The organism is Actinoplanes sp. HUAS TT8, from assembly GCF_051380535.1.
Classification (GTDB): Bacteria; Actinomycetota; Actinomycetes; order Mycobacteriales; family Micromonosporaceae; genus Actinoplanes.
The window spans coordinates 11,362,429-11,532,500 of the sequence record NZ_CP195646.1; the positions used below are offsets into that span (position 1 = coordinate 11,362,429).

160 protein-coding genes and 1 riboswitch (1 of these 161 running past the window's edge) are annotated in these 170,072 nt (G+C 70.9%); of the genes, 113 read left to right on the forward strand and 47 right to left on the reverse strand.

Annotation, left to right across the window (positions count from 1 at the left end):
- Positions 1-331: 331 nt before the first annotated feature.
- Positions 332-619: a GNAT family N-acetyltransferase gene (locus ACSHV8_RS50740; protein WP_436527733.1), complete on the reverse strand. Its 288-nt coding sequence runs from the start codon at positions 617-619 to the stop codon at positions 332-334.
- 61 nt (positions 620-680) lie between these two features.
- Between ACSHV8_RS50740 and ACSHV8_RS50745 the strand changes: the two genes are divergently transcribed.
- The 7 genes from ACSHV8_RS50745 to ACSHV8_RS50775 all read left to right on the forward strand — a co-directional run bounded on the left by ACSHV8_RS50745 (position 681) and on the right by ACSHV8_RS50775 (position 4,961).
- Complete coding sequence (locus ACSHV8_RS50745; RefSeq protein WP_436527735.1) at positions 681-989, forward strand: hypothetical protein; 309 nt, start codon at positions 681-683, stop codon at positions 987-989.
- Between the two features lie 43 nt (positions 990-1,032).
- A complete protein-coding gene (locus tag ACSHV8_RS50750; RefSeq protein WP_436537352.1) occupies positions 1,033-1,857 on the forward strand; it encodes a DUF1206 domain-containing protein in 825 nt (274 codons plus the stop codon).
- Between the two features lie 187 nt (positions 1,858-2,044).
- A complete protein-coding gene (locus tag ACSHV8_RS50755; RefSeq protein ID WP_436527737.1) occupies positions 2,045-3,226 on the forward strand; it encodes a mechanosensitive ion channel family protein in 1,182 nt (393 codons plus the stop codon).
- Positions 3,227-3,292: 66 nt separating this feature from the next.
- The gene (locus tag ACSHV8_RS50760; RefSeq protein WP_436527739.1) at positions 3,293-3,724 is read left to right on the forward strand and encodes a phage holin family protein; all 432 of its coding nucleotides are present in this window, start codon (positions 3,293-3,295) and stop codon (positions 3,722-3,724) included.
- Entirely contained in the window at positions 3,721-4,140 is a 420-nt protein-coding gene (locus ACSHV8_RS50765; protein ID WP_436527741.1) for a DUF3618 domain-containing protein, read from the forward strand. The genes ACSHV8_RS50760 and ACSHV8_RS50765 overlap by 4 nt, the downstream gene beginning before the upstream one ends.
- Positions 4,140-4,412, forward strand: coding sequence for a DUF4235 domain-containing protein (locus ACSHV8_RS50770; protein WP_436527743.1), 273 nt, complete (start codon positions 4,140-4,142; stop codon positions 4,410-4,412). The genes ACSHV8_RS50765 and ACSHV8_RS50770 overlap by 1 nt, the downstream gene beginning before the upstream one ends.
- A 345-nt stretch (positions 4,413-4,757) precedes the next feature.
- A complete protein-coding gene (locus ACSHV8_RS50775; RefSeq protein WP_011905669.1) occupies positions 4,758-4,961 on the forward strand; it encodes a cold-shock protein in 204 nt (67 codons plus the stop codon).
- A 225-nt stretch (positions 4,962-5,186) separates the two neighbouring features.
- Here the strand turns inward: ACSHV8_RS50775 and ACSHV8_RS50780 are convergent, their stop codons facing one another.
- A complete protein-coding gene (locus ACSHV8_RS50780) occupies positions 5,187-5,435 on the reverse strand; it encodes a hypothetical protein (RefSeq protein WP_436527747.1) in 249 nt (82 codons plus the stop codon).
- Entirely contained in the window at positions 5,429-6,406 is a 978-nt protein-coding gene (locus tag ACSHV8_RS50785) for an aldo/keto reductase (protein ID WP_436527748.1), read from the reverse strand. Before ACSHV8_RS50785 ends, ACSHV8_RS50780 begins: the two co-directional genes overlap by 7 nt.
- Positions 6,407-6,478: 72 nt before the next feature.
- Here ACSHV8_RS50785 and ACSHV8_RS50790 point away from each other — a divergent pair, with 72 nt between their 5' ends.
- Both ACSHV8_RS50790 and ACSHV8_RS50795 read left to right on the forward strand, forming a co-directional pair.
- Complete coding sequence (locus ACSHV8_RS50790; RefSeq protein WP_436527750.1) at positions 6,479-7,216, forward strand: methyltransferase domain-containing protein; 738 nt, start codon at positions 6,479-6,481, stop codon at positions 7,214-7,216.
- Positions 7,217-7,226: 10 nt separating this feature from the next.
- Positions 7,227-8,240 (forward strand): adenosine deaminase, encoded by a 1,014-nt coding sequence (locus ACSHV8_RS50795; protein ID WP_436527752.1) that lies wholly within the window; start codon positions 7,227-7,229, stop codon positions 8,238-8,240.
- A gap of 89 nt (positions 8,241-8,329) precedes the next feature.
- On the opposite strand, the gene ACSHV8_RS50800 is transcribed toward ACSHV8_RS50795, so the two are convergent.
- The 4 genes from ACSHV8_RS50800 to ACSHV8_RS50815 form a co-directional block, all read right to left on the reverse strand.
- A complete protein-coding gene (locus ACSHV8_RS50800; RefSeq protein WP_436527754.1) occupies positions 8,330-8,476 on the reverse strand; it encodes a hypothetical protein in 147 nt (48 codons plus the stop codon).
- 118 nt (positions 8,477-8,594) lie between these two features.
- A complete protein-coding gene (locus tag ACSHV8_RS50805; protein ID WP_436527756.1) occupies positions 8,595-10,736 on the reverse strand; it encodes an RICIN domain-containing protein in 2,142 nt (713 codons plus the stop codon).
- Positions 10,737-11,063: 327 nt separating this feature from the next.
- Entirely contained in the window at positions 11,064-12,452 is a 1,389-nt protein-coding gene (locus ACSHV8_RS50810; RefSeq protein ID WP_436527758.1) for an ATP-binding protein, read from the reverse strand.
- A 2-nt stretch (positions 12,453-12,454) separates the two neighbouring features.
- A complete protein-coding gene (locus ACSHV8_RS50815; RefSeq protein WP_436527760.1) occupies positions 12,455-13,144 on the reverse strand; it encodes a response regulator transcription factor in 690 nt (229 codons plus the stop codon).
- Positions 13,145-13,240: 96 nt separating this feature from the next.
- On the opposite strand from ACSHV8_RS50815, the gene ACSHV8_RS50820 reads away from it, so the two are divergent.
- The 5 genes from ACSHV8_RS50820 to ACSHV8_RS50840 all read left to right on the forward strand — a co-directional run bounded on the left by ACSHV8_RS50820 (position 13,241) and on the right by ACSHV8_RS50840 (position 19,922).
- Positions 13,241-14,155 carry an ADP-ribosylglycohydrolase family protein gene (locus tag ACSHV8_RS50820; protein ID WP_436527762.1) on the forward strand — a complete coding sequence of 305 codons (915 nt, stop codon included), beginning with the start codon at positions 13,241-13,243 and terminating at the stop codon, positions 14,153-14,155.
- Between the two features lie 53 nt (positions 14,156-14,208).
- On the forward strand, positions 14,209-16,206 hold the full coding sequence (gene thrS, locus ACSHV8_RS50825) for a threonine--tRNA ligase (RefSeq protein ID WP_436527764.1): 1,998 nt from the start codon (positions 14,209-14,211) through the stop codon (positions 16,204-16,206).
- A gap of 77 nt (positions 16,207-16,283) precedes the next feature.
- Positions 16,284-17,498, forward strand: a complete 1,215-nt coding sequence (locus ACSHV8_RS50830; protein ID WP_436527766.1) for a diguanylate cyclase domain-containing protein — start codon at positions 16,284-16,286, stop codon at positions 17,496-17,498.
- Complete coding sequence (locus ACSHV8_RS50835) at positions 17,495-19,414, forward strand: diguanylate cyclase domain-containing protein (protein WP_436527768.1); 1,920 nt, start codon at positions 17,495-17,497, stop codon at positions 19,412-19,414. Before ACSHV8_RS50830 ends, ACSHV8_RS50835 begins: the two co-directional genes overlap by 4 nt.
- Before the next feature lie 10 nt (positions 19,415-19,424).
- A complete protein-coding gene (locus ACSHV8_RS50840) occupies positions 19,425-19,922 on the forward strand; it encodes an HIT family protein (RefSeq protein ID WP_436527770.1) in 498 nt (165 codons plus the stop codon).
- Here the strand turns inward: ACSHV8_RS50840 and ACSHV8_RS50845 are convergent.
- A complete protein-coding gene (locus tag ACSHV8_RS50845; protein ID WP_436527772.1) occupies positions 19,885-20,472 on the reverse strand; it encodes a TetR/AcrR family transcriptional regulator in 588 nt (195 codons plus the stop codon). The genes ACSHV8_RS50840 and ACSHV8_RS50845 overlap by 38 nt on opposite strands.
- Positions 20,473-20,527: 55 nt before the next feature.
- On the opposite strand from ACSHV8_RS50845, the gene ACSHV8_RS50850 reads away from it, so the two are divergent.
- Positions 20,528-21,697, forward strand: a complete 1,170-nt coding sequence (locus ACSHV8_RS50850) for an FAD-dependent monooxygenase (RefSeq protein ID WP_436527773.1) — start codon at positions 20,528-20,530, stop codon at positions 21,695-21,697.
- Here ACSHV8_RS50850 and ACSHV8_RS50855 read toward each other — a convergent pair.
- Entirely contained in the window at positions 21,694-23,853 is a 2,160-nt protein-coding gene (locus ACSHV8_RS50855) for an elongation factor G-like protein EF-G2 (protein ID WP_436527775.1), read from the reverse strand. The genes ACSHV8_RS50850 and ACSHV8_RS50855 overlap by 4 nt on opposite strands.
- A 175-nt stretch (positions 23,854-24,028) precedes the next feature.
- On the opposite strand from ACSHV8_RS50855, the gene pgsA reads away from it, so the two are divergent.
- The 4 genes from pgsA to ACSHV8_RS50875 are packed head-to-tail and all read left to right on the forward strand — an operon-like array spanning position 24,029 to position 27,239.
- Complete coding sequence (gene pgsA, locus ACSHV8_RS50860) at positions 24,029-24,649, forward strand: phosphatidylinositol phosphate synthase (RefSeq protein ID WP_436527777.1); 621 nt, start codon at positions 24,029-24,031, stop codon at positions 24,647-24,649.
- Positions 24,646-25,512, forward strand: a complete 867-nt coding sequence (locus ACSHV8_RS50865) for a phosphatidylinositol mannoside acyltransferase (RefSeq protein ID WP_436527779.1) — start codon at positions 24,646-24,648, stop codon at positions 25,510-25,512. Before pgsA ends, ACSHV8_RS50865 begins: the two co-directional genes overlap by 4 nt.
- Before the next feature lie 10 nt (positions 25,513-25,522).
- Positions 25,523-26,659 (forward strand): glycosyltransferase family 4 protein, encoded by a 1,137-nt coding sequence (locus ACSHV8_RS50870; protein ID WP_436527780.1) that lies wholly within the window; start codon positions 25,523-25,525, stop codon positions 26,657-26,659.
- 52 nt (positions 26,660-26,711) lie between these two features.
- Entirely contained in the window at positions 26,712-27,239 is a 528-nt protein-coding gene (locus tag ACSHV8_RS50875) for a hypothetical protein (RefSeq protein WP_436527782.1), read from the forward strand.
- A gap of 46 nt (positions 27,240-27,285) precedes the next feature.
- Here the strand turns inward: ACSHV8_RS50875 and pdxS are convergent, their stop codons facing one another.
- On the reverse strand, positions 27,286-28,182 hold the full coding sequence (gene pdxS, locus ACSHV8_RS50880) for a pyridoxal 5'-phosphate synthase lyase subunit PdxS (RefSeq protein ID WP_436527784.1): 897 nt from the start codon (positions 28,180-28,182) through the stop codon (positions 27,286-27,288).
- A gap of 122 nt (positions 28,183-28,304) precedes the next feature.
- On the opposite strand from pdxS, the gene pdxT reads away from it, so the two are divergent.
- Positions 28,305-28,910, forward strand: coding sequence for a pyridoxal 5'-phosphate synthase glutaminase subunit PdxT (gene pdxT / locus ACSHV8_RS50885; protein ID WP_436527786.1), 606 nt, complete (start codon positions 28,305-28,307; stop codon positions 28,908-28,910).
- A gap of 15 nt (positions 28,911-28,925) precedes the next feature.
- Positions 28,926-29,681 (forward strand): YebC/PmpR family DNA-binding transcriptional regulator, encoded by a 756-nt coding sequence (locus tag ACSHV8_RS50890; RefSeq protein ID WP_436527788.1) that lies wholly within the window; start codon positions 28,926-28,928, stop codon positions 29,679-29,681.
- Between the two features lie 152 nt (positions 29,682-29,833).
- On the opposite strand, the gene ACSHV8_RS50895 is transcribed toward ACSHV8_RS50890, so the two are convergent.
- Positions 29,834-30,373: a hypothetical protein gene (locus ACSHV8_RS50895; RefSeq protein ID WP_436527790.1), complete on the reverse strand. Its 540-nt coding sequence runs from the start codon at positions 30,371-30,373 to the stop codon at positions 29,834-29,836.
- Positions 30,374-30,469: 96 nt separating this feature from the next.
- On the opposite strand from ACSHV8_RS50895, the gene ruvC reads away from it, so the two are divergent.
- The 8 genes from ruvC (at position 30,470) to ACSHV8_RS50935 (ending at position 39,784) form a co-directional block, all read left to right on the forward strand.
- Entirely contained in the window at positions 30,470-30,997 is a 528-nt protein-coding gene (ruvC, locus tag ACSHV8_RS50900) for a crossover junction endodeoxyribonuclease RuvC (protein ID WP_436527792.1), read from the forward strand.
- Positions 30,994-31,596, forward strand: a complete 603-nt coding sequence (gene ruvA, locus ACSHV8_RS50905; protein WP_436527794.1) for a Holliday junction branch migration protein RuvA — start codon at positions 30,994-30,996, stop codon at positions 31,594-31,596. Before ruvC ends, ruvA begins: the two co-directional genes overlap by 4 nt.
- Complete coding sequence (ruvB, locus tag ACSHV8_RS50910; protein WP_436527796.1) at positions 31,593-32,633, forward strand: Holliday junction branch migration DNA helicase RuvB; 1,041 nt, start codon at positions 31,593-31,595, stop codon at positions 32,631-32,633. Before ruvA ends, ruvB begins: the two co-directional genes overlap by 4 nt.
- Before the next feature lie 146 nt (positions 32,634-32,779).
- Positions 32,780-33,172 (forward strand): preprotein translocase subunit YajC, encoded by a 393-nt coding sequence (yajC, locus tag ACSHV8_RS50915; RefSeq protein ID WP_436527798.1) that lies wholly within the window; start codon positions 32,780-32,782, stop codon positions 33,170-33,172.
- A gap of 161 nt (positions 33,173-33,333) precedes the next feature.
- The gene (gene secD, locus ACSHV8_RS50920) at positions 33,334-35,259 is read left to right on the forward strand and encodes a protein translocase subunit SecD (protein WP_436527800.1); all 1,926 of its coding nucleotides are present in this window, start codon (positions 33,334-33,336) and stop codon (positions 35,257-35,259) included.
- Position 35,260: 1 nt separating this feature from the next.
- On the forward strand, positions 35,261-36,415 hold the full coding sequence (secF, locus tag ACSHV8_RS50925; protein ID WP_436527802.1) for a protein translocase subunit SecF: 1,155 nt from the start codon (positions 35,261-35,263) through the stop codon (positions 36,413-36,415).
- Between the two features lie 190 nt (positions 36,416-36,605).
- Positions 36,606-37,169, forward strand: coding sequence for an adenine phosphoribosyltransferase (locus tag ACSHV8_RS50930; RefSeq protein WP_436527804.1), 564 nt, complete (start codon positions 36,606-36,608; stop codon positions 37,167-37,169).
- A gap of 149 nt (positions 37,170-37,318) precedes the next feature.
- Positions 37,319-39,784 (forward strand): RelA/SpoT family protein, encoded by a 2,466-nt coding sequence (locus tag ACSHV8_RS50935; protein WP_436527806.1) that lies wholly within the window; start codon positions 37,319-37,321, stop codon positions 39,782-39,784.
- A gap of 497 nt (positions 39,785-40,281) precedes the next feature.
- Here the strand turns inward: ACSHV8_RS50935 and ACSHV8_RS50940 are convergent, their stop codons facing one another.
- Together ACSHV8_RS50940 and ACSHV8_RS50945 are read right to left on the reverse strand one after the other, a co-directional pair.
- Positions 40,282-41,112 carry a peptidylprolyl isomerase gene (locus ACSHV8_RS50940; protein WP_436537354.1) on the reverse strand — a complete coding sequence of 277 codons (831 nt, stop codon included), beginning with the start codon at positions 41,110-41,112 and terminating at the stop codon, positions 40,282-40,284.
- A gap of 41 nt (positions 41,113-41,153) precedes the next feature.
- Positions 41,154-42,017 (reverse strand): peptidylprolyl isomerase, encoded by an 864-nt coding sequence (locus ACSHV8_RS50945; RefSeq protein WP_436527808.1) that lies wholly within the window; start codon positions 42,015-42,017, stop codon positions 41,154-41,156.
- A 159-nt stretch (positions 42,018-42,176) separates the two neighbouring features.
- Between ACSHV8_RS50945 and ACSHV8_RS50950 the strand changes: the two genes are divergently transcribed.
- Both ACSHV8_RS50950 and hisS read left to right on the forward strand, forming a co-directional pair.
- Complete coding sequence (locus ACSHV8_RS50950; RefSeq protein WP_436527810.1) at positions 42,177-42,875, forward strand: MBL fold metallo-hydrolase; 699 nt, start codon at positions 42,177-42,179, stop codon at positions 42,873-42,875.
- Between the two features lie 17 nt (positions 42,876-42,892).
- A complete protein-coding gene (hisS, locus tag ACSHV8_RS50955; RefSeq protein ID WP_436527812.1) occupies positions 42,893-44,209 on the forward strand; it encodes a histidine--tRNA ligase in 1,317 nt (438 codons plus the stop codon).
- 277 nt (positions 44,210-44,486) lie between these two features.
- Here the strand turns inward: hisS and ACSHV8_RS50960 are convergent, their stop codons facing one another.
- Together ACSHV8_RS50960 and ACSHV8_RS50965 are read right to left on the reverse strand one after the other, a co-directional pair.
- A complete protein-coding gene (locus ACSHV8_RS50960) occupies positions 44,487-45,410 on the reverse strand; it encodes an endonuclease domain-containing protein (RefSeq protein WP_436527813.1) in 924 nt (307 codons plus the stop codon).
- A gap of 409 nt (positions 45,411-45,819) precedes the next feature.
- A complete protein-coding gene (locus ACSHV8_RS50965) occupies positions 45,820-46,326 on the reverse strand; it encodes a PaaI family thioesterase (RefSeq protein ID WP_436527815.1) in 507 nt (168 codons plus the stop codon).
- 55 nt (positions 46,327-46,381) lie between these two features.
- Here ACSHV8_RS50965 and ACSHV8_RS50970 point away from each other — a divergent pair, with 55 nt between their 5' ends.
- The 7 genes from ACSHV8_RS50970 to ACSHV8_RS51000 all read left to right on the forward strand — a co-directional run bounded on the left by ACSHV8_RS50970 (position 46,382) and on the right by ACSHV8_RS51000 (position 56,059).
- Positions 46,382-46,930, forward strand: a complete 549-nt coding sequence (locus ACSHV8_RS50970) for a winged helix-turn-helix transcriptional regulator (protein WP_436527817.1) — start codon at positions 46,382-46,384, stop codon at positions 46,928-46,930.
- A gap of 62 nt (positions 46,931-46,992) precedes the next feature.
- Complete coding sequence (locus ACSHV8_RS50975) at positions 46,993-48,567, forward strand: MFS transporter (RefSeq protein WP_436527818.1); 1,575 nt, start codon at positions 46,993-46,995, stop codon at positions 48,565-48,567.
- A 70-nt stretch (positions 48,568-48,637) separates the two neighbouring features.
- A complete protein-coding gene (locus tag ACSHV8_RS50980) occupies positions 48,638-49,525 on the forward strand; it encodes a cyanophycinase (RefSeq protein WP_436527819.1) in 888 nt (295 codons plus the stop codon).
- Positions 49,416-52,130 (forward strand): cyanophycin synthetase, encoded by a 2,715-nt coding sequence (gene cphA, locus ACSHV8_RS50985; protein ID WP_436527821.1) that lies wholly within the window; start codon positions 49,416-49,418, stop codon positions 52,128-52,130. The genes ACSHV8_RS50980 and cphA overlap by 110 nt, the downstream gene beginning before the upstream one ends.
- 395 nt (positions 52,131-52,525) lie before the next feature.
- The gene (locus tag ACSHV8_RS50990; RefSeq protein ID WP_436527823.1) at positions 52,526-54,415 is read left to right on the forward strand and encodes a serine/threonine-protein kinase; all 1,890 of its coding nucleotides are present in this window, start codon (positions 52,526-52,528) and stop codon (positions 54,413-54,415) included.
- A gap of 283 nt (positions 54,416-54,698) precedes the next feature.
- A complete protein-coding gene (locus ACSHV8_RS50995; protein WP_436527825.1) occupies positions 54,699-54,950 on the forward strand; it encodes a hypothetical protein in 252 nt (83 codons plus the stop codon).
- A gap of 206 nt (positions 54,951-55,156) precedes the next feature.
- The gene (locus tag ACSHV8_RS51000) at positions 55,157-56,059 is read left to right on the forward strand and encodes a sigma-70 family RNA polymerase sigma factor (RefSeq protein ID WP_436527827.1); all 903 of its coding nucleotides are present in this window, start codon (positions 55,157-55,159) and stop codon (positions 56,057-56,059) included.
- 143 nt (positions 56,060-56,202) lie between these two features.
- Here the strand turns inward: ACSHV8_RS51000 and ACSHV8_RS51005 are convergent, their stop codons facing one another.
- From ACSHV8_RS51005 to ACSHV8_RS51050, 10 genes are all read right to left on the reverse strand, one after another.
- Positions 56,203-57,093 (reverse strand): urease accessory protein UreD, encoded by an 891-nt coding sequence (locus ACSHV8_RS51005; protein WP_436527829.1) that lies wholly within the window; start codon positions 57,091-57,093, stop codon positions 56,203-56,205.
- Positions 57,094-57,308: 215 nt separating this feature from the next.
- Positions 57,309-58,013: an urease accessory protein UreG gene (ureG, locus tag ACSHV8_RS51010; protein ID WP_436527831.1), complete on the reverse strand. Its 705-nt coding sequence runs from the start codon at positions 58,011-58,013 to the stop codon at positions 57,309-57,311.
- Positions 58,003-58,656 (reverse strand): urease accessory protein UreF, encoded by a 654-nt coding sequence (locus tag ACSHV8_RS51015; RefSeq protein WP_436527833.1) that lies wholly within the window; start codon positions 58,654-58,656, stop codon positions 58,003-58,005. The genes ureG and ACSHV8_RS51015 overlap by 11 nt, the downstream gene beginning before the upstream one ends.
- A complete protein-coding gene (locus tag ACSHV8_RS51020; protein WP_436527834.1) occupies positions 58,656-60,377 on the reverse strand; it encodes an urease subunit alpha in 1,722 nt (573 codons plus the stop codon). The genes ACSHV8_RS51015 and ACSHV8_RS51020 overlap by 1 nt, the downstream gene beginning before the upstream one ends.
- A gap of 25 nt (positions 60,378-60,402) precedes the next feature.
- On the reverse strand, positions 60,403-60,825 hold the full coding sequence (locus ACSHV8_RS51025) for an urease subunit beta (RefSeq protein WP_436527836.1): 423 nt from the start codon (positions 60,823-60,825) through the stop codon (positions 60,403-60,405).
- A complete protein-coding gene (locus ACSHV8_RS51030; RefSeq protein ID WP_436527838.1) occupies positions 60,822-61,124 on the reverse strand; it encodes an urease subunit gamma in 303 nt (100 codons plus the stop codon). The genes ACSHV8_RS51025 and ACSHV8_RS51030 overlap by 4 nt, the downstream gene beginning before the upstream one ends.
- Before the next feature lie 134 nt (positions 61,125-61,258).
- Positions 61,259-63,097: a protein kinase domain-containing protein gene (locus ACSHV8_RS51035; RefSeq protein WP_436527840.1), complete on the reverse strand. Its 1,839-nt coding sequence runs from the start codon at positions 63,095-63,097 to the stop codon at positions 61,259-61,261.
- 631 nt (positions 63,098-63,728) lie between these two features.
- Positions 63,729-64,109: a Rid family hydrolase gene (locus tag ACSHV8_RS51040; RefSeq protein WP_436527842.1), complete on the reverse strand. Its 381-nt coding sequence runs from the start codon at positions 64,107-64,109 to the stop codon at positions 63,729-63,731.
- Entirely contained in the window at positions 64,109-65,359 is a 1,251-nt protein-coding gene (locus tag ACSHV8_RS51045) for an amidohydrolase family protein (protein ID WP_436527844.1), read from the reverse strand. The genes ACSHV8_RS51040 and ACSHV8_RS51045 overlap by 1 nt, the downstream gene beginning before the upstream one ends.
- A complete protein-coding gene (locus ACSHV8_RS51050; protein ID WP_436527846.1) occupies positions 65,359-66,675 on the reverse strand; it encodes a helix-turn-helix domain-containing protein in 1,317 nt (438 codons plus the stop codon). Before ACSHV8_RS51050 ends, ACSHV8_RS51045 begins: the two co-directional genes overlap by 1 nt.
- 76 nt (positions 66,676-66,751) lie before the next feature.
- On the opposite strand from ACSHV8_RS51050, the gene ACSHV8_RS51055 reads away from it, so the two are divergent.
- The 7 genes from ACSHV8_RS51055 (at position 66,752) to ACSHV8_RS51085 (ending at position 75,498) form a co-directional block, all read left to right on the forward strand.
- Positions 66,752-68,440, forward strand: coding sequence for a beta-N-acetylhexosaminidase (locus tag ACSHV8_RS51055; protein WP_436527848.1), 1,689 nt, complete (start codon positions 66,752-66,754; stop codon positions 68,438-68,440).
- A gap of 79 nt (positions 68,441-68,519) precedes the next feature.
- Positions 68,520-69,710 carry an alanine racemase gene (locus ACSHV8_RS51060; protein ID WP_436527849.1) on the forward strand — a complete coding sequence of 397 codons (1,191 nt, stop codon included), beginning with the start codon at positions 68,520-68,522 and terminating at the stop codon, positions 69,708-69,710.
- Positions 69,711-69,961: 251 nt separating this feature from the next.
- On the forward strand, positions 69,962-70,306 hold the full coding sequence (locus ACSHV8_RS51065; RefSeq protein WP_436527851.1) for a hypothetical protein: 345 nt from the start codon (positions 69,962-69,964) through the stop codon (positions 70,304-70,306).
- Between the two features lie 98 nt (positions 70,307-70,404).
- A complete protein-coding gene (locus ACSHV8_RS51070; protein ID WP_436527853.1) occupies positions 70,405-71,340 on the forward strand; it encodes a 2-phosphosulfolactate phosphatase in 936 nt (311 codons plus the stop codon).
- Positions 71,341-72,555: 1,215 nt separating this feature from the next.
- Entirely contained in the window at positions 72,556-72,945 is a 390-nt protein-coding gene (locus ACSHV8_RS51075) for a hypothetical protein (protein ID WP_436527855.1), read from the forward strand.
- A 143-nt stretch (positions 72,946-73,088) separates the two neighbouring features.
- Positions 73,089-74,891, forward strand: a complete 1,803-nt coding sequence (gene aspS, locus ACSHV8_RS51080) for an aspartate--tRNA ligase (protein WP_436527857.1) — start codon at positions 73,089-73,091, stop codon at positions 74,889-74,891.
- A gap of 118 nt (positions 74,892-75,009) precedes the next feature.
- On the forward strand, positions 75,010-75,498 hold the full coding sequence (locus ACSHV8_RS51085) for a GyrI-like domain-containing protein (protein WP_436527859.1): 489 nt from the start codon (positions 75,010-75,012) through the stop codon (positions 75,496-75,498).
- Between the two features lie 344 nt (positions 75,499-75,842).
- Here the strand turns inward: ACSHV8_RS51085 and ACSHV8_RS51090 are convergent, their stop codons facing one another.
- Entirely contained in the window at positions 75,843-76,925 is a 1,083-nt protein-coding gene (locus ACSHV8_RS51090) for a questin oxidase family protein (RefSeq protein ID WP_436527861.1), read from the reverse strand.
- 125 nt (positions 76,926-77,050) lie between these two features.
- Between ACSHV8_RS51090 and ACSHV8_RS51095 the strand changes: the two genes are divergently transcribed.
- The 4 genes from ACSHV8_RS51095 to ACSHV8_RS51110 all read left to right on the forward strand — a co-directional run bounded on the left by ACSHV8_RS51095 (position 77,051) and on the right by ACSHV8_RS51110 (position 80,929).
- A complete protein-coding gene (locus ACSHV8_RS51095) occupies positions 77,051-77,653 on the forward strand; it encodes a helix-turn-helix domain-containing protein (RefSeq protein ID WP_436527863.1) in 603 nt (200 codons plus the stop codon).
- Entirely contained in the window at positions 77,650-78,930 is a 1,281-nt protein-coding gene (locus ACSHV8_RS51100; RefSeq protein WP_436527864.1) for an MFS transporter, read from the forward strand. Before ACSHV8_RS51095 ends, ACSHV8_RS51100 begins: the two co-directional genes overlap by 4 nt.
- On the forward strand, positions 78,930-79,145 hold the full coding sequence (locus ACSHV8_RS51105) for a hypothetical protein (protein WP_436527866.1): 216 nt from the start codon (positions 78,930-78,932) through the stop codon (positions 79,143-79,145). Before ACSHV8_RS51100 ends, ACSHV8_RS51105 begins: the two co-directional genes overlap by 1 nt.
- Before the next feature lie 128 nt (positions 79,146-79,273).
- Positions 79,274-80,929 carry a replication-associated recombination protein A gene (locus ACSHV8_RS51110; protein WP_436527867.1) on the forward strand — a complete coding sequence of 552 codons (1,656 nt, stop codon included), beginning with the start codon at positions 79,274-79,276 and terminating at the stop codon, positions 80,927-80,929.
- A 1,442-nt stretch (positions 80,930-82,371) separates the two neighbouring features.
- Here the strand turns inward: ACSHV8_RS51110 and ACSHV8_RS51115 are convergent.
- Complete coding sequence (locus ACSHV8_RS51115) at positions 82,372-83,331, reverse strand: hypothetical protein (RefSeq protein WP_436527869.1); 960 nt, start codon at positions 83,329-83,331, stop codon at positions 82,372-82,374.
- 207 nt (positions 83,332-83,538) lie between these two features.
- Positions 83,539-83,730 carry a hypothetical protein gene (locus ACSHV8_RS51120; RefSeq protein ID WP_436527870.1) on the reverse strand — a complete coding sequence of 64 codons (192 nt, stop codon included), beginning with the start codon at positions 83,728-83,730 and terminating at the stop codon, positions 83,539-83,541.
- A gap of 969 nt (positions 83,731-84,699) precedes the next feature.
- On the opposite strand from ACSHV8_RS51120, the gene ACSHV8_RS51125 reads away from it, so the two are divergent.
- From ACSHV8_RS51125 to nusB, 15 genes are all read left to right on the forward strand, one after another.
- On the forward strand, positions 84,700-85,572 hold the full coding sequence (locus ACSHV8_RS51125; RefSeq protein WP_436527872.1) for a hypothetical protein: 873 nt from the start codon (positions 84,700-84,702) through the stop codon (positions 85,570-85,572).
- 80 nt (positions 85,573-85,652) lie between these two features.
- Positions 85,653-86,105 carry a DUF948 domain-containing protein gene (locus ACSHV8_RS51130; protein ID WP_436527873.1) on the forward strand — a complete coding sequence of 151 codons (453 nt, stop codon included), beginning with the start codon at positions 85,653-85,655 and terminating at the stop codon, positions 86,103-86,105.
- Positions 86,106-86,120: 15 nt separating this feature from the next.
- Positions 86,121-86,411, forward strand: coding sequence for a hypothetical protein (locus tag ACSHV8_RS51135; protein ID WP_436527875.1), 291 nt, complete (start codon positions 86,121-86,123; stop codon positions 86,409-86,411).
- Complete coding sequence (alaS, locus tag ACSHV8_RS51140) at positions 86,408-89,089, forward strand: alanine--tRNA ligase (protein ID WP_436527877.1); 2,682 nt, start codon at positions 86,408-86,410, stop codon at positions 89,087-89,089. Before ACSHV8_RS51135 ends, alaS begins: the two co-directional genes overlap by 4 nt.
- 226 nt (positions 89,090-89,315) lie before the next feature.
- Positions 89,316-89,777 carry a Holliday junction resolvase RuvX gene (gene ruvX, locus ACSHV8_RS51145; protein WP_436527879.1) on the forward strand — a complete coding sequence of 154 codons (462 nt, stop codon included), beginning with the start codon at positions 89,316-89,318 and terminating at the stop codon, positions 89,775-89,777.
- Positions 89,778-90,959: an endolytic transglycosylase MltG gene (gene mltG / locus ACSHV8_RS51150; protein ID WP_436527881.1), complete on the forward strand. Its 1,182-nt coding sequence runs from the start codon at positions 89,778-89,780 to the stop codon at positions 90,957-90,959.
- A gap of 145 nt (positions 90,960-91,104) precedes the next feature.
- The gene (gene mltG / locus ACSHV8_RS51155) at positions 91,105-92,295 is read left to right on the forward strand and encodes an endolytic transglycosylase MltG (protein WP_436527882.1); all 1,191 of its coding nucleotides are present in this window, start codon (positions 91,105-91,107) and stop codon (positions 92,293-92,295) included.
- Between the two features lie 74 nt (positions 92,296-92,369).
- Positions 92,370-92,714, forward strand: a complete 345-nt coding sequence (locus ACSHV8_RS51160) for a hypothetical protein (protein ID WP_436527883.1) — start codon at positions 92,370-92,372, stop codon at positions 92,712-92,714.
- 94 nt (positions 92,715-92,808) lie between these two features.
- Positions 92,809-93,681: a shikimate dehydrogenase gene (locus ACSHV8_RS51165; RefSeq protein WP_436527884.1), complete on the forward strand. Its 873-nt coding sequence runs from the start codon at positions 92,809-92,811 to the stop codon at positions 93,679-93,681.
- A 270-nt stretch (positions 93,682-93,951) separates the two neighbouring features.
- The gene (aroC, locus tag ACSHV8_RS51170) at positions 93,952-95,130 is read left to right on the forward strand and encodes a chorismate synthase (RefSeq protein ID WP_436527886.1); all 1,179 of its coding nucleotides are present in this window, start codon (positions 93,952-93,954) and stop codon (positions 95,128-95,130) included.
- Positions 95,130-95,633, forward strand: a complete 504-nt coding sequence (locus ACSHV8_RS51175; protein WP_436527888.1) for a shikimate kinase — start codon at positions 95,130-95,132, stop codon at positions 95,631-95,633. The genes aroC and ACSHV8_RS51175 overlap by 1 nt, the downstream gene beginning before the upstream one ends.
- Positions 95,634-96,034: 401 nt before the next feature.
- Entirely contained in the window at positions 96,035-97,099 is a 1,065-nt protein-coding gene (gene aroB / locus ACSHV8_RS51180) for a 3-dehydroquinate synthase (protein ID WP_436527890.1), read from the forward strand.
- Complete coding sequence (gene aroQ, locus ACSHV8_RS51185) at positions 97,096-97,515, forward strand: type II 3-dehydroquinate dehydratase (protein WP_436527892.1); 420 nt, start codon at positions 97,096-97,098, stop codon at positions 97,513-97,515. Before aroB ends, aroQ begins: the two co-directional genes overlap by 4 nt.
- A gap of 75 nt (positions 97,516-97,590) precedes the next feature.
- Complete coding sequence (gene efp, locus ACSHV8_RS51190) at positions 97,591-98,148, forward strand: elongation factor P (RefSeq protein WP_436527894.1); 558 nt, start codon at positions 97,591-97,593, stop codon at positions 98,146-98,148.
- A complete protein-coding gene (gene nusB / locus ACSHV8_RS51195; RefSeq protein WP_436527896.1) occupies positions 98,148-98,582 on the forward strand; it encodes a transcription antitermination factor NusB in 435 nt (144 codons plus the stop codon). The genes efp and nusB overlap by 1 nt, the downstream gene beginning before the upstream one ends.
- A gap of 397 nt (positions 98,583-98,979) precedes the next feature.
- Here the strand turns inward: nusB and bldD are convergent, their stop codons facing one another.
- The gene (gene bldD, locus ACSHV8_RS51200; protein ID WP_014446326.1) at positions 98,980-99,468 is read right to left on the reverse strand and encodes a transcriptional regulator BldD; all 489 of its coding nucleotides are present in this window, start codon (positions 99,466-99,468) and stop codon (positions 98,980-98,982) included.
- Between the two features lie 279 nt (positions 99,469-99,747).
- On the opposite strand from bldD, the gene pyrR reads away from it, so the two are divergent.
- From pyrR to metK, 13 genes are all read left to right on the forward strand, one after another.
- Entirely contained in the window at positions 99,748-100,332 is a 585-nt protein-coding gene (pyrR, locus tag ACSHV8_RS51205) for a bifunctional pyr operon transcriptional regulator/uracil phosphoribosyltransferase PyrR (protein WP_436527897.1), read from the forward strand.
- Entirely contained in the window at positions 100,329-101,249 is a 921-nt protein-coding gene (locus ACSHV8_RS51210; RefSeq protein WP_436527899.1) for an aspartate carbamoyltransferase catalytic subunit, read from the forward strand. The genes pyrR and ACSHV8_RS51210 overlap by 4 nt, the downstream gene beginning before the upstream one ends.
- A complete protein-coding gene (locus tag ACSHV8_RS51215; RefSeq protein ID WP_436527901.1) occupies positions 101,246-102,514 on the forward strand; it encodes a dihydroorotase in 1,269 nt (422 codons plus the stop codon). Before ACSHV8_RS51210 ends, ACSHV8_RS51215 begins: the two co-directional genes overlap by 4 nt.
- Positions 102,511-103,617, forward strand: coding sequence for a glutamine-hydrolyzing carbamoyl-phosphate synthase small subunit (carA, locus tag ACSHV8_RS51220; RefSeq protein WP_436527903.1), 1,107 nt, complete (start codon positions 102,511-102,513; stop codon positions 103,615-103,617). Before ACSHV8_RS51215 ends, carA begins: the two co-directional genes overlap by 4 nt.
- A 6-nt stretch (positions 103,618-103,623) precedes the next feature.
- Positions 103,624-106,938, forward strand: coding sequence for a carbamoyl-phosphate synthase large subunit (carB, locus tag ACSHV8_RS51225; protein ID WP_436527905.1), 3,315 nt, complete (start codon positions 103,624-103,626; stop codon positions 106,936-106,938).
- A complete protein-coding gene (locus ACSHV8_RS51230; RefSeq protein WP_436527907.1) occupies positions 106,935-107,963 on the forward strand; it encodes a quinone-dependent dihydroorotate dehydrogenase in 1,029 nt (342 codons plus the stop codon). The genes carB and ACSHV8_RS51230 overlap by 4 nt, the downstream gene beginning before the upstream one ends.
- Positions 107,960-109,234: an adenosylmethionine--8-amino-7-oxononanoate transaminase gene (locus tag ACSHV8_RS51235; RefSeq protein ID WP_436527908.1), complete on the forward strand. Its 1,275-nt coding sequence runs from the start codon at positions 107,960-107,962 to the stop codon at positions 109,232-109,234. Before ACSHV8_RS51230 ends, ACSHV8_RS51235 begins: the two co-directional genes overlap by 4 nt.
- A 20-nt stretch (positions 109,235-109,254) precedes the next feature.
- Entirely contained in the window at positions 109,255-110,085 is an 831-nt protein-coding gene (gene pyrF, locus ACSHV8_RS51240) for an orotidine-5'-phosphate decarboxylase (RefSeq protein WP_436527910.1), read from the forward strand.
- 174 nt (positions 110,086-110,259) lie between these two features.
- The gene (mihF, locus tag ACSHV8_RS51245; RefSeq protein WP_067705076.1) at positions 110,260-110,577 is read left to right on the forward strand and encodes an integration host factor, actinobacterial type; all 318 of its coding nucleotides are present in this window, start codon (positions 110,260-110,262) and stop codon (positions 110,575-110,577) included.
- A 32-nt stretch (positions 110,578-110,609) separates the two neighbouring features.
- Entirely contained in the window at positions 110,610-111,209 is a 600-nt protein-coding gene (gene gmk / locus ACSHV8_RS51250; RefSeq protein ID WP_436527912.1) for a guanylate kinase, read from the forward strand.
- Between the two features lie 3 nt (positions 111,210-111,212).
- The gene (gene rpoZ, locus ACSHV8_RS51255; RefSeq protein ID WP_067705078.1) at positions 111,213-111,476 is read left to right on the forward strand and encodes a DNA-directed RNA polymerase subunit omega; all 264 of its coding nucleotides are present in this window, start codon (positions 111,213-111,215) and stop codon (positions 111,474-111,476) included.
- A gap of 112 nt (positions 111,477-111,588) precedes the next feature.
- Positions 111,589-112,806 carry a bifunctional phosphopantothenoylcysteine decarboxylase/phosphopantothenate--cysteine ligase CoaBC gene (gene coaBC, locus ACSHV8_RS51260; RefSeq protein ID WP_436527913.1) on the forward strand — a complete coding sequence of 406 codons (1,218 nt, stop codon included), beginning with the start codon at positions 111,589-111,591 and terminating at the stop codon, positions 112,804-112,806.
- Positions 112,807-112,848: 42 nt separating this feature from the next.
- Positions 112,849-114,039: a methionine adenosyltransferase gene (metK, locus tag ACSHV8_RS51265; RefSeq protein ID WP_436527915.1), complete on the forward strand. Its 1,191-nt coding sequence runs from the start codon at positions 112,849-112,851 to the stop codon at positions 114,037-114,039.
- 148 nt (positions 114,040-114,187) lie between these two features.
- On the opposite strand, the gene ACSHV8_RS51270 is transcribed toward metK, so the two are convergent.
- Positions 114,188-115,267: a hypothetical protein gene (locus tag ACSHV8_RS51270; protein WP_436527916.1), complete on the reverse strand. Its 1,080-nt coding sequence runs from the start codon at positions 115,265-115,267 to the stop codon at positions 114,188-114,190.
- 85 nt (positions 115,268-115,352) lie between these two features.
- Here ACSHV8_RS51270 and ACSHV8_RS51275 point away from each other — a divergent pair, with 85 nt between their 5' ends.
- The 6 genes from ACSHV8_RS51275 (at position 115,353) to ACSHV8_RS51300 (ending at position 122,154) form a co-directional block, all read left to right on the forward strand.
- Positions 115,353-117,323: a primosomal protein N' gene (locus ACSHV8_RS51275; RefSeq protein WP_436527918.1), complete on the forward strand. Its 1,971-nt coding sequence runs from the start codon at positions 115,353-115,355 to the stop codon at positions 117,321-117,323.
- Between the two features lie 93 nt (positions 117,324-117,416).
- Positions 117,417-117,974 (forward strand): peptide deformylase, encoded by a 558-nt coding sequence (gene def, locus ACSHV8_RS51280; protein ID WP_436527919.1) that lies wholly within the window; start codon positions 117,417-117,419, stop codon positions 117,972-117,974.
- A 4-nt stretch (positions 117,975-117,978) separates the two neighbouring features.
- A complete protein-coding gene (fmt, locus tag ACSHV8_RS51285; RefSeq protein ID WP_436527921.1) occupies positions 117,979-118,905 on the forward strand; it encodes a methionyl-tRNA formyltransferase in 927 nt (308 codons plus the stop codon).
- Positions 118,860-120,371 carry an RsmB/NOP family class I SAM-dependent RNA methyltransferase gene (locus ACSHV8_RS51290; RefSeq protein ID WP_436537356.1) on the forward strand — a complete coding sequence of 504 codons (1,512 nt, stop codon included), beginning with the start codon at positions 118,860-118,862 and terminating at the stop codon, positions 120,369-120,371. Before fmt ends, ACSHV8_RS51290 begins: the two co-directional genes overlap by 46 nt.
- Positions 120,372-120,472: 101 nt before the next feature.
- Positions 120,473-121,153, forward strand: a complete 681-nt coding sequence (gene rpe, locus ACSHV8_RS51295) for a ribulose-phosphate 3-epimerase (RefSeq protein WP_436527922.1) — start codon at positions 120,473-120,475, stop codon at positions 121,151-121,153.
- Entirely contained in the window at positions 121,150-122,154 is a 1,005-nt protein-coding gene (locus ACSHV8_RS51300) for a GGDEF domain-containing response regulator (RefSeq protein WP_436527924.1), read from the forward strand. Before rpe ends, ACSHV8_RS51300 begins: the two co-directional genes overlap by 4 nt.
- Before the next feature lie 230 nt (positions 122,155-122,384).
- Here ACSHV8_RS51300 and ACSHV8_RS51305 read toward each other — a convergent pair whose 3' ends face one another.
- Together ACSHV8_RS51305 and ACSHV8_RS51310 are read right to left on the reverse strand one after the other, a co-directional pair.
- Entirely contained in the window at positions 122,385-123,041 is a 657-nt protein-coding gene (locus ACSHV8_RS51305; protein ID WP_436537358.1) for a lysophospholipid acyltransferase family protein, read from the reverse strand.
- A 40-nt stretch (positions 123,042-123,081) separates the two neighbouring features.
- Positions 123,082-123,660, reverse strand: coding sequence for a TetR/AcrR family transcriptional regulator (locus ACSHV8_RS51310; RefSeq protein WP_436527926.1), 579 nt, complete (start codon positions 123,658-123,660; stop codon positions 123,082-123,084).
- Between the two features lie 76 nt (positions 123,661-123,736).
- On the opposite strand from ACSHV8_RS51310, the gene ACSHV8_RS51315 reads away from it, so the two are divergent.
- From ACSHV8_RS51315 to ribH, 5 genes are all read left to right on the forward strand, one after another.
- Complete coding sequence (locus ACSHV8_RS51315) at positions 123,737-124,918, forward strand: aminotransferase class V-fold PLP-dependent enzyme (protein ID WP_436527928.1); 1,182 nt, start codon at positions 123,737-123,739, stop codon at positions 124,916-124,918.
- A gap of 61 nt (positions 124,919-124,979) precedes the next feature.
- Positions 124,980-125,155, forward strand: a riboswitch (FMN riboswitch).
- A 450-nt stretch (positions 125,156-125,605) separates the two neighbouring features.
- On the forward strand, positions 125,606-126,661 hold the full coding sequence (gene ribD, locus ACSHV8_RS51320; RefSeq protein WP_436527930.1) for a bifunctional diaminohydroxyphosphoribosylaminopyrimidine deaminase/5-amino-6-(5-phosphoribosylamino)uracil reductase RibD: 1,056 nt from the start codon (positions 125,606-125,608) through the stop codon (positions 126,659-126,661).
- Between the two features lie 3 nt (positions 126,662-126,664).
- Positions 126,665-127,264: a riboflavin synthase gene (locus tag ACSHV8_RS51325; RefSeq protein ID WP_436527932.1), complete on the forward strand. Its 600-nt coding sequence runs from the start codon at positions 126,665-126,667 to the stop codon at positions 127,262-127,264.
- Positions 127,257-128,465, forward strand: coding sequence for a bifunctional 3,4-dihydroxy-2-butanone-4-phosphate synthase/GTP cyclohydrolase II (locus ACSHV8_RS51330; protein WP_436527934.1), 1,209 nt, complete (start codon positions 127,257-127,259; stop codon positions 128,463-128,465). The genes ACSHV8_RS51325 and ACSHV8_RS51330 overlap by 8 nt, the downstream gene beginning before the upstream one ends.
- Before the next feature lie 45 nt (positions 128,466-128,510).
- Positions 128,511-128,987 (forward strand): 6,7-dimethyl-8-ribityllumazine synthase, encoded by a 477-nt coding sequence (gene ribH / locus ACSHV8_RS51335; protein ID WP_436527935.1) that lies wholly within the window; start codon positions 128,511-128,513, stop codon positions 128,985-128,987.
- On the opposite strand, the gene ACSHV8_RS51340 is transcribed toward ribH, so the two are convergent.
- Genes ACSHV8_RS51340 through ACSHV8_RS51350 form a run of 3 tightly spaced genes read right to left on the reverse strand, consistent with a single transcriptional unit; the run spans position 128,984 to position 131,434 of the window.
- Complete coding sequence (locus tag ACSHV8_RS51340; RefSeq protein ID WP_436527937.1) at positions 128,984-129,724, reverse strand: amino acid ABC transporter ATP-binding protein; 741 nt, start codon at positions 129,722-129,724, stop codon at positions 128,984-128,986. The genes ribH and ACSHV8_RS51340 overlap by 4 nt on opposite strands.
- Position 129,725: 1 nt before the next feature.
- Positions 129,726-130,565: an amino acid ABC transporter permease gene (locus ACSHV8_RS51345; protein WP_436527939.1), complete on the reverse strand. Its 840-nt coding sequence runs from the start codon at positions 130,563-130,565 to the stop codon at positions 129,726-129,728.
- Positions 130,562-131,434 (reverse strand): ABC transporter substrate-binding protein, encoded by an 873-nt coding sequence (locus ACSHV8_RS51350; protein WP_436527941.1) that lies wholly within the window; start codon positions 131,432-131,434, stop codon positions 130,562-130,564. The genes ACSHV8_RS51345 and ACSHV8_RS51350 overlap by 4 nt, the downstream gene beginning before the upstream one ends.
- A gap of 77 nt (positions 131,435-131,511) precedes the next feature.
- Here ACSHV8_RS51350 and ACSHV8_RS51355 point away from each other — a divergent pair, with 77 nt between their 5' ends.
- The 9 genes from ACSHV8_RS51355 to pheT all read left to right on the forward strand — a co-directional run bounded on the left by ACSHV8_RS51355 (position 131,512) and on the right by pheT (position 139,336).
- Positions 131,512-131,775: a phosphoribosyl-ATP diphosphatase gene (locus ACSHV8_RS51355; protein ID WP_067696625.1), complete on the forward strand. Its 264-nt coding sequence runs from the start codon at positions 131,512-131,514 to the stop codon at positions 131,773-131,775.
- Between the two features lie 42 nt (positions 131,776-131,817).
- Entirely contained in the window at positions 131,818-132,660 is an 843-nt protein-coding gene (gene hisG / locus ACSHV8_RS51360; protein WP_436527943.1) for an ATP phosphoribosyltransferase, read from the forward strand.
- Positions 132,660-133,118 (forward strand): PH domain-containing protein, encoded by a 459-nt coding sequence (locus tag ACSHV8_RS51365; RefSeq protein ID WP_436527945.1) that lies wholly within the window; start codon positions 132,660-132,662, stop codon positions 133,116-133,118. The genes hisG and ACSHV8_RS51365 overlap by 1 nt, the downstream gene beginning before the upstream one ends.
- A 382-nt stretch (positions 133,119-133,500) precedes the next feature.
- Positions 133,501-134,109 (forward strand): translation initiation factor IF-3, encoded by a 609-nt coding sequence (infC, locus tag ACSHV8_RS51370; protein ID WP_436527947.1) that lies wholly within the window; start codon positions 133,501-133,503, stop codon positions 134,107-134,109.
- A gap of 57 nt (positions 134,110-134,166) precedes the next feature.
- A complete protein-coding gene (rpmI, locus tag ACSHV8_RS51375) occupies positions 134,167-134,361 on the forward strand; it encodes a 50S ribosomal protein L35 (protein ID WP_014693393.1) in 195 nt (64 codons plus the stop codon).
- A 38-nt stretch (positions 134,362-134,399) separates the two neighbouring features.
- Positions 134,400-134,792: a 50S ribosomal protein L20 gene (rplT, locus tag ACSHV8_RS51380; protein WP_361022615.1), complete on the forward strand. Its 393-nt coding sequence runs from the start codon at positions 134,400-134,402 to the stop codon at positions 134,790-134,792.
- A 63-nt stretch (positions 134,793-134,855) separates the two neighbouring features.
- On the forward strand, positions 134,856-135,629 hold the full coding sequence (locus ACSHV8_RS51385; protein WP_436527949.1) for a TrmH family RNA methyltransferase: 774 nt from the start codon (positions 134,856-134,858) through the stop codon (positions 135,627-135,629).
- Between the two features lie 172 nt (positions 135,630-135,801).
- A complete protein-coding gene (pheS, locus tag ACSHV8_RS51390; protein WP_436527951.1) occupies positions 135,802-136,863 on the forward strand; it encodes a phenylalanine--tRNA ligase subunit alpha in 1,062 nt (353 codons plus the stop codon).
- Positions 136,864-136,867: 4 nt separating this feature from the next.
- Complete coding sequence (gene pheT / locus ACSHV8_RS51395; protein ID WP_436527953.1) at positions 136,868-139,336, forward strand: phenylalanine--tRNA ligase subunit beta; 2,469 nt, start codon at positions 136,868-136,870, stop codon at positions 139,334-139,336.
- Positions 139,337-139,930: 594 nt separating this feature from the next.
- Here the strand turns inward: pheT and ACSHV8_RS51400 are convergent.
- From ACSHV8_RS51400 to ACSHV8_RS51415, 4 genes are read right to left on the reverse strand one after another with little or no spacing between them, the layout of a single operon-like run.
- Complete coding sequence (locus ACSHV8_RS51400) at positions 139,931-140,524, reverse strand: isochorismatase family protein (RefSeq protein ID WP_436527955.1); 594 nt, start codon at positions 140,522-140,524, stop codon at positions 139,931-139,933.
- The gene (locus tag ACSHV8_RS51405) at positions 140,521-142,032 is read right to left on the reverse strand and encodes an MFS transporter (RefSeq protein WP_436527957.1); all 1,512 of its coding nucleotides are present in this window, start codon (positions 142,030-142,032) and stop codon (positions 140,521-140,523) included. The genes ACSHV8_RS51400 and ACSHV8_RS51405 overlap by 4 nt, the downstream gene beginning before the upstream one ends.
- Positions 142,029-142,466 (reverse strand): MarR family winged helix-turn-helix transcriptional regulator, encoded by a 438-nt coding sequence (locus tag ACSHV8_RS51410; RefSeq protein ID WP_436527959.1) that lies wholly within the window; start codon positions 142,464-142,466, stop codon positions 142,029-142,031. Before ACSHV8_RS51410 ends, ACSHV8_RS51405 begins: the two co-directional genes overlap by 4 nt.
- A 54-nt stretch (positions 142,467-142,520) precedes the next feature.
- Complete coding sequence (locus ACSHV8_RS51415) at positions 142,521-143,177, reverse strand: DUF4253 domain-containing protein (RefSeq protein WP_436527961.1); 657 nt, start codon at positions 143,175-143,177, stop codon at positions 142,521-142,523.
- 211 nt (positions 143,178-143,388) lie between these two features.
- On the opposite strand from ACSHV8_RS51415, the gene ACSHV8_RS51420 reads away from it, so the two are divergent.
- Positions 143,389-144,810, forward strand: coding sequence for a DUF4419 domain-containing protein (locus tag ACSHV8_RS51420; RefSeq protein WP_436527963.1), 1,422 nt, complete (start codon positions 143,389-143,391; stop codon positions 144,808-144,810).
- Here ACSHV8_RS51420 and ACSHV8_RS51425 read toward each other — a convergent pair.
- The 3 genes from ACSHV8_RS51425 to ACSHV8_RS51435 form a co-directional block, all read right to left on the reverse strand.
- The gene (locus ACSHV8_RS51425) at positions 144,792-145,538 is read right to left on the reverse strand and encodes a GNAT family N-acetyltransferase (RefSeq protein ID WP_436527965.1); all 747 of its coding nucleotides are present in this window, start codon (positions 145,536-145,538) and stop codon (positions 144,792-144,794) included. The two genes, ACSHV8_RS51420 and ACSHV8_RS51425, sit on opposite strands and share 19 nt — an antisense overlap.
- Before the next feature lie 149 nt (positions 145,539-145,687).
- The gene (locus ACSHV8_RS51430; protein WP_436527967.1) at positions 145,688-147,058 is read right to left on the reverse strand and encodes a M20/M25/M40 family metallo-hydrolase; all 1,371 of its coding nucleotides are present in this window, start codon (positions 147,056-147,058) and stop codon (positions 145,688-145,690) included.
- Positions 147,059-147,106: 48 nt separating this feature from the next.
- Positions 147,107-147,664: a TetR family transcriptional regulator gene (locus tag ACSHV8_RS51435; protein ID WP_436527969.1), complete on the reverse strand. Its 558-nt coding sequence runs from the start codon at positions 147,662-147,664 to the stop codon at positions 147,107-147,109.
- 81 nt (positions 147,665-147,745) lie between these two features.
- Between ACSHV8_RS51435 and ACSHV8_RS51440 the strand changes: the two genes are divergently transcribed.
- Positions 147,746-149,095 (forward strand): FAD-dependent monooxygenase, encoded by a 1,350-nt coding sequence (locus ACSHV8_RS51440; RefSeq protein WP_436527971.1) that lies wholly within the window; start codon positions 147,746-147,748, stop codon positions 149,093-149,095.
- An 845-nt stretch (positions 149,096-149,940) separates the two neighbouring features.
- Here ACSHV8_RS51440 and ACSHV8_RS51445 read toward each other — a convergent pair.
- Positions 149,941-150,630, reverse strand: a complete 690-nt coding sequence (locus ACSHV8_RS51445; RefSeq protein WP_436527973.1) for a SanA/YdcF family protein — start codon at positions 150,628-150,630, stop codon at positions 149,941-149,943.
- Positions 150,631-150,704: 74 nt separating this feature from the next.
- Between ACSHV8_RS51445 and ACSHV8_RS51450 the strand changes: the two genes are divergently transcribed.
- Complete coding sequence (locus ACSHV8_RS51450; protein ID WP_436527975.1) at positions 150,705-151,409, forward strand: GNAT family N-acetyltransferase; 705 nt, start codon at positions 150,705-150,707, stop codon at positions 151,407-151,409.
- 35 nt (positions 151,410-151,444) lie between these two features.
- Here ACSHV8_RS51450 and ACSHV8_RS51455 read toward each other — a convergent pair whose 3' ends face one another.
- Entirely contained in the window at positions 151,445-153,691 is a 2,247-nt protein-coding gene (locus tag ACSHV8_RS51455; protein WP_436527977.1) for a glycoside hydrolase family 3 N-terminal domain-containing protein, read from the reverse strand.
- A 268-nt stretch (positions 153,692-153,959) separates the two neighbouring features.
- Here ACSHV8_RS51455 and egtA point away from each other — a divergent pair, with 268 nt between their 5' ends.
- From egtA to egtD, 4 genes are read left to right on the forward strand one after another with little or no spacing between them, the layout of a single operon-like run.
- A complete protein-coding gene (gene egtA, locus ACSHV8_RS51460; RefSeq protein WP_436527978.1) occupies positions 153,960-155,174 on the forward strand; it encodes an ergothioneine biosynthesis glutamate--cysteine ligase EgtA in 1,215 nt (404 codons plus the stop codon).
- On the forward strand, positions 155,171-156,463 hold the full coding sequence (gene egtB, locus ACSHV8_RS51465) for an ergothioneine biosynthesis protein EgtB (RefSeq protein WP_436527979.1): 1,293 nt from the start codon (positions 155,171-155,173) through the stop codon (positions 156,461-156,463). The genes egtA and egtB overlap by 4 nt, the downstream gene beginning before the upstream one ends.
- On the forward strand, positions 156,463-157,203 hold the full coding sequence (gene egtC, locus ACSHV8_RS51470) for an ergothioneine biosynthesis protein EgtC (RefSeq protein WP_436527981.1): 741 nt from the start codon (positions 156,463-156,465) through the stop codon (positions 157,201-157,203). The genes egtB and egtC overlap by 1 nt, the downstream gene beginning before the upstream one ends.
- Positions 157,200-158,171, forward strand: coding sequence for an L-histidine N(alpha)-methyltransferase (egtD, locus tag ACSHV8_RS51475; RefSeq protein WP_436527983.1), 972 nt, complete (start codon positions 157,200-157,202; stop codon positions 158,169-158,171). The genes egtC and egtD overlap by 4 nt, the downstream gene beginning before the upstream one ends.
- 263 nt (positions 158,172-158,434) lie before the next feature.
- Here the strand turns inward: egtD and ACSHV8_RS51480 are convergent, their stop codons facing one another.
- The gene (locus ACSHV8_RS51480) at positions 158,435-158,662 is read right to left on the reverse strand and encodes a hypothetical protein (RefSeq protein WP_436527985.1); all 228 of its coding nucleotides are present in this window, start codon (positions 158,660-158,662) and stop codon (positions 158,435-158,437) included.
- Positions 158,663-158,744: 82 nt separating this feature from the next.
- Between ACSHV8_RS51480 and ACSHV8_RS51485 the strand changes: the two genes are divergently transcribed.
- The 9 genes from ACSHV8_RS51485 to argG all read left to right on the forward strand — a co-directional run bounded on the left by ACSHV8_RS51485 (position 158,745) and on the right by argG (position 167,908).
- The gene (locus ACSHV8_RS51485) at positions 158,745-159,827 is read left to right on the forward strand and encodes a hypothetical protein (RefSeq protein ID WP_436527987.1); all 1,083 of its coding nucleotides are present in this window, start codon (positions 158,745-158,747) and stop codon (positions 159,825-159,827) included.
- Between the two features lie 272 nt (positions 159,828-160,099).
- A complete protein-coding gene (gene argC / locus ACSHV8_RS51490; protein WP_436527989.1) occupies positions 160,100-161,101 on the forward strand; it encodes an N-acetyl-gamma-glutamyl-phosphate reductase in 1,002 nt (333 codons plus the stop codon).
- Positions 161,098-162,267, forward strand: coding sequence for a bifunctional glutamate N-acetyltransferase/amino-acid acetyltransferase ArgJ (argJ, locus tag ACSHV8_RS51495; protein WP_436527991.1), 1,170 nt, complete (start codon positions 161,098-161,100; stop codon positions 162,265-162,267). The genes argC and argJ overlap by 4 nt, the downstream gene beginning before the upstream one ends.
- Complete coding sequence (gene argB, locus ACSHV8_RS51500; protein WP_436527992.1) at positions 162,264-163,130, forward strand: acetylglutamate kinase; 867 nt, start codon at positions 162,264-162,266, stop codon at positions 163,128-163,130. Before argJ ends, argB begins: the two co-directional genes overlap by 4 nt.
- A complete protein-coding gene (locus ACSHV8_RS51505; RefSeq protein WP_436527994.1) occupies positions 163,127-164,281 on the forward strand; it encodes an acetylornithine transaminase in 1,155 nt (384 codons plus the stop codon). Before argB ends, ACSHV8_RS51505 begins: the two co-directional genes overlap by 4 nt.
- Positions 164,278-165,216, forward strand: a complete 939-nt coding sequence (argF, locus tag ACSHV8_RS51510; protein WP_436527995.1) for an ornithine carbamoyltransferase — start codon at positions 164,278-164,280, stop codon at positions 165,214-165,216. Before ACSHV8_RS51505 ends, argF begins: the two co-directional genes overlap by 4 nt.
- A gap of 60 nt (positions 165,217-165,276) precedes the next feature.
- Positions 165,277-165,780: an arginine repressor gene (locus tag ACSHV8_RS51515; protein ID WP_436527996.1), complete on the forward strand. Its 504-nt coding sequence runs from the start codon at positions 165,277-165,279 to the stop codon at positions 165,778-165,780.
- Positions 165,777-166,673 (forward strand): hypothetical protein, encoded by an 897-nt coding sequence (locus tag ACSHV8_RS51520; RefSeq protein ID WP_436527997.1) that lies wholly within the window; start codon positions 165,777-165,779, stop codon positions 166,671-166,673. Before ACSHV8_RS51515 ends, ACSHV8_RS51520 begins: the two co-directional genes overlap by 4 nt.
- On the forward strand, positions 166,670-167,908 hold the full coding sequence (gene argG / locus ACSHV8_RS51525; protein ID WP_436527999.1) for an argininosuccinate synthase: 1,239 nt from the start codon (positions 166,670-166,672) through the stop codon (positions 167,906-167,908). The genes ACSHV8_RS51520 and argG overlap by 4 nt, the downstream gene beginning before the upstream one ends.
- A gap of 1,263 nt (positions 167,909-169,171) precedes the next feature.
- Here argG and ACSHV8_RS51530 read toward each other — a convergent pair.
- Together ACSHV8_RS51530 and dapE are read right to left on the reverse strand one after the other, a co-directional pair.
- On the reverse strand, positions 169,172-169,891 hold the full coding sequence (locus ACSHV8_RS51530) for a hypothetical protein (RefSeq protein ID WP_436528001.1): 720 nt from the start codon (positions 169,889-169,891) through the stop codon (positions 169,172-169,174).
- 90 nt (positions 169,892-169,981) lie between these two features.
- Positions 169,982-170,072, reverse strand: the 3' end of a protein-coding gene (gene dapE / locus ACSHV8_RS51535) for a succinyl-diaminopimelate desuccinylase (RefSeq protein ID WP_436537360.1). Its footprint extends 557 nt past the window's final position; 91 of the gene's 648 nt are visible here — the last part of the coding sequence; the start codon falls outside the window, past its right edge — the gene reads right to left on this strand; the stop codon is at positions 169,982-169,984.

The window sequence follows — 170,072 nt, forward strand, 5'->3', positions numbered from 1 at the left end:
TCGGGGCCGTATGCGACCGTGAGCGCCAGCTGCACGCGTCCAGCTGGCGCTGAGTGCTGTGTTCGGGGCCGTATGCGACCGTGAGCGCCAGCTGCACGCGTCCAGCTGGTGCTGAGTGCTGTATCGGGGGCCGGATCCGACCCTGAACGCCAGCCGGCCGCGCTCAGCTGGTCCTCATGGCTGGGCCGCGGCCGCGGTAGCACATCTCAACGCCCGCCCGCCGGTTATCCACACTGGCGGGTTGTCCACAGGCCCCGGCATGATCTTGGGAATCCGCGGGACAATGTCCTTGGGTCGCCCCCCAGGGCGGGTGGGGGCCGTCGAGTTGGGGTTAGTGGGCTACTAAGTCGGCATACTCCGGGTGTTCGCTGATGTAGTGGGCGAAGAACGGACAAGCCGGCACAATCTTCTGCCCCCGCTCCCGCAACTGCTCCAGCGTCTGCCGGGCCAACTCTCCGGCCAGCCCTTTCCCCCGCATGTCCGGATGTGTCTCGGTGTGCAGCACGACGACCACATCTTCGCCCCGCATCCGATAGGTGGCCAGCGCTCCCACTTCCCCTTCCACCGCCAGCTCGAACCGGTGCGCCGCAACGTTGTCGTGGACCTGGTGGTCGCTCACGGGCCCTCCTCAGGGATCGATCCACAGCTTAGGGTGGCTCTCGCCCCGTACCGTGAAACGGGTGTTGATCTCAAGATTTTTTGTTTCTCTGGTGCTCGGTGCGGCGCTGCTGTCGGGTTGCAGCAGTGACGGTGTCAACTGCGGGGTCGATCAGTGCACGGTGACGATTCAGCGGGAGACGAATGCCAGTGTCGAGGTTCTCGGTGTCGAGGCCGAGTTCGTCAGTGCCGACGACAGTTCGGTCACGCTTCAGGTGGCGGGGCAGAATGTCACGTTGACCAAGGGCCAGCAGGCGGTGGAGGTGGCCGGTCTGCAGTTGTCGTTGGAGAGTGTGACGCCGAGCGCGATCCAGGTGCAGGTGTCACGTTGACGTCCGGAGTTTGACGATCGCCGCGTCCGGTCACATTGGGGGCATGTCCTCGACTGCCTCGAACGTCAAATACCACGCGTCCCGCGCGGCGGACAGCAAGCCTCTGGAGTATTTGGCCCGGGGCGGCTTCGTCGGTTACGGCATCATCCATCTGCTTTTCGCCTGGATCGCGCTGCAGGTCGCCTTCGGCGGCTCGGGCAAGGAGAGCGATCAGTCCGGTGCCTTGCAGGAGTTGGCCGGTAAGCCTTACGGCAAGACCCTGCTGGTCATCATCGTGGTGGGCTTGTTCGCGATGGCGATCTGGCAGCTTTTCGAGGCGATCGTCGGGGAGAGCGGCGAGCAGACGAAGGGTGCGATCGCCGAGCGGGTCATGTCCGGCATCCGCGCGATTCTCTACGTCTATCTGGGCTGGGTCGCGATCAAGGTGGTCCAGGGCGCGAACGCGTCGATGGGCGACAATTCGGAGAGCAAGTCGGCCGGTCTGATGCATTCGACCGGCGGCCGCTGGCTTGTCGGTCTGGCCGGTGTGGTGGTGCTCGGTGTGGGTGTCGGGATTTTCGTCTACGGCCTGTTGAAGAAGTTCACCAAGCACTTGAACACGCAGGAGATGCCGCTGCGCACCCGCAAGCCGATCGTCCGGCTGGGCATGGCCGGCTACATGGCCAAGGGTGTCGCGTACACGATTTCCGGCATTCTGTTCGTCACCGCCGCGGTGACCTATGACGCGGACAAGGCGCGCGGCCTCGATGCCGCTCTGAAGACTCTCGCCGGGCATCCGTGGGGTGTCTGGCTGCTGGCTTTGATCGCGGTCGGCATCGCCGCGTTCGGCGTCTACTGCTTCGCCCAGTCCCGCTATCGCAAGATCTAGATTCAAAAGACGATTTGCGCGTACGGCCATGGCGGCCCCGATGTCACGAGGATCGGTGAGATCTGACTGACTTCGGGGCCGCGCTGGTGTGAGCTGTATCCGACATCCGCCTTTGGGGTGTGTGCCGGTGGCCGGATCGGGCAAGTTGGTGCGCTGGCACAGCATCCGATCGTGGAGAGGAAAGTACGTGTCCAGCGTTCTGACTGCCGTGCTCGGTGTGACAGTGGCCGCCGGTGCGGCCATCGTGATCGTCGAGGCGTCGCACTGGGTGATGATGCGGGTGGGTCGCCGATCCGTTCTCGCCGCCGATCTGGCGAAGACCATGCACAAACCGTTTCTGGTGACCCTGACTCTGATCGCGGTCCAGCAGGCGATCCGCGTCTATGGCGGGGAGTTCCCGGGCCGCGCCGGTGTCGTGCACGCGCTCGTCCTGGGTTGTATTGCCGCGTTCGCCTGGCTGGTGGCCGCGCTGCTGCTGGTGTGCGAGGACATGGCTCTGGCCCGGTGGAGCACCGACGTGCCGGACAATCTGCGCCGCCGCCGGATCAAGACTCAGGTGGTGATGCTGCGGCGGGTCACCGTGGCGACGATCGTGATCCTCACGGCCGGGGTCATGTTGATGACGTTCCCGGGGATCCGGGCGCTCGGCGCCAGCGTGCTCGCCTCGGCCGGTCTGGTGTCGGTGATCGCCGCGCTGGCCGCGCAGAGCACGCTCGGCAATGTGTTCGCCGGGATCCAGCTCGCGTTCAGCGACGCGATCCGGGTGGACGACGTGGTCGTGGTGGAGAGCGAGTGGGGCCGGATCGAGGAGATCACCCTGACCTACATCGCCGTGCAGATCTGGGATGACCGGCGACTGATCCTGCCCACGTCGTACTTCACCACCAAGCCGTTCCAGAACTGGACCCGCAACACGTCGGCGGTGCTCGGCACGGCCGAGGTGGATGTGGACTGGTCGACGCCGATCGAGCCGTTGCGGGCCGAGCTGCGCCGGGTCTGCGAGGGTTCGGAGTTGTGGGACCAGCGGGTCTGCGTGCTGCAGGTGACCGAGGCGACCGGCGGGATGATAAGGCTGCGGGCCCTGGTCAGCGCGGCCGACGCGGGCGCGTTGTGGGATCTGCGTTGCCTGGTCCGGGAGCGCCTGGTCGGCTGGATGTGGGCGAATCAGCGTGGCGCGCTGCCCCGGATGCGCACCCAGCTCGACGAGTCGGACGACGGGGTGGCGCCGGTGCGGCAGTCTCGTAGGGACGCGTCCCCGGACGCGCGGGTGTTCAGCGGCGGCGACGACGGTGAAGCCCGGGGCGCGGCGTTCGGCGGCGTGGACGGACACGTGCCGTCGCCCGGCGACCCGGTCCCGACCGGGCGGTGACGCGTCCGGAAGGATTGAGTGACAGGTGATCAGGGCATACACCGGACACAGCGAAAGGGGGACACGATGGCCGATGTGCTCAACGGCAAGGCCCGGCCGTTGTCCGATCAATCCACCGCGGAACTGGTTCAGCGCGCCAGTGAACAGCTGAGCAAGCTGGTTCGGGACGAGCTGACGCTGGCCAAGGCGGAACTGGCGGAGAAGGGCAAACACGCGGGTATCGGGGTCGGTCTGTTCAGCGGCGCCGGCGTGCTCGCGATGTACGGTGTCGGTGCCTCGATCGCGACCGCGATCATCGCGTTGAGCCTGGTCTGGCCGCTCTGGCTGGCCAGCCTGGTCATCACCGTGGCGATCTTCCTGGTGGCGGGTGTGCTGGCGCTGATCGGCCGATCGCAGATCCGCCGCGCTGTCCCGCCCGAGCCGAAGGCCGCGATCGAGGGCTTGAAGGCCGATGTCGACGAGGTCAAGCAGGCGGTCAAGGAGCGAGGCCGGGCATGAGCGAGAGCAACGGAACGACGAACGGGAAGCCGGATCTGGTGGCGTTGCGCGCCGAGATCAAGCAGACCCGGGCTGATCTGGGGGAGACGGTGCAGGCGCTGGCCGCCAAGGCGGACGTGAAGGCGCGGGCCCGGGAGCAGGTCGCGCAGACCCGGCAGCGGCTGCTGGAGCAGGCCTCGGTCGCCACCGGGCGGCTGCGGGACGCGGCCGGTCACGCCGGGGCGAGTGTGAAGGACGCGGCCGGGCACGCCGGCGCGAGTGTCAGGGACGTGGCCGGCCAGTCGGCCGCCGTGTCCGGGGACGCCGCGCACGAGGTGGGTGTGCGGGTGCGGAACAACCAGTTGCCGGTGGTGCTGATCGCGGCCGGTCTGGCCGCGGTGGTCGGCGTGATCCTGATCGTGCGGGGGCGGCGCTGATGGCGCGGATTCTGGAGAAGGTCGCGTTGAAACCGGTCAACGTGGCGCTCGGCATCGCCGCCGGTGCGGTCGCCGGCATGCTCTTCAAGCAGGTGTGGAAGCTGGCCGCCGGGGAGGACGACGCACCCGACGCCGGCGACGAGGATCGCGGCTGGGGTGAGGTGCTCGCCGCGGCGGCCCTGCAGGGTGCGATCTTCGCGGTGGTGAAGGCGGCCGTCCATCGCGGCGGCGCGATCGGCACCAAACGTGTGACCGGTCGCTGGCCTGACTAGATCATCACCGGTATAGACAGGAGTCTTGACGGCTCCCCACTTCGTAAGCATGAAGTGGGGAGCCTTTTCCATATCTGCCACGCTTTATTGGATTCTTACGAGGGGCAGCTTTGCGGGCTGTTTTTCGGGTACAGTGTGGCCAGTTTTTGCGTACGTGGTTCGCTGCTTCCGCCAGGCGGCGCGACACCGGCCCGATCCCGGGAGGGCCACAGGTGTCGCAAAGCCGAACGGAGGGGACGTCCTCTGAAAGGGCCGCCTCGCGGCGCCGCTGCTCGAAAACGGTCATCGGCCCCGCGCTCCGCTGCCGCGTAGGGTGGGCCGGCATTTTCAGAAGGAGAGTTCAGCATGGCGCAAGGAACCGTGAAGTGGTTCAACGCAGACAAGGGCTTCGGCTTCATCACCGTCGACGGCGGGGGTGCTGACGTGTTCGTCCACTTCTCGGCCATCCAGACGAGCGGCTACCGCACTCTGGAGGAGAACCAGCGGGTGGAGTTCGAGATCGCCCAGGGCCAGAAGGGCCCGCAGGCGGAGCAGGTTCGCCCGCTCTGAGACCAATCCGCCGGTCGCGAGGCCGGCATGCCGGCCGCCTGGCGGAGGCCGGCCTGACCGTGGCCCCGCACCCTCGCCGAGGTTGCGGGGCCTCTTTTGTACGGCCCATTGTTCGAACCGCATTTTCGACAATTTATTGACGGCCCGGTTACGTGCGGCGCCCGCCTACCCAGAGGCGGTCGTCCGAGCGCGACCGGGTCGTCGCTTTTGTTGCGTTCTTGCTGGTCAGACCGCCGGCTTGCCGCTGGTGCGACGGCGCATCCCGATCACGATCAGCGCCAGGCCGACCCCGGCCACCCCGCCGCCGACCGCGGCCCAGACCGGCTGATTGCTCATCAGCTCGTTCTCGAACACGTTCAGGCCCTGCAGGGTCCACACCGCGCCCAGCACGATGCCGAGCAGACCGAGTGACATGGTCAGCCAGCCACGCAACCGGGTGGGGTCGGCCGGTGCGTCGGTTTCATTGTTCACCATTTGTCGTGCACCTGGGGGCGAATCAGCTCATCGTAGACCGCGGCGATCTTTTCCAGAGTTTCCGGCGAAAGCGGTGCCAGATCGGCCGCGTGCGCGTTTGCGCGCGCTTGCTCGGGATTACGCGCACCCGGGATCACGACGGTGACGGCCGGCTGTTCGACGATCCAGCGTAGTGCGAATTGCGCCATCGTCGCGCCATCCGGAACGAGTGGCCGCAGCCGGCGAACTGCTTCCAATCCGGTAGAGAAGTCGACTCCGGAGAACGTTTCACCGACGTCGAACGACTCGCCGTGACGGTTGTAGTTGCGGTGGTCGTCAGCGGAGAACGTGGTGTTCTCGTCATAGCGCCCGGAGAGCAGACCGCTGGCGAGCGGAACCCGCGCGATGATGCCGACCCCGGCCTCGGCGGCGGCCGGCAGCACCCGCTCCAGCGGCTTGAGCCGGAACGCGTTCAGGATGATCTGGACACTGGCGACGCCTGGGCGGGCGATGGCGGCGAGCGCCTCGTCGACCTTCTCGACGCTCACGCCGTACGCCGCAATGCGTTTTTCCTGAACGAGGGTGTCGAGGGAGTCGAAGACCTCGTCGCTGTGGAACACCGGCGTGGGCGGGCAGTGCAGCTGGACCAGATCGAGGGTGTCGACCCCGAGGTTGGTGCGGGAGCGGTCGGTCCAGGCGCGGAAGTTGTCGATCGAGTAGTTCTCCGGCTCCTGCGGGAGGCGGCGGCCCATCTTGGTGGCGACCGTGAGGGCGGGCTTGTCCTTCACGAACGAGCCGACGATCTGCTCGCTGCGGCCGTCGCCGTAGACGTCGGCGGTGTCGATGAAGGTGACCCCGGCGTCGACCGCGGCCTGGAGGGTGGCGTGCGCGTCGGCCTCGCTGACCTCGCCCCAGTCGGCGCCGAGCTGCCACGCACCGAGGCCGATCACCGACGCGTCGCGGCCCATCCGTCGAAAGCTTCGTTTTTCCACGTGGAGACCCTACCGCCAAGCTGATATCGTTTTCGCAAAACGTACGTACGGTTTGCAGCCTTGGAGGGTGTCATGTGGGACCCGACCGTGTACCGGCGTTTCGGCAACGAGCGCTCCCGTCCGTTCTTCGACCTCACCGCCCGGATCGGCGCCACCGCACCGCGGGCCGTGACCGACCTGGGCTGCGGCTCCGGCGAACTCACCCGCACCCTGGCCGAACGCTGGCCGCAGGCCCGGGTGACCGGCATCGACTCCTCGCCCGAGATGATCGCCAAGGCCGGCGACGGGGACTTCCGGGTCGGTGACATCGCCGGCTGGCACCCGGATCCGGACACCGACGTGATCGTCACCAACGCGGCGTTGCAGTGGGTGCCCGGGCATCAGGACATGCTCGTACGGTGGGTGGCCGCGCTGCCCGCCGGCGCCTGGCTGGCCATGCAGGTCCCGGGGAACTTCGACGCCCCCTCGCACCGGCTGCTGCGCGAGGTGGCCGGGGAGTTCGGCGTCGGTCACGTGCTGCGCGAGTCCCCGGTGGACGACCCGGCCGACTACGCCGCGCTGCTGGCCGGTGCCGACGTGGACGCCTGGGAGACGACCTATCTGCATCTGCTGCCGGCGGACGGGCCGGACCACCCGGTGCTGCGCTGGATGGAGGGCACCGCGCTGCGGCCGGTGCGGGCCGCGCTGGACGAGCCGGGCTGGGCGAAGTTCCGGGCTGAGCTGGGCGGACGCCTCGCCGGGGCGTACCCGGCCGGACACCGCCGCGTGGCGTTCCCGTTCCGCCGTATCTTCGTGGTGGCTTCTATCTGAGGAGATGTTCTTGAGCGACCTGACCTCGTTCATCGCCGGCCTGCCCAAGGCCGAACTGCATGTGCACCACGTGGGGTCGGCCTCCCCGCGGATCGTGGCCGAGCTGGCCGCCCGGCACGAGGGCAGCTCGCCGGTGCCGGCCGACCCGGACCTGCTCGCCAAGTACTTCGAGTTCCGCGACTTCGCGCACTTCATCGAGATCTACCTGAGCGTGGTCGACCTGATCCGGGACGCCGAGGACGTGCGGCTGCTCACCTACGAGATCGGGCGGGAGCTGAGCCGGCAGCGGGTGCGGTACGCGGAGCTGACCGTCACGCCGTACTCCAGCGTCCGCCGTGGCATCCCGGCGCCGGCGTTCTGCGAGGCCATCGAGGACGCGCGCACCGGGGCCCGCCGCGACTTCGGGGTGGACCTGGCCTGGTGCTTCGACATCCCCGGCGAGGCGGGGCTGCCGGCGGCCGAGGAGACGCTCCGGATCGCACTGGAGGAACGGCCCGACGGGCTGATCAGTTTCGGACTCGGCGGGCCGGAGATCGGGGTGCCGCGGCCGCAGTTCAAGCCGTGGTTCGACCAGGCCCGCGCGGCCGGGCTGCACAGCGTGCCGCACGCCGGGGAGACCACCGGGCCGGAGACGATCTGGGACGCGATCCGCTCCCTGGGAGCCGAGCGGATCGGACACGGGATCGCCGCCGCGCAGGACGAGCAGCTGATGGCCTACCTGGCCGAGCACCAGATCCCGCTCGAAGTGTGCCCGACCTCCAACCTGCGCACCCGGGCCGTGGCCGACCTGGCCGAACACCCGATCGGGAAGCTGGTCGCGGCCGGGGTGCCGCTGAGCATCAACTCCGACGACCCGCCGATGTTCGGGACGAGCCTGGAGCAGGAGTACGCGGTCGCCGCCGACCTCCTGAACCTGGACGCGGCCGGGGTCGCGGAACTGGCCCGTGACGCCGTCCGCCACAGCTTCCTCTCCGCCCCCGGCAAGTCCGCCCTGCTCGCCGAGATCGACACCTACACCGCCTGACCTCAGGCACACCCGACACACCCCGCGCGGCCGGCCAGTTGGTCGTGCCGGGTGTGTCTGAGGTAGCGCTGAGCGCCGGCGGCGGCCGGTTACGGGTAGAGCGGGTCCTGCCAGAAGAAGAGCATGACCAGGGTGCCGACGGTGAGGATGGCCGCCCAGCGGATCAGCCGGCGCCGGTTGAAGCGCGCCGGCGGCTCCTCCTCGTCGGTCTCCAGGTGGCTCAGCACGTCGCGCATCGCTTCTCTCCTGTCGTTCCGCCGGTTCTCGCCGACCGGATCCGGGTGAGGGATCCGAGCCGGGAGATCCGGGTTGAGGGGTCGGGGGCTGGAGGGGTCGAGGTCCGGGACGGGGTGGTCAGCTGGGCACGGCGGTCCAGCTCTGGTGACGCTGACCCAGGTCCGGCTCCAGGGCCAGGACGCGGTGCCAGCCGAAGCGCTGCCCGCCGACGCCGACGGCCAGGTCGCCGTCCTCACTGCGCAGCGTGAAGCCGAACGCGGACGCCTGCAGCCGCCACCGGGTGCCCGCGGCGGCGCAGTCGCCCTGCACCAGCGGCGCGCCGGCCACCGGGGTCCCGCCCAGCGGCATCAGGCACTTACCGCTGGCCCGGGAGATCAACGTGTACGTGTTGTCCCCGTCGGCCGCCGGCGCCAGCTGCCACTGCTGCTGGTTGCCGCCGTCGGCGGTGCTCAGCGTCGCCGGGGTGCCGTCGGCCGCGCGGGCCGCGTACAGGTCGGCGGCGCCGCCGGTGAGCGAGTTGGTCAGGACGAACCACGAGTTCTGCACCGGGCGGGCGGCCGGGGCGGTCCGCACGGTGCCCTTGACCCGGTAACCGCCGGTCTTGCTGGTGATCCCCACCTCGTACGTCGAATCGGGTTTGAGCCCGATCAGCCGGGCCCGGGTCGCCTTGGTCGTGGCGACCGGCTTGCCGCCGACCGACACCTGGTAGACCGCGGTGTCGGAGGCCGCGCTCCAGGTCAGCCGGGCCGACATGCTCGTCGCGTCGCGGATCTCCAGGGCGGCCTGCCCGTCGCCGGTGGACGGTGCGCCGCCGTCCTGGTCGCCGGAGGAGCCGGTGCCGGTCTCGGCGTGGAACGCGGCCTGTTCGGCGTCGAGCCCGCTGGACGGGCCGACGCCGGCGCCCGGCAGCGGGGCGGTGGAGACGCTGGGGGCCGGGCTCGGGCCGTCCGCCTCGGCCGCGCCGACGCTCGGTGACGGGTTGGGCGGGCCGCTGGACGGCGGCGTCTGGGCCGGCCCGGTGGGGGCGGACGCGCTCGGGCCGGCGCCCGGGGCGGCCGGGACCGCGCCGGGAACGTCGGGGATGTCGTCGCCGCCGTCGCTGCGCAGCAGGAAGTCGCTGAGCGCGACGTTCCAGTGGGTGTCCAGGTAGCTGCCCGGCGCCGGGTTGGTGTTGAAGTAGTCGTCGTGACCGCAGTCCAGCCGCACCTCGTGGGCCTTCGGGCAGGTCTGCTTGACCGACTTGCCGGAGCGGTCCGGCCCGCAGAGCAGGTCGTAGCCGTCCGTGCAGCCGCCGGTGCCGGTGCTGTTGGGGGAGCCGTTGAGCACCGCGCCGAGGATGTGGGTGAGTTCGTGCGCGGCCATCGCCGAGCTCCAGCAGCCGGAGTCGACCCGGGCGTAGGCCGGGCCGCCGTTGTTGCGGTTCGTGCGGCCGGGGCGGTTGTCGTCGACGTAGGTGCCGATGCCGCAGTAGACGTTGGCGTCGGAGAACATCAGGTACTTGCGGTCGGCGCGGTTGTAGCCGAGGTCGCCGAGCGCTTTGACGGTCGCCGCGAGCGAGTCGAGCGAGCCGGCCGGCAGCTCCACCTCGGAGACCGCGACCGTGCACTCGGGAGTGGTCACGTAGCGCACGTGCCGCGATCCGCCGGTCTCGCCGGCGGACGCGTCGAAGATCGTGTCGACGCCGGCGGCCCAGGTGCGGAACGAGTTGACGTACTTGTTGTAGCGGGTGGCGGTGCCGGCCGCGTACAGGTAGAGCAGCTGGACCCGCTTGCCGCTCTGCCCGTCGTCGGCGCAGGCCACGCCGGCCGGGCCGAGCACGAAGTCGGCGTTGCCCGGGGCCGGGTCGGCGATCAGGGCCGGCGCGTCCGGGGTGAGCGCGCTGCCGCCCAGGTCCCGGGCGATCTCGGCGTCGGTCGGGACGACCACCGGCTGCATCGTGCGAACCGTGCTGGGCAGCTGGGTGGCGGCGGTGACCGGGGCGACGTCCTTGCGGACGCTCAGGCCGGTGGGCGCCCGGTCCGGGCCGTGCGTGCACGTCTCGTCGAAGAGCAGGTAGGAGCCGGAACAGAGCGCGTTGGAGGCGGCCGGCTTCAGACCCTCGTAGACCAGGCCCTGGTCCGGCGCGTCCTTGGGCAGCGCGGTCAGCTGGTACCTGGTGTCGTCGTCCTTCGAGGACCCGCCGATCACGCTGGGCCCGACCACGCCGCCGACCCCGAGCAGGGCCAGCCCCAGCGCAACCGGAAGAAATCGACTGGTCACGGAGCGTGTCGACTTGTCCTGTTCGCCGCCGGCACGGCGCCGCCCGATGGGCGACCCGCGGAACGCTGACCGGCGATGCGCGGACAAAGCGTCTCCTTGTCGAGCGGCCGGCGCTCGTCGTGCCGGCGCGCGGTGGGAGGGGGCCATGGGGTGCCCGCCTCCCACCGCGCCGGGGCTCCGCCGGCCGCGGCGATGGGGACGTGCTGTGAGCGAGCCGGGGAGCCGGATGGGATCGGAGCGAACACTGCCAGTCCGGGCGAGCCAGGGGAACACTCTTAAAACAGATCTAAGCAACTTCTGTTCCGTACGGGGGAGTGGGCTTGCGCATCAGTTCGACCTCTGCCAACGGCGGCCACCCCGGCCGACCAGGCCGAAGCGGCTGGGCGTCTTGGGGGTCGCCTCGGCGTCGGCGATCAGCATGACCACGCTGGCGCCGCCGAGGGTGGCCCGGTCGAGACTGACCGAGCCGCCGGTGGACTGGGTCATCCGCCGGGCGATGTCCAGGCCGAGACCGGTCGAGCCCTGCTGGCTCTGGCCGCGGCGTAGTGCCTTCTCCGGGTCCGGGATGCCCGAGCCGGCGTCGTCCACCCGCAGCGCCACCCAGCCGTCGCGGCGCGAGAGCGCCACCTCGAACGCGGTGCCCTGCGGGGTGTAGCGGAACACGTTGCCGAGCACCGCGTCGAGCGCGGCGGCCAGCTCGGCCCGCGGAACCGGCACCGGGATGCGCAGGTGAGCGCCGATCACCCGGTACTGCCGGTCCTGGTCCTCGGCGAGCGCGGACCAGAACGTCATGCGTTCCCGGACCACCTCGCTGGCGTCGCACAGACCCTCCTCCGGGGTGGACGCGACCTGCGCCGCGACCGCCTGGCGGGTGGTGTTGATCAGGGAGTTGACCTCGTCGTCGAGGGAGGCGATGGCCTGCCGGATGCGCCGGATGCCACGCCGCCGGTCGACCTCCTCGGCGGTCAGGTCGATGATCTGGGTGTCGTCCGGGTCGAGCGCCTCGGCGTCCAGCCGCAGCGCGGTCAGCGGGGTGCGCAGCCGGTGCGACAGGTCGGCGACCAGTTCCCGCTCGTCGGTGCGGGACGTGATCAGGCGGTCGGCCATCCGGTTGAACGCGTACCCGGCCTCGGCCAGCTCGCGCGGGCCCGACGGGTGTATGCGCACGCCGAGGTCCCCGTCGCCGACCGCGAGAGCGGCCTCGACCAGGTTGTTGGCCGAGTCCACGGCGCCCCGGGCCAGCCGGTCGACCACGATCACCGAACCGCCGACCAGCACTATCGCCAGCCCGAGCAGCAGCCACCAGTCGCGGGCGGTGTTGGCGCCGAGCTCGCCGTCCGGCACGAACGCCTCGACGACCCAGGCCTTGCCGTTCGCGCTGACCGGCTCCAGCCGGGCGATGCCGCCGGCGACGTCCACCAGGGTCGCCTTCCCGGCGGTCGCGGCCTTGTCGATCTCGGCCGCGGTGACCCGGCCGCCGTCGCTGGGCGCGAGACCGGGAGTGTGCACGACGGGGTTGCCGACCGAGGCCTTCGCGGCCGCGACGCCCTTGTCACCGGCGCCGGCGACGAGCGCGCCGGCCACCGTGGCGGTCTCCCGCGCGGCGGCCGACAGAGCCTCCTCGCGGTGGTCCGAGCGCAGGCCCCAGCCCAGCGGCACCAGGAACACCAGGGCGGCGACGGCGGTGGTGGCGGCGGTCGTGTAGGCCAGCCGCAACCTCAGTCCGGCGCCACCAACCGGAATCCGACCCCCCGCACGGTGCGCAGGTAACGGGGCTTCGCCGCGGACTCGCCCAGTTTCCGGCGCAGCCAGTACAAATGCACGTCGATGGTCTGGTCCTCGCCGACCGAGGGCTGCCGCCATACCTCCTCCAACAGCTCACGACGGGAAACCACCCGGCCCGGGCGGGCGGCGAGGTACGCCAACAGGTCGAACTCCTTGCGCGTCAGCGCCAGCGGCTGATCGCCCAGGCTGGCACTGCGCTCGCCCACGTCGACCCGCAGCTCGCCGACCTCGTGGACGGCGGGCTGGGCGGCGCGGCTGGCCCGGCCGACCCGGCGCAGCACGGTGGCTATTCGCGCGTCCAGGTGGGCGCCGGTGAACGGCTTCACCATGTAGTCGTCGGCGCCGGCCCGGAGCAGCCGCACGACGGTCTGCTCGTCGTCGCGGGCGGTGGCGATGATGATCGGCACGTCGGTGATCCCGCGCAGCATGCGCAGCGCGTCCGAACCGTCCAGATCGGGCAGCCCGAGGTCGAGAACGACGAGGTCGGGCGTCTCCGCGGCGACCCGCCGGAGCGCCTCCAGGGCGGTGCCGACGGCGTGCACGGCGTGCCCCCGGTCGGCTAGCGAACGGAGCATGGCGCCGCGCACGACATGGTCGTCCTCGACGAGCAACACCGTGGCCATGCGAAGACCGTACTGGCTCCGGCGGGCAGAACCTAAAGGGTCATGGAGTGAGATGCTTTGATGACCCTCAGTGATGGAATACGATCCGAGTTACCGATGTCATTCACTCTTTTCCCCGGTACGAGACTCGCGCTGGCCCTGGACAGCCTGGCCGGCCTCAGCGTCGGCGACGCGCTCGGCGCCCAGTACTTCGTGCCCGGCAACAAGCCCGCCGACCTCCTCGACGCCTGTGTCCCCGACCCGCCCTGGGACTGGACCGACGACACCGAGCAAGCCTGCTGCCTGGTCGCCACCCTCGACGAGGGGGACTTCGACCGCGATGCGTTCGCCGAGCGCCTGGGCAGTGTTTTCGAACCCTATCGGGGGTACGGGCCGGGGGCGGTCGTGATGCTCCGGCAGATCCGTGAGGGCCTGCCGTGGCCGATCGCGGCGGCCGCGGCGTTCAACGGCCAGGGGTCGTGCGGCAACGGCGCGGCGATGCGGGCCGCCCCGCTCGGCGCGTGGCACGCCGACTCCCTGGCGCACGCGGCGGCCCAGGGCGTCCGCGCCGCCGAGGTGACCCACGCGCACCCGGAGGGCATCGCCGGTGGGGTGGCGGTCGCGGTGGCCGCCGCGTTCGCCGCCGCCTCCCGGCTCAACGGGCACCGGCCCGACCCGGGGCAGCTGCTGCGGGCCGCGGCCGCGCACACCGCGCCCAGCGTGGTCCGCGACGGGCTGACCGAGGCCGTGCCGATCCGGGGTGTCGAGGAGGCCGCGGCCCGGCTGGGCAACGGCGGGCAGGCGACCGCGCAGGACACCGTGCCGTTCGCGCTCTGGGTGGCCGATCGCTACCTCGACGACTATCCGGCCGCGGTGGCGGCGTGCGTGGTGGCCGGTGGGGACGTGGACACCACGGCCGCGATCGCCGGGGGCGTCGTGGCCGCGTACACCGGAATCGAAGGCGTCCCGAACGCGTGGCTGGCCAACCGTGAGCCGCTCCCGGCGTGGCTGGCCGCCGCGAGCGGAGAGTAATCCGCAGGCGGATAACATCAGGACACCAAGTCACTTTCCGAATGGAGATCACCGTGTCTGCACCCCGTACACCCGCTGTGGCCGACCCACTAGTCGTCCCGGCCGGGACTACGGCGGCCGACGCGGTGGCCGCGGCCGGGCTCCCGGCGAACGGTCCGCGGGCGATCGTCGTCGTCCGGGAGGCCGACGGCCGGCTGCGCGACCTGAACTGGGCGCCGGCCGCCGACACCGAGGTCACCCCGGTCCACCTCGACGAGCCGGACGGTCTCGACGTGCTGCGGCACTCGACCGCGCACGTGCTCGCGCAGGCCGTGCAGGACGTGTTCCCGGAGGCCAAGCTCGGCATCGGCCCGCCCATCCGGGACGGTTTCTACTACGACTTCGACGTCGAGAAGCCGTTCCAGCCGGACGACCTGGGCAAGCTCGAGAAGCGCATGCAGGAGATCGTCAAGGCCGGCCAGACCTTCCGCCGCCGGGAATACTCGTCGCTCGACGAGGCCAAGGCCGAGCTGAAGGACGAGCCGTTCAAGCTCGAACTGGTCGACATCAAGGGCGACGTGGACGAGGAGGCCGCGGCCGTCGGTGCCGGCGAGCTGACCCACTACGACAACCTGGACAAGGACGGCGAGCGCGTCTGGGGCGACCTGTGCCGCGGCCCGCACCTGCCGTCGACCCGGCTCATCCCGGCGTTCAAGCTGATGCGTTCGGCCGCCGCCTACTGGCGCGGGTCGGAGAAGAACCCCCAGCTCCAGCGGATCTACGGTACGGCGTGGCCGTCGCGGGACGAGCTCAAGTCGTACCTCAATCGGTTGGCCGAAGCCGAACGCCGGGACCACCGCAAGCTGGGCACCGAGCTGGATCTCTTCTCGTTCCCCGATGAAATCGGGTCGGGTCTGGTGGTCTTCCACCCGAAGGGTGGGGTGATCAAGCGCGAGATGGAGGACTACGTCCGCGCCCGCCACATCCAGGAGGGTTTCCAGTACGTGGGAAGCCCGCACATCACCAAGGAAGGGCTGTTCCACACCTCGGGACACCTGCCCTACTACAAGGACACCATGTTCCCCCCGATGGAGCTGGAGGGGGCGAACTACTACCTCAAGGCGATGAACTGCCCGATGCACAACCTGATCTTCAGGTCGCGCGGGCGGTCCTATCGTGAGCTGCCGATGCGGCTGTTCGAGTTCGGCACGGTCTACCGCTACGAGAAGTCCGGCGTGGTGCACGGCCTGACCCGGGTGCGCGGCCTGACCCAGGACGACTCGCACTCCTACGTCACCGCCGAGCAGGCCCCGGGCGAGATCAAGCACCTGCTGAACTTCGTCCGCTCCCTGCTCGACGACTTCGGCCTGGACGACTACTACCTGGAGCTGTCGACCCGGGACCCGAAGAGCGACAAGTTCATCGGTACGGACGAGCAGTGGGAGAAGGCGACCAAGGTCCTGGCCGACGTGGCCGAGGAGTCCGGGCTGGAGCTCGTGCTCGACCCGGGTGGCGCCGCCTTCTACGGCCCGAAGATCAGCGTGCAGTGCAAGGACGCGATCGGCCGGACCTGGCAGATGTCGACCATTCAGTACGACTTCAACCAGCCCGCCCGCTTCGGTCTGGAGTACCAGGCGGCCGACGGCACCCGGCAGGAGCCGGTGATGATCCACTCGGCCAAGTTCGGGTCGATCGAGCGGTTCTTCGGCGTGCTCGTCGAGCACTACGCGGGCGCGTTCCCGGCCTGGCTGGCGCCGGTGCAGGTGGTCGGCATCCCGATCCGCGACGACCACGCCGACTACCTGGCCGAGTTCGTCGACAAGCTGAAGAAGGCCGGCATCCGCGCCGAGGTGGACTACTCGACCGACCGGATGCAGAAGAAGATCCGCACCGCCCAGCAGCAGAAGATCCCGTTCATGGCGATCGCCGGCGACGACGACGTCAACGGCGGCACCGTGTCGTTCCGCTACCGGGACGGCTCGCAGCGCAACGGCGTGACCATCGACGAGGCCGTCGCCCACGTCGTCGAGGTGGTTCGCTCCCGAGTTAACACCGGGCCCAGCGCGGCCTGACCTCAACTCCGGCTCCCGCCGACCGACGTAACGGCGGACATGCCTCTGCTCGGTGCGGCGGCGGGAGCGGAGTGGTCATGCGGTTCCGGACGCCGAGACCGGCGCTGACCGGGTACGCCCTGGCCGTCGCCTGTGTCGTGCTGCCCATCGTGGCCGCCCGGGACCTGCCGGTGCTGGTGTCGCTGCTCACCGTCCTCGTGGCCGGCCTGGCCTGGGCCGGCTGGCGGCGGCACGAACTGCTCGTCGCCCGGCTCGACGAGAGCATGTCGGCGCTGCGCGGCGCGATGGCCCGCGAACACGTGCTCAGCGAACTGGGCACGGCAATGCTCGGCAGCACCGAGGCGGCGCAGGTGCACCGGCTGGCCGCCGACGCGGCCGCCGCGATCGTGGCCGGCTGCCCGAACGCCCGCACCTCGATCGTCGTCGCCGGACCGGGCGACCGCGACGTCTGGACCGTGGTGCACGTCTCCGGCCACGACAGCGAGGCCCTCCAGGGGGTCGAGGTGCCCGGGATCCACGTGCCGGCGTCACTGATCACCCGGCTCGCCGGCGGCGAGGTGCTGATCAACGACGACGGCTGGACCGCGCTCGGCTTGACCGGGCTGGAAGGTTTCGACGGCCGGCCGTTGATGGTGCTGCCGCTGGTCAACGGCGAACGATTCTTCGGCCTGCTCACCGTCGGCACCGACGAGCCGCTGCCCGAGGACGTGGTCAAGACGCTGCTCGCGCTGCGCATCCAGGTGTCGCTGGCCATGGAGAGCGTGGCCCTGACGGCCGAGCTGACCCGCCGGGCGATGTACGACATGCTCACCGGCCTGGGCAACCGGGCGCTGCTGCGGGACCGGCTGACCGGGGCGATCGCCCGGGCGCGGCGGACCGCGCGGCCGGTCGGGGTGCTGCTGCTCGACCTGAACGGGTTCAAGACGGTGAACGACACGTACGGGCACGACGCCGGCGACACACTGCTGCGGGTCGTGGCCGACCGGCTGCGCACGTGCGTGCGCACCGAGGACACCGTGGTCCGCCTCGGCGGCGACGAGTTCGTGGTGGTCGCCGAGGACCTGCGGGAGCCGGGCGACGTGGTGGTGGTCGCCGAACGGATCATCGAGGCGCTGAACGAGCCGGTGACCGTGGACGGGCACCTACTGCGGACCGCGGCCAGCGTCGGGATCGCGCTGTCGGCCCCCGGCAACGGGCCGGACGACGTGCTGCGCGAGGCCGACGCCGCGATGTACGTGGCCAAGCGTCAGGGCGGCGGCCGCTACCACGCCCACCAGGCGGTCCTGTCGTGATCATCGCCTTCCGTCTGCTCGCACCGGTCCTCTCCGCGGTGGCCGCCGTGCTCTGCTGGCGGGCGGCCCGGCGCTCCCGGCTCCGCGGCGCCCGCCGCTACTCGACGATCACCGCGCTGGCCTGGACCGTGATGACGGCGGCGACCGGCTGGGCGCTGGCCTACATGCTGATCAGCGGGGATCGGGTCTACCCGTCGCCCAGCCCGGCGGTGTGGGTCGGCGACGTGACGGTGATGCTGCTCGTGCTGGCCGGCCTGCTGGCCGTGCCGATCCGGGCCCGCTGGTCGGCCAGCAACGCCCGGCTGGTGCTGGACATGGCGGTCGTGCAGGTCGCCGGCATGCTCTTCATCTGGTACTTCCTGATCTACCCGCACCTGATGGGTCACGGCGGGTTCGTCCCGGCGATCGTGATGATCAAGACGGGTGGCCTGCTGGTCGTGCTCTTCGCGATCGCCCGGCTGGTGCTCGGCGGCCCGGTCGAGGTGAGCCGGCGCACGCTGGTCCTCTCCGGCCTGGCCGCGTTCTGCAGCATGCTCGTCTCGATCGGCCAGCGGGTCCTGGCCGGGGACGAACAGCACTGGACCCAGGCCGTCTGGCTGGTGTTCGCCGCCCTGATCATCGCGGCCGGCCGGACCCAGCTGCGGGCGGCCGCCGGGGAGGACCCGGCCGAGGAGGCGGTGACCGAGCAGCGGCCGTCCAGCCTGGTGCCCTACCTCGCCGTCGGCGCCGCCTGCGCGCTGCTGCTGGGCGCCCTGCTGCACGGGCTCACCGCCCGGTCCTGGCCCGTCGTGGCCGGGTCGATCCTGCTCACCGGCCTGGTCGTGACCCGGCAGGTGATCGCGCTGCGGGACAACAGCCGCCTGCTCGTCCGGGTGGACGCCAGCCTCGGCGCGCTGCGCCAGGCCATGGCCCGCGAGCACATCCTCAACGAGCTCGGCACCGGCCTGCTCACCACCACCGACGCCGCCGAGGTGCAGCGGCTGGCCGCGACCGCCGCGGCGGCCCTGGTCGAGGGGTACCCGGGGGCCCGGACCGTGATCGTCAGCGTGACCCCCGAGGACCCGGACAACTGGAGTGTGCTGCAGGCGGCCGGGTCCGGCGCCGAGACGGTGGCCGGGTTCCGCCTGCCCGGCGAGGCGGTCCCGGCGTCGCTGCTGGTCCGGCTGGCCGGCGGCGAGGTGATCGCCGGGAGCACGCTGGCCGCGCTCGGGCTCAGCGGCATGGACGCCCTGGGCAACCGGCCGGTCATGCTGCTGCCGCTGCTCAACGGGTCGCGGTTCTTCGGCCTGCTGGTCGTCGGGGCCGAGCACACCCTGCCCGAGGACGTGGTGACCGCGCTGCGGACCCTGCGCACCCAGGTGTCGCTGGCGCTGGACAGCGTGGCGCTGACCGCCGAACTGACCCGGCGGGCCATGCACGACATGCTCACCGGGCTGGGGAACCGGGCGCTGCTCTGGGACCGGCTGACCGGTTCGCTGGCCCGGGCCCGGCGCACCGACCGGCGGGTCGGCGTGCTGCTGCTCGACCTGAACGGGTTCAAGCCGGTGAACGACACGTACGGCCACGACGTCGGCGACGCCGTCCTGCGGATCGTCGCCGACCGGCTGCGGACCTGCGTGCGCACCGAGGACACGGTGGCCCGGCTCGGCGGCGACGAGTTCGTCATCCTGGCCGAGGACCTGAACGAGCCGGCCGGGGCGCGGGTCATCGCCGAGCGCGTGGTCCAGGCCCTCAACGAGCAGATGGTGGTCGACGGGCACGTGCTGTGCACGCCGGCCAGCATCGGGATCGCGCTGTCCGGCCCCGGTCAGGGCGCCGACGACGTGCTGCGCGACGCCGACGCGGCGATGTACGTGGCCAAGCGGGCCGGGTCGGGCCGCTATCACGTACATGATCTCGGGGCTGCCACCGCATAGGATGCCGAGGATGGACGGGTTGGAGCGGCTCTGGACCCCGCACCGGATGCCGTACATCACCGGCGAGCGGGCCCCGGGCGGTTGCCCGCTGTGCCTGGCGCCGGATCTGCCCGAGGACGAGACCCTGGTGGTGGCCCGGGGTGAGCTGGTCTTCGCGGTGCTGAACCTGTATCCGTACAACCCCGGTCACGTGATGATCTGCCCGTACCGGCACGTCGCCGACTACACCGACCTGACCGAGGACGAGACGGTCGAGACGGCCGTGTTCACCCGGACGGCGATGCGGGTGATCCGGGCGGTGAGCCGGCCGCACGGCTTCAACCTGGGGATGAACCAGGGGGCGGTGGCCGGTGCCGGGATCGCCGAGCACCTGCACCAGCACGTGGTGCCGCGGTGGAGCGGCGACGGCAACTTCATGCCGGTGATCGGTCAGACCAAGGTGCTGCCGCAGCTGCTCGCCGAGACCCGGGTCATGCTGGCGGAGGCGTGGCCCGCGTCAGGGCACTGAGCGCCCGGATCCCGGCGACGATGTCCTCGGCCCTCGGCGCGTTCTCCGGGTCGGTCAGCCACTGGGTGAGCACGCCGGACATCAGTGCCATCTGCACCGAGCCGAGCGAGCGCACGGTCGCGTCGTCGAGCTGATCCTCCGGGATGCCGCTGAGCATCGCGGCCATGCCGGAACGGCCCGCCCGGACCCCGCCGGCGAGCTGTTCGCGCAGCTGGGGGTTGTGCTCGGCCTGCAGGGCGACCTCGACGCTGGCCAGCCAGAGGCCCCGGTCGGTCTGGATCGACCGGATCACCCGGCGCCAGAAGTCGAGCATCGGATCAGCCTCCGGCTCGCCCGGCTCACCCAGCGCGCGGCCCAGGGTGTCGCCCCACTCCTCCATGGCGCTGAGCATCGCCGCGGTCATCAGCGCGTCCGTAGAACCGTAGTGATAGCCGATCGAGGCCAGATTGGTGCCGGACAGCGCCACGATGTCGCGGGCCGTGGTGCGGGCGTAACCCTTCTCCAGCAGCGCCTTCTTGGCGCCCTTCAGCAGCTCCTCGCGATGCCCCATGTTTGTAGATCCTAACTTCTATACAAACGTCTAATACGTTTGTATAGTAACTCGCATGACGAACTCACGGGTACTGATCTCCGGCGCCGGCATCGGCGGTCCTGCTCTCGCCTTCTGGCTGGTCAAGCGCGGCTTCGAGGTGACCGTGGTGGAGCGCGCGGCCGAGCCCCGCGAGGGTGGCTACAAGGTGGACGTGCGCGGCTCGGCCACCGAGGTGCTGCGCAAGATGGGCCTGCTGGCCGCCGCCCAGGCCGCCGACACCGGCATGCAGCAGATCACCTACGTGAAGAAGGACGGCGCCCCGATCGCCAAACTCCCGGCCGACCTGCTGATGGGCCGCCGCGGCGACGATCTGGAGATCATGCGCTGGGACCTCAGCCGCATCCTGCACGACGCCACCGAGGGCGACGTCGAATACGTGTGGGGCGACTCCATCGCCGGCCTCACCGACGGGCCGGACGGTGTCGACGTCACCTTCGAGAAGGGCGCGCCCCGCCGGTTCGACTACGTGGTCGGCGCCGACGGGCTGCACTCGCTGACCCGGCGCACGGTTCTCGGCGACACCCCGCTGAACCACCTGGGTGCGTACATCTCGATCTTCTCGGTCCCGAACGACCTGGGCGTCGTCCGCGAGGAGCTGTTCTACTCCCGGCCCGGGCGGCTGATCTTCGCCTACGCGATGGAGGCCGACCAGCCGGCCCGCGTCGGCATGGTCTTCGCCTCGCCCGAGGTGGCCTACGACCGCCGTGACCCCGAGGCGCAGAAGCAGCTGGTCCGGGACGCGTTCGCCGGTCAGGGCTGGCGCTCGGACGAGTTCCTGGACGCGATGGACCAGGCGCCCGACTTCTACTTCGACTCGATGAGCCAGGTCGAGCTGCCGTCCTGGTCCTCGGGGCGGGTCGTGCTGCTCGGCGACGCCGCGCACTGCCCCTCGCCGGCCTCCGGCCAGGGCACGTCACTCGCGCTGGTCGGGGCGTATGTGCTGGGGCAGCACCTCGGTGAGCCGGACGGCTTCGCCACCTACGAGAGCGCCATGCGGACGTACGTCGAAAAGAATTTGGCCTTCGGCCGGAAGATGGTGAAGGACATGGTGCCCGGTGGCCGCCTCAACATCGCCTTCCGCAACTACGGGATGCGGACCCTCAGGTTCCACCCGCAGAAGGAGAAGGTCATCGACAAGGTGCTCGCGCCGATGCACGAGGCGGCCAACGCGATCACCGTCTAGTGGGTGGCGTGCTCCTTCTTGACCCCTTCGGCGAGATGTCCGGGCATGGGCTCGTGCCGCAGGTAGGAGCGGGAGAACGTGCCCGCCCCGGACGAGATCGCCCGCAGCTCCACCGCGTAGCGGACCAGCTCGATGGCCGGCACCTCGGCCCGGACGAGACTGTGCCCGCCACCGTCCTCGGTGTCCGTGCCGAGCGGCCGTCCCCGGCGCCCGGACAGGTCGCTCATCACGGCACCGACGTAGGTGTCGGGCACCCGCACCACGATCTCGTCCACCGGTTCCAGCAGCGTCATCTGGCCCGCGCCGGCCGCCTCGCGCAACGCCAGCGCCCCCGCGGTCTGGAACGCCGCGTCCGAGGAGTCCACACTGTGCGCCTTGCCGTCGACGAGCGTGACCTTCAGGTCGACGACCGGGTAACCGGCCACGATGCCCTTCTCCAACTGCGCGCGGACCCCCTTCTCGACGGACGGGATGTAGTTGTGCGGCACCGCGCCACCGACCACCTTGTCCACGAACTGGAAGCCGCTGCCGCGGGGGAGAGGCTCGATCTCGATGTCGCAGACCGCGTACTGCCCGTGGCCGCCGGACTGCTTGACGTGCCGCCCGTGCCCCTTGGCCTTGGCCCCGAAGGTCTCCCGCAGCGACACCTTCACCGGCTCGGTGTCCAGCTCGACGCCCCCGGAGCGCAGCCGGTCGAGGACCACGTCGGCGTGTGACTCGCCCATCGTCCAGAGCACCAGCTGGTGGGTGTCCGGGTTGCGCTCCAGGCGCAGCGTCGGGTCACCGGCGACCAGCCGGGCCAGGTTCTTGGCCAGCGCGTCCTCGTCGGAACGGGTCTTGGCGACGACCGCGATCGGCAGCAGCGGCTCCGGCATGGACCAGGGCGCCATCAGCATCGGGTCGTCCTTGCCGGACAGGGTGTCCCCGGTCTCGGCCGACCCGGACTTGGTGATCGCACAGATGTCACCGGCCACACACGCCCCGACCTCGCGCAGCGTCGCGCCGAGCGGGGTGTAGACGTGCGCCACCCGCTCGTCGGCGTCGTGGTCCGGGTGGCCGCGCTCGGCCAGCCCGTGACCGGAGACGTGCAGCGTCTGGTCCGGCCGCAGCGTGCCCGAGAACACCCGGACGAGTGACACCCGGCCCACGTGCCGGTCGATCGTGGTACGGACCACCTCGGCGACCAGCGGACCGTCCGGGTCGCAGATCAGCGGCGGACGCGGCGCGCCGTCCACCCCGGTGACCACCGGCAGGTCGTGCTCCAGCGGCGACGGGCCGGCGTTGACCAGGCCGTCCAGCAGCGCGTCGAGCCCGACCCCGGTGCCCGCGCAGACCGGCACGACCGGGTAGAAATTGCCCCGCGCGACCGCCTTCTCCAGGTCCGGGATCAGCGCCTCGGTGGAGATCAGCTCCCCGCCGATGTAGCGGTCCATCAGGGTCTCGTCCTCGCTCTCGGCGATGATCCCCTCGATGAGCTGGTTCCGGTCGTCGGCGATCGGGTTCAGGTGCTCGGGCTCGGCCTCGCCGACCCGCGGCGGGTAGCCCTGCGAATAGTCCAGCACCCGCAGCGAGACCAGGCCGATCAGTCCGACCACCGACTGGCCGTCGTCGCCCAGCATCGGCTGGTAGATCGGCATCACGTTCTCGCCGAACGCGTCCTGGCAGTCCTGCAGCGTCTGCTCGTAGTCGGCCCGCGGGTGATCCAGCCGGGTGATCGCGACCGCCCGCGGCATGCCGACCGCGGCGCACTCCTCCCACAGCCCGACCGTCGCCTCGTCGACGCCGTCCACCGCGGAGATCACGAACAGGGCCGCGTCGGCCGCGCGCAGCCCGGCCCGCAGTTCACCGACGAAATCGGCGTACCCGGGCGTGTCCAGCAGGTTGACCTTGACGTCCTGGTGCACGACCGGGGCGCAGGACAGCGCCACCGAACGTTGCTGCCGGACCGCGGCCGGATCGTTGTCGGTCACCGTGGTGCCGTCGGCCACCGTGCCGGCCCGGGAGATCGTGCCGGTGGCCGCGAGCAGGGCCTCCACCAGCGTGGTCTTCCCGGCACCGGAGTGGCCGACCAGCACCACGTTGCGTACCCTGCCGGGCTCGGTCACCACCGGCGCGGCCGCGCCGGAGAGCCCTTTCTCCGAAGTCTTCTGCGCCATGCCGAGCGCTCCTGTCGTTTCTTCTTTGTTACGCCGCTGTTCTACAAATCCCACACCCGGGGACGTCCCGGTCGCAAGGACCGATGGGCACCAGAGGTGCCGGATGGTGACGATCCGGCCAACCGGGGGGCGAGCCGTACCGTGATCAGGCGCGCGCCGTTATGGTGGGACGGCCATGGCAAAGATCGTTCAAGTAACGGCCCGTGCCGTCGTCTCGTACGGCGTCAACCCGGTCGCACGTTTCCTGCTCAAGATCGGCGTTACACCCAACGCCGTCACCGTCGCGGGCACCGTCGGTGTGCTCATCGGTTCCTATTTCGGGGCGCGAGGACATCTCCTCGCAGGCACCGTGATCGTAACCGCCTTCGCTCTCACCGATGCGCTCGACGGCACGATGGCCCGCATGCGCGGCGGAACCGGGAAATTCGGGGCACTCCTCGACTCCTCCATGGACCGCCTCGCCGACGGTGCGGTCTTCGGAGCCGTCGTCTTCTACATGGCCGGGAAGGGCAATCCGTACGGCGGAACGATCGCCGCACTGATCAGCCTCGTCGCCGGCCAGGTCGTCTCCTACGTGAAGGCCCGGGCGCAGAGCCTCGGCCTGAACGCCGACGTCGGCCTCGCCGAGCGCCTCGAACGCCTGCTCATCGTCGGTGTCGGCGGCCTGCTGGGCGCGGCCGGACTGGACTGGGGCCTGCCCGCGGCGCTCTGGGTGCTCGCCGCGCTCTCCCTGGTCACCGTCTTCCAGCGGCTGATCCACGCGGCCCGCACCGAGGTCAAGGAACTCCCCGAGTGAAGGACCGGCTGATCGCGCTCGGCTACACCGCCGGGTGGGGCCTGGTCCGGGCCATGCCGCTGCCGATGGCCCGGGCGCTGTTCACCCGGGCCGCCGACCGGGCCTGGAAGGCCAACGGCAAGGGCACCCAGCGGCTGCGGCGCAACTACCAGCAGGTGGTGGGCGCCGACATGCCGGAGACCCTGGTCCGGGACGGGCTGCGCTCGTACGCCAGATATTGGATGGAGGCTTTTCGCCTGCCGTCCCAGAACCGGGCGCAGAACGCGGCCGGGTTCTTCATGGAGACCGACTCCTACGAGGCCATGAAGAAGGACATCGCGGACGGGAAAGGCCTGGTCCTGGCCCTTCCGCACGTCGCCAACTGGGATGCCGCGGCGGCCTGGGTGGTCTCCCACGACTGGCGGATGATCACCGTCGCCGAGCGGCTCAAACCCGAGTCGGTCTACAAGAAGTTCCTGGACTACCGCGAGAGCCTCGGCATGCACGTGCTGCCGCTCACCGGCGGCGACCGGCCCCCGCTCGACGTGCTGGCCGAGCGCCTGACCGAGGGCTGGGTCGTCCCGCTGCTGGCCGACCGGGACCTGTCCCGCAGCGGCGTCCCGGTCGACTTCTTCGGCGGCACCGCCCGCATGCCGGCCGGCCCGGCCATCCTGGCCATCCGCACCGGCGCGCCGATGTACGCGGTCGACTGCTGGTTCTCCGAGCACCGCGTCGAGGCCCGGCTCCGGAAGATCACCCCGCCCGAGGACGGCCCGCTCGACGAACGGGTCAAACGGACCACGCAGCTGATGGCCGACGCCTTCGCGGCCGGGATCGCCGAACACCCGCAGGACTGGCACATGCTCCAGAAACTCTGGGTCTAGGGGGCGGCGCGTGCGGATCGGGATCGTCTCGCCGTACTCGTTCGACGTCCCCGGCGGTGTGCAGAACCACATCATGGACCTGGCCGAGGCGCTGATCGAACTCGGTCACCACGTCAGCGTGCTCGCCCCGGCCGACGAGGACGCGGAACTGCCCGACTACCTGGTGCCGGCCGGGCGGGCGCTGCCGCTGCCGTACAACGGCTCGGTCGCCCGCATCGCGTTCGGCCCGGTCTCCACCGCCCGGGTGCGTCGCTGGCTGGCCCGCGGCGAATTCGACGTCCTGCACGTGCACGAGCCCCTCACGCCCAGCCTCTCCCTGCTCGCGGTGATCTCCGCACGCGGCCCGGTCGTCGCCACGTTCCACACCGCGATGACCCGGTCGCGGGCGCTCGCCGTCGCCCAGAACTTCCTGCAGCCGGTGATGGAGAAGATCACCGCGCGCATCGCGGTCAGCGAACTGGCCCGCAAGGTCCAGGTCGAACACCTCGGCGGCGGTGCCGTCGAGATCCCCAACGGCGTCGCCGTCCGCAAATTCGCCTCGGCTTCGCCATTGCCCGGATGGCCCGGCCAGGGCGGTGCTCTCGGTTTCCTCGGCCGCTTCACCGAGTCCCGCAAGGGCTTCCCGCTTGTGCGTACGGCGTTCGTCACGCTCGCCGCGGAAAGGCCCGATCTGCGCCTGCTGGTCGCCGGGCCGGGCGACCGCGACGAGTTGTTCGACGACATCCCGCCCGAACTGCACTCCCGGGTCGAGTTCCTGGGCCTGGTCAGCGAGCCGGACAAGGCGCGGATGCTGCGCAGCGTCGACGTCTACGTCGCCCCCAACACCGGCGGCGAGAGCTTCGGCATGATCCTCACCGAGGCGATGGCCGCCGGCGCCGCGATCGCCGCCAGCGACCTCGACGCGTTCCGTCGGGTATTGGACGGAGGCCGGGCCGGCGCGCTCTTCCCCACCGGCGACGCGTCCGCCCTCACGAAACTGCTCGGCGACCTGCTCGACGACCCGGCCCGCCGGGCCGACCTGGCCTCCTGCGCACGTCAAGCCGTCGGGACGTTCGACTGGCCGAGTGTGGCCGGGCGGGTCCTCGAGGTCTACACCACGGCGATCGAGGCCACCGACGGGCGCGTCTTCGACGACGACGGGGCCTGATCGGCTCGGGGCAGGTGACGGTCCGACACAATCCGGCACTACGATGCCCCGCATGTGGTGGGTGGTGGGTGTCGTCGTGCTGGCCGCGATCTTCTCGGCGTACCTCGGCTGGACCGCCCAGCGGGTCGAGCGGGTCCACGCCCGCGCCCAGTCGGCCGAACGCGCCCTCGACGCCCACCTGCTGCGCCGCGCCGCGGCCGCCGCGGTCGTCGCCGAACACCTGGAATCCGTCGAGCTCTACGCCGCGGCCCGGCTCGCCCTGGACGCCGAACCGGACGAACGCGAATCGGCCGAGAACGACCTGACCCGCCAGCTGCAGGGGATCGACCTCGACCCCGGGGACCCGGCGGCCCGCACGTTGATCGTCAGCAGCCGGCGGGTCGTGCTGGCCCGGCAGGTGCACACCGACCTGGTGCGGGACGCTCTGACCGCGCGGCGGCGCAAGTTCGTGCGGGTGCTGCGGCTGCCCGGGCGGTATCCGCGACCCCGCTACTTCGACATCGTCGAGCCGGTGATGCCCCCGCTGCCGACGCCGGCCCCGGTGCCCTCGTCCGAGGCGCTGCCGGTCCAAGCCGTGTGAACAGGAAAGGGCCGCCCCGGCGGGACGGCCCTTTCCGACGTGCTCGTTACCAGCCGCGCTCGGCCAGCCGGTGGGGCTGCGGGATCTCGTCGACGTTGATGCCGACCATGGCCTCGCCCAGCCCGCGCGACACCTTGGCGATCACGTCCGGGTCGTCGTGGAACGTGGTGGCCTTGACGATCGCCTCGGCCCGCTGCTGCGGGTTGCCGGACTTGAAGATGCCGGAGCCGACGAACACGCCCTCGGCGCCCAGCTGCATCATCATCGCGGCGTCGGCGGGCGTCGCGATGCCGCCCGCGGTGAACAGCACGACCGGCAGCTTGCCCGCCTCGGCAACCTCCTTGACCAGCTCGTACGGCGCCTGAAGCTCCTTGGCGGCGACGTACAGCTCGTCCTCGGGCAGGGTCTGCAGCCGGCGGATCTCGCCGCGGATCTTGCGCATGTGGGTGGTCGCGTTGGACACGTCGCCGGTGCCGGCCTCGCCCTTCGACCGGATCATGGCGGCGCCCTCGGTGATCCGCCGCAGCGCCTCGCCCAGGTTCGTCGCGCCGCACACGAACGGCACGGTGAACTGCCACTTGTCGATGTGGTTGGCGTAGTCGGCCGGGGTCAGGACCTCGGACTCGTCGATGTAGTCGACACCCAGCGCCATCAGCACCTGGGCCTCGACGAAGTGGCCGATCCGGGCCTTGGCCATGACCGGGATGGAGACGGCGTTGATGATGCCGTCGATCATGTCGGGGTCCGACATCCGGGACACGCCGCCCTGGGCGCGGATGTCGGCCGGGACCCGCTCCAGCGCCATGACGGCGACGGCACCGGCGTCCTCGGCGATCTTCGCCTGCTCGGGGGTGACGACGTCCATGATCACGCCGCCCTTGAGCATCTCCGCCATGCCGCGCTTGACGCGGGCGGTTCCGACGGCGGGCTGGTTCTCAGACATGCGACTCCTCGTGCGCGATTTCGGTACGGCGATCCTACGAAGCGGCGTGCGAACGCCTCGATAGCCAATCGACCCCCTGGTGGCCTGCATTAGCTCGTCCGGGGCGTCCTACAGTTGGTGCCGTGAACATCGGAGTGCTGGCCCTGCAGGGCGACGTGCGCGAACATCTGTCCGCCCTGGCCGAGTCGGACGTCCTGGCCCGTCCGATCCGCCGCCCGGAGGAGCTGGCCGAGGTCGACGCACTGGTGATCCCCGGCGGCGAGTCCACGACGATGAGCAATCTGGCGATCACTTTCGGTCTGCTCGACCCGATCCGGAAGCGGATCGCCGACGGCATGCCGGTGTACGGTTCCTGCGCCGGCATGATCATGCTGGCGACCACGGTGCTGGACGGCCGTCCCGATCAGGAGTCCTTCCAGGGGATCGAGATGACGGTCCGGCGCAACGCCTTCGGCCGGCAGGTCGACTCGTTCGAGGCGCCGGTGGAGATCGAGGGCATCGAGGGCGGCGAGTTTCACGCCGTCTTCATCCGCGCCCCGTGGGTCGAGCAGGTCGGCCCCGACGTGCGGGTGCTGGGCCGCGTCGCTTCCGGCGCCGCCGACGGTAGGATTGTCGCCGTTCGGCAGGGGAACCTGCTCGCCACGGCATTCCACCCGGAGCTGACCGGCGACCTTCGCGTCCACCGGTACTTCGTCGAGATGGTCCGCCAGGCCGCACCCGCACGGTAGACACGGAGGTTACGCATGTCCGGCCACTCCAAGTGGGCGACGACCAAGCACAAGAAGGCTGTCGTCGACGCCAAGCGCGGCAAGATGTTCGCCAAGCTGATCAAGAACATCGAGGTCGCGGCCCGGACCGGTGGTGGTGACCCGGCCGGTAACCCCACGCTCTACGACGCCATCCAGAAGGCCAAGAAGTCGTCGGTTCCGAACGACAACATCAACAACGCGGTCAAGCGCGGCTCCGGCCTCGAAGCCGGCGGCGCCGACTGGCAGACGATCATGTACGAGGGTTACGGGCCGAACGGTGTCGCCCTGCTCATCGAGTGCCTCACCGACAACCGGAACCGCGCCGCCACCGAGGTGCGCACCCGGCTGACCCGCAACAACGGCACGTTCGCGGACGCCGGTTCGGTGTCCTACCTGTTCAACCGCCGGGGCGTGGTGATCGTCCCGAAGGGCGAGCTGACCGAGGACGACATCATGCTGGCGGTGCTGGAGGCCGGCGCCGAGGACATCAACGACCTGGGCGACACGTTCGAGGTGATCAGCGAGCCGACCGACCTGGTCGCGGTGCGCACCGCGCTGCAGGGCGCCGGCATCGACTACGACTCGGCCGAGTCCCCGCTGATCCCGACCATGACGGTCGAGGTGGACGAGGACGCCGCCCGCAAGGTCCTCAAGCTGATCGACGCGCTCGAGGACTGCGACGACGTGCAGGAGATCTACGCCAACTTCGACGTCTCCGACGAGGTCATGGCCAAGCTCGAAGCTGAGTGATCCGAGGGTCGGACGGGCCGGTCCTCGTGCATTCCCGGGTGCATCCTGGAAATGCGCGGGGACCGGCCCGTCCGCGTTTCCGGTTCCGGCCGAAGCGGCTCAGCGCCGGGGCATGACCGTCCGGTCCGCGCGCCTGTGGCCGTCCGTCGGCGTCACGCGCCCGGAGATGCGAGCCAGGAGATCCACTGGATGGTGGCGCCGACCAGTGCGAGGCTGCCGATGACGAGTCGGGCTATACGGCGGTGTTCGGAGCGGCGCCACGCGTGACACCAGGCCACGGCCGCGTCGGCGAGGGTGAGTAAACCTGCTCGGGCCGTACTGTCAATCAGAGCGGCCTTGTGGAAAGCGATGCTGGCGGCCGGGCCGCCCACCTGGACCAACTGTTTTTCCGGCGTGCGGAGCACGCGGACCTCGACCTCGTAGACCTGGTCGTCGCGCCACGCCTTGGTGCGTTTCAGGATGCGTTTGTGCAGGTAGACGCCGGGGGCGTCGGAATCCGTGAGGCGGCCCCAGAAGTGCAGGCGGCGCCAGTGGGCGGCCAGGTCGATCAGCGCTTCCTGGTAGATCTCGTGGCCGACCGGATTGCCGCCGGTCAGGCGCAGGGCCGCGTGCCGCAGCTCGCGCTCGTGGGCGGCGACGGTATCGACGAACTCCGGTGGCGGATCCTCGTCCATCGGCGGAATGAGGTACATGGTGACCTCCCACGCCCATCGTCGAGGCGTGTCGGCGGCGGGCGCAAGAGGGCCGCGTACTAGGGTGTCGAACACACGTACGTGAGGGGAGGCCGTGTGCGCGTGCTCGGCATCGACCCGGGTCTCACCCGGTGTGGCGTCGGTGTGGTCGAGGGGGTGCCCGGCCGTCCCGGCACGCTGATCGCGTATCACGTGGTCCGCTCGGAACCGGACGAGGACATCGCGCTGCGACTGCTGCACCTGGACCGGAGCCTGGGCGAGCTGGTGGCCCGGCACAAGCCGGAGAGCGTGGCCGTCGAGCGGGTGTTCTCGCAGCACAACGCGCGTACCGTGATGGGCACGGCGCAGGCCAGCGCGGTCGCGATCCTGGCCGGCTCGCGGGCCGGCCTGCCGGTGACGACCTACACCCCGAGTGAGGTCAAGGCGGCCGTGACCGGGTCCGGCACCGCCGACAAGGCACAGGTCACGGCCATGGTCACCCGCCTGCTGAAGCTCGACGCGCCGCCCAAGCCGGCCGACGCGGCCGACGCCATCGCCATCGCCATCTGTCACATCTGGCGCGGGGGCACCCGCGCGAAGATCCAAGCCGCGGCGATCGCCGCCGCCCGCAGGAGCAGCCGATGATCGCCAGCGTGCGCGGTGTGGTCACCGCGATCCTTCCGGACAGTGCCGTGGTCGAGGTCGGCGGTGTCGGCATGCGCGTGTTCTGCACGCCGAACACGCTGGCCTCGCTGCGCTCCGGGGCCGAGGCGCGGCTGGCCACCACGCTCATCGTCCGGGAGGACTCGCTCACCCTCTACGGTTTCGCCGACGACGACGAACGGCAGCTCTTCGAGCTGCTCCTGACGGCCAACGGGGTCGGCCCGCGGATCGCTCAGGCGGTGCTCGCGGTTCATCAACCCGATTCCGTACGCCGTGCGATCGGCGGCGGTGACATCGCGGCGCTGACCCAGGTCCCGGGCATCGGCAAGCGCGGCGCCGAGAAGATGATCGTGGAGCTGAAGGACAAGATCGGCCCGATCGGGTTCGGCGACGGGGCGGGCACCAGTGTGCTCGCCGGCGGCTGGCAGGACCAGGTCCGGCAGGGCGTGCTCGCGCTCGGCTGGAGCGCGAGCCAGGCCGATCAGGCGGTCGCCGCGATCGGCGAGACGATCGACGGTGAGGTGCCGCCGGTGCCGATGCTGCTGCGTCAGGCGATCCGGCTGCTGGGCAAGACGCGATGAGCGATCTGTCTCCGGATGTTCATGACGAGGAACTGGATGCCGAGGCCAGTGTCCGGCCACGCCGGCTGGTCGACTTCATCGCCCAGCATCGGGTCCGTGACCAGCTGGAACTGCTGCTGAAAGCGTCGATGGGCCGGGGCACGCCGCCCGACCACATCCTGCTCTCCGGCCCGCCCGGCCTGGGCAAGACCACCCTGGCCAACATCGTGGCGGCCGAGCTGGGCACCGGGATCCGGACCACCAGCGGCCCGGTGATCGAGCGCTCGGGTGACCTGGCCGCGATCCTGACCGGGCTCTCCGAGGGCGACGTGCTCTTCATCGACGAGATCCACCGGATCGCCAAGCCGGCCGAGGAACTGCTCTACAGCGCGATGGAGGACTTCCGGGTCGACGTGGTGGTCGGCAAGGGGCCGGGGGCCACCGCGATCCCGCTCGACGTGGAGCCGTTCACGCTGGTCGGCGCGACCACCCGGGCCGGCCTGCTGACCGGTCCGATGCGCGACCGGTTCGGTTTCGTCGCGCACCTGGACTTCTACTCACCGGCCGATCTGGACGCGCTGCTGCACCGTACGGCGCGGATCCTCGGAGTGCCGATCACGGCCGAGGGGGCCGCCGAGATCGCCGGGCGCTCCCGGGGCACGCCGCGTATCGCGAACCGGCTGCTGCGCCGGGTCCGGGACTACGCCGAGGTGCGCGGCGACGGCGTGGTCACCGTCGAGATCGCCAAGGCGGCGCTGAAGGTGTACGACGTCGATGCGCTCGGCCTGGACCGGCTGGACCGTGCCGTGCTGCGGGCGCTGATCGAGTCGTTCAAGGGCGGTCCGGTCGGTCTCTCCACCCTGGCCGTCGCGGTCGGTGAGCAGTCCGACACCGTGGAGGAGGTGTGTGAGCCGTTCCTGGTGCGGGCCGGGTTGCTCGCGCGGACTCCGCGGGGCCGGGTCGCCACCGAAGCGGGCTGGGCGCATCTCGGGAAGACTCCACCCCAAGACGGCAGGTCCGGGGTGTTTCAGGGGGACCTGTTCGCACGAGATACATAAATATCCCTCGTGATGTGAACGTGACGTGTGCCGCATTCGTAGTCTCCAGGTTGACCGATTAGACTCGCCCCCGCTTCAACCCGGATGTTTTGACGCCCCGGCACGATCTCCACAGGGATCCCGGGGGCCTACGGAAGGCTTTTCTCGTGTTTAGCGTGGCCGAGTCCGCCGGCGGGGGTAACCCGCTGAGCCTGTTCCTGCCCTTCGTCCTCATCATCGGCGTGATGTATTTCCTGGTGATGCGGCCGCAGCAGAAGCGGCGCCGTGAGGCGATGGAGCTGCAGAACAAGCTCGGCCCCGGCGACGAGATCGTCACCATCGGCGGCCTGCACGGCACCGTGGTGGGCATCGAGGACGACGTGGTGACTCTGGAGATCGCTCCGGAGGTTCAGGTTCGCTTCGCCCGCCCGGCCATCGCCCGCGTGGTCACCCGCGCCGACGAGCCGGTCACCGAGGCCGACGAGGAACCCGTCACCAGCACGGAACCCGTCATCGAGGAGACGCCGAACCCGGTCGTCGACGTCCGTAAGCAGGACTGACAAGATCCACCTCGGACCGGCCCCGGCTTCCCTGCCGGCGGGCCCGGTCCGCTCCGGCCGCCGTCCGACCGTCGACGGCCGGCCATCGATCGACAGCGCCGCGCGGGTCGCGGCCGAACACAGGGAGACCTAACGCCGTGGCACGACCACCACAGGGACAGATGCATCCTGGACGCCAACTCGGCGTGCTCGGCCTGATCTTCGTCGTCCTGTATCTGCTGGTCTTCTTCGCCGGTGACGCCAAGGGCAGCTTCACCGAACGCCTGAAGCCGAAGTTCGGCCTGGATCTGGTCGGCGGCACGCAGGCCACCTACATCGCCACTCAGGCCGGTGGGGATCCGACGCAGGAGGCGATGGACCAGGCTCGCCAGATCATCGAGAACCGGGTCAACGCGCTCGGTGTCTCCGAGGCCGAGGTGGTGGTCCAGGGCCGGAACACGATCGTGGTCTCCCTCGCCGGCAAGGCCGACGACCAGCTCAAGGACCTCGGTAACGCCGCCAACATGCGGTTCCGGCTCCTGATCGGGACGACCGGGGACGTGGCCGCGAGCGCGCTGAACCCGGCGTCGCCGTCGCCCAGCGTCGCGCCCAGCGGTGCCGCCCCGTCGGTCGCGCCGTCCGGCTCGGTCGCCCCGGTGACCAGCGGGAGCGCCCCGTCGGTGACCTCCGGCCCGTCGGCCGGCACCGGTGGCCAGGGCGGTGGCGAGGCGGTGCCCAGCGCCACCCCGTCGGTGACCCCGAGCGCGGCCCCGTCGGCCGCGGCTCCGGCCGCCACCCCGAGCGCCGCGGCCTCGGAGGCTCCGGTCACCGCGAGCGTCGAGCAGCAGCGCGAGGCGATCGCCAAGAAGGTCGGCGCGCCGCTGTGGGCGCAGGCCCAGAAGCTGACCGCCCCGGTCGACCTGACCAGCGACCCGAAGGCCGGTCTGGCCTACAAGGCGTTCAACGCGCTGTCGCCGGCCGAGGTGGCCGCGCTCAGCCCGGAGATGCAGTTCAACATCCCCACGATCAGCTGCGACCAGCTCGACAAGCGGCCGAACGGCTCCATCGACAACCCGGACGCGCAGGTCGTCGCCTGCTACAGCGGCCAGGCCAAGGTTCTGATGGACAAGGCGAAGGTCGTCGGTGACGACGTCTCCAGCGCCAGCCCGCAGCTCGACAGCCAGAACGGCCAGTGGGTGGTCTCGCTCGACTTCAAGAGCGAGGGCCAGAAGAAGTGGGCCGACCTGACCCGGGTGGCGTACAACGCGACCTCCAGCGACCCCTGCTACACCGCCGTCCAGGCGCTCTACGGCTCGGCCGAGCACTGCGCGGTCGCGGTCATGCTGGACAAGGAGATCCTGTCGGCGCCGCAGATCCAGGCCGTGCTGACCGGTTCCTCGCAGATCACCGGCAGCTTCACCGCGGTCACCGCGAAGCAGCTGGCCGACCAGCTCAAGTTCGGTGCCATCCCGGTCACCTTCTCGGCCGGCCCGATGCAGACCATCTCGGCGACGCTCGGTCTGCAGCAGCTGCAGGCCGGTCTGCTCGCCGCGGCGATCGGCATGGCGCTGGTGGCGGTGTACGCGTTCTTCTACTACCGCCTGCTCGGCTCGGTCATCTTCCTGAGCCTGCTGCTGTCCGGTCTGCTCACCTTCGGTGCGCTGATCTTCCTGGGGCGGACCATCGGTTACACGCTGACCCTGGCCGGTATCGCCGGGTTCATCGTGTCACTGGGTGTCGCCGCCGACTCGTTCGTCATCTATTTCGAGCGGCTCAAGGACGAGATCCACGAGGGCCGTTCGCCACGCAGCGCGGTGCCGCGGGCGTGGCACCGGGCCCGCCGGACGATCATCTCGGCGAACACGATCACCATCATGTGTGCGGTGGTGCTCTACATCGTGTCGATCGGCGCGGTCCAGGGCTTCGCCTTCGCGATGGGTCTCGCGACCGTGCTCGACCTGCTCGTGGTGTTCCTCTTCCGGCACCCGATCATGACCATGTTCGCCAACACCAAGGCGTTCCTGTCGCCGCGGGTCAGTGGCCTGGGCCGCGTCCTGCGCCGCAACTCGACCGAGGAGTCCGTCTCCTCGCGTGTGAAGGAGGCCTGAGATGGCCAGTTCCGGTCTCGCGTCCCGCCTCTACGCGGGTGAAGCCAACATCAACATCGTGGGCCGCCGGAAGATGTGGTTCACGATTGCGGCCGCGCTGGTGCTGATCTCGATCGGCAGCTTCGTGATCCGGCAGTTCGAGCTCGGCATCGAGTTCGCCGGTGGCACGTCGTTCAGCGTGCCGGCCTCGGCGTCCGGCAAGACGCTGACCCAGAACGACGTGGCCGCCGCGGTCGATCGGGCCGTCCAGTCGGCCAACCCGGAGGCCTCGATCGGCGCCGCCCAGAAGGTCGGCGACGGCAAGGACGCCACGTACACGGTCCGCGCCACCGCCCTCAGCCCGTCCGAGGCCGAGGAGGCCAAGGCGACCCTGGTCAAGGACCTCGGGGTGGACGCCAGCAAGATCAGTGACAATCAGGTGTCGGCGGCCTGGGGCGGTCAGGTCACCCGGCAGGCCGTGATCGGTCTGATCGTGTTCCTGGTGCTCGTGGTGGCGTACCTGATCATCCGGTTCGAGTTGCGGATGGCGATCGCCGCGCTGGCCTCGCTGCTGCTCGACCTGGTGCTCACGGCCGGCGTCTACTCGCTCGTCGGCTTCGAGGTGACGCCGTCCACGGTGATCGGCTTCCTGACGATTCTCGGTTATTCGCTGTACGACGTGGTCGTCGTCTTCGACAAGGTGCAGGAGAACACCCGCGGGATCACCGCGGGCAGCACCCGCACCTACTCGGAGGCGACCAACCTGGCCGTCAACCAGACGCTGATGCGCTCGCTGAACACCGGTCTGGTGGCTCTGCTGCCGGTCGGCGGTCTGCTCTTCATCGGTGCCGGCCTGCTCGGCGCCGGCACGCTGAAGGACCTCGGTCTGGTGCTCTTCGTCGGCATGGGCTTCGGCGTGCTCTCCTCGATCCTGTTCGCGGCGCCGGTGCTCAGCGCGCTGAAGGACCAGGAGCCGAAGATCAAGGCGCACAACGCCCGGGTCCTGGCCCGGCGCACGACCCGGTCGGACGACGTCGCCAAGGGCGACCGGAGCCGCCCGGCCAACGCGACGGACTCGGACGTCCCGGCCATGGCCGGCAGCACCACCCCGCGCCCGGGCGCCCGCCCGCAGGCCCGGCGCAACAACAACAACCGCCCCGGCGATCGCCGCCGATGAGATGACACGAGGGTTTTCGGTGGCCGTGGGGTTTGCGGGCGCCGGAAACCCACGAGTCATCTCATCGGGTACCAGGCGATCGCCCGCGCAGCGAAGCGGAGCCAAAAGGCTCAGTGGGAAGCGCTAGCAACTCAGCTCGAACCTGAGGCCCGTCACCATGTCCTGGTGGCGGGCCTTTAGGCTGTCCGCCGTGACTAGCGAGAACGCCCCCGTGACCGGGGACAGCGGGCCCGAGGTGGCGGCCCTGGTGGCCGGCGTCAGCATCGACGTGCCGGATTTCCCGAAGCCCGGCGTCGTCTTCAAGGACCTGATGCCGCTCTTCGCCGACGGCGCGGTGTTCCGCCAGGTGATCGATGCGATCGTCACTCATCACGGGCGTGCGTCGTTCGACGTGGTGGCGGGCGTGGAGGCGCGGGGGTTCGTGGTGGCGGCGGCGCTGGCCTACGCGACCGGCACCGGCGTGGTCCCGATCCGCAAGGCCGGGAAGCTGCCGCGGAAGGCGCTGTCCGCCTCGTACGCGCTGGAATACGGTGAGGCCACCCTGGAGGTGCACGAGGACGCGTTCATCGCCGGACAGCGCGTCCTGGTGGTCGACGACGTGCTCGCCACCGGGGGCACCGCGGCGGCCGCGATGGACCTGGTGGAACGGGCCGGGGGCACGGTGTCCGGCTTCTCCGTCCTGATGGAGCTGGGCTTCCTGGACGGACGGGAAAAACTCGGTCCCCGTACGGTGCACGCGTTGCTGACCGTTTGACCCGGCTTCGCTGGGTTTCGACCGGTCGGTCCACCTGAATCCGCTGGTTCAGCCAGGGCAATCGCGAGGTCGGTGCGGGTAGGATGGTCGTTCCAGAGGGCCCACCCCCTGGGGAGTTACTCAACTTGGCGAAGGTGATGGGGAGGCCGGTGTCCAGCGACGTCGTCCCTCCGGCGGAGGGCACGGTGCAACCGACCCACAACTCGCGGAGCGGCACGGGCGAGGTTCCGCCCGCTGACCAGCCCGGCGTGGACGAGAAGACCTCTGTCAACGGGAACGGAGCCGCACCGGCGGTCTCCGGTGAACTGGAGCTCGCTCAGCCATCCTCGACCGGTGAGACCACCGGGTTCGGCTTCGCCAGCGCGCCCACCGGGCGGCGGGTTCGCGCCCGTCTGGCCCGGTTCAACGCGCCCTGGCAGAGCACGCAGGTCAGCGAGGTGCTCGAACCGCTGATCGCCACGCACCGGGCCAGCCACCCCAAGGGTGACGTGCGCCAGCTGCAGAAGGCGTTCGACGTCGCCGCGCGCTGGCACTCGGGGCAGTACCGGAAGTCCGGCGATCCGTACATCACGCATCCGCTGGCCGTCGCCACCATCCTGGCCAACCTGGGCATGGACACCACCACGCTGGTGGCCGCGCTGCTGCACGACACGATCGAGGACACCGACTACGGCCTCGAACAGATGCGCAACGACTTCGGCGCCGAGGTGGCGCTGCTCGTCGACGGCGTCACCAAGCTCGACCGGGTGAAGCTCGGCGACGCGGCCAAGGCCGAGACGATCCGCAAGATGGTCGTCGCCATGGCCAAGGACCCGCGCGTCCTGGTGATCAAGCTGGCCGACCGGCTGCACAACATGCGCACCCTGACCTTCCTGCCCCGCGCCAAGCAGGAGCAGAAGGCCAAGGAGACGCTGGAGATCCTGGCCCCGCTGGCCCACCGGCTGGGTATGAACACGATCAAGTGGGAGCTGGAGGACCTGGCCTTCGGCACCCTGTTCCCCAAGCGGTTCGAGGAGATCAACCGCCTGATCGGGGAGCACCAGCCGCAGCGCGAGGCGCTGCTGCGCCAGGTGACGAACCGGGTCAGCCTCGACCTGAAGTCGGCGAAGATCAAGGCCGAGACCACCGGCCGCCCCAAGCACCTGTACTCGATCTATCAGAAGATGATCGTCCGGGGCCGGGACTTCAACGACATCTACGACCTGGTCGGCGTCCGCATCCTGGTCGACACGGTCCGCGACTGCTACGCCGCGCTCGGAGTGATCCACGCGAACTGGCAGCCGGTGCCGGGCCGGTTCAAGGACTACATCGCGATGCCGAAGTTCAACATGTACCAGTCGCTGCACACGACCGTGATCGGTCCGACCGGCAAGCCGGTCGAGATGCAGATCCGGACGTTCGCGATGCACCGCACGGCCGAGTTCGGCATCGCCGCGCACTGGAAGTACAAGGAGCAGAAGGGCGCGACGATCGTCGGCCCGCCGGCTCACATCGACGAGATGACCTGGCTGCGGCAGCTGCTCGACTGGCAGCGGGAGGCGAGCGACCCGTCCGAGTTCCTGGACGCGTTGCGCTTCGACCTCTCCAGCCAGGAGGTGTACGTCTTCACGCCCAAGGGCGACGTGATCCCGCTGCCCACGGGGTCGACCCCGGTCGACTTCGCGTACGCGGTGCACACCGAGGTCGGGCACAAGTGCATCGGCGCCCGGGTCAACGGCAAACTGGTGCCGCTGGAGTCGACGCTCTCCAACGGCGACGTGATCGAGATCTTCACGTCCAAGTCCAGCACGGCCGGCCCGACGCAGGACTGGCTCGGCTTCGTCAAGAGCCCCCGGGCGCGGACGAAGATCCGGCAGTTCTTCAACAAGGAGCGCCGCGAGGAGGCGATCGAGGACGGGAAGGACGCGATCGTCAAGGCGATGCGCAAGCAGGGTCTGCCCCTGCAGCGCATGCTGACCAGTGAGAACCTCACGACGATCGCGCGTGACCTGCACCTGCCCGACGTCACCTCGCTCTACGCCGCGGTGGGGGAGAGCACCGTCTCGGCCCAGTCCGTGGTCGCCAAACTCGTCGCCGGCTTCGGCGGCGAGGAGGGCGCGGTCGAGGACATCGCCGAGACCGCCGTCGCGACCCGCCCGCCGCGCAACCGCAGCACCGCGCAGGATCCGGGCGTGGTGGTGAAGGGTGTCTCCGACGTCTGGGTGAAACTGGCCCGCTGCTGCACCCCGGTGCCGGGCGACGCCGTGTTCGGTTTCGTCACCCGCTCGGGCGGGGTCAGCGTGCACCGGGAGGACTGCGCCAACGCTCAGGACCTGCGCGAGCAGGAGGAGCGGGTGGTCGAGGTGAGCTGGAAGCCGACGTCCGCGTCGACGTTCCTGGTCGCCATCCAGGTCGAGGCGCTCGACCGGCACAAGCTGCTGGCCGACGTGACGCGGGTCCTCTCCGAGGAGCGGGTCAACATCCTGTCCGCGACGGTGACCACGACGCGGGACCGGGTGGCGGTGAGCCGGTTCACGTTCGAGATGGCCGACCCGAAGCACCTCGGTCACCTGGTGGCGGCGGTCCGCAAGGTCGACGGCGTCTTCGACGCCTACCGGGTCACCTCCGGGGCCTGACCCACAGCTGAAGCGACACGAGCGCCGCCCGGGTTTTCCCGGGCGGCGCTCGTCGTTCGCCGTCGTCGCCCGCCAGCCGTCGTCGCCCGCCAGCCGTCGTCGCCCGCCAGCCGTCGTCGCCCGCCAGCCGTCGTCGCCCGCCAGCCGTCGTCGCCCGCCAGCCGTCGTCGCCCGCCAGCCGTCGTCGCCCGCCAGCCGTCGTCGCCCGCCAGCCGTCGTCGCCCGCCAGCCGTCGTCGCGCGGCGGCCGGCTGGTGCTCAGGGCTGTTTTTGATGCCATAAGACAGCCCTGAGCACCAGCCGGGGGGCGGGAGCCGCGTTGCCGGCCGGAGTGAGGCGGGGGTCGCGAGGGTGAGTGGCCACGAATGCGCAAGTCGCCGAGGCGGACCTGGAGTGCAGCGGCCTGGCGACGTGGGGCTGCCCGGGGACTCCGACGTCCGTACGGAAAAAGAAAAAGGGCGACCCGGAGCGGGCCGCCCTCCTTCCGGAAAGCTCGGGTCAGGAGACCGTCATGGTCTTGATGTCGAGTTCCTTCTTCGGGTGGCCGCCGCCGGCGGACGCCTTGAAGGCCTCGTCGTCGCCGGCCTTGACCACGTCCTTGACCAGGTCCAGGCCCTTGGTGATCTTGCCGAGGAGCGTGTAGTTCGCGGAGAGCTTGGTGTCCTCCGAGCAGATGAAGAACTGGCTGCCGGTCGAGCCGGGCTGGCCGGTGTTCGCCATCGCGATCGAACCCGCGGGGTACGGGTTGTTCGTGTCGGTCGGCAGGTTCTCCTCGGCCATCGTGTAGCTCGGGCCGCCGGTGCCGTCGGTGTCGCGGTAGCCCTTGCCGGTGGCGAACGGGTCGCCGCACTGCAGGACCTTGAAGCTGTCCTCGTTCACCAGGCGGTGGCACTTGGTGTTGTCGAGGAACTTCTTCGACGCCAGGTACTTGTAGCTGGCGCCGGTGCAGGGCGCCTTGCTCAGGTCGATCGTCGCCTCGATCGGGCCCAGGTTCGTGTCCAGGGTCAGCACGCTGGTGCCGGTGTTGGGCACGTTGGCGGGCGGGGTCCCGACGTCCTTGACCTTGCCGCCGGCGCTCGCGTCGGCCGGCGTCCAGGTGCAGGCGACCGTGCCGGCCGCGGTGGCGCTGCCCGCGGTGGTCTTCTTGTCGTCCTTCTTCAACGCGCTGAAGATCCACACGGCCGCACCGGCGATCACCACGACGGCGATGGCCGAACCGATGATCGCCTGGCGCTGCCGCCGCTTACGCGCGGACGCGGCGCGCTCGGCCATCTCCTTCTCGAGCCGGGCTCGCGCGGCCGCGCGCTGCCGGTCCTTGATCGACGACACGTCGTTCCTCCTGCTGGTCTCTTCCCTGGTCTCTTCCGTGCTCACGACTGCACGCTCGCCGAGGGAGCTGCCGCGACAGTGTCGGCGGCGACGGTCAGGCTCTTGATGGTGATCTTCTCCTTGGGCTTGACCTTGTCTCCCGCGTCATCGGTCACCGTGGGAATCTTGCCGATCTTCGCCAACGTGTCCAGCCCGCCGGTCACCTGGCCCACGATCGAGTAGATCGGGTCGGTGGTCGGCGCGTAGTCCTTGAAGAAGATGAGGAACTGGCTGCCGTTGCTGCCGGGCGGGTTGCCGAACGTCGCGACGGTGCCGGAGGGGTAGAGCACCGCGGGCTTGGCCGCGGTGGCGGCACTGGCCGACGGCTGGGGTGCGGCGGCCGGGGTGTTCTCGTCGTAGAAGCTGTAGGCCGGGCCGCCCTGACCGGTGCCGCTCGGGTCGCCGCAGTGCACCGCGCCGATGTCCAGGATCTCGAAGCAGTCGGTGTTGTCGAAGAACTGCTTGCCGGCCAGGTAGGAGAAGCTCGCGGCGGCGCAGGTGGCGCTCGCGACGTCGAGCGTGGCCGTGATCGGAGCACCCAGGCTGGTGGTGATCGTCATGGCCTCGGTGCCGGTCTGCGGAAGGTCCTTGGTGGGCGGTGTGCCCACGTCCTTCAGGTCCTTGTTGGCCGAGGTGTCGCTCGGCGACCACAGACAGATGTCGGCGGCCGCGGTCGAGGTGGTGTCCTTGCTGTCGAAGGCACCGCCGATCCAGGCGCCGCCGACCGCGACCAGCAGGACCGCGAGCCCCGTGCCCACGCCGGCCAGGACGCGGCGACGCTTGCGCTCCCGGACGGCCTTGCGGGCCATCTGGCGATCGAATTTCGCGCGCGCTAGCTTGCGCTGCCGGTCCTTGCTGGGAGCCACTAACGCTGTCCTTCCCGGTGTATGTCAAGGGGTGCGGCACGCCACACGCTCGGGAGAGTGTACGGGTACCTCCTGAGAAAGTGGTGTGCGGCTGCCCAGCTAGGCTCGTTACGATTCGCACCTGTTTTTCTGTGAGTTCTCGATGAGGGGGACCGGCCAGTGCTCGTCGCCAGCTTTCCGGCGCAGGCCTTCGGCACCAACTGTTATGTGGTGGCCGCGGGCCCGGGCGAGCAGTGCCTGATCGTCGACCCCGGTATCGGTGTGCTCGACCAGTTGGACGAGGTGCTCGCGCAGCACCGGCTCGCCCCGGCCGCGGTGCTGCTCACGCACGGTCACCTGGACCACACGTTCTCGGTCGCGCCGGTCTGCGGCGCCCGGGGCATCACCGCCTACGTGCACCCGGACGACCGGGAGATGCTGGCCGATCCGGCCAAGGGACTGAGCGCCGATCTGAACTCGCTCTTCGGTGGCCGGATGCAGTACACCGAGCCCGACGACGTCGCTTCTTTGGTGGACGGCGCGACTTTAAACATTGCCGGCATTTCGGTCATTGTCGACCATGCACCGGGCCATACCGGCGGGTCGGTGCTGTTCCGCCTGCCGGGCGAGGGCTCCTCCTGGGACGCGGAGGAACTCTGTCTCTCCGGAGACGTGCTCTTCGCGGGCTCGATCGGACGCACCGACCTGCCGGGTGGCAGCACCCCGACGATGATGGCGTCGCTGCGGGACAAGATCCTGCCGCTCGCCGACGACACCGTCGTGCTGCCCGGCCACGGACCGGCCACCACCATCGGCCGTGAGCGCGCGTCGAACCCGTACCTGCGGGAGTTGACCGCGGCGCCCGGTCGCTTCCTTTAGTTCGTTTAGGAGCATCTGTGCCCATCTCCGGCTTCCCTGAATGGCTGCCGTCCCAGCGCATGATCGAGCAGTACGTGCTGGACAAGATCCGTTCCACCTTCGAGTTGTACGGCTTCGCCCCGCTCGAGACGCGGGCCGTCGAGCCGCTGGACACGCTGCTGTCCAAGGGCGAGACGTCCAAAGAGGTCTACCTGCTGCGCCGCCTCCAGGAAGACCCCGAGTCGTCCTCGAAGGCCGATGATCAACTGGGTCTGCACTTCGACCTGACCGTGCCGTTCGCGCGTTTCGTCACCGAGAACCACGGCAAGCTGACCTTCCCGTTCCGGCGGTACCAGATCCAGAAGGTGTGGCGCGGCGAGCGCCCGCAGGAGGGCCGCTACCGCGAGTTCCTGCAGGCCGACATCGACGTGGTCAACCGGGACACGCTGCCGTTCCACTTCGACACCGAGATGCCGCTGGTCATCGGCGACGTGTTCCGGTCACTGCCCATCCCGTCGGCGACGATCCTGGTCAACAACCGGAAAGTCTGCGAAGGCTTCTACCGGGGCCTCGGCCTGGCCGACACGGCCCAGGTGCTGCGGACCGTCGACAAACTCGACAAGATCGGGCCCGAGAAGGTGGCGGCCGCCCTGGTCGAGACCGCGGGCGCGACCGACGCGCAGGCCGCGGCCTGCCTGAAACTGGCCGAGATCTCGACCACCGACGGGTCGTTCGTCGATGCGGTCCGGGCCCTCGGCGTCAGCGACCCGCTGCTCGACGAAGGCCTGAGCGAGCTGCTCCAGGTGGTCGAGGCCGCCAACGAGCACACGCCCGGACTGATCCGGGCCGAACTCAAGATCGCCCGTGGCTTGGATTACTACACCGGCACCGTCTATGAGACCCAATTGCAGGGGTACGAGCGAGCCGGCTCGATCTGCTCCGGTGGCCGCTACGAGACGCTGGCCTCGGTCGGCAACACGCGGTTCCCCGGCGTCGGCATCTCGATCGGCGTGTCCCGGATGCTCGGCCTGCTCTTCGGGCAGAACGCGCTGACCGTCTCCCGCTCGGTGCCGACCTGCGTGGTCGTCGCCCTGCCCAGCGACGACCAGCGGGCCGAGTGCGACCGGATCGCGTCCGCGCTGCGCCGGCGGGGCATCCCGACCGAGGTGGCGCCGACCGCGGCCAAGTTCGGCAAGCAGATCCAGTTCGCGGATCGGCGCGGGATTCCGTATGTCTGGTTCCCGGGCTCGCCGGACACGGTGAAGGACATCCGGTCGGGGGAGCAGGTGGAGGCCGACGCCGCGACCTGGACCCCGCCGGTCGCCGACCTCCACCCGGCGATCACCGGCATCTGACAGTACGGCGATCGGCGTCCCACCTTTATGGGGCGCCGACGCACATCTCCACCCGGTTCACGTCGCGCATCCGGCCACCTGGCAGCAGTCGGCTGGCGCTGAGGGCTGCGTCGCCTGCCCTCCATCAGCCATGAGTGCCAGCTGCGGGTCGTCAGCTGGTGCTGGTGGCTGTGCTGTGTGCTCTCCGTCAGCCGTGAGTGCCAGCTGCGGGTGGTCAGCTGGTGCTGGGGGTTGTGTCGCCTGCTCTTCGGCAGCCGTGGGTGCCAGCTGTGGGTGGTCAGCTGGTGCTGGGGGCTGTTGTGAGGGTCGGCTGGTGCCGGGCGAGTTCGGTGGCGATCGTGAGGGCGGTCTTGTGCGGGGCCCGGAGTACGTCGTTCGCGGTGAAGCGCAGAACCGTCCATCCCGCGTCGCGCAGCGCGTTCAGCCGGTGGACGTCGCGACGGAACTGGGTGCGTTCCCGGTGGTGATCACCCTCGTACTCGGCGGCCACGCGGGCCGCGGGCCAGCCGAGATCCACCCGGGCGACGAACCTTCCGAGGTGGTCGCGGACTTCGAACTGAGGTTGGGGACGAGCGATTCCGGCATCGTGGATCAGGAGGCGCAGCCGCGTCTCCATCGGTGACTCGGCCCGGCAGTCGGCCAGACTCAACACCGCACGCAGCCGCGCTGCTCCGGGCCATCCGGGACGTTGTCGCGCCAATCCGGCGGCCGCCTCGGCCTGCAGGGTCCGCTCGCGAAGCATCGCGTCGATCAGCATCACCGCATCGGTCCGCGACAGGCGCCGGCCCAGGTCGAATGCGGTGCGCGTGGGTGTCGTGATCGGTACGCCGCTGAGAACGGTGAGGTCCTCCGGAGCGAGGACGGTGTGGTGCGTCATGATCCGGCGGTTCCGCTTCGTCCATCGATCCCGGGGTGCCACCACGGACACCGGGGGATCCGGGTGGAGCAGCTCGGCACCCCACAGATGGGCGGCGCTGGGGCCGCCGATCGCGGTGCCCGCGGGTAGGGCCAACCCGACCGCCGCGCACCAGACGCGGTGATCGATCGGCAGATCACGGTGCACGTACACGTCGGGGAGAAGGCGTCGCCAGGCGCTGCCGCGTAGGGCGCCTCTGGTTGTCCGGCCTTCGGCTATCGCGACCGAGCCGCGAAACGGGATCCTGGTGAGTTCGTCCGGGGTGGAGGACAGGGCGGGAGTCACGGCGACAGGATCGCGCGATTCGCGCCGTCGCCGTTTCCGGCCTGTGGACAACCCGCCGGCTCACCGGCCGCCGTATCCACAGCCATGAGCCCCGCCCGGACCGTGGCGACCCGTTCGGAGCCGTGAGCGCCAGCTGGCTCTCGGCGGCTGGTGCTGGTGGCTGCTTGCGGGCTTGAAAGCAGCCGTGAGGGCCAGCTGGGGGTTGCGGGCTGGCGCTGGTGGCTGTTTTTGCCGCTGGGTGGAGCCGTGAGCACCAGCTGGCTGTCCGCGGCTGGTGCTGGTGGCTGCTTGCGGGCTCAGGAGCAGCCGTGAGTGCCAGCTGGCTGTCGGCGGCTGGTGGGGGCTCGGGGAGGGGCCGGCTGGGGGTTGGGGGGACCTGAGCGCCGGGCCGGTGGGGAGGGGCGTTTGGTCAGGGGGTGGGGAGGTCGAAGAGGAGGCAGGTGGAGGTGGCGTGGGCCAGGAGGCGGTTGCGGGCGTCGGTGAGGCGGGCTTCGGCCAGGGCGGTGCGGCGGCCCTGCTGGAGGACGGCGCCGGTGCACGTGATGAGGCCGGTGGCGACGGTGATCGGGCGGAGGAACTTCACGTTCAGGTCCATGCTGGTGTAGCCGACGCCGGCCGGGAGCGTGGTCTGGACGGAGCAGGCGGCGGCGGTGTCGAGCAGGGTGGAGATGATGCCGCCGTGGACGGTGCCGATCGGGTTGTAGTGGAACTCCTGCGGGTCGAGGGTGACGGTGACGGTGCCCGGCTCGACCTGGAGGCGGTGGCCGTCGATGAGCTGGAAGATCGGCGGGGGCGGGACGTCGCCGGCCGCCATGGCGCGCAGGACGTCCAGGCCGCTGCGCTCGATGAAGAGCTTGGCGTGTTCGGCCGGGTCGGTCCAGGTGAAGGTACGGGAGCGGGCCTGGGTCTGGGTCATGGACCCAGGCTGGCATCGGGTTGCTGCGTCTGTCAACGAGACCTAGCCTGGGCCGATGGTCGGACATGTCACACCAGGAGCACCGACAGGAACGCAGGCAGGAGTGCCGGCAGCGGTGCAGGCCGAGGGGTCGGCACGGCCGGAAGCGCTCGACTGGGGCGTGGACAACTGCACCGTCAGCCGGGCGATGGAGATTCTCGGCGAGAAGTGGACGATGGTGGTGCTGCGGGAGATCTTCTCCGGGATCCGGCGGTTCGACGACATGCGGGTGCGGACCCGGGTTCCGCGCCAGGTGCTCGCCAATCGGCTGGTCGCGCTGGTGGAGGCCGGGGTGTTGCGCCGGGAGCCGTATCAGGAGCCGGGCGCCCGGGTCCGCCACGAGTACCGGCTGACCGAGAAGGGGTTCGACCTCTATCCGGTGCTGATCGCCCTCGGTGACTGGGGGAACCGGTATCTCGCGGATCCGGAGGGCCCGCCGATCCAGTTCGTCCATCGGGACTGTACGGCCGAGTTGCACGTCGAGCTCCGCTGCGCCGAGGGGCACGAGGTGTCCGACCGGCGCGACGTCCTGCCCCGGCCGGGCCCGGGAGCGCGGCGGAGGTAAAACGCCGAGGTAAGTCCGGCCTGAGCGAGGGCGACCGGGCGCAGAGATCTAAGTTGCTGAGGGTGTCCGAGAATCGATCCCCGCTCCGGGAGCCGGTCTTCCGCGCTCTCTGGATCGGCGTCCTGGCCAGCAATGTCGGCACCTGGATGCAGACGGTCGGCGCCCAGTGGCTGGTCGTGCACGAGGCGAACGCGGCGACCTGGGTCAGTCTGGTGCAGACGGTCACCACCCTGCCGGTGCTGCTGTTCGCGCTGCCGGCCGGCACGATCGCGGACGCCCTGGATCGGCGTCGGCTGCTCATCGCCGTACAGCTGAGTCTGTTTTTGATCGCAGCAACCCTGACCGTTCTGACGGCCTTGGGGGAGGCGGGCCCGGGAACGTTGTTGATCTTCACGTTTCTGCTCGGCTGCGGGCAGGCGCTGACGCTGCCGTCCTGGCAGGCGGTGATCCCGGAGGTGGTGCCGCACGACGAGCTGCCGTCGGCGTCGGCGCTCGGCGCGGTCAACACGAACCTGGCCCGTTCGGCCGGTCCGGCGCTGGCCGGCCTGCTTGTCGCCCAGTTCGGGTCGGCCCTGGTGTTCGGGGTCAACGCGCTGTCGTTCGCGGTCTTCGCGGTGGCGTTGCTGCGCTGGCGGCGTCCGAGGAAGCCGCCGGTGAGCCGTCCCGAGCACTTCGCGTCGGCGCTGCGGGCCGGTGGCCGCTATGTCCGCTGGTCGCCGGTGATCCGCCGGATTCTCGGCCGGGTGCTGCTGTTCGTGCTGCCCGGCAGCGTCGTCTGGGGCCTGTTGCCGCTGGTCGCGAGCCGGGAGCTGGGGATGGGGGCCAGTGGTTACGGCATCCTGCTGGCCGCGCTCGGTCTCGGCGCGATCGGCGGCGCGCTGCTGATGCCCCGGGCCCGGAAGCTGCTGCGGACCGACCAGATGATCGCCGTGACCGGTTCTGCCTATGGTGTCGCGCTGCTGCTGACCGCGCTGGTCCCGAGCCGCCTGGTCGTCCCGCCGGCGCTCGTCGTGGCCGGTCTGGCCTGGATGATGCTGGTGTCGCGGATGAACGTGGCGATGCAGCTCAACCTGCCGAACTGGGTCCGCGCCCGGGCCCTGGCGATCTACCAGCTGGTCTTCGCGGGCGGGCAGGCGCTCGGCGCGTTCGCCTGGGGGCAGTCGGCCGAGGCCTTCGGCCTCCGGCCGACCTTCGGGCTGGCGGCGGGTTTGATGCTGGCGGGCACTTTGACGGTACGGCTGTGGCCCGTCCACACCCACGAGGACGAGGACCGTTCGCCCGCCGTCTTCTGGGCCGAACCGCATCTCATGCTGCAACCGCACCTGGACGAGGGCCCGGTCCTGGTCTCGGCCACCTATTCGGTCCCGGCGGCGAACACCGCGGAGTTCGTCGCGGCCATGGAGGAGTTGCGGGGTTCCCGGCAGCGGACCGGCGCGACCCAGTGGGGCCTGTTCCAGGACGGCGCCGTGCCGTCCGAGTTCGTCGAGGTCTACCTGGTGCCGACCTGGGAGGAGCACCTGCGCCAGCACGAGGGCCGGTTGACCGGCGACGACGAGCAGGCCGAGCAGCGGGCGATCGCGCTGGCCGAGGGCCCGCCGGCGGTCCGCCATCTGCTGCCCGCCAAGCATTCCGATTAGCCGGATGTTTCGGTTTTGTTCCGATTAACCTCAACAGTGGCCCGAAAGGGTTCTCTGCTGAGGAGGCGCGGTGGACGCCCGGCTGTTGATCATCGGAGGCGCGGCCGGACCGGCGCTGCTCGTCCGGTTCGTGGAGCTGGCCGGGGCCGCGTCGGCCCGGATCGTGGTGATCGCGACCGCCAGTGAGATCCCGGAGACCGCCGAGGCGCACTACGTCGGCACGTTCACCGCACTGGGCGCGGGCTCGGTTCGCGCCCTGCGGTTGAGCACCCGGGCCGAGGCCAACGCACCCGGGGCGACGGCGGTGCTGCGCGCGGCCACCGGGGTCTTCTTCACCGGTGGTGACCAGCAGCGGATCACCACGGTGCTGGGCGGCACGGCCACCGACTCGTTGCTGCAGGAACTCGTGGCCGGCGGCGGGGTGGTGCTCGGCGGGACGAGTGCGGGGGCGGCGATGATGTCGGCCACCATGATCGTCGGCGGGGACGAGCCGGGCGTGTCCGCTGACGCCGTACGCACCGGTCCTGGTCTTGAATTTCTTCCGGGTGTGCTCATCGATCAGCACTTCGCCCAGCGCGGGCGGTTGAACCGGCTGCTCAGCGCGGTCGCCCGGTATCCGCACGAGCTCGGCCTGGGTATCGACGAGGACACCGCGATCCTGACCGACGGCGACCGCTTCGAGGTACTCGGCAGCGGCGCGGTCACGGTCGTCGACGCCGGGGCGGCCACCGACATCCGGGTCCCGCCGAGCGGCCCGATCGCGCTGGCCGGCGCACTGGTCCACGTGCTGCCGGCCGGCCACACCTTCCACCTGACCGGCCGGCGGCCGGGGATCGGGGACGACTCGTATGAAGATCGAGAGCCTGCGCCGCCTCCGCGGCCCGAACGTGTACCTGTCCCGGCCGGCGGTGGTGGCCCGGCTCCGGCTGGAGGAGTTGACCGGCCGGGAGACCTCTGACGTCACCGGTTTCACCGAGCGGCTGCTGCGGGCGCTGCCCGGGCTGGCCGAGCACCACTGCGCGGCCGGTGCGCCGGGTGGGTTCGTGAGCCGGTTGCGGGGCGGGACCTACTTCGGCCACGTCACCGAGCACGTGTGCCTGGAGTTGTCCCAGCTGATCGGCCGCGAGGTGAGCTTCGGGCGGACCGTCTCGGCCGGCGAGAGCGGGCTCTACGACGTGATCCTGGAGTGCCCGGTCGACGAGTCGCCCGACTCCCGCGTGCCCGGTGAGCTGCTGGACGCGGCGGTCGACCTGGTCCTGGCCGTGCACGCCGGACAGGTGAGCGGGCGGCCGGACGCGCGGCTGGCCGAGCTGGCCGCGTTCGCCGAGCGGGAGGCGACCGGCCCGAGCACCCGGGCGATCATCGCGGCGGCCCGGCGCCGGGGCATCCCGGTCGAGCGGTTCGACGATCTCAGCCTGGTCCGGCTCGGCTGGGGCACCCGGCGGCGGATGGCCTGGGCCGCGATGACCGACCGGACCAGCGGGGTGGGCATCGACATCGCCGGCGACAAGCACGTCACCCGGCGGCTGCTCGGCGAGGCCGGGATCCCGGTCGCGGCCGGGGGAGCGGCGGCCACCGCCGAGGAGGCGGTCCGGCTGCTGGGCGAGCTGGGCGCCCCGGTCGTGGTCAAGCCCCGCCACGGCCGGCACGGGCGCGACGTCGCGCTGGGCCTGAGCACGCCCGAGGCGGTCGAGCGGGCGTTCGCCGAGGCGGGCGGGGACGTCGTGGTCGAACGGCAGCTGGGCGGCCGGGACTACCGGGTGCTGGTGGTGGCCGGCGAGGTGGTGGCCGCGGCCGAGCGGATCGCCGCGCACGTGGTCGGCGACGGGCGGTCCACCCTCAAGGAGCTGGTCGACCAGGTCAACGCGGATCCGCGGCGCGGGGTCGGGCACTCACGGGTGCTGACCCGGATCACGCTGGACCGGGCCCGGTTCGACGAGACCGCGATTCCGCCCGAGGGCGAGACCGTCTGGCTGCGCGAGTGCGCCAACCTCTCCACCGGCGGGACCAGCCGGGACGTCACCGACCAGGTGCACCCGGACGTGACCCGGCTCTGCCAGCGGGTGGCCGCCCTGGTCGGGCTGGACATCGCCGGGATCGATCTACGGCTGCCGGAGATCGCGGCGCCGCTGCCACCGACCGGCGAGGAGGAGCCGACGGCCGGGGTGATCGAGGTGAACGCCGTCCCCGGGCTGCGGATGCACCTGGCCCCGGCGCGCGGCCGGGCCCGGGACGTGGGCGACGCGATCGTCCGGGCCATGTTCCCCGGCGGCTCGGACGGGCGGATCCCGACCGTCGCGGTGACCGGCACGAACGGCAAGACCACGGTCGCCCGGCTGACCGCGCATCTGCTCAGCGGCGCCGGCCGGCGGGTCGGGGTGACCACCACGGACGGGGTGTACGTGGACGGCCGCGCGGTCCACCTGGCCGACGCCACCGGGCCGCGGTCGGCGCAGCAGGTCCTGGGCGATCCGCAGGTCGAGGTGGCGGTGCTGGAGACGGCCCGGGGCGGGCTGCTGCGGCGCGGTCTCGGCTACGACTGGTCGGACGTCGGCGTGGTCACCAACATCACCGCCGATCACCTGGGGCAGGACGGGCTGGGCTCGATCGAGGACCTGGCCCACGTCAAGGCCGTGGTCGCCGAGCGGGTCCGGGACGGCGGCACGCTGGTGCTGAACGCCGACGACCCGTGGGTGCGCAGCCTGGCCGCCCGGCCCCGGGTGCGGGCCGACCGCAAGCGCCTGGTCTGGTTCGGGCTGGACGCGTCGCATCCGGTGCTGACCGAGCATCTCGGGCAGGGCGGGACGGCGTACGTCCTGCACGACGGCTGGCTGGTCCAGGCCACCGGCGCTCGCCGTACGCCGCTGCTGCGATTGGCCGAGGTGCCCGGCGCGTACGGCGGAGCCGCCCTGCATACCGCGGCCAACACGCTGGCCGCGATCGCCGCCGCCCGCGCGCTGGGCGCCCGCCCGGAGACCGTGGCCGGCCGGTTGAGCGAGTTCGACGCGAACATCGACAACCCGGGCCGGGGCACGCTCCTGCGGCTCGGCGACGTCTCGATCTTCCTGGACTACGCGCACAACCCGGCCGCGCTCGCCACCACCCTGCGCACGCTGCACCGGCTGTGGGGCGCCGACCGCTGCGTGGCCGCGGTGACGCTGCCCCCGGACCGCCGCGACGACCTGCTGGCCGCGTCCGCGCAGATCCTGGCCGACGGGTTGACCCGGGCCGTGCTCTACGACGACCGGGACACCCGGGGGCGTCCCGCCGGTGAGGTGTCGGCGCTCGTCGAGCGGGAGATGCGGGCCCGCCGGCCGCAGATCCGGGCGGTCCGGGCGGACGGCTTCCGGGAGGCGGTGACGACCGCGCTGGCGATGACCGCCCCGGGCGAGGTTCTGCTGGTGAACTACGAGAAGTGGGGGCCGATGCGGGCGTTCCTCGGCGAGCTGGGTGCGATTCCGGCCGGCGCCCATCCGGTGATCCCGATCTCACCCGCGATTCGTGCCACACCGCAACTCGCGCGAAACCTGACCACGAGCCCACGAACGGGTCAAGCAGTGTGACAGATCATGGACATTCATGATCTCTCTGCGTAGCGGAAACCTGACCGGTCGTGTATGGCTCCATCGTGGACCGACGTGAAACTTGAAACCGCAAGTTCCGACGAAGCGGGCAATCCCTCAGTGGGGTCGTGGCGGACCGTGACGGATTGTTAACAGAAAGCGCTTTCCTGGCCGTTCGGCCAGCTCTACGCGCCGCTCGGCTGATCCAACTCAGTGTGATGAGTGCCTGGTAGATCGCATGGTGCGTGGGTCGAACTAACGCCTTATAGGTACTAACATCCTCGCCGTCGATGGGGGATGCTCAGGATCCGTTGGTCGGGTCCCGACTCGCCCGGCGTCGGTCAGCATGGCGGTGCGGTCCGGCGTTTTTCCTCGAAGCGCGCATGTGGGGGCACATGAGCACGACGGACCTGCCCGGTTCGGGTCTGCTCGCCGGTCGATATCGGCTGGTCGAGCGCCTCGGAGCCGGCGGGATGTCAGTGGTTTGGCGAGGGTTCGACGAAGTGCTGGGGCGTCAGGTCGCGGTCAAGGTCCTGCCACCGTCCACCAGTGCCGATCCTTCGTTCCGGCGACGACTGCGAGCGGAGGCCCAGGCCGCGGCGCGGCTCAGTCACCCACACATCACCAACGTGTACGACTACGGCGAGGCCACCACGGTCGACGGTGAACCCGTGCCGTACGTCGTCATGGAACTCGTCGACGGCGAGTCCCTGGCCGCCGTGCTGGCCCGGGTCCGCACCATGCCGTGGGACGCCGCCGTCCGGATCAGCGCCGACGTCGCCGCGGCCCTGGCCGCCGCGCACGCGCGCGGGATCGTGCACCGCGACGTCACCCCGGCCAACGTCATGCTCACCTCGTCCGGGGCGAAGGTGGTCGACTTCGGCATCTCCGCCCTGATCGGGGAGAACGACACCGACCCGGACGGCAGCCTGCTCGGCACCCCGGCCTACCTGGCGCCCGAGCGTCTCGAGGGCGGCCAGGTCAGCCCGGCCACCGACGTCTACGCCGTGGGCCTGCTGATCTACCGCATGCTGATCGGCCAGCTCCCGTGGGACGTCGGCACCACCACCGCGCTGCTGCGCGCCCACCAGTACGTGGAACCCGAGCCGCTCCCGCCCGTCGAGGGCCTGCCGCACGAGGTGGACGCCCTGGTCGGCCGCTGCCTGGAGAAGCGCCCGGCCGACCGGCCGCCGACGGCCGAGGTCGCGCACGTGCTGGCGATCATCGCCGCCGGTGCCCCGGTGGCCCAGTCCGGCGGCTACCAGGCCGACTGGGGGGACAGCGGCGAGGACACCACGATCCTGCCGTCCGGGTATCCGTACGCCGGGATGGGACCGGCCGCGGCGGCCACGTCGTACGCCTCCGAGCAGGCGGTGCCGCAGCTGCGCCCGGGGGCGGGCGCTCCGTCCGCGCCGAAGGACTCGCGGCCGCCGGCCCGCAGCCGCAAGCAGGTCCGTACGCGAAGGGTCCTGGTTGTTCTTGGAACCATGGCCCTGCTCAGCGGCTTGACCTACGGCTGGAGCCTGGCCGCCCCGCCGACCGACAAGAGCCAGGCCAACACCGCGGTGACCGGCCCGGCCGTGGTCCCGGCCGCGGGCAACTGCATCGTCAGCTACGCCGTCTTCTCCCAGGAGAAGAACCGGTTCAAGGCCCAGGTGATCCTGGCCAACCGCGGCGACCAGCCGGTGGAGGACTGGAAGCTGTGGTTCCTGATGTCGGGTGACCAGGTGCTCTCCAACCCGAAGACGGTCGTGCTGACCCAGCAGAACCGGGCCGTCACGGTCGAGTCGGCGGCCGTGCTGAAGCCGCAGCAGAACACCACGCTGGAGATCACCGGCCGCTACACCAAGAGCAACGCGGCGCCGATGATCTTCCAGCTCAACGGCAAGAGCTGCCAGACGTACGTGTCGAGCGAGCCCGGCGAGCCGTCGCGCTCGGTCGAGCAGCTCGCCGACGGCACCACCCGGCTCGGCGCCCCGGCGTCGGAGTCCCCGGTGCCGGGCATCTCGGTCGACCCGCACGGCATCGTGGTCATCACGCCGACCAGCGCGACGCCCAAGAGCGGGACGAGCAGCACCCCGAACAGCGGCACGAGCAGCTCGCCGAACACCGGGACGAGCACGTCGCCGTCGCCGGACGGCGGGGTCACCAAGAGCATCGAGCCGCCGCCGCCGTCGTTCCCGCCGCCCAGCCAGTCGGCGACGGTCAGCGACCCGATCACCTCGGACACGCCGCCACCGCCGGGCACCTCGGTCATCGGCTGCGAAGAGGACATCGACTGCTGACGTGATCCAGCATCGGGGCCGGGCGTGATTGCCCGCCCCGATGCTGGGTACACAAGGGTCGAGCCGGAAAAATCAGAGGTTCTCCCGGCGCTCGCCGCGTTACGGTGAAGACGAGAACGACAGGCGCTCTGCTTCGATTCCGCCCCCGGTCCTCAGCCGGGACTGCGGTGACTTTCGCACGGCGTGGCTGCCGACCGGTGGGCTACTCGCGGCGATGATGGATTTGTGGGCTGCGAGTGCCGGCCGGACAACCAAGCAGGTCGTCGCAACGGGGAGTTCGACAATGATCAGCACTGTGAAGGATCTGGCAGCCGAGGCGCTGTTCGTCTCGTGTCTGCAGCCGTCCGAGGACCCCAGCCGGGTCGCCGTGGAGGAGGCGATCACCACCATGATCCTCCGGCACGGCAGCGACGGATGCGCCGCCGGCGTGGCCACCGAGTTCGGTGACCACCCCGATGTGGCCGTCCGCCGCATGCGCTGGGTGCAGACGGAGTTGGCCGAGGTCGTGATGATGCGCGCCCCGGTCCTGCACTGATCCCCTGAACGGCAACGATCCGCTCGACCATCGCGGTCGGAGCGGATCGTCGCGTCTCCGGGCCCGGGTCAGCCGTTGACCTGAGGCTTTATGTGAAAAAACTCCACAAAAGCAACCGAGTTCCGCCGCCGCTGCACCCGACGGCCACCAGTCTTCTTCTCGTCAGCCGGTTTCACCAGCCGGTTCGTACGAGCGAGGAGGACTACGTGACCCTCACGACCGAACTCCCCGCCACCATCGGCATCCACCACGACGTGCCCTCCGGGCGCGACATCGAGGACCTGATCCGCGAACACATGCCGATGGTTGGCCATCTGGTCAGGGAATTGCTCAACCGGGTGCCCGGCCACGTCCACTCGGACGACCTCTCGTCAGCAGGTTTCGCGGCGTTGCTCGGAGCGGCCCGCTCCTTCGACGTCACCCGCGGAATCCCCTTCCACCGCTTCGCCGCCGTGCGGATCCGTGGTGCTCTGCTGGACGAACTCCGTGGCCAGGACTGGGCCAGCCGATCGGTGCGGGCCCGGGCCCGGCGCGCGGCCACCGCCCGCCAGGAGCTCACCGCCGCCCTCGGGCGCACCCCGAGCGACGCCGAGGTCGCCGAGATGCTCGGCATCGGAGTCTCCGAACTGGCCAGCGTCGAGGACGACGTGCAGAAGGCATCACTGCTCAGCCTGCAAGGCTTCCCGACCGGGGCGGCCGAGGAGATGGTGCCGGAGCTGTCCGAGGGGCCGGAGGATCTGCTGCTCAAGCGGGAACGCCTGGGCTACCTGCATCAGGCGATCCAGGCGTTGCCGGAGAGGCTGCGCCAGGTCGTGGAGGAGTCGTTCCTGCAGGAGCAGCCGCTCAGCGAGGTGGCGCAGCGACTCGGCGTGACCGAGTCACGGATCTCCCAGCTGCGCACCGAGGCGCTGCGGCTGCTGCGGGAGGGCCTGAACAGCTCGCTCGCACCGGAGTTGCTGACGGTGGCGGCCGGCGGGCCCCGTACGCGAAAGGGATGTTTGCAAAGGCGCCGCAGCGAGTATTTCGCGAAGGTTCAGCAACAGGGGAATCTGCACACCCGGCTGGCCCTGACCGACAGCCATGGGGTGCCGATCGCGGTAGCGGCATAAGACCGATGGAACACCAGGAGGGCGGACCGGTTGCGGTCCGCCCTTCGCCATTTCCAACCCGATTTGCGTACGGCGATGAGCGCGACCAAAAGGGCACAGTCGACAGCAGCGGGGCGCCGAGCGCCGGGCCGGCCGGGCGAGGGTCAGGCCGGGACCAGGAGTGCGGCCGGTGCGGGCAGGTGGGCCGACGGGTGCGCGGCGCAGAACGGGTCGAGCGCCGCCCGGACCGCGCGGATGTCCGCACCGACCGCCGTGGCCAGCAGGCCCGGACCGGCCAGCGGCATCACCGCGGCGTCCGGCCCGGCCACGCCCGCGGTCGCGGAGCCCGGGCTCGTGGTCGCGGAGCCGGGGTGCGCGGTCACGCCGGCGGGGTTCGTGGTCGCGGTGCCGGGGCCGGTCGTGGCGTCCGGGCCGGTCGTGGCGCCCGGGCCGGCCGTGGCGCCTGGGCCGGCCGTGATGACCGTGCCGATCGCGCGGCCGGTGCCGAGCACCGCCGGACCGTTCCAACCCGGCGCGCGCGGGCCCACGGCGAGTTCGTGCCGGTAGAGCGTGCTACCGCCGTACCGGATAAGGGTGTCAGCGACGAAGTCGCCGGAATCCTCGTCGTGCCGGCCGCAGACCAGGTCGTCGCGCCACAGCAGCGACCCACCGGCCTCGACCGTGACCCGGGTGATCGCGACGTGATCGCAGCCCGCGGCGGCGATCAGCGGCTCCGGAAGCCAGCGCAGCGACCCGCCCGCCGCGACCGTCGCGGTGACCGTCAACCGCGACGCCGGCGCCGGACGCCCCGGAAGGGCGAGCTGCGCGGCAACACTGAGCATCTCCAGCCGGGCCCCCGGACCGACCTCGATGTCCAGCCGCAACTCGTCGCCGCGCAACGGGCCCGCGGCTCCGCCGACCAGATGCACGGTGACACCGCCGGTCGAGCGCGGCCCTGTCCGGCGCAGGAGCAGCGGTGACTGCCCCCGCAACACGGTGAGCCGGGTGTTGCCGAGGCCGTCCGATTCGGCGACGACCCTTGCTTCAGCCTTCACGCCAGCGCTCCATTTATAGCTCCGTCCGGGCCGGCCCGGGAGTTGTCCACACTGGGAGTCTGTCCACAGGGGTTCGGCGCTGGGCCGCGAGATCGGGGATAATGGTTCTTGGGTCGCCCCCCTGGGCGGGTGGGGGCCGCATTGGAGTGGATCTTGGCGGGCTGGGCCGAGATCAACCGGAGCCCGCCAAGATCCACCGAGGGGTGAGGGTCTGTCTAGGCCGGCACCCGGGCCGCCACCAGGCCCCGGATCCACTCGGCGACCGGTGTCGCCGCCTTGTCCTCGGCCAGCGACAGGAACACGGTCGGCAGTTCGTGCCGGCGCGCTTTCGCGTCCCGGTCCATCACCGACAGGTCGGCCCCGACCAGCGGCGCCAGGTCGGTCTTGTTGATCACGAGCAGGTCGGCCGTGGTGACGCCGGGGCCGCCCTTGCGCGGGACCTTGTCGCCGCCGGAGACGTCGACCACGAAGATCTGCTGGTCGATGAGGCCTTTGCTGAACGTGGCGGTCAGGTTGTCCCCGCCGCTCTCGACCAGGACCAGGTCGAGCGGGCCGAGGGACGCCTCCAGGTCTTCGACGGCGTCGAGGTTGGCCGAGATGTCGTCGCGGATCGCGGTGTGCGGGCAGCAGCCGGTTTCGACGGCGCGGATCCGTTCGGCCGGGAGGACCCCGTTGCGGAGCAGGAAGTCGGCGTCTTCGGTGGTGTAGATGTCGTTGGTCACGACGGCGAGCCGCAGCTCGTCGCCGAGTGCCCGGCACAGGGCCGCGACCAGGGCGGTCTTGCCGGAGCCGACGGGACCGCCGATGCCGATGCGCAGGGCCCGGGGGCCGCTGTGCAGGGGCGCGTGCGGGTCGACGCCGGGATCGGGGTGCGTGTGCGGGACCTCATCGGGGCCGTGTTCGTGCAGTTCAGGATGCAAAGAGACGCACCTCCCAGGTGGCGTGGTGCTCGGCGCCGATGTCGAGCAGTGGAGCTCCCGCGGCCGGCAGTTCGTCGACCGGGTCGCCGGACCGTTTCGCGGCGAGTTCCGCGATCCGGTCGCATTCGGGTGCGAGCCGCGCCAGCAGCGCGTGCACCGCGTACGGGTCAAGTCCTAACAGCCGGACGGCCGCGCTGGCCGGTCCGGTGACGGTGCCGTGCGCGGCCGCCACCGCGGTTTCCGCGGCGGTGAGTCCGGCGGCGGCCGCGATCACCCCGAGGGCGACCGGCTGATGCGGGTCTCGTCCGACGGCCGCGGTGGCGGTGGCCGGCCACATCGCGCGGCCGGCCCGGAGCAGCGCCCGCCCCTGCGCCCGCGACGCTTTCCGCAGCGCGGGCGACGGTGTCCGGGCGTCGAGCCCGGCGTCGAGTGCGGCCAGGTCCGCCGACGGCGTGCAGGCGGCCGCCGCGAACGCCGCGGAGACGAGCGCGCCGGTGGCCAGTTTCCCGCGCAGGAAACCCTCCAGCGACGCCACGTCCCGCACCCGCCCGGCCGCGACCTGGGCCTCCAGGCCGGACGAGTGCGCGTGACCTCCGGACGGCAGCCGCCCGTCGGCGAGCAGCAGAAGTGTGGCGAGACCCATCAGAACAGGAAGTACCGCTGCGCCATCGGCAGTTCGGTGACCGGATCGGGTTCGACGACCTCGCCGTCGATCCGCACCTCGAACGTGTCGGCCCGGACCTCGATGCGCGGCATCGCGTCGTTGAGCGGCATGTCGGCCTTGCCGACCGATCGCGTGTCACCGACCGGGACGAGCGCGCGTTTCACGCCGATCCGGTCGCTGAGCAGCGCGTCGATGGCGGCCGGGGCGACGAACGCGACCGAGGTCTGCGCCGGGACGACACCGTAGGAGCCGAACATCGGCCGCGGAAGCATCGGCTGCGGTGTGGGAATGGAGGCGTTGGCGTCCCCCATCTGGGCATAGGCGATCATTCCACCCTTGAGGACCAGAGATGGACGTACGCCGAAGAATGCCGGATCCCAGAGGACGAGATCGGCGAGTTTGCCGGCCTCGATCGAACCGACCTGGGCCGACATTCCGTGGGCGATGGCCGGCGCGATCGTGTACTTCGCGACGTAGCGCTTGATCCGGTTGTTGTCGGCCTGGGTGTCGCCGGCCAGCGCGCCGCGCCGCGCCTTCATGACGTGCGCGGTCTGCCAGGTCCGCAGGATGACCTCGCCGACCCGGCCCATCGCCTGCGAGTCCGAGCCGATCATGGAGATCGCCCCGAGGTCGTGCAGCAGGTCCTCGGCGGCCATGGTGGACGGCCGGATCCGGCTCTCGGCGAACGCCAGGTCCTCCGGCACGGCCGAGTTCAGGTGGTGGCAGACCATCAGCATGTCGAGGTGTTCGGCCAGGGTGTTGCGGGTGTAGGGCCGGGTCGGGTTGGTCGACGACGGCAGCACGTTCGGGTGCGAGGCCACCGTGATGATGTCCGGCGCGTGCCCGCCCCCGGCGCCCTCGGTGTGATAGGCGTGGATGGATCGGCCGCCGATCGCGCGGATCGTCTCCTCGACGAAACCGGCCTCGTTCAGCGTGTCCGTGTGGATCGCGGCCTGCACACCGGAGGCGTCACACACCTTCAGGCACGCGTCGATCGCCGCCGGGGTCGTGCCCCAGTCCTCGTGCAGTTTGAAACCGCCGGCCCCGCCGCGCAGCTGTTCCCACATGGACTCCTCGGACATGGTGTTGCCCTTGCCGAGAAGCAAGACATTGATCGGGTACGTGTCCAGAGCTTCGAGCATCCGGGCCAGGTGCCACGAGTTCGGGGTGACGGTGGTCGCCTTCGTGCCCTCGGCCGGACCGGTCCCGCCACCGATGATCGTGGTGATGCCGGACGCGATCGCCGTGTCCAGGATGGTCGGGCTGATCAGGTGCACGTGACTGTCGATCGCCCCGGCCGTGAGGATCTTGCCGTTGCCCGCGATGATCTCGGTGCTGGCGCCGATGACCAGGCCCGGCGTCACGCCGTCCATGGTGTCGGGGTTGCCGGCCTTGCCGATCGCCACGATCCGGCCGTCGCGGATCCCGACGTCGGCCTTGACGATGCCCCAGTGGTCCACGACCACGGCACCGGTGATCACGGTGTCCGGGGTGCCCTCGGCCCGGGTGGCCCGGGACTGGCCCATCGACTCGCGGATGACCTTGCCACCGCCGAAGACCACCTCGTCGCCCGGGTGCGGGCCCGAGCTGCGGTCCTCCTCGATCTCCAGCAGCAGGTTCGTGTCGGCCAGCCGGATCCGGTCGCCGGTGGTCGGTCCGTAGAGAGCCGCGTACCGGCTGCGTTCCAGGGACGAGGTCATGCCGTTTCTCCGATCGCCACGCCGGTCACCGTGGGCTCCCGTTCCCGTTGTCGCCGTTGGGCTGCGCCTCACCGGTGTCCTCGTCGAGAGAACCGGCCGGCTCGATGTCGGACGGATCCGGGTCGGCCGCCGGGGGCAGCGCGTCCAGCACGCCGCCGGCCAGGCCGCGCAGGCCCGGCACGATCCGGTTGCCGGCCAGCGGGACCAGCACGATGTCGCGCGGCATGCCCGGCTCGAAACGGACCGAGGTGCCGGCCGGGATACCGAGCCGGTGACCCCAGGCGGCGGTGCGGTCGAACTCCAGGGCCGCGTTCGCCTCGGCGAAATGGAAGTGGGAGCCGACCTGCACCGGACGGTCGCCGGTGTTCCGTACCGTCAAGTTGGTCGTTGATCTGCCGGGGTTGATCTCGATCTCGCCGGCGCCGAAGAAGACCTCGCCGGGGATCATGAGATCGGCCCGTGGACGGTGACCAGCTTCGTGCCGTCCGGGAACGTGGCCTCGACCTGCACCTCGGCGAGCATCTCGGGCACGCCCTCGAGAACGTCGTCGCGGGTCAGCACCCGCCGGCCGGCATCCATCAGATCGACGACGGTACGGCCGTCGCGGGCCCCCTCCAGGAGGAAGGCGGTGATGATCGCGGTGGCCTCGGGGTAGTTCAGTTTGAGCCCACGGTCACGCCGCTTCTGGGCGACGTCGGCAGCCACGTGGATGAGCAGTCGGTCCTGCTCGTGCTGGCTGAGGAACAAAGGAACCTCCTGGGTGCGCCCGGAGATGCTTGCATTTGGAAGTTTCCGACGTGTAACCGTTCCGTGTTTCTCTGTTATGACGCCACAGTGATCAAAACACGGAACGGCCGCACGCCGGGTGAGGGCGCGGGAGATCAGTTGTCGTTGCTGTTGCCCGGACCACTGTTGTTGCTGCCCGGGCCGCTGTTGTCGCCGGCCGCGCTCTCCCCCGATGTCGGGGTCGGGGCCGTCGTGGTCTGCTCCTCGGTCGGGGTGGCGGTCGCCGTGGCCGTCGCGGTCGCCGTGGCTGTCGCGGTGGCGGCCGGGGAGGTCGCGGCCGGACGGGTCGAGGTCTGGTTCTTCGGGGTGGTCGACTCGCGGGGCTTGTTGTTGTTGCCGGTCCCGCCCTTGTTGTCGTCGCCCTTGCGCGTCGGGCTGGTCACGACCGCCGGAGCCGAGTTGCCGGTGTCCGGAGTAGTGCCGCCGGTGGGCTCGTCGCCGAACAGGCCGAGCGGGTCGGCCAGGGCGAAAGCGGTGCCCAGACCGAGCAGGACCAGGACGGTCGCCGCGATGATCAGGAGGCGGCGGCGCTTCTCGGGAGTGCCCGTGGGCCGGGGTGAGTCGGCGATCGCGGGGGATCCGGTTGCGCTCGGTCCTGTCGCGATCCCGGGGCCCGCTGTCCCGGGTGCGCCTCCGGGCCTGGTCGGTCTGGTTGCGCGGCCGGGCTCCGGTGCTCCGAAAGGCGGTGCGTCGAGCGCGGTGAAGCTGCCGTCGGCCATCGTGTGACCGTCCTGGACCGGGCCGGCGGGCGGAAGCTCGTCGAGACGTGGGGCGCCGACCATGGCCCGAGCGGCGAACGCGCCGGCTGCGACGGCCTGGGTGGCGGCGTTCCGGTCCACGCTCGTGCCGTACCCATCGGCTGTTCCGCTGGTCTGTGCTGTTCCGCCGGCCTGCGCCGACCCGGTGGTCTGTGCAGTTCCGCTGGTCTGGGCCGTCCGGTTGGCCTGCGCCGGGATGCCGGAACTCGACATTTCGCCCGTGGCTGGGGCGTTGGCTTCACCGGCGTGTGTGCCGTTGGCCGCCACGCTGCTCGCCGCCTCCCGGGCGGTGGCGGTCCGGGCTCCGGTGCCTGCGGCGATGTTGGTGAGAGTGGCGGCGACGGGCGGGAGTCCGGTGTCCTCGGCGACGGCGGCTTCCGCGGCCGCGGCCATGGCGGCGGCCGACGCGAAACGATCCTCCGGCTGCTTGGCCAGCGCCACACCGACCAGGTCACGAACCAGGCGCGGAATGTCCCGGGACAGCGCCGGCGGCTCATCGGTGACGTGCTGCAGAGCGACCGCCAGCGGATTGTCCCCGAGGAACGGCGGCCGCCCGGTGAGGCAGTGATACGCCACCCCGCCCAGCGCGTAGATGTCCGCCGCCGGCCCGGTGGTCCGCTTCGACACCTGCTCCGGCGCGATGTACAGCGCCGTACCCACGACCTCCCGCGCCCCGGTCAGGGTCACCGAGTTCGCCGACCGCGCCACCCCGAAATCGACCAGGACCACCGTCCCGTCCGGCTCGATGATCAGGTTCCCCGGTTTGACGTCCCGGTGGATCACCCCGGCCTCGTGCGCGGCCTGCAACGCCCGGCCCGCCTGCGCCACGATCGACATGGTCTCGCCGACCGAGAGTTGCCCGCGATCACCGATGACCCGGTTCAGCGGCTGCCCGTCGACCCGCGCCATCACCAGGTAGGCGCCGTCGTCCTCGGTATCCCCGAAGTCGTACACGGCGACGACACCCGGATGCCGCAGCGCGGCCATCGTGCGGGCCTCGTGCCGGAACCGCCGTAGGAACCCGGGATCGCTCCCGCGCCCACCCAGCAGCGTCTTCACCGCGACCGGGCGGCCCAGCACGGTATCGGTCGCCGCCCAGACCTCACCCATGCCACCGGCCGCGATCCGGTCGTCCATCCGGTACCGCCCACCGAGCAACTCTCCGGGATCAGGCATAGGCCTTCCTCTACCCAGGACCGTCCCCGGCTATCCCCTTTCCCGCCCCGTCCCGGAACCCCACCCCCTTACCCCGCCACGACCTCACCCCTCGCGCGCCTCACCCCGCACAGCGTTTCCCCACCGCATACGCACGGTGCTGCCACGCATTCATCGCACTCTCTGCCCTCTCCGCCCTGCGCCACCCACGTCAGACCGCGCCGCCTCGCCCGGCATCGGGCCGAACCGCCCCGCGCCGTGCCGCGCCACCGCCCCGCGCCACCCGCGCTGAGCCGCCGAGCCGCGCCGCCCGCGCCGAGCCGCGCCGCCCGCGCCGAGCCGCGCCGCCCGCGCCGAGCCGCGCCGCCCGCGCCGAGCCGCGCCGCCCGCGCCGAGCCGCGCCGCCCGCGCCGAGCCGCGCCGCCCGCGCCGAGCCGCGCCGCCCGCGCCGAGCCGCGCCGCCCGCGCTGAGCCGCCGAGCCGCGCCGCCCGCGCCGAGCCGCCCTGAGCAGGCCTTGCCGCTCGGGTCGGCTGCGTGGCCTCCCGAGCCGTGCCGGGCGTGGCCGCGGACTGACTGCACACCACAGCCACGCCGGGTCGCGGGTTCAGGCCGGCGTCGGCGGGGACGTGCCGGGTCGGCGCCGTGCGAGGGTCACTCTCCGACGTAGAGGATGGCGTCGATCTCGATGTCGAAGCCGACCAGCGGGACCGGCAGTGTCGTGCGGACCGGCAGGTGCTCACCCTTGATGTACTGCGGGTAGATCTCGTTGAGCTCGGGGAAGTCGCCGAAGTCCCGCAGGTAGACGCCGACCCGGACGGCGTCGTCCAGGCTCGCACCGGCCGCCTCGGCGACCGCGGCCAGGTTCGCGAAAGCGGCGTGGGCCTGCTCGGCGAAACTGCCCGTGACCCGCGTGCCGTCCGGCCGCGCGGGAATGGCACCGGCCAGGTAGATGGTGTCGCCGGCGACGACGGCATGTGAGTACGGCCCGCCGGCGGGCGCGGCCTTGTCGGTGATCACAGCGCGCTTGGGCATCAGGAACTCCTCGGTTGGTGTCTCGGGAACTGTTCGGCCAGCCCGCCCGCCCCGACCAGGGGTGTGGCGAGCAGGTCACGGAGGTGGCGCGCACGGCCGTCCAGCGCGGCACGCTGCGCGTCGGTGAGCGGTATCCACGGCGGCGGCGGCGCGGGCAGCCGTGGCGGGAGCAGCCGGCCGGCCACGTAGGTCGCCTCGTTGACCAGTCGCACCGGCGACGTGCGGACCTGCCGGTGCGCGTCGACGACCGGGAACTCCTCGTCCCGTACGTCGAAGATCGCGATGTCGGCGGGAGCACCGACGTCGAGGGTCCCGCCCGGCAGGCCCAGCAGCCGGGCCGGCTGGACGGTGACCGCCGCGATCACCTCGGGCAGGGGAAGGCCGGCCGCCAGGAGCTTGGCCATCGTGGTGGGCAGGTCGAAGACCGGTCCGTACAGCGAGCGGGCGTGCAGGTCGGTGGAGATCGTGGACGGCCGCAGCCCGGCAGCCAGTTGAGCCTCGAGCACGTCGAACGCGAACCCGCCGGAGCCGTGCCCGATGTCCAGCCGCACCCCACGCCCGGCCGCCGCATGAACTGCCGGGCCGAGCGGAGCGGCGATCCCGCTCGCGCAGTGGGTGACGATGTCGCCGGGCCGCAGCAGGTCGAGCACCTCGTCGAGGGCGGGCGGCGTGGTACCGATGTGGACCATCACCGGCACGCCGCAGGCCTCGGCCGCCGCCAGGCCCCGGCGCAGCGGCTCGACCCCGTTGTCACCGACGGTCTCCCGGTCGATGCGAACCTTGACGCCGCGGATCAGTTCCCGGTTCGCCTGGATGGTGTCGATGGCCAGTGGGACGTCACAGTTGCCCAGGTCACGGCTTTCGCCGGTGCGCCCGGCGAGGCCGATCGCGGAGATGTTGAGCAGCGCGGGCACCCGGACGCCGGACGTGGCCGCGACCCGGCGCAGGCCGTCCAGCGTGAACGCGCCGGCCGACCCGGCGTCGACCCATGTGGTCACCCCCGAGTGCCAGGCCACCGGATCCGGGTCGATCCCCCAGTAGCCCGGCCCGACGTGGGTGTGCAGGTCGATCAGGCCGGGCGTGACCAGCCGACCGGAGACGTCGACGACCCGGTGTGCGTCGTGGGGCAGGCCGGGGCCGACCGCGGCGATGCGCCCGTCCCGGACCCCGACGTCCCCGGGCTGCTCGGTGACCGTGGGGCCGGCGGCGGTCATCAGTGTGCCGCCGGCCAGGAGCAGGTCGAACCTCATCACTCACCACCTGATGCCAGGGCGGCCTGGATCGCCAGCCGGTAGAGCCGGGTGGGCCGGCCCTTGTGATGCGGCTGGGCGCTGCCCTCGGCGACGACCAGCCCGGCCTCGCCCAGCTTGCGGATGAGCCGGCGACCGCTCGGGTCGGTGATCCCGAGCGCGCGGGCCAGCTCGCCGGGGGTGATCGGCCGCCCGGCCAGGGAGCGTTCCAGCGCGGCGAGCCGGGACATCGTGGCGGCGCTCAACCCGGCCCGGACGGCCACCTCCTCCAGGCCGCCGTGCTCCCGGTAGGTATAGGTCAAGGGCGGCCCGGCGGCGCCGATCGGGCCGATCATCACACCGTCCTCGGTGATCAGATAACCGGCGGCGGTGCCGTCCCGCTCGGCGCGATCCGCCGCCTGCTCGGCCAGCGTGACGCTGCTGCGGGCGGACGCCCCGATGCCGAAACCGACCGCGGGCCCCAGGGATGGTGGCGACTCGGCACCGTCGCCGCCCGGGGCGCTGCGGTGGAAGCCGGTCGTCTCGTCGAGCGGCAGGCTGACCCAGTGCCGGGTCAGCGTCTCGAAGACGACGGCCGGGGCGAACGCGATCACCCCGCGCGGGCCGTGCTCGTCGATCCACGCGTCGGCCAGCTGGGGGAGCTCGGCCAGGGTCTGGCGCAACGCCTCCCGGGTGCTGGACTCCGGGGCGCGGAAGACCGCGGCGGCGAACCTCTGCTCGTCGGCCTGCTGGCTGCGCACGCGGGAGACCAGATCGTGCAGGTCGGCCCGGATCGTGCCGGGCGTGGCCATCGCCGGCAGCACCGCCGTCCGCCCGTCCAGAGCGGCGGCCACCCCGGTGCGAACGGTGATCACATAGGGCGCGCCGGTGCGTTCCAGATGCTCGTGGTGGAACGCCACCACCTCGGCGATCGGCTGCTCGGGGCGGAACGGGAGCGTGGCGATCGACGCGCGGTCCAGGCCGAGCGCGGCCGCGACCTCGGTGATCGTCTCGTCGGGGAATGTGTCGATGCTCACCGGCGTGGCCGGCCAGCCGTTGCCCCGGGCGCGCGCCCAGGCCAGGGCCAGGTCGAGCGCGGCCGATCGGGTGATCACCACGGGCAGGCCGGGTGGCAACAGGTCGGCCGCCCGGGCGTGCGGGACCAGCCCGAGGAGCAGACCGTCGAGCGAGCCGGTGGACAGCAGATCGCCGACCCGGTCGCGGATCTCCTCCTCCCGCTCGTAGACCGCCCAGGCGAAGGAGACGCCGGTCAGCGTGCGCGCCGCCTCGGCGAAACGGCCCTGTTGACCGGAGTGGACCACGATTCCGATGGTCATCGCTGCCTCCCTCTGGTGGTTCGTATGTGGCTCGTAGTAGCCTGCAGGACATCGCCCGCCAGGTCAAGGAGGTCCGATGAGCGAGCCACTTCCGAACATCATTCCACGCCCGGCCCTGGCCGAGCCGGCCGAGGGCGGCTTCCGCCTCGACGCGGCGACGCCGCTCGACGCCGCTCCCGGCCTGACCGAGGTGGCTGCCTGGCTGCGCGGCACCCTGGGCCCGGCCACCGGCTGCCATCTGCCGGCCGGCCCCGGCGGCATCCGCCTGCAAGTCGACGAGACGCTGGCCACCGAGGAATACGAACTGGTCATCGACGACACCGGCATCGACCTCCGGGGTGGCTCCGACTCGGGCGTCTTCTACGGCACGCAGACCCTGCGGCAGTTGCTTCCCCCGGCCACGCTACGTCGCGCACGGCTGTCCGACGGCCCTTGGACGGTTCCCGCCGGGCGGATCCGGGACGCGCCTCGCTTCGGCTGGCGAGGGGTGATGCTCGACGTGGCCCGGCACTTCATGCCGGTCGCCGACGTGCTGCGCCTGATCGACCTGATCGCGTTCCACAAGCTCAACGTGCTGCACCTGCACCTCACCGACGACCAGGGCTGGCGTCTCGACGTGCCCGGCCGGCCGCGGCTCACCTCGGTCGGCGCCTGGCGGTCGTCCACCATGCTCGGCTCCCGGCAGCACGAGCGCTATGACGACCGGCCCCACGGTGGCTTCTACTCCGGTGACGATCTGCGGGAGATCGTGGCCTACGCCGCGGAACGCCACATCACCGTCGTGCCCGAGGTCGACATGCCCGGCCACATGCAGGCGGCGATCGCGGCCTATCCCGAGCTCGGCAACGGGTGGTCCGGCCCGGTCCGCACCTCCTGGGGCATCTCCCCGCACGTGCTCAACCTCGGCCCCGAGGCCCTCGACTTCTGTCGCGCCGTGCTCGACCATCTCTGCGACCTGTTCCCGGGCGAGCTGATCGGGATCGGCGGGGACGAGTGCCCGGCCGACGAGTGGCGCGACAGCCCGGCCGCGCTGGCCCGCATCCAGGCGGAAGGACTGGCCGGGCCCGAGCGGCTGCAGTCCTGGTTCACCGCGCGGATGGCCGAGCATCTCGCTCGCCGCGGCCGCCGGGTGTTCGGCTGGGACGAGATCCTGGCCGGCGGCGCACCGGCCGGGGCGGTGATCGCAGCCTGGCGCGGTCCCGGGCCGGCGGCTCACGCGGTGCGCGCCGGGCATTCGGTGGTTTCCTGCCCCGATATGTCGGTCTACCTGGACTATCGCCAGTCCGACGACCCGGGCGAACCGACGCCGGTGGGCACACTCCTTACGCTGGCCGACATCTATGCCTTCGACCCGGTGCCGCCCGGCCTCACCGAAGCCGAAGCCGAAGCCGAAGCCGAAGCCGAAGCCGAAGCCGAGGCCGAGGCCGAGGCCGAAGCCGCGGCCGGGCTGGTGCTCGGCGGGCAGGCGAACCTCTGGACCGAGCACATGGAGTCCGCGCGGCGCGTCGACTACCAGGCTTTTCCACGGCTCTGCGCGTTCGCCGAGACCGTCTGGAGTCCGCCCGGGCGCGACTTCACCGACTTCTCCGCGCGGCTGCCGCTCCACCTGGAACGGCTCGACGCGCTCGGCGTGAACTATCGACCCGAGACCGGGCCCCGGCCGTGGGACTCACGACCGGACGCGCCGGGTAACCCTCGTACGCTCAAGGATCGTCTCTCGGAATTGCGTGAAATGACCGCTGACCTGGAACGGGAACCCGCATGAACGCCGCCGCCGGCGACTGCCTCGACGGCGCGAGCAGCCCGGCGGACAACGACGAGACAAGCACCGAAGGAGACCGCGGATGACCATCGACTGGCGGAGCAAAGGATTCTGGCTGCCCCACGGCGCACGGACGGCCGAGGAGATCGCACGGGATCGTCCGAGCCTGTTCGGCGGAGGTTTCACCTGGCCGGTGCTGGTGGTGCGACGCGCGGCGGCGGAGGCGAACATCGCCACGATGGCCGCCTGGTGCCGGCGGCACGGGTTCGATTTCGCCCCGCACGCCAAGACGACCATGGCGCCCGGCCTGATCGAGGCCCAGCTGCGGGCCGGCGCGTGGGGGATGACGGTGGCCACCGCCAACCAGGCGCTGGTGCTGCGTCGGCTCGGGGTGGAGCGGGTGCTGATCGCGAATCAGGTGCTCGATCCCACCGCGCTGAGCTGGCTCGCCGCCGAGAGCACGGCGGGATGGGAGGTCTATTTCCAGATCGATTCCCTTGCCGGCGTACGGGCGGCGGCCGCGGCCGGCAATGCTCGCGTGCTCGTCGAGCTGGGCCATCCGGGTGGACGGACCGGTGTGCGCACGCTGGAGCAGCTCGAAGAGGTCGCGCGAGCCGCGGCCGACGCCCCTGGGGTCGAGCTGGCCGGCGTGACCGGATACGAGGGGCAGCTCGCCGACCGGGCCGAGGTGGACGCCTATCTGGATCGGCTGGTCGAGGGGTTCGAACGGCTGTCGGCGGCCGGACTGCTATCCGAGGAACCGCTGGTGTCGGCCGGCGGCAGTGCATGGTTCGACCGGGTCGGTGATCGTCTCGCCGGACTGGATCAGCGGGCCCGGCTCGTTCTGCGCAGCGGGGCCTCGGTCACCCATGACGACGGGTTCTACCGGGAACGGACGCCGTTCACCAGGGTGCCCGAGGAAGGGCCACTCGCGGCGGCGCTGGAGATCTGGGCGCAGGTTCTGTCCGTGCCGGAACCGGGGCTGGCGCTGGCCGGGATGGGCAAACGGGACGCGCCGTTCGACGAGGGGCTACCGGTGCCGATGGAGGTCCGGCGGGTGGACGGGACGACCGGGCCGGCTGACGGGCTGCGGGTGAGCCGGCTCAACGATCACCACACCTATCTGGAGGTGGCCGAGGGCAGCGAGGTGACACCGGGGGATCTGGTGCGATTCGGGATCTCCCACCCGTGCACGGCGTTCGACAAATGGCGCGAGATACCGGTGGTGGACGAGGAGCGGCGGGTGGTGGATGTGCTGCACACCTACTTCTGAGGATTGCTCCGGCTCGGTCGGCAGGCGGGCCTGTTTCGCCGTCGAACGCTGAGATCAGCGGTTTCGCCGGTGGGGCGACACGGGCTGATTCGGACGGGGCCCGCTGGACGCCGGGTGCCATGGAGACACGGACCTGGGGTTCCGGCTGCGGGGGCGCTGGGCCGCTTGGGGTGCGGGGCGGCTGGGCGGTGCGAAGTGGGGTGCGGAAACGGAGTGGCGGGGGTGGAGTTGATCTGGGGAGACTGCGTGGCATGAGTGAGACGTTGGTGCTGTGGCGCCCGACCGGGCCCGAGGAGCTCGAGTTGGTGCGGGATTCGGGTTGGCGGCGGTGGCCTGCGCGGCTGCCGGACCAGCCGATCTTCTATCCGGTGCTCAACGAGGACTACGCGGTGCGGATCGCGCGGGACTGGAATGTGCCGGCCTCGGGGGTGGGGTATGTGACGCGGTTCGAGGTGGAGGCGGAGTTCGCGGCTCGGTACCCGGTGCGGCAGGCCGGCGGGGACACGATTCTCGAGCTCTGGGTTCCGGCCGAGGAGTTGGAGGAGTTCAACGACCACATCGTCGGCACGATCGAGGTTGTCCGCGAGTTCCGCTGACCGTCGCGGAGTTCGGCGCCGGAGCGCGGTCCGGCGATGGGACGCGGCCCGGCTGGTCGGTGCGGGACGGCTGAGGGTGATCCGGCTGGGGAGGGCGCGTGACGGCGGCGGGTCTGGTGGGTGTTTTTGGGCAGGAGGCTTATCGGGGGCGGTTCGAGTGGGGGGTGTCCGGGGCTGAGGCGATCGCCGCCGGGGCGGGGTTTGTCGTGGTGGTGGACGTGTTGTCGTTCACGACCACGCTCAGCGTGGCGGTGGAGCACGGGATCGCGGTCATGCCGTATCGGTGGCGGGACGGCAGCGCGGCGGAAGTGGCTGAGCGGTACGGGGCTGAGCTGGCGGTGGGGCGGAAGGTGGCGCGGCCCGATGAGATCAGTCTGTCTCCGGCGGCGCTCCGACGCGTGATCGCAGAGCGGCCGGTGGGGCGGCTCGTGCTGCCGTCGCCGAACGGGTCGGCTATCTCTGCACGGTTCGCCGCGGGCGGGGTCACGGTGATCGGGGTCAGCTTGCGGAACGCCAAGGCGGCCGGTGAATGGGTTCGGGCTCGGCTTGACGGGCAGGCCGTCGCGGTGGTCGCGGCCGGCGAGCAGTGGCCGGAAGGCGAGCGGGCGCTGGAACGCGAGCAGCGGCCGGACGGTGGGCCACAGCCAGCAGGCGAACGGCGGCCGGACGGTGGGCTGCGGTCAGATGGTGGGCTGCGACCGGAGAGCGGGCCGCGACAGGAGGGTGGGCTGCGACCGGAGAGTGGGCTGCGGCCGGGCGGTGGGTTGCGGCCTGCGGTTGAGGACCTTTGGGGTGCGGGGGCGTTCCTGGACGGGTTTGACGATCTTTCGCCCGAGGCGGAGATGGCGGTGGCGGCGTATCGGGCGGTGGCGGATCGGGTTCCCGAGGCGCTGGCTGCGTCGGCTTCGGGGCGGGAGCTGAGCGCGATCGGGTTTGCCGGGGATGTCGCGGTTGCGGGGGAGATCCACTCGACCGAGGTCGTGCCGGTGCTTCAGGACGGTTGGTATCGGGGCGTTCGTCTCGGCGGAGGTTGAGCGTCTGAGTAGTGGAGGTGCTGCTGGTGGGCTGGTTCGGGGTGGGGATCGGTGTCGCCCGGATGCCTAGTCGCCTCGGTGGGGGATGTTGTCCGACGATCATGGGTCTTAGCGTTCTGGGGAGTTTCTCCCACTTCGTCGCTGGAGACCTATATGCCGGTTTTTCGTGCTGCCAGCTACGCCAGCAACACCACTGACAGCGGTTCGGGTGATCCGCCCGGGGGTGAGGAGCGGACCGCGTCGGGGCAGCGGGAGCGTTTCGTGGGGGAGGCGCCCGTTGTCGTGCGTTCGCGCACCTCCCCGGACAGGGTTGGCGAGGCGCGGCCTGACCAGGAGCGGAAGGTTCCGCGGCCGGTTCGTGATCAGGCGCCCTCACCCCGGCCGATCCGTCACCAGTCGCCTGCCACCGCGCCCGCGCCGGTGAACCCGGCCCCGGCCGCCCCGGTGAACCCGCCCCCGACCGGGCCGGTGAGTCCGATGTCGGCCGGGCCCTTGAGCCCGACCCCGGCCAGGCCGGTGAGCCTGATGTCGGCCGGGCCCCTGAGTCCGACCCCGGCTGGGCCGGCAAGCCCGATGTCAGCCGGGCCGGTGCGTCCTAACCCGGCCGGGCCGGTGAATCGCGCGCCCGGCGTGTCGGGCGGCCACGGTTCGCCTGCGGCAGTGGATCATGGGGCAGCCGGGCCGCTGGGGTATGCGCCGCCCGGGTCCACGGGGCACACGCCGACCGGGTCCGTGGGGCATGTGACGGGTGCGGCGATGAACCAGGGGCCGGTCGGCTCGGGGACCCAGACGACGGCCGGGCCGGCGAATAGGGCGCCGGCCGCGGCGATGGGCCAGGGGGCGACCACGCCGGTGGACCGGGCGGCTACGACGGTGCCGGCTGGGGAGGACCCGGTGTGGACTGCTGATACGCCGCCGGCGACCAGCGTGCTGACCCGGATCGGCGTGCCACCCATGGCGGCTCCGGAGCCACCCGGGGCCGACCGGGCGGCCGACGATTCGGGGGCTTCCTCACACGTACGCGAAGAGGGTTGGAAAAAAGCGGATCGAGCGAAGCCGCCTGGTCGGGGAATCGCGCTGACCGCACTGATGATCAGTCTGGTGGCGCTGGTGGCCTCCGGGGCGGGGGCTGTGCTGCTCTATCGGTTGCATGAGGGCGCCGGGGCCCGGCCGGAGCGACCGGAAACGGTCGCGGCGTCGAGTACAGGGCTCCCCGTGACGTACGCGAAAGAGGCTCTTGATATTCGGATCGGCTGCTCCGCGCTGGTCTACCTGGACCTCGACGAACCTCGCGCCGGCGCCGCACAGCAGGTGTCCGACCTGCGGTACGACAGCAAATGCGGGAGCACCCCGGCCCGCCTGTCGCTCGGGCCGGGCGCGGCCGCCGGCAGCAGCGTGGCCACCGCGGACCTGGACGCGGACGACTGTCAGCGGGCGATCAGGAACGGTCCGCTCGGGCCGGGGGCCGAGGTGCCGGTGAGGAAAGGGTCGGCGATGTGTGTGCTGACCGCGGCCCAACCGGCGAAGCTGGTCCTGGTGGAGATCACCGACGTGGGCGCGACCGGAACCGCGGGTTTGCGCGCGACCTCCTGGCTGGCCCGATAGCAGAGGCCGGCCCGGCGACAAGGGCGAACGGGTGGCCGGCAATAGCGGACCAACCCCGGCAAACCGGCCCGTGGCACGTGGCACGGGGCGACCCTGACAGAATGTCGGGTGCGCCCCGCGAAACTCGGTTAGGAGACGTTTCCGTGATCAGGACCCACAACGCCGGCAGTCTGCGTGCCACCGACACCGGCACGACGGTGACGCTGGCGGGCTGGGTGGCCCGCCGGCGGGACCACGGCGGTGTCATCTTCGTCGACCTGCGGGACGGCTCCGGCGTGGTGCAGGTGGTCTTCCGCGAGGAGGACGCGCACGCGCTGCGCAACGAGTTCTGCGTGAAGGTCGTCGGTCAGGTCAACGCCCGCCCCGACGGCAACGAGAACCCGGAGCTGGCCACCGGCGCGATCGAGGTCGTCGCCAGCGAGCTGACCGTGCTCTCCGAGGCCGCGCCGCTGCCGCTGCCGATCGACGACGCGGTCACCGCGTCCGACGACATCCGCTTGAAGTATCGCTACCTCGACCTGCGCCGTTCCGGCCCGTCGAAGGCGCTGCGCCTGCGCAGCCGGGCCAACCAGATCGCCCGTGAGGTGCTGCACGCGCACGACTTCAACGAGATCGAGACGCCGACCCTGACCCGGTCGACGCCCGAGGGCGCGCGGGACTTCCTGGTCCCGGTCCGCCTGCAGCCCGGCTCGTGGTACGCGCTGCCCCAGTCCCCGCAGCTGTTCAAGCAGCTGCTGATGGTCGCCGGCATGGAGCGGTACTACCAGATCGCCCGCTGCTACCGCGACGAGGACTTCCGCGCCGACCGGCAGCCCGAGTTCACCCAGCTCGACATCGAGATGTCGTTCGTCACGCAGGACGACATCATCGCGCTCGGCGAGGAGATCGTCGCCAAGCTGTGGAGCGAGCTCGCCGGCTACGAGGTGCAGCTGCCGATCCCGCGGATCACCTGGACCGACGCGATGAACCGCTACGGTTCCGACAAGCCCGACCTGCGGTACGGGGTCGAGCTGGTCGAGCTCACGGACTACCTGCGCGGCACCGAGTTCCGGGTGTTCGCCGGCGCGATCGACGCCGGTGGCTACGTCGGCGCGGTCGTCATGCCGGGCGGCGCGTCACAGACCCGCAAGGAGCTCGACGGCTGGCAGGACTGGGCCAAGGCGCGAGGCGCCCGTGGTCTCGCCTATGTGGTTCTGGACGCGGAGACCGGCGAGCCGCGCGGCCCGGTAGGAAAGAACCTCTCATCCGACCACTTGTCCGGACTGCCGGATGCGGTGGGGGCCAAGCCCGGCGACGCCATCTTCTTCGCCGCGAGTGCGGAGCGCCGCGAGGCCCAGGAACTCCTCGGCGCCGCCCGCATCGAGATCGCCAAGCGCGCCAAGCTGATCGACGAATCCTCCTGGGCGTTCTGCTGGGTCGTCGACGCCCCCATGTTCGAGAAGACCGACGAAGGCGGCTGGACCGCCGTCCACCACCCCTTCACCTCGCCGAACGACGAGTGGCTGGACAACTTCGAGTCCGCCCCGGACAAGGCCCTCGCCTACGCGTACGACATCGTCGTCAACGGCAACGAGATCGGCGGCGGCTCCGTCCGTATCCACCGCGGCGACGTGCAGAGCCGGGTCTTCGACCTGCTCGGCATCACCCCGGAAGAGGCGCAGGACAAGTTCGGCTTCCTGCTCGAAGCGTTCAAGTACGGCCCGCCGCCGCACGCCGGCATCGCCCTGGGCTGGGACCGGACCTGCATGCTGCTCGGCGGGTTCGACTCGATCCGCGAGGTCATCTCGTTCCCGAAGAGCCGCGGCGGCTTCGACCCGCTGACCGGCGCACCCACCCCGATCACCGCCCAGCAGCGCCTCGAAGCCGGCGTCGACGCCAAGCCGAAGGCCAACGCCGGCACGCCGGGCACCGACGGCCAAGCCGCCCCGGTCGAGCGCTCCAACTGACATAAAAGCAGGTCACGGCCCCGGCGGGAACTTCCCGCCGGGGCCGTGCGTTATCCACAATCCACAGGTCCGACAACCCGGCGTGCGCGGGACCGCCGATCCTGTGAGACTGGTCCGCGTGGAGCCGACCATCGTTCAATGCGCCGAGCAGCTGTATGTCGGCCGCCGCGAATCGATCACCATGACCGAGTTCGCGCGCATCGCCGATCACCTGCCCACCATGTTCTCCGGCCTCGCGCAACGAGGCATCCAGGTCACCGGTGCGCCCTTCTTCCGCTACCGCGTGATCGACATGGCGGCGGAGATGGTGGTCGAGGCCGGCATCCCCGTCGCCGGCCGCGTCCCGGTCGAGCCACCCGACTTCATGGACACGCTGCCCGCCGGCCGCTACGCCACGGTCAGCCACGTCGGCCACCCCGACCAGCTGATGGGGATCACCGCGCGACTCCTCGACTGGGGGCAGCGCAACGGCCTGACCTGGGACATGACACCGACCCCGACGGGGGAGCGGTGGAATGCGCGACTCGAGATCCTGATGACCAGCCCGGCCGAACAACCGGACATGCACAAATGGGAGACGGTGCTGCTGTTCAAACTCGCCGACTGACCCGGCGCCGAAACCGCGGTCCGGCGCCGGCTCTGCTCGGCTCCTTCTTACTTTTTCCCGTACGTCATGAGCCTCCGGCAACCGCAGCGTCCCGGTCCCGTCGTCACCGCGCGAGGCCCCGGCCGGTCAAGGCCCGCCCGGCGTGCGCCGGGCCGGGGCGGGCGGTCACCGAAGTGCGGTCACCGATCCTGAAGCCGCTCGTTCCCTGGTCGACGCCGGCATCGAAAGCACCGAGGCCGGACTGCGGAAACCGTTGTGCACGACGGCATCCGCGGCGAGCATCCACCCCCGGAAGCGGCGGTCGGCCGGGGCCGCTCAGGTCGGTGGGGCGTGGCCGGCGGCGGTCAGGCCGGGCCGATCAGGTCGGTGGCGTGGACGGCGGCGCGGAGCAGGATGGGATCGGGGCTGCTGTGCCAGGCCTCGATGGCGGCGTCGGCGAACTTGATGGCGTGGGCGTCGCCTGAGGTTGCGGCGTGCTCGAAAACCTCGGCGGGGTCGAGCCGAACCGGCAGGGCAGTATCGGAGGAGGCGGCGGGGGCGGGGGCGGGGCCCTGACCAGGGCCGGCGGAGTGCCTCGGGCCGGGCTCGGACGGCGAGTAGGCCGCGGTCACGGCGGCGGTCGCCGCCCAGGCCGCCGCGAGGCTGGGCCCCGCGAGCGCCGCCGGCAGCGCCGGAAGTGTCCGCAGCACCGCGGCCGGTGCGGTCGCCGCGTGGACCATCATGATCGGGCTGCCGTGTCCGTAGTCCAGATGCCGCCGCACCGCCGCGCCCACGATCCCCCGGAGCCGCTCCGATTCCGGTCCGTCGCCCGGTACCGCTCCCGACGACGACGCCCAGTCGGGCAGGTCGGCCAGCTGGGCCAGCCGGCTGCGGATGCCGAGCCGCTGGTCGGGGACGCGCGGCACGGCGTCCAGCGCGCCCCGCGGGTCGGAGTTCCGGTACGGTCCCTGCCCGGCGGGCGCGATGGGCTGCCAGCGCGCCGCCCAGTACGCCAGTCCTTGTCCCAGCTCGGCGACGCGTTCCGGGGTTTCCTGTTCGAGCAGCGCCCGGACGGCGTGGCCGACCCGGATCACCCCGTGGGTCGCCCCGGCGGCGATGCCCGGCAGCAGTCGCGGCCACCAGGTCGCGAGCATGTCCCGCCACGGCTCGGTCCGTGTCTCGCGGTTGAAGAAGATCAACCAGTCTCCGGTACGGGCGACGTCCCCGAGCGGTTCCCGCCAGCCGTCCCGTGCGATCGGCGCGATGCCGCGCGGTGTCTCTTCGAGGCGGTCGAGGTATTTGTCGATCCACCGGTGTACGTCGTCGGCGTGCCCGTTCCGGATCAGTGCCTCGGCGGCCATCGGGGCGTGGTTGGAGAGCCAGCCGTCGAATTCCGGCCCGGTGTCATGGAGGCGGAGCAGAGCTTCGTCGAGCGTCTCGTTTGCCATGCTCACGAGCTTGCTACCTGAACCTTGGTTCACGTCAAGCCTCATGAATGCCCAGTTCACAGGGCATTCATGCCGATCGTGCACAATAGCTGTGCACAGAAGTTGTGCACAGTTACTGTGTATCCATGGCCGACGACGTCACCCAGGTACATCTCAGTGGTCCACAGATCCGCGCGCTCGCCCAGCCGCTGCGCCTGCGGCTCGTCGGCCAGCTCCGGCTGACCGGTCCGGCCACCGCCACCAGCCTCGCCGCCGCGCTGGGCACGAACACCGGCGCGACCAGCTATCACCTGCGCCAGCTGGCCGAGGTCGGGCTCGTCGTCGAGGAGGAGCGTCCGGGGTCGGGCCGGCAGCGCTGGTGGCGGGCCGCGCACGACATGTCCAGCTTCCGCCGCAGCTACTACGAGGGTGATCCGGAGGCCACCGCGGCGGTCGAGTGGCTGGAGGCGTTCCAGGTCCGCCACTTCGCCGAGCTGGCGCAGAACTGGCGGCGCGCGCTGCCCGACGAGTCCCCGGCCTGGCAGGAGACCGCCGAGATCTCCGACTACATGCTGCACCTCGGTTCGGAGCAGACCACCGCCCTGCTGCGCGAGATCGAGGACGTGATCGACCGGTACCGGCGCCTCGGCCAGGACGAGCCGGGCCCCGACGCGCGCCTGGTCGCGCTCTACGTGGCCGCGCTGCCGCGGATCGGGGACGTGATGGAGACCTCGGAGGACGTGACATGACCATGGCCGTACGGGAAATCAGGTTTCGGTATCTGCTCTTGATCGCTCTTCGGTGGCTGCCCGTCGGGCTGATCATCCCGCTGTTCCCGTTGCTGCTGCTGGATCGCGGGCTGACGATCGCGCAGACCGGTGTGGCCTCCGCGGTCCAGGGCATCACCGTGCTGTTCCTGGAGCTGCCGACCGGTGGTCTGGCCGACGCGCTCGGCCGCCGCCCGGTGCTGCTGATCGCCGGGGCGATCAATCTGGTCTCGCTGACCGTGATGACCTTCGCCGACACGGTCGCCGTGTTCGCCCTGGCCTGGTTCCTGCAGGGGATCTACCGGGCGCTGGACAGCGGGCCGCTGGACTCCTGGTTCGTCGACGAGTCCCTGGCCGCGGACGACAGGGCCGACATCGAGACCGGCCTGAGCCACGGCTCGGTCGCGCTCAGTCTCGCGATCGCCGCCGGTGCCCTGCTCAGTGGCGGTCTGATCTGGCTCGGCCCGATCGGCTCGCTCAGCGCGCTGACCGTGCCGTTGATCGGCGCCGTCATCCTGAGCGGGGTCAGCACGCTGGCGATCGTGTTCTTCATGAAGGAGGAGCGGCCGGCGCGCGGCTTGGCCGCCTGGTCCGCCTCGATCCGCGGGGTGCCGCGGGCGATCGGTTCCGCGCTCGGCCTGGTCCGCCGGTCCCGGGTGGTGTTCGCGCTGATCATGGTCGAGCTGCTGTGGAGCTTCGGCATGATCACGTTCGAGAAGCTGATGCCGATCCGGCTCAGCGAGGTCCTGGCCGACAAGCAGGAGGCGGCGGCGCTGATGGGCCCGGTCAGCTCGGCCGGCTGGGCGATGTCGGCGGCCGGCGCGGCGCTGATCCCGCTGCTCATCCGGCGGATCGGTGCCCCCTGGACCGGATTCGCGCTGCGGATCCTGCAGGGACTGACGATCCTCGTGATGGGACTGCTGGCCGGCCCCGCCGGAGTGATCACCGGCTTCCTTCTGACGTACGGGGTTCACGGCGCGGCCAATCCGGTCCACGCCGGACTGCTGCACCGGCAGGCCGAGGGCGAGTACCGGACGAGTCTGCTCTCGCTCAACTCGATGGTCGGCCAGCCCGGCTTCGCGATCGGCGCGATCCTGCTGACCTCTCTGGCGCAGAGCGTGAGTGTCAGCGCGGCGATCGTCGTCGGGGGTGTGGTCCTCGCCGCGGCCGCCCCGCTCTACCTGGTGAAGCCCAAGTTTCGGGAACCCATCGACGGGGGTACCAGCCCGACATCGGCTCTCACCCCCGGAGGAATCTGATGCTCGCCATAGCAGCCGCTGTCGTTTTCGGTATCTACCTGATCTCCGATCTGCTGGACACCAACTTCGGTGCCCCCGATCTGATCAACTTCCCGACCATGGCCTCGATCGGCTTCCTGCTGATCTCCCTGTACCTCGCCGGCGTCGGCAGCGGTCCGCGCAGCGGGACGGGCACCGGCCGCCGCTTCTACGGCCGTCGCCCCGGCCGCGGCTGAATTTCCGCGCTCCTCCCCGGCCCGCGCACGCACGCTCAGTGATGGTGCGTTCGCGGGCCGGGAGCGTGTCCACAGGCGGTGAGGTCGCATTTCGGATCGGCCTCCGATGGCCGGTACTGTCGGTTGCGATGGAAACGGACGGGCTCTTCTCCCTCGCGCAGCCGGACCTGTCGGCGCCTCAGCACGCCGCTCCGGCCGCCGGCTTCGGCACGCCCGCGGCCGACGCGCCGCTGCCCGTCCGGATGCGCCCGGCCGGCATCGACGAGCTCGTCGGCCAGCAGCACCTGCTCGCCCCCGGAGCCCCGTTACGGCAGCTCGTGACCGGTTCCAGCCCGATGTCGGTGATCCTCTGGGGTCCGCCCGGCACCGGCAAGACCACGATCGCGCACCTGGTCGCCCACGCCACCGACCGCAAGTTCATCGCCATGTCGGCGCTGACCGCGGGCGTCAAGGACGTGCGGGCGGTGATCGACACGGCCCGCAACGAGCGCCGCCGGGGCGGGCCGCCGACCGTGCTCTTCATCGACGAGGTGCACCGCTTCAGCAAGACCCAGCAGGACTCGCTGCTCGCCGCCGTCGAGGACCGGACGGTCACGCTGCTCGCGGCGACGACCGAGAACCCGTACTTCTCGGTGATTTCTCCCCTGCTGTCGCGCTGTGTCCTGTTGACCCTGCAGGCGCTGGAGGAGAGCGACGTGCGCGCCCTGATCCGCCGCGCGATCACCGACCAGCGCGGGCTGGGCGGCGCGGTCACCCTGGCCGACGATGCCGAGGACCATTTGGTACGACTTGCCGGCGGCGACGTTCGCAAGGCGCTGACGGCGCTGGAGGCGGCGGCCGGCACCGCGATCGCGCAGGGCGCCGAGCAGATCGACCTGGCCACCGCCGAGCAGGCGGTCGACGTGGCGGCGGTGCGCTACGACCGGGACGGCGACGCGCACTACGACATCATCAGCGCGTTCATCAAGAGCATGCGCGGCAGCGACCCCGACGCGGCCCTCCACTGGCTGGCCCGGATGATCGTGGCCGGGGAGGACCCGCGCTTCATCGCCCGGCGCATCGTGATCTTCGCGAGTGAGGACGTCGGCATGGCCGACCCGCAAGCCCTGCTCGTGGCGACCGCGGCGGCCCAGGCGGTGCAGCTCATCGGCATGCCCGAGGCCCAGCTCAACCTGGCCCAGGCGGTCGTGCACCTGGCCACCGCCCCCAAGTCGAACAGTGTCACCACGGCCATCGGTGCGGCCATGACCGACGTACGGGCCGGGCGCGGCGGGGCGGTCCCGGCGCATCTGCGTGACGCCCACTACTCCGGGGCACGTGGCCTTGGTCACGGTCGCGGCTATCGATATCCCCACGACGACGCCCGCGGCGTCGTGCGGCAGCAGTACGTTCCCGACGATCTCGTCGGCACCGACTACTATCGGCCGACCGAACACGGGGCCGAGCGGGCCGTCGGCGAACGGGTGCCGCGCCTGCGCCGGATCGTGCGGGGGCTCGCCGGCCGTGCCGCTTCGGCGACCGGGGCGGACCGCGCGGCGGGTGGTGCTCCGGGCCCGGATGCGTCACAGTCTTCGGCGGCCTCCGTTTCGGCGGGCGCCCCGGAACCGGTCGCCTCGGCGGCCGTTGTTCCGGTGACTGATGCGCCGGGGGCGGCTGGTGCCCCGGAAGCCTCGGTCGCAGAGGTTTCGGTTTCAGAGGCTTCGGGTCCGGCGGGGGCGGGATCCGGCAGTGACGAGGAACGGTCAGACGTGCGCGGCGACGCCGCCGGGAAGGAACAGCCGTGACACCGCGCGGTGCCGAACGGCCCGACGACGAGGCCGGGCAGGGCGGCGGCAAGAAGGGCCGCCGCTTCGGGCGCGGCCGCGCCGAAGCGCCGGCTGAACCGATCGAGATCCCGCGCGAGGAGACCGGCTGGCTCGACGACCTGCGTACCGCGAAGCAGGAAGGCAACGCGATTGGGCCCGGCGTGGCTCCCGGCGAGGCCCGCACGAGCAAGTCCGGTCGCCGCGCGCCCGGTCCCGACGACAAACCGGACGATGCCGGGCCGGTCTTCGGCGGTGGCTTCGAGGCGGACGATTCCGCTGGTGACGGCCCGGTCGGCGGTCCTTCCGGCGGCCCCGCCGGTGGTTCGGCGCCCGGGATGGCCGGGCCTGGTCCCGGGATGGCCGGGCCTGGCATGGCGGGTCCAGGGATGCCCGGGTCCGGTATGGCGGGTCAGCGGCCGGGGTCGGGTGCTCCTGGCCAGCGCGGCGGTCCGATTCCCGGTGGCCCGGTTCCTGGTGGGCCGGTGCAGGCTGGGCAGATGCCGCCCGGGGCTGTGCCGCCTGGTCAGCGTGGTGGGCCGGTGCAGGCCGGGCAGATGCCGCCCGGAGCCGTGCCGCCCGGAGCCGTGCCGCCCGGTCAGCGTGGTGGGCCGATGCCCGGTGGGCCGGCGGGGCCTGGTCAGATGCCGCCCGGTCAGGTGCCGCCTGGTCAGATGCCTGGACAAATGCCGCAAGGGGCGATGCCGCCCGGCCCCGGTGCCGGACGGCCGGGGCAGATGCCGCCGGGTGCTGGTCCGCGAGGCGGGTCGGCCGGCCCGGTTTCTCCTGGTCAGCGTGGTGTTCCCGGGGCCGGGCAGATGTTGCCCGGGCAGGTTCCGCCGGCTGCGGTGCCGCCGGGGCGCCGGGGCGCGTCAGTGCCTCCGGACGGACGCCGCCCGGTCGATCTCGCCGGGCCGGGTTATCCGGATCAAACGGTTCCGCGCACGGGGAACGCACCCGACGTGCCCGGCGCCGGGGTGCGCCCGGTCTCGCCCGGGGTCCGTCCGACGTCGCCGGCCGCGCCGGCCCGTGATCGTTTCCGCGCGGACGCCGCGTCGGCCCGGGTCGACGCGCAGCAGTCCGGGCCGATTCCGCCGTCGGTCTACCAGACCGGGCCGATTCCGCCCGCCGACACCGTGCCGCCGATCGTCTACCAGAACGACCCGGTGCCGCCGAGCGTGTACCAGACCGGCCCGATCCCGGGCGGCGACGATGACGCCGGTCGCCGTTCCCGCGGGCGCAACCGGCGGGGCCGGCCCGAGCAGGAGGGCGCGCACGCGTCCCACGCCGCGCCCGACGGCGACTTCGGGGGCGGACCGGTCTCGGGGGCGCCCACCTCACACGCGGCGCCCGACGGTTTCGCGGGGCGCGGGCCGACGTCGGGTGGGCCCGCGTCACACGCCGCCCCGGACGGGCCGGCGCACTCACGGGCCGGCGGCGGGTCCGCGCGGCCGACCTCGGGCGCGCACGCGCAGCCGGAGGATCGGTTCGGCCTGTCGCAGGACGTCTCGGCCGGGCGCCGAGGACCGGGCCCGGGCCCGCGGGAGCAGGGGACCGGGCGGCACGAAGCCGCCGGTGGACCCGGCGTTCCCGGCCAGGGCATGCCCGGACAGGCCGGTCCGGGACAAGGCATGCCCGGACAGGCCGGGCCGGGCGTTGCTGGACGTGGTGGCCCCGGACAGGGTGCTCCGGGACGGCGTGGTCCGGGACAGGGCGCGCCCGGACAGGGCGGTCCGGGCCAGGGCATGGCTGGTCCTGGCGGTCCTGGGCAGGGTATGCCGGGGCAGGGCGCGCCGGGGCGCGGTGGTCCAGGGCAAGGTGTGCCGGGCCGCGCCGTGCCCGGACAGGGTGCTCCTGGGCAGGGGCCGCGTATGCCTGGACCGGCCGGCCCCGGGCCGGGCGTTCCCGGGTCGGATGTGCCTGGGCAAGAGGCACCCGGGCCGGGCGCGGGCGGACCCGGAGTTCCCGGGCCCCGGCGGATCGGGCCCGGTGACGGGCGCCCGGTTCGGGCGGCCGCGGCGGTAGCGCCGCCGGTGGTTCCGGGACGGCAGGGGAAGCGTTCCCCGGCCATGCCCGGACGGGCCGGCGCGATGGCCGAGAGCACGTCGGGAGTGATCCAGCGTCCCGCGCCGCGCCCCGGCAACGGGCAGCTGCAGCCGGACGAGGACGGTTTCACCGCCGACCGGCGGGCCGTGGAGGCCGGCCAGACCGGTGCGGTCGTACCCGGCCAGGCCGGTCCCGGCCGACGCGGGCGCGGCCCGGCCGGTCCGGACCAGAGCCAGGGCTTCCCGGCCGGTATGGGCCGTCCGGATCAGAGCCAGGGCTTCCCGGCGGGTATGGGTCACCCGGACCAGAGCCAGGGTTTCGCGGCCGGCCTGGGTCACCCGGATCAGAGTCAGGGTTTCCCGGCGGGCATGGGTCGACCGGATCAGAGTCAGGGTTTCCCGGCGGGTATGGGCCGTCCGGATCAGAGCCAGGGCCTCCCCGCCGGCATGGGCAGTCCCGAGCAGAGTCAAGGCTTCCCAGCCGGAATGGGTAGCCCGGACCAGAGCCAGGGTTTCGCGGCCGGGACGGGTGCTCCGGAGCCGACCTCACGGGGTCGTCGCCGTCGAGCCGCCCCGGAGCAGGGCCCGGGTGAAGGGCGCGGTCCCGAGCAGGGCTTCCCGCCGGGCGGCCCGGGTTCCGGCCCTCGTGGTCCGGAGCAGGGCCGTCGCGGGACAGGACCGGACGGTCCGGTGGGTCGCCGTGGTGCCGGTCCCGACGGTCCGGCCACGGGCCGTCATGGCGCCGGACCGGATCAGGGGACGGACGGTCCGGGGATGGGTCGTCGCGGCCTGCCCGGTCCGGATCAGAGTCAGGCTTTCCCGGCCGGTGCCGGTGGGCCGGATCGTGGGATGACCGGCCCGGTCTCGCCGGCCGCCGGCCCTCGTGGTGGCGGACCGGCACGCGGTGGCGCTTCCGTGCCCGGAGTGGCCCGGACCGGCGCCGCTGGTGCCGCATCTGTCCCCGGCGGACCCGGGACCGGCTCGGCCCGAGTGCCCGGCAACCGCCCCGGCGGCCCGGCCGGCCCCAACGGCCCCAACGGCCTCGGCGGCCTCGGCGGGCCGGGCGGCCCCGGAGGTCCCAACGGCCCGGACGGTCCCGGTAGGCCCAGCGGTCCTGGTGGGCCGAACGGTCTTGGTGGGCCGAACGGTCCCGGCGGACCTGGCGGCCGAGGCAGGCCGGCCGGCCCTGGCGGTCCTGGGCGTGGCGCGGCTTCCGTGCCGATCCCCGGCCAGGGCGGCGTTCCTGGCGATGTCGAACCCGGTGGCCCCCCGCGGCGCGGCGCGGCCCCGGTGCCCGGGAACGGACCGGACGCGGGCGGGCCTCCTCGCCGCGGTGCGGCCGGCGTGCCCGGAAACGGACCCGAGACCCGCCGAGGCGCGGCCGTCGTTCCGCCGAACGGGCCGGAAACCGGTGGACCCGGTCGAGGGGCGGCTTCCGTCCCCGGCCAGGGCGACCCGGAGGGCCTCCCGCGAGGCGCGGCGTCCGTAGCCATGCCCGGAAACAACGCCCCCGGGAACAACCGCGGCGCCGGCCCGGTCCGCGGCGCCGCCGTGCCCGGCAACGCCGTGGCCCCCCGCGGCGCGGGCTCAGCCTCGGTCCCGGGCACCGCCTCCGTGCCGGGCCGGGCAAACGTCCCGGCCCCGAACGGACCGCCCGGAAGCGGACCGGGCCCCAACGGACCGGGTCCGAACGGACCAGGCGCGGGCGTGAACGGCCCGGGCGGCAACGGGCCGGGCGGGAACAACCCCGGAAACGGATTCGGCGGCGGCAACGGCCCCTCCGACGATCTCGGCCACGGCACCGGCACCATCGCGGTCGCCCGAGCCGGCGCCCCGAAGGCCGGAACCCCGGCCACCCCCGTACGGGAAAATGGTGTTGAACCTCTCGACGAGGAAGCCGAGGGCGCTCTCGCCGAGCTCCGCCAGAAGCTGCGCACCCAGCGCCGCCTCCGGTTGATCACGCTCTCCACCCTGGCCGCGATCGTGCTGCTGGTGCTTCCGGCGCTGTTCGGGTTGCGGGCGGTCAGCAGTGATCCGGTCTTCGCGTCCCTGAATGCGCTCGACGTCCCGTCCTGGGCGGCCGAGAAGCCGGACGACAAGGGCAGCGGCAGCCGCTGGTGTTTCCTGGAGTGCCGGTTCCGGGAGCGCACGGTGGAGTCGCAGCGGCCGTTCAAGGAGACCACCGAGGCGTACACGAAGGCGCTGAAGGCGGCCGGCTGGACGCCGTGGAAGGTGGGGGACTGCCCGGAGTCGCCGGTGACGCCCGACCAGGGCACCTACTCCTGTTTCCGGCGGGACGAGTTCACTCTGGACCTGGCCGTCGGGCTGCCCGGTTGCGCGGTCGACCAGGTGGCGCAGGACGCGCTGCCGGCCGCCGGCACGGACGCGGCCGAGGCCGGGCAGTCGGGCGCGACCCCGTGTGAGCCGTCGGACGGATCGACGGTCAGCATCAAGGTGCGGATCGCGATCGCCGACGACCGGGGGAAGACGGACAAGAATCCGGGGCCGGTCGGTCAGACGCCGGATCCGGTCCTGAACGAGAACGATCCGCTCTTGGATCCGACACCCCAGGCGTCGTGAAGCGGACGGTGGTCACGGACGGTAGGGTCTGCACGTTGTCCCCGCCGAATCCGTGACCACCCGAAGAGGAGACGCGCTTAATGGACGCCGGAGAAATCGCTGGTCTGATCGCGGCGGGCGCCTTCCTGATGCTCGTCGTCGTGCTCGCTTTCCCGATCCTGAAGCTGGGCCGCACGATCGATGCCGCCACCCGCGGGATCAACGAGGTGGTCGACCGCACCGGCCCGCTGCTCGGCAACGTGAACACCACGGTGGAGAACGTGAACACCGCGCTCGGCCAGGTTCAGGTCTCTTTGGACGGCGTGAACCTGCAACTGGCCAAGGTCGACACCATGACCGAGCACGCGCAGAACATCACCGCCAACGTCGCCAACCTGGTCACCGTGGTCTCCGCCGCCGCGGCGAACCCGCTGGTCAAGGTCGCCTCGTTCGGGTACGGCCTGCGTAAGGCGACCGCCGCCCGGCGGGCCGCCGAGGAGGACCGCGAGGTGCGCACCGAGATCAAGCAGCGGCGCCGCCGCGCCGGTCGCTGAGAGGGGATCGCCGTCATGAAACGCCTGCTCTGGCTCGGTGTCGGTCTGGCCGTCGGCGCCCTGGTGGTGCGCAAGCTCACGCAGAAGGCCGACGAGTTCACCCCGACCGGTATTGCCACGTCGCTCTCGCAATCCGCTGGCGGGCTGGTCGAGTCGGTGCGTAGCTTCGTGGAGGACGTCCGCGACGGCATGGCCGAGCGGGAGGAACAGATCCACGAGGCGTTCGCCGAAGGGGTTCTGTACGAGGATAAATTCGCCGAGCTGCGCGACGATTCGCAGCCCGGTTCGCAGGAGGGAATTCGATGAAGACGGCGGAAGTCAAGCGGCGCTATCTGGCGCATTTCGAGGCCAACGGGCACACGGTGGTCCCGAGTGCCCCGCTGCCGGCCATCGACGACCCGAACCTGCTGTTCATCAACGCCGGCATGGTGCAGTTCGTGCCCTATTTCCTGGGCCAGCAGACCCCGGCGTTCAACCGCGCGGTCAGCGTGCAGAAGTGCATCCGCACGCCGGATATCGACGAGGTCGGAAAGACCAGCCGGCACGGCACGTTCTTCCAGATGAACGGCAACTTCTCGTTCGGCGACTACTTCAAGGAAGGCGCGATCAATCTCGCCTGGGAGTTGTCGACGAAGCCGGTGGCCGAGGGCGGTTTCGGGCTGGACCCGTCGCGCATCTGGCCGACGGTGTACCTGGACGACGACGAGGCGTTCAACCTGTGGCGCAAGATCGGTGTGCCGGAAGCGCACATCGTGCGCCGCGGTAAGAAGGACAACTACTGGTCGATGGGCATCCCGGGCCCGGCCGGCCCGTGCTCGGAGCTGTTCTACGACCGCGGCCCGGAGTACGGCCGGGACGGCGGCCCCGAGGTCGACGAGGACCGGTTCATGGAGTTCTGGAACCTGGTCTTCATGCAGTACGAGATCACCGACGTGAAGTCGAAGGAGGACTTCACGATCGTCGGCGCCCTCCCCAAGCAGAACATCGACACCGGCATGGGCCTGGAGCGCATCTCGTCGATCCTGCAGGGCGTCGACAACCTGTACGAGATCGACGAGGTCCGCCCGATCCTGGCCCGCGCGGCCGAGATGACCGGCAAGAAGTACGGCGCGCACTCCGGCCACGTCGCCGGTGAGTCGCACCCGGACGACGTGCGCCTGCGGGTGATCGCCGACCACGTGCGTACCGCGTTGATGCTGATCGGCGACGGTGTGGTGCCGGCCAACGACGGCCGCGGTTACGTGCTGCGTCGCATCATGCGCCGGGCGATCCGGGCGATCCGCCTGCTCGGCTGGCAGGAGCCGGCGCTGCCGATCCTGCTGCCGATCGCGCGGGACTGCATGGCCCCGTCCTACCCGGAGCTGGCCGAGGAGTTCGGGCGCATCTCCACGTACGCGTACGCGGAGGAGGACACGTTCCTCTCCACGCTCAAGGCGGGTACCACGATCCTGGACACCGCGATCACCGAGACCAAGCAGTCCGGCGCGAAGCAGCTGTCCGGTTCGCAGGCGTTCCAGCTGCACGACACGTACGGTTTCCCGATCGACCTGACCCTGGAGATCGCCCAGGAGCAGGGCCTGCAGGTCGACCAGGACGGTTTCCGCCGTCTGATGGCCGACCAGCGGAACCGGGCGAAGGCCGACGCGAAGGCGCGCAAGACGGGTCACGCCGACCTGTCGGCGTACCGTTCGGCGCTCGACGCCGGCGGCGCGGTCGAGTTCACCGGGTACCAGGAGGTCGTCCGGGAGTCCCGGGTCCGTGCCCTGATCGGTGAGAAGGGCCGGATCGAGGTGGCCGGCGAGGGTGACTTCGTCGAGCTGGTGCTCGACACCACCCCGTTCTACGCCGAGGGTGGTGGCCAGCAGGCCGACACCGGTGTGATCAAGGTCGGCGGCGGCCGGCTCGAGGTCGTCGACGTGCAGCAGCCGCTGCCCGGCCTGATCGTGCACAAGGCCCGGGTGATCCAGGGCGAGGTGCGGTCGGGCGAGAGCGGCCTGGCCGAGATCGACGTGACCCGCCGCAAGGCGATCTCGCGTTCGCACACGGCGACGCACCTGGTGCACCAGACGATGCGGAACTTCCTCGGCGAGTCGGCGACCCAGGCGGGTTCGCTGAACGCGCCGGGCCGGCTGCGGTTCGACTTCCACACGCCGGGCGCGATCAACCCGTCGGTGCTCTTCGACGTCGAGCAGCAGATCAACGAGGTGCTGCTGCGTGACCTCGAGGTGCACGCGTTCACCACCTCGCAGGAGGAGGCCCGCCGGTTGGGCGCGATGGCGCTGTTCGGCGAGAAGTACGGTGACGAGGTCCGTGTCGTCGAGGTCGGCGACTACGCCCGTGAGCTCTGCGGTGGCACGCACGTGGCCCGCTCGGGCCAGCTCGGCCTGGTGAAGATCCTGACCGAGTCGTCGATCGGTTCGGGCGTCCGCCGGGTCGAGGCCCTGGTCGGCATCGACGCGTTCGGCTTCCTGGCCAAGGAGCACCTGCTGGTGTCCCGTCTGGCCGACATGTTCCGGGTCCCCGGTGACCAGGTCGCCGACCGGGTCGAGCAGACCGTCACGGCGCTGCGCGACGCGGAGAAGGAGCTGGAGAAGCTGCGGGCGCAGATGGTTCTGGCCGGGGCCGGCGCGCTTGTCGACCAGGCGAAGGATCTGCGCGGGGTGGCGTTCGTCGGCACCGAGGCGCCGGAGGGCGCGGCCGGTAACGACGTGCGCACGCTGGCTCAGGACATCCGCGGCAAGTTCGACCCGGCGCGTCCGGCGGTCGTCGCGGTGACGTCCCGGTCGAACGGGAAGGCCTCGCTGATCGTGGCGATCAACGCGGCGGCCAAGGGCCGGGGCCTGTCGGCCGGCGATCTGGTCAAGGGCGCGCTGTCCGGCCGGGGTGGCGGCAACGCCGACCTGGCGCAGGGCGGCGGCGTTGCGGCGGCCGAGGCGCCGAACCTGCTGGCGTCGATTGAGAAGGCGTTGTCCGAGGCTTCCTGACAATGTGCTGGTAATGGATCCGTCGCCCAGTGCGACGGATCCTTTCCTTTTCCTTGAGAATTCCCAGCCTCGGCACAGGGGGCCGTTGTATCAGGGGTCGGAGCGGTTAAGCTTTGCCCGCGATCGGGAGCCATTTATCGTCGCAGGTCGATAAATGACCGGATCGTAAGACGAAGCCTGTTCGGGGACAAGGAGACGCGGTTTTGCTGGTGGGCAGGGAGAGAGCGTGACGCACGCCTTCACCCGGGGGGTGCGCCTCGGGGTGGACGTCGGCCAGGTGCGCGTCGGGGTCGCCAAGTGCGACCCGGACGGGATCCTGGCCAGCCCGGTCGTGACCGTGGCACGGGACCAGCAGGCCGGCGAGGACAAGATCCCCGCCGACATGGCCGAGCTGGCCCGGCTGGCGGAGGAGCACGAGGCCGTCGAGGTCGTCGTGGGTCTCCCGGTCGCGCTCAACGGGCGTGAGGGTGTGGCGGCCGGCCACGTCCGGGCGTATGTGCAACGGCTGAGCGCGGTTGTCGCGCCCCGGCCGGTCGTGCTCTCCGACGAGCGGATGTCGACCGTCGTCGCCAGTCGTAGGCTGAGCGAGCGGGGCGTTCGAGGGCGTCGGCAGCGTGCGGTCGTCGATCAGGCGGCCGCCGTGGAGATCCTGCAGGGCTGGCTGGACGCGCAGCGGAGGCAGACTTAATTGAGCGACGACGACCTGGATTTAGCGTTCGCGGGCGCCGAGGATCCCGGCCGCTGGAGACATCGGAAGAAGGAGGGCCGCCGAGGCCGTACGTTCCTGGCCTTGACTCTGGTTCTTCTGCTGTTCGGCGCGCTCGGCGGCGTCGGCTACATCGGTTACGGCAAGGTCAAGGGCTTCTTCAGCGTCGAGGACTACGCCGGGCCGGGTGCCGGTGAGGCCGTGATCGAGGTGAAGTCCGGCAACACCGCGACCGACATCGCCAACACGCTGTACAAGGCGGGTGTGGTGAAGAGCGCGGCCGCCTTCGTGGACGCGGCCAAGGACAACCCGAAGAGCAAGGACATCCAGGTCGGATCGTATCTCCTGAAGAAGGAGATGAAGGCCGCCGACGCGCTGACCATGCTGCTCGACCTCAAGAACAAGAACGTCAACAAGATCACCATCCCCGAGGGCCTGATCTCGCTGCAGATCTTCGACAAGCTGTCGAAGGCGACCGGCATCCCGGTCGCCGACTTCAAGACGGCCGCGAAGAGCCCGCAGAAGCTGGGTGTGCCGGCGCTGTGGTTCAAGCGCAAGGACGGCAAGAAGGTGGTCGCGTCCGACATCGAGGGCTTCCTGTACCCGGCGACCTACGAGTTTCCCAAGGACGCCAAGGCCGAGGACGTTCTGAAGATCATCATCAAGAACTTCAACGCCGAGATGGAGCAGCTGGACTTCGTCAACCAGGCGGCCAAGCTCAACATCTCGCCGTACGAGGCTCTGGTCGCCGGGTCGATCGCCCAGGTCGAGGCGCTCCTGCCCGAGGACATGGGTCCGGTCGCGCGGGTCCTCTACAACCGGGCCTACACCGGGAAGTTCCCGTGCGGCTGCCTGCAGCTGGACAGCACGGTCAACTACTGGCTGCGGATCAGCGGCAAGGACGCGAAAGCGTCGGAACACCTGCTCGCGAGCGAGCTGCACGACCCGAAGAACCCGTACAACTATGACGTCAAAGGCATGGCGGTCGGGCCGATCAGTAACCCCGGAGAGGTCGCCCTGAAGGGTGCGATCGAGGCTCCGAAGAGCGATTACTACTTCTTCGTGACGGTCGACAAAAAGGGCACCATGGCCTACGGCAAGACCAACGACGACCACGAGAAGAACAAACTGATCGCCTGCAAGAACGGCATCCCGATCTGCTGAACGGGACGTGTGCCAGATCGGCGGCCGGTGGGTGAAAACCCGCCGGCCGTCGCCATGAGGTAGCGCCTTCGGTCGATCCATGGCACCCTTCGCCTCGTAGTTCCAGCCGGGGGCTTGACATGCTGGACATTCAGCGGAGGCGGTAATGCTCGACGATCTGGATTCGGTGCTGGAGGAAGAACAGCTGGCGCAAGAGGGCGAACCACGGCACCGGAACCGGGGCCGCGGCGGACGCTCCACGATCGCGTTCTTCCTCACCCTCGTCCTGCTCGGCCTGCTGGCCGGCGGCGGGTGGTACGCGTACAGCAAGGTGAAGGGCTTCTTCGTCGACGACGACTACGCCGGCCCGGGTGGGGCCGAGGCGATCGTCGAGGTGAAGACCGGCCAGTCGGCCACCGACATCGGCACGACGCTCTACGACCAGAAGGTCGTCGCCTCGGTCGACGCGTTCGTCAGCGCCGCCAAGGACAACACCCGCAGCAAGAACATCCAGGCCGGGTGGTACCGGCTGAAGGTCGAGATGAAGGCCGCCGACGCGGTCAACCTGCTGCTCGACCCGAACGCCCGCTGGGTCACCAAGGTCGCCCTGCCCGAGGGCCTGACCTTCCAGCAGACGTTCCAGAAGCTGTCCGAGGCCACCAAGATCCCGGTGGCCGATTTCACCAAGGCGGCCAAGGACCCGGTCGGGCTCGGCATCGACCCGTCGTGGTTCACCCGCAGCGACGGCAAGAAGGCCGACAAGACCGACATCGAGGGCTTCCTGTTCCCGGCGACCTACGAGCTGTCGCCCAAGGCCGACGCGACCGGCATCCTCAAGACGATCATCGCGAACTTCAACAAGCAGATGGACGCGATGGAGTTCGTCTCCACGGTGCAGAAGACGCGCGGGGGAGTCACGCCGTACCAGGCGCTCATCGTCGCCTCGATCGCGCAGGCCGAGGCGCTCAAGGACGTGGATATGCCCAAGGTGTCCCGGGTCGTCTACAACCGGGCCTACGGCGACTTCGACTGCCACTGCCTGGGCCTGGACAGCACGGTCAACTACTGGCTGCGGATCACCGGCAAGGGCACCAAGGCGTCCGAGCACCTGACCAACGCCGAGCTGCACAACCCGAAGAACCCGTACAACACGCACGACAAGCCCGGTCTGCCGCCGGGCCCGATCGGGAACCCCGGCACGGCCGCGCTCAAGGGCGCGATGAGCCCGACCAACAACTTCCCGTACTACTACTTCATCAGCATCGACACCAAGGGCACCATGGCGTACGGCAAGACCGGCGCCGACCACGACAAGAACCGGCTTCTGGCCTGCCAGAACGGCATCCCGCTGTGCTGACGGGGTCGCGGGCGACGACGGCGATCTATTAACCTGACGCGCGCGTCAACACCGACCACAGTGGAGGTAAAACGATGCGTGCTCAGAAATGGCTGTTGAGGTCCTCCGTCGTCGCGGCGTCCGCCGCGGTCGCGCTCGTCGCCGGTTCCCTGCCGGCGAGCGCGGCGACGCTGTCGACCACCGGCGCCTCCGGGCGCACCAAGTACTTCGAGAACGGCACCTACCTGCTCTACGCGCACGACCCGCTGACCGACGGCCACTGCGCCCGCTGGCAGGTCAACACCGGCAGCGGCTGGTCGTATACCGGCGACTCGGCCTGCAGCAGCACGGAGATCCTGGCCGGCATCGCCCAGTCCGGCTCCTCGGTGCGGATCTGCCGCACCGGCGTCGGCAACTGCTCGGGCTCGGTCAAGCTCTGATCACCGTCGCGCGCCGGGGCGGGTCGAACCGTCCCGGGGCGCGGACTCCGTAGACTACGGCGGCCACCTTTCGACGACGAGGACGGGGATCGCCGTGCAGACCACCAGTTCGCGACGGGCGGCCGTCCTCGGCAAGCCGATCGCCCACTCGCTCTCCCCGGTGATCCACCGGGCCGGCTTCGAGGCCGCCGGCCTGACCGGGTGGACCTACGACGCGATCGAGTGCGCCGAGTCCGAGCTGCCCGCCCTGGTCGCCGGCCTCGGACCGGAGTGGGCCGGCCTGTCGGTCACCATGCCGCTCAAGGAGGCCGCGCTCAAGCTGGCCACCTCGGCCACCCCGGTCGCGATCGCCGCCGGCGTGGCCAACACGCTGATCCGGCACGCGGACGGCGGCTGGCACGCCGACAACACCGACATTCCCGGCATGGTCCGCGTGCTGCGGGAGGCGGGCGTCGGCGCGAGCACCGGCCGGCACGCCGCCAAGGAGGCGCCGCCCCGGTTCACCGTGCTCGGCGGCGGTGGCACCGCCCGCGCCGCGCTCGCCGCCGCTTCCGAACTGGGCGCCGAGGTCGTCATCGTGGTCGCCCGCCGCCCCGAGGCGATCGCCGAGCTCGAACCGGTCGCCGGCGCGCTCGGCCTCAAGCTGGAGGGCGCCGCCTGGTCCGACGCCCCGGCCGCCTTCGACGCCGACGCGGTGATCTCCACCGTCCCCAAGGGCGCCGCCGACCACCTCGCCGACCTGGTCACCTGGCGTTCCGGCACGGTCCTGTTCGACGCCATCTACGACCCGTGGCCCACCCCGCTGGCCGCTTCCGCCTCCGCCGCCCAGGTCGCCGTCGTCTCCGGCCTCGACCTGCTGCTGGCCCAGGCCCTCAGTCAGTTCGAGCAGTTCACCGGCGTCGCCGAGGCGCCCGAGGAGGCGATGCGGGCCGCTCTAGACGAGGCCGCCCGCACCCGAACCCCCTGAACCGAAGATCAAATTCTTCATTGCCCATCTCCGCCGGGGTACAGACCGTCGCTCCCGCGGGGACCCTTCCGACCTGAGCAGGGCGCTGGCGCGCCCAGAACGCTCAGCCCGCAAGGGCGACGTGGTCGGTCGGTTGCGGTCAAACCACAAAACCCGCGCTGGTTCTCCGAGCCGCCTCAACCCCTCGAAGCATCGGCGTGAGTGTCCGGAACTCGGGATGGGACGTACCACCTGCCGGACCGTGTTCGCCGCCGTGCCAGACTGTGAACCGTGTTGCGCTGGCTTACCGCAGGTGAATCGCACGGCCCGGCTCTCGTCGCGCTGCTGGAGGGTGTTCCCGCCGGCGTGGAGGTGACGAGGGCGGACATCACCCGTGACCTCGTGCGCCGCCGCCTGGGTTACGGTCGCGGCGCCCGGATGAAGTTCGAGCAGGACGAGGTCGAGTTCATCGGCGGTGTCCGGCACGGCCTCACCCTGGGCAGCCCGGTCGCGATCCGGGTCGGTAACACCGAGTGGCCCAAGTGGGAGACGGTCATGTCGGCCGACCCGGTCGACGCGGACGTGCTGGCCGAGCAGTCCCGCAACGCCCCGCTGACCCGCCCGCGCCCCGGTCACGCCGACCTGGCCGGCATGCAGAAGTACGGGCACACCGACGCCCGCCCGATCCTGGAACGCGCCAGCGCCCGCGAGACCGCGGCCCGCGTCGCCGTCGGTGTCGTCGCCAAGCAGCTGATCCGTCAGGCGCTGGGCATCGAGATCGTCTCGCACGTGATCGAGCTCGGTTCGGTCGCCGCGAAGTCCGGCCTGATCCCCACCCCGGACGACTTCGACCGCATCGACGCCGACCCGCTGCGCTGCCTGGACCCGGAGGCCAGCGCCCGGATGGTCGCCGAGGTCGACGCCGCGAAGCGGGACGCCGACACCCTCGGCGGCATCGTCGAGGTCCTGGCCTACCAGGTTCCCCCGGGTCTGGGTTCGCACGTGCAGTGGGATCGCAAGCTCGACGCCCGCCTGGCCACCGCCCTGATGTCGATCCAGTCGGTCAAGGGTGTCGAGATCGGTGACGGTTTCACCCAGGCCCGCTCCCGCGGTTCGGTCGCCCACGACGAGATCATCCCCACCCCGGACGGCGTCCGCCGGGTCACCGACCGGGCCGGCGGCCTGGAGGGTGGCATCACCAACGGTGAGCCGCTGCGGGTCCGTGCCGCGCTGAAGCCGATCTCCTCGCTGAACCGGGCCCTGCAGACCATCGACATCACCACCGGCGAGCCCGCCACCGCCATCAACCAGCGCTCGGACGTCTGCGCCGTCCCGGCCGGCGCGGTCGTCGCCGAAGCGATGGTCGCCCTGGTCCTGGCCGAGGCCGCCACCGAGAAGTTCGGCGGCGACTCGGTCCCCGAGATCCGCCGCAACCTCACGTCCTACCTGGAAAACCTGGTGATCCGCTGATGGCGCCGGCCGCTGTCCTGGTCGGGGTGATGGGCGCCGGCAAGACCACCGTCGGCGCCGCCGTCGCCGAGGCGCTGGGCCTGCCCTTCGCCGACACCGACACGATCATCGAGGCCCGGGCCGGCAAGCCCATCCCGGAGATCTTCGTCGACGAGGGCGAAGCCGCCTTCCGCGCCCTGGAACGCGAGGTCGTCGCCACCACCCTGGAGTCCTTCGACGGCGTCCTGGCCCTGGGCGGCGGCGCCATCCTCGACGACACCACCCGCAAACTCCTGGCCGACCACACGGTCGTCTACCTCTCGGTCGAACTGTCCGACGCCCTGAAACGAGTCGGCCTCGGCGCCGGCCGCCCGCTGCTGGCGATCAACCCGCGGGCCACCCTGAAGTTCCTCCTGGAGCAGCGCCGCCCCCTCTACCTGGAGGTCGCCACCCACACGGTGATCACCGACGGCCGCGACCCGGAACAGATCGCCCCCGAGGTAGCCGCCCTCCTAACCCCCTGAAGCCCCACCCCACCGCCTCCAGCTGCCGCTCACGGTTCGTCCGCGGCCCGGGAACAGCCCTGACTGCCAGCTGAGGCTTGTCAGCTGGCGCTCACGGTTCGTCCGCGGCCCGGGAACAGCCCTGACTGCCAGCTGAGGCTTGTCAGCTGGCGCTCACGGTTCGTCCGCGGCGTGGGAACAGCCCTGACTGCCAGCTGCGGCTTGTCGGCTGGTGCTCAGGGTTCGTTCGCGGCCGGGGAACAGCCGTCAGCGCCGGCTGGGGGCTTTCGGCTGGTGCTGACGGCTGGTTCGGCGGCGCCGGGTGAGCCGTGAGCGCCAGCCGGCCACCGTGGGGAGACCAACTGGCGGAACCGGGCGGAGCGGCGCGTCCGGACGGTCCGGACGCGGATAGGGTGACGCGCGTGGTGACGCGAATTCCGGTGAACGGTGACCGTCCGTACGACGTGGTCGTCGGCCGTGGTCTGAATGATGAGCTGCCCGCGATGCTGGACGGCGCGGCCCGGGTGGCCGTGATCCATCCGCCGACGTTGCGGGAGCGGGCCGAGGCGGTGGCCGCGGCGACCGGGGCCGGCACGGTGATCCCGATCGAGGTGCCGGACGCCGAGCGCGGCAAGTCCGTCGAGGTCGCCGCCCGGTGCTGGGACGAGCTCGGCGCGGCCGGCTTCACCCGTACGGATGTCGTGGTCGGTGTCGGTGGCGGCGCCACCACGGATCTCGCCGGTTATGTCGCCGCCGCCTGGTTGCGGGGTGTGCGCTGGATCCCGGTCTCCACGTCGGTCGCCGGCATGGTCGACGCCGCGGTCGGCGGCAAGACCGCGGTCAACATCGCGGCCGGGAAGAATCTGGTCGGCGCGTTCCACCCGCCGGCCGGTGTCCTCTGTGATCTGGACGCCTTGGACACTCTGCCGCGGGACGACATCGCGGCCGGTCTGGCCGAGGTGGTCAAGGGCGGTTTCATCGCCGATCCGCGGATCCTGGAGCTGGTCGAGGAGAACCCGGAGGCGGCCCTGGATCCGCGCAGTGACGTGCTGCGGGAGCTGATCGAGCGGAAGATCCAGGTGAAGGCCGACGTGGTCGGGGTGGACCTGAAGGAGTCCGGCCTGCGGGAGATCCTGAACTACGGGCACACGCTGGGGCACGCGATCGAGCGCCGCGAGAAGTACACGTGGAAGCATGGGCACGCGGTCGCGGTCGGCATGATTTTCGCGGCCGAGCTGGGGCGTCTGTCGGGGCGGCTGGACGACGAGACCGCCGCGCGCCACCGAACGATCCTGGAGAAACTGGACCTTCCCACGGCGTACGCCGAAAATGCCTGGACCGAGCTGGAAGCCGGAATGCGCGTCGACAAGAAGACGCGGGCCGCAACCTTGCGGTTCGTGGTTCTGGACGGCCTGGCGAAGCCGGGCATTCTGGCCGGCCCGAGCGACGACCTGCTGCGCGGCGCCTGGGCGGCGGTGGCCCGATGATCTACGTGTTGAACGGGCCGAACCTGAATCGCCTGGGCACCCGCGAGCCGGACGTCTACGGCAGCGCGACCTATCAGGACCTGGTCGACATCTGCCGGACGGCCGCCGACGACCTGGGGATCGACGTCGAGGTGCGGCAGACCAACGCCGAGCACGAGCTGATCGGCTGGCTGCACGACGCGGCCGACGAGGGGGCCGACGTGGTGCTGAACCCGGGCGCGTGGACGCACTACAACATCGCGGTCCGGGATGCCTGCGCGATGCTCCGCGGCAAGCTGATCGAGGTGCACATCTCGAACGTCCACACCCGTGAGGAGTTCCGGCATCATTCGGTGATCTCGGGCGTGGCGACCGGTGTGATCGCCGGTCTCGGGTTCGACGGCTACCGGTTGGCTTTGGAACATATCGCGCGGTAGACCCGATTCGCTCTCACCAGGGCTTCGCCGGTAAAGTGGTTCGGTCACCGATTCGCGTCAAGATCAAGGCAGGACATGGCTTCCACCAACGACCTGAAGAACGGCCTGGTTCTCAACCTCGACAAGGAGCTGTGGTCCGTCGTTGAGTTCCAGCACGTCAAGCCGGGTAAGGGTCCCGCCTTCGTGCGGACCACGCTGAAGCACGTGCTGTCCGGCAAGGTCGTCGACAAGACCTTCAACGCGGGCACCAAGGTCGAGACGGCGACCGTGGACAAGCGCACGATGCAGTACCTGTACCAGGACGGGGACGACTACGTCTTCATGGACCTGGACACCTACGAGCAGATCCACGTCCCCGGCGCCACCGTCGGTGACAACGCCAACTACCTGTTGCCCGAGGCTGAGGCCACGGTCGCGCTGCACGAGGGTGTGCCGCTCTACATCGAGCTGCCGACCAGCGTGTTCCTGGAGATCACCTACACCGAGCCGGGTCTGCAGGGCGACCGTTCGACCGGCGGTACCAAGCCGGCGACCGTCGAGACCGGTGCCACAGTTCAGGTTCCGCTCTTCATCACCACCGGTGAGAAGGTCAAGATCGACACCCGCGACGGCCGCTACCTCGGCCGCAGCTGATGGCTGAAGGTCCCAAGAAGGAACGGCTGGCGCGTCGCAAGGCGCGCAAGCGGGCGCTGGACGTCCTTTTCGAGGCCGACCTCCGCGATCTGCCGCCGACCCAGGTGCTTGTCACGTACCTCGAACGGATCGCCAAGCCGCATCCCGAGCACCTGGCTTATGCGGTCACTCTGATCGAGGGCGTCGCCAAGCACCTGGACCGGATCGACGAGCTGATCGCCAGTTACGCCGAGGGCTGGACGATCGACCGCATGCCCGCGGTCGATCGCAACCTGGCCCGGATCGCCGTCTACGAGCTGCTGTTCGAGCCCGAGGTGGACGATCCGGTGGCGATCACCGAGGCGGTGGAGCTGGCCAAGGAGATGTCGACCGACGACAGCCCGCGCTTCCTCAACGGTCTGCTGGACCGGATCGCCGCGTTCGCGACCCGCTGAGGGGCGCTTCGCTACGCGATAAAAAGCAACAAACGCGCAAAACGGCCTGGACCGCCTCGGTCCGGGCCGTTTCGGGTTTCAAAAGATGAAAAATCCGATTTGGTACGTGGTGAGCCGCGCGTTCACTCGTCGCGCGCAGTGGCGGCCGGCCGGGTGTGCGGCGGGGCTGAATGTCTCACGCGGCTGAAGGCGGGGCCGGGAGGTCTCGCGCGGCCGGGGGTGGCGCCGGGAAGTCTCGTGCGATGCCGGCCAGGGCGCCGGGTGGACTCACCGGCGGGCTGCGGCTCAACGGGGTGGTGCCGGGTTCCGGGCATGAAATAAGCCCGCGTCGATCTTGGGGGGCCGACGCGGGCTCTTCTTTCTGCGGTGCGGTTCTCAGCCGGTGGTGCGGCCGAGATCAGCTGGCGAAGAACGCCCGGGGGTCGGCCACCAGCACGCCCTGCTCGGTCAAACGCTCGATCAAGCCGGACGGTGAGATGTCGTACACGATGGCGAGGGCCCGCAGGTCGTCGGCGCGGATCGAGAGCACCCGGCCGTTGTAGTCGCCACGCTGCTGCTGAATTGCCCGGGCGTACCGCGCCACGTAGGCGAGGTCCTCACCGGTGGTGTCGTACAGCTTCTCGAGGTCCAGGACGATCTTGTTGGTCGCCTCGAGGCGGATGCCACTGCCATCGGGCAGCAGCTCGGAGACGGGGACACGGTAGAAGTCGGCCAGTTCGGCCAGACGGCTCACGGTGACCGCACGGTCGCCGCGCTCGTACGAGCCGACCACGACGGCCTTCCATCGACCGTTGGACTTCTCTTCGACGCCCTGCAGGGACAGGCCCTGCTGCTGGCGAATGGAGCGCAGGCGAGCGCCCAGCGACTTCGCGTACTCAGACGGCATTCGGACACTCCCAGTACTGTGCTCGGCCCGGAGGGTTCTTCCTCACGGATCGCTACGCTGCGTGACGGTACGGAGTTTGCGAGCGCCGGTCAAGTGTTGGTTACCGATGAGTCGTGCGGGCCGCACCAAAGTTACCGGCTGTATCCCTAGTTGCTGGGTTTGTCGGGTTTGTCCGTGGGTTGGGCAGGTCACCCTGGTCACCGCTTCATCCACTGGTAACGTAGCGTCAGCCAACGGGCCGGTGACGGCCCGTTCAGACGTCCTTTAACGACCCGTCCAGTGAGGCGGGGAAGGAGGTCCGCCGTGGCGCAGCCACGCGCAGACGCGCCCAGCAAGATCATTCTGGCGGGGTCCGACCTGTCCCGGGTCGTCGACCGCATCGCCCATCAGATCCTCGAGAAGACCTCCGGCGCCACCGGCACCGTGCTGCTCGGCATCCCCACCCGGGGTGTCCCCCTCGCGCACCGGCTGGCCGCCCGCATCCACGCCTTCGAGGGCGTGGAGGTCCCGGTCGGGTCCCTCGACATCACCCTCTACCGCGACGACCTGCGGCTCAAGGCCACCCGCGCGCTCGGCCGGACCGAACTGCCGCCGGGCGGGATCGACGGCCTGCGGGTGATCCTGGTCGACGACGTGCTCTTCTCCGGCCGCTCGGTGCGGGCCGCGCTGGACGCGCTGAAGGATCTCGGCCGGCCCAGTTCGGTGCAGCTCGCGGTCCTGGTCGACCGCGGTCACCGCCAGTTGCCGATCCGCGCCGACTACGTCGGCAAGAACATCCCCACCGCGCTCAGCGAGAGCGTCAAGGTCGCCGTCACCGAGGTCGACGGCGCCGACGAGGTACGACTGATCGGGGGCCTGCAGTGATCAAGCACCTGCGTTCCGCCGCGGATCTGGACGCCGAGACCGCGACGCTGATTCTGGACACCGCGGCCGAGATGGCCGCCCTCTCCGGCCGCGAGGTCAAGAAGCTGCCCGCGCTGCGCGGCCGCACCGTGGTCAACCTCTTCTACGAGGACTCGACCCGCACCCGGATCTCCTTCGAGGCAGCGGCCAAGCGCCTCTCGGCCGACGTGATCAATTTTTCCGCCAAAGGCTCCAGCGTCTCAAAGGGTGAGAGCCTGAAGGACACCGCGCTCACCCTGCAGGCGATGGGCGCCGACGCCGTGGTGATCCGGCACTCGGCCTCCGGGGCCCCGCACCGGCTGGCCAACTGGGTCGAGGGTTCGGTGGTCAACGCCGGCGACGGCACCCACGAGCACCCGACGCAAGCGCTCCTGGACGCGTACACGATGCGTTCTCGCCTTGGTCGTCTCGACGGCCTCAAGGTGGCCATCGTCGGCGACGTGCTGCACAGCCGAGTGGCCCGCTCGAACGTGCTGCTCCTGACCACGCTCGGCGCGCAGGTCACCGTGGTCGGCCCGCCCACTCTGATTCCCCTGGACGTGGCGGCTGCCCTCTCCGAGAAGACCCAGGTCACCTACGACCTGGACAGCGTTCTGCCGGACAGCGACGTGGTGATGATGCTCCGCGTGCAGACCGAGCGGATGCAGGACTCGTACTTCCCGTCCGCGCGCGAGTACAGCCGCCGCTACGGGCTCGACGTGCCGCGGCTCAAGAGGCTGCCCGAGCACGCGATCGTCATGCACCCCGGCCCGATGAACCGCGGGATGGAGATCGCGCCCGAGGTGGCCGACTCGCCCCGCTCCACGATCGTCGAACAGGTCGCCAACGGCGTCAGCGTCCGGATGGCCGTCCTCTACCTGCTCCTGGGAGGCAAGTGATGGCGTACCTGATCAAGGGCGTCTCGATTCTCGGCGCCGCGCCGACCGATCTTTTCATCGCTGATGGCGTCATCTCCGACAAACCGGTCAAGGGCGCCGAGATCATCGACGGTACGGGGCTGGTCGCCCTGCCCGGCCTGGTCGACGTGCACACCCACCTGCGCGAGCCCGGCCGGGAGGACGCCGAGACGGTCGAGACCGGCTCGCGCGCCGCCGCCCTGGGCGGTTACACCGCGGTCTGCGCGATGGCCAACACGTCGCCCGTCGCCGACACCGCCGGTGTGGTCGAGCAGGTCTGGCGCCTGGGCCGCGAGGCCGGCCTGGTCGACGTCCAGCCGATCGGCGCGGTCACGGTCGGCCTGGCCGGCAAGCAGATGGCCGAGCTCGGCGCGATGGCCACCTCGGCCGCCACCGTGCGGATCTTCTCCGACGACGGCTTCTGCGTCGCCGACCCGAAGCTGATGCGCCGCGCCCTGGAGTACGTGAAGGCGTTCGACGGCGTCATCGCCCAGCACGCCGAGGAGCCGCGGCTCACCGAGGGCGCGCAGATGCACGAGGGCGAGGTCAGCACCCGGCTCGGGCTGACCGGCTGGCCCGCGGTCGCCGAGGAGGCGATCATCGCGCGGGACGTGCTGCTGGCCGAGCACGTCGGCAGCCGACTGCACGTCTGCCACGTCTCCACCGCCGGTTCGGTCGAGGTGCTGCGCCAGGCCAAGGCCCGCGGCGTCCGCGTGACGGCCGAGGTCACCCCGCACCACCTCCTGCTGACCGACGAGTTGGCCGGCGGTTACGACCCGGTCTTCAAGGTCAACCCCCCATTGCGTACGGCGAAAGATGTCGAAGCCCTGCGCCAGGCGCTGCTGGACGGGGTGATCGACGTCGTCGCCACCGACCACGCCCCGCACGCCGTGCAGGACAAGGAGTGCGAGTGGTCGTACGCCCGCCCCGGCATGCTCGGCCTGGAGACCGCGCTCCCCGTCGTGCTCAGCGTCTTCGGTGAGAATTGGGACCTGATCGCCGACCGGATGTCGATCGCGCCCGCCCGCATCGCGGGACTGGCCGGCCACGGCGGCGACCTCACGAAGGCCGGCACCCCGGCCAACCTCACGCTGGTGGATCCCAAGACCACCTGGGTCGTGGATCCGGCCGGGCTGGCCAGCCGCAGCCGGAACACGCCGTACGCGGGTCTGACCCTGCCCGGTCGCATCGTCGCGACCTTCCTGCGGGGCGAAGCAACAGTGCTCGACGGGAAGGCAGTCAAGTGACCAAGGCGATTCTGGTGCTGGAGGACGGGCGGAGCTTCTCCGGCACGGCCTACGGCGCTGTCGGGGAGACCTTCGGCGAGGCGGTCTTCACCACCGGTATGACCGGCTACCAGGAAGTCCTCACCGACCCCAGCTTCCACAAGCAGGTCGTGGTGCAGACGGCGCCGCAGATCGGCAACACCGGCGTCAACGACGAGGACGACGAGTCGGACCGGATCTGGGTCTCCGGCTACGTGGTCCGCGACCCGGCCCGCCGCCCGTCCAACTGGCGGGCCAAGGGTGACCTGGGCGAGCGCCTGGCCGCCGAGGGCATCGTCGGCATCAGCGGCATCGACACCCGCGCCCTCACCCGCCACCTGCGCGAACGCGGCGCCATGCGGGTCGGCATCTCCTCGCTCGACCTCGACCCGAAGGCTCTCCAGGAGCGGGTCAAGGCCCAGCCGCAGATGCTCGGCGCCGACCTCTCGGCGCAGGTCACCACCGGTGCGCGGTACACCGTCGAGGCCGAGGACGAGCACCGGTACACGGTCGCCGCGCTGGACCTGGGCATCAAGCGCAACGTCTCCCGCCGGCTGGCCGCCCGCGGCGTGACCACGCACGTCTTCCCGGCCTCCTCCTCGATCGAGGACCTGCTGGCGGTCGGCCCGGACGCGGTGTTCTTCTCGCCCGGCCCGGGTGACCCGGCCACCGCCGACGGTCCGGTCGCGCTCGCGCAGGAGGTCATGCGCCGCCAGGTCCCACTCTTCGGGATCTGCTTCGGCAGTCAGATCCTCGGGCGGGCGCTCGGCTTCGGCACCTACAAGCTCGGGTACGGCCACCGCGGCATCAACCAGCCGGTGCTCGACAAGACCACCGGCAAGGTCGAGGTGACCAGCCACAACCATGGCTTCGCGGTCAACGCCCCGCTGGACAAGGTGGTCGACACCGAGTTCGGCGGCGTCGAGGTCTCGCACGTCTGCCTCAACGACAACGTGGTCGAAGGGCTGCGCGGCATCGAGGTGCCCGCCTTCACCGTCCAGTACCACCCCGAGGCCGCTGCCGGCCCGCACGACGCCGACTACCTGTTCGACAGGTTCGTCGAGCTCGTCGAGAAGAAGGGCTGAGGCCAGATGCCGAAGCGTGAGGATCTCAAGCACGTCATGGTGATCGGGTCCGGCCCGATCGTCATCGGCCAGGCCTGCGAGTTCGACTACTCGGGCACCCAGGCGTGCCGGGTGCTGCGGGCCGAGGGGCTGCGCGTCTCGCTGGTCAACTCCAACCCGGCCACGATCATGACCGACCCGGAGTTCGCCGACGCCACCTACGTAGAGCCGATCACCCCGGAGTTCGTCGAGCTGGTCATCGCCAAGGAGCGGCCGGACGCGATCCTGCCCACCCTGGGCGGCCAGACCGCGCTCAACACGGCGATCGCGCTGCACGAGAACGGCGTCCTGGAGAAGTACGGCGTCGAGCTGATCGGCGCCAACGTCGAGGCCATCCGCAAGGGTGAGGACCGGCAGCTCTTCAAGGAGGTCGTCGCCAAGGCCGGCGGCGAGACCCCGCGCTCGCGGGTCTGCCACTCGATGGACGAGGTCCGCGCGACCGTCGCCGAGATCGGCCTGCCGGTCGTCATCCGCCCGTCGTTCACCATGGGTGGCCTCGGCTCGGGCATGGCCCACACCGAGGAGGACCTGGCCCTGATCGCCGGCGCCGGCCTGGCCGCGTCCCCGGTGACCGAGGTCCTCATCGAGGAGAGCGTGCTCGGCTGGAAGGAGTACGAGCTCGAACTGATGCGCGACAAGCACGACAACGTCGTGGTCGTCTGCTCGATCGAGAACGTCGACCCGATGGGCGTGCACACCGGCGACAGCGTGACCGTGGCCCCGGCCATGACGCTGACCGACCGGGAGTACCAGAAGCTGCGCGACCTCGGCATCGCGGTGCTCCGCGAGGTCGGCGTGGACACCGGCGGCTGCAACATCCAGTTCGCGATCAACCCGGACGACGGCCGGATGATCGTGATCGAGATGAACCCGCGGGTCTCCCGCTCCTCGGCGCTCGCGTCCAAGGCCACCGGCTTCCCGATCGCCAAGATCGCCGCGAAGCTGGCCATCGGCTACACCCTGGACGAGATCCCGAACGACATCACGCTGAAGACGCCGGCCGCGTTCGAGCCCGCGCTGGACTACGTGGTCGTCAAGATCCCGCGGTTCGCGTTCGAGAAGTTCCCGGGCGCGGACAAGGAACTCACCACCACGATGAAGTCGGTCGGCGAGGCGATGAGCCTGGGCCGCAACTTCGCCGAGGCGCTGAACAAGGCCATGCGCTCGATGGAGACCAAGGCGGCCGGTTTCTGGACCGCGCCGACCTTCGAGAACGTCGACGAGGCCCTGGAAGCCCTGAGGATCCCGCACGACGGCCGCCTCTACACGGTCGAGGCCGCGCTGCGGCTGGGCGCGACGGTCGAGCAGGTGCACGCGGCCAGCGGCCGGATCGACCCGTGGTTCCTGGACGAGATCCAGGCCCTGGTCGACCTGCGCACCGAGATCCTGGCCGCGCCGGTCCTGGACGAGGAACTGCTGCGCAAGGCCAAGCGCTCCGGGCTCTCCGACCTGCAGCTGGCCGCGCTGCGGCCGGAACTCGCGGGCGAGGACGGCGTGCGAGCGCTGCGGCACCGCCTGGCGATCCGCCCGGTCTACAAGACCGTGGACACCTGCGCGGCCGAGTTCGCGGCCAACACGCCGTACCACTACTCGTCCTACGACGAGGAGACCGAGGTCGCCCCCAGCGATCGGCCGAAGGTGCTGATCCTGGGCTCCGGACCGAACCGGATCGGGCAGGGCATCGAGTTCGACTACTCCTGCGTCCACGCCGTCCAGGCGCTGCGGGGTGTCGACTTCGAGACCGTGATGGTCAACTGCAACCCGGAGACGGTCTCGACCGACTACGACACCGCCGACCGGCTCTACTTCGAACCGCTCACCTTCGAGGACGTCCTCGAGGTGTTCCACGCCGAGGACAGCTCGGGCAAGGCGGCCGGTGGACCGGGCGTGATCGGCGTGATCGTCCAGCTCGGCGGCCAGACCCCGCTCGGCCTGGCCAACCGGCTCAAGGCGGCCGGCGTCCCGATCGTCGGCACCTCACCCGAGTCGATCGACCTGGCCGAGGACCGCGGGCTGTTCGGCGCGCTGCTGGCCGAGAACGACCTGCGCTCGCCCGAGCACGGCACCGCCACCTCGTTCGACGAGGCCAAGGCGATCGCCGACACGATCGGCTACCCGGTGCTGGTCCGCCCGTCGTACGTGCTCGGCGGCCGGGGCATGGAGATCGTCTACGACGAGCCCACCCTGAAGGGCTACATCGAGCGGGCCACCGAGATCTCCCCGGACCACCCGGTGCTGGTCGACCGGTTCCTGGACGACGCCGTCGAGATCGACGTGGACGCGCTCTGCGACGCCACCGGCGAGGTCTACATCGGCGGCGTGATGGAGCACATCGAGGAGGCCGGCATCCACTCCGGTGACTCGGCCTGTTCGCTGCCCCCGATCACCCTGGCCGCCTCGCACCTGGCCGAGGTGCGCCGCTACACCGAGTCCCTGGCCAGGGGCATCGGCGTGCGCGGCCTGATGAACGTGCAGTACGCGCTCAAGGACGAGGCCCTCTACGTGCTGGAGGCCAACCCCCGGGCGTCGCGGACCGTCCCGTTCGTCTCCAAGGCGACCGGCGTGCAGCTGGCCAAGGCGGCCGCGCGGATCATGCTCGGCGCCACCATCGCCGAGCTGCGGGCCGAGGGCGTGCTGATCGCCGACCGGGACGGCGGTTCGGTCCCGGCCGGTGCCCCGATCGCGATCAAGGAGGCGGTGCTGCCGTTCAAGCGGTTCCGCACCCTGGCCGGCAACAACGTGGACAGCCTGCTCAGCCCCGAGATGAAGTCGACCGGCGAGGTGATGGGCATCGACACCGGGTTCGGCCAGGCGTTCGCCAAGTCGCAGGCCGCGGCGTACGGGTCGCTGCCGACCAGCGGCAAGATCTTCGTCTCGGTGTCGAACCGGGACAAGCGGTCGATGATCTTCCCGGTCAAGCGGCTGGCCGACCTGGGCTTCACGATCGTCACCACGGCCGGCACCGGCGAGGTGCTCAGCCGGTACGGCGTGGACTGCGAGGTCGTCCCCAAGCACTACGAGAGCCCGGGCAAGAACGCCGTCGAGCTGATCCTGGCCGGCGAGATCGCCCTGATCATCAACACCCCTTCGGGCTCCGGCGCCAGCGCCCGCCAGGACGGGTACGAGATCCGCAGCGCCGCGGTCACCGCCGACATCCCGTGCATCACCACGGTGCCCGGCGCGGCCGCCGCGGTGATGGGCATCGAGGCCCTGATGCGCGGCGACATGGCTGTCCGTCCGCTGCAGGATCTGCACAAGATGCTCCGGGACGATCTGGCATGAACCTCTTCCGCAGCGCCGTCCGGCCGGTCCTGTTCCGGCTGGGCGGCGGTGACGCCGAGTCCGCGCACGAGTGGACGCTCGACCGGCTCGCCTCGATGCCCCCGGCCGCCCGCGAGGTGATGCGCCGCCGGTACGCGTTCTCGGCCCCGGTCGACGCGTTCGGCATCCGGTTCCCCAACCGGGTCGGCCTGGCCGCCGGGATGGACAAGAACGGCCTGGCGCTGCCGGCGTGGCCGGCCCTCGGGTTCGGTTTCGTCGAGGTCGGCACGGTCACCGCCAAGCCGCAGCCGGGCAACGACAAGCCACGGCTGTTCCGCCTGCGCGAGAGCGAGGCGATCATCAACCGGATGGGCTTCAACAACGCCGGCGCGGCCGCCCTGGCCGCCCGCCTGGAGGAGTTGGGGCCGATCGGGGTGCCGCTCGGCATCTCGCTGGGCAAGTCCAAGGTCACCCCGCTCGACGAGGCGGTCGAGGACTACCTGGAGTCGTACCGGCTGCTGCACCCGTACGCCGACTACATCGCGATCAACGTCTCCTCGCCGAACACGCCCGGCCTGCGCAGCCTGCAGGACCGCGACTTCCTGACGACGCTGCTCAAGGCGCTCAACGGGGACGTGCCGGTGCTGGTGAAGATCGCGCCGGACCTGACCGAACCGGCCATCGCCGAGCTTCTCGAGGTCTGCCTGGAGCACGGCGCGGCCGGCCTGATCGCCACCAACACCACGCTCGCCCGCGACGGTCTTGCCCCCGGCGACCAGCACCTGGCCGTCGAGGCCGGTGGGCTCTCGGGCAAGCCGCTGACCGAGCGGGCCCGCGCCGTGGTCAGGTTCGTGCACGGCGAGACCGGCGGGCGGCTGCCGATCATCGGGGTGGGCGGGGTCATGTCGGCCGACGACGCCTCCCGGCTGCTGGACGCCGGCGCGACCCTGGTGCAGCTCTACTCCGGGTTCATCTACAAGGGGCCGGACCTGGTCCGGGCGGTCGCGCAGGGCGCCCGGCCGGCCCGGACGCACGCGGCGCGATGACCCCGGCCGGGCGCGAGCTGCTGGCGCTCGACCGGGCGCACGTCTGGCACCCGTACGGTCCGATGCCCGGCCGCAGCGACCCCTACCTGGTCGAGAGCGCGGCCGGGGTCCGGCTGCGCCTGGCCGACGGGCGTGAGCTGGTCGACGGGATGTCGTCCTGGTGGGCGGCGGTGCACGGCTACCGCCACCCGGTGCTGGACGCGGCGCTGGCCGACCAGGCCGGCCGGATGAGCCACGTGATGTTCGGCGGGCTCACCCACGAGCCGGCCATCACCCTGGCCACGACGCTCGTCGACCTCACCCCGGCCAGCCTGGAGCACGTCTTCCTGTGCGACTCCGGCTCGATCGGGGTCGAGGTCGCGATCAAGATGGCGCTGCAGGCCCAGCGGGCGCTCGGCCGCCCCGGGCGGCAGAAGCTGGCGACCTGGCGCGGCGGGTATCACGGCGACACGTTCCACCCGATGAGCGTCTGCGACCCGGAGGGCGGGATGCACGCGCTCTGGACCGGGGTGCTGCCCGCGCAGGTCTTCGCCGGCCCGCCGCCGGTCGACTTCGACCCCTCCTACGCCGAAACACTGCGAAGGATGATCGCGGAGAACGAGGCCGATCTTGCCGCCGTGATCGTCGAGCCCGTGGTGCAGGGCGCCGGCGGGATGCGCTTCCACGATCCGGAGTACCTGAGGATCCTGCGCGAGGTCACCGCCGAGCACGGGATCTTCCTGATCTTCGACGAGATCGCCACCGGGTTCGGCCGGACCGGCCGCTTCTTCGCGGCCGAGCACGCCGGCGTGAGCCCGGACATCCTGTGCCTGGGCAAGGCGCTCACCGGGGGGTACCTGACCCTGGCGGCGACGCTGTGCACGGCCGAGGTGGCGGGCGCGATCTCGGCCGGGGAGGGCGGCGGCCTGATGCACGGGCCGACGTTCATGGGCAATCCGCTGGCCTGCGCGGTGGCCAACGCGTCCCTCGGGCTGCTTTCCGACGGCGGGTGGGCGGATCGCGTACGGATGATCGAAATCGGTCTTAAAGACGGTCTGGAGCCACTTCGCGAGGTTCCGGGCGTCGCCGATGTCCGTGTCCTGGGCGCCATCGGCGTCGTCCAGCTCGACCGCGACGTCGATGTGCCGCGGGCGACGGCGGCCGCGGTGGCCCGGGGCGTCTGGCTGCGCCCGTTCCGGGACCTGATCTACACCATGCCGCCCTATGTGACCGACGAGACGGACGTGGCCCGCATTACCGCGGGAATCGCCGCCGCGGTGGCGGCTAGCTGACACGAAGGGGTATTTGCGCGATGGAAACGTTCGGCGAACGGCTGCACGCGGCAATCGATCAACGGGGACCGCTGTGTGTCGGCATCGATCCGCACGCGGGTCTGCTCGCCCGGTGGGGCCTTACCGACGATGTCGCCGGCCTGGAACGCTTCGCCCGTACGGTGGTCGAGGCGCTGGCCGATCGGGTGGCTGTTCTGAAGCCGCAGTCCGCGTTTTTTGAGAGATTTGGGTCACGTGGCGTCGCGATTCTTGAGTCAACTATCCGACAGTCTCGCGAAGCCGGCGCTCTCGTCCTTCTCGATGTGAAGCGTGGCGACATCGGCTCGACGATGGCCGCGTACGCGTCTGCGTATCTCGATCCGGCGAGTACTCTCCGCGCCGACGCGATTACTGTGAGTCCCTATCTCGGCGTCGGCTCGTTGCGGCCGGCCTTCGATCTCGCGACCGAAACCGGGGCCGGAATTTTCGTTCTCGCGCTGACTTCGAATCCGGAAGGCGCTTCCGTCCAGCACGCCGTCGGCCCTGGTGGGAGGACCGTCGCGCAGACCGTGATCGACGAGATTTCCCAGCTCAACGCGGGTGTGAGCCCTCTCGGAAGTTTCGGGCTGGTGGTCGGCGCGACGATCGGGAGGACCGGCCACGACCTCGCCGGCGTCAACGGCCCGCTGCTCGCTCCGGGCCTCGGAGCGCAGGGCGGGACGCCCGATGACCTGCGTTCCGTCTTCGGTGACAGCCTGCACAACGTGTTGCCGTCCTACTCACGCGAAGTTCTTTCGGAAGGGCCGGAGATCGCCGGTCTGCGGGCCGCCGCGGACCGCGTTCTGGACGACTGCCGAGCCGCGCTCGGGTGAAAGCGCCTGCGTAACGGGCCGGGCACCGGGGTACCCCCACGTTGCCGAACGCGCCGATGACCGCTAGTTTTCCCGGCGCCGGGAACCACATGCCCCTTTGGTTCCCTGGCACACCACGTTTCACAGAAGCGGCGGTATTGACCTGCCGCCGCGATAGGGACCTGAGGAGAACTGGTGCCGCTCCCGTCACTGAGCCCCGAGCAGCGCGCTGCCGCGCTGGAGAAGGCCGCGGAAGTTCGCAAGGCTCGGGCTGAGCTGAAGGAACAGCTCAAGTCCGGCAAGACCACCCTCGCCGCCGTGCTCGACCGCGCGGAGGGCGACGAGGTCGTCGGCAAGCTGAAGGTCTCGGCCGTGCTTCAGGCGCTGCCGGGCATCGGCAAGATCCGTGCGACCCAGATCATGGAGAAGCTGAAGATCGCCGAGAGCCGCCGGCTCCGGGGTCTCGGCGACCAGCAGCGTAAGGCCCTCCTGGGGGAGTTCGCTGCGAACTGACTCATCGGCTCGTGTAGGAATGAGCCGTGAGCATGGATGACGACGCGCGCCCGGCAGCACGCCTCACCGTCCTTTCCGGCCCCAGTGGGGTCGGGAAGGACAGCGTGATCGAGCTGATCCGGGCGCGCTCGCCTTGGATCCGGTTGTCGGTGTCGGTCACGACACGCAAGAAACGCGACTACGAGACCGACGGCGAGCACTATCACTTCGTAACCCGGTCCGAGTTCCAACGGCTGATCGATGGCGGACAGCTGCTGGAGTGGGCGGAATTCGCGGGCAACCTCTACGGGACGCCCCGCGCGCAGGTCGAGGGCTGGCTCCAACAGGGCCGGCCCGTTTTGTTGAAGATCGACCTGCAGGGAGCGCGTCAGGTGCGGGCCACCACGCCCGACGCCCAACTGGTCTTCCTCGCGCCACCGAGCAAGGAGGAGCTGCAGCGGCGGCTCATCGGCCGGGGCACCGACGACGAGGAGACGATCCGTCGCCGCCTCGCCCACGCCGACGAGGAGTTGGCCGCCGAGTCGGAGTTCGATTACACCGTGGTGAACGACTTCGTCGAGCGGGCGGCCGATGAGCTGGTAGGCTTGCTCGGTTCGTCATTCTTAGCGCCAGCTAGCATTAAGGAATTCTGAAAAGTGGGAACTGTCGCGAACCCCGAAGGCATCACCAACCCGCCGATCGACGAGCTGCTCGACAAGACCTCGTCGAAGTACTCGCTGGTGATCTTCGCGGCCAAGCGCGCCCGCCAGGTCAACGCCTACTACAGCCAGCTCGGTGAGGGCCTGCTGGAGTACGTGGGGCCGCTGGTCGAGACCACGCCGCAGGAGAAGCCGCTCTCCATCGCGATGCGCGAGATCAACGCCGGCCTGCTGACCGCCGAGCCGACCGACCACCCGTAGGACCGCATGTTTCCGGTGCCCTCTGTTCGCGGACGACGCGAACCGGGGGCACTCCGCGTATCCACCCGGGCCCGCGGGAACCCGGCCGGTCTCGTGAACCTGGAGTCGTGACGTGACTGAAGTCGTGCTCGGCGTCTGTGGCGGGATCGCCGCGTACAAGGCCTGTGAGCTGCTGCGGCTGTTCACCGAGTCCGGGCACGGGGTCCGCGTGGTGCCGACCGCCTCGGCGCTCAAGTTCGTCGGCGCGCCGACCTGGGCCGCGCTCTCCGGCCGCCCGGTCGCCACCGAGGTCTGGGACGACGCGCACGAGGTGCCGCACGTCCGGATCGGCCGCGCCGCCGAGCTCGTCGTGGTCGCCCCGGCCACCGCCGACATCCTGGCCAAGGCCGCCCACGGCATCGCCGACGACCTGCTCACCAACACGCTGCTGACCGCCACGTGCCCGGTCGTCTACGCCCCGGCGATGCACACCGAGATGTGGGAGAACCCGGCGACCCGGGCCAACGTCGCGACCCTGCGTTCGCGCGGCGCGATCGTCATCGAGCCCGCGGTCGGGCGGCTGACCGGTCAGGACACCGGCAAGGGCCGGCTCCCGGAGCCTTCGGCGATTTTCGAGTACGCGATGGGCGTACTCAGGAATGGTCTTGAAAAAGATCTTCAGGGGCGGCACGTGGTCGTGACCGCCGGCGGGACGCGCGAACCGCTCGACCCGGTGCGCTTCCTCGGGAACCGATCGTCCGGAAAACAGGGTTATGCGCTGGCCCGCGCCGCGCTGGCCCGGGGCGCCCGGGTGACGCTCGTCTCGGCCAATGTGACGCTGCCCGACCCGGCCGGTGCCGATCTGATCCGCGTGGGCACCACCGAGGAACTGCGCAAGGCCACCGTCGAGGCGTTCGCCTCGGCCGACGTCGTGGTGATGGCCGCCGCACCGGCCGACTTCCGCCCGGCGACGGTCGCCGACCAGAAGATCAAGAAGACCGACGACGGTACGCCGGCGCCGATCACCCTGGTCACGAACCCGGACATCGCCGCCGAACTGGGCGCCGCCAAACGTCCCGGCCAGTTGCTCGTCGCGTTCGCCGCGGAGACGCACGACGCGATCGAACACGCCCGGGTGAAAATGGCCCGAAAGCGGGCAGACCTCATCATCGTCAACGAAGTCGGCGTCGATCGCGTCTTCGGCCAGGACCGGAACACGGTCACTGTGCTGGGCGCGGACGGCCTCACCGAGGCCCTCGCCGAACTCTCCAAAGACGATGTGGCGGGTAGGATCTTGGACCACGTCGTGGACCGGCTGGAAACCCAGGTCGGCGACGGTCAACCGCTCTGATTACACTTCGCCGTTACCTGTTTTCGACAACTGAGGAGCACCGTGGCACGCCGCCTGTTCACTTCCGAGTCGGTCACGGAAGGCCACCCGGACAAGATCGCTGACCAGATCAGCGACGGGATTCTCGATGCCCTGCTCGCGCAGGACCCGCGCAGCCGTGTCGCGGTCGAGACCCTGATCACCACCGGCCAGGTGCACGTAGCGGGCGAGGTCACCACCCAGGCCTACGCCGACATCCCCAGCATCGTGCGCGACACCATCCTGCGGATCGGTTACGACTCGTCGAAGAAGGGCTTCGACGGCGCTTCCTGCGGCGTGAGCGTGTCCATCGGCTCGCAGTCGCCGGACATCGCGCAGGGCGTGGACAGCGCGATCGAGCTGCGCGAGGGTGACTCCGAGCACGTTCTGGACCAGCAGGGTGCCGGCGACCAGGGCATGATGTTCGGTTTCGCCTGCTCCGAGACCCCGGAGCTGATGCCGCTGCCGATCGCGCTGGCGCACCGGCTGGCCCGCCGGCTGTCGGCGGCGCGCAAGGACGGCACGATTCCGTACCTGCGCCCGGACGGCAAGACCCAGGTCACGATCGAGTACGACGGTCTGCGCCCGGTGCGTCTGGACACGGTGGTCGTCTCCTCCCAGCACGCGGCCGACATCTCCCTGGAGTCGCTGCTCACCCCGGACGTGCGGGACCACGTGATCAGCCCCGAGCTGGAGGGCCTGGGCCTGGACACCGACGGTTACCGGCTGCTGGTCAACCCGACCGGTCGCTTCGAGATCGGTGGCCCGATGGGTGACGCCGGCCTGACCGGCCGGAAGATCATCGTCGACACGTACGGCGGGTACGCCCGTCACGGTGGTGGCGCGTTCTCCGGCAAGGACCCGTCGAAGGTCGACCGTTCCGCGGCGTACGCGATGCGCTGGGTCGCCAAGAACGTCGTCGCCGCCGGTCTGGCCGAGCGGTGCGAGACCCAGGTCGCCTACGCGATCGGCAAGGCCCACCCGGTCAGCCTGTTCGTCGAGACCTTCGGCACCGAGAACGTGCCGGTCGAGCGGATCGAGAAGGCCATCAAGGAGGTCTTCGACCTGCGCCCGGCCGCGATCATCCGCGACCTGGACCTGCTGCGCCCGATCTACCAGCAGACCGCTGCGTACGGTCACTTCGGCCGCGAGCTGCCCGACCTCAAGTGGGAGAGCACCGAGCGCGCCCAGGATCTGAAGAACGCCGCTTCCTGACGGCTTTTTCCTCCGGAACGGCGCCCCGCAACGGGCGCCGTTCTGCGTTCCGCCCCTGAGCCCGATCGGGCTCATCGAGGATTTGCGTAAGGTTCGCATGGGACCGCGCCGGCCTACGCGAAGCTGCCCGGCCCGCTGAGCCGCCGGATCATGCCGGGACCAGGGCCGGGAAGACCTTCCGGAGCACCGGCATGATCCATCCGGCCCCGCCGCCGACCGCTCCGCCGGCCAGCCACAGCATGCTGCAGGCGGCGTCGAGCGGATCGGTCCCGGGGTCGGCCGCGACCTGCAGAACGAGCACGGCGTGATGCCGGGCGAGCGTCTCCCGATGGTCGGCGAGAAAGGCCCCGGTGACCTCGGCCGGCATCGTCGGCATCGGCGGCAGCCGGGCCTCGATCCGTTCGCGGGTGCCGGGCGGCAGCGGCTCGCCGCGGTACAGGGCGGCCATCGCCTCCGCCACCTCGGGCATCTCGCGGATCCCGGCCGCGGTCAGCACCAGATCGGCCGCCCACCGGGTGATCGCCCGCAGGACGGGCGGGTCGGCCGCGGCCAGGCCGGTGGCGACCTGATTGTCGACCTCGGCGATCAGGTGAACCCGCTCCGGCAGGTCGCGCAGCGGGGTGAGCACGCCGTCCGTACCCCGCAGCGGTTCGCGATCGAAGATCGGGTCCTCCGGGTCGACCCAGGACTCCCGTACCTCGCGAAGCTCCTCGACGGCCTCGGTGATCTCCTCGGCGGTCAGCGCGGCCACCACCCCCGTACGGTGCCAGTACGCGGCGTCGCCGGTGGTCTGGCGCACCACCCGGTCGTCGTCGGCCGGCCAGAACTGCAGCAGCAGCCACTCCTCGGTCTCGCCGTCACCCCGCGACGAGTACCGCACCCGGTAGTAGCCGGGTGGCAGGTCGAGCGGACCGGCCGACTGGTCGAACCCGCTCAGCCACAGATCGTCCACCCAGGTGGCGAAGCCGGCCTCGACGATCTCGGTCCACTCGTCGCCCGGCTCCGGGGCGTCGGTGTGCAGTTCGACCCGGACCGGGACGTTCGCCGTGTGCAGCCGAGTGCGGATCCTCAGCACCTCCGGATCGGCGGCCCCGAGCAGGCCGTTGATCTGGCCGCGCCACGGGGCGTCCTCGTCCCCGGGCTGCCCGTCGTCGGCCTGGGCCGACCTCAGGTCGAGGAAGCCGTAATGCACGCCGATCGCCTGGTCCAGCAGCACCGATACCAGCATGTGCCCAGGATCGCAGCGGTCCGGGCGGCGGTGGGCGGCCTCGCCCGAAAGATCTTGTCGGGGGGTGCGGGCAGAATGTTCGGCGATGGTGGCCAAGAGTGTGCGAGCGGAACGGGAGCCGGCGGAACGTCTGCCGGTGGCGCGAGTGTGTGTCGACCTTCAGCTGCCGCACCTGGATCGGCCGTTCGACTACCTGGTTGCCGGCGCCGACGACGAGGCCGCGCAGCCGGGGGTGCGGGTCAAGGTCCGGTTTGCCGGGCAGCTGGTCAGCGGGTTCCTGCTGGAGCGGGTCGAGTTTTCCGAGCATCAGGGCAAGCTGGCGTTCCTGGAGAAGGTGGTCTCGGCCGAGCGGGTGCTCGATCCGGAGGTCGTGCGGCTGGCGCGGGCGGTGGCCGATCGTTATGCGGGCAGCCTGGCCGACGTGCTGCGCCTGGCCGTCCCGCCGCGTCACGCCCGGGTGGAGGCGCAGGCCCTTGCGGCCGTCGACCCCGAGCCGGTCCCGTCGCCGGCCGGCGGCTGGGATTCGTACGCGGCCGGCCCGGCCTACCTCAAAGCGCTGGAGGAGGGCCGCCCCGCCCGGGCCGTCTGGTCGGCCCTGCCGGGCGAGGACTGGCCGGCCCGGATAGCCGAGGCCGCCGCGGCCACCGTCAAGGGCGGCCGCGGCGTGGTCATCGTCGTCGCCGACGCCCGCGACCTGGACCGGGTCGACCGGGCGCTGGCCGCCGCCCTGGGCCCGGGCCGGCACGTCGCGCTGAACGCGGCCCTCGGCCCGGCCGAGCGATACCGGCGCTTCCTGGCCGCGAGCCGCCACCAGGTGCCGGTGGTCGCCGGCACCCGGGCCGCGATGTGGGCCCCGGCCGCCGACCTCGGGCTGGTGGTGATCTGGGACGACGGCGACGACCTGCACTCCGAGCCCCGCTCGCCCTACCCGCACGCCCGCGACGTGCTCCTCACCCGCTCCCGGCTGGCCGACTGCGCCGCCCTGGTCGGCGGCTTCGCCCGGACCGGGGAGGCCCAGCTGCTCCTGGAGACCGGCTGGGCCAGGGAGATCGTCGCCGACCGGGCCGTGCTGCGGCGCCGCCAGCCGGCCATCTCGCCGACCGGCGACGACCCGCAGCTGGCCCGCGACCCGGGCGCGGTCACCGCCCGTCTGCCCAGCCTGGCCTGGCTGACCGCCAAGCAGGCGCTGCAGGAGGGCCATCCGGTCCTGGTCCAGGTGCCGCGCCGGGGTTATCTGCCGTCGGTGGCGTGCGCCGAGTGCCGCACCCCGGCCCGCTGCCCGCACTGTTCCGGGCCGCTCGGCCTGCAGGGCGCGCACGACGTCCCGATCTGTCACTGGTGCGGGCGCGGCTCGGCCGCCTACGCGTGCCCCAACTGCGGGGAGCGCCGGCTGCGGGCCTCGGTGATCGGCGCCCGGCGGACGGCCGAGGAGCTGGGCCGGGCGTTCGCCGGTGTGCCGATCCGTACATCCGGCCGGGACGAGATCTTGGACACGGTGCCGGGCGAGCCGGCGATCGTCGTGGCGACCCCGGGGGCCGAGCCGGTGGCCGAGGGTGGGTACGGCGCGGTGCTGCTGCTCGACACCTGGGCGCTGCTGAGCCGGGCCGACCTGCGCGCCGCCGAGGAGACGATGCGGCGCTGGCTGAACGCGTCGGCGCTGGCCCGGCCGGGCGGGCAGGGCGGCCGGGTGATCGTGGTGGCGGACGGTTCGCTGGCCCCGGTGCAGGCCCTGCTGCGCTGGGACCCGGGCTGGTTCGCCGCCCGTGAGCTGGCCGAACGCCGCGAGTTGGGCTTCCCCCCGGCCGCCCGGATGGCCAGCGTGACCGGCCCCGCGCCGGCCGTCGCCGAGCTGTTGACCATCGCCGACCTGCCGGACGGCACCGAGCAGCTGGGCCCGGTCCCGGCCCGCGACGACCAGGAACGGATGCTGTTGCGGGTGTCCCGGTCGGGGGCCGCCGGCCTGGCCCACGCGCTGCACGTGGCGGCCGGGGTGCGCAGCGCGCGTAAAGCGGCGGTCGCCGTCCGCATCCAGGTGGACCCGGCCGAGCTCTTCTGAGGCCGGCCCTCCTCCGGCGCGTTCCACGAGGCGGAACCCGGGTCCGTAGACTGTTCCGCAGTCGTTTTCCCACTGCTCTAGGAGTACCGCCGAGTGACCGTCCAGCCCATCCGTCTCTTCGGCGACCCGGTGCTGCGCACTGAGGCCGACGCGGTCGTCGATTTCGACAAGGAACTGCGCAAACTGGTCAAGGACCTGACCGACACCATGCTCGACGAGGGCGGTGCCGGCCTGGCCGCCCCGCAGCTCGGCGTCGGCCTGCGCGTGTTCACCTTCGACGTCGACGACGTGGTCGGGCACATCGTCAACCCGGTGCTGTCGTTCCCGGACGAGGAGGAGCAGGACGGCCCCGAGGGCTGCCTCTCCATCCCGGGCATCTACATCGACACCAAGCGCCGGCAGAACGTGGTGGCGAACGGTTTCAACGAGCACGGCGACCCGATCCAGCTGGTCGGCACCGGGCTGATGGCCCGCTGTGTGCAGCACGAGACCGACCACCTGGACGGCGTGCTCTTCCTGGACCGGCTGGACTCGGCCTCCCGCAAGGACGCGATGAAGCAGATCCGCTCGGCCGAGTGGTACGACGCGGCCAAGCCCCCCACCATCAAGGAGAGCCCGCACAGCCGGGGCATCTTCGGGCTGGGCCGGTGACCCGATGCGCCTGATCTTCGCCGGCACGCCCGAGGTGGCGCTGCCCAGCCTGGACGCGATCGCCGCGTCCGGGCACGACCTGATCGCCGTGATCACCCGCCCGGACGCCCCGGCCGGTCGTGGCCGTCGCCTGGTGCGCTCGCCGGCCGGCGCGTGGGCCGACGAGCGTGGCATCGAGGTGCTGACGCCGGAGCGGCCGCGCGAGCCCGAGTTCCAGGCCCGGCTGCGCGAGCTGGCCCCCGACTGTGTGCCCGTGGTGGCGTACGGCGCCCTGGTCCCGCCCTCGGCCCTGGAGATCCCCAAGCACGGCTGGGTGAATCTGCACTTCTCACTGCTGCCCGCCTGGCGCGGCGCGGCGCCGGTGCAGCACGCCGTCCTGCACGGCGACGAGGTGACCGGGGCCAGCGTCTTCGAGCTGGAGGCGGGGCTGGACACCGGCCCGGTCTACGGCACGCTGACCGACCAGATCCGTTTCAACGACACCTCGGGTGACCTGCTCGGGCGGCTCGCCCACGAGGGCGCGGGGCTGCTCGTCGCCGTGCTCGACGCGATCGAGGCGGGCACCGCCCGGGCCCATCCGCAGCCGCACGACGGGGTCAGCCTGGCCCCGAAGCTCACCGCCGACGACGCCCGGGTCCGCTGGTCGGACCCGGCGTTCGCGGTGGACCGGCGGATCCGGGCGTGCACCCCGGCCCCGGGCGCGTGGACGACGCTGCGGGAGGACCGGCTGAAGCTGGGCCCGGTCCGGCCGGTGGCCAACGCGCCGCACCTGCCGCCGGGCGAGCTGCGGGTGGAGCGCAATCAGGTGCTGGCCGGCACGGCGACGACGCCGGTGCAGCTGGGTGAGGTCCGCGCGGCGGGCAAGAAACCGATGGCCGCGACCGACTGGGCGCGGGGCATGCGTATCGAACCAGGGGAGAAGCTCGCGTGACGGAACACAGGGCTTCACGGCCGCACAGCGCCGGCCCACGACGGCCGTCCGGGCCGGGAGATCATCGCGATCAGCGCAGTGGCCGGGCGCCGCGCGCGGGTCGCCCGCCGTCCGACCCGGCTCGCCAGGCGGCGTATGAGGCGATCGCCGCCGTCAACCGCGACGACGCGTACGCGAATCTGGTCCTCTCCGACATCATCGACGGATTCGGACTGCAGGGGCGGGATGCGGCGTTCGCCACCGAGCTGACCTACGGCACGCTGCGGGCGCTCGGCACCCTCGACCTGATCATCGCCCAGGCCGCCGGCCGCGAGGTCGCGCGGATCGACCCGCCGGCCCGCGACGCGCTGCGCCTCGGGGCCTACCAGCTGCTCTACACCCGGGTCCCGTCGCACGCCGCGGTCAACCAGACGGTCGACCTGGTCCGTTCGGTGGCCCCGGCCGCGTCCGGTTTCGCCAACGCGGTGATGCGCACGATCTCCGAGACGACCCTGGAGACGTGGCTGGAGCGGGTCACCCCGAAGTACGAGGACGACCCGGTCGGCAACCTGGCCGCCCAGCACCACCATCCGCAGTGGATCGTCCGCGCATTCGCCGAGGCCCTCGGCGGCGACCTGGAGGAGACCCAGCGGCTGCTGATCGAGGACAACCAGCCGCCGGCCGTGCACCTGTGCGCCCGTCCCGGGCGGGCCGACGCGATCGAGCTGGCCGACGAGGTCGGCGGCGTCCCCGGGGCGTTCTCGCCGTACGCGGTGTACCTGAGCGGCGGCGCCCCGCGTGACCTGGCCGCCATCCGCGAGGGCCGCGCCCACGTCCAGGACGAGGGCTCCCAGCTGGTCGCCGCCGCGCTGCTGGCCGCCCCGATCGAGGGCCGGGACACCCGCTGGCTGGACCTGTGCGCCGGCCCGGGCGGCAAGACCGGCCTGATCGGTGCGATCGCCGCCGGCCGGGGCGCCGAGGTGACCGCGGTCGAGGTGGCCGAGCACCGGGCCCGCCTGGTCGAGCAGGCCACCGAGGGCATGCCGGTGACGGTCTTCCCGATGGACGGGCGTTCGGTCGGCCGGGACCCCGACCTGCCCGAGGAGGCGTTCGACCGGGTGCTCGTCGACGCGCCGTGCACCGGGCTGGGCTCGCTGCGGCGCCGTCCCGAGTCGCGCTGGCGCCGCCAGCCGGCCGACCTGCCGCCGCTCACCCGTCTGCAGCGGGAACTGCTGGTGGCGGCGTTGCGGGCGGTCCGGCCGGGCGGCGTGGTGGCCTACGTGACCTGCTCGCCGCATATGGTGGAGACCCAGGTGACGGTGAGCGAGGGGGCCCGGCGCAGCGGCGTCGAGGTGGACTTCGTCGATGCCCGGCCGCTGCTGCCGCCGGGGATGCCGGGGCTGGGCGCCGGGCCGACGGTGCAGCTGTGGCCGCACCGGCACGGGACGGACGCGATGTTCCTGGCGGTCCTGCGCCGCACGAGCTGATCCGAGAAGGCCGCCGGGCCCACCCCGGCGGCCTTTCCACAGGCCCCGCCTTTGTCCACAGGCTTGCCGACCGGTCCGGGCCGAGGTTTTACACTTCAGCGGTGACGTCATCGCCGATCATCGCGCCGAGCATCCTCGCCTCCGATTTCTCCCGGCTCGCCGACGAGGTGCACGCCATCGAGGGGGCCGCCGACTGGGTGCACGTGGACGTCATGGACAACCACTTCGTGCCCAACCTCACGCTCGGCCTGCCGATCGTGCAGAGCCTGCGCCGGGCGACGAACATCCCGTTCGACGTGCACCTGATGATCACCGACCCCGACCGCTGGGCCCCGGGCTACGCGGAGGCGGGGGCGTACAACGTGACGTTCCACGCCGAGGCCGCGGACAACCCGGTGGCGCTGGCCAAGACGCTGCGCGCGGCCGGCGCCAAGGCGGGCCTGGCCATCGACCGGGATACCCCCGTCGAGCCGTACTTGGAGTTGTTGCCCTATCTGGACACCGTCCTGATCATGACGATCAAGGCCGGGTTCGGCGGGCAGAAGTTCATGCCCGAGATGCTCGACAAGGTGCGTGACGTGCGGCGTCGCATCTCCGTCGGCCATCTCGACATCCGCCTGGAGGTCGACGGCGGCATCGCCGCGGACACCATCGAGCAGGCCGCCGAGGCCGGTGCGGACGCGTTCGTGGCGGGCACCGCCGTCTATGGGGCTGCCGATCCGGCCGAGGCCGTGCGTAAGCTTCGTGCACTGGCCGCCGAGCGCATGGGGAACTCGATGTGAGTAACGCCGAGCCGGGGCCCGTGGTCGACGACCTCGGGCTCGACGACGACGAGAACCGTCCCGATCTCATCCTGGTCGTCGACGACGATCAGGACATCGCCAGCTTCGTCGAGTTCAACCTCAAGGTCCAGGGCTTCGAGGTGATCCGCGCCCGCGACGGGCAGGAGGCGCTCGACTTGATGGAGACGCACCGGCCCGACCTGGCCGTCGTCGACTGGATGATGCCGCGGATGGACGGCGTCGAGCTGATCCGCGCGCTCCGCGCCGACCCGCTGACCTCGGCCCTCCCGGTGATCATGCTCACCGCCAAGAGCATGACCGGCGACAAGGTGGTGGGCCTGACCACCGGCGCCGACGACTACCTGACCAAGCCGTTCGACACCGCCGAGCTGATCGCCCGGGTCTCCACCACGCTCAAGCGCAACAAGGAGTTCCGCGAGGTCTCCCCACTGACCGGCCTGCCCGGCAACGCCCGGGTCCGCCGCGAGATCGCCGACCGGATCCGCACGGGCGGCGACTACTCGGTCGGTTACATCGACATCGACCGATTCAAAAGCGTCAACGACGTGTACGGTTTCGACCGCGGCGACGAGTTCATCGGCGCCATGGCCCGCAGCCTCCAGCGCGCCAGTGCCTCCACCGGCAAGCCGTCGATCTTCCTCGGCCACATCGGCGGCGACGACTTCGTCTTCATCTGCCACCCCGACCAGGTGCTGCCGCTCACCAAGAGCATGGTGACCGATTTCGAGTCGGCCGCCGACCGTCTCTACGACCAGCGCGACGCCCAGCGCGGCTACATCGAGGTCCCCGACCGCCGCGGCAACAAGCAGCGGGCCGCCCTGGTCACGCTCTCGATCGGCGTCGCCCAGGCCACCGCCGGCGGCCGCCAGTTCGCCGACCCCCGCATGGTCATCGCCGTCGCCTCCGAGATGAAGAAGGTCGCGAAGTCGCAGCCGGGTTCCTACGTGGCCATCGACCGGCGTCGTTCCGAGGCCGAATAAGATCAAGATCAAATTCTTCATGTCCTAGGTCCGCCGGGGTACAGACCGTCGCTCCCGCGGGGACCCTTCCGGGCTGAGCAGGGCGCTGGCGCGCCCAGAACGCCCAGCCCGAAAGGGCGATGTCCGTGGGTGGTTGCGGTCAAGGCAAAAACCCCGGTCAGGCAACCCGGCGCGAAAGCATGCCCCGTGGGTGGGCGGCCCGGGGTGGGCGTGCTCCCCGGCTGAGGTGATCAGGCGGCCCGGGGCGGAGCGTAGGACGGGACGTACTCCTGGCCGGTCAGGGACTGGATCGCGGAGATCAGCTCGTCGGTCAGATGGCGGGCATCCTTGGCCGACTCGACCTTGACCGGAATCGGCAGCCCGAACGTCAGGGTGATCGGGCGCGGGCGGGGGAACCGGTGCCCGGCCGGGCGGATGTGGTCGGTGCCGGTGATGCCCACCGGGACCACCGGGACTCCGGCCTGGGCGGCCAGGCGGACGGCGCCGGTGCGGCCACGGTAGAGGCGGCCGTCCGGGGAGCGGGTGCCTTCCGGGAAGACGGCGACCAGGCCGCCGGCCCTGAGGATCGGGACCGCGGCGTCGAAGGCGGTGAGGACCGCGCGTCCGCCGGCCCGTTCGACCGGGATGGCACCCATGCCGGTGACCACCCGGCGGGTGAGGTTGCCGCGGAGGCCGGGGGAGCGGAAGTACTCCGCCTTGGCCCAGAACGCGACGTGCCGCGGGGTGTTGACGCCGAGGAAGAGCTGGTCGGCGATGGCGTGATGGTTGGAGCAGAGGATCGCGCCCGAGTCGCCCGGGATGTTCTCCAGGCCCGTCACGGTCGTCGGCCAGAGCGTGCGCAAGAGGGTGCCCAGGGTGCGGTGCGCGCCGGCGTAGAGGGGTGGCATGCGGTTCATGGATGACCTTCCGGGTGCGCGTCGGAGGGATTCATGGGGGGCCCAGGTGGGCGGTCAGGGTGGCGTCGACGAACGGGAGCGGGTCGGTGGCGTCGGTGGCCAGGGTCAGGGAGCCCCAGTTCCACAGCTGCGCCGTGCCGTGCAGGGCGGCCCAGATCGCCGCGGCGGTCACCCGTGGCGGCACGCCGGAGTCCGGGCGGGCGGCCGCGACCAGGCCGGTGAGCTGCCGGAAGAGCGGGAGGGAAGCGTCACGCAGGCCCAGTTCGCCACCGCTGGTCAGCAGATCGTGCCGGAACATCAGCTCGAACATGCTGCGGTTGGTGGCGGCGAATCGTACGTACAGATAAGCAATTGTCGTGATTTTGATTCTCGGATCCTCCGGAGTGGTCCGCAGGGCGGCCGTGACCTGCTCGGAGAAGTCGGCGAAGCCGGAGCGCGCGATCGCCGACAGCAGCGTCAGGTGGGTCGGGAAGTAGCGGCGCGGGGCGCCGTGCGAGACCCCGGCGCGGCGGGCGATCTCACGCAGTGAGAGGGCGCCGGGACTTTCCGTGCGCAACAACTCGGCCCCGACTCGCACCAGTCGATCACGTAACGCGTCGTCAGGGGGCATAGACAGTGTCTACCAGAGCGCGTAGACACTGTCTACGACAGGTGCGCGGACGCGTCCGGTCTGAAATTCTCGGGGCATGGACGTCGACGCGCTTCGTGCCGGCACTCCCGGGTGCCGCCATCGGATTCATCTCAACAACGCGGGCGCGGCCCTGATGTCGCAGGAAACCCTGGACACCGTCGTCGGGCACCTGCGGCGGGAGGCCGAGATCGGCGGCTACGAGGCGGCCGGGGAAGCCGCCGGACGGGTCGCCGCGGTCTACTCCGGACTGGCCGAGCTGCTCGGCGGCCGGGCCGACGAGTTCGCCCTCTTCGACAACGCGTCGCACGCCTGGCAGGCCGCGTTCTACGCGGTGCCGCTGCGGGCCGGCGACCGGGTGCTGACCGGCCGCAACGAGTACGGCAGCAACGTCCTGTCCTACCTGCAGGCGGCGAAACGGGTCGGCGCCGAGGTCGTCGTCGTGCCGAACGACGAAGACGGGCAGATCGACACGTTCGCCCTGGCCGGCCTGATCGACGAGCGCACGAGACTGATCGGGCTGACCCACGTGCCGACCGCCGGTGGTCTGGTCAACCCCGCCTCCGACGTCGGGCGCATCGCCCGGGCGGCCGGCGTGCCGTTCCTGCTCGACGCCACCCAGTCGGTCGGCCAGTTCCCGGTCGACGTCGAGGAGATCGGCTGCGACTTCCTCTGCGGCACCGGGCGCAAGTTCCTGCGCGGGCCGCGCGGCACCGGCTTCCTGTGGGTGCGCAGCGGGATCCTGGACCGGCTCGACCCGCACATCGTGGAGATCGAGTCGGCCGACTGGGACGGGGCCCGCGGCTTCGACTGGGTGCCGGGCGCGCAGCGGTTCGCCACCTGGGAGATGAACTACGCCGCGGTGCTCGGCCTCGGCGCGGCCGTGGATCAGGCGCTCAACCTGGGGCTGGACGAGATCGGCAAGCGCACCTCGGAGCTCGGCGACCGGATGCGCGGGGTCCTGGAGGACATTCCCGGCATCACCGTGCACGACCTCGGGCGCCGGCAGTGCGCGATCGTCACCGCCACCGTCGAGGGCGTGGAGTCGGCCGAGGTGGTGACCCGGCTGGCCGACTCCGGGGTCAACGTGACCAGCACCGTGCCGGCGCACCAGCAGTTCGACACCGAGGATCGGAACCTGCCGCCGATGGTCCGGTTCTCGCCGCACTACTACAACACCGAGGACGAGGTCGAGCACGCCGCGGCCCTGGTCGGAGCCATGATCGATAAGAGGTTGTGACATCGCAGACTCGCGGGGTGGCAAATCCGCGATCGCGTGCAAGACTCGGAGGTAACCCACCACGCGCTGGCGGGACTCGGTGAAATTCCGAACCGGCGGTGATCTGCTGCGTAAGCGGCGGTAAGCCCGCGACCCGGACGTCATGACCATGGCGGCCGGTGGACCTGGTGAGATTCCGGGGCCGACGGTTGATCGGGCGTGAGCTCGGTCAGACAGTCCGGATGGGAGACAGCGCGCGGAATCGGACGGGTGTGCCCTCGACGGCCACATCCACCGGAGGGGGCCGCTGTCCGGGCCTCATCCAGTCCGGGGTGCGCGAAGCGTACCCTCGGTGTCCTTTTCCTGGCGTTTTCTCCCTCTCAAGCTCGCCGCGCGTGATACGGCCGCGTGGCAGTTTGTTTTTTGCGCGGCTGGGATGGCCGCGCGACTTTCTTGCGCGACCGGGACGGCTGCGCGACTCACGTCACGCGGCTGTCGCTCGCCGCGCGATGCCCTTCGCGCGGTCGGCACGGCCCGCGCGACTCACGTCACGCGGTCGGCAGGAGCCGCGCGATGCCCTCGCGCGGTGAGCACAGCCCGCGCGATGCCCTCGCGCGGCCGGTAACAGCCGCGCGGCGTTACTCGCGCGGTCGGTAAGAGCCGCGCGATGCCCTCGCGTGGCGCACCGCGTGAGGGGACGAGACGCAGATGGTGACCGAGGACGAGGCGATGCGCCGCGCGATCGCGCTGGCCGGCCGTGGCCTCGGCACGACCAGCCCGAATCCGGTCGTCGGCTGCCTGCTCCTCGACGCGACCGGCGAGGTCGTCGGCGAGGGCTTCCACGCGTATGCCGGCGGCCCGCACGCCGAGATCGTCGCGCTGGCCCAGGCCGGTGAGCGGGCCCGCGGCGGCACCTGCGTCGTCACTCTGGAGCCGTGCAATCACACCGGCCGCACCGGCCCCTGCTCGGAGGCGCTGATCCAGGCCGGCCTGCGCCGGGTCGTGATCGCCGTGGACGATCCGAATCCGATCGCCTCCGGTGGTGCCGCGACGCTGCGCGCGTCCGGGATCCAGGTCGAGACCGGCCTGCGCCGTCCCGAGGCCGAGTTGGGCAACATCGCCTGGCTGACCGCCGTGCGCCGCACCCGCCCGTTCGTGACCTGGAAGTTCGCCGCCACGCTGGACGGCCGGTCGGCCGCCGCGGACGGGACGAGTCAGTGGGTCAGTTCGGCCGAGTCCCGTTTCGACGTGCACGAGCTGCGCAGCACGGTGGACGCGATCGTGGTCGGGGCGGGCACGGTGCTCGCCGACGACCCGCAGCTGACCGTCCGTGACCTGCGGGACGGGTCGCTCGCGATCAAGCAGCCGTTGCGTGTGGTCGTGGACTCCCACGGGCGTACGCCGGAGAACGCCCGTGTCCGTGATGCCGCCGCACCGACCTGGATCGTCACGGTGGCCGAGGCCGGCCGGGGCCCGGACGACCGGGTCGACCTGACCGCGGTCCTGACCGGCCTGTACGAGCGCGGCGTCCGCAACGTCCTGCTGGAGGGCGGCCCGACCCTGGCCGGCGCTTTCCTCGCGGCCGGCCTGGTCGATCGGGTTATCGGTTATGTCGCGCCGAAACTGCTCGGCGCCGGCCGGACCGCCCTGGTCGACGCCGGGATCGGCACGATCGCCGACGCCCTGGAGCTCGACTTCACCGACATCGCGCAGATCGGGGGCGACCTGCGCTTCACCGCCACGCTCCGTTCGAAGGAGAACTGAGGAATGTTCACCGGCATCGTCGAAGAACTGGGTGAGATCGTCCGTCTCACCGAGGGCGCCGAGGACTCCGCCGTCATCGCCGTCCGGGGGCCGCTGGTCACCTCGGACGCGGGCGATGGCGACTCGATCTCCGTCAACGGCGTCTGTCTCACCGTCATCGACAACGTCGACGGCGTGTTCACCGCCGACGTGATGGGCGAGACCCTGCGCCGTTCCTCGCTGGGCGCGTTGAAGGTCGGCAGCAACGTGAACCTGGAGCGGGCGGCCGCGCTCGGCAGCCGTCTCGGCGGTCACCTGGTGCAGGGTCACGTGGACGGCGTCGCGAAGCTGATCGCACGGGAGCCGGCCGACCAGTGGGAGGTCGTGACGTTCTCACTCCCCGCCGAGCTGGCGAGATATGTGGTCGAGAAGGGTTCGATCACGGTCGACGGTGTCTCCCTGACCGTCATGGCGGTCACGGACGACACGTTCTCGGTCGGGATGATCCCGGCCACCTCCAAGCACACCGTGCTGGGCAGCAAGGCCATCGGCGAGCCGGTCAACCTCGAGGTCGACGTGATCGCCAAGTACGTCGAGAAGATGCTGGGGAGCCGCAATGTCTGAGAGCATCGAGCGCGCGATCGCCGAGATCAAGGCCGGCCGGCCGGTGATCGTGGTGGACGACGAGGACCGGGAGAACGAGGGCGACCTCATCTTCGCGGCCGAGCACGCCACCCCGGAACTGGTCGCGTTCATGGTCCGCTACACGTCCGGGTACATCTGCGTCCCGCTTCCGGAGGCCGAGGCCGACCGCCTCGAACTGCCCCCGATGTACCACACCAACCAGGATGCCCGGGGAACGGCGTACGCGGTCACCGTCGACGCCAAGCACGGCGTCAGCACCGGCATCTCGGCCGCCGACCGGGCCCGGACCATCCGGTTGCTGGCCGCCGCGTCCTCGGAGCCCACCGATTTCAACCGCCCGGGCCACGTCGTGCCGCTGCGGGCCAAGAAGGGTGGCGTGCTGCGCCGTCCCGGGCACACCGAGGCCGCGATCGACCTCGCGGTGCTGGCCGGGTGCCGGCCGGCCGGTGTGCTGTGCGAGATGGTCAACGACGACGGCACCATGCAGCGCCGTCCGGACCTGGAGAAGTTCGCCGTCGAGCACGACCTGGTCCTGATCACCATCGCCGAGCTGGTGGCCTACCTGAGCGAGCGGGACGGCCGGCAGGTCGAGCGGGTCGTCGAGACCACCATGCCGACCGAGCACGGCGTCTTCACCGCGGTCGGCTACCGCTCCGAGGCCGACCACGGCGAGCACGTCGCCCTGGTCTACGGCGACCTCACCGACGGTGAGGACGTGCTGGTCCGGGTCCACTCGGAGTGCCTGACCGGCGACGTGTTCGGCTCCCGGCGCTGCGACTGCGGCCCGCAGCTGGACGCGGCCCTGGAGAAGGTGGCGGCGGCCGGCCGGGGCGTGGTGCTCTACATGCGCGGTCACGAGGGGCGCGGCATCGGGCTGTTGCACAAGCTCCAGGCGTACCAGTTGCAGGACCGCGGCTTCGACACCGTCGACGCGAACCTGGAGCTGGGTCTGCCGGCCGACGCGCGGGACTACGGTGTCGGCGCGCAGATCCTCTACGACCTGGGCGTGCGCTCGATGCGCCTGCTCACCAACAATCCGGCCAAGCGGGCCGGGCTGGAGGGCTACGGCCTGCGGGTCACCGGCCGCGAGGCGCTGCCGGTCCGCCTGCACCCGGAGAACGTGCGGTACCTGCGGACCAAGCGGGACCGGATGGGCCACCTGTTCGAGGCGTTGGGCTGACCGGCGCCCCGGACAGGCGGAAGATGACGACAAAGGGGGATTCCAATGGCCGGCTTCGGTGATCCACACACCCAGCCCGTCGACGCGGCCGGGCTGCGGCTCGGCATCGTCGGCTCACGCTGGCACAACGACCTGGTCGACCACATGATCGAGCGGGCCCGGGCGGCGGCCGAGGCGTGCGGCGTCACCGACGTGGTCGTGTCCCGGGTGGCCGGCTCGGTCGAGCTTCCGGTGGTCGCGCAGGCACTCGCGAAGCGCTGTGACGCCGTCGTGGCGCTCGGCGTGGTCATCAAGGGCGAGACCCAGCATTTCGAGTACGTGTGCGACGCCGTCACGTCCGGCCTGACCCGGGTCGCGCTGGACGAGCAGACGCCGGTCGCGCACGGTGTGCTGACCGTCCAGAGCCTCGGGCAGGCCCGCGACCGGGCCGGCCTGGAGGACTCGATCGAGGACAAGGGATGGCAGAGCACGGTCGCGGTTCTCGACGCCGCGCTCGCCATCCGCGAGGTCCAGAAGTATTAGAGCCGTCCCGCTTCGATGATGCGGGACAGGAACTGACGCGTTCGTGGCTCGACGGGGTCGCCCAGCACCTGCGACGGCGGCCCCTGTTCGAGGACGCGGCCGTTGTCGAGGAACGCGACCCGGTCGGCCACCTGCTTGGCGAAGCCCATCTCGTGGGTCGCCAGCACCATCGTCATGCCCTCGCCCTTGAGGTCCCGGATCATGGTGAGCACCTCGCCGACCAGTTCCGGGTCGAGCGCCGAGGTCACCTCGTCGAGCAGCAGCAGCCGCGGGCTGTTGACCAGCGCGCGGACGATCGCGACGCGCTGCTGCTGCCCGCCGGAGAGCCGGTCCGGGTAGGCCTTGGCCTTGTCGGCCAGCCCGACGCGCTCCAGCCAGGTCATGGCTTTCTCGCGCGCCTCGGCGGCGGCCCGCTTGTGCACCTTGGTGGGCGCCAGCGTGATGTTGTCCAGCACGGTCATGTGCGGGAACAGGTTGTAACTCTGAAAAACCAGACCGATCTTCCGACGTACGAGATCGGGGTTGATCTTGGGGTCGGTGATCTCCTCGCCGTCGAGACGGATCTCCCCGTCGTCGATCTCGGCGAGCAGGTTCACGCAGCGCAGCAGCGTCGACTTGCCCGAGCCGGAGGCGCCGATCAGGGCCACCACCTCGTGTTCGCCGACGTCCAGGCTGAGGTCGTCGAGGACCACGTGGTCACCGAACACCTTGCGCACGTTCGTGCAGGAGAGCAGCACGTCAGTTCCCCGCGTTCTGGGCTCGGATCGCCCGCAGCGTCACCCGGTCGGTGATCGCGATGAGCGGCAGTGCGAGCAGGATGAAGAGCACCGCGGCGACGACGTACGGCGTGAAGTTCGCGCTCTGGGCCGCGCCGATCTGGGCCGCGCGGATGGCGTCGATCGACCCGGCGAGCGAGATCAGCCCGACGTCCTTCTGCAGCGCGACGACGTCGTTGAGCAGCGCCGGCGTGACCCGCCGGACGGCCTGTGGCAGCACCACGTGGCGCATCGCCTGCCGGTAGGTGAGCCCGAGCGACCGCGCCGCCGCCACCTGGCTCGGGTGCACCGACTCGATGCCGGCCCGGAACACCTCGGCCAGGTACGCCCCGTAGGTGATCACGATCGCCGCGGCGCCGAGCACCACGACGTCCGGGGTGCCCTGCAGCCGCAGCCCGGGTAGCCCGAACGCGAACAGATAGATCGTGATGATCAAGGGCAGACCCCGGAAGGTGTACGTGTATCCGCCCGCCAGCACCCGCACCGGGAACGTGACCGGCCCGCGCGAGGTGCGCAGGATCGCCACGACGATCCCGAGCACCAGCGCGAGCGGCGCGCAGATCACGAACAGCCGGACGTTGAGCCAGAAGCCTTCCAGCACGTCCGGGAGGTACTTCGTGGCCGTGTCCAGGTTGAAGAACGACTGCTTGACCCGCGGCCATCCGGGTGAGCCGGTGATGCCGACGGCCAGGAGCACGCCGACGACGACGGTGGAGAGGGCGGCGAGCAGGACCGAGCGGATCGCCTGCCGGCGACGGAAGGCGAACCGCTCCTGCTGCCGAGGACTCGGTGCGTGGGTCACTTGAGCTCGGGCGCCCCGGAGTCGGAGAGCCAGGTCTTCTCCAGCACCGCGAGGGTGCCGTCCTGGCGCAGCTGGTCGACCGCCCCGCTGACGCAGCCGGTCAGCTTGGAGCCCTTGTCCAGCACCAGGCCGAACTGCTCGGGCACGCCGACCTGGGGCAGCTGGCCGACGATGACGCCGTCCTTGAGGTCGGCCGCGGTCATGTAGAACGCGGTCGGCAGGTCGACCACGATGCCGTCGACGGTGCCGTTCGCCAGGGCCGCCTTGGCGTCGTCGTTGGTGTTGAACACCGACGGCTTGGTGGTCGGCTTGATGATGTCGGTGACCGCCTGGTAGCTGGTCGTGCCGACCTGGGCGCCGAGCTTGGCGCCGGCCAGTTCGGCCAGCGTCTTGGCGTTCGCGATCTTGGAGCCCTTGGTGGTGATGACGGTCTGCCGGACCAGGTAGTACGGCGAGGAGAAGTCGACCGCCTGCTTGCGCTCGTCGGTGATGGAGAACTGGTTGATGTCGAAGTCGAACGTCTTCGGCCCGGGCGCGATCGCGTTGTTGAACGTCACCGACGTCCAGGCGACCTGGTCCTTGGTGTAGCCGAGACGCTGGGCCACGGCGTAGGCGACCGCGGACTCGAACCCGTCGCCACTGGCGGGCTTGTTGTCCTTGAACCACGGCTCGTAGGCCGGATTGTCGGTGCCGATCGTGAGCTTGCCGGCGGCCACGGTGCCGCCGAGAGCGCCCGACGGGCAGGCGTCGACCGACGCCGAGGGGGATGCGGACGTGGTGGTGTCGTCCTCGACCGGGGAACAGGCCGTGACGGAGGCGAGCGCCAGTGCGGCGCCGCCGATGAGGATGGGGGTGAAACGGCTGACCATGGCCGCAGCTTAAAAGACGTCCCACGGGCTGGGGCCGTTCGTAGTCGGACCGTAATGAGCTGCAACAATCGTCTCCCGTGAAGACGTTCGAAGAACTGTTCGCCGAGTTGCAGCGCAAGGCGGCGGAACAGACCCCCGGTTCGGGCACGGTCGCCGCGCTCGAACGCGGAGTCCACTTCATCGGGAAGAAGGTCGTCGAGGAGGCGGCCGAGTCCTGGATGGCGGCTGAGCACGAGGGCCCGGAACGGGCCGCCGAGGAGATCTCGCAGCTGCTCTACCAGGCACAGGTCCTGATGATCGCCACCGGTCTCGAGCTCAAGGACGTGTACCGACATCTCTGACGTGCGCCCCTGACCCGTCCGAGAGAACGAAGGAGCACGTCAATGCTGCGTATCGCCATTCCGAACAAGGGCACCCTCTCCGCGCCGGCCTCGCAGATGCTGAAGGACGCCGGTTACCGTCAGCGCACCGACCCGAAAGACCTGGTCTGTCGTGACGAAGCCAACAACGTCGAGTTCTTCTACCTGCGGCCGCGCGACATCGCCACGTACGTCGGTTCGGGTGACCTGGATCTCGGTATCACCGGCCGGGACCTGCTGGTCGACTCCGGGGTCCCGGCCACGGAACTGCTCGACCTGAACTTCGCCGGGGCCACATTCCGCTGGGCCGCCCCGGCCGGCACGCTGACCTCGGTGGATCAGCTGGGCGGCAAGCGGATCGCCACCGCGTTCCCCGGCCTGGTCGGCAGTTACCTGGACGAGCACGAGCTGAAGGCCGACGTGGTCCGCCTCGACGGCGCGGTCGAGAACGCCGTCCGTCTCGGGGTCGCCGACCTGATCGCCGACGTCGTCGAGACCGGCGCCACGCTGCGCCAGGCCGGCCTGGTCACGCTGGGCGAGCCGCTGATGCGCTCGTCGGCCATCCTGATCGGGCGGCAGGCCGAGCCGCCGGCCGGTGGCGCCCAGCTGCTGCGACGACTCAACGGTGTGCTGGTCGCCCGCAACTTCGTGATGCTGGCCTACGACGTCCGGGCCGACCTGCTGGACCAGGCCACCACCCTGACCCCGGGAATAGAGTCGCCCACGGTCTCGCCGCTGCACCGCGAGGGCTGGGTCGCCGTCGAGGCGATGGTCCAGCGCAGCCAGGTGCACAAGGTGATGGACGAGCTGTACGAGCTCGGCGCTCGTGCCATCCTGGTGACGGATATCGCCAACTGTAGGTTGTGATGACTGACGTGAGCTTTCGTCCGCAGAAGATCCGCTGGGTCGCCGGCGTGCTGGCGGCCGTCGTGGTCGTGTTCTTCACCGTGCTCAGCTTCGGGCTGCACGGGCAGGCCGGTTTCGAGAACGCGGGCCAGGTCGGCTCCGGCAGCTTCCAGCGGGGTGACCAGGCCGCGATGATCGGGCTGGGCGTCCTGCTCGGTCTCGGCATCCTCACGTTCTGCCGTCCCCGGGTGGTCGCCGACGACCAGGGCGTGCACGTGCGCAACGTGGTCGGCGGCTACGACCTGCCGTGGAACGTGGTGCGCGCGGTCCGGTTCGACCGCAACTCGCCGTGGGCGCAGCTGGAGCTGCTCGACGACGAGCAGGTGTCGATCCACGCGCTGCAGGCGGTCGACAAGGACTACGCGGTCGACGGCGTGCGGGCGCTCCGGGCGCTGCACTCGGCGGCGGCACAAGCCTGAGACCAGGCTCTGCGTCAGGGGTGACGCAGGGCCTGGTAAGCTTGCGGGCAGTCGACCACGCCATGCCGTGCCTCTGAATTCGAAAAGGCACTGCACGGCGCGAAAGAGGAGCCCGCTGGTTCCCACCCGAGTCACGGACGTGACTGGGTCCGGTCATCCGAGCAGGGAATATTTCCTGCCCGGGGCGCGTCCTCCCTTTGGACGCCGATGACCGGTCGAGCGGGCCTTGGCATGCGCGCCTGAGCTTTTGGTTCAGGACATGTGCCGAGGCCTTCTGCTTTCCCGGCCGTTCCCGCCGTCTGCGGGGAACGGGAACCGGGGCCGACCGACATTGGCAGATATAGGTACGTTCTGAGGAGGCCCCATCAGCGTCGAACCACGCGTGAACGAACAGATCCGGGCACGAGAGGTCCGTCTGGTCGGTCCGGAGGGTGAGCAGGTCGGCATCGTGCCGGTCGAGCGCGCGCTCCAACTGGCCGCGGATGTCGATCTGGACCTGGTCGAGGTTGCTCCGATGGCGCGGCCGCCGGTGTGCAAGCTCATGGACTTCGGCAAGTTCAAGTACGAGAGCGCACTGAAGGCCCGCGAAGCGCGGCGCAACCAGCAGCAGACCGTCATCAAGGAAATGAAGCTCAGGCCGAAGATCGACCCGCACGACTACGAGACCAAAAAGGGTCACGTGGTGCGGTTCCTCAAGGCGGGCGACAAGGTCAAGGTGACGATCATGTTCCGCGGTCGTGAGCAGAGCCGCCCCGAGCTGGGGTTCCGGCTTCTGCGCCGGCTCAGCGAGGAGATCTCCGAGCTCGGGTTCGTGGAAGCCAGCCCGAAGCAGGACGGCCGGAACATGATCATGGTGCTGGCACCGCACCGGGCCACGAAGGCCGCCGCGGTCGCCGCTACCGCGGCCGGGGCCAAGCCCGCCCGGGAGCCGCGTGAGGGCGAGGGTACCGAGGTTCCGCCGGCCGAGTCTGTCGAGACCACCGCACAGTAGTCAGCTTTTCCCCGTGTCCCCCTGGTCGCGGGGAAAGATCAGAAAGAGGCGTTTTAAGTGCCGAAGATGAAGAGCCACACCGGCATGGGCAAGCGGGTGAAGGTCACCGGCAAGGGCAAGATCGTGCGGGAGCTGACCGGCAAGCGCCACCTGCTCGAGCACAAGTCCTCCCACGTCACCCGTCGGATGACCGGCACTGTGGTTGTGGCCAAGGTCGACGTCCCGCGAGTGAAGAAGCTTCTGGGCCGCTGACGCGCGCCTGACACGTTCCCCTGTAAGGAGTACTTGAAATGGCACGCGTCAAGCGGGCGGTAAACGCCCAGAAGAAGCGCCGCACTCTGCTCGAGACCGCGAGCGGTTACCGCGGTCAGCGCTCCCGCCTGTACCGCAAGGCCAAGGAGCAGGTGCTGCACTCGATGCAGTACTCGTACCGTGACCGCCGTGACCGCAAGGGCGACTTCCGCCAGCTGTGGATCACCCGCATCAACGCGGCGGCCCGGGCCAACGGCATGACCTACAACCGCCTCATCCAGGGTCTGAAGCTGGCTGAGGTCGAGGTCGACCGCAAGATCCTGGCCGACCTGGCGGTCAACGACGCCGCCGCGTTCGCCGGCATCGTCGAGATCGCTCGCGCGGCCGTCGCGGCCGAGGGCACCGGCGGCGCGGCCGCTCAGGCTGCCTGAGTTTCTCTTCACGAGACGCCCCCCGAGCGATCGGGGGGCGTCTTGCTTTACAGGTCAGGAGCCATGTTCACACCGCGTACCCCCAGAATCGTCGCCGCCCGGCGCCTGCAACGCCGCCGCGACCGAGACCAGGCCCGGCGCTTCCTGGCCGAGGGCCCGCAGGCCGTCCGCGAGGCGCTCGCCGCCGGTGTCGTGCTCGAACTGTTCGGCACCCCGGCCGGCCTCGAACGGCACGCCGACCTGACCGCCCAGGCGCCCGAGGTCTCCCCGGTCACCGAGGAGGCCCTCGAAGCGCTGACCGAGACCGTGCACCCGCAGGGACTGGTCGCGCTCTGCGAGCAGGTGGACGTGCCGATCGGCGAGGCGCTGGCGAAACAGCCGCAGCTGGTCGCCGTGGTGGCCGAGATCCGGGACCCGGGCAACGCCGGGACGATCCTGCGCACCGCCGACGCCGCCGGGGCGAGCGCGGTCATCTTCGCCGGGGACGCGGTCGACCCGTACAACGGGAAATGTGTCCGGGCCTCGGCCGGTTCGCTGTTCCACGTGGACGTCGTCCGCGCCCCGCTCGACGTGCTCGATCTGCTCCAGGCGAGCGGCCTGCAGGTCCTGGCCACCAGCGGCACCGGTGACGACGACGTCGACTCGCTGCTCGACGGCGGTCTCCTGGGTGCACCGACCGCGTGGCTGTTCGGCTCCGAGGCGCACGGACTGCCGGCCGAGCTGCTCCAGGCCGCCGACCGCCGCGTCCGGGTGCCGATCTACGGTGGCGCGGAGAGCCTGAACCTGGCCGCCGCGGCCGCCGTCTGCCTGTATGCGAGTGCTCGCGCCCAACGCTGAGAGGTAGACTGGCCGCCATGTCAGGTCCGAGGGAACTGTTTATCCGGCCCGCTGGTCGCGGGCGCCGGATCTGACACATCTGCGCGACTCCCCGTGACCGGCGGGCTGCGGCCCAGCCGTGCCTCACTACACTGCCCGATGGCTCATCCGGTGTGAGGGAGTTCGCCCGACCATGTCCTACCGCAACGATCCGTACGATCCGAAGCAGGCCGTCCTGCTGGCGCCCGAGTCGCTCGAGGCCGCCGTCACCGACGCCGAGAAGGCGTTCGCGCAGGCCACCGATCTCGACGCGCTCGCGGCGCTGAAGCCCGCGCATCTCGGTGACCGTTCGCCGGTGTCGCTGGCCCGTCGCGAGATCGGCTCGCTGCCCCCGGCCGCGAAATCCGACGCCGGCAAGCGCGTCAACGTGGCCCGTCAGGCCGTCCAGGGCGCCTTCGACGCCCGCCAGGTCGAGCTCGAGGCCGACCGCGCCGCCCGGGTGCTGGTCGAGGAGCGGGTCGACGTCACCCTGCCGTGGGGTCGCCGCCCGCGCGGCGCCCGTCACCCGCTGACCACACTGATGGACCACATGGGCGACGTCTTCGTCGGCATGGGCTACGACATCGTCGACGGTCCCCAGCTGGAGCTGGAGTGGGCCAACTTCGACGCGCTCAACATCGGGCCGGACAATCCGGTCCGCGGCACCTCCGACACGTTCTTCGTGGACCTGCCCGGCCTGGTCATGCGGACGCACACGTCGCCCGGCCAGGTGCGCACGATGCTGTCCCGCAAGCCGCCGATCCGCGTCGTCAGCCCCGGCCGGGCCTACCGGACGGACGAGCTGGACGCCACCCACACCCCGGTCTTCCACCAGATCGAGGGCCTGGTCATCGACGAGGGCATCACGATGGCCCACCTGCGGGGCACGCTGGACCACTTCGCCCGGGCGATGTTCGGGCCGGACGCGCGGACCCGCTGGCGGCCGCACTACTTCCCGTTCACCGAGCCGTCGGGCGAGTTCGACGTCTGGTTCGCGCAGCACCGCGACGGCCCGCGCTGGGTCGAGTGGGGCGGCTGCGGCATGGTCAACCCGCGGGTGCTCGTCGCCTGCGGGATCGACCCGGACAAGTACTCCGGGTTCGCCTTCGGCATGGGTGTCGAGCGGACCCTGATGTTCCGCAACGGCGTCAGCGACATGCACGACATGGTCGAGGGCGACGTGCGGTTCACCACGAACTTCGGAATGGAGTCCTGAAGCGATGAAGACGTCACTGTCGTGGCTGCGTGAGTACGTCGCGCTGCCCGCGGACCTCACCGCCGAGCGGCTCGACCTGGCCCTGACCAACCTCGGCATGGAGGTCGAGTCGATCGTCGACCAGTCCGCGACGATCCAGGGTGACCTGGTCGTCGGCCGGGTGCTGACCATCGAGGAACTGACCGGGTTCAAGAAGCCGATCCGCTTCACCACCGTCGACGTCGGACGCGACGCGCCCCAGGAGATCGTCTGCGGCGCCCGCAACTTCGCCGAGGGCGACCTCGTCGTGGTCATCCTGCCCGGCGGCGAGCTGCCCGGCGGCTTCAAGATCGGGGCCCGCAAGACGTACGGGCGCAACTCCAACGGCATGATCTGCTCGGCCCGTGAGCTCGGCATCTCCGACGAGCACGACGGCATCATCGTGCTGCCCGCCGACGCGCCCGCGCCCGGCACCGACGCGCGCCCGGTCGTCGGGCTCGACGACGTGCTGGTCGAGGTCGAGATCACGCCGGACCGCGGCTACGAGATGAGCGTCCGCGGCATCGCCCGGGAACTGGCCACGCACTTCGGGGTGGCGTACAAGGATCCCGCCGCTCTGGAATTCGCCGGCCGGACCGCCGAATCCCCCTACGAGGTCACCATCGAGGACACCGTCGGGTGTGACCGGTTCTCGGCCCGCGTCGTGCGCGGCATCGACCCCGAGGCCAAGTCCCCGGAGTGGATGCAGCGCCGCCTGATCCAGGCCGGCATCCGCGCCATCTCGCTGCCGGTCGACATCACCAACTACCTGATGCTCGAGTTCGGCCAGCCGATGCACGTCTTCGACCTGCAGCGCCTGCGCGGCGGCCTGGTCGTGCGCCGCGCCCATCCGGGCGAGAAGCTGACCACCCTGGACGGTGTCGCGCGCGTGCTCGACGCCGAGGACATGGTGATCTGCGACGAGACCGGGCCGATCTCGCTGGCCGCGGTCATGGGCGGCGAGACCAGCGAGTGGCAGCCGGGCACGGTCGACGTGCTCCTGGAGGCCGCGCACTGGGACCCGGTGATGGTCGGGCGCACGGCCCGCCGGCACAAGCTGTTCAGCGAGGCCGCGAAGCGCTGGGAACGCGGCGTCGACCCGCAGGTCACCCTGGCCGCACTGGAACGCGCGGTCGCCATCCTGACCGAGCACGCCGGCGGCACCCCGGACGCGCGGGTCCTCGACCACGACCACGTCGTCCCGCCGGTCGCGATCCACCTGCCGGCCGACCTGCCGTCCCGGATCATCGGCCTGCCCTACGCCCCGGACCGGATCGCCGAACTGCTCACCGCGGTCGGCTGCACGGTCGCCGGCAGCGACGTCGTCCCGCCGAGCTGGCGGCCCGACCTGCTCGCCCCGATCGACCTGGTCGAGGAGGTGGCCCGGCTCGGCGGCTACAACGACATCCCGAGCGTGCTGCCGCCCACCGGTGCCAGCCACGGCCTCACCGCGGCCCAGCGACGTCGCCGTTCGGTCGGCCGGGCGCTGGCCGAGAACGGCTACGTCGAGGTGCTGTCCTACCCGTTCGTCGCACCCGGCGCCGCCGACCAGCTCGGGCTGCCCGCCGCCGACCCGCGCCGCAGCGCGGTCCGGCTCACCAACCCGCTGTCCGAGGAGGAGCCGCTGCTGCGGACCGCCCTGATCGGCCCGCTGCTCGGCACGCTCAAGCGCAACCTGGGCCGCGGTCAGCGCGACGTCGCCCTGTTCGAGGCCGGCACGGTCTTCCGGCCGCACCTGACGGCCGCTGCCCCGCAGCCGCTGGGCGTCGACCGGAGCCCCACCGCGGACGAGTGGGCGCAGGCCAACAAGATCGTCCCGGAGCAGCCGTGGCACCTCGCCGCGGTCCTCGCCGGCGACGTCGAACCGTCCGGCTGGTGGGGCGCCGGCCGCCCCGCGACCTGGGCCGACGCCATCGAGGCGGCCCGCATCGCGCTCAGCGCGGCCGGTGTTCCGGACACGTCCGTCACGGTCCGCGCGGACGAGCAGGCCCCGTGGCACCCGGGCCGCTGCGCCGCGATCGTCGTCGACGGCACGGTCGTCGGCCACGCCGGCGAACTGCACCCGGCCGTCATCTCCACCCTGGAGCTCCCCAAGCGCACCGCCGCCATGGAGCTCGACCTGGACGCCCTCCCGGACGCCCCGGTCGTCGACGCCGTCCGGATCTCCACGTTCCCGCCGGCCCTGATCGACGTGGCGCTGACCCTGGACGCCTCGGTCCCGGCCGAGGAGGTCCGTGCGGCTCTCGCCGCGGGCGCCGGTTCGCTGCTGGAATCGGTCACGCTCTTCGACGTGTACGAGTCTGCGCAGCTCGGCGAGGGGAAGCGGTCGCTGGCCTACAAGCTGACGTTCCGCGCTCCGGACCGCACGCTCACCTCGGAGGAGACCATCGCCGCCCGCGACGCCGCGGTCGCGGTCACGGCCTCCCGCTTCGGCGCCACGCTCCGCGGCGCCTGATCCGCTCATCCCCAGGAAGGCCCGCGGCCCCAAGCCGCGGGCCTTCCCCATTCGGTACGTCGCAAGCCCCCGCCCCACCCCTCCCTCCGCCACCCTGCCCGCTGCCAGCCCCGCAGCGCGCCCCACCCCCCCAACTGGCACTCACGGCTCCAAACCCACCCCGAAGCAGCCACCAGCACCAGCCGCGCGTGGCCAGCTGGCACTCACGGTTCCAAGCCCGCGCCGAAGCAGCCGTCAGTGCCAGCTGCGCGTGGCCAGCTGGTGCTCACGGTTCCAAGCCCGCGCTGGAGCAGCCGTCAGTGCCAGCTGCGCGTGGCCAGCTGGTGCTCACGGCTGCAAATCCGCGCTGGAGCAGCCGTGAGTGCCAGCTGCGTGAGGGCGGCTGGTGCTGATGGCTGCAACGTTGTGGGCGGGTTTGTTGGTTTGACCGCTACCGACTGACCACGTCGCCCTTTCGGGCCTCGCGTTTTGGCCGCGCCAGCGGCCTGCGAGGGTCGGGAGGGTCCCCGCGGGAGCGACGGTCTGTACCCCGGCCCACCTAGGACATGATGAATTTGATCTTGGGGGTTTCGGGGGAGATCGGCCCGGGCGAGGTCAGGAGGCCGGGTGGGTTTTGTCCAGCAGATCGAGGATTTCGGTGGTGGTGCCGAGTTCGCCGAGGCGGGGGAAGATGCGGTCGAGGCTGTTGGCGTGGGCTTCGGCGGTGAGGTCGGACATGGCGTCGGTGGCGAGGGTCACGTTGTAGCCGTGCTCGTAGGCGGCCCGGGCCGTCGACTCGACGCCGATGCTGGTGGCGATGCCGGTGAGGACGACCTGGGTGACGCCGCGGCGGCGCAGGTGCAGGTCGAGGTCGGTGCCGTGGAAGGCGCCCCAGTTGCGTTTGGTGACGATGATGTCGCCGTCGGCGCGGATTTCGTCGACGATCTCGCTGGAGTTGGCCGGCGGGGGAGTGCTCGGGGCCGGGCGCTGGGCCTGGGTGCGGCCGTGCGGGGCGTCCGATCCGTCCGCGGCGAAGGCGACCCGGACCAGGACGACCGGCAGGTTCCGGTCGCGGAAGGCGGCGGCGAGTTCGGCGGTGCGGGCGACGACGTCGGCGGCCGGGATCGGGGCGACCGGGCGGGTGACGATGCCGTGCTGCAGGTCGATGACGACCAGGGCGGTCTTCGGGTCGATGGTGGAGACGGTCATGCGGGGGTGCCTTTCGGTGCGGTGAGCGGACGGTCCGCTTCTTGTGAGGGCCGTAGGCGGCTCAGGGAACGGTCGGCGATGATCAGGATCAGGAGCAGGACGGCGACCACGATCAGGAAGATTCCGACCTCGTGCAGGCCGGCGGTGTCGGCGCCGTCGCGGAAGAACGCGCCGTAGGCGGCCGACGCGACCATCGCGCCCAGGTAGCTGAACGTGCGCAGCAGCCCGGCCGACGCCCCGATCCGAGCCGGATCGGCCTGGTAGTAGACGGCGTTCTGGTTGGCCAGACTGTGCAAACCCTGCGGCAGACCGCAGATCAGCGAGATCACCACGGTGATCCAGATCGGGCTGTGACCGTTCAGGATCAGCATCAGGGACGCGGCGACGATCTGTGCGACCGCGCCGACGACCAGCTTCGCCCGGAAGCCGGCCCGGCGCCCGGTGGCGGTCGACACCCCGATCGCGACGAGCGACATCGGCAGCAGGATCAGCCCGGCGTGCGACGCCGACAGGCCCCGGCCGGCCTCCAGCCACTGGGTGAAACCGTAGATCACCGCGTACGCGATGGTCTGCGCCAGCAGCGACCGGACATAGGTGGCGATGAGCGGCGCATTGCCCCCGAAGACCCGCAGGTCGATAAAAGGATCAGAAACCCGCATTTCCCGTACGGCGAAAGCAACCCCGGCGGCAACAGCCACCGCCAGAATCCACAGGTGGGTGACGGACGGCCCCATCAGGAACAGCATCAGCGCCGTGAGCGCCCCGGCGAACAACCCGATCCCCGGAACGTCGAACGACGCCGCCGACGGGGCCGGCCGATTCCGCGGCAGGTAGATGAAGCCGAGCACGAACGTGGCCAGCGCGATCGGGATGTTGACGGCGAACACCGTGCGCCAGCCGCCGGCCCCGATCAGCAGGCCGCCCAGCGTCGGCCCGACCACCACGATGGTCTGCGCGGAGACCGACAGCAGGGTCAGCACCGAGGCCGGGCTGTCGATGCCGGTGCGCCGGGACTCGCTGCGGATCAGGTACATGGCGGCGGGATAGCCGGCGCAGGTGCCCAGGCCGAGCAGGACCCGGGCCAGGACCAGCACGCCGAGGCTGGGGGCGAGGGTGCCGAGCAGCCCGGCCAGCCCGACCAGGGCCGAGCCGAGCAGGTGCAGCCGGCGCGCGCCGTAGCGGTCGACGAGTTTGCCGACCACCGGTTGGCCGGTGGCCGTGGCCAGGTAGAGCCCGGAGACCAGCCAGGCCGTCTCGGCCGGGGGAGCGCCGAACGCGATGCCGATCGGGATCAGGGCCACGGCCAGCATCGACGAGTTGACCGGGTTCAGAATCGACCCGAGCACCATCGGCGTGATCAGCCGCCGGTTGAATCCCACCATGCCCGAAGCCGCCGCCGCGCCGGAAGCCGTCCCGTCCGAAGCCGGCGCCCCGCCCGGGATCGGGTCGGCCGGCGCCGGGCTGTCCGAGGCCGCCCCGGTCGACCCGCTCGGAGTCGGGCTGGTCACAGCTCCGCCAGCCGGTCCATCAGGGCGGTCGCCTCCAGGAGCGTCTGCCGCTCGGCCTCGGTGAAGTGGTCGGCCAGCGACCGTGCCAGCCACTCCTCCCGCTGGCGCCGGGAGCCGGCGATCGCCTCGCGCCCGCCCTCGGTGAGCGAGATCAGCTGACGCCGCCCGTCGGTCGGGTCGGGCGCCCGCTGGATCACCCCGTGCTCGGTGAGCGCGGCCAGGATCGCGGCCATGGACTGCGGCCGGACCCGCTCGGCTGCGGCCAGGTCGCTCATCGAGGCGGGACCGCCGCGTTCGATGCGGCTGAGCACGGACGTCTGCGACGGGGTGAGGTCGCCCAGGGCGGCCACCTCGCGCAGGCGCCGGCGCAGCCGGCTGAAGGCCACCCGGATCTCACCGGCGGCCCGGCTCGCGGACGCGGGAATCTCGCTCATGCGTCCAACGGTAAATCCTTCAGCTAAAACTGACCAGTCCAGACTGAATAAATTTCAGTCCCACCAGAACTCCCACCGGTCGGCGCCGACCAGCTCGGCCGCATACTCCTCCAGCGACCCGGAGCCCTGCGTGATGTTGTCCGGGCAGAAGCCCAGATGCTCGGCCGCCACCCGCCGCGCATGATCGAGATCCCGGGGTGGTGCGGCCACACCGAGGACCATCGTGTCGAAGCCGAGCCCGACCAGCCGTGCCCCGAACCTCTCCTCCCAGCTGCGCAGCACCGCGGAGATCATGGCCGTGTCGTTCTCGTGGTTGAGCGGCCCGGACCAGCCGATCAGCGCGGGCGCGTCCGCACTCCGCTCGCAGGCGACCAGCCCCAGGCGGGCGCCCTTGACCCGGCCGAGGCCGACGAGCGTCTCGGCCAGCGCGGCGGCATGCTCCCCGGGTGGTCCGCCGCCCACCCCGGCCGGCGCCAGCCCGGGCCACCCGTCCAGGAACGGGGCGATGACCTCGCTCATCTCGTCGAAGTCCTCGCCCAGCGGCACCTGCCCGTCGAACCAGTCCCGGAGCAGCGCCCCCACGTCGTGATCGCCGGGTTTCGTCCGGACCAGCTCCGGGTGCAGCTCGTCGGTCTCCCACGGCCGGAAGGTGTCGCCCATCCCCTCCAGGAAGACGGGCCACAGCCCGGTGCTCCCGTACTGCGCGTGCACCGCGCCCCACCAGCCGGACCGGACCGGGTTCCGGCTGACCCAGAGAGGCCCTGCGCCGAGCGCCAGGCACCCCGGGCCGGATCCTTCGCCAGGGCCGGCGCTTCGTCTTTCCGCCTCCTGAAGAACATGCCCCGGACGCTAGTCACCGGGTCCGACACTTTTCGGCCGTTCCGGCCTGCGCCGGTCGTCGTCGCGCTGCCACCATGGTCCGGTGATCACGTTCCCGGTCGATGACGTCGAGCCGGCCCTCGGCGCCCTGCCGACCCGCCCGCTCTCCTCGCTGCACGAGGACGCTCTGTGGACCGCCGGCGACCCGGACCTGCCGGTGCTGCCGCCGACCGGCGTCCACCCGCTGCTCGGCGCGGTGACCCGGGCGTTCGCCGACCATCGCCCGCTGACCCTGTCCCCGGACGTGGTCTGGCTGACCGTGCTGCAGGGGGTCGCGCGGCACATCCGGGTGCACGCCGACGAGTTGCGGGACCGGCTGGTCGATCATCAGGGCCGTGAGCTGCTGAACGTCGTCGTCGACGGCCCGCCGGTCTGGCCGGACGTGGTGGCCGAGTTCGAGCGGAAGCTCCCGGCCGCGTTCGGTGACGTCTTCGCCCTCGACTTCTCGACCAGCTCGGCCCTGGACCGGATGGCCGGCCGGGTGGTGCTGATGGACGCCTGGTCGCCGTACTTCGCCTTTCGTCTGCAGACGCTCTGCGGCATCCCGTCGATCACGCTGACCGGGACGGCCGGGGACTGGCGCGTGATCCGGGAGCGGGTGGACCGCCTCGCCGGGATGGGGCTGGGCCTGGAGACGTGGTGCCGTTCGCTGGCCCCGATCGCCGATCACTTCGTGCGGGCCGCCGAGGGCGACGCCGACCCGGCCTTCTGGCCGCGGATCCTCAAACTGCGGCAGGAGTCCGGGGGCGACCGGGCGCCCGGCTGGGTGACCCGGTTCTACCCGTACCTGGGCGAGGACGACGAGCCCAATCCCCTGCTCGACCTTCCGATCGACGACGTCACTGGTCCCGGGATCCTGACCGACACCGTGGCGGCCACCCTCTCCCGCGTGAAGCTGCTCTACGAGAACCTGCTCACCGGGGAGCAGACCGTGCTGGCCCTGAATGCCGGGATCGTCGCGGTGACTCAGGGCGGCGACGGTTCGCTGCGGCCGGTCGTCGGCTGCCATCTCGTTCGTGACGTCTCCGACCTGGGCGCCGTGCTGGACCGGGTCGAGCGGGAGGGCCGGATGGGCGAGCCCGCCCAGCACCTGCCGTGGGTCGGCTCGATGGACCTGAGCGCGCTGTACGGCCGATTCGGATCAGGCAGCCTGTTCGACGGCGGCTGGCACCTGCGCGAGTTCGTCGACGTGGGGAGGTTCGACGCGGACCGCGCGGGGGACTGGTGGGCCTCACCGATCTTCGAGCTCGGTGACGGCCGGGCCGTGTCCGTGGCCGGGGAGTTCGGCAGCGAGCGCCGCTACTGGTTCGTCGCGCGCTGGCTCGGCGACGTGATGGCGGACGACCCCGCCGCTGCCCGGGTCTACGCGACCTCGCTGGCCGCCCTGCTGGAGGGCGCCCTGGACAACGGCGGGGACATCACTCAGATGGACAGTGGTTCCCTGGCTCAGTACTTGGCGATGTAGAGGCGCTGGCCGGCGGCCCGGAAGCCGACCCGCTCGTAGACCCGCCAGGAGTCGTCGCCGGACGCCTCCAGCCAGGCCACGTCGCCGCCGGCCGCGAACAGCCGCTCGGTGATCGCCGCGGTGATCGCCCCGGCCAGGCCGCGCCGGCGGAACTGCGGGCGGACGGCGATGCCGCCGACCTCGCTCAGGCCCTCGTTGGGCGCGACCGCGGTCCCGCCGCCGGCGTACTGCCCGTCGGCCGTCCGGGCCGCGACCTGCACCGCACCCTTCGCACGGTTGCGCCGGTAGCGCTCGACGTCGGCCGGGGTCGACGTGAAGCCGCCGCCGAACGCGTCGTTCTGCGCCGCGATCATGCCGGCCAGCTCGTCGTCGGTCTCCGGCTCGAACAGCTCGAAGCCCTCGGGCGCGGGCGGGACGGCCAGCGTCTCCGGTGTGCAGATCAGGTACTCGTTGCGGGACTCGACCGCGAAACCGGCGTCCAGCAGCAGTTTCTCCAGCTCGGGAGCGCAGCTGACGACGTACTCCAAGCGGGGTTTCAAAGCCTGGAAAGCCTGGACCAGGCCGCGTACGTCGGCCGGAGTGATCTCGGCGCCGGGAACCGGCGTCGCGTAGTTGATGTGGGGACTGTCGGTGCTCAGATCCAGCCCGAGCACGAACGGCCCGGATTCGACCGCGTCGGGCCGGTTACGAAGATTGGCGACGACAGAGCGCTGAATGCGCAGATCCATGGTGGGTTGACCCTTCCGAGGGCACGAGATCGAAAAAGAGAAGCGGAAAGCCGTTGGTGCGCGACGGGGCAATCATTGGCTTCACTCTTTCGAGCTCGTTCGAGCGCTCGTGGTCACACGCCTGACGCGTGGATCGCGGTCAGAATCTATCAGGCCGACGGCTTCGGCGCGGCCGCCGGACTCCGATGCCCGGCGGTGTCGACCGCCCGTACGCCGAAAAGCACGTTGTCCTTGGAAATGTCGACCGTGGCGGTGGCCACCTTGCCGACGGTCACCGCGTGGGTCCAGTCGGGCTCGGTCGTCTCCCGCCAGACGACCTCGTATCCGGCCAGGTCGGGCTCGGTGCCGAGGGTCCAGCGCAGCGTCGTCTCGTTGGTCAGCAGGGTCGTGTCGATGACCACCCCCTTGGGCGTGCCGGGGGCGTTCGCGAGGCTCCACAGGGTGGCCGCGTTGACCCGCGCGACCCCGGCGATGTACCCGAAGTCACAGAATTCGACCAGGTCGCCGTACTGCACGCCGTCGACCACCCGGACGTCCTGGTGCTCGTGGGCGAAGTTCTCCCGCGGCTCGGTGAAGCGGGCCGCCGGATAGCCCCGGAGCAGGAACGACACGTGATCGCTGCCGCGCAGGTAGCGGTCGCGCCGCCAGACGACCCGGACGTCCATGCCGGTCCGCGGGTTGGCCGCGACCTCGCCGACGAAGCGGCCGAGCTGCCGGGACGCGCCGTCGTTCTCCCCGCCGACGCTGCGCCGGGTGTTGGCCTCGGCGGCGGTCTCCGCGGTCGGCACACCCTCGACGAAGAGCCGGACGGTGTGCGGATCGGGGCGGCTGCCGTCGTGCGCGTCGCCGGTTCCGACGATGTCGTTGCTGAACGCGCCCTGCACGTCGGCGCCGGCGTCCTTGAAGGCCTGGGCCATGTGGTCGGAGCCGTAAAGTCCCTGCTCCTCGCCGGCCACCGCGGCGAACACCAGGGTCGCCTCGGGCTCCCGGCCGGCCAGGACGCGGGCCAGTTCGAGGATCACGGCGACCCCGGACGCGTCGTCGTCGGCGCCCGGGGCGTCGCTGGTGAAGTCCAGCACGTCGGTCACGCGGGAGTCGTAGTGGCCGGTGACCACGTAGATGCGCTCGGGGGTGACGCTGCCGCGCAGGGTGGCGATCACGTTGGTGATCACCGTGGGCGTGGGGACACGCGGCGAGACCGGCTGGACGAACGACTGCAGCTCGACGGTCATCCGGCCGTGCGACCTCTCGGCGTACGTCCGGAATTGTTCATGGATCCAGTCGCGGGCGGCGCCGATGCCGCGCACCGGGTCGTCCTGCGCGGAGAGCGTGTGCCGGGTGCCGAAGGCGGCCAGTCGCCGTACCGTCGCCTCGATCTTCTTCTCGTCGATCTCCCGCAGGATGGCCCGCAGCCCGGCATCGGGCAGGCGCCGGCGCGGGCCGGCCGCCTGCGCGGCCCGCGCCGGCGCGACCAGGGGTGCCGCGACCGCGGCGGACAGGAGCACACGCCGTCTCGTCATGCCTGACACTCTCGTCCACTCTGGACGAGATGTCCATGTTCGTCAATGTCAGATGGTGCCGTGCAGGTATCGCTGCACGGTCGGGCCGAGCCAGGCGATGGCGGCCTCGCGGTCCAGGTCGACGATGGGCGGCACCCGCAGCACGAATCGGCACAGGGCGAACCCCAGGATCTGGGTGGCGATCAGCCCGGCCCGGATCGGCGCCGACGACGGATCGGGGGCCAGCCGGGCCGCGATCGGGCCGACCTGGGCGGCGAAGATCTCCCGCATCCGTTGCGCCGCGGCCTCGTGGCTGACCGCGGCGCGGATCAGCGCCAGCAGGGTCTCGTCCTCGGACCAGCGGTCGAGGAAATGTTCCACGAGTGCGGCGCCGTGGTTCTCGACCGGGGTCTGCGTGAGCGGGGGCAGGCGCAGGTCGAACTCGGCGGCGGCCGCGAAGAGCTTCTCCTTGTTGCCGTAGTAGCGCATCACCAGGGACGGGTCGATGCGCGCGTCGGCGGCGATGGCGCGGATGGTGGCCCGCTCGAAACCGTCGGCGGCGAAGCGCTCGCGCGCCGCGGTGAGGATGGCGGCCCGGGTGGCGTCGGAGCGGCGTGGTGCTGTCATGCGCCCATCATGCCAACAAGCGTTGACGTCTGCTATGTTGTCAACAAGCGTTGGCCAACAGTTGTTGACAGGAGAAGATCAATGCATAGCACCGTGGCGATCGTCGGAGCCGGACCCACCGGGCTGCTCCTCGCCGGAGACCTCGCCCGGGCCGGGATCGAGACGACCGTTTTCGAACGCCGGACCGGCACGTCCAACCTGACCCGCGCGTTCGGCGTCCACGCCCGCACCCTGGAGGTCCTCGACGCCCGCGGCCTGGCCGACGAACTGATCGCCACCGGCCGCAAGGTCGAGCGGCTGCGTCTGTTCGACCGCATCCGGGTCGACCTGAGCGACCTGCCCACGCGCTTCCCGTTCCTGCTGATCACGCCGCAGTGCAACGTGGAGCGGCTGCTGGAGGAGCGCGCGATCGAGGCGGGCGCGCGGATCGTCCGCGGCGTGTCGTACCCGGACCCCGCGATCGACGCCGACTGGATCATCGGGGCCGACGGCGTCCACAGCGCCGTCCGCGAGGCCGCCGGCCTGCCGTTCCCCGGCCGCTCCGTGCTCACCTCGATCATGCTGGCCGACGTACGCCTGGCCGACCCGCCCGACGACGTGCTCGCCGTCAACGCGGTCGGCGACGCGTTCGCGTTCGTCGCCCCGTTCGGCGACGGCTGGCACCGGATCTTCGCCTGGGACCGCCGCCACCAGGTCGGCGACCAGGAACCGGTCACCCTCGACGAGATCCGCGACGTCACCCGGCGCGCCCTCGGCACCGACTTCGGCATCCTCGAGAGCCGCTGGATGTCCCGCTTCCACAGCGACGAACGCCAGGCCCCCGCCTACCGCGCCGGCAACCTCCTGCTGGCCGGCGACGCCGCCCACGTCCACTCCCCGGCCGGCGGCCAGGGCATGAACACCGGCCTGCAGGACGCGGCCAACCTCGGCTGGAAACTCGCGGCCACCGTCCAGGGCTGGGCCCCGCCCGGCCTGCTCGACACCTACCAGGGCGAACGTCACCCGGTCGGCAAGATGGTCCTGCGCAGCAGCGGCGCCATCATCCGCCTGGCGATGATCCGCTCGGCCGGCGGCCGCTGGACCCGCGACACCGCCGGCTCCGCCCTCATGTCACTGCCGCCGGTCATGCACCGCGCCGCCGGCCTCCTCTCCGGCATCGGCATCGACTACCCCGGCGCGCCCCGGGCCGCCGACGTGGTCCTGGGCGACGGCACCCGCCTCTACGAGGCGCTCCGCACCGGCCGGTTCATCCTCATCACCCAAGATCAAATTCAACTGCCTTCGCCGTACGGCGTACGCGTCCATGTCGTCCCGCCGGCCGAACCCACCCCCGACGCCACCCTGATCCGCCCCGACGGCCACATTGCCTGGCGCGGCCCGGCCGCCGACGCCCCCGCCGCCGTGCGCCGCTCCCTCACCCCAACCCCCTGACCACCCCACCCGTCCCCCACCCGTCCCCTCCCACTGCCGCCCGCCGCCATCACCCGCCGTCGCCATCACTCACCGCCATCGTCATCGCCACCTGCCGCTACCCGTTGCCCACCGCGGCCCGTGGCCCGTCGCGCCCCGCCTGCTGGCCGCCGCCGCGTCCGCCGCGGTCTCCGGCTCGCCAGTACCCGCCCGTTTGCGGCGCCAGCTTGCGGCCTGGCTCCCACGGCACGTCCCGCCGGGACTCCCAGCCCTCAGCGCCAGCCGCCGCGCTCCAGCCGGCACCGACAGTTGTTTCCGGCGCCGTCCCTGACCGTCAGCACCAGCTGGCAGGCTTCAGCTGGTGCTGGCGGCTGTTTCCGGCGCGGTTTTCGACCGTGAGCACCAGCTGGCAGGCTTCAGCTGGTGCTGACGGTTGTTTCCGGAGCCGTTTTCGACCGTGAGTGCCAGCTGGCAGGCTTCAGCTGGTGCTGGTGGCTGTGCCCGGCCGAGTTTTCGACCGTGAGTGCCAGCTGGCGGGTTTCGGCTGGTGCTGGAGGCTGTTCCCGGCCAGGCTTGCGACCGTGGGTGCCAGCGAGTTGGGGTTCGGCTGGTGGCGTGAGGGTTCGGCTGGTGGCGCCGGGTCGGTGCGGTTGTTCGGGGAGCCACGCCCGTACCCATCGCGGTGTCAGCGGCCGGGACCGGCCCGGCGAGTGAGCGAAGGCCGCAGCCGTGACTGCCCGCCGGCCACTGCCCGGACCCCACCCCGACCGAGGGGGCAGACCGCCCGCCGACCATTATCCGCGAATTTCGGGACGCCCGCGGGCACCCTGTGGACAGCCCGGTTCTGTGGACAACGGCCGGAACGGTCAGCCGTGTGCTACCGCGGTTTCGACGCCGGTCTCGTGCGGGCCGAGGAAGACGGGGTCGCGGCGGGTGGTGACGTCCCAGGCGGCTTTGAGGGCGGCAGCCCATTCGCGGGTCTGGCCGCGGAACCACAGCGGCTTGTAGATGCGCGCGGTGTCGTCGCCGACGCCGGTGGCGTCGATGCCGAGGGTGCGGCAGAGGGCGACGGCGCGGGGGATGTGGAAGGACTGGGTGACGACGATGGCCCGGTGCACGCCGAAGATCTTGTTGGCGCGGGCGCACGAGTCGTACGTGTCGAAGCCGGCGTGGTCCATCACGATCCTGTCGGCCGGGACACCGCGGGCGACCAGGTAGACCAGCATGGCGCCGGGTTCGTCGTAGGACCATTCGGCGTGGTCGCCGGAGACCAGGATCGCCTTGACCTTGCCGGACCGGTACAGGTCGCGGGCGATGTCGAGTCGGGCGGCCAGGAATGCCGAGGGTTCGCCGTCCGGGTTGACCTGCGCGCCGAGGACCAGGGCGACCGGGGCGGCGGGGACGTCGGCGGCCGTGTGGATGTGGCCGGCGGATTCCTCGCGGACCCAGAGGTTGGTGGCTGCCACGGCGGTGACGGCGAGGGCGACGCCCAGGCCGCCGAGGATGATCAGGCGGCGGAGCGGGAGGGTTCGGCGGAGCCGGGCGAGGAGTGGCACGCGGCCACTCTGGCAGACTCCGGCGAGCCCGACCTCCCCGATCCGTGCCGACGGGGGCAGGGGAGCATGGGCGGGTGGTCGAACAAGATTTATACGTACGGTGGGCCGCCGCGGCCGACGGCGCCCGGGTGTGGCAGCGGCCCGGGGCGACGGTCGTGTCCTGCGCCGACCTGGCGCACTGGGACCGGCTGGTGCTGAGCGGCGACCCGGACGAGCTGGCCGTCCTGCTGCGTGCGGTGATGCCCGAGGTGGGTCCGACGTTCCGCCCGTTCGGGCCGGAGGATCTGGTCGCGGCCGTCGTCGCCCGGATGCCCGAGTTGGCGGCCACCGCCCGGTTCGCCTGGATGGACACCACCGAAAAGGTCGTCAGCCCGATGAACGCCGTCGATTCGCCGGAGGAACCGTACTGGCTCGGCGAGGACGAGTGGCCCGAGGTCGAGGCCCTGCTGGGCGATTCGTTCCCGGACTCGTACGCCCGGCCCGGCGCCCCCGGCGTCCGGAAGTGGGCGGGCCTGCGGGACGTCGACGGCCGCCTGCTCGCGGTCGCCGCCGACGCCTGGTCGACGGGGGAGATCGGGTTCCTGGCCGGGGTGACGACCCACCCGGAGGCCCGGGGCCGGGGACTGGCCGCGAGGCTGTGCGCGTTCGCGGCCGACGACCTGCTGGCGGGCCGGGAGCGGGTGGCCCTGATCGTGGATTACGCGAATGTCGCGGCTGTGGCGACGTACACCAAATTGGGTCTTGAATTGCGGCGAGTGGCAGCGGCCAGGCAGATCTAGGCCGGGAGGACGACACGCCTCCCGGCCCGGATCGGTCAGCTGATGCGGAACTTGGCCGACTGCAGGGCCGAGAGGCGCGAGTTCGGGCCGACGAGCAGCTCGAAGTCCCCGGCCTCGACGACCCGGCGGCCGTCGGCGGTGACCAGCGTGCAGTCGGCCGCCGGGATCTCGATCTCCACGGTCACGCTCTCGCCCGGCGGCACGGTCACCTGCCGGTACGCCTTGAGCTCGCGGTGGGCCCAGGTCACGCTCGTGACCAGGTCGCTGACGTAGGCCTGGATGGTTTCCAGGGCCGGCCGCGTCCCGGTGTTGGAGAGCCGCACGGTCGCCCGCACCACGCCGTCGGCCGGCACGTCGGGTTCGCCGATGGCCAGCCCGTCGTAGACGACGGTGGTGTAGCTGAGCCCCTCGCCGAACGCGAACAGCGGGTCCTGGGTCAGGTCGGCGTAGCGCGTGCCGTGCTGCCCGCGCAGCTGGTTGTAGTAGACCGGCTGCTGCCCGACGTGCCGCGCCGCCGAGATCGGCAGTCGCCCGCTCGGCTCGACGAATCCGAGCAGCAGCTCGGCCAGCGCCTGCCCGCCGCGCATGCCCGGGTTGAACGCCTGGATGATCGCGGCCGCGCCGAGCGCCGACGGCGGCAGCGACAGCGGCTTCGAGTTGATCAGGACGACGATCATCGGCGTGCCGGTGGCGGCGACCGCGTCGAGCAGGGCGATCTGCCCGCCGAGCAGTTCCAGGGTGGCCGTGGAGCAGCCCTCGCCGGTCAGGTTGACGGTGTCGCCGACGACCACGACCGCGTAGTCGGACTCGGCGGCCAGGGCGGCGGCCGCCTCGATCCGAGCGGTGTCCACCGGCGCGGACTCGGAGATCGGCGGGCGGGGCTGCCCGTCCGGGAACGTCTCGCCCTCCGGGTCCGGGACCAGGCGCTCGATGTCGGCGCCCTTCTCGTAGACGATCTCCCAGCCGCCCGGGACGGTCGCCCGCAGGCCGTCCAGCACGGTCGAGGTCAGCTCGCGCGGGTGCCCGTCGGGCATCCAGCTGACCTGCCCGGAGTCGCCGGCCCAGTCGCCGAGCTGCGCGGACACGTCGTGGGCGTTGGGCCCGAGGACCGCGATCCGGCGGGCGGCGGCCGACGGGTCGATCGGCAGGGTGCCGTCGTTGCGCAGCAGCACCAGCGACCGGCGGGCCACCTCAAGGTTCAGCTCGGTGTGCTCGGCACTGCCGATCACCTCGCGCTGCCGGTCGGCATCCGGCGTCCGCGGGTTCTCGAAGAGGCCCAATTCAAACTTCAGACGAAGAATGCGGCGTACGGCGGAATCGATGTCGGACTCCGTGAGAAGGCCCCGCTCGATCGCCTCCTGAGCGCCCTCGAAGAACCGTGGTGTGGTCATGACCAGGTCGTTGCCGGCCTTGACGGCGACCGCGGCGGCCTCGGCGTAATCGGCGCAGACCTTCTGTTCCCACACCATCCGGCCGACGTTGTCCCAGTCGGTCACGAGCGTGCCGGTGAAGCCCCACTCGCCCTTGAGCACGTCGTTGAGCAGCCACTTGTTGGCGGTGATGGGCACGCCGTCCATCGACTGGTAGCCCAGCATGAAGACCTGGCAGCCCTCCTTGGCGGCCCGCTCGAACGGCGGCAGGAACCAGGATCGCAACTTCCGGCGGCTGATGTCGGCCTCGCTGGCGTCGCGCCCGCCCTGCGTCTCCGAGTACCCGGCGAAGTGCTTGGCGGTGGCCAGGATGCCGGTCGGGTCGGTCAGGCCGTCACCCTGGTAGCCGCGGATCATGGCCGCGCCCAGGTCGCTGATCAGCAGTGGATCCTCACCGAAGGTCTCGTCGACCCGGCCCCAGCGCAGATCTCGCGTGATGCACAACACAGGCGAGAAGGTCTGGTGGATACCGGTCGCCGAAACCTCCACGGCGGTCGCCCGAGCGACGCGTTCCAGCAGGTCAGGGTCCCAGGAGGCGGCCATGCCGAGCTGGGTCGGGAAGATCGTCGCCCCGGGCCAGAACGAGTGCCCGTGGATGCAGTCCTCCGCGGTGAGGAGCGGAATTTTCAGTCGGGTCCGGGCCAGGAGCTCGCTCGCCTCGATCAGCTTGGCCGGCGAGGTGTGCAGGATGGATCCGGCCAGCTTGTCCTGGATGATCTCGGCCAGGTCCTGCCGGGCGTCCAGCTGCAGCATCTGGCCCACCTTCTCGGGCAGCGTCATGCGGCTGAGCAGGTCGTCGACGCGCTGATCCACGGCGAGAGCGGGGTCCAGATAGGGGAAGTCTGCAGGCACGCGGGCCTCCGGTCGTCATGACCGCGAAGCACGGTCTGCGAAACACGAACGTCACGGAGTCTTCCAGTCCGGAACCGGTTCCGGCACCCCGCCCCGGTTCCGGAACTTTTAGATCCCCTAAGAGTCGGCTGACCATACGGCAAACATCCGGAAACCGCGTGAACCGAAGCGGCAATCCGGCGTAGATCCGGGTAGGGTCGGAGAAGATCGTACGGATCGGAGTTCTTCGATCACTATAAGTGATTGTCCGACACCGCGAGGGGAACGAATGAGCTCGACAGAAAGGGCGCTCAAGGGCGCCGCCGAAGCCATCGAACACATAGAGGGCATCTGCTTCAAGACCGGTCCACCTCGGTGGATCGGGGCCGAACTGGAATGGACCACCCACCGCGCCGGTGACCCGGCCGCGTACCTGCGGCCCGCGGAACTGAGCGCCGCACTCGGCGGGCACGCGCCCGCCAGCCTCGGGAATCCGGAACCCGAGCCACTGCCCGCCGGTGGCACGGTCACCGTCGAGCCCGGCGGCCAGGTCGAGATCTCCTCCGCACCCGCGGAATCGCTGGTCGCCCTGCACGCCGCCGTCTCCGCCGATCACGCCCACCTCGCCGGCCTGCTGGCCCGCAGCGGGATCGAGCTGGGGGAGCGCGGGATCGACCCGCAACGGCAACCGCGCCGCATCCTGGAGACCCCGCGCTACGCCGCGATGGAACGATCCTTCGATCACGCCGGCCGGACCATGATGGGCAGCACCGCCGGTCTCCAGGTCTGTCTCGACGCCGGGGAGTCCGGCTCGGTCGCCGTCCGCTGGGCGGCGCTCCACGAGTTCGGGCCGCCGCTGGTGGCGCTGTTCGCGAACTCCCGCCGGCACGCCGGCCGGGACACCGGCTGGGCCTCGGCCCGCATGGCCGCGTGGTACGGCATCGACCGCCGGCGCACCGCCCCGGCACTCAACGGCGGGCACGACCCGGCCAAGGACTGGGCCCGCTACGCGCTGGACGCCCCGCTGCTCTGCGTGCGGCGCGACGGCGACGACTGGGACGCCCCGCCCGGGTTCACCTTCGCCGACTGGCTGGCCGACAGCGGGCCGATCGGCCGGGCCCCCACCGAGGCCGACCTCGACTACCACCTGAACACCCTGTTCCCGCCGGTCCGGCCGCGGGGCTACCTGGAGGTCCGCTACCTCGACACCCAGCCGGGGGACGAGTGGATCGCCCCGGTCGCCGTGGTCGCCGCGCTGATGGCCGACGACACGATCACCGGACGGGCCCGGGAGATCGCCGCCCCGGCCGCCGATCGCTGGCAGCAGGCGGCGCGGGACGGGCTCGGCGATGCCGTCGTGCACGCGGCGGCGGCCGGGCTGGCCGAGCTGGCCTGCGAGAACTTCGGACGGACGGGGCTGGCCGAACCCGTACGGGAAATGATCTTTGCCGGAATTTCCCGGCGGCTGCGAACGAGAACCGGCGTGGAGGGAAGCGCACGATGACGACCCCTGACAAGAACGCGATCGCGGCGCAGCTGGAGCGCAGCCGGGCCCGGACCGTGCTGCTCACCGACGCGGTCGACGAGGACGACCTGCTGCGGCAGCACTCGCCGCTGATGTCCCCGCTGATCTGGGACCTGGCCCACGTCGGCAGCCAGGAGGAGATCTGGCTGGTCCGCGACGTCGGCGGGCGCGAGCCGCTGCGGCCGGACATCGACCATCTGTACGACGCGTTCAAGCACGCCCGCCGGGACCGGCCGGCGCTGCCGCTGCTCGACCCGGCCGAGGCCCGCAAGTACATCGCGCAGGTCCGGGACAAGGCCCTCGACGTGCTCGACCACGTCCGGCTGGACGAGCGGCCGCTGCTCGCCGGCGGGTTCGCGTTCGGGATGATCGTGCAGCACGAGCAGCAGCACGACGAGACCATGCTCGCCACCCACCAGCTGCGCTCCGGCGGCCCGGTGCTGTCGGCGCCGCCGCCTCCGCGATCCTTCACGAGGGTCCGCGGTGAGGTGTTCGTCCCCGGCGGACCGTTCACGATGGGCACCGACACCGACCCGTGGGCGCTCGACAACGAGCGGCCGGCCCACGTCGTCGACGTTCCGGCGTTCCTGATCGACGCGGCGCCGGTGACCAACGCCGAGTTCGCCGCCTTCATCGACGCGGGCGGCTACGACGATCCCCGATGGTGGTCCGAGCGCGGCTGGGCCCACCGGAACGAGGCCGGGCTGGTGGCGCCGATGCACTGGTTCTCCGACCAGGGGCAGTGGTATCACCGGCGCTTCGGCCGGGTCGACCCGATCGCCGGGAACGAACCGGTCGTGCACGTCGGCTACTTCGAGGCCGAGGCGTACGCGACCTGGGCCGGGAAACGCCTGCCGACCGAGATCGAGTGGGAGAAGGCGGCCCGCTGGGACCCGGAGACCGGACGCTCCCGGCGCTTCCCGTGGGGCGACGACCCGCCCGGGCCCGACCACGCCAACCTGGGACAACGGCACCTCACGCCGGCCCCGGTGGGCGCCTATCCGGCCGGGGCGTCACCGCTCGGCGTGCACCAGCTGATCGGCGACGTCTGGGAGTGGACGTCGTCCGACTGGCACGGCTATCCCGGGTTCTGCGTCTTCCCGTACGCGGAGTACTCCGAGGTGTTCTTCGGCGGCGACTACAAGGTGCTGCGCGGCGGGTCGTTCGGGACCGACGCGGCCGCCGTGCGCGGGACGTTCCGCAACTGGGACCACCCGATCCGGCGGCAGATCTTCAGCGGCTTCCGCTGCGCCCGGGACCTCGCCTGATGTGTCGCCACCTGGCCTACCTCGGGCCGCCCGTGCCACTGGCGTCGCTGCTGTTCGAGCCCGGGCACGGGCTGGTCCATCAGGCGTGGGCGCCGCGGGACATGCGCGGCGGCGGGACGATCAACGCGGACGGTTTCGGGGTGGGCTGGTTTCCGGCCGGCGGGGGCGACCCGCTCCGGTACCGCAGCGCGATGCCGATCTGGACCGACGCGGCACTGCCCGGGCTGTCCGCTTCTGTTCAGTCCGGGGCGGTGCTGGCGGCGGTGCGGTCGGCCACCGTCGGGATGCCGGTGATCGAGACGGCGGCGGCGCCTTTCCAGTACGAGCGGTGGCTGTTCAGCCACAACGGGGTCGTGCGGGGCTTTCCCGGCACTCTGGCGTCGCTCGCCTCCGCCCTGCCGGTCGAGGATCTTCTGACCCTTGAGGCACCGACCGATTCCGCGGCCCTGTTCGCCCTTGTCCGCCATCAGCTCCGAGCGGGGAAGACAGCGGCCGAGGCCGTCGCGTCGGTCGTCTCCGACGTTTCCGGGGTATCGCCCGACTCCCGGCTGAATCTGCTGCTCACCGACGGCGAACAGATCGTCGCCACCACCGTCGGTCACTCGCTCTCCATCCGGGTGCTGACCGATTCCGTCCTGGTCGCCTCCGAACCACCGGACGACCACCCCGCGTGGCGGGCGGTGCCCGACCGGCGCCTGCTGACCGCCACCCTCACCGACCTGACCATGGGAGAGGTATGACCTCGCTGGAGAAGCACCTCGACGAGCGTGACCTGGCCCGATCCCTCCGCGCCGACGTGCGCGAAGGGCTCGCGGCCACCCCGAAGCGGCTGCCGCCCAAGTGGTTCTACGACGCCCGGGGCAGCCGGCTCTTCGAGGACATCACCCGCCTGCCGGAGTACTACCCGACCCGTACCGAACGCGCCATCCTGACCGAGAACGCCCAGGAGATCGCCCGGATCACCGACGCCAAGACCCTCGTCGAACTCGGCTCCGGCTCGTCCGAGAAGACCCGGCTGCTGCTCGACGCGATGCTCGAACGGGGCACGCTCGGCTCGTTCGTGCCGCTCGACGTGTCCGAATCCGCCCTGCTCGAAGCCGTCGAGTCGCTGAACTCGGCCTACCCCGGCCTGGCGATCACCGGCGTGGTCGGCGACATGACCCGCCACCTGCGGCATCTGCCCGACGGGGACGGCCGGGTGGTGGCCTTCCTGGGCGGGACGATCGGCAACCTGGTTCCGTCCGAGCGGTCCGCGTTCCTGGGCGACCTGCGGGCCGTCCTGCACCCGGGGGAGTGGCTGCTGCTCGGCGCCGACCTGGTGAAAGACCCCGGGATGCTGGTGCCCGCCTACGACGACGCGGCCGGGGTCACGGCCGAGTTCAACAAGAACGTGCTCCACGTGATCAACCGGGAGCTCGCGGCCGATTTTGATCCCCTGGCGTTCGAGCACGTGGCGGTCTGGGACCCGGCCCACGAGTGGATCGAGATGCGGCTGCGGTCGGTGCGGGACCAGGTCGTACGCATCAAGGAACTTGATCTTGATGTGTCCTTCGCGGCCGGCGAGGAGATGCGCACCGAGATCTCCGCGAAATTCCGCAAGGCTCGGCTCGCCGCCGAACTCGCGGCCTCGGGCTTCGCCCTCCGCCACTGGTGGTCCGACCCCCAGGATTGGTTCGGCCTCGCCCTGGCCCAGGCCGAGACGATCTAGCGCGTACGTCCATGGCCCGCGCCCGTGGCGGCCCCGGCGCGACCTCCGCCGCCGGTCCCGCCCCGGCCGCGCCTCCCGCGTCCGGCTGGCGCTGAGGGCTGCCCGCAGCCCGAAAAAGAGCCATGAGCACCAGCCGGGACCGGGCGCCGCGGCCGGTCCCGGTCCGCGGCGCGGCTCGCGGTCCCAGCTGGTGCTGGCGGTTGTGTCGAGGCCCTTGAGGCAGCCGCCAGCGCCGGCCGGCTGGTCTGGGCTGGTGCTGGGGGTTACTCGGGGCTGTTGTCGATGCTGGGGACGGCGAGGCCAGCGGCTTCGAGGGCGTCGAGACGGTTCTCGGCGGCGATCTTCTCCTGCTCGGCGAGAGCGGCGTACTCAGCCAGGACGGACGGGTCGTCCGCGTCCTCGACGCGGTCGAAGAAGCGCTGGGTGGTGCGGACCGCCTCGGCGTAGGCGGAGGCGGCGGCGCGCAGCGCGATGATGGTGTCGTCGGTCATGCGTCCGGCTTACCCGGTGCCGGGTGTCGATGTCGACCGGCCGGAGGGTGACGCGGCTCCCATTGTCCGTGAGGATGGGGACATGAGGTTCGATGCGCCGCGGCGGCCCGGGTGGCGGGATCTCCGCGCCGAGTTGCGGCGCGGACTCACCGAGGGGCGGCTGCCGGTCTTCGGCCTGCCCGATCCGGCCGGCGACCGATCCGGCGACCGGTCCGACGAGTGGTTCGGCGGGCCGGGTGGTGACCGCGCCGGCGGGCGGTTCGGCGGGTGGGAGACATCGGACGACCTGCTCGTCGCGGTGACCGTGGAATACGGGGACCCGGCGCTGGCCTGGCTCGAGGTGGAGACGGCGCGGTGGGACGGGACGATCCGGTCCACGCCCGATCTGCGGGAGACACTGCGGCAGCATCTGCGGCTGGCCGGGGTGCGGTTCGCGGACGTGACCTGGGACGAGTCGGAGACGGCGATCGTCGTGGACGGGCGCGAGCTGACCGCCCGGGTGATGCGCGCCGGCGACGACTGGTGGGCGGCGCGGGTGGTGTTCGACGGCGGGGCGTTCGGCGAGCTCGAGGTGGGCCTGGTCGCGTACCGGAAAGCGTTCGAACCTCGCATCGTCGGCCTGCCGGACGCCGTCGTCGCGGAGATGTTGAACGCACCCCTGGCCCGGCAGCAATGGCCGCAGGCCGAGCTGTCCCGGGAACCGGAGGATCCCGGCGGCGAGCCGCATCGACGGCTGGTCCACCTGGTCCTGCGCAGTGCCCGTGAGCAGGTCGTCTGGCTCGACGAGGGCGGTCCGGCGCCGCGGATGCCGGTGACCTGGCCGGAGATCTGGCGGTCGGCGATCCGCCGGCAGGCGGACCTGTCGGGCGAGTCCGAGGCGGTCGCCGAGAGTGCCGTGCAGAGCCTGTTGTCGCAGCTCACCAGCCTGCAGTCGGATGCCGGATGGTTCCGGGAGGACGAGCGGCTGCGGGAGCGGGCGATCAGCGAGACGCTGCTGTTCGCGACCGGGCTGTCGGTCGACGTGCCGAGCCGGCCGGCGCAGGAGGCCTGGCAGGAGCGGGAGGGGACCCGGCGGCTGGCGCCGCGTCCCGCGGTGGAGGCGTCCGCGCAGGCTGATGATCACTGGTTGTCGCTCTGGGGTGAGTGGGCGCGGCGAGCGCGCTGAAACCGCGCCGCTTCCTGAACCCCGTCGCTTTTGAACCGCTTGTGGAACCGCGCTGCGCGCTGGAACCGCCCGGCGCGCTGATCGCGACCGGTGCAGCGGCCGGGTGGTCGTGTCGCCCGAGGCGCCGACGACGGCACCTGACCCACTAAATCCGTATTTATCCGGTGCGACGCCCGTTCAAGCGCGATCGTGACTCCGGGCACGCCACGGTTGCCGTCGGCAATGCGAGTTGATACGGTTCTTTGCATAGTCATGCGGAGGTAGGTGTTCTTATGGGAGTCCGGGTAGCGGTCGCCGGAGCAAGTGGATACGCGGGCGGGGAGTTGCTGCGCCTGCTCGCCGGGCACCCCGAGTTCGACCTGATCGCGGCGACCGCGCACAGCCAGGCCGGCCAGCACGTGACGTCCGTCCATCCTCAGCTGACCGGGCTCGATCTGACGCTCGGCACCACCGACGCGGAGACGCTCGGTGACGCTGACCTGGTCTTCCTCGCCCTGCCGCACGGTCAGTCGGCGTCGGTCGCGGCGCAGCTGAAACCGGGTACGAGGGTGGTCGACCTGGGCGCCGACTTCCGGCTGGAGAGCGCCGAGCAGTGGACGCGCTATTACGGCGGCGGCCACGCCGGCACGTGGACCTACGGGCTGCCCGAGTTGCCCGGTGCCCGCGCCGCCATCCAGGGCTCGGACCGGGTCGCCAACACGGGTTGTTATGCGGCCACGATCATCCTGGCCCTGGCCCCGCTGATCGCTTCCGGCGTCGCCGACCCGGAGGACGTGGTGGTGGTGGCCAGTTCCGGCACGTCCGGCGCCGGGCGCAACGCCAAGGTGAACCTGCTGGCCAGCGAGATCATGGGTGACCTGTCGCCCTACAAGGTCGGCCGGCACCAGCACGTCGCCGAGATCAAGCAGGCCACCGGCGCCGCCTCGCTGTCGATGACGCCGATCCTGGCGCCGATGCCGCGCGGCATCCTGGCGACGATCACGGCCAAGCGGCGCAACGGCGGCGACCCGCGCGAGGCGCTCCAGGCGGCTTATGCGGACGAGCCGTTCATCCACGTGCTCCCCGAGGGGGCCTGGCCGCACACGGCCGCCACGTCCGGTTCCAACTCGTGCCACCTGCAGGCCACTGTCGATGTCGACTCCGGCCGCATCATCGTGGTCAGCGCGCTCGACAACCTGGGCAAGGGCGCCGCCGGCCAGGCGGTGCAGAACGCCAACATCATGTTCGGCCTGCCGGAGACGGCCGGCCTCAGCGTCTTCGGAGTGGCCCCGTGACTGTTACCCACCCCAAGGGCTTCAAAGCGTCTGGTGTTGCCGCCGGCCTGAAGACCAGCGGGAACCCGGACGTCGCCCTGGTCGTCAACGACGGCCCCGACTACACGGCCGCGGCCGTCTTCACCGGTAACCGGGTGAAGGCCGCGCCGGTTCTGTGGAGCCAGCAGGTGCTCAAGGGCGGGGTGATCCGCGCGGTCGTCCTCAACTCCGGTGGCGCCAACGCCTGCACCGGCCCGCAGGGTTTCCGCGACACCCACGCCACCGCCGAGCACACCGCGTCGGTGCTGCGCTCGACGAAGAAGCTGATGATCGGCCCCGGTGACATCGCGGTCTGCTCGACCGGCCTGATCGGCGAGCTGCTCCCGATGGACAAGCTGCTGCCGGGCGTCAACGCCGCGGTCAAGGCGCTCGCCGCGGACGGTGGCCCGAAGGCGGCCGAGGCGATCATGACCACCGACACGGTCGCCAAGAACGCGGTCGCCCAGCGTGAGGGCTGGTCGGTCGGCGGCATCGCCAAGGGGGCCGGCATGCTCGCCCCGGCCCTGGCCACCATGCTCGTGGTGATCACCACCGATGCCTCGGCCGACAACGAGACCCTGGACGCGGCGCTGCGCGCGGCCACCCGGGTCACCTTCGACCGGATCGACGCCGACGGCTGCATGTCCACCAACGACACCGTGCTGCTGCTGGCCAGCGGCGCCTCGGACCGGCAGCCGACCCTGGCCGAGCTGACCGCCGCGGTCACCGAGGTCTGCCACGACCTGGCCCAGCAGCTGATCGCCGACGCCGAGGGCGCCACCAAGCACATCGCGATCGAGGTGGCCGGCGCGGCCAGCGAGGCCGACGCGGTGCTGGTGGGTCGCACGGTGGCCGGGAACAACCTGGTCAAGACCGCGTTCTTCGGCAACGACCCGAACTGGGGGCGGATCCTGGCCGCGGTCGGGACCACGACGGCCGCGTTCGAGCCGGACCGGATCGACGTCGCGATCAACGGTGTCTGGGTGTGCAAGAACGGCGCCGCGGCCGAGGACCGGAACAAGGTCGACCTCTCCGGACGCGACGTCAAGGTCGTGATCAACCTGCGCGAGGGTGAGATGAGCGCGACCATCTGGACCACCGATCTTTCCCACGCCTACGTTCACGAGAATTCGGCATATTCCTCGTGAAGGCGCATAAAAAGGCCGAAATCCTGATCGAAGCGCTCCCGTGGCTGGAGCGGTTCCACGGCGCGACGATCGTGATCAAGTACGGCGGCAACGCCATGATCGATCCGACGCTGCAGCAGGCCTTCGCGGCCGACATGGTCTTCCTGCGCCACGTCGGGATCAAGCCGGTCGTCGTGCACGGCGGCGGCCCGCAGATCAGCCGGATGCTCAAGCGCGTCGGCCTCGAATCGGAGTTCCGCGGCGGCCTGCGGGTCACCACCCCGGAGACGATGGAGATCGTCCGGATGGTGCTCACCGGCCAGGTCGGCCGCGAACTGGTCGGCCTGATCAACCAGCACGGCCCGCACGCGGTCGGGCTCTCCGGCGAGGACGCGGGGCTGTTCACCGCCGTACGCCGAGGGGCCCTGATCGACGGCGAGGAGGTCGACATCGGCCTGGTCGGCGACGTCGACAAGGTGGACACGTCGGCGGTCGACGACCTGATCGCGGCCGGTCGCATCCCGGTGATCGCCACCGTCGCGCCGGACGCCGACGGCGTGCTGCACAACGTGAACGCCGACACCGCCGCCTCGGCCCTCGCGGTCGCGCTCGGCGCCCGCAAGCTGGTCGTGCTGACCGACGTGCCCGGCCTGTACACGAACTGGCCGGACACGTCGTCGCTGACCAGCGAGATCGACGCCGACGCGCTGGAGAAACTGCTGCCGTCCCTGGAGTCCGGGATGGTGCCCAAGATGGAGGCGTGCATGCGCGCGGTGCGCGGCGGGATCCCCTCGGCGCACGTCGTCGACGGCCGGGTCGCCCATTCGACGCTGCTCGAGGTCTTCACGGAAGAAGGAGTCGGAACCATGGTGGTCCCCTCATGAGCACGCTGTCCGAGCGCTGGTCGCAGTCCATGATGAACAACTACGGCACCCCGGCGATCGGCCTGGTCAAGGGCGAGGGCGCGGTGCTCACGGCCGAGGACGGCACGAAGTACGTCGACTTCCTCGGCGGCATCGCGGTCAACGCCCTCGGCCACGCCCACCCGGCCGTGGTCGCCGCCGTCACCCAGCAGATCCAGCAGCTGGGTCACGTCTCCAACTTCTACGTCTCCGAGCCGTCGATCGCCCTGGCCGAGCTGCTGCTCGCGCTGGCCGGCCGCCCCGGGCGGGTGCTGTTCTGCAACTCCGGCGCCGAGGCCAACGAGGCCGCCTTCAAGATCTCCCGCCTCACCGGCCGCACCCACGTGGTGGCGACCAACGGCGCGTTCCACGGCCGGACCATGGGGGCGCTCGCGCTGACCGGCCAGCCCGCCAAGCAGGATCCCTTCCGGCCGCTGCCGGGCGACGTCACCCACATCCCGTACGGCGACGTCGAGGCGCTCCGGAACGCCGTGACCTCCGAGACCGCCATGGTGATCCTGGAGCCGATCCAGGGCGAGAACGGCGTCGTCGTGCCCCCGCCCGGTTACCTGAGCGCGGCCCGCGAGATCTGCACCAGCAACAAAGCCCTGCTCGTGCTGGACGAGATCCAGACCGGCATCGGGCGCACCGGCCACTGGTTCCACCACCAGAGCGAAGGTGTCGAACCGGACATCGTGACCCTGGCCAAGGGCCTCGGCGGTGGCCTGCCGCTCGGCGCCTGCATCGCCTTCGGCCCGGCCGCCGACCTGCTCACGCCCGGTCTGCACGGCAGCACGTTCGCCGGCAACCCGGTCTCCTGCGCGGCCGGTCTCGCGGTCGTCCGCACGATCGCCGGCGAAGGGCTGCTCGACCACGTCAAGCGGATCGGCGAGCAGCTGCGGCGGGGGATCGAGGGCCTGAACCACCCGTACGTGAAAAATGTCCGCGGCGCCGGGCTCCTCCTCGGCATCGTGCTCAACCAGCCGAACTCGGCCGACATCGCAGCGCGGCTGCGCGACGCGGGTTTCCTGGTCAACGCCGCGAAACCGGACGTCATCCGGCTCGCCCCGCCCCTGATCATCTCCTCCGATCAGGCCGACGCCCTGATCGCGGCCCTGGACGGTATCCGGTGACCCTGCGCCACTTCCTCCGCGACGACGACCTGACCCCGCAGGAGCAGTCCGACGTCCTCGACCTGGCCGCCGAGATGAAGGCCAACCGGTTCGGCTTCACGCCCCTGGCCGGCCCGCGCTCGGTCGCGGTCTTCTTCGACAAGGCCAGCCTGCGCACCCGGCTGTCCTTCGAGGCCGGCATCGCCGAACTGGGCGGCCAGCCGATCATCGTCGACACGCAGAACACGCACTTCGGGCGGGGCGAGAGCCTGGCCGACGCCGGCCGGGTCGTCTCCCGCTACGTCAGCGCCATGGTCTACCGCACCTACGAGGACGAACGGCTCGCCGAGCTGGCCTCCGGGGTCGACGTGCCGGTGATCAACGCGCTCTCCGACGGCTACCACCCCTGCCAGCTGCTCGCCGACCTCCTGACCATCCGGGAGAGATTCGGAACCACAAAGGGCAAAATTCTTGCGTACGTCGGTGACGCCGCCAACAACATGGCCCACTCGTACCTGCTGGCCGGGGCGACCGCCGGTCTGCACGTGCGGGTCTCCGGCCCCTCCGGTTTCGACCCGGACCCGGCCGTGGTCGGGCGCGCGTCCGAGATCGCGGCGTGGACCGGCGGCTCGGTCGAGGTGCTGCGCGACCCGCGCGAGGCGGCCGACGGCGCGCACGTGATCGCCACCGACACGTGGACGTCGATGGGTCAGGAGGAGGACGGCAAGGACCGGCTCACCCCGTTCTGGCCGTACCAGATCAATGCCGAGCTGCTCAAGGTCGCGGCGCCGGACGCGATCGTGCTGCACTGCCTGCCCGCGCACCGCGGCGAGGAGATCACCGACGAGGTGATGGACGGCCCGCACAGCGTCGTCTTCGACGAGGCCGAGAACCGGCTGCACGCCCAGAAGGCCCTGCTGGGCTGGTTACTGGCGGTTAATAATGGGCGACCGTAGGGAGTCCATCATCAAGCTCAGTTTTGATCATTTTGGCGCGGAACGAAGTGGAGCGTCGAAATGAGCTCACCGGTGACGCGCGCGGGGCGGCATGCCCGGATCGTCGAACTGATCCGCAGCCGCACGGTGCACTCCCAGACCGAACTGGCCGATCTCCTGGCCGGCGAGGGCGTGCAGGTCACCCAGGCCACGCTCTCGCGTGACCTGGAGGAGCTGAACGCGGTCAAGGTCAGCGGCGCCTACCTGATCCCCGAGGACGGCAAACGCCCCCTGCGCGAGACCACCGGTCAGGGCCCGGCCCGGCTGATCCGGCTGCTCCGCGAACTGCTCACCGGCGTCGACTCCAGCGGCAACATCGCCGTCCTGCGCACCCCGCCGGGCGCCGCGCAGTTCCTGGCCAGCGCCCTCGACCGGTCCGGCCTGGCCGACGTGGTCGGCACCATCGCCGGCGACGACACGATCCTGGTCGTGGCCCGCGACAACGGGCCCGAGTCGGGCGCCGCCCTCGCCGCCAAGCTCGACAACTGGAGCCGCGCGGACACCAACACCCAGGAGGACCGATGACCACCTTCTCACCCTCGGTGGAGACCCGGTTCCCGGACTTCGCCGACCACACCGGCAAACTGGCCGGGCTCGGCGTGGAGTTCTTCCTGGCCTCCAACGAGACGGTCCGGCCCCAGCTCAACGAGCTGCCGTACGGCTACAAGCTGAACTGGCTGGACTTCACCGACACGTCCGAGCGCGACTGGTCCGTACGCGAATTCCTGAATCTCTTCAATGTCATCAACGGCATCGCCTTCGGTGACCGGGGCATTCCGATGCCGCAGTGGGTGATGGTCGACCTGATCCTGATGCCGGCCGCGGCCCTGATCGCCGGCCTGCCCCAGGACGAGTTCGCGGCCATGGTCGAGCGGTCCACGTTCCGGTTCGACACCGACGTCAAGCAACTGCTGCGCAAGGTGCAGGAGGACATGCGGGCCAGCGGCTACACCGGTCCGGTGCCGGTCGGCGGCTACTGCGCGGCGCCGTCGGCCGAACCGGGCCGCTGGGTCGGCTGGTCGCTGTGGTCGCTGATGCCGGCCGTCGGGCTCGGCAAGGCCGCCAAAGCGCTCGCCCTGTCCGCCTACCGGGCGCAGAAACTCGACGGCGTCACCCAGTACGACAACAGCGCGCTCAAGGTCCACACCGAGTTCGGCGCGCTGAAAGTCCTGGTCGCGACCGTGCCGTTCCACACCTCGCCGGGCTCGTTCGTCTACCAGAGCGACCTGACCCTGCCGGCCGGATTCCTCAACCCGGCGCCCACGTTCCTGCTCGACCCGTTCGACTACGAGCGCCAGCAGGAGATGCAGCGGGCGATCGAAGCCGGCCGCGCCGAGTTTTACGTCCTGCCGCCCGGCCACGTCATCCAGGATGGCAAGACCTACGTGCCGATTCTTCAGAAGGAACTGTCCCGATGACCAAGCGCAAGATCGTTCTCGCCTTCTCCGGGGGGCTCGACACCTCGTACGCCCTCGTGGACTTCCGCGAGAAGGGCTGGGACGTGGTGACCGCGAACGTCGACACCGGCGGCCTGCACAGCGGCGAGGCCGAGATCGTGTCGGCCCGCGCCGAAGAACTGGGCGCGGTCGAGCACCACGTCGTCGATGCGCGCGCCGAGCTCTACGACCGCGTCGTGACGTACGCGATCAAGGCGAACTACCTGCGCAACGGCGCCTACCCGTCGTGCGTCGGCGCCGAGCGGCTGATCCAGGCGGAGAAAGTCGTGCAGGTCGCGCTGGAGGTCGGCGCGGACGCGATCGCACACGGCTCGACGGGCGCCGGCGCCGATCACGTCCGCTACGACGCGGTCATCCGGGCCCTCGCGCCGCACCTGGAGATCATCACCCCGGTCCGGGACGAGCGCCTGGTCCGCGAGGAAGAAGCGGAATTCCTGCGCAGCCGAGGCTTCGCGGTCAGCGAGAAGGTCAAAAAATACTCGATCAACGAAGGCCTCATCGGTACGTCGATCGGCGGCGAGGAGACGTACGGGAGCTGGGATTACCTTCCCGAGGACGCCTGGACCTACACGAAGTCGATCGCCGACGCCCCCGCGGCCGGCGTCGAACTGCACCTGACCTTCGAAAAGGGCCAGGTCGTGGCCGCCCGGGTCGCCGACGGTGACTCGCTGGTCGCCGACGACGCACCCAACTTCGCGATCCTGTCCGCGCTCAACGTCCTCGGCGGCGAACACGGCGTCGGGCGCGGCATCCACATGGGCTCCACCATGGTCGGCAACCTGGCCCGCGTCGGCTTCGAAGCACCCGGCATGCTGATCCTCATCGCCGCCCATCGCGAACTGGAAAAACTGGTCCTCTCCAACCGGCAGCAGGCAACCAAGGCGACCCTCGGGAACACGTACGGAGACCTGCTCCACGAGGCCGTCTACTTCGACCCGATCATGGACGACTTCCGGGCCTTCCTGGACTCCAGCCAGGGGCGCGTCAGCGGGACCGTTCGCGTCCTGCTGCACAAGGGGAACATTGTGCTGCTGGGGAGCAAGAGCCCGTACAGCCTGCTGGATGCGGCCACCCGTCAAGGGGTGGTCTACGGGCATGGGTCGTCGGCTTGGACCGGGGAAGAGGCTCGGGCATTCGCGCACATGTATGCGATGCCGGGGACGATCGCGCGGATCGCCGGGCAGCCGGTGGAATGAGCTGATCTGCCGCTGTCCTGACTTGCCGCTGTCCTGACCTGCCGTTGGTCCTGACTTGCCGCGGCGTTTGTGGTGCTGGCTTGCTTCGCGGTGGGTGCTTGCGCTCCTGACCTTCGCGGGGCGCTTGGCCCGTGATTTTCTGCTGGGGCGCTCGCGTTTCGATGGCGAGCGTCCCAGCTTTGTGAGGTGCGCTTCCTTTGAACCTTTTGCCATTGTTGCGGCTCTTCGGTGTCGCGGATTTGTCGTGTCGATCAAGCAATTGATTGTCGCTTGGGGATCTATTTTGGCATGATCATTTGCTGACACGGTGGCGTTTGGGTCTGAGACAATTTTTGGTATGGGGCAGTTGTCGTTGTTCGGTCGAGCGGAAACGACCGCGATGCGCGATCGGACCCGGGCACGCAATTATTCGGCCGAGCGTGATGAATTCCGTCGCGAGCAGCAGATTCGCCGGAATTGGGGTCTGAAGCGCCGCCATGCCGAGAAGCTGCGTCGCCTGCGACAGGGCGACTCCGCCGGACGCGCCACGGCTGCCCTCCAGGATCCGACCGCCGTCCAGGATGCGGCTGCCGTTCGGGACATGCCCGCCGTCCGGGATGCGGCTGGACTCCGAGGCGCAGCCGCCGTCCGTGATGCGCCCGCCGTCCGAAGCGCGGCCGTCGCCCGTGATGCGCCCGCCGTCCGGGGCGCGCCCACCAGCCGGGATGCGGCTGCCCTCGGGGATGCGGAAACCGTCCGGGGTGCGGCCGCCCTCGGGGGCGACCGGACGAACCTCGACGCAGTGGCCTTTCAGCCCGCGGCCTCGACGACTCGGCCTGTGGGCCTGGCCTCGGAACCTGCCGCCGCGCTTCAGCGGCCTGCAACTCCACCGTCGGTGGGGGGCGGGATCGAGGTCGCTTGGGGTGCTGGGGCTTCGGCTGGGTCGAGGTGGGTCGTTATTGATTAAGTTTGGTCACCGTATGGCGATGGTAGCGGTGGAACTCGATGATGTTCGATGCCGGCGGGTTTGCTTGGGTCACCGTTCTGTGCCTGAGGTTACAGAAAATTATATTGACGTCGTTTCTTTGTTGATATTGGTTGGGCGCTTCGGGTTGGTAATTCCTTGCGGCGCCCACGATACGCCCGTCTGTGTTTTCCTGCCAGCGCGGGGACGGAGTATTTGGCTCGCCCTCGTGTCGGCAAGAGATAGTGCCGGAAGTATTGCTCTGCGGCATTCGGTCCGGGTGCGCGGCGGTGCTGTGGTGTTGCAGCGGTGCCGTTGGGCTACTCGGGGGTGGTGGGTGGCTGCGGGTTGTTGTGCAGAACTCGCTGGACGACCGCGTAGACCTGGTTCGGGGTGAGGCCGTGCCGCTGGGCGATGCCGTTGACGTCGTGGCCGTCGGCGTACTCGGCGACTATCGCGTCCTCGTTCGGGAACGGCATCGGGGGCGGGTAGCCCTGGGGGCCGTAAACCGGCGGGACATAGGCGGGCGGCGGTGCGTAGGCGGGCGGCGGTGCGTAGGGCGCCGCCCAAGGCTGCTGCGGCGGATATCCCGGATATGCCGGATATCCCTGCTCGGGCGACGGCAATGGCATCGGCGTCGGCATCGGGGGTGGCGGCGTTACCGGTGGCGGCGCGGTCGGGTCGAGCGGCAGCGTGTTGCTCTCCGGCTGTGCTGGTGGTGGCGTGCCATACCCCGGCTGCGCTGGCGGCGGCGCGTAGTATCCCTGAGCGCCGGGCGGCGGCCCATACCCCGGAGGCTGGGGCACGCCATAACCCGGCGGCGCATAGTAACCACCCGGCGGGTACTGACCGGGTGGGGGCGCGTAATAACCGCCCGGCGCCCCGTACCCGGACTGCCCGGCCGCCCCGACCTCCCCTTCGACCACCGCATACACCTGCGCCACGGTGATCCCGTACCGCGCGGCGATCGCCTCCACAGGATGGCCGTCACCGAACTCGGCGACGATGCGGTCCGCCCAGGTCTCCTCCGCGTCGGTCACGCCCGTCAACCTACTCGCCGCCCGCCACCTCCGTACCGAAGCAATTGCGGCCGCAACCAGCAGCGGACCGCAAGGGGAAAGGCTTGTCGTTCAGCTCAGCCAAGTAGTCAGATTGTGCAAAGCCGCCCGAATCTCCGGAATCGGCACGAATTCCCCATCCGTGTGGGCGAGCAGCGGGTCT

Bases quoted from the DNA above. Each gene is read 5' to 3' on its own strand.
- ACSHV8_RS50750 (WP_436537352.1), top strand. From the start codon at position 1,033: ATGTCCTCGACTGCCTCGAACGTCAAATACCACGCGTCCCGCGCGGCG.
- ACSHV8_RS50760 (WP_436527739.1), top strand. From the start codon at position 3,293: ATGGCCGATGTGCTCAACGGCAAGGCCCGGCCGTTGTCCGATCAATCC.
- ACSHV8_RS50765 (WP_436527741.1), top strand. From the start codon at position 3,721: ATGAGCGAGAGCAACGGAACGACGAACGGGAAGCCGGATCTGGTGGCG.
- ACSHV8_RS50770 (WP_436527743.1), top strand. From the start codon at position 4,140: ATGGCGCGGATTCTGGAGAAGGTCGCGTTGAAACCGGTCAACGTGGCG.
- ACSHV8_RS50775 (WP_011905669.1), top strand. From the start codon at position 4,758: ATGGCGCAAGGAACCGTGAAGTGGTTCAACGCAGACAAGGGCTTCGGC.
- ACSHV8_RS50780 (WP_436527747.1), bottom strand. From the start codon at position 5,435: ATGGTGAACAATGAAACCGACGCACCGGCCGACCCCACCCGGTTGCGT.
- ACSHV8_RS50790 (WP_436527750.1), top strand. From the start codon at position 6,479: ATGTGGGACCCGACCGTGTACCGGCGTTTCGGCAACGAGCGCTCCCGT.
- ACSHV8_RS50800 (WP_436527754.1), bottom strand. From the start codon at position 8,476: ATGCGCGACGTGCTGAGCCACCTGGAGACCGACGAGGAGGAGCCGCCG.
- ACSHV8_RS50815 (WP_436527760.1), bottom strand. From the start codon at position 13,144: ATGGCCACGGTGTTGCTCGTCGAGGACGACCATGTCGTGCGCGGCGCC.
- ACSHV8_RS50820 (WP_436527762.1), top strand. From the start codon at position 13,241: ATGTCATTCACTCTTTTCCCCGGTACGAGACTCGCGCTGGCCCTGGAC.
- ACSHV8_RS50830 (WP_436527766.1), top strand. From the start codon at position 16,284: ATGCGGTTCCGGACGCCGAGACCGGCGCTGACCGGGTACGCCCTGGCC.
- ACSHV8_RS50840 (WP_436527770.1), top strand. From the start codon at position 19,425: ATGGACGGGTTGGAGCGGCTCTGGACCCCGCACCGGATGCCGTACATC.
- ACSHV8_RS50845 (WP_436527772.1), bottom strand. From the start codon at position 20,472: ATGGGGCATCGCGAGGAGCTGCTGAAGGGCGCCAAGAAGGCGCTGCTG.
- ACSHV8_RS50850 (WP_436527773.1), top strand. From the start codon at position 20,528: ATGACGAACTCACGGGTACTGATCTCCGGCGCCGGCATCGGCGGTCCT.
- ACSHV8_RS50855 (WP_436527775.1), bottom strand. From the start codon at position 23,853: ATGGCGCAGAAGACTTCGGAGAAAGGGCTCTCCGGCGCGGCCGCGCCG.
- pgsA (WP_436527777.1), top strand. From the start codon at position 24,029: ATGGCAAAGATCGTTCAAGTAACGGCCCGTGCCGTCGTCTCGTACGGC.
- ACSHV8_RS50875 (WP_436527782.1), top strand. From the start codon at position 26,712: ATGTGGTGGGTGGTGGGTGTCGTCGTGCTGGCCGCGATCTTCTCGGCG.
- pdxS (WP_436527784.1), bottom strand. From the start codon at position 28,182: ATGTCTGAGAACCAGCCCGCCGTCGGAACCGCCCGCGTCAAGCGCGGC.
- ACSHV8_RS50890 (WP_436527788.1), top strand. From the start codon at position 28,926: ATGTCCGGCCACTCCAAGTGGGCGACGACCAAGCACAAGAAGGCTGTC.
- ACSHV8_RS50895 (WP_436527790.1), bottom strand. From the start codon at position 30,373: ATGTACCTCATTCCGCCGATGGACGAGGATCCGCCACCGGAGTTCGTC.
- ruvA (WP_436527794.1), top strand. From the start codon at position 30,994: ATGATCGCCAGCGTGCGCGGTGTGGTCACCGCGATCCTTCCGGACAGT.
- ruvB (WP_436527796.1), top strand. From the start codon at position 31,593: ATGAGCGATCTGTCTCCGGATGTTCATGACGAGGAACTGGATGCCGAG.
- secD (WP_436527800.1), top strand. From the start codon at position 33,334: ATGCATCCTGGACGCCAACTCGGCGTGCTCGGCCTGATCTTCGTCGTC.
- secF (WP_436527802.1), top strand. From the start codon at position 35,261: ATGGCCAGTTCCGGTCTCGCGTCCCGCCTCTACGCGGGTGAAGCCAAC.
- ACSHV8_RS50965 (WP_436527815.1), bottom strand. From the start codon at position 46,326: ATGACCCAGACCCAGGCCCGCTCCCGTACCTTCACCTGGACCGACCCG.
- ACSHV8_RS50970 (WP_436527817.1), top strand. From the start codon at position 46,382: ATGGTCGGACATGTCACACCAGGAGCACCGACAGGAACGCAGGCAGGA.
- cphA (WP_436527821.1), top strand. From the start codon at position 49,416: ATGAAGATCGAGAGCCTGCGCCGCCTCCGCGGCCCGAACGTGTACCTG.
- ACSHV8_RS50990 (WP_436527823.1), top strand. From the start codon at position 52,526: ATGAGCACGACGGACCTGCCCGGTTCGGGTCTGCTCGCCGGTCGATAT.
- ACSHV8_RS50995 (WP_436527825.1), top strand. From the start codon at position 54,699: ATGATCAGCACTGTGAAGGATCTGGCAGCCGAGGCGCTGTTCGTCTCG.
- ACSHV8_RS51015 (WP_436527833.1), bottom strand. From the start codon at position 58,656: ATGGGTCTCGCCACACTTCTGCTGCTCGCCGACGGGCGGCTGCCGTCC.
- ACSHV8_RS51020 (WP_436527834.1), bottom strand. From the start codon at position 60,377: ATGACCTCGTCCCTGGAACGCAGCCGGTACGCGGCTCTCTACGGACCG.
- ACSHV8_RS51025 (WP_436527836.1), bottom strand. From the start codon at position 60,825: ATGATCCCCGGCGAGGTCTTCTTCGGCGCCGGCGAGATCGAGATCAAC.
- ACSHV8_RS51035 (WP_436527840.1), bottom strand. From the start codon at position 63,097: ATGCCTGATCCCGGAGAGTTGCTCGGTGGGCGGTACCGGATGGACGAC.
- ACSHV8_RS51040 (WP_436527842.1), bottom strand. From the start codon at position 64,109: ATGCCCAAGCGCGCTGTGATCACCGACAAGGCCGCGCCCGCCGGCGGG.
- ACSHV8_RS51045 (WP_436527844.1), bottom strand. From the start codon at position 65,359: ATGAGGTTCGACCTGCTCCTGGCCGGCGGCACACTGATGACCGCCGCC.
- ACSHV8_RS51050 (WP_436527846.1), bottom strand. From the start codon at position 66,675: ATGACCATCGGAATCGTGGTCCACTCCGGTCAACAGGGCCGTTTCGCC.
- ACSHV8_RS51055 (WP_436527848.1), top strand. From the start codon at position 66,752: ATGAGCGAGCCACTTCCGAACATCATTCCACGCCCGGCCCTGGCCGAG.
- ACSHV8_RS51060 (WP_436527849.1), top strand. From the start codon at position 68,520: ATGACCATCGACTGGCGGAGCAAAGGATTCTGGCTGCCCCACGGCGCA.
- ACSHV8_RS51065 (WP_436527851.1), top strand. From the start codon at position 69,962: ATGAGTGAGACGTTGGTGCTGTGGCGCCCGACCGGGCCCGAGGAGCTC.
- ACSHV8_RS51090 (WP_436527861.1), bottom strand. From the start codon at position 76,925: ATGGCAAACGAGACGCTCGACGAAGCTCTGCTCCGCCTCCATGACACC.
- ACSHV8_RS51095 (WP_436527863.1), top strand. From the start codon at position 77,051: ATGGCCGACGACGTCACCCAGGTACATCTCAGTGGTCCACAGATCCGC.
- ACSHV8_RS51100 (WP_436527864.1), top strand. From the start codon at position 77,650: ATGACCATGGCCGTACGGGAAATCAGGTTTCGGTATCTGCTCTTGATC.
- ACSHV8_RS51105 (WP_436527866.1), top strand. From the start codon at position 78,930: ATGCTCGCCATAGCAGCCGCTGTCGTTTTCGGTATCTACCTGATCTCC.
- ACSHV8_RS51110 (WP_436527867.1), top strand. From the start codon at position 79,274: ATGGAAACGGACGGGCTCTTCTCCCTCGCGCAGCCGGACCTGTCGGCG.
- ACSHV8_RS51120 (WP_436527870.1), bottom strand. From the start codon at position 83,730: ATGACGGCCCGTGGCCGGACCGTCGGGACCGGCACCACGGCGACCCAC.
- ACSHV8_RS51130 (WP_436527873.1), top strand. From the start codon at position 85,653: ATGGACGCCGGAGAAATCGCTGGTCTGATCGCGGCGGGCGCCTTCCTG.
- ACSHV8_RS51135 (WP_436527875.1), top strand. From the start codon at position 86,121: ATGAAACGCCTGCTCTGGCTCGGTGTCGGTCTGGCCGTCGGCGCCCTG.
- alaS (WP_436527877.1), top strand. From the start codon at position 86,408: ATGAAGACGGCGGAAGTCAAGCGGCGCTATCTGGCGCATTTCGAGGCC.
- mltG (WP_436527882.1), top strand. From the start codon at position 91,105: ATGCTCGACGATCTGGATTCGGTGCTGGAGGAAGAACAGCTGGCGCAA.
- ACSHV8_RS51160 (WP_436527883.1), top strand. From the start codon at position 92,370: ATGCGTGCTCAGAAATGGCTGTTGAGGTCCTCCGTCGTCGCGGCGTCC.
- ACSHV8_RS51175 (WP_436527888.1), top strand. From the start codon at position 95,130: ATGGCGCCGGCCGCTGTCCTGGTCGGGGTGATGGGCGCCGGCAAGACC.
- aroQ (WP_436527892.1), top strand. From the start codon at position 97,096: ATGATCTACGTGTTGAACGGGCCGAACCTGAATCGCCTGGGCACCCGC.
- efp (WP_436527894.1), top strand. From the start codon at position 97,591: ATGGCTTCCACCAACGACCTGAAGAACGGCCTGGTTCTCAACCTCGAC.
- nusB (WP_436527896.1), top strand. From the start codon at position 98,148: ATGGCTGAAGGTCCCAAGAAGGAACGGCTGGCGCGTCGCAAGGCGCGC.
- bldD (WP_014446326.1), bottom strand. From the start codon at position 99,468: ATGCCGTCTGAGTACGCGAAGTCGCTGGGCGCTCGCCTGCGCTCCATT.
- carB (WP_436527905.1), top strand. From the start codon at position 103,624: ATGCCGAAGCGTGAGGATCTCAAGCACGTCATGGTGATCGGGTCCGGC.
- ACSHV8_RS51230 (WP_436527907.1), top strand. From the start codon at position 106,935: ATGAACCTCTTCCGCAGCGCCGTCCGGCCGGTCCTGTTCCGGCTGGGC.
- ACSHV8_RS51235 (WP_436527908.1), top strand. From the start codon at position 107,960: ATGACCCCGGCCGGGCGCGAGCTGCTGGCGCTCGACCGGGCGCACGTC.
- pyrF (WP_436527910.1), top strand. From the start codon at position 109,255: ATGGAAACGTTCGGCGAACGGCTGCACGCGGCAATCGATCAACGGGGA.
- gmk (WP_436527912.1), top strand. From the start codon at position 110,610: ATGGATGACGACGCGCGCCCGGCAGCACGCCTCACCGTCCTTTCCGGC.
- ACSHV8_RS51270 (WP_436527916.1), bottom strand. From the start codon at position 115,267: ATGCTGGTATCGGTGCTGCTGGACCAGGCGATCGGCGTGCATTACGGC.
- ACSHV8_RS51275 (WP_436527918.1), top strand. From the start codon at position 115,353: ATGGTGGCCAAGAGTGTGCGAGCGGAACGGGAGCCGGCGGAACGTCTG.
- fmt (WP_436527921.1), top strand. From the start codon at position 117,979: ATGCGCCTGATCTTCGCCGGCACGCCCGAGGTGGCGCTGCCCAGCCTG.
- ACSHV8_RS51305 (WP_436537358.1), bottom strand. From the start codon at position 123,041: ATGCCACCCCTCTACGCCGGCGCGCACCGCACCCTGGGCACCCTCTTG.
- ACSHV8_RS51310 (WP_436527926.1), bottom strand. From the start codon at position 123,660: ATGCCCCCTGACGACGCGTTACGTGATCGACTGGTGCGAGTCGGGGCC.
- ACSHV8_RS51315 (WP_436527928.1), top strand. From the start codon at position 123,737: ATGGACGTCGACGCGCTTCGTGCCGGCACTCCCGGGTGCCGCCATCGG.
- ribD (WP_436527930.1), top strand. From the start codon at position 125,606: ATGGTGACCGAGGACGAGGCGATGCGCCGCGCGATCGCGCTGGCCGGC.
- ACSHV8_RS51325 (WP_436527932.1), top strand. From the start codon at position 126,665: ATGTTCACCGGCATCGTCGAAGAACTGGGTGAGATCGTCCGTCTCACC.
- ACSHV8_RS51330 (WP_436527934.1), top strand. From the start codon at position 127,257: ATGTCTGAGAGCATCGAGCGCGCGATCGCCGAGATCAAGGCCGGCCGG.
- ribH (WP_436527935.1), top strand. From the start codon at position 128,511: ATGGCCGGCTTCGGTGATCCACACACCCAGCCCGTCGACGCGGCCGGG.
- ACSHV8_RS51350 (WP_436527941.1), bottom strand. From the start codon at position 131,434: ATGGTCAGCCGTTTCACCCCCATCCTCATCGGCGGCGCCGCACTGGCG.
- hisG (WP_436527943.1), top strand. From the start codon at position 131,818: ATGCTGCGTATCGCCATTCCGAACAAGGGCACCCTCTCCGCGCCGGCC.
- ACSHV8_RS51365 (WP_436527945.1), top strand. From the start codon at position 132,660: ATGACTGACGTGAGCTTTCGTCCGCAGAAGATCCGCTGGGTCGCCGGC.
- rplT (WP_361022615.1), top strand. From the start codon at position 134,400: ATGGCACGCGTCAAGCGGGCGGTAAACGCCCAGAAGAAGCGCCGCACT.
- ACSHV8_RS51385 (WP_436527949.1), top strand. From the start codon at position 134,856: ATGTTCACACCGCGTACCCCCAGAATCGTCGCCGCCCGGCGCCTGCAA.
- pheS (WP_436527951.1), top strand. From the start codon at position 135,802: ATGTCCTACCGCAACGATCCGTACGATCCGAAGCAGGCCGTCCTGCTG.
- pheT (WP_436527953.1), top strand. From the start codon at position 136,868: ATGAAGACGTCACTGTCGTGGCTGCGTGAGTACGTCGCGCTGCCCGCG.
- ACSHV8_RS51400 (WP_436527955.1), bottom strand. From the start codon at position 140,524: ATGACCGTCTCCACCATCGACCCGAAGACCGCCCTGGTCGTCATCGAC.
- ACSHV8_RS51410 (WP_436527959.1), bottom strand. From the start codon at position 142,466: ATGAGCGAGATTCCCGCGTCCGCGAGCCGGGCCGCCGGTGAGATCCGG.
- ACSHV8_RS51425 (WP_436527965.1), bottom strand. From the start codon at position 145,538: ATGGATCTGCGCATTCAGCGCTCTGTCGTCGCCAATCTTCGTAACCGG.
- ACSHV8_RS51430 (WP_436527967.1), bottom strand. From the start codon at position 147,058: ATGACGAGACGGCGTGTGCTCCTGTCCGCCGCGGTCGCGGCACCCCTG.
- ACSHV8_RS51435 (WP_436527969.1), bottom strand. From the start codon at position 147,664: ATGACAGCACCACGCCGCTCCGACGCCACCCGGGCCGCCATCCTCACC.
- ACSHV8_RS51440 (WP_436527971.1), top strand. From the start codon at position 147,746: ATGCATAGCACCGTGGCGATCGTCGGAGCCGGACCCACCGGGCTGCTC.
- egtA (WP_436527978.1), top strand. From the start codon at position 153,960: ATGAGCTCGACAGAAAGGGCGCTCAAGGGCGCCGCCGAAGCCATCGAA.
- egtB (WP_436527979.1), top strand. From the start codon at position 155,171: ATGACGACCCCTGACAAGAACGCGATCGCGGCGCAGCTGGAGCGCAGC.
- egtC (WP_436527981.1), top strand. From the start codon at position 156,463: ATGTGTCGCCACCTGGCCTACCTCGGGCCGCCCGTGCCACTGGCGTCG.
- egtD (WP_436527983.1), top strand. From the start codon at position 157,200: ATGACCTCGCTGGAGAAGCACCTCGACGAGCGTGACCTGGCCCGATCC.
- ACSHV8_RS51480 (WP_436527985.1), bottom strand. From the start codon at position 158,662: ATGACCGACGACACCATCATCGCGCTGCGCGCCGCCGCCTCCGCCTAC.
- ACSHV8_RS51485 (WP_436527987.1), top strand. From the start codon at position 158,745: ATGAGGTTCGATGCGCCGCGGCGGCCCGGGTGGCGGGATCTCCGCGCC.
- argC (WP_436527989.1), top strand. From the start codon at position 160,100: ATGGGAGTCCGGGTAGCGGTCGCCGGAGCAAGTGGATACGCGGGCGGG.
- ACSHV8_RS51505 (WP_436527994.1), top strand. From the start codon at position 163,127: ATGAGCACGCTGTCCGAGCGCTGGTCGCAGTCCATGATGAACAACTAC.
- ACSHV8_RS51515 (WP_436527996.1), top strand. From the start codon at position 165,277: ATGAGCTCACCGGTGACGCGCGCGGGGCGGCATGCCCGGATCGTCGAA.
- ACSHV8_RS51520 (WP_436527997.1), top strand. From the start codon at position 165,777: ATGACCACCTTCTCACCCTCGGTGGAGACCCGGTTCCCGGACTTCGCC.
- argG (WP_436527999.1), top strand. From the start codon at position 166,670: ATGACCAAGCGCAAGATCGTTCTCGCCTTCTCCGGGGGGCTCGACACC.